Genomic DNA, 230686 nt, shown 5'->3' with positions numbered 1-230686 from the left:
GGTTACCATACATATGCCATCTCTTCGGAAAATTATGATATCATCCAAGTCTGAACATTCGCAAACGAATTCATCCTTTTTCAAACCATAGCCTACAAAACCATCGGCCCTGTTTACATACAATTTGGCATTGTTAGCTGCTACGATATTGGCAGCAATGGTATCAAATGTTCTGGCTTCTGTCTTTCTTTCCCTGCCCTTGCCATATTTTTTTAATAAGTCGGAGTAATATTGAATGGCATAATCGGTTAGGTTTTGCAGGTGATGGTTCACTTCCTCTAATTCTTCATTCAGTTTCCTCATCAGCTCATCTGCCTTGAAGGTGTCAAACTTAGAAATACGTTTGATTTTAATTTCGGTCAACCGAATGATGTCTTCCTTGGTGATTTCCCTGTAAAACTCAGGTTTAAATGGCTCAAGGCCTTTATCTATTGTCTCAATAACAGCTTCCCAGGTTTCACATTCCTCAATATCCCGATAAATCCTGTTCTCAATAAATATCTTTTCAAGTGAAGAGAAGAGCAATTTCTCTAACAATTCACTTTTCCTAATTTCCAATTCCTGGTTCAACAAATCCTTTGTTTGGAAGGTGTTGTATTCCAATATTTTGTTAACAGAAAGGAAAACAGGCTTGTCATCAATAATTACGCAAGCATTGGGTGAAATGCTTACTTCACAGTCTGTAAAGGCATACAGCGCATCAATGGTCATATTGGGGGACTGACCCGGTGCCAATTGAACCATTATTTCAACATCCTTTGCGGTGTTGTCAACAACTTTTTTGATCTTTATCTTCCCTTTATCATTGGCTTTGATGATGGACTCAATCAGGAGTTGGTGGTAGTTCCGTAAGGAATTTCTTTGATCAACAAAGTTCGGTTATCGTCTTCTTCTATTTTAGCTCGGACTTTAACTTTCCCTCCCCTAAGGCCCTCATTGTACTCCGAAAAATCGGCATAGCCTCCCATATTGAAATCGGGAAGAATATTGGTTTTCTTTCCTTTTAGGATTTGGATTGAGCCCTCAATCAATTCACAGAAGTTATGAGGAAGGATTTTTGTACTCAAGCCAACAGCAATACCTTCTACTCCTTGTGCCAATAATAAAGGGAACTTAACAGGAAGAGTTACCGGTTCTTTTTTCTTCCATCGTAGGAAAGTTGCCATTCTGTTGTTTGGGGATTAAAAACTACCTCCAGTGCAAACTTGGAAAGCCTCGCCTCAATATACCTGGCAGCAGCAGCTCCGTCTCCGGTTCTAACGTCTCCCCAGTTACCTTGGGTTTCTATCAGCAAGTCCTTTTGCCCTAAATTCACTATGGCATCACCAATGGAGGCATCACCATGAGGGTGGTATTGCATGGATTGCCCTATGATATTGGCGACTTTATTGAAACGGCCATCATCCATTTCTTTCATGGCGTGCATGATCCTGCGTTGTACAGGCTTAAAGCCATCTTCTATCGCAGGTACTGCACGCTCCAAAATAACATAGGAAGCGTAATCCAAAAACCAATCTTGATACATTCCGGAAACAGGCACAACATTCTGTAAGCCTTCATTTCCTTCTATTGGTAAATCTTTTTCTTCACTCATGAATTAACTTCATTTTTACTTGAGTTTTTGAGTAATACCTCAAAACACTTAACGCCTATAAATAGGTTGATATATGAAAAATTTTACTACCGGCAACGGTTCATTATTATGCTTAGGTAAGCCTCAGAAAATAACCTCTGACTTTATTAATTAGCCTCGATCTGCTTAGGTGAAACAGAACTTATAACGGAATATTTACTTCCCCTCTACGCAACTTCCTTTTCTTCGCTATCTTCCCCATTTGCCTTATCCTCTGCTCCCAGATCCAGGTCTTTTTCAACCTTTAAGCGATTAATAATAAATTCTTGTCTGGTAGGAGTATTTTTCCCCATATAGAAGCCAAGCAAATCGGCAATTTTCGTCTCCTTATTTAAGATAATAGGTTCCAAACGGATATTTTCACCAATAAAGCCTCCAAATTCACTAGGAGATATTTCACCTAGCCCCTTGAATCGCGTAATCTCTGACGTTTTACCTAATTTATGTATGGCACGCTGTCGCTCCTCATCAGAGTAGCAATAAATGGTTTCCTTCTTGTTTCTCACCCTAAAAAGTGGTGTATCAAGTATAAAAAGGTGTCCATTTTTCACCAAATCCGGGAAGAATTGTAGAAAATAGGTCATGATCAAGAGGCGAATATGCATACCATCCACATCGGCATCAGTTGCAATTACAATTTTTCTATACCTCAATCCATCAATCCCATCTTCAATATTTAAGGCATGCTGCAAAAGGTTAAACTCTTCATTTTCATACACCACTTTTTTGGTCATCCCAAAGCAATTGAGTGGCTTTCCTCTTAAGGAAAACACAGCTTGAGTCTGCACATTCCTTGACTTGGTGATTGATCCGGATGCTGAGTCACCCTCTGTAATAAAGAGCATGGTTTCATTTTTCTGCTCATCCTTTGCCTTATTGTCATCATAATGAACTCTACAATCTCTTAATTTCTTATTGTGCAGATTGGCTTTTTTGGCCCTCTCATTGGCCAATTTCTTTATGCCTGAGATTTCTTTTCTTTCCCTCTCCGACTGAAGAATTCTTTTGAGAATGGCATTGGCAGTATCCGGATGCTTGTGCAGGTAATTGTCAAGTTCTACCTTCACAAAATCGTTGACAAACGTCCGCAAGGTGGGGCCATCAGGTCCGACGCTGTGAGAGCCTAATTTTGTTTTAGTTTGGGATTCAAAAACAGGTTCCATAACCCTAACCGCAATAGAAGCCACAACACCTTGTCGAATATCTGCGGCATCATAATCTTTTTGAAGAACTCTCTGATTGACCTAACAATGAACTCCTAAATGCGGCCAAATGAGTTCCACCTTGAGTGGTAAATTGGCCATTCACGAAGGAATAATACTCCTCACCATATTGATTGGTATGGGTAAGGGCCATTTCAATATCATTGCCCTTGAGGTGTATGGTCGGGTATCTTCTGCTATCATCATCTACTTTTCGGTCCAACAAGTCCAGCAGACCATTCTGAGAAAAATATTTGACTCCATTAAAATTAATGGTCAACCCACTATTCAGGAATGCATAGTTCCAAATTTGATTTTCAAGGTATTCCGGTATAAAATGGTAGTTCTTAAAGACAGTAGGATCCGGAGAAAAAACAATTTTGGTCCCATTTCTTTCCGAGGTTTTGACCACCGGACGGTCTTCTATCAGTTCTCCTTTATTAAACTCTGCAACTTTTGTTTGACCTTCTCTAAAAGACTGAACCTTAAAATATTCAGATAAGGCATTCACTGCTTTGGTACCAACCCCATTTAATCCTACCGATTTCTGGAATGCACCGGAGTCATATTTTCCCCCGTATTGATCTTGGAAACACAATCGATGACCTTTCCCAACGGAATTCCCCTACCATAATCTCTGATTTCCACTTTGTGCTCGCTGATCTTCACCTCAATGGTTCGACCATTTCCCATCATGTGTTCATCGATACTGTTGTCAAGGATTTCTTTCACCAAAACATATATCCCATCATCTTGTGCACTTCCATCTCCCAGCTTTCCAATGTACATACCCGGTCTTAAGCGGATATGCTCTTTCCAATCGAGGGACTTTATACTATCTTCGGTGTATTGTACGTTTCCTGCCATATTTTAACTGTTATCTGCCTTAAACTGTACCTGTTTTTACCTGTTTCATTTTTCCTACCAGCAATAAAAATAAGCCTATAACCCATGCTGCAAGCAAAATGGGGACAAGGTAAAAGAAAACATTGTATTCAGAATTTCTAATCTCATTTTGATTGGTGAGGCTATGGATATAAAAAACCATGATACTTACGCATAGATTAAGTACACCGATAAAGGAATATATCCATGCTAAAATCCGATCTCTATAAATATCTCCTACCGGAAAAAGTCTGCGTAAGGCATTCCTTCCTTTCATTTCTATCATTTTCCCCGGAATTACCAAAAGAACATTGTAAACAAAAAACAGAATGACTGTAAAATAAAAGAAGCTTTCCTTACTTAATTGCTTTACAGGCAATCCTTTGCTGTTTTGCTCGTAGGTGGCAAAGTCCGGCATGGAAGCATAAGCATACAGAAAAACGAACAAAAATAATCCTATTGATAGGAAGTAAAAGAATTTAGCAAAACGGGTGTACATAATTTTCTATTTAGGCAGCAAATATAAAAATTAATCCAGTACCAAAAGCGGAAAGTCCTCAGGCCTTTTTGAAAAGAAAATTTAAAGGCAGGGTATTTACCTGAAATTCAGGATTCGATCCTCTTCATCTCCTATGCCATGAATTATTAATTTATCTTTTTCTACCGTCACAATGGCACCTAGGGCAGGAGATTCAGCCTCCACCATACCTAAAAAAGTCAGGTGGTGCATCCCGTTTTCATCCATATAATAATTGCCCGCATGATGATGTCCGGAAAGCCAAGCAACCATGGCAGGAGAGTTACCTATGCTCTCCAACACTTCTTTATGATTGAGCAAGTGGAGCCCATTCTCCGGCAATAGCGGGTAATGACAAAAAGCGACAACACGTTTTCCTTCTTCCTCAGCTTTATTGACCACCGCTTCCATCCATTCCAATTGTTCCTTACCTACGCCTCCATTCCAAGGTTTTACATTGTTTGCTCCTTCTGCCTCTAAAATCTGCATCATCTTCAATGCTTCATCGTGTTGGGTAGAACCTTCCTGATGGCCTCCTACACTTATGTCCATACCATTTACCATCATAAAAACCACGTCTCCAATCTCGAAGGAATGGTATCCTTTTTCGTTCCCTATTTTATTGCCAACTTTTTGTTTAAGGCTATCCAAAACTGAAAAATCATGATTTCCCCAAACGTAATGAACGGGAGCATTACTCTCTTCTAATATGGACAAAGGGGCTTCAAAACTTTCGAAATCACGATCTATTAAATCCCCAAGGTGTACTGTAAATTTAAGATCGTAAGCGTTTAAATAAGGAATGGTTCGCCTAAGGGTCTCCAAAGTCCCTCTATAGTTTCGCTTTCCAACGGTCTCTACATCAGCATATTGTATGTCTGACAACACGCCAAAGAAAAAGCTTTTCCTTTTCTTTTTTCTTCCATTAATTGTATCATTTGATCAGCATATCGCTCTCCCAATAAAACCTGACTCGGACTATCAAAGTGCGTACTATCAAAGGTAGTTGTACCAAAAGATAGGGCCAGCCCCGTATAAGGTACAATCTTGGGAAGGTTTAACAAGGTATCATTAAGTGCTTTTCTATTACTTTTGTCATTTGACAATTGCCCGGCCACAAAAGGTAAACCCGGTAACTGCAAGCTGTCACGTAAGGCAGTAATCAAATGACTAATTTTACCTAAATACTGATCTGCTTCCTTAACATCTCCTTCACCTTGATGCCAAATAATTCCTTTTATTTTACCACTTTCTGCGGCAAGTCTAGCTCGGTCTATAATTTCAGAAAAAAACAGGGTGCCGGGAAGCCATTCATCTATTACACTGCCTCCTTTTGCATTGACCACTAGGCCAATTTTTCTATCTTGGTTGTAATTTTGCATTTTCCTGGCAAATCCATAGGCAGGACTAAGCCGTTGCATGCTCACCACTTTCCTCACGGTGGAATAGAGGTTTAATGGATTGGCTGCCGGTAACCATTCTTTTCCGGTAAAGAGATAAACACTTTCCACCGGCGCTTCCAAATCAGCTAAAATATCTGCCCTCCCCGCCATATTGGACTGGCCTATGGCCAAATAAATATCTAAACTGTCAATCTCCTGAGCTTGGAGAAAAAAAGTGGTGGGCAATAATAAAACTAACAATAAGAACTTCTTAATCAGGACGAACATAAGGTGATTGGATTATTATGGAAAAAGAAGTGCTAAGATTAAAAAATTCCGTTAAAATCACCCGTTTTTACTCCGCTTTTTGCAAAAGTTCGGCTACTTTTTCCTCAATAAGTGGAAGAGAGTTCGTTAGTTCTTCGAAACTATTCACAATAAAATACTTGTCTTGAAATTTATTTTTCCAAAATGGAGTATTCATAACCTCCTCTACCTCATAGGCACAATGCTTGGGCTCATCTGAAAGGCTATAATACATTTCTCCCGAGGAACTAAGTATGCCTGCACCATAGGCCCTGAGCCCATCTTTTTCTTTAATTAGACCAAAATCCACTGTGTACCAATAAACCCTTTCTAGCAAGGCTAAAGCCAATGGGTTGTCTATATACCTTAAAGAAATAGCGGCTAAACCTTGTAAAAATTGGGAAAAGCTTTCATTCATCAACAAGGGCACATGGCCAAAAGCATCATGAAACAAATCCGGCTCTATTGGATAATCCAATTCATCCAATCTTCTTAGCCAAGAGGTAACAGGGAATTTCTTGCCCTGAAGTAGACTAAAAAACAAGTGTTCACTAACACGACCAGGTACCACTTGTACCCGCCATCCGGTATTCATTCCTAATCGGTAGGAGACCTCTTTTAGGTTCACTATCTTTTCTTCAGACAAGCGCAAAGCTTGGAACCCTTGCCTATATGCATTTGCCGCCACTTCCGGCAGTTTTTTTGACTGTTTGATAAAAAGGGTTTCCCATACTTTATAATCTTCGGTATTATAGGTCCTTATATCCTGCTGAAATAGGCCTAAACCGGGGTCAGTGAAAATTCTCTTGGATCGTATATTTTTCATCTTACTTCTCAAAATTGGATCGGCTTTATCCGGATTCACTTGATCCGGTAAAAGCTTACTTAGATAATAAACGAATCTTTCTAGCAAAGGATTGTAATTTCATTGCTCTTTGGAAGAGAGCCAACAAAAAAACGATAAACACTGAATTACAACACTTTATATAATTTAATATTTGTTAAAAGCTCCAAAGAGCTAAGTAAGGACTTCCGTAAAATGGAAGTATCCGAACAAACTCATTTAAAATCTATTCTTTTATTCATGCTATTTTGTTGGAAAGTTTACTACCCATTGATACCTTAATGTTTTACACTATTTTACTTCAGAAATCCGCAAAACAGTAATATGGAGCAGATAAGAAATTATTTTGAGAAACTGGTGGGTATTTCTGACAAAGATTGGGGCATTTTTTCTTCCAAGCTTAAGAAAACCGATTATCCTAAAAAATTCAGTCTGTTGAAAGCTGGAGAGACAGAATCTCATTTGTCTTTTATCGAAAAAGGTGTTGTCAGGCTATTTATTCCCAAAATAGACAATGATTTAACTTTTGGCTTCTGCTTTCAAGGGCAATTTGTCAGTGCTTATGATTCCTTTTTAAGTAGACAACCTTGTACTTATCAAGTGGAAACCATGACCCCAACAACTCTTTGGCGCATTTCTCATGAAGACTTACAGTTTGTTTACGCCAACACCAATGTTGGAAATACAATAGGAAGGTTGGCTGCAGAAAGCCAATTTTTGATAAAATCCGGTAGAGAACTTTCCTTTTTAGAACAAACCGCTGAAGAAAGGTACAGGGAGCTCTTTAAAAAACGGCCCAACCTAATCTTAGAAATCCCTCTCAAATACATTGCCTCTTACGTAGGAGTAACGCCTCAAGCATTAAGCAGAATAAGAAAGCGAATTTCTTAACTTAGGTTCATTTTCTCAAGGAAAAATTTTCCCCACCTTTGGAAAAAAACATGAAACCTTTTCTCCTTTTAATCACAATAACTGTATTTTCAATTGGATACATAAAGCTTGTACATGGCGTTTATAATTACTCTCTAGCTGCCAGGATAGGCTTCTCAGTCATGTTACTTTTCACCGCTTTGGGACACTTTATGTTCACAGATGGAATGGCAATGATGGTTCCTGACTTCATACCCTACAAAAAAGAGCTTGTTTATTTTACAGGCATAATCGAAATCCTTGGAGCTATAGGACTACATGTGCCTCAGTTTAAAACAGCCACAGCCAGCTTACTGATCATTTTTTTTATCCTGCTACTGCCTGCTAATATCAAGGCTTCATTGGAACAGATCGATTATCAAAATGCAACACATGAAGGTAATGGTCCGGCTTATTTATGGTTCAGAATACCCCTACAAGTTTTATTTATTGCTTGGGTGTATTTTTCATCCATTAAACCAAAAATTATGTAATACACCTTCAATTAGGCGTTAAAATAATTTCAAAATTAGCCACTTAAAATTATGGGTAAATCGCATTTACGAGAATTAACATTTTAAAAACGCAGTAATCAAGATGGCATCAATGCCGCAGTCCAGCGGTGTGCAATCTTTGTGGTATAATTCGTCATTCCGAGACTTTGATAGGGCATTCTGCGTTGGAAGGTGAAGGAATCTCAACAGTGGAGAGACTGCCACACCCTTGCCTTCACACGGACCTTCTACAAGGGTTCGCAGTTTGGCCTTTCCTCGTCATTCCGAGGCTTAGCGAGGCCATTCTGCGTTGGTAAGAAACGGTTACTATAGCTTTACCGATTCTTTCCCCATTTCGATTCTTACTTTTTGCTGCAGGTCAAAAAAGTAACGAACCTGCCCTGAAGCGAAGCAACTCAGGGGAAACTCCGCCGCTGTGTATCTTTTCGGCTAAAATTTAAGGCCTCCCTCACACAGGCAAACTCCTTGTTTTTGGTAGCATTGTTTCGTTACTTTTTAATAATTACTCAACCAAAAACTGCGTCAAACAGTGCCTGTGCCCTTGCCCGTACTTCTTAAATTTCTTAACGCCGAAAATCTACAAGGCGGAAGTTAATATTTACGTCATTCCGTGACTTTGATAGGGCATTCTGCGTTGGAAGGCGAAGGAATCTCAACAGTGGAGAGACTGCCACACCCTTGCCTTCCCACGGAGCTTCTACAAGGGTTCGCAGTTAGGCCTTTCCTCGTCATTCCGAGGCTTGGCGAGGCCATTCTGCGTTGGTAAGAAACGGTTACTATAGCTTTACCGATTCTTTCCCCATTTCGATTCTTACTTTTTTGCTGCAGGTCAAAAAGTAAGCAAAAACCCGCCGCTGTGTATCTTTTCGGCTAAAATTTAAGGCCTCCCTCACACAGGCAAACTCCTTGTTTTTGGTAGCATTGTTTCGTTACTTTTTAATAATTACTCAACCAAAAACTGCGTCAAACAGTGCCTGTGCCCTTGCCCGTACTTCTTAAATTTCTTAACGCCGAAAATCTACAAGGCGGAAGTTAATATTTACGTCATTCCGTGACTTTGATAGGGCCTTCTTCGTTGGAAGGCGAAGGAATCTCAACAGTGGAGAGACTGCCACACCCTTGCCTTCACACGGACCTTCTACAAGGGTTCGCAGTTAGGCCTTTCCTCGTCATTCCGAGGCTTGGCGAGGCCATTCTGCGTTGGTAAGAAACGGTTACTATAGCTTTACCGATTCTTTCCCCATTTCGATTGTCACTTTTTTGCTGCAGGTCAAAAAAGTAACGAACCTGCCCTGAAGCGAAGCAACTCAGGGGAAACCCCGCCGCTGTGTATCTTTTCGGCTAAAATTTAAGGCCTCCCTCACACAGGCAAACTCCGGTATTTAAGGTTTCGCCTTTAACAATTGCTATTTCTAGAGGCTCATCCTCTAAACCCTATTCCAACCATGCCTGTGCCTTTCCCATCGCTTCTTAAATTTCTTACCCCCGAAAATCTACAAGGCAGAATTAAAATATACGTCATTCCAAGACTTTACATTATAAAAGCTCAGAATTAGGATGGCAATACCCAATGCAGCCACTCCAGAGGTGTGCAATCTTTGTAGCCCCGGGTAAGCCGACGAAGGAGGTGCAACACGGGGTGTAAATCAGTTGGTTTTTTAGCGCATTAGCCTACAATATGCTCTATAGTGAAACCGGCTTTTCGCTAATGCCGGTGGCCCTTTAACCCTGGTTTTTAAAAGCTTTTGTCGGAAGACTTAGTACCTTGTGCGGTGAAAGTTGTAGGGCCCTTCGACAAGCTCAGGGACCACAAAACGTCATTCCAAGACTTTGCGATGGCCTTGCGCGGTAGAAGGCGAAGGAATCTCCAAAATATGGGGATCGAAAAATCCCCCTTTTCCTCCTTGGCAAGGGAGATTTGAGCTTTCACCAATGGAGTGACTTTTACTGAATATGGGATAGCATCTCTTGGAAAAACCGCTAGCCCAAAAGAGGGATGACCACCCAATCCGATTTAAACCTATTGCCACCTGCTGGCACAAAGATTTTGTCAGCATTATAGAAAAACTACAATGCTGACAAACCAATAATACTCAACTGACCTACAACCGGTTGTTAAACTGCAAAATAAACTAACCCATCCACGGACAAAGGCTTAATGCAAATCAAATGATTTTCTCATTTCAAAGATTTTCCTAATATAGCCAATCAGGTCGCTACTTTGGGTGAAGTTCAATGTCTGCTGCCCATCAGAATATGCTTTATCCGGATGCTCATGCGATTCGTAAATTATACCATCTGCTCCTGCCATCACTCCTGCCAAAGCCATTTGCGGTACAAAATCCCGAATACCAATGCCATGGGAAGGATCTACCACCACCGGCAAATGCGATTTAGATTTTAGAATAGGAACCGCGTTCAGGTCTAAGGTATTTCTACTTGCCCTTTCGTAGGTACGGATTCCACGTTCACAAAGAATAAGTTTCTCGTTGCCTCCAGAAAATACATATTCTGCGGATTGAAGCAGTTCCTCAATGGTTCCGGAAATCCCCCTTTTAATTAATACGGCTTTATCAATTTTACCTAATTCATCCAAAAGGTTAAAGTTTTGGGTATTTCTTGCTCCCACTTGAAAAATATCCACATAATCGTGCATCTCTTCTATCTGGGAAACCTGCATGACTTCAGTTACAATTTTAATTCCTGCAGCTTTTGCATGCTTGTACCAGAGCTTAAGTCCATCCATGCCCAGCCCTCTAAATGCATAGGGACTGCTTCTGGGTTTGAATACTCCTCCTCGCATCATGCTTACCTTGTTTTCTTTTAGGTGAGCAATTACCCGCTGTATTTGTTCTTCGGATTCTATGGAACATGGACCGGATATTATGGCCATATCACCATCTTTTATTTCAATTCCATCTCCAAGATCAATAGAGGTTGGTTTTGCTTTCCACTTTTTAGATACCAGTTTGTATTCATCAGACACCACGTGGATGTCTAAAATACCATCCATGGCTCCAATTTTTCTAATGTCATAGGCAGCCTTTCCTATACCTATCAGGTAATTTCCGGCTTGTGTTTTAACCTCAGTAACTTTATAGCCAATACCATTGATCTTTTCAATTAAATTTTGATTTTGTAGAAGACTAATGTCTGTCTTTAGCTGTACGATCATGATATGACGCCTTTTATAAATGTTTTGATTTCTTCACTAAGGGATTTTGCTTCCTTGACAACATTGATGAAAGCACTTCCAATAATTGCTCCATGGGAATAAGTTGAGGCGGTTGTAAAGGAAGCTTTGTCTGAGATACCAAAACCGATCAATCGTGGATTTTTTAGTCCCATGTCCCTTACCCTCTCGAAATAAGCTATTTGTTCCGGAGTAACCTCTTTTTTAGCTCCTGTAATACTAGCAGATGAGACCATATAAATAAATCCATCTGTCTTGCTATCGATTTCTCGAATCCTTTTTTCAGAAGTCTGAGGAGAAATTAAGAAAGTGTTTCTAAGGTTATAATTATCAAACAATTCTTTATAGGAATCAGTATATTGTTGCATTGGCAAGTCAGGAATAATCACTCCATCAACGCCTACTTCCTGACATTTTTTGCAGAATGCTTCCATTCCATATTGAACAATAGGATTTAGATACCCCATCAATACCACAGGAATATTTAATTTGCTTCTTAATCCCTCCAATTGAGTAAATAACAATTTCAGTGTCATCCCATTGTTCAAGGCAACATTGTTGCTATCTTGAATGGTAGGACCATCGGCAACAGGGTCAGAATAGGGTATACCTATTTCAATAATATCTGCCCCTGCTTCCTCTATGGCTTCCATGATTCCTACGGTGTCGTCCAAATTAGGGTAGCCAGCTGTAAAGTATATAGAAAGGATATTGCCATCCTTATTTTTAAATAATTCGTCTATTCGATTCATGGCCATTAATAATTACCCCATTTAATATATGTTTCCAAATCCTTGTCCCCTCTTCCTGACAGATTGATTACAATAATATCTGATGCTTTGAATTTCAACTGGTTCAAGGCAGAAAGAGCATGGGCTGATTCTATGGCAGGTATAATTCCTTCCAGCCGGCTCAATTCTATCCCTGCTTTCATCGCATCTTCATCTTCTACCGCCAAAAACTCTCCTCTTCCTGAAGCAAATAAATGGGCATGTACAGGACCTATTCCAGGATAATCCAAGCCTGCAGAAATACTATGAGGCTCCACTACCTGTCCATCTTCCGTTTGCATTAGTAATGTCTTGCTTCCATGAAGGATGCCAGGTTTTCCCAGTTGGGTAGTGGCTGCCGACTTGCCGGAGCTTACACCAAGACCGGCAGCTTCCACGGCTATTAATCTCACTTTTTCATCATTGTAATAATGAAAAAATGCTCCTGCAGCATTGCTTCCCCCTCCTACGCAGGCGACTACAATATCCGGACTATCTTTACCCTCTTTTTCTAACAGTTGGGTCTTGATCTCAGCAGAAATAACCGACTGAAACCTGGCAACCATTTCAGGATATGGATGAGGTCCCACCACTGATCCGATGATATAATGCGTATCAACCGGGTTATTGATCCACTGTCGCATGGCCTCATTGGTCGCATCTTTCAGGGTTTTACTACCGGAATTGGCCGGTACCACAGTGGCACCTAGGATACGCATACGTTCTACGTTTGGTTTTTGTCGCTCCATATCAATGGCGCCCATATAGACCGTACATTCCATTCCCATTAAGGCACAAACAGTAGCTGTTGCTACGCCGTGTTGCCCTGCACCGGTTTCGGCAATTATCCGCTTTTTATTGAGTTTTTTTGCCAGTATTATTTGACCTATGGTATTGTTAATTTTATGGGCACCGGTATGACAAAGGTCCTCCCTTTTTAGGTAGATTTTTGCCCCATATTCTTTCGATAGTCTTTCGGCATAGAACAATGGAGTAGGTCTGCCCACATAATCTTTGAGCAAGCGGTCAAATTCCTCCTTAAATTCCTCAGAAGCCATTATTTGCTCATAATTCTCTCTAAGCTCTTCAATGTTGGGATACAGCATCTCCGGGATGTAGGCTCCCCCAAAATCGCCATAAAATCCATTTTCATCAATCTTTATCATTGGTTTTCTTTTTTCGCTGTGGCAGCTTTATCGCTGATCGCTGCCGTAAATGTCTTTATTTTTTCCAAATCTTTGACACCTTTGGAAATTTCAAATTTTGAGTTAATGTCAATTCCAACCATTGCAGGATAAGCCTTGTAACAAGCCAAAAGATTTTCTACATCTTTTGGTGCTATCCCTCCACTTAATAGAAAAGGTGTTTCATAAGGATAGCTTTCTAATATTTCCCAATTGAATTGATGACCAGTACCTCCATAGGAAGGCCCATCAGTATCAAAAAGGAAATAATCAACCAGATCTTTATAGGCTTCCAAAGACTTCCAGTTCCAATCCGCTCCCACTCTAAAAACCTTTATCAGTTTTACCTTGGTTCTTTCTCTGAGTGCTTGAAGTTGGCTCGGAGGCTCATCTCCATGAAGTTGCACCAAGGAAAGGCCATAATCCTTCACAACTCTAAGGATTTCTTCAGTGCTTTCATTGACAAACACGCCCACTTTGGGTAAAGATACCCTTTTATATCCTGCTGCATCTTGACCAAATTTAGGCACATAACGTCCAGAAGGAGGGTAAAATATCATCCCCATCCAATTGACTTCCGCTATTCCCAACAGGCCTGAAATATTATCAGGCTCAGCCATGCCACAAACCTTTATGATCATGCCTCTATTTGTCCTTTGGAAGCTGCCAATAACTTCCTGTATTGTTGCATAAAATTATAAGCAGCTTGATGTGGTCGAATGGTTTTCATAAAGTTTTCTCCGATCAAAAACCCATCATATCCGGCCTTTTTTAATTGGACCAAAGTGGCCGGTTCTGAAAGGCCACTTTCCGAAATTTTGGTAAAAGTGTTTGGAATGGAATCTACCAATTCCAATGAGGTCTGAATGTTTACTTCAAAAGTCTTCAGGTTACGGTTGTTTACCCCTACCAAGTCCACATGTTCATTGAGGCTTTTTCCAACTCTTCCCCATCATGCACTTCCAATAATACCTCCAAGCCTAGGCCCTTTGCAAAAACTGCCAATTCATTGAGTCGTTTTGGCGTTAAGGCAGCTGCAATTAATAAAATACAATCGGCACCAATAGACCTTGCCTCAATGATTTGGTATTCATCGACCATAAAATCTTTGCGTAAGATCGGACAGAAATTGAATTTCCTTGCCAGGCCAAGATCTGCTTCACTTCCCCCAAAAAAGTCCTTATCTGTCAATACAGACAATGCAGAAGCTCCGGCCTGCATATAACCAATTGTTGTTTGCTCTACTGTGGCTGTTCCATTGATAAGACCTTTTGAAGGGGATCTTCTTTTGAACTCAGCAATGATCCCGGTCTTTTCAGGATGGGTTACATATTTTTTCATCGAAACCACATTACCTTCGAAAAACAAACTTTTCTCCAGTAATTTTTGAGGAAATAGGGCTTTCCGTTCTGCAATTTCCTCCTTTTTTCGAGCTATTATTTTTTCAAGGATATTCATTATCAACTAATATTTATGGAGGTTTTTGGATTAATCAGTTCTTTGAAAACTTTCAGCGCTGTGCCATTTTTAAGGGTTTCTGTGGCTTTGTCTCTCGCGGTATCAAGACTCCAATTTGGCTTGGAGGTGGTAAGGGCGAGGGTGGCATTGGCTATCACGACTGCTTCTTGTTCAGGACTTCCCTTGCCTTTCAAGATATTCATGAAAATGTCAGCCGATTCTTCAATTGTAGTCCCTCCCTTAATGGTTTCAGGCATTATGGTTTTAAAGCCCAATTCCTCTGGACTTACAATTTTCTCACCATCATTAGAAATCCATTTTAGATCACCCGTCAAGGATACTTCATCATAGCCATCCAAGGCATGCAAAATACTGAACCTAACATCGTTGTTTTGATACAGGTAACCATACAGACGAGCAAGTTCAAGACTGAAAACTCCCACCAATTGTTTTTAGGGAAACTTGGGTTGACCATAGGGCCCAACATGTTAAAGAATGTTTTCACTCCCAGCTCTTTGCGAACCGGACCTATGTGCTTCATGGCAGGATGAAATAGAGGTGCATGCAAAAAGCAAATCCCTGCATTGTCAAGACTACTTTTCAATTGTTCCACATCATTGGTAAACTCATAGCCAAAATGAGCCAAAAGATTGGAAGATCCACAGACTGAGGAAACACCAACATTTCCATGTTTGGCTACAGGTTGTCCTGCGCCTGCTACGATAAAGGATGCCAAGGTAGATACATTAAAGGTATCTTTGCCATCCCCACCGGTACCGCATAAATCAATGGCATCATATTCCGGGATGTCTACGGCGATACATCTTTCAAGCATGGCTTCTCTAAATCCCATCAATTCTTCAACCCGCACGCTTCGCATCATAAATATGGTCAAGAAAGCAGCCATTTGGCTGGTATTAACTTCACCGGAAGTCATTTCTTTCAACACCCCTTTTGCCTGTTCTTTGCTGAGGGTTTTGTGTTCTATCAGGTGGTTAAGTATCTCTTTCATTAATTGTTATTTTTTTTACCTTCAATCCAGTTTTTTATTATTTGCACCCCATTTTCGGTGAGGATGCTCTCGGGATGAAACTGCAAACCACGTACTTCAAATTCTTTGTGCTTGATGGCCATAATCTGTCCGTCAGGTGTTTTGGAGGTAACTTCAAGTTCATCAGGAAGCATGGTGGCATCTATTACCCAGCTGTGGTACCTGCCTACGGTAAAATATTCAGGCAAACCCTCAAACAATAAATCAGGTTTGATTTTGATTTTGCTTGCTACACCGTGAACAACCTCTGTAAGGTTGATAAGCCCTGCGCCAAAAGCCTCCCCAATGGCCTGGTGTCCAAGACATACTCCCAAAATATCTTTACTTGGGGCATATTTTTTAATCAGTTCAGGCATAATACCTGCCTCGGACGGGAGACCGGGGCCCGGGGAAAGCAATATTTTGTCATAAGCATCTACCTCTTCCAGGCTTATTTTATCATTTCTAATGATATCCATTGAATTTCCATACCCCAATTCTCGGATAATATACACCAAGTTATAGGTGAAGGAATCATAATTGTCCAGTACCAGTATTTTCATCTGTAAATCCTTTTCTAATTAATTAAATTGTCTCAGCAGATTTGAGGGCAACTCTCAAGGCTTCCAGCTTATTGCTAACCTCTTGAAGTTCACTCTCTATGGAGGATTTGGCCACTACACCTGCTCCTGCTTGAAATCGCAAAAGATTATTTTCTGATACAAATGAACGAATCAGAATGGCGTGATTAAAATCTCCATTGAAACCCAAAAAACCTATGGCGCCACCATAAAACTTCCTAGCACTATTCTCAAGGTTATCAATCAATTCCATGGCCCGGTATTTGGGTGCTCCGGACAAGGTGCCTGCAGGAAAGGTATCCGCCACAAGTTGCAGGGGATTGGCTCCTTCAGGTAAATCCCCGGTCACTTTGGATACCAAATGAATGACATGGGAATAATATTGAATCTCTTTAAAAACTTCCACATTCACCTTTTCCGAAGATCGGCTTAAATCATTTCTGGCCAAATCTACCAGCATTACATGCTCTGAATTTTCTTTAGGGTCATCATAAAGCTTTACTGCTAATTCAGCATCGGATTTATCATTGCCCGTACGTTTAAATGTTCCTGCAATTGGGTAAATGGTGGCTTTTCTACCTTTTACAACGATTTGAGCTTCCGGGCTACTTCCAAAAATCTTATAAGACCCATAGTCAAAATAAAACAAATAGGGAGAAGGATTAATGGATCGCAATGCCCGATAAACGTTAAATTCATCTCCTTTAAACCCTGTGGAAAAAGATCGGGACAATACTATTTGAAAAACGTCGCCACGGAAACAATGATCTCTTCCTTTGGCAAGTATATCCAGAAATTCACTATCGGTATAATTTGAAGACTCCTTACCATCCAGACTAAATGAATAACTTGGGATGTTTTTATTATTAAGAATCATCTCAATTTTAGGAATGCCTGAATCCTCCTCTGCTCCTTCCAAATAGTGTTCAAAAATATAAAGCTCATTTTTGAAATGATCCACCACAATCATGTTTTTGTACACCGCATAATGAATCAAAGGGGTACTCGAAGCTTGAGGATTGTTGATGGTAATGTCTTCAAAATAACTTACGCCATCATATTGGATATAGCCAAAAAGACCGTTGGTAATGAACTTAAAGTCCATTTTTTCTTCCTGAAAGGTATTCCCAAACTGCCTAAGCTCATCCATAATATTGTCTGATTTCTCGAGCCTCTTTACAGAAGTAGTCTGATCGGGAAATGACTGATGGACCTCACCATTAATTAAAGAAAAAGTGGCCATGGGTTCACAACAGATATAGGAATAACTGTTTTCATTTCCATGGTAATCAGAGCTTTCCAGAAGAATGGTATTGTTATACCTGTCACGAATCTGAAGGTAAATACTCACCGGAGTGATGGTATCTGCCAAAAGCTTTTTATACCGGGTTTTGATTCTTATTTTATTCATTATTTGGGTATTTAAAATAAAAAAAGGCTTGCCGGGAGTCCAGCAAGCCTAAGTATATCGATTGATCAAAATTTGGCAATAGTTAGCTGTTCCCCTTTAAAAGAAGTAAGAAAGCCACCACCAATTTTGATTCTGATTTTTCATAACGATGAGCAAATATAGAAAAGGGTGTCGATTTTAAAAAGGTATTTTAATTTATTTTTAAAATTGTTCTTTTACCATACCTATAGAGGGTCAATTTAAGGTTTTAATTCATGAACGATGGATTCATTGTCAATGGCTTCAAATCTGGATTTATGACTCAAGAATTCAGGAACCATTTTCTTCATTTGGCCCACCAAAGTCATTTCACCTTCGTTACCTTTCATTTCCATCAATAAGGAAATATCCAGATTAACCTCATCGAAAACGCCCGGTCTTACTTGAGCAATTTTAATTTTCGGGTGATGCGTTTCCAGAGATTTTTCTTGGTCATTAAGCACTTCTTCATATAATTTCTCTCCCGGTCTCAAACCAGTAATACGGATCATGATGTCTACATCAGGTTTTTTACCACTCAGGTGAATCATTTTTCTGGCCAAATCAATGATTTTAACCGGCTCTCCCATATCGAATACAAATATTTCACCCCCATTACCCATTACTCCGGCTTCCAAAACAAGGTCACAGGCCTCAGGAATGGTCATGAAATAACGTGTAACTTTGGCATCTGTAACTGTAAGTGGACCACCTTTTTTATTTGTTCTTTAAACAATGGAATAACGGAACCGTTGGAGCCCAATACATTACCAAATCTTGTGGTAATGAATCGTGTACCACCATTACCCGTTTCTCTAAGCTTTTTGTCAAGGCTTTGAATGTACATCTCCGCAATTCGCTTACTAGCTCCCATCACATTGGTGGGGTTCACTGCTTTATCCGTACTTACCAAAACAAATTTCTCTACCCCATACCTCACGGCCAAGTCTGCAACCGTCTTGGTTCCAAGTACATTACACCTTACTGCCTGAATAGGATACCTCTCCATCATTGGCACATGCTTGTAAGCCGCTGCATGAAAGATAACCTCAGGTCTATAGGTCTTCATTATATGCTCAAGATTTTCTTCATCCGTCACATCCGCCAATACGGTCTGTAAGCCCAAATCTTGAAACTCACTCTCTAACCTTATTTCGTGCTCATGTAAGGGAGATTCTGCTTTATCCAACATGATCAAAAACCCTGGATTAGCCCTTGCTACCTGCTTACAAATCTCACTTCCTATAGAGCCTGCTGCTCCGGTCACCAAAATGGTTTTTCCACTAAGGTAACTTGCTACATTTTTATTTTTTAGCATGATAGCATCCCTGCTCAGTAAATCTTCAATATTTACTTCTCTCAAGCTACCTGTCTTGGTGCTCCCATCTACCCATTCATTTACAGGAGTAATGGTAAGCGCGTGAATATTTAGTGTAATACACCTGTCAATGATTTCTCTTTTTCTAGCCGGAGAAAGGTCCATCACCGAAATAATCAGTTCCTTAACTCCTTTTTCTTTCACCAGGCTATCCAACATATCTAAGCCACCGTGAACCCTAATTCCTTCAACCTTTTTCTTTTGTTTTTTAGGGTCATCATCTAAAAATCCGTGAACATTAAACTTGTAATGGGTGTTTTTCAAGATCGCTTTATGAATAAGGATACCTGCTTCACCTGCACCAAAAATTAATACATCCTTTTCCGGTAAGTTGGATTCAACCTTGTATTTGATAAGGCTAAAAATTTCCTTTACAAATAACCGGTAAACCATTAAAAAGGACAAGGTCAATACTGATGTGATAACCAATACAGACAAAGGAAGGAAATGCTTGCCCGGAACAAGAAAAACACTGTAGCCAAAATCTACCAAATAGGCAACAACTGCAGTTATGATTGTCGTTCTCATTAACAACAACCCATCACTGAGGGAGGTATGCCTTACAATCCCAACATAACTTTTTGTGAAAAACATAACCATTGCTCCTATCATTAAATAGGTTGCTGCGGATCCTATTACAGGATAATCAGCCAATGATGCCCAGTCAAAATTGGCTCGAAGCCAAAAGGCCAGAATAACACACTGAAACATGATAAAACCATCCAGAAATGCGATAATCCATCTGGGTAAAATGTTGATTTTTTTGCTTAAGTTGATCATAAAAAAACGTTGGTTAAATGACCCGACTTACCGGTCAAAACTATAATTATTTTAAATCGATTGGTTAAAAAACTTTTTAACGCCACTTTGAAACACCTTACAATTGCTGTTTCAAAATTTTGGTTGTCTTGGGTAGGTATAGGTTCGATTAATTTAAATAATCGAAATGGTTATAGATTTATATTAATAATTATGGATTATATCCTTGGTTTTGCTGTTTAATATCCTATCGTAATAAAGGAAATTCTGGGTTGGGCAATCTAGAGTTGTTTGAAAAATAGTCTCCATTTTATAATTCTCTTTAAAAATAATACCGTACAAAACTTGGTTAACGATTACTTGTTTTATAAAGTACTCAAATATACTAAAATTACTTAAAAAGTGCTACAGCCGGTTAAAATTGCCCCTCAACAATTATTTATTTTTTGAATAAGGCTAAAACAAAATATTCGCTTCTACTTCCATTTATTCATTTCACATATTATTAATTGCATTTCTCATTAGAACACCCCATTTAATTTTTTTTATTTTTTTAAAAAATTATGGATAAAAGGAGTAAAAAAGACCCACTAAACACTTATTTCCTGAAAATTAAAAGAATAATTAACCATCTATTAAGTGATTTTTGTAACAATCATAAAATAACCTCTATAAAGTGGTTAAAATTTCACCCTAATATTCGCCTGTTTCTCATGGTGATTATTTGCGCAAAACTATACCGGAGATACCGGATAAAATAATCATTTCTTAACATGCCCCAATGAAAGAGAAGGAAGGGATCCAAGGAGTTTGATTTAAATACATAGTTAATATTAACAAAGATAAACCTCAGGTTCAAACTTAAGCAATCCTAATAGTAAAAAACGCCAACACCATTCAACCCGAAATATACAATAGACATTCTATTACATAAACCGGGTTCAATGCAACTTTGTAAGCAACTTAAAAATAATAAAGGGCCTTAGGCCCAATCTATCAGCCTGTTTTATCCAGGCCTTCATAAATGGAATTTTTACTTTTAAATTCCGGTATGATCTCCTTCATTTTCTTTACCACGGCTTCATTGTCATGGTGCTTGTTGACCACCAATAATTCAGTAATGCTTGCATTGGCCTCCGCGTAGGGGTACTGTAACACCTTGGCAATGCTTATTTTGTGATGATGGGTAGGTAGGGTTAACTCCGCTGAAGAGAGTAATTCCTCATAGAGCTTTTCTCCCGAACGCAACCCGGAAAAAACGATATCAATGTCTTTTCCCTCTTCCAAGCCGGCTAGTTGGATCATTTTCTTTGCAAGGTCCACTATTTTAATTGGCTTACCCATATCAAAAACATAAATTTCTCCTCCCTTGCCCATAGTTCCTGCTTCCAATACCAGCTGGACAGCTTCTGGAATGGTCATAAAATAACGGGTAATATCCGGGTGGGTTACAGTAATTGGTCCGCCTTTTTTAATCTGTGAGCGAAACCTTGGGATTACAGATCCATTGGATCCCAAAACATTGCCAAACCTGGTTGTGATAAACTTTGTATTACAGGTCTCGATTCCATTTAAAGATTGGGTATAGATTTCCGCCAACCTTTTTGAAGCCCCCATCACATTGGTAGGGTTTACAGCCTTATCTGTAGATACCATAACAAACTTATCCACTTTAAAAAATATTGCAAGGTCAGCAATATTTCTTGTTCCACCCACATTCACAGAAATGGCTTCAAATGGGTTGTTTTCAATCATCGGCACATGCTTATAAGCTGCCGCATGATAAACGATCTGAGGTCTACATACATTGAACAACTTATGCATCCGCTCGTAATTACTTACATCAGCCAAAACAACCTCCATTTTGGCATCGGGAAATTCATCCTCCATGGCCAATTGCACATCATGCAAAGGAGATTCGGCATGGTCACATAAAATCAACAAGGAAGGTTTATAGGTAAGCACCTGTCGAACAATTTCTGATCCAATAGAGCCTGCAGCTCCTGTAACCAAAACCTTTTTTCCTTCGAGGTCGCTTTTTACTTTCCGCTGATCAATTACAATGGGTTTACGTTGAAGCAGATCTTCAATGCGCAGTTTTTTAATCTGCTTGCTGGACAACTCCCCTGAAAGCCAATTTTTTGCTGCAGGTATGGTCAACACCTTAATGCCCAACCGAATACATCTTTCGATAACTACTCGCTTTTCCCTTTGATTTAAATTTTCATTGGTAATCAACAATTCTTTGATGTCCTTTTGTTTCTTCAACTTAGGAAGGTCTTTCATGTGGTAAACCTTCTTTTGCTCTAAGTAATTGTTTAGCATGGTTCTGTCAGAACTCAAAAAACCTTCCACAACATAGTTAAGGTCCGGGTCATTACTTAGCGCTTGTTTGACCAATACCGCATTTTGGTCGGCACCAAAGATCAATACCTTATGAACAGCTTTATTTGAGAATTTATTTGCCAAACTGAGGTAAGTTGATTTCGCCAATAACCTAAATGCAATAAGTAATGTGGAAGTAATAAAATAATTTACCAACATCACCAACATTAAAAAGCTATAGTTCAAAGCGATCCACCTATGGCCAAGCCCAAAGAAAAATAGGATAAAAAGCAAAGAAAAAATAATGGTTGCCAAAAATATTCGGAACAAATCTGCAATATTGGAATACCTTAAAAGCCCGGTATGCAGTTTTGAAAAATAAATTACCGGTAAGGCTATTAAACAAATGCAGGCCGTTACGATAAGATATTGGACAAAATCAATCTGGTCAAATCCAAATCCCCCAATAATTAGGTAGGCCAAAGAGAAAGAAATGAATACGATTAAGATGTCTACCGACAAAATCACCAAAGGGTGAATATGACGGTCATCCTCTAAAAATTTCCTAAGTGGATTAAATCTTGATTCCAACACTTTTTAAAGTTTATTTAAGGTTTATTAAAGTACAGTAGCAATAAATATTCCGAACGCCTAGAAAACAACAATAAAATGATTATCTCCGGAAAACTTCGATAAATAAACGCTAAGGAGCCTCCTACTTGTAACAAATTCCGTGTGAGACTTTACCATTTGGTAAAGAACATCCAGTTTTAGCACCTATTTAAATTCCCTGTTACTAATATAATGTAGCTATTGCTTGTTAAGATCATGCCATTACCTGTAGGTAGCCACAGCAATCCTCAAACAAAATCAAGACAATAACAAAGTGGACCAATAAGGACTAGAATTTAGAATCTTTTAATAATGCAAATGCCCCATTCACGCCCTTAGTTTGCTGCTTGTTTTTATCCTACGGGGTTCAACGTAGGATAAAAACACTATTTTTTTAAGCTGTTACTCTTTTAACTTTCATATACAAAGATAAGGTTTTTCTGGAAAGAGTTTCTTTATTTATAAACAGTAAATTTTATTAATCACGGAAAAATCAAAACATGAGCCACTTATAGGGGCTAAGCTTTTTCTTTAATTTTGATGTAAAAATTAGTTTACAGAAACTTAACCGTAACCTTTTTGAACAGCTCCATCAGGAAGATTTCTGCTAATCACCGCTCCGGCAGCTATCGTACACCATTTCCCAACTTTCACACCGGGAAGGATCGTGCTATTTGCCCCTACAATGGTGCCTTCTCCGATTAGAGCTCCCCCACATAGGGTCGCCTGTGGGGCAATATGAACAAAGTCTCCAACCTCGCAATCATGATCTACAGAAGCACCGGTATTCACAATCACTTGCTTGCCAATATGGCTATTTACCTTCACTATGGCTCCTTCCATAACAACTGTCCCTTCTGCAATGGAAGTATACCGGCTAATTAAGGCAGATTCATGGACAATGGTACCAAAGTTGGTTCTGGGACTGAATTTCTCAAACAAAAATTTTCTTCCTTCATTATTGCCTATCGCAATAAACAACGGCGCATCAAATACGAAATTATCCGGAACAGGTCCGCTTACAGGAAAGCCTAGAATTTCTTCAATTTTGGAATTGTCATCAAATATTCCAGAGATTTTAACTTTAGGGTCCAATATATCAATAATGGCTCTAGCATGCCCTGAAGCTCCAAATATATACATGTCGATTTTTATAATAGGGTTATAATTATGATCCGGTAAATTTTTTCATGCTTACGTCGCTTTGAAAATCTATATTTTCACGAAAGAGCAAAGGCTTTAGGGTCAAGAACATAATTTTTAAGTCCAGCAAAAAATGCTGATTCCTAACATACCAAACATCATATTTGAATTTGGTCGGCCAATCAATACTATTCCTTCCTCTAACCTGTGCCAAGCCGGTAATTCCGGGCAAAACATCATGTCTTTTACTTTGCTCCTCAGAGTACAAGGGCAAGTATTCCGGAAGTAAAGGCCTGGGACCTACCAGACTCATCTCTCCTTTAAGCACATTGATCAATTGCGGCAATTCATCAAGCGAAGTATTTCTAAGTGCTCTCCCAATTGGGGTTAATCGCAACTCATCGGGCAAAGGTAATCCATCTTTACCAAATTGGTCTGCCATGGTTTTAAATTTGAACAATTTAAATGGTTTCCCCTTTTTCCCTGATCGTGGTTGGATGAATAAAATATTGCCTTGATATTCCCAAAGGAGTAATAGAGCGATAACCAGCATAACCGGTAAAAAATACAAGCAAAACAAAAGAAACGAAAAGATCAAAAATTCGCTTGCTCATTATAGTGTATTTAAACAGATTTCTCAGCGTTCCAGGCCACCTCCTTGTGCAACCTGAAAACAACATGTATCACCCTGTTCAATTGTTCATTGGATAAACCGGAACCACTTGGCAAGCAAATTCCATCGATAAACAATTTTTCTGCAGTTTCACTTCCAAAAAAGAGGCGCTCCTGTACATGGGTTGCAAATGCATCGGTTTCCACAAAAACCTAGACTCAATCCCTTCGGATAAAAGCAATTCCCTCAAATCACTTGCCTGAAAACCTGTCATGGAAGGATCAAGTACCATGGTGGTCAACCATCTATTGGAAAAATAACCTTGTGGTTCATTTAAAAATGAAATGCCGGGAAGTATTTCTAAATGCTTTTTGTAGTAATCGTAAATACCTCTTCTTCGCTCAATTCTTTCATCCAAAACTGCCAATTGGGCCAAACCAATACCGGCAGAGAGGTTATTCATTTTATAATTGAATCCCATTTCCATATGTTCGAAATAGGGAAAATCCAATTTAGCTTGGGTAGAAAGGTAACGGGCATTTTTATCCCAGAATCTATTATTTGTCAAAAGTGCTCCCCTCCCCTGTTGAGATAATTTTATTTCCATTGAAGGAGTAAATAGCCAAATCTCCAAAAGTACCTGTAAATCGGTCTCCTATTTTGGAGCCTACTGATTCAGCGGCATCCTCTAATACAGGAATGTCATATTTCCGAGAAATTCGAGATATTTCTGGCCAATTGGCCGGCATGCCAAAAAGATTTACTACGATAATGGCTTTGGGTTTTTTGCCTTTGGCCAGCCTGTTTTTTATGGCATGCTCAAGACTTAGGGGACACATGTTCCAAGTATCCTTTTCACTGTCTACAAAGATGGGAGTTCCCCCAAATACAAAATTGGATTGGTGGTGGCAATATAAGTGAAGGATTGGCAAATCACCTCATCTCCGGTCCCTACCCTCAGCAGGTGTAAGGAAAGATGGATAGCAGAGGTCCCGGAATTAAGGGCTACTGCATAGGGTGAATTGAATCTATTTTCTAGCTGTTCCTCGAATTGCCTTATAAAAACCCCATTCGTTGCAATATCTTCCTGAGCTATCGCCTCATTCACAAACTCAATTTCTTCACCGGTAAATTGAGGAGATGACAAATAAATTTTACCTGTTTTGTTGGTCATTTGATACTGTTTGCTAACTGGAATAAAGCAACGGTTTTATACAAATCTAAGCGATTAACCATCAATACCAAAAGGAATTTTAACAGCCTAAAAAAATATTATGCCTAAAAAACAGGGTAAAATTGTAAATACATTTTTACATATTGAAGCGACATTTTTTCCAATTTAAAAGAAAAATGGTATTAAATTTTTTAAAATATAAATTTTACGATGTTTTCAAATTATTTTCTACTGGTTGTGCAAATCTCCTTAAAACGAAGTAAAGAGGGACCAAAATAACTACAAAAAGCAATCCGGCAAGCCAGTGAATTTCTGACAATCCTATCCCATAAATCCAAAGCATATTGATTAGCAGTTGCACGACTGCATAGGCAAAAGAAATGGACAAATGAGAAAAACCTTTTTCGTTGGCCAAGTACTGATACAGGTGAGTACGGTGTGGATTGAAAATATTTTCTTTCTTGGACAACCTTATAAAAATGGTCATACAAGCATCTATTCCGTATAGACTGAAGAAGAACAGGTAAAACGGATTTTGGGTAATAAATATGACCTTAATCATAAGATAACCCAACACCATGGCCATGCTGATACTACCTACATCACCCGCAAAGGTTTTGGCCTTTTTCCGGACATTAAACCAAGCAAAAACCAAAGCCGAAATGCCTACAAGGGCAACCAATTCTTGATCCCCTTCTAGCTCGGGAAGCTGATAAAAAGTGAATAAAGCCACCAAGGCATACAATACAGTAATTCCATTAATCCCATCCATAAAATTGAATAAGTTGGTCCAACCTATCAATAGAAAAAACAGAACGGGAATCCATAAACCCAAGGAGGTTCCTTGACTGATGTCATAAATCAAGAGTCCCGTAGCCAATAAATGCACAGAAATTCGAGGCAATTGATGCAATGGGCGAATATCGTCCACCATACTTACTGCTCCTACAAGAACAATTCCCAAAGCCAAAGGCCAGCTTGCCACACCCATGATCCAAGCAAGCAATACTGCCAAAACAAAATCACTCCCCTCCTCTAATGGTAGGTTTTGTATGAGAAGAGCGTTCATTGGGTTTATCTATAATGCTAAACTTCTTAGCAATAATAAAGTACAACAGTTGGGCAACTAAAAGCAATAGAAAAACGATGAAATAGTACATAAAAATTTGGTTTTAGAAGAACAAATATAAGGAATCTTTAAAAAAATTAGGTCAAATTTGTTCGCTAAGATAAGCCCACTGAGCAAAAAAAGCCCCGACCTTTTCTTAGAAATTGCCGGGGCTTCAATTAAATGGTAATAATTTTTTTGTAAATATTAGGCGTTAAGACCTTTAAACATCAAATCAATGCTAGTGGAAAATAAAACCCTTAAAATGGTATTTATGTTTAGGATTAAAGTTAGATAAAAGCCTTAAAAGTTTTTTCAAACCGTCTTTAGCACTGATAGGCATAGGCTCTCCTATACTGCTGACAATCTTCTGATTGGATACTTTATAGGATTCTGTCAGTTTTTTCAGCCGTTCGGAAGTTAGGGGTAAACGCAGCTTGTCCCCTACCTTTGCACAAGCAGAAATTAAGGTAGCCGGTATGGCCCAAAGCCTTGCTTTTTTCCCTAAAGAATCTGCCATTAATCCAATCAAATCATTGGTTGAAAAGGTACCTTTATCTGCCACTTGATAAACACCGGAAAGAATGTCTCGGCTTATTAATTTTTCAATTACCCAGCACAGGTTTTCTACTGACAAGAAAGACCGTTGATTTTCAAAAGCCGCCAGAGGAAAAGGTAGCCCTTTTTTGGCAAAGGCAAAAAGTAAATTAAGGTTACCTTTATTTCCCGGGCCATGAATCATGCAAGGGCGGAGAATGTAAACATGCTTGTCTTTGGGAAGATTTGCTAAAATATATTCTTCGGCTTGAAGCTTTGATTTTCCATAGGCTGTAATGGGCTTACAGGGACTATCTTCAGTTAGCCACCCATCAACTTCATCCGCACAAGCCTTGACTGAACTGATAAAAACAAAATTCTTGGCGTAGGGATCTGACAAAAATTTATCATATAATTTTTTAGTCAAACCATAATTAACATCGTAATAAGCCTGATCATCGCTTGTATTTTTCAGGTCATGGGCCTTACCGGCCAAGTGTACATAATGAGCTGCTGAAAACGAATTTTCAGCGAAAAACTGATCATAAGTCAATGTCTTTTCCTTTCCTTTAACAGCATTACTTCTTGAAAGAGAAACAATGTCCTCCTTCCCTTTGGCTTTTAAATAATCACAAAGGTTTTGACCAACGAAACCGGTAGCACCGGTAATTAGAATAGAAGAAGTTTGGTTCATGATAATTAGAAAAGGATTTACCTAGAGATTCCGGTTGATTGATTGTTAAGCTGTCTCAATCCAAACCATCGATAATTCAGATAGCTTACTTAAATATAAATTCAAAAGGTTTAAAGAGGTATTTGGAATATATCATGGCCGGATTGGTGTACACTTGGTTTTCTTTGCACCCACGAGCAATTTCTTTATTCAAGGTAACCAGGCTTTGGAAGCCCTGTGTACTCAGTCCACCCATACGCATTTTAGTAGTGACAATGGGTAAGTATTTCCAATTTATTTTTCCTTTAAGTAAAAACCGAATAAGTAGTTCATAATCAGCGGCAATTTTATAATCGGTTTTATAAGGTCCAAGTTTATCGAAAAATTCTTTTCTAACAAAAAATGAAGGATGAGGAGGCATATAGCCCCAAGCAAACTTGGATGGTTTCCATTTTTTGGCAGAATACCTACGGATTATTTTATTTTCATCTTCATCATCCACAAAGACAATATCACCTATCACCGCATCGGGTGAAGAGGATGCATTAAAGGCAGCTGCAATTTCGGCAAGAACTTTGGTATCAAAAAGAAATCATCGGAATTGAGAATGCCGATCACATCTCCTGTGGCCATGTTAATCCCTTTATTCATGGCATCATACATGCCTTTATCAGGTTCAGAAACCCAGTTACTAATGGTGGACTCATTCCGCCTTATGATATCAACAGTATTGTCTTTGGAGGATCCGTCTACCACAATATATTCAATATCAGGGTATTCTTGTTTGGCTACAGAGCTAATGGTATCCTGTAAAGTTTGAGCAGAATTATAAGTAACGGTAATTAAGCTGATTTTTAAAGTCATTGGCAATACTTACGTTATATATAGTTATTTAACTTATAAGCAATCACTCCTACCCATTCTTTAAATAGTAAACTCCAATAATAAAGAACCTCAGGGTGTGATGTTAATTTTTTACCTGCCTTTTAAGTTCTTTAATTTTAGTTTGTATTTGAAAAAAATATTGTTTTTTGTATTGCGCTAAATAATAACCTTCAAGACCATCTAAAAAACCCAGTTTAAAAATATAAGCACCTAAAAAGTAGATATAAGGTAATAACCCTGTCTCCAAAAGATTATATTTAATTTTTTGTCTCCGAGTAAGATTCGTAAAATTATTTTTTAATTGAAGGTAACGCTTTGCTTCCCATGAAGAATAAAGGTTATGCCTCTCAATATATTTTTCTAGTCCTTTATAATCGTTGTGAATTAAAGGTGAACTAACTGAACCAATCTTCCCACTTAATACCGGATGTTCATGTACCTCCATGTCTAAATGAGACCATGAATCTTCAGAAATTCGTTCATATTCACCCGAATCTTTTTTAAACATAGCCAATTTTTTCATTTTATCACCATACACTAATTTTTTTCCCATAAAATAATTTTGGTAATGAATCCAAAGTCCACTGTAACTATGATTTTTTATTTTCAAAGACACTTCTTTTACAAATTCAGGTGTTATTTGTTCATCAGCATCCAAAAATAGCACCCATTCATTACGTAAGGTAAGGTTTCGCAAGGCCCAGTTTCTTTTTTAGGAAATTGCCCATTCCAATTAAAGTTAACTAGCTTATAACCAAATTCTTCAACAATTTTTGGTGTACGGTCTGTACTATTGGAATCCAACACAATCACTTCTTCAAAATCAGATAAAAGCTTTAGACAATGTGGTAGATTTTTTTCTTCGTTCTTAACAGAAACTATAATTGTAATAGGAAGCATATCTAATTTTTCTAATCTTTTATTATTCTATTTTTAATAAATTTTGCGGGATTCCCTCCAACCACAGTCCACGGTTCAACATTTTTATAAACAGAAGCGGTTGCACCTACTACAGCTCCTTCTCCTATTGTAACCCCCATACCGACATAAGCTCCAGCACCAACCCAAGCCTGATCCTCAATAATAATTGGTGCTGTTATTAACGGATAATCATTTTTAGAGATATCATGTGAAGCTGCGCACAAATAGGATTTTTGAGAAACTATACTATTTTCACCTAAGTAAATTTTGGCAACATTATAACAATCAACTTCTGGAGACAAACAAGAATATGCAGCCATTTCCAAATTCCACGGCATATAAATTCGAACTGAGGAGTAAATATTAGCAGTTTTATGAATTTTAGCTCCAAATAATCTCAATAGAAATTGTTTCCAATTTTTTGCCATACTCCTAGGAAATGGGCGAACAAAAATTGCCCATACTACTACCCAAATAAGCCGAATAATTTGTTTTTTTCGACCAATAGTATTTTGATATTGTGATAAGTCAACTTTATTCATAAACAAAATCAGGTTTATTTTTCTTGATCAAAACCCAATCATAAAGAGAAACCATTTGTTTGGCCACAGAAGGAATTGTATACTTATTCTCTACTAAACTTCGTCCATTTTTTCCAAAAGTCCTCAATTCGTCTTCACTAAGCTTCATGGCATTATTCATCGCTTCTAAAAGTGGAGTAGAACCAATATCTACCCACCATCCTGCATTATAAGTATTTAGGTCCTCCCAAGGAGCTCCTTTAGTAGTAATAACAGGTACACCACAAGCCAAGGCTTCGGCTATAACCACCCCAAAATTTTCACTAAAGGTAGGTAAAACGAATAAGCTAGCTTTCAAATAACAATTGATTTTATCCTCCCCAAACTTAGGCCCCAAAATTTCAATTTCGGATTCCAATTGATTTGAAGAAATAATTTGATTTAAAGACTGAATATAAGATTCTTGCCCATTACCTACTATATCCATTCTCCATTCACCACGTACAGAAGGAGATAACTGAAGCCATGCTTCGATAAGCATTTCTATTCCTTTTTTAGGATGGATTCTAGATAGAAATAACAATGTCTTTCTATCTTTAGAAGATGAATGACCATTATTTTTAGTTGGAAATTCTGATATATCAATTCCATTAGGAATAACTGCTATAGGGTTTTTAAAGCCAAGATTCTGAATGTTTACAGCTTCCATATCAGCGGTGGCATGTATACACGAGGCTTGATTCAAATCATGTTTCTGAAAAAGAAACATTGCTAACTTCTTTTTGAATTTACCGACATTTAAAGCCCACGGTTCCAACATCCCACGAGGGGTGATAATATAAGGAATCTTAGCGCTTTTGGCTAGTCTAGCCATAAAATGAACAGGCATTTGCCATACCCCATGACCATGGAGTATATCAAACTTTCTTTCAATTAATAATTTCTTTAACTCTTTTTTAAAGGACTTTTCTTTTACAAAATGAAGAATCAGCTTAGGATGAGGACTTTCATTAAAATACGGATTTTCGGAAGTTTGGGTGAACACCGTAATTTCATGTTCAAGCTTTGCCTGTTGATAAGCAAGATCAGAAACACTTTTTGAAGGCCCTCCACTAGAAAGATCAAGTGAAGGAACAATATGTAGAATTTTCATAGTATCATTAAAAGCAGGATAGTTTCAATACAATTAAGAATTGAATAAATAATAAATAAAAGAAATAATTTAAGATACTTTAAAATTAAAGAAAGATAGAAGATCTTTGGTCACACACCTAGCTTTTCTTTCAATAAAGAAAAAATATTATTATAAAAAGCTTTACGACCATACAAATTTAGAAACACCTCTTTGAATTCTTTGTAATTCAAATTATATTTAACAGCACCTACTCCCCCAATGCGATAATAAACAATTGGTATATTAAAGCGTAAAGGAATAAAATTTTCCATTCTAGTTATTTCTACCAAATGTTTCCATTCAGCTTTAAGTTTGAGTTTACTATCATACGGATGAATAATACTTTTATGGTAAAATATCGCTTGATGACAAACCCCCATACCTAACATAATTGACTTATCATCAATAAGTTCAACAGATTGGTGATACTTTATGGTACCATTTGAAAAAAGCACATTAATATCTCCATAAACAATTGTGGCATCTATAGGAGAATTAAATAGATTAGATAAAACATCAATACTAACATAATTATCACCTGCATTTAAAAAATTCAACCAATCACCAGTGGCTACTTTGATCCCTTTATTCATCGCATCATACAACCCATTATCAGGTTCGCTAATCCAATAAGAAATATGACTATCATATTTTTTAATTATATCTAGGGTACCATCAGTTGATCCTCCATCTATTATAATATGTTCTATATTATCGTACTTTTGACCAATAACACTTAATATAGTCTCTTCCAAAACATCTTCAGCATTGAATGTCACAGTAATTATACTTATCAAAGGCTTATTCATATTCTAAAGAATTAACTCAAAATTTAATAAATTTATTTATCATAAAGAATGGAAATTAAATAACAACAATAAAAAAAGTAAAATTCAATTAAATTAAAAAAAAATATAGGAACTCTTTAAAAAATTCATCAACCTTCATAAAAAGATGAGCTTTTTCTTTTATATAATTTATTTCATAATCCCACCAATTGATTTCAAGAAGATTATTTATTTGAGATTCAGAAAACCTATACCTAATAATTTTAGCAGGAATTCCTCCTACTATCGCATAATCTGGAACATCTTTAGTTACAACACTACCTGCAGCAATAATAGCGCCATTTCCTATATTTACGCCATCAACAATAGTTGCTCCGTCACCTATCCAAACGTCATTTTTAACCACAACTGTTTTATGTTCACTTACAGCATTGCTTTCATAAAATCTATAAACACTTGAGGCCTTATTAGAATAAAAACCAGGATAGGTAGAAATAAAATCAGTAGGATGAATACCTAAGCCAATTTTAACATTTGGAGCGATAGAGCAATATTTACCAATACTACAATTCATTACTTTACTATTGGCTCCAATATAAGTAAATTCTTTAATTGTAGAATTACTTATTTGAGTATTGTTAAATATTTTAACATAATTACTAATATTACACTTACTTATAATTACTTTTCCATGTGTTTTTACATGAGAATATTTAATTAATGTTTTAATTGGGGATAGCATACTTTTAATTATAAAAATAAAATAATTAAAAATATTTTTAATTATAAGAATCATAAAATATAAATAGTAGTCAAATAATTACCAATAGGTAGCGCCATCTAATTTTGAAGCAGATTTGGGCGTATCTGAAGCAAGGGGTTTAGTCCAGCTTTCATTGTATAAACTTAGATAAGAATCACTTTCAAGTTCCGGAATACCATATAACTTGAGATAATCAGGATTATCCCAGCGTTTACCTTTTATTCCAAAAAGTAACTGCAAACCACCACCTATATGAATAGACTTTTTACCCAATCTTTTTATATAGGCAGCTAATGGCAAACCATATGCACCACAGCCTAAAATACAAATATCAAAATCGATTTCAGAAATTTGTTTTTCCATAATTTCTAGGGCTTCAAACCAATCTTTATAGGGAGACTTAATCCCTGCAGCTGATTGAATTGCTTTTAAAGTAATTAATTCAAAATCCGGCAAAATATCGGGGTTATCGAATAATTTATTTCTTTTTGAATATTGAGAAATAATGGTATCCTCAAAAGGGTGTACGACCAATACTTTCTTACCCTTCAATGCTTTAGTCCAAGGGTTTTTAACAAAAAAAGGATATAAAGTTTCCAAATGAACATTCTCAATATTTGATCTTAAAGGCATAAATTTTTCATAATATTGCCATGAACCTAAAACATCAATTAATGGAATATCATTTAAATAACGTTCAGAAAACCGTATCATTGTTTTTTCAGTAGGAGGAAAAACACCTGAATAAACATCTAGATATTTAAAATTATTTCTTTCCCACCAAGGCAAATGCGTTTTATCAGAAACATATCGAATTAATTTACTTAAATTGCTTCCTTTTTCCTGAATGCAAAGATAATTATTAATAGTAATTAATTCAGTACTACCAAATCTAGCAATCATACAAGGTCCATCTTTTGTTAATAGATCAAAAATTTTATCATTAGCAGATTGTCTATTTAAATCACAAACAGGATTTGAAAATTTTGGTTTTGTTACAACCTGAAAAGCCTTTCTAAGACTTTTCATAAAAACATCTTTAAACTTCATTATTAAAATTATTTATCCAAAACTTAAATTTTATACTTAGACCTTAAAAAACTTAATATTACAGATCTTTTAAGCATATTTTCAAACATAATTTTCATATCAACATCAGAAAATTTTCTGATTTCTTTATTTAAACAAATACCTATAGCAAAAAAATAAAAATAGAATCGATAGAAAAATTAGGTCGATCTTCAATAAAGGAAAAAAGACCTTTATAGGCAACCCAAAGCCCAAGCATAACGCAAAACCAATTATTAGATTTATAAATACCGAAATAAGAACCTTTTACAAAAAGAAGAAAATAAATTAAACCACCCAAAACACCACCCCATTGAATATAATTTAACATCCCAGATTCAGTACCACGCCTACCTTCATTATAAATCTCACTAAAATCTTGGGATTTAGAATCTAACAAATATGTATCTGTTTTACCAGAAGCTCCTAATCCAAATAAAATAACATTATCTTTTTTTAATTGAGTAAAAACATCAGTATAAATACCTGTCCTTGAATCAACTAAAATTTCTTCCATATTTTCATCATTTGACAAGTACTCACCAATAAGAAAAATATTAAATATACCAAAAACTCCAAGTATTAATAAAACAACAGGAGTAATTAATAAAACCCCTCTAATCAGCTTAATAAAAGGATGTGTTAAATGAGAATTTTTAAAATAATAAGTAATAACAATTAATAATGCTACAATAATATTTAAAACATTTGACCTACTTTCAAGATCACTAAATAAAGAAAGAAAAGCCAAAGCAAGAATAAACAAACCAAATTTTTTACTTAAAAAAGGAATCATTAATATTAAAATATAAACTGGCGACACAGCTTTTGGAAATCCAAATTGATATTTAAAAGGTAAAAAATATATTATTATACCAATTATTAAACCAAAAGATAAAAACGCACTAAAAATACTAATTATAGAATTTTTATTAAATGCTAGAAATAAAGTAAAATGAACAAATAGATGAATCGGGATATCAACTACAAGAAAAACAATCCAATCTTGCTCTGTAGTCGCATTAAGAAACCCTCTTAATAAAACAACAATATTATATAACAAAAATAGGTTAATATATATTCCAGAATCAAAATTAGTGAGAAATTTCTTTTTGAATGTAAAAACAAAAGAAAAATTAAGGGATAAGAACAAATTAAAGATATTAACGCACTTTTACCTGGGAAAATAGTAATATAAAGAGCTGGGATCAAGGATAATATTACTGTAAAAATAGAAAATTTATTAAAATTAAACAAAGAATTATTACTTATCATCATATTTTAACAAAAGTATAGAACATAATAAATAATGCTATAAGTTACAGAAACTAATAAATAATATTTTTTTTGCTTTGAATTCTATTAAATAATAAATTTCTTATTGAATGAATAAATTTAATACTATATTTTAAAGACACGGTCAAATATTTGTTCTTAAGAAAGAAATTTAGATTAAAATGTTCACCACAATTATCTTTCAATTTTTTTATTATATTATAACTATTTGATTCATAAGGAATGTATGGAGAGAAAAAAGAACGGACAATAACCTGATTATCAAGGAGTCTGATAGAATCTATAATACTATTATAAAATTCATAATCTATTTCTTGCAATAATCTATTCCGTAATTCATTATATCTAATATAGTATAAAGGATGTCTTATAGTAATTTTCATGGCTGAATTAAAATTATCATCAGTATAGTTATAAACTATTTCCTCAACATTTTTTATCTTATGAACTCTTTTACATAATTCTAGATTCATTAAAACATCTTCACCCACCTTAATAGAACTATCAAAGGAAAATGTAGATTCTTTAAACAATTCTCGTTTATAAACAGAAGCATACAAAACACCGAAAGTTTTACCAAAAATTAAATTTTCCAAATAATCGTTTTTTAAAAGAACACCAGAAGGTTTATTTTTCCATAATTTACCACTTGGCAAACTTTTAAAAGAACCATTGACAATATCAAAATCACCTTCAATTGCGTTATTCATTAAAACATGAAGGCTTTCGCAACAAAATGAGTCATCTGCATCTAGAAAAGAAATATAGTTCCCTTTACAATTTAACCATCCCAATTTTCTTGCTGAGGTAACACCTTTGTTTTCTTGAGTGTATACCTTAATTCTAGGATCTAAACTCTTTAGGTCCAATAAGGTATCTAAAGATCCATCATTACTTCCGTCATTTACAAAAATCAATTCAAAATTCCTATACGATTGAGACAAAACACTATTAAGTGCTTTGTCTAAATAGGAATTTGCATTGTAGACAGGCACAATAATGCTTAAAAGTTCATTTTGATTCATAGCTTATTTATCTACTTAAATAAGTTTACTTTCAAAAAATTTAAAGATTTATCCCTTTCCTTTTTTAAGATACTATTTACTTCATTATAATCGATAGATTTATCGAGAATGCCGTTTTGAATTTGTTCTAAACTAGTAACCAGCCTATCCTCCAAACCAAACATTTTAAGAATAGAATTAAATCGACTCATGCCACGCTGAACATTACCCAAAGCTATAAATTGTTTATTGAACAAAATTGAAAAAGCTGTACCATGAAAGGAATCAGTTACAACATATTTTGCTTTGTAAAAACCTTCCAACCAATTGGATACAGGGGGATAAACACACTTTTCAATATTTCCAACATTCTCTTTAGTGAAAGGTAAAGGCATTATTTCAAAAAATTTAATTTTGAGCTTTTTTCTAATTTCAGCAACCATAGCTCCTTTTAATAAGCTAGGATCTAAAACATAAAACATAACAAAATCAGTTTGCTCAATTTTATTTTCAGATTCATCAATTATTCTCTTGTATACTTCGCGTCCAAGCAATAATGTAGGATCCAAAACTTTTTCGGCAGTTACTCCTAAATTATCCTTACATAACTCAACAGCTGCATCCTCTCTGACAGATATTGCATCAAACTTTTTTGCTAAATCTTTACATTTTTGAGTTTGACTTATAGTATATTCCCATTCATCCACTCCAAAAGAAGCAGCATATGAAAGCTTTCTTACATTATTTCTACTTTTTAAAAAGTCTAAATAGTAAGTAAATATATTTGGCGAATACTTTGGACGCCACACCTGATCACTACCAACAATATATGCTTCAAAATTATGCTTTTTAAAGACTTAATATCGTGTCGCTGTATTTTCTCAGTTACTGAAATATAATTTTCTATAAAATTATCACTATGTTTCGCAATTATTTTTCTTTGATTTTCGCTGGGTCTAAATGGAACAACATTAATATTTTTTGAAAAAAATGTACTTTTTAATGCTATTTTTAATAAGACCTTTTAATTTAGTTTTAAAAGTAACATTCATTTGAATGTTTAATGTCTTAGGACTAGCTCCAAATTCCTTTATTAGAACTTGTTGAAGTGCATACGCTTGAAGCAAACCTCCATAATTAGTATGCAAAGGTTGAGTAAGAATCCCTACTTTCATATTTCCCTAAAGATTATTCTTATTTATTAATAATTTTCTTAAGCTTACTTATTCCTCCTTTACCTAAAATTTGAGAGGCAACTTTAACAGCCTTTCCTTTAACATTTTCTTCTACATTCAAAATAGTTTCAAGGGCCTTACTTTCATCCTCATCATTGGTAAAAACCTCAAAAAGCATTGGTTTGCTTGTTAATTCCGGTGATAAAAAATTTTCATATACATCTTCAAATTCATCTTTGTTAGATGCAGATATATAATCAAATCCTAAGGATTCTGCGTAGTTTTTAACCAAAACAGAAGACTTATTGCCATAATGCCCTGCAGCCGCAATAAAATCATCAGCCTTTTTTCCAAAACTAAAAGCGTGGTGCCTATATTGTCTAAATTCGGTGCCTACACCGTTATTAATCATTAAAATTCTTATATTACTCCCTACATGCCGATTACCTAGAACATTCATATCATAAAAAAATGCTAAATCACCAGTTACGCAAAAATAAAGTTTTTCTTTGTTAACAAATGAGGCTCCAATTAATGTAGATAGGCAACCATCTATACCAAAACCACCAACATTAGACATAGAAGATACAGATTTAGGTAGTTCAAATAAATTCCAAGCACGTAAACTATTAAGTATAGCAAAATGTATAACTGAGTTTTCAGGGATACGGTGTGCCATTTTTGATGCTAACCAAACGTTAGAAAAAGTAACTTCGGGAAGTTTTTTTCTCAGATTATCCAAATTTCGTTTACATTCGGCCAAAAATGTATTATCTACTTTCGTATCATTAGCATAGTGTTCAAAAAGCTTTGTTCAGGCATTTCAAAAATATTAGTTAATTTATTAAATGTATCTCTTATTTCACCATCTTCGCTAACCCTCCAAACCTCATTTGCTTTTAATGTTATAGAATAGTAATCTCCTGTAACTTCACCAATGTGTATCATCACCCTTACTTCACTTACTGTTGAAGGCCGCATACTTTGACCTGCTACATAGGAGTATTGAACACCAAACTTTCCTTTATAACTACTCGTATGATCACAAAACACTACTGCATTATTTGACTCACAAAATTTATCTATAGAATTCACAAGACTATCAGACATGGTTTTATGAGAACCAACTAGAATTCCTATTTTACCTTTAGGTAATGGTGGAAAATTATCGGTTAGGCAAATTCTATCAATAGACCTGACATTCGGTAATTCTGTTGTATCAAAACCGCCATAGTTTGTTGTTAAGTTGATGTGAACAGGACCACCCCTCTTCTCTTTAACTCAAGAATTGCTTGATTAACTTTCATTTCACAGTCCCAAAATCTTCTGAATTGTTAACTGAAGGTAACAATAAACTAAGGTTTGCTACATCATTGGGAATTGTGGCCCTATCAATAACCTGAGCAATATGGTGCCCAATTTTAGAAATATGCTGAGTAGAAGTTATAGCTAAGATAGGTAATTTCCGATAATAAGCTTCAGTCAATCCAGGCATATAGTTCCTAGAAGCCGTTGCTCCTGTACAGCTTATAACTACTGGTTCACCAGACTCCGTGGCCAATCCACAAGCTAGGTAGGCAGCTGACCGCTCATCTACTGAAGAATACATTTCAAAAAATGGATCGTACTGCATACTTCCAACCAAGGCCATATTGGTAGTTCCTGCGGATGCAACTACCTTGCGGATACCATGCTTTTTCAACAATGCAATTATTATTTGCGCATTTTTCTCATTCGTGTAATACTTTGCCATGATAATATATTAAATGTTATAATTCCTTTTTTATTAAATACCTATAAACTAAATATCTAATTTTATCTTTAGTGAGAGATATTTCACTAATAGAGGCATGTTCATTAGTAGCTCTATCTTTGATGGCTTCTTTGACCCAATTAATTTTCTTAAAATTAGTATTTTTTAAAAATTCATCTAAACAAACTTCAATGCCACTCCTAATTGTTGCAAAACTATTAATTTCTATATGCTTAGAAATTTTTTCATTATTAAACTTCCTATTATATATTCTATCGTAAATGATTTGATGTTTGGCATGATTGTGTTTTAAAAAATCATTCATGTTTTGAAGAATAAATTTTGGTCTAAAACCTATTTTTTTTTCCAATATATCAAGGTATATATTTAAAATATCAGCCCAAGGTTTAGATTCGCCGGAGGTAATGTGATAAGCTTCACCATATGCTGTGGAATCACCTATTAAACTAGCCATACCTTTTGCTACGTCCAAACCATGGGTTAGTGTCGTATATTTTTCAAATATATCCTCTGAAAATAAAATCGTTCTTCCTTTGATACCTCTATAAAGCCAGTCTTCCTTTTCAAAGACTCCTAATTGCAATCTATCAGAATTGTAAGTAATATATGGTCTAACAATGGTCCAATTTGTTAAACTATGTTTAAATAACATGTTTTCTTGACGAGCTTTTGAAAGAGCGTACTCATCAGTTGACAAATATTCTTCATCAGTAACACTATCCAATAAGCGCAAAGAATCCTCATTGATAAAACCATCATTTTGGGCATAAACTCTCGCAGAACTTACAAAAACATATTGTTTAGTTGCTTTCAGAATCAAGTCTAAACGATCTTTAAACATGTCAGTTGAATAAAGCATAAAATCAACTATAATATCCCATTCATTTTGAAGAAGAGTCTGAATAAAATCTATGTTCCGAGCATTTCCTTTACAATACTGAATGTTTTTTTGCAAGGATTTCTTATCCGATCTGGAAGTTACAAATATATCGAAAGTTTCATTTTTAGATAGTAGCTCAACTAAATGAACACCCATTGCTCCAGTACCTCCCAATATTAATATTTTCATACCCTATTTGTTAAATTATGAATTTTTTCAGAAATAAAACTTAAAAGTTTTTTTCTTATGGGAACAGGCAGGCCTAAAAAGAATATTGTAATAGCTGTAACTGCAACTGTTAAAATAACCGTTAAACCAAAGAACACGTATCCCTCAGGTAAAAGAAAAGCGATTAAAAATGAAATGCAGGCTGATATGGTTACAATATATATTATATCAGGAATCGTTCCTCGCAAGTATTCTTTAATCGGAAGCCCTGTTAACCTGCTAACAATTTTTAATCGGACAATAAACATTATTAAATTTATTGCAATAGCAACATAAAAAATAGTTTTAGGCCCCCAACCCGCCATCAATAATAACCAAGATATAATTAAAATACTAAATTGTAATATTCCCAAAATAGTTTCATAAGCCGCCATTTTACCTGGTGCCCTAGCAGCCGTGGTTAGAGGAAGACTGACAGCAAAAATAAGTCCCTCAACCAAAGTCAATCTAGCAAATTCAATTGTATGTGCTGGAGTATTGTTAAGCCAAATAGCTAGAATACTTTGCATTTCAATAAAGATTGGCAATGCCAAAATCCACATAAGAAAAAATGTTGCTTTTGAGCCAATGATTACTAAATCATACATTTCCTTCTTTTTATTTGATGCATAAGATTTTATTATTGGAGAGTATAGGCTAGTATTGAACTGTGTTGCAAGTAAGTTAGATTGACCGGCAATATTTACAGCAATTGCCCTTGCAGCAACAACCACTGGTGTAAAGTATTGATTTAAAAGAATAGTCAATGCCGCTCCTCTAGCAACCGTAGTTAATTGTCCAAATAAAGTCCATCCCGTAAAACCAATTATTTGTTTGGCCAAATTATAATCCCAACGAATATTTTTAAGTCGACATTCAACATATTTATTAAAGCAAATTAATAAATATGTTGAAGTATCAATTATAGACACACCCATTAATAAAAGTCCGTAAATTATAATTTTATCGCCAGGTAAATAAACCAATAAAAAGACCACTCCTAATTTTAGCAAAGCCTCCAATATTGCCATGTAGGCATAGATTTTCATATCCTCATGAGCAATAATAATAGCCATCATAGGAGATTTTATGATAGATATTACAAACGTAATTACAGCTATATAGAATAACGAAACTATTGCATCTAGTCTCCCTTCAGGCACTTGAAGTTGATTTTCCACAAACCAAACACCACCAGTACTTAAAATTAAAAAGGTAACTGTTCCAATTCCTAGGTATATAAACGAATTTACCCCAAAAATTTTATTTAGTTTTTCTTGATCCTGCTCTCCTAACGCATGTGAAAAAAACGTTGGGTCGCAGAAGCCATGGAACCCGGTAGAAAACTAAGAAGTGCAACCACTCCTCCTACCACATTGTATAAACCATAATCTTCAACACCTAAAGTATTTAACACAATACGTACAGTATAGAGTGAAACGCCCATTGAAATGAGCATCCGAATATAAAGAAGAAGAGTGTTTTTTGCTATACGCTTATTTCGCTGCGATGTAGTTTCTACTGTCATTAATTTTTCTAAAGCCTTTCAACCTATTCAACTAAAATGAGTTAAGCTAAAAAGTAAAATTTATAAAAGGGATATAATAGATAAAATCAAAAATTATTTTCATTCTGTAGATCAAAAGTATTTGAATCCATCAAAACATTGATATAATTAAAACTTAAAAAGATTAAATGATTGGTATCAAATATAGAAAAGAATAAATTGAATTCAATTACATGTTTTTTCCAATTACTGTAAAGGTCATAAAAAAGAATAGTTAAACTTTTGTTAAAAAACATTCAATAATATTTTTTATACCAATCAATAAAATTTTTAACCCCTTCTCTAATTTTCGTAGAGGGCTTGTAATTAAAATCTATTTCCAATGCGCTGGTATCGGCCCATGTTTTTTCAACATCCCCGGGTTGCATGGGTAACATCTCTCGGATAAATTTTTTCCCGGTTTCCACTTCTATGGCATCAATAAAATCAAGCAACTTCACAGGAGTCCCATTTCCAATATTATACAAAGAATATAGCTGCTCGGAATCCTTTTCTAAGGTTGCTACCACCCCATTGACTATATCATCAATATAGGTGAAATCACGGGACAATTTACCTTCATTAAAAATCTTAATCGGCCTGTTATTCAATAAAGCATCTGTAAATAAGAACATGGCCATATCCGGCCTTCCCCAAGGACCATATACTGTAAAAAACCTTAAACCAATAGTTTTGATACCATATAGATGACTATAGGTATGGGCCATCAATTCATTGGATTTCTTTGTGGCGGCATACACACTTATGGGATGATCAACGGTGTCTTTTGTATCAAAAGGTATCTTCTCGTTAAGTCCATATACACTGGAACTACTCGCATAAACAAGCTTGTCCACTCCATTGATATGCATGGACTCTAATAAATTCACAAAACCTGACACATTGCTATCAACATATGCCAATGGATTTTCTAAACTATACCTCACACCGGCTTGCGCTGCTAGGTTACAAACCATATCAAATGAATGGGTCTTAAATAAAATGGGCAGATTATCCCTATCCTCTAAATTCAATTTGATAAACTGCATCTTTTTGCCATGTTTGTCACTTTCGACAATTTGGTTATATACTATTCTATCCTCTCCACTAATCCCTAATCTTTCTAAGCGACCAAACTTTAATCCTGTATCGTAATAATTGTTAATATTGTCTAGGCCAATTACCTCATGTCCCAATGACAATAACTTTTCACAAAGATGATAACCAATAAACCCGGCGGCACCGGTTACAAGGATTTTTTTGAGTGTTTAACCATTACCAAAGATCGTATAATTTTTCCTATTTCTTGAAGGTATAAATTTTAACTAAAACATGGAGGATAGTCAAAATTTCTGTTTAATATATACTAATCTAAAACCAAATAAAAGCTCCTTCGGAAATAGTTTTAAAATTTAGACTTTAAAATTAACTTCAAATAAGAAATAAAATTTTAAAACGCTCACCTATCCCTTCTCCCTTTGCTCGAATTTAATAACGATTAAATAAACCTTTGTTTATTAATTGTTACCATTTATTCATTTTAAGTTCTCCCAATACCAAGCACAGGCTTCTTTGAGTCCGGTTTGAAATGAATATTGCGGAGCATATCCCAAAATGGTCTTTCCTTTATCAATGGAGGCCATAGAATGGGCCACATCACCCGGTCTATTGGGACCATATTGAAAAGAGATAGCAGCAATGGCCGGGTCATAATTGCTTAGACCTTCTTTAATGGCCGCTGCCAATTCATTTAAGCTGGTTCTTTCTCCATAGGCCACATTGAATACTTCAGAAATAGTTGCCCCTTCATTTATTCCCGGCACACCGGCTGTGTTAGCCTGGTATTCCTTCATCCGTTCCTTAAAAATTGCTGAGGGAACAGCAGCTGCCAATAAGTTGGCTTGTATCACATTGTCTATATAAGTAAAATCCCTGGAATTGGTCCCATCACCATTGATATAAGGACTTTGGTGTTTGATTAAGCTGGACACAAATTTAGGAATTACTGCGGCATAAGCACCATTGGGGTCTTGCCTTTTACCAAAAACATTAAAATAACGCAAACCCACCGTTTCTATCCCATAAATATCTGAGAAATTTTTGGCAAATAATTCATCCACATATTTAGTAATGGCATAAGGAGAAAGGGCATTTCCTATGACATGCTCTACTTTGGGAAGGGCTTTATGATCTCCATAGGTAGAAGAACTCGCAGCATAAATAAAGCGCTTGACTCCTGCTTCTTTGGCTGCAAATAATAAATTGACAAATCCCATAATATTCACAGCAGTACTGGTAATAGGATCAGCAATAGATCGAGGTACAGATCCCAAAGCAGCCTGGTGAAATACATAATCACATCCCTCTACCGCTTGAATACAGGTATCTTTGTCCCTGATATCCCCTTCAATCAAGGTGAAGTTTGCATTGCTTTGTGCAAGCTCCAAATTTTGAATATTACCGGTAGAAAAATTATCCAAACAAACCACTGAATTGCCGTTTTCTAATAATACATCTATTAGATTGGAGCCAATAAAACCTGCTCCTCCGGTTACCAGTACTTTATTGTTTTTAACTTCGAATTTCATAGTTAATTAAAATGATTACTGCTTTTTAAGGTGGGGTGAATTATTCTCAATTTTATTTTTTTGCTTACTATTTTCGGATAATATAGAAAAAACTGTACTTAAGCACCTGAGCTAGGTGGTTCATACCCTTGAAGAAATGGCTACTTTTAAAATCCAGCTTCGCCAATTCTTTGTAAAAATGGACTAACTTCATGTATAGCTCACCTTTAACAGGATAGTCAAAATACTTTAGCATTTTTTCTCTTGATGCTATGGAGTTTGATATTCTGGTGTACTTATGCTTACCTGCATGAATCCCCCCATCATGTATTCTATAAACAGCCCCAGTGAAATTTAAAAAAGCACCTTTCCCTTTTTCCAATAACAAAGCGATTAAAAGGGCATCACCATTCAAAACATTTAATTCCTTGGGTTTTGAAATCACCTTACGGAAAAGCATGGTAAGGGGCTGTATTTGCGTATTAAATGCCTCCTTGAATTTTAGAACATACACATCCTTATTAAAAGAAGGAGGATAAAGAAAAGGTTTTTTAAAGAATCTCCTTCCTTTCTCCTAAAATTATGGAAGGTGAAAACTATATCTGGATTTTTTTCCATAAACTCCACCTGTCGCTGTAGCTTATCTTTGGCTGTCCAGTAATCATCTCCTTCACACAACGCAAGGTACTTCCCCTTTGCCCTTGGAATATTGTAAACAAAACTCATCCCCCTTACTCCTTTAGAAAAATTATTTTCTTTAGAACAAATTGGGAAAATCTTTTTGGGATATTTCTCCTGATATGCTTCAATTATTTCAGAAGTGCCGTCAGTGGATGCATCGTCATAAATCAAAACCTCAAAATCAAAGGTAGTTTCCTGCATCAAAATTCCATCCAAGCAATCTTTAATGTAACTAGCATGATTAAAGGTAGTACAACAAATACTAACCACAGGAAGATTTACCAGATCATTATTTTTTTCCACTACGTTCAATTAAAGCACTAACTTAAGCTCTTTACAATCTTTATTTTCGGGAAAAAGGCCTATGCCAAATGGGGAAAAGGATATAGTCCTCTAAACCTAAACAATTGAAAGGAAAGGTATCTATTCATCACTAATAATAGGATGCCTATAAGCTCATTTACTGCTCCAAGGAAAATATAAACGAAGCAATTTTAAAAGATTTCCCTCTAATCAATTAGAGAATTTTTTGTGTTTAAACCCAAAATAGGCAATAGACAATCTATTACGTTCTGAAATCGCTTTAAAATCAGGGACTTTGTTGCTGTTTTCAATTCAATCAAAGCGGTGCTATGCTTTAATCTCCCAACAACCAGATTTTCTAACAAATGCAACACTTCTCGTAAACATTTGGAAAGGCTTCACCCCTGACTATTGTCAGGGCGGAGAAATCCTATTTTATAACTCGGGGTAAAAATGGGACAACAAAGGAAACGGCTTTGGTTAAGCACCTTGAAAGGCAATCAAACGTAACTCTTTTATTATACACTAAATCCTCAATTATTAACTCAATTGTTTTGAACCCTAAGGATTAAACGACTAATTAAGTCCACTTCTTCTAAGGTTAAGTCAAAGTACAAAGGCAAACATAATATACGAGAGGCAATATCGTCCGTTATTTCCATCGCTTTGGTCTCCACATAAGGTAAGGTGGTGGCCAATGACGGATAAAAGTATCGCCTAGCAAATATACCGTTACCTTGAAGTTTTGCTAAAGTCTTAAGCATTTGCTCAGAATTTTCAAAAATGATGGGATAATAGGCATAATTCAGACTAGCATTTCGATTCCATACCGGTTTGCTAGCATTTAAATTCCTAAGCATTTTATCATACCTTTCCGTCAATATTTTTCTCTGCTCATGAATAGCCTCAATGTGGCCTAAATTAGCCAAGCCCATGGCTGCATGGAACTCTGAATTCTTACCATTTATGCCCAACTCCGCAAAAGCTTCCGGACCATTGAATCCAAAATTTCTTATAAAAGCTAATTTTTTTAGCAAAATAGGGTCTTTGGTCATTATTAAACCTCCCTCAATAGTATGATACAGCTTAGTGGCATGTAAGCTACAAGTGGATAGGTCTCCATAATCAAAAATAGACTTTCCATTTATCGTAACCCCGAAAGCATGTGCCCCATCATAAATCACTTTTAGGTCATGCTTTTTTGCAATTTTTTCGATAGTATCCATATCACAAGGATTTCCATATACATGGGTACCTAGAATAGCACAGGTTTTCTCGGTAATTGCCGCTTCAATTTTATTGGGGTCTATATTTAAAGAATATTTATCTATGTCTACAAAGACCGGTTTACACCCTTCCCAAACAATACTACTACTTGTGGCTACAAAAGAAAAAGGTGTGGTAATTATTTCCCCTTGAAGCTCCAAAGCTTTAATGGCCATCTGCAACGCAATGGTTCCATTGGTTACATACAATAAATGCTTTATCCCTAGGTGAGACTTTAATTTCATTTCCAAGTCACTTGCCAAGGGGCCCATATTGGTCAGCCATTGTCTTTTCCAGATTCCGGACAGGTATTTTTCGTATTCGGCTTGAGGAGGAAGAAATGGTTTGGTTACAGGAATCATTAATTTTTCTTTTTAATCAAATCCAAAGCAAAAAACAATTGTGGACTTCTAAGTGCATAATTTAAAAGGAAATAAAACAGTACACCTGCTGCCCCTGCTAAAACTAACTGCAATAGCTGAGAATTATTATGCAAAACCAATGTTATTCCCCACATTACCCCTCCCATCAAACCAGCTTTTACCAAGGTAAGCGCAATATCTCCTAACTGTTGAAGGGTTGTATATTGGATCATTCTACTGCTGTAATGGGTATTAACCATCAGGCTAATTAAAGAGGTAAAAACACTGCTCCAAACCAATCCATAAATACCAAACTGAAACCCAATTAAGATACTTATGGTAATGATTGCCTTTTTGATTAACTCCAATTTTAAAAATAAATCACTACGCCCATACACCTTCAATACATTGATATTAAAGGCATGCACAGGGTAAAACATGCCTGACAAACAAAGGATTTGAAATAAGGGTACTGCCGGTAACCATTGATCACCTAAAATCATTAAGAACAAAGGTTTTGCCAAAGCAGCTGCGCCCAACATTATAGGTGCAATAACAAAAAAGAAAATTGAATCAATTGCCGATAAACTATTGCAATGCGTTCTTTTTGGTCCTGAATTTTGGAAAGCAAAGGGTAGGAAACCTTACTTATGATAGAGGTAAACATGGTTACCGCCTGGTAATTGAAGGAATGGGCTCTTTCATAATAACCTAGCTCTTGAACCGCAAAAAACTTACCGATAATTAACTTATACACATTTTTATAAAATGTGTCAATTAACCCTGAAAGCATAAGTTTATAGCCAAAATTATAATGGTACTTTAGTTTTTTCTGGAAAAACCCATCCCGGAGACCATGATGAAGTGAGCCAAAGCATTAAAGAAGTACCCAATTGGGTAATCATAAACATACCGACAATGCTCCAAACCCCAAACCCTGAATACCCCATCCCAATACCTGCCACCACGCCCAAAATGGTACCCGGAACTTTACATTTCATGACCTGCTTAAACTTCATTCTCTTGTTCAACAAGGCCAACTGAACTGCCGAAAAAGCCGAAATGATAAAGGTTAGGCAATAAACCCTAACGATAAGTTCCAATAATTCCTGCTCAAAAAAGCTGCAATCAAAGGTGCTGTTAAGTAAAAAATGCCGTAAACCACCAAACTCAAGGCCAAGTTTAAGTAAAATACTGTGGCATAATCTTCATTATCCGCATTCTTTGTTCGAATTAAAGAGGCTGACAAACCACTGTCTACAAAAGAATTGCCCAAAGCAATAAAAACACTGATCATCCCTACCAAGCCGAATTCTGTCGGCCCAAGAAGCCTTGCTAGAATCACTGAAGCAATAAATGATAACCCTCTGAGCACAAAGGTCTCAGTAAAGGTCCAAAAGATGCCCGAAAGCGTCTGTTTTTTTAATGACATATAAGCTTAATTCAACCGTAGGGTTTACACCAGCTTATCTTTTGAAAAGACCAAATACTATAGAAATGTTTCGATCAAGACAAAGCCTCAATTCCATTAAAGCCTTGCGTCAACCTTATCTTTGGGTAAAACAGCTTTGACATCATATACCACCAAATCTTTGCTTTTTTCTAAGGCAAGTGTTTTAAATTCTTTATGTGCTACAGCCAAAACTACAGCGGAATACTCCTCTAAAGGTGGACATTGTTTACCACCCATAATCTCCACACCATATTCATGTTTGACTTCTTCCGGATTTGCCCAAGGATCATAAACTTCCACAGACATGTCAAAATTTCTCAATTCCTTATAAATGTCAATTACCCTGGTATTTCTAACATCCGGACAATCTTCCTTGAAGGTAAACCCAAGGATCAATACTTTACTATCGATTACCTTCAAATCTTTACGCATCATGTGTTTGATTACTTCTGTAGCCACATGTTTGCCCATGGAATCATTCAACCTTCTTCCGGCCAATATAATTTCCGGATGGTAACCTACTTCCTGAGCCTTCTGCGCCAAGTAGAAGGGATCTACACTGATACAGTGCCCCCCAACCAAACCCGGTCTAAAAGGAAGAAAATTCCATTTGGTTCCGGCGGCTTCCAATACTTCTTGCGTATCAATATCCAAAAGATTAAAAATCTTGGACAATTCATTGACAAAAGCAATATTAATATCTCGTTGAGAGTTTTCAATTACTTTAGCTGCCTCAGCTACTTTGATGCTACTGGCTTTATGTGTTCCTGCTGTGATTACTTCTCTATACAGGCTGTCAACATATTCTGCAATTTCCGGAGTAGAACCTGAAGTAACTTTTAGAATTTTAGCAACAGTATGTTCCTTATCCCCCGGATTAATTCTTTCAGGGAGTATCCTGCATAAAAATCTTTATTAAAGGTCATCCCGCTAATTTTCTCTAATAAAGGCACACATTCTTCTTCCGTAACTCCGGGATAAACTGTAGATTCATAAATGACAACATCCCCTTTTTTAAGGTATTTGGCAATGGTCTCCGAAGCTTTAAGCATGGGAGTCAATACAGGACGATTGTGTCGATCCGTTGGCGTAGGTACAGTTACGATATAAACCTGACAATCGGCAAGATCATCAGGGTTGTTTGAGTTAAAAAGTCCTTTGTCTTTCGGGCTTGATTGAGCTAAAACTGCTTGCAAATCCTTATCTTCCACTTCTAAAGTGAAGTCGTGCCCGCTATTTAGCTCATCTACTCTCTTGGAGGCAATATCAAAGCCAATTACAGGGAATTTTTTGGCAAATTCTACAGCCAAGGGAAGGCCAACATAGCCCAAGCCGATTACAGCAATTTTTACATCTTTTAAAGGAGTACTCATAAGGTTAAAAATCTTAGGTGTAATGAATAAAATAATTAATCAGCAAATATACATTAATTTAATGCAAAATTCTTTTTTGAAGGTGGAGCATGTCCCTATTAATCTATTTTTTAGTCAGTGAGAAACTTTAAGAATTTTGTCGGCATTGTTGCGAAAAAAGCAACAATACCGCCAAAATCAAGTTCATATAGATCCTTTGACCAGGGGCTTCACCCCCGGCTATAATAGTTTCAGCCCTTCAGGCTTCTTCGTTCCTTTTAGGAATATCAAGATTATCTCAGCTAAAAGGTATATAAATCCAAAAATATTCACTATCCCAAATTTGTCCAGAATCCAATTTGCAACAACTCCCCCATCTAAGGTTTCAAAGGGGGACAAAGCCTGTTCCGACCTTAATCGGGAGGAGATTTTTTCGTAAACTATTTTTATTTAATGAAAGTACATCGAGAATAAACTGTAAATCATTTTTAGGGTCGTTTATGAGATGCTCTCGTTGAAATCCCCCTTCCCCCTTTTTAAGGGGGATTTTGTATATTCTAAGAAGGACGGTTTCGGATTTGATTGGGTAGTGTTAGTGCTTATCTGTATCCAACTTCACACAGCTTCGCCTCCTCAGTCCCAATTGCCATTGAAACGAGCAGGCGGTTATAAAAAATGGGTTTTGAAATTGACTGAACAAAAGGCATTAATCGCCAATGCTCAAATCAAGCGCAGTTAATTTACTATTATTTGGTTGAAAAGAATGTATAACAATTACCTATTGAACAACCTTTTGAAGAAATTACCTTCACTGTTATCCTCATCATAATAACCATATCCGTAGCCATAACCATAGCCGTAACCATAACCTGTGCCATAGCCATATTTTTGGGCTTCTTTATCCAAGCCATTAAAAATAATATAGGCATCCTTTAATATTTCCTGTTGTTTTAGGCTATTGATATGGTCAATAAACTGCTTGTCACTGTAATTGTAGCGAACCACAAAGAGGGAAATATCCGCCAGTCTAATCAAATCCAAGGTTTCAGAAACCAAACCTACCGGTGGGGTATCCAATACCACCATATCATAACGATCTTTCATAAGATCAATTAGACTTTCAAATTTTTGGGTAATTAAGAGTTCTGCAGGGTTGGGTGGTATAGGACCGGAAACAATAATATCTAAATTTTCATAAGCCGTTTTTTGTATCACCTTGTCTAAATCCTCCTGATTACCACTTAGGTAAGTAGACAACCCTTCTTTATTGCTGATGCCAAAATCATCAAATATTTTAGGTTTCCGCATGTCACACCCGATCAAAAGGGTTCTTTTATTGCTTAGCGCATAGACAGAAGCCAAATTGATGCTGGAAAAAGTTTTACCTTCTCCTGAAATACTGGAGGTAATCAATATTACGGAACTTTTGTTTTTGGGAAGGATAAAATTCAAATTGGCCCTAAGCGATCGAAAGGCTTCCGTAACTCCGGAACGATGTTTCTTTAAGACCACTAGATTATCTGCTTCCTCACTTTGACTAATGGTAGAAATCACATTGAGTTGGGCCTTTCTTTCCAATTCTTTTCCATCCTTGATCTTGGTACTAAAGTAAGCTTTTGCCAAACTAATACCTATAGGGAAACCTAATCCTATAACGATCGCAATCAAATAAGTTAAGGAGGATCTGGGGCTAATTGGAACAGGGTTAATTAAAGCTGTTTCAATAATCTTATTGCTCGGAGTATTAGAAGCTCGGGTAATGGCAGCTTCTGCACGTTTTTCTAACAAGAAAGTGTACAATTCCTCATTTAAGGAAAACTCTCTTTGAATGCGCAATAAGTTTTGTTCTGTTTGGGGCAAGCTGCTAAAGGTACCGGTAATTTTATCGATCCTTTCCTGTAGATCTTCTATCAACAATTGGGCATTGCTGTCCACATTTTGTAAAAGCTCTAGGATAGACAAGTTCAGGTCTTTAATTTTTCGATTGACTTCCCTCAGCGGTGGAGAAATATTGGTCAATTTGGAAGCATGCATGGACTTTTCCGCCTGCAACTCTAACAGATTGGTAATCAAGGTGTTTAAAATAGGATCCTCTATACCCAAACCTGAAGGCACTACGATTTGATTGTAATCCTCCCTTTGCAGGTAATTGGTCAATTGTTGGTAATATTCCCTTTTAAATTTTTCTTGAGCCAATTCAGTTTCCAAAGCTTTTAATTGGGTAAAAATGGCAGTTCCTTCAGAACTTAAATCATAAATTGAATTGTTGGAGCGAAAATTTTCCAGCCTATTTTCAATAAACATCAATGAATCTGACAAAACTACTAATTGTGCATCAATAAATTCAATGGTATTGGTGGCCATGGCATTTTTTTCCTGCAACTCATTTTCCAAATAAACCTCCTGCAGAGCGTTTAAATAATCCCTACCTTTTTCCGAGGTTTGGGTATTGATGGTCAATTTAAGAATAGTGGATTTCTTATCTATAGAAGCTATTTGAAGACTCTGCCCTGTAAAATGATTAATCAATCCATGTCTATCTCTCAATCGAATAATCATTTCCCCACTAGATTCTGCCGAAGTAAGGCCTAACTTAAACCTATTCATGGGAAGTTCTACCCATTCATTGAACATGAAAGTTTGAGAAGGAGAATTGGGGTTTATTACAGTTTTTCTATTCCCTGAGTCAGGAAATATTTGTAAGTAAGACTCACTTAAATAAGAAATTGAAAATTTCTTTCTGTCTGACCATGAAATCAATAGGTCTCCATTGGTCATTTGTGGATGCTTCCAATCCACTTCAACCACAATCGGAGTGTTTTGATAAATTTCAGTTTTTAAAAATCTCCCTTGCTTATAATATTCTACATCGAAATTCAATCTGTCTAAGGTAGCATTTGCAATGGGTCTTGATTTAAGAATAATGATTTGATTTTCCAACTCCATTTCACCAGTCCCTCCCATATTTAAACCTGCTGATTCAAATAGGTTAAATGGATTGTCCTTTTCTTTTACAAAAAATTTACTAGAGACCTGATACTCGGGTAAAGAATATCTGAGTATCATATAAGCAATCCCTATCGCAATAATTACAGATAAGGCTATATAGGGCCATATCCGTAAAATACGTAAAATAATATCCTTGATATCGATGATTTCTTCTCCTTGCTCGATTACCTGTGTTCTGGTTATGTCAGATTGATTCATTTAGCTATTAATTGATGGCATTCAATACAAGTAACACCGCCGAAAGGGTGGTCACCGCCAGTTGAAAAGTTTGGACAAAATTTACGCCGGTACCCAATTCACGAATTTTCATAGGTTCTGCATACAGCATGTCATTGGGCCGGATAAAATAAAATTCTGAGGCAATCAATCGCTCATCGTTTAGATTGATCCGGAAAGTTTTGGTACCCTCCGGGTATTGGCGCATTAATACCAGCTGATCCCTTTTGGCAGTAGTGGTTAAATCTCCGGCATGGGCGATGGCCTGAAAAATACTGATTCGGTTTTGTAAAATAGTGAAATTACCATTGTTATTAAACTCTCCCAATGCCGAAAAACGAACACCTCCCAAACGTACCCTTACAAAGAAGTCCTCCTTATTTACATATTCCTTTAGTTCAGATTCTATTAAGGTCTGGGCCTGCTTGGTGGTCAGTCCTAACAGTTTAATTTCACCTAATAAGGGTAACTCCACCATACCATTTTCATCTACAGTATACCCATTGATAAAGAATATATCTCCACCATTTTGAGCCCCCTGAGTCATGTTCATATTTGATGATTGATTACCGGATGCTATTCCAAAAATTTCATTCAATTCAGGGGAGGTGGTGCTGACATTGATGTCTACCACATCATTGTATTGCAAGAAATAATCAGCCGTACTGTTGGCCACAAGTTCAGATTCTGTAAACAAGGGAATGTCTTCTTCAGACAAATCTTGCATATAGATGATTTTCTTATTGGAAACACAAGAACTGGCAGCAACTAAAATAAAAAAGGTAAAAAATAATCTGTTGAGTGGCTTCATTTTTAATTGATAAAATGAACTTTTTAATTCTTGACAAAGATATTTAAAAGTAAGCCAGTAAAAAAACTGTTTAATACCTTTTTTCACCTTAAAATTCAACCTACACTATTTATATATCAAAATACATTATTCCTTATGTAAAACACTTTATATGGTAAAACTTGCTTGATTTTACCTGGTGTGAATTTTGGAGTGTCTTTAGCCTGCAAGTGCTATTCATCCATATAATCAGGCTTTTTTAGCATTTTATTTTGGTCTAAACCCTTACATTCAAGGGGATTGTCCCTCTCGGTATTAATTCATGTCAATCCGAGACTTTGCGAGGGCCTTCTGGGCTGAAAGGAATCACAACATTGGTGAGACTGCCACACCCTTGCCCTACCCTAAGTGTTCTCAGGGACGAAGGTTGGTTAACTCGAAACATGCCGGTACACTTTGACAGGCTCAGTGCCCGGAAGGATTGGATACATTCTCACAATTCGGTATACTTCGACAAGCTCAGTGGCCGGAAGGATTGGACATATTCTCACAATTCGGCACTCTTCGACAAGCTCAGTGGCCGGAAGGATTGGACACATTCTCACAATTCGGTACACTTCGATAGGCTCAGTGGCCGGAAGGATTGGACACATTCTTACATTTCGGTACACTTCGACAAGCTCAGTGGCCGGAAGATTGGACACATTCTCACAATTCGGCACTCTTCGACAAGCTCAGTGGCCGGAAGGGTTGGACATATTCTCACACTTCGGCACACTTCGACAAGCTCAGTGGCCGGAAGGATTGGACACATTCTCACAATTCGGTACACTTCGATAGGCTCAGTGCCCGGACTGATTGGACACATTCTTAAACTTCGGTACACTTCGATAGGCTCAGTGGCCGGAAGGATTGGATACATTCTCACAATTCGGTACACTTCGACAAGCTCAGTGGCCGGAAGGATTGGACACATTCTCACAATTCGGTACACTTCGACAAGCTCAGTGCCCGGAATGATTGGACACATTCTCACACTTCGGCACACTTCGATAGGCTCAGTGCCCGGAATGATTGGACACATTCTCACACTCCGGTACACTTCGATAGGCTCAGTGGCCGGAATGATTGGACACATTCTCACAATTCGGCACTCTTCGACAGGCTCAGTGGCCGAAGAAAACCCTGGTATTCAACACCTTCCCAAAAACCTATTTTATAAGAAAAAATGGCTTGCCTAAGTACTCCGGTGCCATATCCTATCAATTGTCCATAGGAGGTCAATACAGCAAAAAACCTGGACTTGACTCTTCCTTGGGCACTAATAAATACCGCCATGGTCCAGAGGAAATAAGCGACTGCCATCAGCCATCCCAATGGCTTCAAAAATAGAAAAGCGATAGGAAGAAACACTAGGCCCAGTAAAAATAATAGTGGCAGAAGATGAACCGGTTTGAGGGCATCTTTGTGAAAGCGGGTAATGAATACACGGTTTCTACCAAATTGATGACTTTGGCGAATAAATGAAGGAAAGTCATTTTTTCTGTGGTGGTAAACAAAAGCTTCCTCCACCAGTTCCAATTTAAACCCCGCTTTTTTAATGCGAATGCTGAATTCTATGTCTTCTGCCATATTGGGATGAACAAAGCCTCCAAGCTTTTCATACACTAACCGGGAAAAACCCATATTGTAACCGCGTGCCTGGTATTTTGCCGGGTTTTTCATTTTTCCTCGAATGCCTCCGGTGGTCCAAAAAGAAGTCATGCTATAATTCATGGCTTTTTGCCATTCAGAAAAGTCCTCTCCAGCATCGTCAGGTCCTCCGTGGGCATCTAAACGACGCGAATCAAGATTGGTACTCAGGATCCTGAAATAATTTTCTGGAATTATACAGTCCGAATCGAAGAAAACGAAATATTCTCCCTTTGCCAACTCCATGCCCTTGTTACGGGCAAAGCCTTGACCGGTATTTTGCTGGTAATAATAATTAATAGAAAGTTGCTTTTGAAAACATTTGGCAATGGATTCGGAAGACAAGTCTGAACCATCTTCCACCACGATTACTTCAAAATCAGTCAATGATTGCTTGCACAAACTTTCCAGGAGTTTGTGCAGTTCATCTGGGCGATTGAAAACCGGGATGATTACAGAGAACCGCATTATTCCTCGGAATTTATTTCTTCGGCAATGGTATAATCACTTTTATGCGCATTATTGGAAGTCATCATTTCTGCCATAAAGCCGGTGAGGAACAATTGTACCCCAACAATTAAAGCTACAAGCGCCAAGAAGAACAAGGGTTGATCGGTAATTTCTCTAACTTTTATCCCCTTGCTAAGACCTGAAATTTTTTCATAAATCAACCAAAGAGTGATGGCAAATCCGCTCATAAAAGAGAGGGAGCCCATGGTTCCAAAAAATGCATGGGCTTCTTTTTGTACCTATTGACAAAAGAAACTGATATCAGGTCAAGAAAACCATTAATAAAGCGCTCCAAGCCAAACTTGGTACTGCCATATTTTCTAGGACTGTGCACTACTTCTTTCTCAGCAATTTTTCCAAACCCATTCCATTTGGCAATCAAAGGAATGTACCTGTGCATTTCACCATATATTTCTATGTTTTTAACCACCTTATTGGCGTAGGCCTTTAACCCGCAATTAAAATCATGAAGTTTAATACCTGAAATCACTCTGGTCACACCATTGAATAACCTTGAAGGAACGGTTTTGGACAGTGGATCGTGTCGTTTTCTTTTCCACCCACTCACCAGATCATAACCTTGCTCGGTAATCATTCTGTAGAGGGCAGGCACTTCTTCAGGGCTATCTTGCAAGTCTGCATCCATGGTAACTACTACATCCCCTTGGGCTTTAGAAAAACCTATATTTAAGGCTGCAGATTTCCCATAGTTGCGTAGAAACTTTACAGCCTTTACATTACAATTCTTTGCTGAAAGCTGTTGAATTACCTTCCAGGAACCATCTCTGGAACCATCATCAATATAGATGGCCTCATAGGCGAGTTGATTGGCCACCATCACCCTATCTATCCATGCCTGAAGTTCAGGCAATGATTCTTCTTCGTCAAAAACAGGAATGATGATAGAAATTTGTGGCATAAGTCAATTAAAAATCTGTTGATTTGTCCCTTTTTTTAATAATTGCACCAAGGATTAGCGAGAGAATGGCATAAATGAACAGTGAAATACCAAAACTAGAAACTTGTCCTCCGATTGTAAACGCATCTTCCATATCCACACGCATGTCCTTGATTTGCTCACTTGAAAGACTGTCACTTGCACCAAAATTATCCAAAAGGTCCATCATGTTTTCAAGTTGGACTTTTACTAAAATTTCTGAAAGTTCTGGATTAATTACTTGGTACAATAGAATATTACCAAAAGTGGTAATCAATCCGGAAACAATTAAAGTCACAAAGGCAAATTGAAAGGCCGTACCAAAGGTCATAAATCCTCCAATGTCTTTACGGTATTGTATACCAAAGTAGATGACCATCCCAAAAAACAAGGCAAAGACGGCAAAACCATACCACGCGGCAACCAGGAAAGTGTAGTTAATAAAATAAATGATAAAGGTGAGTGTCACCATCACCAGCCCAATGATCAAACCGGAATTAAGTGCGGCTTTTGAAGGGGATATATTTTCTTGCAGTTCCATAACTAAAGGTTTTAAAATTCAACGTTCCTCTTTAAAATTATGGAAATTATGATGGTAAAGAACAATCCCGGGAATATTTTTCTCAAAAAATCATTGATCGCAACATCAAAAATAGTCATTTCTGAAATATTTTCATAGGTTTCTTCATAAGCTGCTACATTCAACTGCTCCTCTAAAACAGCTTTATTGTCACTCATCAATTCTAAGTTGATTTGTTTGAAGGTGGTGAATAAGTCCATGTCCAACTGTATGCTTCCTATTATATACAATGCTGAAAAACAGGCAATGATAGTATAGGTAAAAAAACCAACAGTCATGCCCTGACCAAAATACAAGTTGCCTCCATTAAAATTATCCCGAAAGTTTTTGATTCCAAAAAACACAAAGATCGGTATGACCAAGTACCCAAATATCAGGTTCATGCTCAATGGTTCTATGTCTAACAAATAAATTGTCAGGAAGCCTAAGAAACAAAGGGCTCCACCATAGAGCCCAAATGGCAAAGCAGCTTTTAAATACCTATTCATTTATTCCCTCCATTTTACCCTTGTTAATAAGGTATTTTATTTTACCTTTTAAGGTTTGGTTGATATAGGGATTGTTGTTAGCCAACGAGGCGTTGCTTTTTTCATCAAATAACCATTCCTCACTTGGATCAAATACTGTAAGGCTGTCCCAAATTTCTCCTTTATTTCCCAATACTGTCTGAGGTCCATTGGTTAGCTTCTCAACCAATAGCGGATAGCCTAGTTTTTCAGCTAAGGTGACCACTGCGGGGATAAATGTAGGCAAACCAGCCATACCAAAAGGAGCAAGATCAAATTCCATGTTTTTGGCATCTAATTCATGGGGAATATGATTGGAAACCAAAGCATCAATGGTTCCATCCACCAATGCTTCCATCAATCCTTCTTGTTGTTTTTTTCCTCTGAAAGGAGGCATGACCTTTAGATTGGTATCAAAACCCAACAAGTCTTCCTCTGTAAAAAGCAACTGATAGATAGACATATCGGCTGTCACAGCCAGCCCTTCTTTTTTAGCTTGGCGAATATGAGCCAATGCCCCAAGTGTACTGACGGCCTGAAAATGCAGCCTTCCACCTGTATACCTTAATATTTCTAAGTTTTTTTGTACGGCTACTGCTTCAGCCAAATCCGGAATACCTTTTAAACCAAGCATGGTGGAAGGGATTCCTTCATGCATCTGACCAAATAGGGCAAGCATTGGATCCTGAGACTGGTCAAACAAGACCCCATCAAATTTCTGCAGGTATTGTAATGCCTTCATCATCCGATCTGAATGGGCTAGGGAAACCAGTCCCTCTCCAAATAGTTTCACACCATAATGGTTAAGATCTAACATTTCCGTCAGCTCTTCCCCTTCAAAGTTTTTCGTAACAGCTGCTTGAATGTGAAAAGTTGGGAGCAAAAACTGGGTGTGATTTTTTATGTAAGCCACCTCACTTTTTGATTGAATGGGAGGATTACTGTTAGGCAAAAGCACAGCTTCTGTCATTCCCCCTGACAAAGGGCTTTTGAGAGGCTCTCTAAAGTTTCACGGTATTCCTGTCCGGGTTCGCCGGATAAACACCTAAGGTCGGTCCAACCTCTGGAGCCTAATAGTCCTTTACAATCGACTAGCGTTTCATTCTCGGCAATGGTATCAGGGTTAGCTGGTTGTATGGTTTTTCCATCAAATATGTAATCAGCGGCAGGTAGGATTTCTTTTTCTGTGATGATTTTTAGTGACTGGAAGCGTACGGTCATGAGCTGTTTTTATTTTTGCAAAACTGCAATTTTATTCCCTAAAATGGAAATAAAAGCGGAGGAAAGCCTTAAGCAATTGTTATTTTACTACTCTATCAAACCTTAATCAACCCGAAGCTATTTTTTTTTCTGAAGAACACTAATTCAGCTACATGGTCTTTACTCCTACTAGAACAGGTTGGATTTTGTCAGCATTGTAGCAACAAAGGCAACCATTCCACCAAGATCAAGAGTACGTTGATTTACCCTACCACGGGCTTCACCCGTGTCTTTTATCGTTTCAGTCCTTTAGGATTCTTCGGTTTCTTTCAGGTAGCCTATATGCGAAATCCGGTTTTAAATATAGTGTAATTAATAAATACGTCTCCAGAAATAAGTTCTAACAATCTTACAATATCTTCTATTCTAAATTCACTTAAAACCCTTTGAGAAATCGGATTCATAGATTAATTTATTAAACCAGAAGCTCCAGCCTTGGCTATCATCCTGTCAGGGTTCCAGACTACTTGAGACACTTTATTGTTAAAGTTTTTTCCAGAATTAATATATGGGCTGCTGATTCCCGTGATGTCAATTGAGTAACCGGACATTGAGCAGAGCCGAAGGGATAGGTGAGATAATAATCACACCCTATATCTTCGGCTCCGCTCAGACACCGGGAATATGGATTGGAGATAAGCATCCCCGTAGCAAAAAAAATTATTGTAAACCTGCCAAGTTTTCTTTGGCCAATTCAAAATCCGGGTTTACAGCCAAAGCGGCCTCAAATGCAGTTTTTGCTTCTGCATTGCTCCCTTGCTCCTTATAAATCAATCCTTTTAAATTTTCTGCGGCGGCTGTCATGCTCACTTCCTGCATACCATTGTTTTCACCCTTAGGAAAATTCAGTTTTTGCTCTGCAGCTTTGCTGTCCTTGATCAGCATATTGACTGAATTGAGGGCTTCGTCGTATTTTTTCAAGGTGTATTGCAAATATCCGGCTTTATACAAGCTGAATAAATCTCCCGACAATAAATGTAAAGATTCAAAATGAGGCAAGGCACGTTCCAAAGCACCTAGCTGCTCCAAAGAAAAAGCTGCCACTTCCAAAGCAGTAAGGTTTTTGTCATTTCTTTCCAACAAGTCTAAAGATACTAAGGCCGCCGAACCATATTGTTCCATTTCGAAATACATGGAGGCAAGTGTTTCAGCATAAACAAGATTCCCGGGATTTCTTTCCATCAGCTCATAAAGCTTGATTTTAGCCACGGATGCATCATTGTATCGCATGGCTAGGGAATAAATTCTGTTGTCTACATCATTTTTAGCTTTATTGCTTTCGCTTGTAACTTTGGTTTCAGGGGCAGCAGGGGTAGCCTCCTGAGCAAGGGAAAAACTTTGTGCGCCGATGCACAGCAACAAAATCAATACGGAAAATTTCATTTTCATCATTTATCAGGGTTGTTTACTATTCCTTTTTTTGCAGCTAACTTGTACATTAACTCCAATGCTTCGTTTTTATTGTTTTGTATATGTCCTTCCAGGATTGCTTCTTTGATTTCTTCTTTCAAATCTCCTACTACCCTCGAAGGTTTCAAACCAAATATAGCCATGATTTCGTCACCAGTCACAGGAGGTTGGAAATTTCTTACTTGATCTTTTTCCTCTACCTCTTGAAGCTTTAGCTCAACCTTATCAAAGTTAGCTAAAAATCTTTTGACTTTGTTGTTGTTTTTTGAGGTAACATCTGCTCTGCAGAGTTGCATTAAATCGTCCACATCATCACCCGCTTCAAACAGGAGTCTTCTAACTGCAGCGTCTGTCACCTTATCATTCACCAATGCTATGGGCCTCAGGTGCAATTTTACTAATTTTTGAACATATTTCATTCTTTCGTCCATAGGAAGCTTTAATCTTCTAAAGATTCCCGGAACCATTCTTGCCCCCTTGTCTTCATGTCCATGAAAGGTCCAGCCTACTTTTTGATTGAATCTTTTGGTTGGAGGTTTGGCAATGTCATGCATAATGGCAGCCCACCTTAACCAAAGGCTATCTGACCTACTTGCTACATTGTCCAATACTTGTAGGGTATGGTAAAAATTATCTTTGTGCGATTTATCTCCCACGGAATCCACCCCTTGTAAGGCCACCATTTCCGGAAAAAATTCTTTCAATAAGCCACTTACAAACAACAACTTAAACCCGTAGGAGGGCTTATCTGTCATGATGATTTTATTCAATTCCACAATTGTTCTCTCCCCGGAGATAATGGACATTCGATGCGCATTGTTAATGATCCCATCAAAGGTATTTGCCTCAATATCAAATTTCAATTGTGCAGCAAACCTAATGGCCCTCATCATCCGCAATGGGTCATCTGAAAAAGTAATATCGGGGTCTGTCGGCGTACGAATGATTTTTCGTTTCAAATCCTTCACCCCATCATACGGATCTAATAATTCCCCAAAATTATTGGCATTCAAGCCTATACCCAATGCATTGATGGTGAAATCTCTTCGCTCCTGGTCTTCGGCAAGAGTTCCTGCTTCTACTTTTGGTTTCCTTGAATGGTTCTGGTATGACTCTTTTCTAGCCCCTACAAATTCCAGTTCCCATTCATCCATTTTGATCATTGCTGTACCAAAGTTTTTGAATATTGAAACCTGTGGTTTACCTTCTAAAGCGTCAGCAACTGCTTTTGCCAATTTGATTCCATCTCCTATACAAACAAAATCCAAGTCCTTGCATGGCCTTTTCAAAAGAATATCCCTTACAAAACCTCCCACCACGTAGGTTTCCATTCCTAAATTATCCGCTACCTGGCCGACCTTCTTAAAGGTTTTAATTTTATCTAAAGAATTTGACAGATTCATCCATTTATAATTTTCACGCGGCCATCTTCATATAGCCCCATAAGCTTAGATTTCCGTGTAAAGGGAAAAGCCTGCTCCCCTTTAATCACTGAAGATCTTTTCTCATCTTCCCACTTTAGGAAAACAATTTCCCTAATTTGCTGAAGAATTTGTTTCCAATAAGGAGAGCCTACCAATGCAAATTTAATTAATCCTCCGGATTTACCCTTATTTATATTCCATGATGGCTGGGGGCTAAGGAAAATAGTTTCATCGGCCGCATACTCTACGATATCTAGCGCTATCTCAGAAAAGTTACCTACCAAAGATTTCAACTGGTAAATTTCATGAATCAAAAATAATCCATCCATTTCAGGTCTCCATTGTTCCACTTTCACCCAATCAAAACCTTGGCCTTGGGTATCTTCAAAGCTAATCTTACCAGTTTCAGTAAATTGACGGCTAATTTCCTTATGATCCACGTTTTTATTTTTTTATGATAAAAGTCTTTTTTCCCATGAAATGAAACAACTGATTTCGATCCTAATTCTTAGGATAGAGTTCCTTTTAAACAAGGAGTAACCATTGATTAACCATTGAACAAGTCGGATTAAAAAACCTCTTTGGCTACTTTATAGGTGGTATCAGCTTTACTCATGGTATAATAATGAAGCGTTGGTACTCCATATTTTATCAGTTCCTTACTTTGTTGAATGGCCCACTCAATTCCCACAGCTTTCACGTCCGCATTGCTTTTACATTTTTCCAAAGCCGTCAACAAATCATCCGGCAAGTCCAAAAAGAAGGTTTTGGGCAAGTTTACGATTTGCGACAAAGTGGTAATGGGTTTTAAGCCGGGTATTATTGGGGCATCAATACCCGCTGCCCTCACTTTTTCCACAAAATCGAAGTATTTTTGATTGTCAAAAAACATTTGAGTAACAATATAATCAGCCCCGGCATCAATTTTGGCTTGTAATTTTTTCAAATCAAAATTTAAACTTGGGGCTTCAAAATGTTTTTCAGGATAACCTGCAACGCCCACACAAAAGTCTGTTTGAAAACCAACTTCAGTTTCATCATGAAGGTATTTTCCATGGTTCATCCCGATGATTTGTTCTACAAGTTGAGAAGCATAATGGTGCCCATCTTTTTCAGGAACAAAATTGGACTCCAATTTGGGTGCATCACCACGCAAAGCCAAAACATTTTCCACTCCTATAAAATACAAATCAATCAGTGCATTTTCTGTTTCCTCCTTAGAAAAGCCTCCACACAAGAGGTGAGGTACAGCATCCACTTTAAACTTGTTCATGATTGCCGCACAAATACCCACCGTTCCGGGTCTCTTTCTGGTGCTTATTTTTTCAAGTAGACCATTTGGGTGTTTCTTATACATGTATTCCTCTCTGTGGTAGGTCACATCTATAAATGGTGGGTTGAAGTCCATAAGGGGTGCAATACCATCCAATAGATTGGTCAAACTCTGCCCTTTTAATGGTGGGAGGATCTCAAAAGAGAATAATGTTTTATCTGCGTTTTTTAAGTATTCGGTGACTTTCATGATAGTGTATTGAAACGCTTTTAAGAAATAATCTTCAAAAGCTTTAATTATTTTATGATTACCTAGGTATATACCCTTTGGCTTGAATGTCGGCTTATTGAGGTTCTGAAGTCAATTTTGGTGTGTAGGCGAGATTTGGGGAAAGCCATTTTTCTGCCTGAGCTGTGGACACTCCTTTTCTTCGGGCATAATCAGCGACTTGGTCTTTACTGATTTTCCCCAGACCAAAATACTTACTTTCAGGATGTCCGAAATAATAGCCACTTACAGAGGAAGTGGGGTACATAGCAAAGCTATCGGTAAGTTCCATCTCAGCATTCTTTTCTGCTTCCAATAAATCGAATAAAGTTCTTTTCTCGGAATGTTCGGGACAAGCCGGGTAACCCGGTGCCGGACGAATACCGGTATAGTTTTCTTTAATTAAGTCTTCGTTTTCTAAAGACTCTTCAGGTGCGTAGCCCCAATAGTCTTTTCTAACCAACAGATGGAGATATTCGGCTGCTGCCTCTGCCAATCGGTCAGCCATTGCCTTCAACATGATGTCGTTGTAATCATCCCCTTGTTCCTGGAATTCCTTAAGCTTTTTTCAATATTCAACCCTGCTGTAACAGCAAATCCTCCCATATAATCTGTACTGTCGGGATGGATATAATCTGCCAATGAGCGGTTTGGAATTCCTTTACCTTTTTCCTTGTTGTCTTAGGAAGTGAAAGGAAAAGGGTTTTCCCTCGGTAAAATTAGGATCAACCATCAAATCATCTCCGGATCTTTGCACAGGAAACAGACCAAATACAGCATTGGCTGTCAACCAACCTTCATTCACTATTCGATCTAACATCTTATTGGCATCATTGTACAATTTAAGAGCCTCTGCGCCTACTACCGGATCCTTCAAAATCTTTGGAAATCTTCCTGAAAGCATCCAAGTACTGAAAAAAGGAGTCCAGTCAATATAATTTCTAATGATTGAAAGGTCCATGTTCTTCAAAACAGTCACTCCCAATTTATTTGGCTTCACAGGTGTATAATTCGCCCAATCTATGGCAACAGGGTTGGCTTTGGCTTCATTATAAGTAGCCATTTGTTTCACCTCTTGCTTGGCTGCATGTACCTCCCTTAATTTCTGGTAGGTTGCTTTAATGTCTTTTTTATACGCATCCCTAGTTTCTTTGCTAATGGCCTCTCCTGCCACCGGGACTGACTTGGAAGCATCTGCCACATGCACAACTATGCCACTATAAACCGGATCTATCTTCACTGCAGTATGGATTCTTGAGGTGGTTGCCCCTCCTATCAAAAGCGGAATATCCAGCCCCCGTCTTTCCATTTCTGAAGCCACATTAACCATTTCATCCAATGAAGGTGTAATCAGCCCACTTAGCCCGATAATATGGGCATCTTTGTCCACAGCTTCTTGAATGATTCGATCAGTTTCAACCATCACACCCAAGTCTATAATCTTGTAAGAATTACAAGCCAAGACCACTCCTACTATATTTTTGCCAATGTCATGTACATCTCCTTTTACTGTAGCCAATAAAATTCGCTTCACATTATCCTCCTGCTCTCCTGTGGCTTCATTGGTGCCCGGAACCGGCATAAATGGTTCAAGGTAAGCCACAGCTTTCTTCATTACTCTGGCACTCTTTACTACTTGGGGTAAAAACATTTTACCTTCACCAAAAAGGTCACCAACTACATTCATCCCATCCATAAGTGGACCCTCAATGACCTTTAACGCATCAATCAATTGCTGGCGTGCTTCTTCTGTATCCTCAATGATATGGTCCAACACCCCTTTGACTAAAGCATGTTGAATTCTTTTTTCCACCGGCAGGCTTCTCCAAGCTTCATCTGCTTTGCCTTTTTTCCCTTGAGATTTTACCGAGTCAGCAAAATCCAATAATCTCTCAGTAGCGTCTTCCCGTTTATTCCACATCACATCCTCTACCCGTTCAAGCAGGTCTTTGGGGATGTCGTCATAAATCTCTAACATAGATGGATTAACTATTCCCATATCCATCCCATGTTTTATGGCATGATACAAGAATACCGCATGCATGGCTTCTCTTACCGGATTATTGCCTCTAAAAGAGAAAGAGACGTTACTCACTCCACCACTTACCTTTGCACCGGGAAGATTTTCTTTAATCCATTTGGTGGCTTTAAAAAAGTCAACGGCATTGTTTTTATGTTCGTCCATTCCGGTAGCCACCGGAAAGATATTGGGGTCAAAGATAATGTCTTGAGGATTAAATTTAATTTTCTCCGTAAGCAAGTCGTAGGACCTTTTACAAATATCGATTCGCCTTTGGTAAGAGTCCGCTTGCCCTTTTTCATCAAAGGCCATGACCACCACTGCAGCGCCAAACTTTTTAATGGTTTTGGCTTGGAACAAAAATTCTTCCTCCCCATTTTTTAGACTAATGGAATTGACAATTCCTTTGCCTTGAATGCATTTAAGTCCTGCCAAAATAATTCTCCATTTGGAGCTATCCACCATTACAGGTATCCTACTTATTTCAGGTTCTGAGGCTACCAGATTAAGGAATTTCACCATGGCGGCCTCCCCATCTAGCATGGCTTCATCCATACATACATCTAAGATTTGCGCTCCTCCTCGTACTTGGTCTAAGGCTACTTCAAGCGCTTCGTCATAGTTGTCATTCAATACAAGTCTTGCGAATTTCTTAGAACCTGTGACATTGGTACGCTCACCAATGTTCACAAAATTTAAGGATTCATTAAAAATCAGTGGCTCTAACCCTGATAATTGCAAGGTGGATATTTTAGTAGGTTTACTCATGAAATTAATCTTCTTCCGTTAAAACGTGTAGATTTCTTGGCGGATATTTACTTGCAGACTCGGCCAAAGCAGCAATATGTTCCGGAGTGGTTCCGCAGCAGCCACCAACAATATTGACCCAGCCTTCTTTTAAAAACAGGCTTACTTCCTTATCCATTTCTTCCGGACCCTGATCGTATTCTCCAAATTCATTGGGAAGGCCGGCATTGGGGTAAACACTCACATTGAAGGGGGACTTGTCTGACAAGACCTTTAAGTAGGGTCTAAGTTCAGCTGCCCCTAAGGCACAATTTAAGCCTACACTCAATAAGGGCACATGTGCAATTGATATTAAGAATGCCTCTGTGGTTTGTCCGGAAAGGGTTCTTCCGGAAGCGTCAGTGATGGTTCCCGAGACCATTATGGGAATGCCTCCTTCTGAAGGTTCCAAGGGTAATCCCCTCTTTTCATAAACTTCTTGAATGGCAAAAATTGCTGCTTTGGCATTTAAGGTATCAAATACCGTTTCAACCAAAAGGGTATCCACACCTCCATCCAATAACCCTTCTACCTGCTCCGCATAGGCACTGACCAATTGGTCAAAGCTTACAGCTCTGAAACCGGGGTCATTTACATCCGGAGATAGGGAAGCAGTTCTGTTGGTTGGCCCAATAGCTCCTGCCACAAATCTTGGTTTTTCAGGTTCGTCGGCGGAGAATTCGTCGGCCACTTCTCGGGCAAGCTTGGCAGACTCAAAATTGAGTTTATAGGCCAGTTCTGCAAGTCCGTAATCTTCCTGAGCAATTGTGGTACTGCTAAAAGTATTGGTTTCTACAATGTCTGCTCCTGCTTCAAAATAAGCTTTGTGAATCGCTTTGATGATATCCGGCCGGGTCAAAGACAGCAAGTCATTGTTACCTTTTAATGATTTTTTGACAGTGGCAAGTTCTTGATTTCTAAAATCTTCCTCCTTAAGCCCATATCTTTGGATCATGGTACCCATAGCACCATCCAATATCAAAATGCGCTTTTGTAATTGTTGAAGTAATAAGTTGGTTCTGTTTGCCATTTGAATCGTATATTAAAATAAAAAGCTTATACGAGCATGAACCGATGTAAAACTAGAGCATTTTTCTAACTTTTGCGGCTCATCTTTATCCGGCATTTCCGGAACGGGAATTAGCACCTTGTTAACTCAGGTTGCTAAGACATCATAGGGCCCTACCCTCCGTCTTTCTCGATAAGCGATTCAAAAGTAACATGAATTCAGTAAATAAGTTCTTTTTTTTGTGAAAATCTTTAATAACCTATAGAGATATAGGGTTTAATAAATCTCCTCAATCATAGAACCTAAACAAATAGGAGATGTAAATAGCTGTTATTTTTGAAATCTAATTTGTTTGAAGACTTTGACTAACAAATAAATATTGGTCGTAGTTTTATTTTTTAATATAAACTGCTAAAGCATAATGTACTGTCCTCGAAATATTTTCCTATCCCAACATCGCGAGGATTCCGTCAAGGCCTTATTCCAAGGCCAATTTGAAAATAGGGCCCGGCCATATAATTGGTCATGTTCAAATCTCCAAATTTATACTTATTTAAAGGCTGTTCGTAACCAGCATGTGCTGAGGAAACCATCCTAAACATCTTCTTAAATACAGGTATTGCATAAGCCACCATCACTTCGGATTTAGCCATTAACCCGCTGCTTTTTAAGTAACCATCGTAATCCGGCTCTTCAAACAAAGCAGGAAAATCCGGCTTATTATCTTTTGATAGTGTGTATCGGACATTCCCATAGCCTAAGCCGGCCATCACACCAAGTTCAAGATTTCTCATTTTGTAAAGCTGATAACCATAGTTCCCATACAACCTTACACTATTGAGTGTGTGGTCTTGATTTTCACTGGCCCTTCCAGAGTTGGCAATATTGAAAACATCAAAAGAATACAACCACCTGCGATTTCCTCCGATGATCTTCATCCCAAAATTGTTGGGTTGATCTTTAAACGGAGACAAGCCGTTGTTGACCAAATATTCATTAAGTATGCCGGGCTTGGTGAAATTGTAACCATAAAAGAAATGGGCACCAATTCCGGCATCAGGAAAAAACAGTTTAGTTTTTGTCAGGCATTGACAACCCTGCACCCAACCGAAAAAAGCTCCGCTCTGTAGATTATCAAATGTAATGTCATTCATTTCCCAAGCCCCTTCAAAAGGGCTAAAGGAATAGCCAAACTTTCCTAAGAGACCAACAGTTTCTTCAAGGCCCGGAAGACTAAAATCATATCCAAACTGAAAGCCAATTTCAGTTAAAAACCCTCCGAAGTTTTGGGTCCCCTTATGAATATTTCGCTCTCTTAAAATAAAACCCTGTTCAGGTTGCTGCAAAAATGCGCTAAAGTCTTCTACATTTCTTTGATCCTTTAGCATTTCAAAGTTGACATAACCTGCCCCTAAAGACATGTAATGAATCAGGTGAAAATTACTTTCTTGGGTAAGTGCATACCCAACATTCATGTAAAAACGGGTACTTCTATTATCAATTACATAATCCCTGTAATAGGAATTTGCCCCGGTATTTTGATAGAGCTCAAAACCCAAAATAAAATCGGACAATCTGTATTGGTAGCCTACCCCTAAAGTAGTATATCCTCCTCTAAGGTTTGAAATACCTTTATCAGCAAGCATCTCATTGAATTCTCTGATATTAGCTCCCGAGGTACCGGCCAACACATAAATGGTAGACCGCTCAGAAACATTGCCTTGGGCATGTAAATTAAAAGCTAATCCCAACCAAAGGGGTATGTATAAGATCCATCTCATAGGGCTATTTAAAGATGCAAAGATATAATTTTAGCCGGGGAATCTTGCTACCGTTTAACCATAAAAATCCATACAAAATCAGAGATAGTTGATTATTTTACCATATAAATTCTCAGGGGTGAATGGTTTGGAAACGTAATCGTCCATCCCGGAAGCTTCAAGCTGGTCTTTTACTTCAAGCAAGGAGGAGGCTGTTAGTGCTATAATTGGCACGTTTCTTTTCGCTACCAAGTCTAGCTTACGGATAATTTTTGCCACCTCAAACCCGTCCATTTCAGGCATTTGCAAATCAAGAAGAACCAAGTCGAAATCATTTTTGACAAATAGATCCAATGCTATTTTTCCGTTGTCAGCAAATTTTATTTCACCCACTCCCCATTTGGAAAGATATTTTCTAAGTAAGACTTGGTTCACGAGATTGTCTTCAGCCACTAGAATCCTTTTGTCTCCAAGGTGGTCGTCTTTTACCACTTTCTTGGCCTTAGACTTTCGCATGGACTCCTGTTGTACCTTAAACCGTATATCAAACCAGAAGGTAGAACCTTCACCCAACTTGGATTCCAAGTGAATTTCTGTACCAAATAGCTTGGTAAGCTTTTTTACAATAGCCAGACCTAAACCTGTACCTCCATACTTTCTTGTTGTATCTGAACTTGCCTGTGTAAAAGCATCAAAAATACTATCCACCTTACTCGGGGCAACTCCTATTCCTGAATCTTTTACAGTAAATCGAATGTTAACATGGTCACTTTCTTTATTGACAAGTTCGAGTATAATTTTAATAAACCCTTTGTCTGTAAATTTAATCGCATTGCTAATCAGGTTATTTAGGATCTGGGCGATTCGTACAGGGTCTCCTACAAGTGTGTTGGGAATAGAAAAGTCCGGTTCATAGATAATTTCCAAAGCTTTATCCCGTGTTTGGTAACTGTAAGAGTGGATAATCCTATTGATTAGATTTTTTGGTTCAAAAGGTACCCGTTCCAAAATCAGTTTTCCGGAATCAATCTTGTTGAAGTCCAAGATATCATTAATAAGCCCAAGAAGGTTTTCCGCTGAAAATTGTAAAGTACGCAAATTTTCCAATTGGTCCTCCCTTGGATTGTCTTCTATCAGAAGATGGGAAAGCCCTATTACCGCGTTCATTGGTGTCCTTATCTCATGACTCATCACGGACAAAAATTGACTTTTAGCATTCAAGGCTGCTTCTGCTCTTTCTTTTGCTTTGTACAGTTCTTTCTGCGTCTCTTTTAATTTGGTAATGTCTCTGGCTATCCCTGTATAATACCGGATTTCATTCTTTTCGTCTCTTATAACTTTACCGCTTGAGCTAAAAATCCGATAATGCCCTTTCCTATGCCTAAGTCTAAACTCGAATATCGGATGTTCTTTAAAATAATTGATAGAACTTACGTTACCATTTTGTAATACTTGTGCATCTTCAGGGTGAAGGTAATCAGTAAAGTCTCCGCTTGTAAATTCATAAGTCTCATACCCTAAAAACTGCTTGATATTGGGAGAAACGTAACTTAATTCCAATTGGGCTGTAATAGAAAAAATGATTTCAGTAGACCTTCTACCAGGCTTCTGTACTTAATTTCACTTTTTTCAGTTCCTTTTTGGCTACATATTCCTCTGTAATATCTCTAACGATCCCTAAAATGTATTCCAAATGGTCATCTTTAAAGATCGGCTTGGCAGTCAATTCATAAATCCTCCCCAGATAGTTTAAAGTATCAGAAAGCGTTTTTTCTTCTCTACTGCATTCGTAACCAATGGTTCCACCACTTTGCGCGTTACGGTATGTACTTCCGAAATTTTTCTACCTTCAAAGTAAGACTTATCGAAACCCCAGTTGTCGAAGTTCAATCCTTCAGCCACCAAGTACCTTAAGCTCTTGTCGATTAAAAACACATTGGTGAATGGAATATTGGAGGCCAGAACTCGGTACCTGTCCTGAATTTTCTCAATTTCAAGCCTGTCCTTTCTTCTATCGCTAACATCATGAAATAAACCTTCATATAGCACCACATTTCCTTCAGCATCAAATTTAGGGCGAATTTTATCCTCCACCCATTTATAATCCCCATCTGCTGTTAAAAACCTATACTCTCTGCTGTATTGGGTCCTTTCTCCTTGTAAAAGTTCTTTTTCAAAAGTGCAATGATCTTCAGGATGAATAAAATCTTTTAGACTTTGGGCTTCCTCAACTAAATTTTCGGCAAGGTATCCAAACTGATTAATGTTTTCTGTAATATAAGAGATTTTGAATCCTTCATTCGGCTCAACTTCAAACAATACGGCAGGACTATTCTCAATAATAAGCTTGGCTTTTTTGCCATTTCCTCACGCTGAATTTTGGTAGTAAGGTTCCTCATCAGAAAAGAATAGCCAATTTTTTCTATTTCTGCATTCTGAATGGGTTTGACAGAAACTTCATAGGGTTGAACCTTCCCTGAATTATCTAATATCTGAAGTTCTTCCACACATATCCCTGATTCCGATGCAATTTCAATTAATTGTTGGAATGAGATATTTGGATCATTGGTGATTTTGAAAAAATCGCTAATCTTTCCACCCTGACCATTTTGAGTGGGCTCTCCTTCAAAAATTGCCACCTCATTCATATAAACCACATTCAAACTAAGGTCCGTAACATAAATTGGTTCATTTACCTGAGCGAGAATCTGAGATTCGAATAAAAGTCTGCGCTCAACAGTTTTTTCTCGGTTATGTCATTACAATAACCAAAAACCTCTAAGTTACTTTTAGCCGTGAGTTGATTTATTTGAATAAGATATGAAATGTGTTTTTCCTTCCCGTTGGGGTTGGTGAAGACAAATTCACCGGAAACAGATTTTCTATGAGCCAATGCTTCCTGGACTTTAGCTTTGACACGCTCCCTATCCGGAGACGATATAAGTGATAATAATTCACCTACCTCTAAAACATCCAAAGATGGGTCCAAGTCAAATATTCGATTGATACCCTTTGAAAGAAAAATCTTCCTTCCGGTATTCTGCAATCTCCAGGAACCTGATTTGGCCAATACCTCTGTAGAGCTCAGTAATTTCTCATTTCTGAACAGCTTGGATTTTGTAGATCGATTGATTACTGCAGCTCCAAATACATCAGCCAATTGCCTGATTCCAAATCTATTCTTATGATTAGGCGTCCAGTTGGGTTGGGCCTGAGCACTACTTAAAGTAAATAAACCCAATAGATTGTTATCTGCAAAAATAGGAACAATGATATAAGCTGTAAAACCAAATTTCTCCGCGATTAAAGCCTCAAAAGAATCCTTGTAAATTGATTTTTTCAGGTCACCCACAGCAATAAATCCGGCACTTTTTAAATGGCTTAAAAAGACTTCTGCCCTACAATAGATATGGTTTGGTTTATTTTAAGTAATCCGGCATCAGGGTTTGCCTTGTATTCAAAAAAACATTCCAGTTGCTCCAACTCATGGTTGACATAAAAAAAATTACCCACATCTGCACCTTGAAATTTGACCACCATTGCCAAAGCTTTAAGGAAAACCTTGTCCCATTCATCCTCTGAAGCATTTAAAAATGCAGCAGAGACTTCATTAACCTGCTGATCAAATTCCAACTTACCCTTTAAAAAGGCTGTAACATCTTCCTGTCCTAAAGAAATACTTTGCTCATTATCTAATAATAATTCGCTTGATAGAAAAGAAACTCCTTCTATATATTTACCATTAGCTACGCAGATCTTACCCTTACCCTCCACAACCTTTCCTTCCACCCAAATTTGAAGTCCCAATTTTTGATCGTAATTAGAAAGGCTACGGAAATGAGTTTGGGATGAATCATTAAAGAATGAATTAATATCGATAACCAACCCTTTAAAATTTGATAAATAATTTTCCCATGATGCTTCCTCAGATAATCGCCCTTGCCAATTACCACTCGAAAATATCACTTGGCTGTTATCAAATACCAAAAATAAATCAAGACTCTTTTCATTGCCTTGAAAGAGATTTTTATAAAACTCTTTTTCCATGATTAAAATCAGGTATTAACCTGTCACAATGCTAAATTAAAAACTGAGAACACTAGGTATTGGGTTCCATAGGTTTAATCCTATAAGTTACTAACAATATTCAAATCTCTAACAATTTTGAATAATAAAAACAAAGCCCCTAATGACTACTAAAAAATAAATATGCAAAAATAAATGCAATAATTTATAAATACACCGTAAAAAGTAGTCAAGTCATAAATAATACACTTTCCCGAATATATTTAATTAATTGTATATTCTTGTTATAAAAGGTCTTTCATAAGAAATTGGATTAATTTATCAGTATCTCCTTTTTTCACCAGTTGATTATTATATACAGCTATTGGACCTGATTTACAACAATCCATACACTTTGTCTTAACCAATTTAAAATTACCTTTTAAAGGCGCTATACTCACTGCTTGTTTGAGGGATGAGGAAAAGGATTTGCTATCATTCTTTTTACAATCCTTTCCGTTACAAATAAAAATGTATTTTCTCCTGGGTTTCATAGCTATCCTCCAAAGGCCAATTGCAACAATATGCCACATATATAAGCACCATAGGTACCAACACCGTAGCCCAATACAGCCAAAAGAACGCCCACCGGTGCCAAAGCTGGATGAAAAGCAGAGGCAACTATCGGCGCAGATGCCGCTCCTCCTACATTGGCCTGAGAACCTATGGCCACATAGAAAAATGGGGCCTTAATAATAAAGGCTACAATGAGCATAAACAATATATGAAATCCCATCCAAATAATTCCAACCAAAAAATAAACTGGGTTGTCTAATACCGCAGCAAGGTCCATCTGCATTCCTATGGTAGCCACAAGGACATAAAGCAAAACACTACCCATTCTGGAAGCCCCTACATTTTCTAATTTTCTCCACCGTGTAAAAGACAAAATCAAACCTCCTGTGGTAGCCAAAATTACCAACCAAAAGAATCTAGAGTCCAATGAATAGGGTTTCAGTTCAGGATAATTTTCACCAATAAAGTCTCCCAAATAGGTTCCGAAGAAATGAGAACACCCGGTAATAAAAAAACCGAGACCTAGGATGATCATGGCATCGGACAAATTGGGAATTTTAACGTTATTCTTTTGTTGGATCTCTACCTTCTTCTTCAGTGCTGTAATGGCCGAAGTATCTGCCTTTAAAATTTTATCAAAAAACCCTGGGTTTCCTGCCCAATACAACAAAAATGCCATCCATAGATTCGCAACAATAACATCTACTGCTATCATTTGACTAAAAAGCATAGGGCTAGCTCCAAATAGCTCCAACATAGCGGTTTGGTTGGCACTTCCTCCTATCCAGCTCCCGGCAATGGTGGCGAGACCTCTCCAGGTTTCATCAGCCCCGGTTCCTCCCAATACTTCAGGGAAAAACTGAGCTACTAAAAATAAGGACACCGGTCCACCTATCACAATACCAAATGTTCCGGTCAAAAACATAATAAGCGCTTTTGGGCCTAACTTCGCAATGCTTTTGAGATCAATACTTAAGGTTAGTAAAACCAAAGAAGTAGGTAATAAATACCTTGAAGCTACAAAATACAACTGAGAATCATTTCCGGATATTAGACCTATGGTATTGAACAATGCAGGCAGAAAATAACACAATAAAACCACCGGCACTACCCGGTATATGGCTTTAAAAACCGGGTGGGCACTTGCAGAGGTATAGAAAACCAAACCAAGTACTCCCATAAGGAGGCCAAAAACTACTGCATCATTTGTAATTAGCGCACTTTCCACATTTATTTGATTTCTTTCCAAAGCGTTAAAAACTCACTTAATATCATCGCCGTAGCCCCCCAAACCACTTCTTGATTAATTTCATAATAGGGCGCCTGGATCCGATGACCTCCGGCCAAGTCCATCCCCTTTTTCTTTACAATGGCCTCATCTGTTAATTCATCGAAATTGCATAAAATTAGCCGGTCAACTTCTCTTTTGTCAATTAAAAAAGTTGGGGATTTTGATGAATAACCAATAAAAGGCCTTACAGAAAAATTACTAGGAGGAATGTAAAGATCAGTCAAAGAACCAATGATTTGAATGCTGTCACTCGCCACTCCAATTTCTTCCTCTGTCTCCCTCAATGCCGTTTCACCTAAATCTTGATCTGTATGTTCCTTCTTTCCACCGGGCAAAGCAATCTGACCACTGTGCACCCCTTCGTAGGTAGCTCTTTTTATAAAAGGTACAAAAATATTTTTTTGATCCGGGGAAGGGCATATTAACATCAGCACAGCGCCTTTTCTGGCATTTACCATCTGTTGTTTATCAAAACGATCCATCTCAAGAGGTATAGGAGCCATTCGCTCTTGCGCTGACCTACCGGGCAAAGGTCCCTCCAGAACTTTCACCAAATTGTTTACCAAGTGACCTAAATCCATATACGGGTTTTTTTTGGATTGAAAAAAGGCCTGAATATTATTCAGGCCTTTTTCACTTATCAAACCTATTAAACCTATTGTGTTTATTCTAAACAGAATAAACTCGAACGAAATTAAGGAATAAATCTGCAAATCCAAAGGTTAATAATTTTGCAATAAAAAAATAATATTCTAATATCCCCCTCTAATCAATCCCTTGACCAAAAGGTACAGCCATTATGAGTAAAGAACTTATTAGTAACATAGTTGAAACGATTTTGAATGGTTATGATACCTACATCAGTGATTTCAAACAAATCACCCTGAGGATTCCTGAAAACTTTAAAAATAGAGATTGGCAACAATTACATGCCAACCACAGAGAAAGATTGCGCTTGTATAAAGACCAACTCAAAGCTATTATCACAACCTGCAAGGCATTGCTTAATGAGCAGGCGGACAACAAGGAAGTTTGGGCTAAAATTCGAGAAAGTTATTTTCATGCCATCGCTTCAAATGAAGACAGAGAGCTAGCAGGTACATTTTTTAATTCGGTTTTTAGAAAAGTATTTCCGGGAAAACTGATTGATGAATCACTGATGTTTTATGATTTGTCAGGAACCAACGAAATGGATAGCATTGACGAATCTTTATTTAGAAACTACCCTGCGCAGGTAGAACTACATGATGCTTTTACAAAAATCTTGGAAGATTTTGACTTTGGCGTTCCTTATTATCAAAAAGAAAAAGACATCAATTTTTTAGTAGAAAGTGTTAAAAAAGTGATTTTAAGCAGGTACAAAGCAACCAAAGAAACCACCACACAAGTATTGAGGGATGTTTTCTATCGCAATAAAGCAGCATATTTAATAGGTAGAACCTATCTGGGTAATAAATGGATGCCTTTTATCATTCCCTTTTTGCATAATAAGAAAGGCATATTTGCCGACACGCTTATTTTTGATCCCAATATAATGAGTGGGATTTTCAGTTATACAAGATCCTATTTTATGGCCCCAATAGCCATTCCCTCACAAACAGTTAATTTTCTCCAATCAGTTATCCACCACAAACGCCCCTATGAGTTGTACAATGCCATAGGCTTTAATAAACATGGTAAAACAGCTTTCTACAAAGATTTTACAAACCACCTAGAGCAGAGTGAGGACCATTTTATTTTAGCTGAAGGAATCAAAGGCATGGTGATGACCGTTTTCACCCTTCCTTCTTCAAACATTGTTTTTAAGCTTATCAAAGACCATTTTGAACCTCCTAAAAACATGACCAGGCAACAAGTAAAGAAAAATACAAACTTGTGGGGCTACATGACAGGGTGGGTAGAATGGCTGACACCCATGAATTTGAAAATTTCAGGCTCCCATTAAATAGAATAGACCCCTTATTGATGAAGGAGTTGAAAACCAATGTAAATTCCCTTTTATCCATTGAGGGAGATACACTTGTAATCAAACACTTGTACATCGAAAGGCGTTTGCGACCCTTAAATCTTTACTTGGAAACCTGCAGCCTAGAAGAAGCCAAACATGCAGTTGATGAATATGCTAAAGCCATCTTACAGATGGCCCAAGCAAATATTTTCCCGGGTGACATGATGACCAAAAATTTTGGAGTAACACGGCAAAATAGAGTCATTTTTTATGATTATGATGAAATTGAATTTTTGCATTGCATGAATTTCCGCGCCAAGCCAAAACCTCAAACCTATGATCAAATATATGCTTCAAGACCATGGTATGAAATCAAGGAAAATGATGTGTTTCCGGAAGATTTTAAACGGTTCATGATCGGCAGACAAGATGTAAAGGCCTATTTTATTGAAAACAACCCGGAGTTGTTTGACCCTGAATATTGGAGCGGCATTCAATCCAAACTAAAAAAAGGGGAATTGATCCATGCCTTCCCCTACCCCGAATCCATGCGATTCAGACCGGAAGAAACCGTCTAGCTTATTCGTCTTTATACCAACTGGCATACTTAGGATAGTTGGAGGCAATTCTTGTAATGGCCTCCTTCATTTCCTTTCCTGTTTCTTTGACTCGCTTTGCCGGAATCCCTGCATAAATGCTGTTGCTTTCTACGATAGTGCCCGCAAGAACTACAGCCCCTGCAGCAATTACAGCACCTTCGTTGACCACTGCATCATCCATAACGATGGCTCCCATTCCTATCATCACCCGATCCTTTATTGTACAGCCATGTACGATAGCATTGTGAGCAATGGATACTTCCGAGCCTATATTTACCGGGGATTTTTGATAAGAACAGTGAATTACAGCCCCATCTTGAATATTGGTATGATCTCCAATCTTAATGTAATGTACATCTCCTCTGACCACAGCATTGAACCAAACCGTACAATAATCTCCCATTACCACATCTCCCGTGAGGGTAGCATTGTCTGCTAACCAACATTCTTTGCCCCATTGGGGCGATTTGTCATTTACTTTTTTTATTAATGCCATACTGTCTATGTAATAAGAATTGTAGCAATAATGGAGAATTGGACAACTCCCCTTCTAACCAAACACTACAATCGATTTAACAAAATCGGGAATATCCTATGCGTGATCGGCGGGACATTCTTTATTTTACTCACAATTTTAACACCTTATTTTTTAATCAATACAAAAACTTAAAATATTTTAAAAAATGAATTTGCAAGGATAAAAGTTATTCAACACCATTTTAATTTAAATAATTAATGGAAATTGTAGGGAATAGATTGGGTAAAAATAGCACCAAAACACAAATTAATTGACTTTGAAGTGCGCTGATAGTCTATTGTTTACATGATTTTTAAAGAAAGTAGCAGGATATGCAAAGCTTAATTTGGATACTGCTCTAATCTTAGTTAAATTAATTAAAAATTATTGAACCTTTTTATCTACAATTAGTTTAAGTGTATATACATATAATTTTAGCAAAAAATCACAACTTATTAAATTAGATCATAACTATGAAAACATTGAAATTATCAGGTTTTTTACTGGCAGCAGCCTTATTGACCTTTTCTTGTGGACAAAACAACAAGACAGTTGAAACTTCTGAGGCTCAAGAGGAAGCCCAATCCAGTGGTGAAACGCTACAATTGGACACCAATTCAAGTACAGTAAATTGGAGAGGGTATAAACCCACTGGTCAGCACCATGGAATTATCCCTGTCACAGGTGGAGAAATTTCAGTAGATGGAGATGCCATTACTTCCGGAGAATTCACTTTTGATATTACGAAACTAGAAATTCACGATTTAGAGGAAGGCAGTGAAAATCACGGAAAACTATGGAATCACCTGCAATCTGATGATTTTTTCGATGCAGCCAACCACCCACAGGCTACTTTTGTAATCACAGAAGTTTCTCCTTATAGTTCAGGTGATACAGTGGAAGATCAAGAGCAATTTGAAACAGAAAACACTCCCAAAGGTGAGTCTGAACTGGCACCTGCTTCTCCTACCCACTGGGTCAGTGGAAACCTAACGATGAGAGGCACAACCAAAAACATCAAATTTCCGGCATCTGTTTCTATCGCTGATGGAAGTGTTTCTGCTCAAGCTGGATTTAACATTGACCGGACCGAATGGGGTTTAGCCTATGGTGATGAAGCTACAGCTGTAGACAAAACCAAAGACAAGTTTATCTACAACACTGTAAGTGTGAGTTTTGACATCAAGGCCAACTAATTTAGCTGGTCATTTAATAAAATAATTGAAAGGGGGGATAAGATTATCCCCCTTTTTTCATGGCATTTACTTAATTTTGTAGGAATGTCATCGACCGAAAGCAAGCTCACTGTACAAAAATCCTCCGATTGGGTGCCTAAAATGTTGGCATGGGTAGATCTGAAATTCGACTATTTTGGTTATTTCACTTCTCAGGAAATAGATTACCCTTCGGGAGGTTTTAACCATGTATTATATGCCGGAACCAAGGCCGTTACTTTGGAGCAATTGGATGAACTTCCGTCTGATAAGCCTAAAGTTGGCATTTTATCCTATGACCAAAAAACAAGTATGAGAATCTTTCCAGCCAAAACAAAGCTTGGATAAGTTGTCCTGACAGTTTGTTTTTTAGTCCTGAGTTAACCATTCTAATCAACAAGAATGAATTAACCATTGTGGGTACATCGCCTGATCAAATTTTAGCTGAAATATTGAACACTCAAGTCTCCTCTGAACGAAAAACCGGAGATTTCACCATCGATAGTTCACATGATGAGGAAAGCTATAAAGCTATTTTCAAAAAAATCCAAGGGCATATTTTAGAAGGAGATATTTATGAATTGAATTATTGCATGGATTTTCATGGTACTGTTTCTCATACAGAACCTATAAATCTATTTCTAGACCTATGTGAAAATTCCCCCATGCCTTTTAGTGCTTTGTTCAAGGCAGCAAATCTGTATCTTTGTTGTGCTTCCCCTGAAAGGTTTTTAAAGAAACAGGGTCAGACATTGCTTACACAACCCATAAAAGGCACCATCAAACGTGGGAAAACCCAACAGGAAGATGAGGACTTAAAAAAGCAGCTGGCTGAAAGTGAAAAAGAACAAGCAGAGAATTTGATGATTGTGGATTTGATGAGAAATGATCTTGCAAGGATAGCCCAAACAGGAAGTGTTAAGGTAGAAGAATTGTTTGGTATTTATTCATTTAAGCAAATTTCTCAGATGATTTCCTCAGTCATTTGCCGATTACCTCCTTCGATTGGTTTTGAGGAAATAGTTTCCCAAACCTTTCCTATGGGAAGTATGACTGGAGCCCCCAAGGTCAAATGTATGGAACTTATAGAAACTTACGAAAAATTCAAAAGATCCTGGTTTTCAGGAAGTATAGGTTATATAGACAGCAATGGGGATTTCGATTTTTGTGTAATTATTAGAAGTTTAATTATAGACCGAACAAAAAATTCCTTTTATTTTGGCGTGGGAAGTGCCATTACAATTGATGCTGATGCGAAAGCAGAATACCAAGAATGCCTGCTAAAGGCAGCTTCCTTAATTAAAACCTTAGAAAACTTTTATTCAAATTTCAATAACCCAAATTAAATGTCATCATTAAAAAGTATCCTAAAAAACATCATCGACAAAAACCCCAATGAGTCTGAATTTCACCAAGCAGTACAAGAAGTTTTTGAAAGTATTCTCCCGGTACTGAATGCCCATGATTTATATGTGGATGAAAAGCTTTTTGAACGTATTTGTGAAGCGGAAAGAATTATTTCCTTCCGTGTTTGCTGGACAGATGACAACGGAAAAGTTCAGGTCAATAAAGGATATCGAATACAAATGAATAGTGCTTTGGGACCCTATAAAGGTGGCTTGCGCTTTCATCCAAGCGTCAACCAAAGCATTCTAAAATTTTTAGCCTTCGAACAAATATTTAAAAATGCTTTGACCGGTTTACCTCTTGGCGCCGGGAAAGGAGGAGCTGATTTTAACCCTAAAGGAAAATCTGATGGCGAAGTCATGCGGTTTTGCCAAGCTTGGATGATGGAAGCCTACCGACATATAGGGCATTTCACAGATGTTCCTGCCGGAGATATTGGGGTTGGGGAAAGAGAAATAGGATACCTCTTTGGGACCTATAAAAAAATTCAAAATGAATTTCAGGGAGTCCTAACAGGAAAAGGAAAAGACTGGGGCGGTTCATTTTTAAGACCGGAAGCTACTGGCTATGGACTAATTCACTTTGCCCATTTTATGCTCACAGAGATCGATGAGCATTTAAATGACAAAGTATGTTTGGTTTCGGGGGCAGGAAATGTTTCTCAATTTGCTATTGAAAAGCTGCTACAAGAAGGGGCTAAAGTGGTTGCTTTTTCCGATTCAACGGGCTTTATTCATGACCCGGAAGGAATGACTGAAGAAAAATTAGATTTCTTGAAAACAGTGAAAAATGGCCAGAGAAAAAGCATTTCAGCTTTTGCGGAAAAATTTGAATCTGCCAAATTCACAACAGCCGGCAATGAAAACATTTGGTCCATTCCTGCCGATTGTGCCTTCCCATGTGCTACACAAAATGAATTGCACGAAGCAGATGCTAAACTTCTCAAACAAAATGGACTACTCTTGTTGGCGGAAGGAGCTAATATGCCTTGCACACCGGAAGCCATCAACTATTTACAACAAACCAATGTACTGTATGGGCCCGGAAAAGCGAGTAATGCAGGAGGGGTGGCCGTTTCTGGACTTGAAATGACGCAAAACAGAATGGGAAGTTACTGGACAAAAAATGATTTGGAGAAGCAACTAAGAACAATCATGAAAGGTATCCATGAAAAATGTTTGGAAACCATTAGCAAACATAATTTAGAAAAACAAGATTATCTTAACGCAGCCAACATAGGTGCTTTTGAAAAGGTGGCCAAAGCCATGCATGCCCAAGGAACAGTATAAGATCAACTATGGAAAACTACCGGAAAATCATACATGTAGACATGGATGCATTTTTCGCATCGGTAGAACAATTAGACCATCCTGAATTTAGGAACAAACCACTCGCTGTGGGTGGAAATAAAGAAAGAGGGGTGGTAGCTGCTGCCAGTTATGAAGCCAGAAAATTCGGTGTTCGCTCAGCCATGTCTTCAAAATTGGCAGCAATTAAATGTCCCAACCTAATCTTTGTAAAACCTAGGTTCGAAAGGTACAAAGAAATCTCTATGGAAATCAGGAAGATTTTCCTGACTTATACAGATCTTGTGGAGCCTCTTTCATTGGATGAGGCCTTTCTGGATGTGACCACCAATTTTTTGGAACTCCCCTCAGCCACTTTAATAGCCAAGGATATCCGTAAAAAAATCAAGGAACAGACGGGGTTGAATGCATCTGCAGGTATTTCATACAATAAATTTCTTGCCAAAATAGCCTCAGATTTAAACAAACCTAATGGGCAGGCTGTAATCACTCCGGGAGAAGCTGAAGCATTTTTAGAAAAATTACCCATCGAGAAATTTTATGGTATCGGCAAAGTAATGGCTAAAAAGATGAATGGATTTGGAATTTATAACGGTTATGACCTAAAACAATATTCCTTACCCTTTTTGACAGGCAGATTTGGTAAATCGGGTCTTCATTTTTACAAAATAGTCAGAGGGATCCATGAGAGCGAAGTTAAACCCAATAGAATCAGAAAGTCGATTGGTATGGAAAGGACCTTCGACAAAGATTTATCAGCCATGCAGGCAATTGAAGCAAGCCTAAAAGAAAATATTTTACCGGAGTTTTTTCGAAGGCTGGAAAAAAACCAAGCTATTGGCAGAACAATAACTATCAAAATTAAATACAATGATTTTAGCCTACATACCCGTAGCAAAACACAAATAGCATCAATCCCCAAAGAAAGCATGGAAGAAATAGCTTTAGATCTTCTGCATCAAGAACCGTTAAACCTCCCCATTCGGTTACTAGGGGTAAGTCTCTCTAATCTTATTTATGATGACCATGACAAGCCCCCCGGAGAACAATTAAAGCTGGACTATTAAAGGATATTGATTGGATTTTTTGTTTTCAACCTATACGTTTTTTTATAAATACCCTGCCTATATCTGCTCAAGTCTCGCTCATCTTTCATTCCTCTTATGTATTAGGAATTGTGGTAATTATTGTCATCAAAAAGTCTCAGGCTGATAAAGTATTTTAATATAGGGTTGCTATGGAGCAATACAAAACCACAAGGAAACGACAGATTTTAAAGTGATTTCAGTAAGCAAAAGAAGGCTTATTTCAGATTGAATTGTAATTTCAGAATCTAGAAAAATTCAATTTTCTTTATTTGAGCCATTGCGGCATAAGAATTGCAATTCTATCCTTGGATACTGCACAGGAAGATTAAATACTTATTGATACCTAATTATTCGCTAGGCCTATCACTGCTCCTGTGCAAATTGCTTACCATTATAAAGATAAAACCATGACTACAGAAAAAGAATATTTGCAATTTGGATTAAAATATGGGATACCATTGGCTATAATAAGCGCAACTTTGACCATGAAAAAATCCAGTGGAATTGGGAAACTACTTACTTTCTCGGTTGTAACTCCGGCCATGCTGGCTTATTTATACAGCCTAAAAAAACAAGAGAAAAGACAATCGAGGCACCCTAAAAAGGGTAGCCTATGGCAAAGTTAAAAACCAAGTTGCTATTCCTCCAATCACTGTCTTGCAATTTAAATTCAGAAGCCCATCGCTCTCCTTCGGGCAAGGAGGGGCTTCTAAGCGGGGTGGCTAAATCAAATCTGATCACAAAAAATTCTATATCTACCCTGAGCCCAATGCCAGCCCCTACTGCTAATTCTTTGAACCAATCCTTTCCGAACTTACCTCCGGGCAATGCTTCATTTTCATTTACCAACCAAACATTCCCTACATCTACAAAAGTGGCTCCTTTAAGGTAGGAGAAAATTGGAAATCTAAATTCTAAATTTCCCTCTAACCTTATATCTCCCGCCTGGTCAAAATAATTGGCTGTGGTTTCAGATTCAGGTGTGAAAGATCCCGGTCCCAAAGACCTAATTCTAAAGGCCCTGATACTATTAGGTCCGCCGGAAAAAAACTGTTTGGCAAAAGGAAGGGATACGGAATTGCCATAAGGTAGACCTACCCCCAAACAATCGTACAGCAAGCAATTTTTCCTCTGTAAACCTCCAATAGTACCTAAAATCGATATCTCCTTTGTTGTATTGGGCATAATTAAAACCCAAGAATTTGTTTTGGTCGTTATTGTTAAAAATGTTGTTCACCAACCTCAGCCCTCCCCCAGCAAGGTCTAAATTGGCACCAAAATAAATACTATGTTCCCTGTACTTATCCATTAGCTTGTTATAAGCAAAATTATAAGTAATCCCAGCAATGAATTGATGTTCAAAGCTTTGTCTTAAAAATGGGTTATTTTCCAAAATTTCTTCAAACTCACTAGAAGTATTAGAAATATCTACAAAATTAAGTGAGATAGGAGTAATCTCATGGTAAACAAAGCGATTGGCATTCCAAAAGTAACCATAAGTAGCCGACACAGTATTTAATTTATAATACCCTCTCCTATCTTGATACTCTGTCCCAAGGCTAATTTTTGTTTTAGGAACGGAATAAGCGAACCTTTCTTTTATCGCAATGGGAAACACCACCCTCGGAAAGATCAAATCCCCTTTAAGACCAATCTCAAAGGCACTTAAACTTTCTCTATCACCTGAGGCAATTTGACTTTCATAGCCAACCTCTGCGGTAAGATCAAATGTTTCTCCTCCTTTAAATAAATTTCTATTTCTATAATTGAGCAATAAAGTTGGGCCGGCAAAATTATTGGATTTGGATACACCTTGTAATTCTGCCCTAATGGAACGTTTGTCCAATGGGGTAAGGTAAATATTTGCATCCAATTTACCGGTTCCTCCACTTAGGCTTGTATCCGTTTCTATATATCTCAGGTTTACAAATCGAAAATTCCCAATACCAGTCAACCTACTACTAGTCAATCGGGTATTTTTTGCATTATATAGGCTATCCTTTTCTATCAATATATATTGATCCAGTAGGTCCGGTCTAAAGGTCATTTCATTTTGGATGACCATCACATTGTCCACCAATGTGGTGTCGGTTTCTTCACCATATTTATCCGAGGAATAATTAGGATAAACACGAATATTTTGAATCTCATACGGTACAATTCCTTTCTCAGGTGCGTTTTGTTTGAGCCTTAAAAAGAGGTCAAACCTTTTGTCTTCATATTGGTTGGTATCCGCTTCAAAAATTAAAAATCGGGATTAAAATTATAAAACCCCTTGTTTTTCAGGGCATCATTCAACCTAACCCTTTCATTTTTCATCATTTCCAGAGAAAAGTAATCTCCTTCTGCTATTTCTGTTTTATCAAGCAAATCCCTAATGCTGCGATCTATTGCAGAGCTATCCTTTTCATATTGGTAGGTAGCCAGTTGATAGGGTTGGGCCAAATCTACCGAATAGTTAACCAGTGCTTTTTTAGGCCCCGCTTCTACATCTGCACTCACATTAGAAAAAAGAAGCCGTTGTTGTCTAATCGGTTTAAAATTAAATCTTGTGTTTTTTCGGTCTCCACATCGCTTAAATAAACAGGATCCTCACCCAATTTTTTATAAATAAATCGATTGATAAAGCCCGGCTTTTCTTGTTGCATCTTATAATAACTCCACAATCCTATCCGCATGCCCAAAATTTTGCTGTTGGGCTTAGGCTCAAGTAAACCTTCCAACTCCGTGTTGATTGCCTTAAAACCTTTGACAGAAAAATCCCTATTAATTTCCAAAGTAGCTCCTGTATAAAGCTTTTCATCTTCAGGGATAAATTTAGAAACGCCACAGCCTACCAAAAACCACACGGGAATCAGTAAAGCCATTGATTTCAATGACTTAAATCTGGGTAATCTGGGTAAACTATAGCATTTATTATTTCTCATCGCTCTCCTCTTCTGCTTGATTTTCTTGTTCCTTTCTTCTAGAATCTATTCCTCTCCAGAGGTCTTCGAACTTATTGAATTCTCTATTGAAAATTAGAGAAAGTCCTGTAACTACTAATTGTCCATCTATAAAGCTTTCGAATTGATTTTTTCTAAAACCTCTCGCCCGGTACCGGCCATTTTCGGTAATTAAATATTCTACAGATACATTTCCTAATAAGGAATTGCCGGCACTCGTCGAAGAGCTTCCCTCAATGTCAATTTGACTACCTACCTGAACAATAAGTCTATCATCTAAGAATCGTTTGCTCGCATTCACATTGAGCTGCGTCCTGGATTGTGGAGAATCTCCTTGATAGTCTTCAAAGCTATCTAAACCCACATCCAATTCTAAGCCTGTATCACCCACCAAATTATTTGTAAAGGTGTTCAGTTGGCCCGAAAGCAACTGGCTAACACTGGATCTGGCCATGGCTGTGGTTCCTCCACTGCCAGAGCTATCTCCACTAGGAAAGAAAGAATTTAAAACCAACAATGAAAAGACTTGGCGATTTAACTCCCCTTCTTGATTGTTCAATTGCTTAACTTGAGCATATACCGCCCCACCCAATGCTCCTCTTTCGTCTTCAGGCATATCCATTGTAAAAGAAATCTGAGGTTGGAGCAGCTGACCATCGATATTAAGATAAACGATAAAAGTAAACTCCTGCCTGTATTTAGACATAGTTTCCCGGGAACCTCCTGACGCAGTAGCTGTCATCAAGTCAGAGGCGGAGGTCTTTACGCTATAAATTGCAGTGATATCCATATTGGCGTCCATGGGATCCCCTGCCCAGCTTATGGTACTTCCCTGTTGGATTTCAAACCGCTTGCTTACCAAATTGTACAAACTCAATTCATAATGACCTTTCGATAATTCGTAAATTCCGGTTAAGGTAACTCTGCCATTTGGATCCATATTCAATTGGAGATCTGCTGCCCCTTCCACCATTAAATTATCCCCCGACCTTTCATCTATCACAAGGTTAAAAACTGCTTCCGAAGACACATTTAATAACATGTCTACTTTGTATCCTGTGAAACCTGAATTACTTGTTTCTTCTAGTCTTTTAGTAAGGATATCTTCAGGATTTTCTCGGTTGACAAAAGTGACTACCCCTTGCCTTTCTACCACATCCAATTGACTTTCTGGAATTACAACACTTAAGTTTGTCCCCTTATCTACAGAGATTTCAGCGTCAATTATGGGTAAGTTTAAATCTCCTTTTATGGTTACATCTGCTCCAATTAATGCATCTCCGTAAAACAAGTCATTGTCTTCTTGGGTAGAGTTTAGTACTTTGAAATTATCTGCCGTTAAAGAGAGATCAAATTGAGGGTTGGTAAAATCATTTTCAGTAATAATATCACCATCCAAAACAAAGTTATTGTCCTGATCATCTTTTATGGTCAACTGGTCCAAATAAACGCCTTGGTTATCCACCCTTATCTCATCCTTGTCAATCGCAAATCGAGCATTTAAGGTAGCCACAGTAAATTCACTTTCATTAAAGGCTATATTTCCAGAGTAAATAGGTTCTGACGAACTCCCTTCTACTTTAAATTTACCTGAAACATATCCATTTCCATCGCTTAAAGCTCCGGCTGTAAGTCCATCCAGCATATCCAGTTCGAATTTATTCAAGTCTAGGGCCAAGTTGAGCTTGGCTCCTAGTGGATCCGCTACAAACCCTCCTGTCAGATCAAGGTCCACACCTTTATCTTTGATCATCAACTTAAAATCATAATTTTTTTGATCATCTCCGGAAGCTTCTAAAGTCAAGTTTCCCAAGGGTACCTTGAGCAGGGCCATATCTTGAACGGTTAAGTCAGCTTGCAAACCGGTGGCCCCAAAGGGATTTTCAACTTTTACAGCCCCATTGACTATACCTGCAGCTAAAATTTCCTCAGGATTTAGCAAACTGGTGAAGGTTCTTAACCTGAAATCATTGAAGGTTAGATCAAATGAATTATCACCCGGTTCATTTTCAAATGACACAAGTTGCTTTTCTCTTGAAAATTCAAAATCTTTAAATAACACTTCTTTCTCCGCAATTGTAAAAGCGTTGTTTTCCGCTACTTCCCATTTCAATTTATTAAAAATCAGGCGTTCGGGATTAATATGTAAGCGCAAAGAATCCTTACCAAAACCCAAATCAAAGTCAATATTTGCTAAAACATCCTCATCATGTAAGGCATTAAAATTGACATATAATTGATTTTCCAATACTTCCCCGGAAAAATAAGTCGGTCCAATGGCCAAACGCCCATAAGTCAAGGCCATCACTTCAAAATCAAAATCAAAATTGGAAGAATCACTTAGTACATTTAAGTCTAAACTATCCAAAATAGCGCCGGAATAGGAAAGGTATGGAAAGTTAATGCGCCCATCCAATTTCGATTTCCTTTCATCGAAAGTCATTTTAATCGACCCTTCTTCCATTTCATCTAAACCCGGTAATATCACGCGTTGTAATAATAGGGTAGAAGGAATGGTAAAGTCCATGGCCAAATTGACCGGCCTAGAAACCTCATTATAAGAAAGAGAGGCACTGTCTAGAAAATACCCGTTAAAATGTCTTGACACGCCTTCATAGGTCTCTCCCGGGCTTACATTGGACTGTAAAAATCCGTTTAGCACATTACTTTGTATCGAAAAGTCTGTAGAATCAGGCAATACACGCAGTGCTAGATCCATCCCTCCTATTGGATAAGCTTGATCATCTAGAACAATAGTACCATTTGTTAAGCGTGATTGAAGGTCAAAATTTTCCGGGGTACCATCAAAAGCTGCATGTAAAGAAAATTGGGTTCTTAATTTTTTAGCACTAAAATTGAGTCCATACAAGTCTGCTCCGTTCAGTTCCAAATCCATTTCTACCTTGTATTTGGAGGGTGTCAAAGACAAATTGGCTAATAATTCCATATCAAGCATCTCATCTTTATGAATTACTTTGAATTGGCCTACTCCATCATCAATCTCACTGCTCAATTCCAAACCCTCATAATTGTGTCCATTGTAAACCAAATTAATCAGCTTACTCTCCATGCTGAGGTCTAGACTGTCAAGCGAACCCACCTTGCCTTGAGCAGCCAGTTCCATGTCTAGCTTTCCATAGGTAAGCGTATCATCCATTATTTTCCCAAGTGGTACCGAGGATATAATCGCATTTAGGTCAAAATTATAGGCTCCTTGCTCCGTGAACAGTTCTGCGTCCAAAGCTACTGTAGCTTTGTATGCATTTAGCATAGCTTCTACATTAAAATCATCAATCGAACCTGATGAGGAGATGGAAAGGTCTAAGTTTTTGGGAAACTTGATACCCAGACTATCTTCAGGTGTAAAATGGTTCAAGTCTGTCGCAGTGGATACAAAGTTAAACTTTTCCAAATCCCAAGATACCTGATCAAAATCCAATGGATCAGAAAGGGTTCCTTTAAGTTGGATACGCGTATTCTCTCCCCCATTTGGCGGCCATCTTATTCAAGCTTATTTTGTCCAAATTCCCTTCAGCAAATAAGGAGGCCTGAAAGCTTTTCCTTTCAAAAGTCTTGAGATAGGTATTATTTTTTAGTGAAGGTGAAAAGTAATAAGCATCTTGTACCCCTACCTTTATATTTTGAATGGCCAATGCCATGGTTGCAGTTTCAGGACTATCCATAACAGCAACCAGACTTGGGAAATTGAGGTCCAAATCCCCTTCCAAACCACTATGCCCTGTATAAACAGATAACTCATTTATTCGCAAAGAAGAATCGTTTAAAGAAAATTGCGCTTTAAGATTTTTAAGTTCAAAACCGGAACGTTCTGTAAAGTCAAATTTTACTAAAGAGAAACCCGCTTTTTCAGGCCTATAATAGAGATTATTAGCCTGAAAATTAAAATCCTCTACACCAATATCCTCGGGATTAAATTCACCGGTTTGACCATCCCCTCCTTTTGTCCAGTAATTCATTTGATTATTGGATAAATCAATAGATGAAAGCTCCACCTCCCATTCCGGCCAGACAAATGGGGTAACGGTATCTTCATTTTCATCAATTTTATTTTCCTCCACAATTGGTTCACTTTGGTAATCAATGCGTGAATCCTGAAGAGTCAATCGCTTAATCAAGACCCGTTGCTTATCAAGATTGGCTTCTGGCATTTCAAGTAAAAAGTCACCTAAATTGGCCTGAACTTTCATTCCATCGGGCAACGAATGATAGTCGGCCTTAATGTTTTTTAAAGATAGTTTATCCAAAACTAGCAGCGGCATAGGCATTTCACTTTCAGAGGAATCTTCACTAGCAGGCAAAGGTTTGAATTGTTGGTAAGAAAGGGCTGAATTTTCCCATAGTATTTCAGTGACATTAAACTCCATTCTATTCAGGTCCATGCCATTAATAGCCAGGGATAGTTTACCGAGATTAAGCGAACCGGCTAAACCCATTAATTTATCAGTATATTGTAGGTTCCAATCTTCTAAATATACAGGACCAATATTAACTTCCGGGTAACTGTTTTCAGTCGCAGGCAAGGTATCAACTGCTGTAGTATCAGCATTACTATCTTCGCTTACAAAAGCATCCATCAGGTAATCAAAATTAAAGGTGCCGGTACTATCTCTTTCAATATTGGCTTTAAGTCCCTCCCATTCTAATCTGGAAACATTGATTTTATTGTTTGAAAGGTATGGTAACAACTCGATTCCTGTTTCAAGTTTATGACTATACACAAGCGTATCTCCATTTGGTTCTTCCAAATACAACCCTTCTACATAAAGATTACCACGAAATGTCAGGTATAATTTATCAATGCTTATTTTGCTGTTGGTTTTTTCAGATAGGTACTTGGTAGCTTTGCTTACGATGATGTCTTGACCAAAAGGGCTGCGAACAAATAAAAGTATAAAGAGCACGAATAGACCTAGACCAAGCAGAATCCATCCTACAATTTTAAAAATCTTTTTACCTAAGTTCTGTGCCAATGTTGTGTATTTAACCTAAAAAAGGAGTGGACGAACGATCCACTCCTGAAATAAAAATCAATATTCCGTTCACCGGTAATATAAATATCAATTATTATACCAAATCTTTAATGTGAGCCTGAAGATGCACTCATTACAGCATTTAAATCTACACCTAAGCCTTTGGCTACCCTTGCTCCAAATTCTTCATCCATTCTGAACCAGTGACAAAGCTGTCGGTTTATAATTAGATCTCTTTTCGGCCCTGAAACACCACTCATTGCCCCTATTGTATTTTTTATGGTATTGTCTTGCTCTTCTTTACTCATAACATCTCTAAACAAAGCCCTAGGCTGGGAATAATGATCGTTACCTCCTAATTTACTATTTCTATCGTACCAATCAGCAATATTTTCCTCAAGTTGTTCTGAAGGTTCCTGATAAGTTTTGTCCACCTCAACCTCATCAAAACTATTTGGCCAGTAATTGGGCTTCCTTCCACCGTTGCCATTCACACTCATCACACCATCTCTTTGGTAATTGTTTACGGCATACGGACATCTATTCACAGGAATTTGTTCATAATTACCTCCTAATCTGTACCTGTGGGCGTCAGGGTAAGATAGTAATCTTCCTTGAAGCATCTTATCCGGGCTGTAACCTAGACCGTCTACCAGATGGGCAGGAGCAAAAGCTGATTGCTCTACATCTTGAAAATAATTATCCGGGTTTTGATTTAACTCCAATACACCTACATCGATTAAAGGAAATTCCGAATGTGGCCACACCTTGGTCAAGTCAAAAGGATTAAAATCAACCTTTTTAGCTTGTTCAGGTGTCATTACCTGAATCTTCATGTTCCATTTTGGGAAGTCTCCTTTATCAATGGATTCCACAAGGTCTCTTTGTGAGAAATCCAAATCTTTGGCTTTCATCTGAGCCGCCTCTTCATCCGTAAAGTTCTTGATTCCTTGGGCAGTTTTAAAGTGATACTTTACATATGTTTTTTCATTCTTTGCATTGATCATTGAAAAAGTATGTGAACCATAGCCATTCATATGTCTATAACCTACGGGAGTCCCACGATCACTCATTAAAATTAAAACTTGATGCAAGGATTCTGGAGTCAAAGACCAATAATCCCACATCATGGTAGGCGATTTGCAATTGGTATAGGGATCTCTTTTTTGGGTATGAATAAAATCTGAAAACTTTTTAGGGTCTTTTATGAAAAAAACCGGAGTATTGTTTCCCACAAGATCCCAATTGCCATCCTCGGTATAAAATTTTACTGCAAATCCCCTTGGATCTCTTTCCGTATCCGGAGATCCCTTTTCTCCTCCAACTGTAGAGAACCTAAGAAATACTTTGGTCTTTTTACCTATTTTATTGAAAACTTTTGCCTTGGTATAGGCTGATATATCATTGGTTACAGTAAAGGTTCCAAATGCACCCGAACCTTTGGCATGAACTACTCTTTCCGGAATTCTCTCCCTATTAAAGTGAGCCATCTTCTCGTGGAGTATATAATCTTCTAATAGAATCGGTCCCCTGGGACCAACTGTTTTTGAATTTTCGTTTTCGACATAGATTCTACCTGAAGCTGTCGTAAGTTTGTTGTGCTTGTTTTCTTCTGCCATGATGCAAATCTTTTATTAATGGTCTACGTTATTGATTCGATGAAATAAAGGTAGGTAGAATTATATTATAGTAAAAATTGATTGTTTCTATGCAATAATAGATTTTATCTATAACCCTACATAACTGATTAATTACTAAAGTGAAACTTATAAAACCATTCAATAAAAATTTGATTGCTTTCAATTTTTTTAATTATCGCAGCCTTTTGCGAGATAATGTCAGAATAATAAAGTGAACTACTGTCAATATGTCGGTATTTTATTAAATTTGCGATCTGAAATTATAGTTAGTCCATGGAAAATATTATTAAAGATATCGATATCATCAGTGGGGAGGAGGCAAAAACCTGTGATTTTAAGGTAACAGCTGAAGAAAATACAGGTAAATCGAGGCGGTTGTACATCGAAAGCTATGGTTGTCAAATGAATTTTTCAGATAGTGAGATTGTCGCCTCTATCATGAAAGAAACAGGATTTGATACAACTTCAGATTATAAAAATGCAGATGTCATATTTCTAAATACCTGCTCCATAAGGGACAAGGCAGAACAGACTGTCCGCAAAAGGTTAAGTCAATTTAACCAAATCAAAGGTGCCAATCCTGAATTGAAAATTGGGGTATTGGGATGCATGGCAGAGCGATTGAAAGAAAAGCTATTAGAGGAAGAGAAGTTGGTTGACATGGTGGTAGGGCCGGATGCTTACCGTGATTTACCCAATCTGGTTGGGCAAGTCGAAGAAGGGCAAAAAGGGATCAACACCTTTTTATCCAGAGAAGAAACCTATGCCGATATTTCTCCTGTTCGCCTCAACTCAAACGGTGTGAGTGCCTTTATTTCTATCATGAGGGGCTGTGACAATATGTGTTCATTTTGTGTAGTCCCTTTTACCCGAGGCAGAGAAAGGAGTCGTGACCCCTATTCGATAACCAAAGAAGCCCAGGAATTATTTGACAATGGGTACAAAGAAGTTACCCTTCTGGGGCAGAATGTAGACAGTTACAAGTGGTCTCCTCAAGAAAACAATAAAGCCAGGCTCAATAAAAAAGAGGCAGAAATTAGTGAAGTTGTTCATTTTTCTGACTTGTTGGAAATGGTTGCCAAAGTTAACCCAAAACTTAGGGTCAGATTTTCTACCTCTCATCCCAAGGATATCACAGACGAGGTCTTGTATACCATGCAGCGATACGACAATATTTGTAAATACATTCATTTACCTGTGCAAAGTGGTAATAGCAGGATCTTGGAATTGATGAATAGGACCTATGATCGCGACTGGTATCTCAACAGGGTTGAGAAAATACGTGAAATTCTGGGTGAGGATTGTGGCATATCTTCCGACATGATCGCAGGTTTTTGTTCAGAGACAGAAGAAGAACATCAAGATACTCTCAGCATAATGGACATTGTTCAATATGATTTCTCTTATATGTTCTATTATTCAGAGCGACCCGGCACCTTGGCAGCGAAAAAATATCCTGATGATATTCCATTAACAGTAAAAAAACGCAGGTTGCAAGAGATCATAGATAAACAAAGTAGTTTATCTATGGTGCGACATAAAAGAGAGATAGGCCAAATCCAAGAAGTACTGGTGGAAGGGATTTCCAAAAGATCAACAGAACAGTTAAAAGCGAAAAATTCAGCAAACAAAGTGGTGATTATTCCAAAAGGTGATTTGAGGATTGGCGACTATGTCAAGGTGAAAATCACGGATTGCACTTCTGCTACCTTATTTGGAGAAATCATCAATTGATAAATAACAAAACCATGATCTCTATCAGTGCTTCAGAAATTTTGAGTATTAAACAAAGGTTTGGGATAATTGGAAATAGTCCATTATTAAATCATGCCATTCAGGTAGCCATGCAAGCTGCACCTACAGAAATGACGGTATTGGTAACCGGTGAAAGTGGCAGTGGTAAAGAATCTTTTTCTAAAATTATTCATGCACTGAGCAAACGAAAGCATGGCAAATTCATAGCAATAAACTGCGGGGCCATACCGGAAGGAACGATTGATTCTGAATTATTTGGACATGAAAAAGGCTCTTTTACCGGTGCTCACGAGGCAAGAAAAGGTTATTTTGAAGTCACAGACGGTGGATCAATTTTCTTGGATGAAATTGGGGAAATGCCTCTAGGCACCCAAGCCCGCTTATTGCGTGTGCTAGAAAATGGTGAGTTTATCAAAGTTGGTTCTTCAAAAGTATTAAAGACGGATGTTCGTGTAATTGCAGCCACCAACGTCAACCTATTAAATGCAGTAGAAAAAGGGAAATTTAGGGAAGACTTGTATTATAGATTAAACACTGTTCCCATTTTTGTCCCACCTTTACGACAAAGAGGAGAAGATATCGCCTTGCTATTTAGGAAGTTTTCTACCGATTTCTCTGAAAAATACTTGGTAAAACCCATTACCCTTTCCCAAGATGCCAGAGATTTACTTTTAACCTTCCCTTTTCCTGGAAATATCCGGCAATTGAAAAATTTAGCCGAGCAAATTTCGTTATTGGAGCAGGAAAGGGAAGTTGATGCAGAAACGCTAATCAAGTATTTACCTAAGGAAAAAGCAGTTTACCGGCATCAATTCAAGGGAAAAATGATAAGAAAGAATCATTTTCTGACTTTTCTGAGCGAGAGATTTTGTACAAAGTCCTTTTTGACATGAAAAAGGACATGACAGATTTAAAAAATTAATTTTAGAATCCTATCATTCTGGAGGACTGGACCAAAACATTATGAAAAAACATCAAAATCTTTTTGATGATATGGAATCAACCAACCAGTATGAAGAGAGTAACACACCATCCAAAAATCTACCGCTTGTTTTGGAATCTTTAGGAGCAAAAAAAGAAATAAAGGAAGAAGCAGAGATTGGAAGAAAAAATTATCAGGAGGATATCATTGAAGACATTATACACGAGGAAGATGATCATTCACTTTCTTTGGAGAAAAAGGAAAAGGAATTAATTACCAAAGCCCTAAAAAACACCATAATAAAAGAAAATATGCAGCGATGGATTTGGGCATTTCAGAAAGGACATTATATCGGAAGATCAAACAATATGACATTCAATAAAATCTGCTTATACTTTTTTGTTTAACAGTCTTGTTTTCAGCCTGTAAAGTAGAATACAGTTTTACAGGTACCACACTTGATTATAATGTTACGAATACTTTCTCGGTCGCTAATTTCTTCAATGATTCAGGAGGAGGGCCTGCCAATATGGGGCAATTGTTTACGGAAGACCTAAAGGATTATTTCCAACGAAACACACAACTGGAATTGATACAGAATAATGGTGACCTGCAATTTTCAGGGGCTATTACGGGTTATACCATCAGTCCTCAGGCAACAGTTTCCAGTACCAACGCGAATCAACCTGATAGGGCCGGTCAAATGCGTGTCACCATTCGAGTGGAAGTAGAATTTGTCAACACAAAAAACGAAGAAGAAAACACGAAAAAACCTTCTCTTATTTTCAGGACTATGACCCAAGCAGCACCACTCTCTTGGAAGTTGAATCAGAATTGGTAGAAACTATTTTTGAAGGTATCATACAGGATATTTTCACTTCCACTGTGGCCAATTGGTAAAATTTGTTAAATTTAACATCTACACTTAAAAAGAAACGTTGTGAACGCTCAAGGATTTTTAGACTTAATAAGTAAGGCCGATAATCTTGAAAATGCAGATTTAAAAAAGCATTGAAACTTCAAGAGAAGTATCCCTACTTTTTAGCGCCTAAAGTACTTGCTGCTAAATATGAGTGGGACAAAGCTTCAGGAGCCTCCAAAACTTTGCTTCATTGGGCAGCCGTAGTTAGTCCGGATAGGAAAAGATTGAAAAGCTTACTAACAGGAACCTCACCTATTGTACAACACCATCCAATTGAAACGCCTCCGGTAGCACTTGATGAAAATAGTGAATCCAAAGAAATAATAGCCCCTTCAGCGCCTCCATTTCCTGAAAAAACAAATACTCAGAAAGAAGAAGTGGTTACGGATAATACTTCCAGACCGAAAAGAGATGAAATTTTAAGGCGATTAGAGGAAAACTTAAAGAAAATCAAAAAACAGCTCCTTCATCCAATACGAACAACCAAGAGCAAGTAAAAAAAAAGGAGGTCCGGTCCTAGAAAAAGAGGTTGAGAAAAAAGAACCTACCACGGAAAGCAATAAAAAGCCAAAAAAGCCTGCTACGAAGAAAAACAAAAAGGCCCAGCAAAAATTAATTGATGAATTTAAGGAGAAACCTATTCGCCTCACCAAAGATAAATTGGATGAGTCTGTTGCATTGCCTGACTTGTCTGAACAAAGCACTCATTTAAATCACAGTATGCTTTCAGAATCCTATGCCAAATTATTGGTCAAGCAAAACAAAAAAAATGAGGCCGTGGAAATATATCAAAAATTAATATTGAACTTTCCAAAGAAAAGGGCTTACTTTGCAGACCAAATTGAGAAGTTAAGAGAATAAAATAATATAACAAGCATGTTTACAGTAATCATAAGTATCATCATCGTTTTGGCCGTTTTATTAATTTTGGTCATTTTAGGTCAAAATTCTAAAGGGGGTGCAGGAGCAGCTTTTGGCGGAAGTGCCTCACAAATCATGGGTGTCACCAAAACAGGGAATATTTTAGAAAAAGCTACATGGGTTTTAGCCATTGCAATTTTGGCTTTATCACTGGGCTCTTCTGCCTTTCACGAGAGCAGTAGCTCCTCAGGGTTTTCTTCTCCAAATGTAGAGAATGCCCAAAAACAAATTCTAACTCCGTCCTTTGACGACCAATCCATTTTGCCTGCTGAAGGAAATGAAGAAGATGCTACAGAAGAAACAAGCCCCGATACTGAAGAATAAGTAATTCTGTTTACCGAAATTTTAAGGCCTGTTGAAATCAACAGGCCTTTTTTATTTGAAATTTTAATATTATTTAAGGATACAAAAATTGAAGATGAGCGGGAATATGATTAAATTGACATTTTAAAATCCTAAAAAAACAACTCAAAGTTTATATTTATGTTTGAAAATCATTTAAGTCTGGAAGATTTAGGCGCTGATAAATGGCCTAATGTCATTTTATGGGCCGCTCCTGTGATGTTTTTATTGGTTTTTATAGAATGGGGCATCAGCTTATATCAAAAAAAGGACACTTACGATAAAAAAGATTTCTTGGCAGCCTCCACTATTGGACTGGTGAATGTAGGAATTAGTGCATTGATCAAGGCCTTCACTTTTGGTGTAGCCTTGTTTTGTTGGAACATTGTACCATGGAAAATCCCTGCCACCTGGTGGTCATTTATCTTTTGTTTCTTTGCCATTGACTTGGCCAGATATTGGGCCCACAGGGTCACTCACGAGCAACGTTTCTGGTGGGCTACACACATTACCCACCATAACTCTGCAAAGTATAATTTCTCTGTATCCTTCCGTTTAGGCTGGACCCAACACATTAAAATTATTTTCTTTGTACCTGTAATGCTAATGGGCTTCAACCCATTCGTTTTCTTTATCTGTCACCAAGTGGCCGTATTGTATCAATTCTGGATTCATACTGAATACATCAATAAACTTCCTAAGCCAATTGAATACTTCTTTGTTACCCCATCCCACCATAGGGTTCACCATGGAAGCGACGAGCATTATTTAGATAAAAATTACGGCTCCACTTTTATCATTTGGGACAGGATTTTTGGAACCTTTATGGAAGAGAGAGAAAGACCAACCTACGGCATCACCAAACCTGTTACTTCATACAACCCTGTTTATTTGGTGTTTCATGAATGGGTGGACATTGTGAAAGATATCCGTAAGGCAAAAGATTCTAAAGAAGTTTATCAAATCTTGTTCGGTAAGCCTGGAGATGAGGTGATCAAAAACAGAGAATTGAGGGAACAAGCAGAAAAAGAAGGCGTTCAGGAAAAAACTACGGTTGAAAGTACTGCAAAAAGTAGTCCTACTCCAATTTTGGTTTCCAATGAAAACTCACTATTGAAAAAGGAAGATTAGAAACAATCAAACACATAGAATAAAAAAAGGGAAGCTAGTCTTCCCTTTTTTTATTCTATTTCAACATGTTTAAGTAGCAAGCGCTTGCTTATAGGCAGTAAGCTTTGCTCCAAAGGAATAGCATTTTTTGACACAATACGCCATGTGGACGGGTTTGGCAGGTCTTTGAAATTTTTGATCAAATCCAATTTTATCTGATTGCAGGTTTTGGTAACACTTTTCTTGATGGCAGCAATAAATTTGAGAGCAATGCCCCTGTATTTGTCCAAATTATTTTGAAACAAATTAATTTTGTACCGGTACACCAATATTTCTTTAGAGTAACCATTAGAGACCAATGCATAACCCTCTTTCTGGTAAAGAGCGGATAGTCCCACTGGTTCTATCTCCAACTGATTTTCAATGAAATCATATATACTTTTCCCCTCTTCAATGTGTTTTTTTATTTGAGGCAAAGCATAGTTAATTATACTTGCCAGTTCTTTCATAGTTTCATCATCTTCGGTTTTACTTTTATAGTTAATGGATACTTTTTTCAGATCAATTGACTGAATTTCTTTAGGGAATTTTGAATTGATTTGATTTCTATTCGCATCAAAATTTTGAAGTTTTTGGTAATGCGAAATTAACTCTGCCAGAGGTGGGTAAAGTTTTACTGACTTGAATTCACGTTCAACTTCCTTTAGATAGGCCAAAAGCAAATATTTTTTATACTCAAAATCAATCAAGCCTTCAGCTATCCAGTTGTCTGATAAATTTCTCATATTTTATCACTTTAAATTTTTTCAAATAAAATACGTAAATATGTCAGGATTAGCAACACCCAACCGCAAAAATGACAGGACTACAAAATTCTTTTCTTGACCGGCCTGACAGGATTGAAGCCTAATCAAGACTTTATGTCAGTAAAAAAGTAAAATAATGGATTGGCACAGAAAGTGTAAATAAGGATTTTGTATTATAGAAATCAAACTTTAAAAATAACTAAATCACATGTCTAAAGTTAACATCCAACCTCTAGCAGATAGGGTTTTGGTAGAACCCGCTGCCGCAGAAGAAAAAACGGCTTCAGGCCTTTATATCCCTGATACTGCCAAAGAAAAACCACAAAAAGGTACAGTAGTAGCTGTAGGAAATGGCAAAAAAGATGAGCCATTGACTGTAAAAGTAGGCGACACTGTTTTGTATGGTAAGTACGCCGGCACTGAGCTTTCTGTAGAAGGTGCTGATTATTTGATCATGAGAGAAGCGGACATCTTCGCTATTCTTTAATTACAGGTCTAATAATTAAGTTGAATTAATTTAAATTAAAAAAATTTTAAAAATGGCTAAGGAATTATTTTTCAATACCGACGCAAGGGATCGTCTAAAAAAGGAGTTGACGCTCTTGCTGATGCAGTTAAGGTAACACTAGGACCAAAAGGCAGAAATGTAATTTTGGACAAAAAATTTGGCGCTCCAAGCATTACTAAAGATGGTGTGACAGTAGCCAAAGAAATTGAGCTAGAAGACGCTATAGAAAACATGGGCGCTCAATTGGTAAAAGAAGTAGCTTCTAAAACTGCTGACGATGCGGGTGACGGTACCACTACTGCCACTGTATTGACACAGTCAATTTTTTCTGTAGGTATCAAAAACGTAGCTGCAGGCGCAAATCCAATGGATCTAAAAAGAGGCATTGACAAAGCTGTAGAAGCAATTGTTGCTGAGTTAAGAGCTGCCTCTAAAGAAATCTCTACCTCTAAAGAAATTGCACAAGTAGGTACTATTTCTGCCAACAATGACTCTGAAATCGGTGAAATGATTGCAGATGCTATGCAAAAAGTTGGTAAAGATGGTGTGATCACTGTAGAAGAAGCTAAAGGTACTGAGACAGAGGTTAGAACTGTTGAAGGTATGCAATTTGACAGAGGATACCTTTCTCCATATTTCACCACCAATACTGAAAAAATGGAGGCTGAATTGGAAAACCCATACATCCTTATTTACGATAAGAAAATTTCTGCAATGAAAGAATTGCTACCTGTGTTGGAGCCAGTTGCTCAGTCAGGTAGACCATTGTTGATTATCGCAGAAGATGTAGACGGTGAAGCTTTGGCTACATTGGTAGTAAACAAAATTAGAGGTGCCCTGAAAGTTGCAGCTGTAAAAGCTCCAGGTTTCGGTGACAGAAGAAAAGCAATGTTAGAAGATATTGCTACTCTTACAGGAGGTACCGTGATTTCTGAAGAAAGAGGTTACAAGCTTGAGAATGTTACCATTGATTACCTAGGAACTGCTGAGAAAGTAAACATCGACAAAGACAACACTACTGTTGTTAATGGTGCAGGTGAAAAATCAGCAATTGAAGCTAGAATCAATGAGATCAAATCTCAAATAGAAAAAACTACTTCTGATTACGACCGTGAAAAACTTCAAGAAAGATTAGCTAAGCTATCAGGCGGAGTTGCTATTCTTTACATTGGTGCGGCCACTGAAGTGGAAATGAAAGAGAAAAAGACAGAGTTGATGATGCCCTTCACGCTACTAGAGCAGCTGTACAAGAAGGTGTAGTTGTAGGTGGTGGTGTAGCACTTATCAGAGCGTCTGTAGTCCTTGAAAATCTAAAAGGTCTTAATGAAGACGAAGATACCGGTATCAACATCATCAAACAGGCTGTTGAGGCTCCACTTAGAACAATCGTTTCTAACTCAGGTGGTGAAGGTTCTGTAGTTATCAATAAAATCAAAGATTCTAAAGGAGATTTTGGTTACAATGCAAGAACCGATAGTTACGAAGACTTATTAAAAGCAGGTGTTATTGACCCTACTAAAGTAACTCGTCTCGCTTTAGAAAATGCTGCATCTATTGCTGCATTGTTATTGACAACCGAATGTGTGGTAGCAGACATTAAAGAAGAAGCTCCAGCTGCTCCTCCAATGGGTGGAGGAGGAATGGGTGGAATGATGTAATCCCATTTTCTTTAAAACTTATAAAGGGAAGCACATGTGCTTCCCTTTTTTTATATAATTTAAGAAATTTAAAGAGAAGCCCATCGTCCGTTTCAAAGCCCGAAATTGTATTAAAAGGAATTCCGGAATCTTAAATAAGACGATTTAATTATTGTTTTTTCCGTTCAGGGCAATAATGAATGAAAATAAAACTAAAAACTTTTAATAAAATTAAGGAATAGAAAATCAGGTGATTATTTAATTTATTTTTGAATTTTGACGCTATTCCGCTGTCAAAAATTTCACACTTTATTTTAATAGTGGAATTATAGTGTTAAATTTCCGGTGTAAGAGAACGAGAGAGAGAAAAGTTTTTATTCATATATCAATGTATCCATTCGATTTAATTGTTTTAATTGATGATGACCCTATTAATAATCTGATCAATAAACGGTTAATCAACAAATTAAATCTATCACCTAAAACCATTGAATTTTTAGAGGCTGAAATGGCACTTCAATACCTCAAGGATCCAAAATTGGAAAAAAGTTATTGATTCTTGTTGACATTAATATGCCTGTTATGAATGGTTGGGATTTTTTAAGCCAATATTTGGAACTTGAAAATGGAAGGAAAGATCGTATCATTATGCTTTCTAGCTCCATAGATTTTCAAGACAGACAAAGATCCAAGGAGTTCCCTTTTGTCAGCGGTTTTATTGAAAAACCATTGACACACGAAAAACTTAATTCTTTATTGTAAGGTAGCAGGATGTTTCTTGGCCTTCTCTTAATCTTTTAAAGATTAGGTAGCTTTGAGATGGCTTTTTAAGCCTTTTCTTAATTAGAAACTATAAAAGTGTTTTATTTCTAAATCTTCAAAAGAGAATTCACTTTATAAGCCCAAGTGTTGCTTTGCATGTTCAATGGCTTCAGTAGAGTTTTGAACCCATGCTATTTTATTGGCCGGAAGCAAGGCATTTAATTCCTCCTCCCTACTTTCATCCACAGCCCCAACTTGCCTGATATACACTGCCTCTACCCTACCCGGAAATTTTTGAATGACTTCAGCGTAAATTTCAGGGTCATGTTGGCCACTATCCCCAATAAGGACAAAGTTTAGCTTGGGATAAAAATTCATCAGAAATGATATTTTATCTACTTTATGCACATGACTCCCTCCACCGGATTTCCAAATATTCCTTAAACTCATGTGATGATCTTTCAATAGTATTGGACCTCTGGGGATGTTTCTATAGTTCATAAAATCTTTTATCAGGTCAAAAAGATTCCAGTCGCTACTTGAAACATAAAACACCGGGTAATCACCATTGGAAGACAATAACCGGTAAAAACCACTAACCCCGGGAAATGGCCTCCTGGTATAAGCATTTTTGGAAACCGAAAGCCAGAATTTTTCTTGAATATTTGTGGCTTTGGATATAATGATGGTGTCATCAATGTCTGAAATTATCGCCCTTGGAAAAGTCTTTTGAAACCTTAATACACTCTTCTCTATAAAACTCTTTTCTGCTTTCAACCCTTCCTCTTCAACTAAGGAAAATTGAACAGTATTGGCCATTTTTTCCTTTTCATTGCCAATTTTATGATACCGCTCAAAAATCCCTTCCTCATCCGTTATCAAAATAATTTTCCGGTCTCCCAAACTTAACTCAATCTTAGCATCAGGCACACTACTTCCCGCATACCTTCTTAAGGTTGCGAGAATATTGTGAAAAACATTTTGCTTGTCTGAGGGCCTGCTTTGCTTATAGGCTTCTACCACACGACCTTTTACAAAAAGGTGTGTGTCATTGCCTAATACCACAAAAACTTCAATACGTAAAACATCAAGTTTACCCAATTTTCTTTTCAATAAAGAAAATAGGTATCTAAAGGGCCAAGTCAACCCTCTTAACACATAAAATTGCTTCATAGTCCATACCCCTCAAATCCCAGGCCAGCTGCAGTCCTGATTTTTGAATAGGCTATGATTAGGTCTACATATACACTATTGTAAACCAGCTGAGAGTCAAATAAACTTTTTTCTCTGGCATTGATCAAAAATAATGAGCTCTCTCCCATATCGAATTTCATTCTCTCCCCTCTTAACAATGTTTCCAAGCCCTTAATATTTTGAGACAAAAAACTTAATTGGCGATTTAGTACATCATATTCATTGGTAACTTTTCTAAGCTTTGCAGCCAACTGCTCAAGCTTCAGATCTCTTTTATAATTTACATCTTTGATTTTCACCTTTGTCATGCCTAAATCTCCTCTTTCTTTTCTCAACAGTAAAGGAGTAGAAACCTGTATACCAAATTTATAATTGTTTTCATAAAACCCTACTTGCTCTAATCCACCAAGAGTTTCAGTTAAAAAATTGTATTTCAATTTAATTTTTGGCTTTAACTGCTCTGCTTTGTACCTTCGTTCTATATTTAAATATGCCAGGTCATAATCTAGCATGCGCAACTCCGGATGATTGATTAAAGCCTGATTGATGTACTCCTCGTCCAATGTCAACTCATTGCTTCCTACAAGGGGATCAGGGGCTATTGAAGGGGATAAATCTATTGAGTTTTGATCAGCGTCCCACAGGTAAACATTTAATTCCTGCATGCTCGAAAAAAGTATAGCCTGCCTTTTGAAATTTTATCTCTCGATTCAATACCTGCGTATAAGCTTCTAACGTATCAATAGCCGGAAGATCTCCTTGCTCAAAACTGCCTTTTACAGCTTCAAATCTTTCCTTAGCCACTCTCAGGCCTTTCTCATTTACTTTTAAATCAGCAAAAGCGCCAGCCCATTTCCAGTAAACCACCGTAGCATCATAGTACAAGAGGTTTAGGCTTTGTCTTCTCTCCTCCTGAGTTGCTTTATTGTAAATCTTGGCCTGTTTTATTGCTGCTCTGCGCTTATCGATCAATAGCCCATTACCAACATTGATTGAGGCCCCTAGAGAATAAAGTCCATTATCCGGTACATTATGCTCCGGGTTTAGGTAAGCACCACGATTTTTCTCGAAAACACCATGAAGTTCAACTCCTGCAATGGTAGGAACGACAAGCTCTGCCTCTTTTTTATTGTAATATTCTTTTTCTTGGTACTGTTTCTCATCAATACTCCCATATAAATAAGGGTCAAATCCCCCTCGGGCTTTTCTCACTTCTTGTGTTCCAAGATCTAATAGTAAATCCGCTTGTTTCGCAACGGGATGATATAATTTCACCCATTCCATGAATTGGTCATAGGAAAGCCGATTGTCTTGTGCACTTAAAGACGAGGACAAAACCATCAACAGTCCAAGTAAACTTAAGCTATTTCTCATTTCGTCTGTTTTTTCAATTCCTTTGACTCCTGAAGGGTGTAATAATCCGGTGGGAACCCATTCATTTGTCGCCATATTTCATACCAGACAGGAACATCGTTCAGTAAGGCTATCCCATCAGCACCAGCACCAATTCTTAAAGCCTCCGGCCAAGGTTCCTCATCCGGGTCTGGAACCACCAAAACCCTATATTTATTGTTGGCACTGGTGAAATTGTCTACTGCCATGACTGTGCCCCCAAATGTTCCATTGGACAGCTCTGGCCAACCTGAAAAGACAATTGCCGGCCAGCCATCAAAAATAAATCTTATTTTACTGTCCAGCTTCACCAAAGGAAGATCTATAGGGTCAACATAAATTTCAACAGCCAAAGAATAATTTTGGGGCATGATACTTATTATCTCAGCCCCCTCCTTAATGGTTTCTCCAATACCTACCTGAATGGCCTTGGTTATATAACCGGATTGGGGTGCTAGCACATAATACATCCCTGACCGCACCGTATAATTGGTGAGGGTATTTTTTAATTTATTGACACCAGCCTCGGCATCGTATTGCCCTGAAAGCGCTGTAAACCTTTCGGAATTTACCTTGGCCAACTTATCCTTAAAATCATTATCAATTGCATTCAGCTCTATTTGGGCTGTAATAAATTCATTTCGGCTTCCCAGTAATTTATTTTCTGCGCTTAAGGTTTTTGCCTTAGCTTCTTGAAGTTTTATTTTCCTTGTTTCTAGGTCTGTTAGTGACTTCAAGCCTTCCTCATATAGCTTTTCCATTCTGAGGTATTGTTTTTCCGCCACAGCAAAATTCACCTTTTCAGCCTCCAGCATGATACTATCAGAAAGAACCTTCAAGTTAGCTTGCCTAAGTTTATTTTGCCCTTGTTCTTTTCTCAGTTTGTTGTTCTGCTCCAAAGCCGAAAGCTGTTGTTGTTGGGCTTTAATTTTTTCTTCATAGGATTTCACAGACAACTCCTTGGCTTCTACTTGCAATTGTGTCCTGTCCAATAAGTCCGGATCCATGTATTGCTCTTTAACTTCTGAGAGATAAAGTATGGTATCCCCTTTTTCCACAAATTGTCCTTCTTGGACGTACCATTTTTCAATCCTCCCCGGGATGACAGAGTGAATGGTTTGAGGCCTATGTTCAGGCTTTAAAGCCGTAACGGTACCTTTAGACCGGAAATTTTGAGTCCAAGGTAAAAAGAGACTAACAAAACCGGCCATCAGCAAATACAATAAAATTCTTATCCTTCTTCTGCTTTGGTTACTTGAAAGTGTCAACCCGTAACTTTCAAAAGAATCGAGATCAATTAATTCCCTGATCGAATTTCTAGAAATATTTAACATATGATCAACGGTTTTTCAAGTTGTTTTGGTAAAATTCATAGCCGGAATAATTCCCTTCATAGGCAACTTTTCCGGCTTCCATCACTACAATTTTTTCTGCTTTGTTCAAAAGAGTTTTTCTGTTAGACACCAAGACTAAGGTCCACGGACCGGAAAAAATAAAATCAAAAACCTTCTCAGATTCTTCTTTACTTAAGTAATTGAGCTCTTCTTCCAACAATAGTAATTTGGGCGTAAAACATAAACTACGTGCCAATACTATTTTACTTATGAGTGAATTATTTAGGTTTTTACCTTCCGGTAATAGTACAGTTTCCAAATCATCTTTCAGCCGATAAACAAAATCATTAAGCCCCACAATCTCTAAAACTTCTCTCAATTTCGTTTCGTCTACTCCTTCTTTGCCTACCGTAATATTTTCCCTTATCGTACCATGAAAAATAGATTGCCTAGACAGACTATCTCCTATCATGGACCTCAGCTTTTCTAAAGACAAAGTATCCATTGGCAACTTATTTACTATAACATTCCCCTGATAATCTTCCATCAATCCGGCCATAACTTGCAACAGGGTACTTTTCCCGGCTCCACTTGACCCTGTAAGCACTACTTTCTCTCCTTCTCTGATCTGTAAATTGACATTATTGAGAATCGCATACTTTTTATCAATAGATTGAAGGCTAAGATTTCTAAACTCATAAGCTAGGCCTGACATATCTTCATTAAATACATTTGCTTTACCTGTGGACCTTTCTAGATCCATATCCATTATGAGCCCAAGTTTTTCTGTGGCTGTAAGCGTATCATATACTGTTTCTAAACTTAGAATTATCTTTTCTACCGAATTTATGATAAGCACAATAATGATTTCTGCTGCTACAAACTGACCAATACTTATTTCATTATTCAAAAGCAGTAAACTACCTGCCACCAATAAAATCACCACAATAAGCACCTTAAAAGCAATCAATGACTTGAACTGAAAAATCAATACTGCAAAATGTGAATTTCGGAAATCGACATATTCTTTCACCAGTTCGTCTACCTTTTTAAAAGGCAAGGAAGAAAAACCAGAAAGTTTGAATGTTTCCAAAGTTCTAGCTATTTCCTCTAACCAATAAGCCAAGGCATATTTTGCTGATGATTCCTTCAAACTGGTTTTCATCCCCTTTGGACTAGTGAATTTAAAAATCAAATAAATGGTAAGAACCAAAACAAGGGAGAAAATGATAAAAAACGGGTGGTAAATTGCGAGCAAAATCAAACCAAAAAAGACTTGGAGAGACGCTGTACTAAAATCTATTAGCAGTTTAGAAAGTCCTTTTTGCAAATTAATGGTATCAAAAAATCTATTGACCAATTCAGGTGCATAATTGCCTCGCAAAGCCTCCATCTTTAACCTTGGTAGCCGGTAAGCAAATTCAATGGCTGACTTACTGAACACCCTTTGTTGTAATTTTTCTGATAAGTACAGTTGGCTTACTTGCAAAAAGCCACCAAAGATCACACCTAGCGCAACCACAATAACCAATATGACCCAGGAAGTGGTAAGCCTCCCTCCTAAAATAAAGTTTAAAATTGCCTGAATCCCCAGGGGTAAGGACAAGGAGACCAAACCGTTGAGTACAGCATAAAAATAGATGGCATAAATCTCTTTCTTCTCACTCTTTAACAAACTAAAAAATCGTTTTAGAGGAGTATTAATTAATTGTTCATTCATCTTTTAAGCGAATTAAAAACCATATTGTAATAAAAATCTACTTTATTCTGTCCATTAAAATTTTCTTCAATTAAGTCAGCCATGTGCCTTTGGCTAAATGTATTCAGAATACTTGACCAAATAAGTGTCGATACCAATACTTTTGGGAAGGGAAAATCCGGCTTGTAAGCGATAATCAAATCTTTTAGCCGTTCACTAAAATCATAAAACTGTTGCAACATTTTACTTTTAGTATCACTTTTTAACTCCCTTATCATAAAAGATTTGTTCGATTCTTCCCACACAACTCTATTAAGAGAGTGAATGTTTAAGTATTGATTCTCTTGGTATAATGGGCCTTCCACAAGGAGAGAGATGGCCATTTTTAATTTATCAGCAGGACTTTCTAAGTTAGCTGTGCAATAAACTAGGTTATATTCTAGCCAGCCCCAATACCAATTGATGTAATACAACAACAATTTGTTTTTGTTCTCAAAATACCTATAAATCGCAGCTTCTGTACACTCAACTTTACTCGAGAGCATTTTAAAATTAAATGCTTCGATACCCTTGACTTCAATTAAAGCAAGGCTTTCCTTGAGAATTCTCTTCCCTAGTGCTGAACTTAATGGATCCTTAATGAAAATATCATGACTTACAGGTATAATAATATTTCTCATTATTCGATGCATAGCAAACTATAAGTAAGTTTTATTCAACAATAACACATCAAACTTATTTCTTGTAAGTTTAACTAACCGGGAGCTTATGCCTGTACAGGTTGAGGTATAATGTTGAAAAATTGGGTTTATTGAACCGGGTTATTTTTATTTTCTTGGTAAGAGATATCGCCTAGCCAATACAGGTAAAGCACTTTAGAATACCTGAGCATAATAGGCAGCAATAGCACATTGAAAAACACGACAGAAAGGATATAAACCATAAGGTCAGGATCGTCAAAAACATAATTTAGAACAATCATAACATTCACAAACAATGCAACGGACAGTGCATAACTAATGTACATGGCTCCATAATAGAAGTCCGGTTCTGGAACGAGTTCTGCACCGCAATTGGGACAGTTATGATTCACATCAGATAATTTTCGAAAGCTAAACACCGAGACAGGGAAGATGTTACCTTTCCTACATTTCGGGCATTTGGCTTTTGCGATGGCGCCTATTAAGCTATTATTTTCATTCATTGATCAATTAATTAGCGTACTTCGTCCAAATCATAATCTTTCCCTTTCCCCCAGCGCAATAACTCTTCAAGTTCATAATGCTCTAAGGTATCCAAATCTTTCATTTTGAAATTCTCCCTGCCTGTCCTTTCCATAACTTCCAAATACCTGATCTCCCCAAAGTTTACAAGTTTATAAACTCGGCCTACTCTTATATTGTCTATTGCTAAAGGCATTCGGAAAATTTTTAAAATCGGGAAAATACTGTTTGTTATCCTCTTCGCTAGAAGCTGTCACTCAAAGTTAATTTCTTTTCTTTTTAAAATCGATTTGTGAAGCAAAAGGTTTCATATTTCTAAACTGAAATGAATTAAAATTTATGAGTAGTTAAAAATGTTAGGGAGATCTTGAAATGTTCACAAGTTATTTTATCCTAATAATTAAAATTTCCCCGATAATCTATTAATTTTGCAACTCATAAAAAATTGCTTAAAAATGACCGCCACCAAAAAGTTTATTATTGATTTTGACAGCACTTTTACAAAGGTAGAAGCTTTGGATATTTTAGGTGAAATTAGCCTTAGAGATGATCCGGCCAAAGCTGAAAAGCTACAATCAATAAAGGACATTACTGATCAGGGAATGGAAGGTAAACTCACTTTTAGAGAGAGCCTTGTCAAGCGGGTAGAGATTTTGAATGCCAACAAAGATCAAATCTCTGAATTGATTTCTGAATTAAAGAAAAAGGTTTCAGATTCATTCCAAAGAAACAAAGAGTTTTTGCTTGAAAACCGAGCTGACATTTATATCATTTCCAATGGTTTTAAAGATTTTGTCAGTCCTATCGTGACCAGTTATGGTATCAAACCGGAAAATGTCTTTGCCAATGAATTTGTTTATGACGAATCGGGTAAAATCATCGGTTTTAATAAAGACAATCCTTTGTCTAAAAACAATGGAAAGCCTGAAACAATCAAGAAGTTAAATCTTAGTGGTGACATTTATGTAATCGGTGATGGATACACGGATTATGAAATCAAAGCTTCAGGTGTTGCCAATAAATTTTATGCTTTTACGGAAAATATTCATAGGCCCTCAGTTTCTTCAAAAGCTGACCATATTGCCCCTAGCTTAGATGAGATTCTCTATGTGAATAAAATGAATAAAAAGTTTTCTTATCCAAAAAGTCGAATCAATGTGCTTTTATTGGAAAATGTTCACCCTATAGGAGTGGAGTTAATGAAAGCAGAAGGCTACAATGTAGAAGTCATCAGTTCCGCACTTTCAGAGGAAGAACTTGCTGAAAAAATAAAAAAAGTATCTGTTCTGGGCATCCGTTCTAAAACTCAGGTTACCAAAAAGGTTTTAGAAAATGCAGACAGGCTTATTTCTATAGGTGCTTTCTGTATTGGTACCAATCAAATTGATCTGGAAACATGTCAGGAAAAAGGGATTGCTGTATTCAATGCACCCTTTAGCAACACCAGATCAGTTGTGGAACTTGCGATTGCAGAGATAATCTTCTTAATGCGTGGGATGATAGAAAAGACCACCAAAATGCATGAAGGTAAATGGAATAAAAGTGCCAATGGAAGTTTTGAAATCAGGGGTAAGAAACTAGGCATTATAGGTTACGGCAATATTGGGTCACAATTATCAGTTTTGGCCGAAAACATGGGCCTTAATGTATATTATTATGATTTGGTAGAAAGACTTGCCCTAGGGAATGCCACGAAAGTAGATTCTTTAGACGAGCTTCTCGAAACTTGCGATGTGATTTCATTGCATGTGGACGGCCGAAAGGAAAATGAACTTTTGCTAGACCAAGAAAAAATCGCGAAAATGAAAAAAGGTGCCTACCTTATTAACCTAAGTAGGGGGCATGTGGTGGATGTTGCTGCACTTCGAGATGCATTAAATTCCGGTCATCTGGCCGGGGCAGGAATAGATGTATTTCCTAAAGAGCCTAAGAACAATTCAGAACCTTTCGAATCGGCCTTGAAAGGATTGCCAAATACTATCCTTACCCCTCATATAGGAGGAAGTACTTTGGAAGCTCAGCAAAACATTGCGCGATTTGTACCGGGAAAAATCATTGAATACATCAACACAGGAAATACTTACAATAGTGTAAATTTCCCTAATATACAGTTGCCTTTCTTGCACGATGCGCACAGGCTAATACATATTCACCATAATGAGCCGGGCATCATGGCTAAAATAAATAACGTTTTGGCAGCTTTTGATATAAACATTGTGGGTCAATATTTAAAAACCAATGAAAAAATTGGTTATGTCATTACGGATATTGACAAGGCTTATAGTAGTAAGGTAATAGACGAACTGAAAGCCATACAAGGCACCATCCGATTTAGAGTATTGTATTAAGACAAAAAAAGGGGGACTGACAAGCAGTCCCCCTTTTAAATATGGTCCGAATCATGGAGTGTTACAAACCTCCAGTTAAACAAGATTTGAGCTGCGCTTTTCTCGCAACCTTCCACTGTTATCCTGCATCATAAATGATACGAGGTCTTTCCAAAGAAAGATGAGGCCTGGTTTTGAAAATGCGCTTCACTCGGTATATTAATCAATTGTGAAGTTTGAACATGTCGCTGACCCGAACCACAATGCAAATATACAATCAATATGAGGAAACCTCAAACCTAGACTTCCAGTATTTGCTCCATGACTATAGAAAGAGCTATGCCTTAACCGCTTATTTTATCTTTTAAAAACAGCCTACAAAAAATTGTATTAAGAAATTATTTTATTAATTTAAAACCTTTGGCAATTGATGTTTGGCGTGGATAATTACCCATTAGCATTCACCTGACAGAACCTTTAATTATTTATAATAATGTATCAAATCAAAAAAATCATTGTTTGTCTTGACCAATCAGAGATGGACAAAACATTGGTAAAATTTGCCGCATTTATCGCAAAGAGCAACCAATCTAAGAAGATTTATTTCACAAATATTATTAGAAATTTAAGCATCCCTAAGGATGTGTTGGCCGAATTCCCTAACCTGATCAATAATATGGTGGAGGAAAGGAAAAGCCAAATGAAACAAGTAGTAAAGGAAAATTTGGATCCGGATTTGGAAATAAACACCAGCTTTGTTGTTAGAGAAGGTCAACTTTCCAAAAAATACTCAAACTTGCTAGTGAAAAGTCTGCAGATATAATCCTGGTGGGTAAAAAGACCACTATCAGCGGCTCCGGGGTGATCACACAGCGCTTGGCAAGAAGGGCTTCATGCTCCCTTTTAATTGTCCCTGAGAACAGTAATCCTAAGGTAAAAAGAATACTTGTTCCTAGTGATTTCTCAGACTATTCCAAAGATGCCCTTGAGGAAGCCATTGAAATTACTGAAAAAATGGAGGTAAGTCGGAAATCCTGTGCCAAAATGTATATTCAGTCCCATCAGGTTACCATTTTACAGGGAAAACCTATGAAGAGTTCAGTGACATTATGCTCAAGCATGCCGAAGTCAATTATAAAAAATTTATCCGGAAGATTGACACCAAGGGATATAAAATTAAACCCCTCTATACAAAAGATGAAGACGATGATCCGGTTATTGACATTATCAATAAAGCACAAGAAATAGAAGCAAACCTCATCATCATTGGGGCCAAAGGTAGAACAGCCGCCACAGCCTTATTTATAGGCAGCCTCGCAGAACGGCTCATTCAAGTCAATAATAAAGTTCCTTTACTTGTAACAAGACCAAAAGGGAAAAATGCCGGAATCATAGAATATATTCTTGAAATTTAACTTATTACCTACGACAAGATCAACTTTAGGACTTATTACGAATATTTCATAACTTTAAATTGTATAACAATAAAACATGCTATGAATTTCAAATCATTGTTTATTTTATTAATATCCTTGTCCTTCTTAAGTTATGATGCACATTCCCAATTGTTGCGCAAGATAAAGAGAGCGGCATCTCAAGGGGTTTCAAGAGCTGTTGAAAAAACAGTGGAGAAAGAAGTTGAAAAAGCTACCCAAAGGCAGCTTGAAAAAACTTTTAGAAACCTATATGGAGACCTCGGAGAAAATACTGAGGGAGATACTACCGGTCAAGGTGGATCCTCAAATGGAACTACATATGATTTCAGCAAAGTGATGGGATCAATCAATATGAATGTTGATACGGAAAGTGAGTATAGCTTTACGGGATTGGCTGTGATAGAAATCAAAAGCACCAATAAAAAAGGAAAAGAAGAAGACCCCGTAAATTTTAATTCCTTCCTAACAGATAATTCTGAATATTATGGAATGGAATTTATAGATCCCGAAGGTAAAAATGATTCTGAAAAATCGATCATTATTATGGATCATAAAAACAATGCAACTGTCATTTTGGTAGAGAATGAGGAGGAAAAATCCAGTATGGCTTTCGGAATGGATTATGGTGGCATGATGGATAACTACCCGGTCGATAATGACGGGAATTCTCTAGGAAATGGTACCTTTGAAAAAACAGGAAATACCAAGGAAATTTTGGGCTATACCTGTGAAGAGTACCGCATGGAGTCTGAAGATTCGGAAGGCACATATTGGATCAGCAAAGAACCTGTTGAAGGATTAGAAGGGTTTTGGAGCAAAAACAGCCCCCTAATTACCAAAAAAATGAAGGAACAAAACAGCTCATATTTCACCAGTTTCCCAGATGGAAATATCATGGAAATGTATTTTACAGACAATGATGAAGGTGTTTCTTCTCAAATGAAAATTATCAAGATTGACACCAACCAACCTAGGTCATTTGAGTTGGCTGACTATCCAAACCCAATGAAAGCTAATTAATAATGCTTAAATATTTCACCATCCATTGATCATTTCTATTATAGTTGCAAAGGCCACCAACAATGCCATCGGCCTAAAAGGAGACTTGCCTTGGCGCCTACCTGCAGACCTTAAGCACTTCAAAAAAACTACAGCAGGCCACCATGTTATTATGGGCAGGAAGACTTTTGAAACTTTGAATAAACCACTACCCGGCAGAACACATTTAGTGATTACCAGTAATCACAATTATAAAGTTCCTGAAGGTCATGAGGTGGTACACAGTTTGGAAGAAGCAATTGCCATAGGAAAAGAAAAAGGGCTAGAAAAAATTTTTATTCTGGGAGGTGCAGAAATATACAAGCTGGCCTTACCTTATAGTCAAGAAATGATCATAACCGAAATTGAAGCTTTTCCTGAAGCAGATACCTATTTCCCGGATTTTGACAAAGAAAACTGGGTAATTTTCGACAAAAGTATTCACCACAAAGATGAAAACAATCCATTCGATTTTGCGTTTGTGACCTATAGAAGAAAAGCTGTTCCTTAAAGTTATTTTTAAGTGAAGATTTCTTATAAAAACACTCATTGCTCAAAGGAAACAGTTAATTTTGAAACCAATAATGGTTAAAACCGCGTCACATGCATAAACCTGTTACAGCAGAAATCATATCCATAGGCGATGAATTGCTCTATGGCCAAATACTTGACACCAATAGTAAATGGTTAAGTGAAGAGATGGATAAAATTGGCGTAAGGGTTACAAGAAAGACAACGGTCGGAGATGATCCCCAAGCCATGAACCGTGCGTATGAAGCTGCTTCAAGAGAGGTGGACATTGTTTTGATGACAGGCGGCTTGGGACCTACCAAGGATGACCTGACCAAACATGTCTTGGCAGACTTCTTTAATGCTTCAATAAAGTTATTCCCTGAAGCTCTTGAAGATCTGCGGAACTTTTTCGAAAGTAGAGGCAAAGAATTAACGCCCACCAATCAAAGCCAGGCCAATTTACCTTCCAATTGCACATACATTAAGAATGCCGTTGGGACGGCTCCTGGAATGTGGTTTGAAGAAAATGGTGTGGTCTGGATGTCTATGCCCGGTGTCCCTCATGAAATGCGATACCTTATGGAGAATGCCGTCATCCCTAAGATCAAAGAGAAATTTAAATTACCTGTAATCTATCATAAACTGATCAAAACAATTGGCATAGGCGAAAGTTGGTTGTCAGACAAGATCTCAGTATGGGAAGAACAATTACCTTCCCATATACGCTTGGCTTATTTACCCTCATTGGGTGAAGTCAAATTGAGGTTAACGGCTTTTGGTGAGTCCTTACAAACTTTGGCTGAAGAGGTAAAAGAACAAACCATTAAGTTGGAGCCATTGATCTCGGAATATATTTATGGGTACGACACAGACTCTATTGCCTCTTCTTTAGGCCATGAACTGATTCAACGGAAAGAAAACCTAGCCATTGCAGAAAGCTGTACCGGAGGTTATTTAACCCATGTCGTTACCAGTATTCCCGGGTCTAGTAATTATTACAACGGATCCATTGTCCCCTATCACAATGACTTCAAAGAACAGTTGCTTGGTGTAAATCCAAATACCCTTTCCACCAAAGGAGCTGTAAGTGAAGAAACTGTGATAGAAATGAGTAAACAAGTTAGGCTAAAGTTTAACGCAACTTATGGGTTGGCCACTAGTGGAATTGCTGGTCCCGGAGGAGGAACAACTGAGAAACCTGTGGGGCTTGTATGGATTGCTTGTCATGATGGAAAAAATTGCAGGACACGCAAATTACAACTCACAAAAGACCGTCTTATCAATATTCAACTAACAAGTACTGCCTCTTTAAACTTATTGAGGGAGACAATCTTACAAAATACTAAATAAAATTTAGGGATTTTCCTTTTGTAAACCAATTACTAAATTTTAGTTTTATAGCTAGGGAGATTTAAAAAATTATAAGTTAAAGCTATGGCAACAGTGGAAATGGTGATGCCCAAAATGGGAGAGAGCATTATGGAAGGCACTATACTTTCATGGCTAAAGAAAGAAGGAGACCTTATAGAGCAAGACGAATCTGTACTGGAAGTAGCTACGGATAAAGTGGACACCGAGGTACCTGCCACACATGCCGGTGTATTGAAGAAAATACTTGCCAAAGAAGGCGAAATCATTGAAGTTGGTAAACCAATTGCTATCATTGAAGTAAAAGAGGATGAGTCAGATGACCCAGACCCTCTTCCGGAATTGGACAATCCTTCAGTAAGCGACGATAAAGAGTTACTACAAGATGTCCCGGAATACACCAGTCTTATCCTTGGTAAAGCTTCCTACGATGACCCTGCCAATCTTGAAGAAAAAGATTTTACTCCCCTTTGGTTCAAAGCATCGCTAATCAGGAAAATGTTAGCGCAGGAGAACTGGCAGAAATTTCAGGGACAGCCAAGGGTGGTAGGGTAACCAAAAAAGATATCCTAGATTATATTTCTAAACGAGAGGCTACCCAAATTGCCTCTGAGGCAGGTCAAACAGACGAAATCCTAGAAATGGATAGGATGAGGAAGATGATTGCGCAAAGGATGTTGGATTCTAAAAACATTTCTGCCCATGTCACCTCTTTTGTTGAAGCCGACTTGACAAATATTGTTCTTTATCGAAACAAAATAAAGGATGCGTTTCAAGCAAAACAAGGCGAAAAAATTACTTTCACACCTTTTTTCATTGAGGCCATCGCTAAAGCTTTAAAAGACTTCCCCATGATGAATATATCTGTTGAGGGAGACAAAATCATAAAGAAAAAGCCATTAACATTGGTGTTGCAGTTGCCTTAGCCAATGGAAACCTAATTGTCCCTGTGATAAAAAATGCAGATAAATTAAATTTGGTAGGTTTGTCTAAAAAAATAAATGAACTTGCCATTAGAGCTAGAGAAAATAGACTAAGTGCAGAGGAACTTAAGGGAGGAACTTACACCTTATCGAATATTGGCTCTTTTGGAAATATAATGGGTACACCAATTATTGTTCAACCACAAGTTGGTATATTGGCAGTAGGCACCATTACTAAAAAGCCGGCCGTAATCGAATCTCCGACAGGAGATATGATTGGGATTCGACATAAAATGATATTATCTCACTCTTATGATCACAGAGTAGTAGATGGGGCATTGGGAGGCATGTTCGTAAAAAAAGTAGCGGACTATTTGGAATCCTTCGATATGAAAACGGTTATTTAAAACCGTTTTCTTTCCAAATTATACAATTCTTTATTTTTTCAACAATCTGATGAATTTTCACCGGTTTGGTTAGGTAGGCATTCATCCCAATATTCATGGCTAGCTCTATGTCTTCTTTAAATACGCTGGCAGACAAGCCAACGATCATGGTTTTACGCCCATTGGCCATTCCTCTAATGACTTTAGTAGCATCCATCCCATTCATCCTTGGCATTTGATTGTCCATAAAAATCAAATCAAAGCGCTTTTTCTACTGCATTTATAGCTTCTACACCATTCAAAGCTACTTCGGGCGTATAGCCCATTTGCGACAAAAGCATTAGCATAAATTTCAGGTTAATGTCGTTATCTTCCACCAACAATATATCTAGCGGATGAGCTTCTGCTAATATCTCAATCGCTTGATTTTCGCTATTTAGAAATGATTCCTTTGGATCATTTACTTTTTCTTCGCTTCCCTGCGAGATGAGTGCAAAAGTAAAAGTCGATCCTTTGTCAATCTCACTTTCTATATGGAGCACCCCTCCCATTAGCTCTATTAATTTATTCGCAATAGCTAAGCCAAGGCCTGTTCCTTTATATTCACCATTGGAAGACTCACTTGCTTGGGTAAAGGGCTTGACCAACTGTGGAATTTTTCTTTGGCAATACCTACTCCGTTGTCTTTAACTGTACAAGTAAGGATTAGATTTTTTGTGAAGATCAATTCGCCACTAATACTAATATCAATTTGCCCTCCTACTTTAGAAAACTTTACTGCATTCCCTATAATGTTAAAAAAGATCTGGGCCAATTTATCCTTATCCAGAATAATTATTTTTGGGATATTTTTTTCAATTTTTAAATTAATAACCAGTGAATTCTGCTGAGCCATTCCTGAAAATACCTTAATGATTTTCACCAATTCAGCAGTTAAATTCATGGCAACAGGATCCAGCTCCATTTTCCCTGCTTCAATTTTAGAATAATCAAGGATATCATTGACGATATTCAACAAAGACTCTCCCGAATCACTAATTATTGACAAAAGTTCATTTTGCTCTTCAGAAAGCTCGGTCTTAAATAATAAGCCTGTTATCCCTAAAAGCCCATTCAATGGGGTTCTAATTTCATGACTCATATTCGCCAGAAAGCTGGATTTCTCCCTATTTGCTAATTCCGCAGCTTCTTTGGCTTCGCTAAGCCCCCTTTCCCATAAGCGCTGTCCAGTAATGTCGCGCGCAACTGAAATTATCCTATCTTCATCCAGCTTAAAAAACCTAACCTCAAAATACCTGCGTCCTATATCCAAAAGCAGATCCAACTCCTCTGTCTGCATTTTACCTGTCAAAATCACTTTGTTGAAAGCGCGCATTGCTTTCTCTCCGGCTTCACCAACCAAAACCTCACTAATTTTCTTTCCTAACGATAGGGTGGGAGGAACTACTAAAAGCTCTTCTTGTTGTACATAATAATCAAGGTAGACGCCCTGATTATTATAAATAAATATTATATCCGGTAGGCAATTTAGGACAGACCGCAATCTGTTTTCACTTTTTATTAATTCTTGATCCGCTCTATATTTAGCATTGATGTCCGTAAAAATCCCAACGGAACCCTCATAAGTTGAATCCTTGTTATAAATTAATTTTTCAAAAATTTTAACTCTTATAGAATTACCATTTTTTGTCTCCGATGTAAATTCGAAGTTGAATACTCCTTCTTTTTTTCAATAAGCCCTTGTCTGGATTCTAAAAATTCATCGCTTTGGGTAATAATAAAATCTTTGACCGACCGGCCTACCAACTCTTCCGGATTGTATCCTAAAACTTCCCTAACATTCTCACTTACCTTATAAATTTTATCTTCTCGATCTTGATAATAAATAAAGCCTTTTGACTGCTGAAGTAAGATTGTTTGCTGCTTCAATAATTGGTTTAGATTTTTGGATTTTTTTCAAGAAAATTACTATTCTCTTTTGTGATTTTGAAATATTTGAAGATAAAGGCAATGATTATTGCCAATAAGACAAGTAGGGCAGCAAATAAGTGAAAATAATTTTCAAAAATATCCGCATCAATAGAGGGCTTTTCCTGAACAAAAACAAAGGCAAAATTTTCATCGAGATTCACTAACTTAAAAGGGTATTGCACCAAAAGGTACTCCTTTGCATCCTCTTCACTTTCCTCTGTGATTTGGCTCCAATAATCCCCCTCTACCCCTCCTTCAATTTCATTAACAATTTCATCCTGTACTAATTTATCTTTAAAGAAAATAGGACCATTGTTATTTATATTATAGAACCCTTCTTTTCCATAAACCAGTTTATCGGTATTTGGCCCTAGGTAATATTTCTTTAATAGGTCTTCAAAATATTTCTTTAAGTTGAGCTTTACAGAAACTTTAACATTTCCTGCATTGGATTGGAGAAGTAAAGATGACGAGTCAGCGTATCCACTCATCCAATTACTATCCAATGGGTTTGCAACCAGTTTATTGTTCTCATCCAATGTATAAACTTGTCCAACATCTCCAATACCAATGCTTAAAGTGTCTATTAATTGAATGTATGTACTTAGCAATTTCTCTACTCTTAGAGAGTCGATTTTTTTGGAATTTTCGCTCAATTCTCCTCGATTGATTAGCTCTTGGTTTTCAACAAAAAAAAGTAAGTCTTCATTGAAATGTTTGAAAGACCTCTGGGCTTCATGAGCGGCAAACTCTACCTGTTTGTTTAAGAAAAAAGTCCTGTTTTCTACTAGGTTTTTAGAAATAGAATTGTAAAAAAATAGCGCCAAAAGCAAGGTAAATATTACGGACACGGCTCCCAAGCCAACCAACCACCAGCGGTTTTTAGGGGCTGGTGGTTGTGGCAGTTCGTATCTCTGAATATTATTATTACTGGTCATCTATTTCTAAAAGGGTAACAACCCTTATCTTTTTTACTTTTCCCAAGAACTTGAATTAATCCTCTTTTTTCATCTCCATTAGCTTTGTTTCAATTTTATATGATCCTTAAGGAAACCAATCGAACTAATTGTTCTTGAAGGAATGTGCAGAAATAATTTTGTGGTGGCAATACACCCCATATGATAATTCTTATCTATCATAAATTCAGGCCCTTTCCAAAGTCCAAGTCCTTTGATAAGCACTATTAAATCTTCCTCTGACTTCAATAAATTGTAAAATAAACTCGGCATGCGGTTTAGCAAATCTTTTAATGTTCTGAGTAGATTCTCTTTTAAGCATCACAGATTTTATTTTTTGTTAAAGATATCAAGAGGGAAAGCCTTAGTCACCTTACGCAATAAAACAATATTATAAAGTAACCTATCTCAAATATCATTTTTCATTAACAATGAACAACTTTATCAATTCGAATTAAAGCATCTAATATTAACAAAGAGTTAGAATTTTAATCATTTACATGCGATTAACAAGAAGAAGATAACAAAAATGTAATAAAAAATACGAAAAATAAATATTACATCTTTAAATATTTAAATTATGACAAATTTAAAAATTTTTCGTTACATTCTGAAGTGATTGATGCATTTCATCAAACCTTTTTTCACTTGCTCAAAGAAAACTCCTCCCATTAAAGCCTCTAAATCATTTTCTTCAAGCACATCCATGGCCGGAACCTTGAAAGTCTGTTCCATATTACCAAGTTCAAATTTTATTATATACTTGTTGTTCCATTCGAACAAACTAATCCTAATGCCATCATTGACAAGTTCATTAACTACCCTCATAAAGGTTTTTTAATTTCTGTAGAATAAGTTATTGTTGATTTCAGGCTTGACGCCACAGAACAATACTTATCAACGGCCAACTTAATTACTTTTTCAAACTCCAACTCGGTGGCATCAGGGGAGGTCAAGGTAAAGTGTAAATGAATAGACTTATAGAAAGCCGGGGTTCCATCATTCCTTATTCCTTCAGCATGTATTTCAAAATTGTCCACTTGCTTGCGCTTTTTCTTCATCATCAATACTGCATCTACAGCTGAACACCCGGCCAAACCGGAAAGTAACAGTTCCATGGGAGATTGATGTTTCTTTTCAGCGCTATCATACATGTCCATTTGGACTTTATTCCCTTCAGGATTGACCGATTCATATTCTCGGTCAGCAACCATATGAAGTCTTATTTCTTTCTTATTCATAACAATTGATTTTTATTTTCAATGATTTATAATCCATTTAATATTTTAAGAAACAAAATTAAGCAAGGTTATGCTTATAATTAAAAAATTGAAGGTCCAAGATTAAAAAAATAGAGCCTTTGGCAAGTAAAAAGCTTATTATTAATAAAAATTAACGTTTCCATGCCAATCAGGGTTGACAGAACACCTACTTTTTTTACAGAAACAGCTTTTTCCCAAAGTAAACTGATACGGTTGTCAAACGATAAACTTAATTCTCTAGGACTTAGAGGAAAACTATAATTACAACTTCAAATCAATACCCGAAGGCTTTGTCTAGCCCTACACTAAAAGAGACAGACTCTCCTACTAGCTTACTTGATAAAATATTGGCCAACCTATCATTAAATTGTAACTTTAGGATTTTAATCGAACACCTGAATACAACCCTTCTTTTAATGGTATATACCAAAATTTTCAATTTTTATCCCGAAAACTAAAATTTCACCTTCAATGAGTAACCCTATCAAAATCGTCAACCCTGAAGAAGCCGTAAGTTGTGTAAAAAGCAATCAAAGAATCTTTATTCATGGGAGTGCTGCGACACCGCTATCTTTATTAGATGCATTGGCGGATAGAAAATATGAACTAAAAAATGTAGAAGTAGTGTCAATCACAACACTTGGGAAAATGCCTTTGGCAGATCAATCATGCAAAGGAAGCTTTTACTTAAACTCCTTATTTGTTTCAGAAAATATCAGAACAGCAGTAAACAGTGATCAAGGAGGTTACGTACCAGTATTCTTAAGTGAAATCGGGCGCCTTTTCAGAAAAAGAATTTTACCGATAGATGTGGCTTTCATCAATGTCTCTCCACCTGACCAGCATGGATACTGCTCCTTAGGCACCTCTGTTGATGTAGCAAGACCGGCTGTAGATACTGCAAGTATAGTGATTGCACAGATCAATAAACAAATGCCTAGGACAATGGGAGATGGTCAAATACATGTAAGCAAAATAGATGCAGCCATTGAAGTAGATGAACCCTTACCAGAAGTAAATTACTCATCAAAACTGCAAGAAGCGGACTATAAAATCGGTAGTTATATTGCCGAAATGATTGATGACCGATCTACCCTACAGTTAGGCATTGGGGGCATACCTGATGCTGTATTAAAATCCCTCACAGGCCACAAAGACCTAGGCATACATACAGAAATGTTCTCTGATGGGGTAATTGATTTATTTAACTCAGGAGCCATAACCAACAAATACAAGGTAAAACATCCCGGAAAAATTGTCTCCTCATTTGTAATAGGAACCAAAAAACTATACGAAAGCATTCATGATAACCCTGCCTTTTCTTTTCATGAGGCTGCCTATGTTAATGATACAGCAACAATTCGTAAAAACCCAAAAGTAATGTCCATCAATTCTTGTGTAGAGATAGATCTTACCGGCCAGGTTTGCGCAGATTCCATCGGTAGTTATCATTATTCCGGAGTGGGTGGCCAAATGGATTTTATTAGAGGAGCTGCATTGTCAGATGGCGGCAAACCTATAATGGCCCTTCGTGCTTCCACCAATAAAGGTCAATCCAAAATAACACCATTTTTAAAACAAGGTGCCGGAGTTGTAACCACCAGAGCACATGTACATTATGTGGTAACGGAATATGGAACAGCCTATTTATATGGTAAAAACCTTTCCCAAAGGGCGCACGAATTAAAAAAATAGCTGCTCCGGAGCATCAGGAAGAGTTGGATCGGGCAATTTTCGATCGATTTGGCAGTTTTATCTATCCATTTAAATAAAGCATTTACTTTGCCTCCTAATAGCTTAACTGCCACCCACAGCTGTTAGGAGGCCTAAAATTTACGCTTGCTTAAAGTATAAAATAAAGTGAGTTCCTTCACCTTCTCTACTTTCCATTATTAAATTACCCCCATTGAGCTCCAGAAATTGTTTTACGAGTAAAAGACCCAAACCGGTTCCTTTCTCATTGGCAGTCCCCTTACAGAGGGAATTCTTGCATAATCCTTCCCATTAATCATCCCATGGTATTTGCTGTCAATTCCAATACCGGAATCTTCAATATGACATAGGGCAAAATTATCGTTCAATTCATAACGGATTTTAATGATCCCATCCTCCGGAGTAAATTTTATAGCATTACCAATAATGTTTTGAATAATGATTTTTAGTTGCACCTTGTCAATCATTATATCCATATTCTCTACTATTTGATGCTCCGTTTTTAAAAGTTTTGTTTTGATCTGAAAACTATAACCTTGCAATACCTCAGTTACTATTTGTGGCAATTTTACCATTGAAGGATTAGGTTTCACTCCATCCATTTGCCTATTGGCCCATTGTAAGAGCTCATTAAGCATTATTTCCGTATTTCTTATTTGACCGGCTAAAAGCTCATACGCCTCATTTTCATCTTCTTCATTGAAATACCCCTTCCCTTTCATTTCCAACAATTGCTTGATGGAGTTTATGGGTGACCTCAGGTCATGAGAAATAATACTCAAAAGCTTGGTCTTTGCCAAGTTCATTTCAAGCAAACTCTTATTTTGCTGATCAATGTGGAGTTTTTGCTTTTCTATTGCCTTGTTCTTCTTTTGAAGTGAAGCGTTGAAACGCTCTTTCAATATCACATTTTTACGAAAAAAATAAATGGCAAAACCTGAGAACAACACCAAAAGACTTAGGAAAATTAATAACCTATTCCTTTGCTTTAGTAGGGCTTGGTCTTTTTCACTCTCAACCTTTAAATTTTCATTTTCTGCTTGGGTTAACTTCAATTGCAACCTAGCAATCTGCCTGCTTTTGTCTTCATTATAAAGACTGTCTCCATAGGCCTTACTTAATGATAAAAAATGATAGGCCTGATCAAACTCTTTTTGTTTTTTATAGATTTGACTTAGCAGTTGCGTAATATTTTTCAAATCCCAATGGGCTCCATGAGTGACAGCAGTGCCAAAGGCAGCCCTACCTAAAGACAATGCTTCATCAATGGATCCACTCTCAAATTTTAGTTGAGCCAATCCGGTCAACGCAAATGTTTTCTCCCAATTTGAGAGTGCCAAGCTATCTTGAAGCACACTATTGTATTTCTCTGAAGCCTTTTTCAACTCCCCCATTTCATGGTACACTTTGGCTGTTCGGTTATTTACCATCAGGTTTAAATGCTTATGAGGGAAATTAATCAAGAAATCACTTGCTGTTCTCAAGTGATTCATGGATAATTCAAGATCACCCAACTCATTTTGTAGAATCCCTAAATTGAAATGATTTTTTGCTATTCTAACACTATCATTCAATGAATGGTTAATAGATAAACATTCCTCGAATATTTCTTTAGCCACCTCATGTTCACCTTCTACCATCAGCACAAGGCCTCTTCCATTTAGGGCAATCTCTTTTTCTACATCGGCCTCTGCTCTTACAGCAAATTCATAAGCTGATAGAAACCGCCTTAGGGCAAGCTCATACTCTCCCGAGATATAGTAAACCGTCCCTTCTTGATTATTGATCCTAGCATTTAATTTTGGATCTGCAATACTTTTTGCCAACTCTTTCGCCTGATTGACATAGGAAATAGCTATTTCTTTATGATCGTATTGTGCCGCTGCAGATGCTTTAAGTAAGGAGTTCATGGTGGCTATATCATTGGCAATAGATTGAGATGGAATTAAAGTAACAGCACAAAAAAATAAAATCCTCAAATAAAACATATTGATAAAACTACCCATTCAATTTTCTACAAACCTGATATTCAATAACATTACCATTTCGCTACAGGAATACTTAAAATATAAATAAACGTTATTCCTTAAAGATAAGCAAAAGGAGGAAAAATTAGCTATACAAAGCTATAATCACTTGTTTTACAGCGCAAAAAGCAATACAAAACCAAAATTCTTTATTAAATATTAATAGAAAACCCATACTTTGAGAAGAAATTTCGAGAAAAAACACTGAGTTTTGTGCTCTATAATTTTATTAGAGAGCTCTTACTAATGAGACCAAAAATAATAAAAAAGCCGTGGTCAAACCTTTGAGATCTGAGCCAACGGCTATGGTAACTAAAATTATTCACCTTTCTATTTGGCGGCCAATTCCGCTAAAGCTTTTACCAACCTATCCAAATCACTAGGTTTGGTGTAAACATGCGGAGAAACTCGAACAACATCTATATTTTCAAAACTAACAGGCGAAGTATGAATTTTATATGTTTTCAGGAGTATACTTTCAAGTTCTCTTGGCGTCATACCATCTATAGATACGCCTGCTATCACACAGCTATACTCAGGTTTCAATGAAGTGTGCAGCTTTACCCCAGGGATTTTAATGGCTTTTTCAGCCCAATAATTCTTTAAGTACCTGGCACGTTCTTCTTTCCGCTTTCTCCCTATTGCATTGTGGAAATTTATTGCTTCACCTATCCCCTGCTCCAAAGGAAAGCTCCTTGTTCCCAATGATTCAAACTTTCTGATATCTCCTCGGGTTGGATCTTGGTCACAGAATAAAGGCCAAACCTTAGAAATATGTTCTTTTTTAATCCACATCATTCCTGTACCTATAGGGGCAGAAAGGTACTTATGAAGACTGGTACCAAAATAATCCGCCTCCAAGTCAGGGATATCAAAATCAAGCAATCCGAAAGAATGTGCGCCATCAACAATCACCTCAATACCTCTTTCATGGGCCATTCGGCAAATTTTCTTTACCGGCATGATTTGCCCTACCCAATTGATCACATGGGTTACATGGATAATCTTGGTTTTGGGAGAAATTGCCTTTCTATACATGTCCACGATATGCTCATCATCCTCAATTGGAAAATCGAAAGACAACTGTTTATAAACAATCCCTTCTCTCAGAGCCCTTTGTTTCCACGCATTCATCATATTAGGGTAATCCTGAATACTACCGATAACCTCATCCCCTTTGTTTAAATCTAAACCGTGAATCACCGAATTGAGCGCTTCTGTCGCATTCCTATTGATACCGATTTCCTCAGGATCACACCCCCAAGGTCCGCCAATTTTTGACGCAGTGGCTCTCTTCCCTGATCTAAGATCCGCCACATATAATAAGAAGGTGCCATATTGGCCATTTTATCATATCTGTCTACCGCATCAAGCACCAGCTTAGGGCTGGGAGAAACACCTCCATTGTTAAGGTTCAATACCGGAGAAGAGCTTGCCGGGTAAGCCTGTTGAATTAAAGACCAATAATCTTCATTGCTCGCCATTTCTTCAGGACTCAAATCATTATAAATTTTGGCTTTCTCTTCAAAATCTTCTGCATGCAGCTGATTAAAAAGACTACCCGATGAAAATGCGCCGGCCATTACCAATGATTTTTTAAAAAGCTTCTTCTGTTTGAATTATTCATTTTTTCTTTTTTAATACTGAGGTGAAATTCACTCTCTAAAATTCAAAATTTAGTAAAGTAGGTTTCTGGGCATTTTTAACATGCAAAATACTATAAATAATCCAAAAATGAAGGCGTTTACGTAAATCATAGTGAATTATGCCATCAACTACCTAATCTCAAATTGGGTAATTTACCCCCTTTATGTTCATTCACCCACCAATATTGATATTCAAATTAGGCTTCTTGTATAAGGGAATTTGAAACTAATTTATTTGAATTTTATCCTACCAAACCTCAAATATTTTTATACCAATCCCCATAAATCGCCAATAAATGGGCATGGTATTTAACGCATCTTTTTTTGACGCTAAACTTATGAAGATGAGCCTAGAGGTTCTTTTTCGAATAATTTAGCAAAAGCCAACACATTAGGGTAAACCTTCAATTCTTTATAAACATCAGCTGAAGAGAAAAACCTAATTTCCACACATTCAGAAGTTGGCTGAAAATTCAAACTTTCCAGTTGCACTTCATACATAGCATTGGCTATGAATATGTTGTTGTGATTTTTTATGGTAAAGAAATGCGACGGTTGGGCAGAAATAGAGGTTACATTTAATTTCATTTCTTCCCAAATTTCCCTTTTTAAACCGTCTCGTGGAGATTCTCCAAAATCTAAGCCTCCTCCGGGCAACTCCCAAAAGCCATTGTCTTCTTTGACCAACAAAAAACGATTCTGCTTATCACAAATTAATGCTTTTACACTTACCCTATAAAAGCAATCAGGTATTTGATTTGCCATTTTATTTATTTATTCAGCCATGCCACCTTTTGGGTAGCATCATGCGCTTTACCCAGAATTGAACCATATAGCTCCGGCCTTCGTGCATTTCTATAACGATACCCTCCTGAAAGTTTTAGCTTTTCTTTGGTTAAATCAGCTATTACAAATTCATTGTTGAGTTTTCTACACTCAGCTATGATATCCCCGTAAGGATCTATAATCATCGAGCAACCATTTTTCAACTGGTCATCGTCCATCCCTATTGGATTAGAAAAAACCACGTATACCCCATTGTCATATGCCCTAGCAGGCAACCACTTCATCAGCCACTGCCTTCCCTTCATTCCATCAAATTCAAGGCGCAAAGAAGTGGGATCGTTCTTTCTATTTTCCCAAAGTTTTGGGTCTACAAACCCCGCCCCTGGACGAGTAGATGGAGTACACATGGTGACATGGGGCATAAAAATTATTTCTGCTCCTAACAAACAGGTTGCTCTTACATTTTCTATAATATTGTTGTCATAACAAATTAAGATCCCACATTTCCACCCCTTACATTCAAATACACAATAATTTGAGCCTGGTGTAATGTGAGGGTTAATAAAGGGGTGCAACTTATGATAATTGGCTTGCAAACCATTTTCATCTACACATACATATGACTTAAAAATCCCCCCATCATTATCTTTTTCAAAAAGCCCTGCTAATAGCGTGATTTTATTTTTCCTAGCTATTTCAGTCAGCCGCTGTATGCTTGGCCCATCAGGAATATACTCCGAAAGGTCCAACATCTGTTTCTTGCTCAATTTGCGGGCAAAGGAATATCCTGTAATGGAACATTCGTGAAATGCAATAATATCGGCACCTTCCTCAGCTGCCTTTTTGCTCATTTCTTCAATGATATTAAGGTTATATTCCTTATCTCCACTTCTATTTTCGAATTGAGCTGATGCTATTTTTAAATCCATATCTCTAATTTTTATTCAATCACATTTAAGTTAGCGCTCATTATTAATGGCTTTTAATAAAGAATAGGGACCTTCAGCGTCTGCTGTGATGTGCCAGACCATCACCCCTGCCAACTCTAATTCTTTAGCCAATGCTGTTTTTTTTCCGATCAATTCAGGGGAATTATAATAAATCACCCCACCTTCATTGGAAACAATACTATCTTGAAGATAGGCTTCAGGGTAGGCTTCTAAGATATGTTTATACCTTAAACTTGCAGGGACCCCGGAACCAAAGCCATAGCCATAAAAAGGTAAACCTAACAACAACTTGGATTTTGGAACAGCTCTAACGTTATGATAATAATGAATATCATCCACTGCCATTTCATAAGGAGAATGTTGCCCAACTATCTCTAAGTTCCATGGCCCAGTTTCGTCATAGGACATGATATTTATATAATCGTAAAGCCCTAGTATTTCATCCGATATCTTGTTCCCATTCCAACTTGCCAAGGCGGCTGTCATTAATTTACCGGAGGCTTTTAATGTCTGATGTAACTCCTTGACAAAAGGTGCATAATTTTCATTGATCAGGGCATTTTCTAAATCTACATCTACTCCATCAAAGCCATATTTATTTACCAAATCGACAATTTGCTGTACCCAATAACTTCTATGCCCTTCTTGGATAAGATCTTCCAAATATTCTGGTGGTGCTCCACCACCAATGGAAATAAAAGCGCGAACATTGTTCAAATGAGCTTTTTCCACCAAATATTCATACCCGCTGTTCTCTAAAAAATCCCCCTTAGCGTCCGGCTGTACAAAGGCTAGGTTAATGTCTGTATAGGAGGACCAATCTATTAGATTTACTTCTTCCTCTAACTCCTCATTGACAAAAAGATAACCCAATACCCTAAAACTTTCTACTTTTCTAATATTCTGCCCCTTTCCTTCGGGTATCGAACAAGCTAAACCAATCAATAACAACAAACTAATTGCTTTTTTCATATTTGTTAAAGTATTATCCTTCCTAATGTCCAAGTAGTAAAGTCCCCTTTGAATAAAACTTAAGGCAGATTGTTGGTCAATCACTTTATCATGTACATGTTCAAACCAAATTATACTACAGCAAATTAGGCTTTAACCACCAGCAATCTTATTGATGTTCAAAAGAATAATTGCCCTAAGTCTTTATAAAATACAAACACAACGCATCCTATATTTTCTAGTAAGACAATATAGCGAAAACAGGCAAATGATCAGAAGCATACCTCTCAACAATAACCTCATGGTGCTTTACAACAAAGTCCTTATGTGCCCTATAAAATATAAAGTCTATCGCCTTATCGGGATTATTAACCGGGATAGTAGGCGGACACTCACCTTGACATGTTCTGTCAAAATTCTTATCCAATAATTGTATCGCGTCAGATGCGGAAATTGCATTGAAATCACCGGCTATTATCACAGGTATTTGTTCATTTTTGAAATAAGAGACAATATCCTCAGCTTGTAGTGCAGTTATTGCATCGCTTTTAAAATCAAGATGTGTTGAAGCAAATTTCAGTTTTTGGTTGCCGGGCAAAGTTACTTCTACAGTTAATATAGCCCTAGGCTCAGATTTTTCTTCCGTGATTAATTGATGAAAAAATTGTTTATCAATCGGAAATTTTGAAAGGATAGCATTCCCGTACCCTCCACCCTGATAGGGCATTGAAGGCTCAAAGTAAAAATTCATCCCGGTCAAGCTTGCCAATTCCTTGGCCTGATTTAGATTGACACCTGATCGCTTGGTATTTACATCCACTTCCTGCAAAGCCACTAAATCCGGTTTGGAAGAATTTATCACCTTGGCAATCGCCTCAACATCAATTAAATCAGGTTTTGACGGTGGATTGGCATGATGAATATTGTAGGCCATCACTTTTAATTCTTTGCCTTTTTGCCCATAAATAGGCCCGGAAATCAATAAGGCGAAAACAAAGAATCCAAGTGAAAAAATTGAGGTATTAATAAAAGTTCTTTTCATGGATCAAGGTAAATTTAATTCTGAGTTTGGTAGGCTAAAGGTATTATATTCCTCCCATTTAAGCTTAAAACCTACATTCGAAATTTACCGTTGGTATGAAAAAGAATAAATCTATTAAGATTTCTTGCCTTGTCTTCCATTTTTTATTTTTTCAAGCGGCTGATCGCTGGAGTTGTTTTTTTTTCAATCACAAAATGAATCAAGACCATTTACTTATCCAGCATATAATAAATATTGAATAACCCCATATTACCACCTATAATTCTATAATGCATTAAATGATTTAACAATCCTTACCTATAAAAATCCTGTTTTAACATTTAAATTTCAGAATTCCATCTTTCACATAAGAAAAAATGCTATATGAATTATAAATTTTGTTTATCAAATAATTTCATGGATTTTTCAACGGTGAAAGTTTGAAAATTACTAGTGAATATTTAGGAAATACTTGTAATTTTCTTTAAAATCACCATTTAATTGACTGTAATTATCTGTAATGAGCAATTCCGTTTATAAAGACACAGAAAAAGATTCCAAGTGGTTGAAAGCAGTAAATGCTATTCAATCGTTGGGGGATTTACCTGACTTGTCTTTTGATAGTATTACAGGATTGATTGCGGATAGTTTTGAAGCACCAATTGCCTTGGTAACCCTTTTAGGACAAGACAAGGTTTGGTTTAAATCCAAGATAGGTCTGTCCACAAATGAAATTTCCCGAATTCAGTCAGAGGGTTTTTATTTATTAACGAGGGATGGAGGATTTGAAATTTCTGACCTTTCCAAAGACCCTCGCTTTTCTGAGGAGCAATTGGTGCTTGAGGGCAATCCAATACTATTCTATGCGGGTCATCCCATTTTTTCACCAGAAGGCATTATCATTGGAGCTTTATGTGTGTTGGATTACAAGCCTCAAAAACTTCAAGCAAGCCAGAAGAAAACATTAAAGGTTTTTACTGAGCAAATCCAAAAACAAATCGAATTAAACATAACGGAAAACAAACTTCGTTCATTCAACCAAAAAACAGGGACTATCCTCAAAAACATAGGCGACGTTGTCTTTTTATTAGACGAAGATCAAGTTTTCAGGGAATACTTTACTGCAAATGAGGAACATTTAAAATTCCCTCCAAAAGTTTTTCTCAACAACAAAATAAGCGAAGTTGGCTTTAAACCTGAGTTAGTAGAACTTTTTCAGAAATTATTTAAGCAAGCATTAGAAACAGGGAAAAAGCAGACCAAAGAATACCATCTTGAAATCAAAGGTGTAACTGAATGGTTCGAAGTAACCTTTGAAAAAATGATATTGACAGACAATGATATATTGTGCATTGTAAACAATATCAGTCGTCAAAAAAGCGAAGAAATAAAGACAGAGCAGACAATTAAAGAATACCAAGATTTCTTCGAAAACACCCAAGGCATGATGATCAAGCATGGCTTAGACGGGAAAATTTTACATATTAATAATTCGGGTATACGAATTTTAGAATACACTAAAGAGGAACTTCTAAAGATGAATATGCTTGATTTGGTGGTAAATAAGGATATTTATAATGAATACCTCAAAAAATAAAATCAGAGAAAGCATACTATGGTACTGGAAGGTTAATTTCCAAGTCAGGAGAAACAATAACTTTCCAAATCAATAATGTTATGTTTGAACCTTTGCATGGAGCCCCTTTTGTTTTATGTAATGGTATGGATACTTCCGGCTACCTTAAAGCCCATGAGGAGCTGGAGGCTGCAGCAATTTCGATCAATAAAGAACGGACCCTACTTAAAACCATTATTGATAATATTCCAATAAACATTTATACAAAAAACACCAAATTTGAAAAGACCCTGATTAATCAAAAAGAATTAGAGTACATAGGTTTATCAGATGAAAATGAAGTCTTAGGTAAAAAGGACGAAGACTTATTTAATGAGGAAACTGCCAAAGCCTCTAGAATTGAAGATGAATTGGTAATAAAAGACGGAAAAAGTATTATCAATAAAGAAGTCATTCTCGAACAGCAAAATGGCAACAAACGCTTCTGCTTAATTTCTAAATTACCCTTAAAAACTGAGACAGGAGAAATAATTGGTATGGTTGGCATCACCAATGATATTAGTGAAAGGAAAAAAGCTGAATTGGCTTTGCTAGAGAACGGGAAACGGCTGAATGCTATCATTACCAGCACCAATACAGGAACGTGGGAGTGGAACATGAGCAGCAATCAAATCTTGGTTAACCAAAGATTTTGGGAAATAATTGGTTATGAGATTGATGATCAAACCATTTTGTTTCAAGAAGATTGGAACAACTTATGCCATCCGGAAGATTTGGCCAATAAAAAGGAAGGCCTAGCAAAACATTTCAACAAAGAGACCAGTGTTTATGAATGTGAAATTCGCTTAAAACACAAGAAAGGCCATTGGGTTTGGGTGCTAGAAATCGGCAGGGTTTTCTCTTGGGATCATGATGGTAAACCATCATTAATGTACGGCACTTACCAAGACATAAGTTCACGAAAGGAATTTGACAGCCAACTCAATGCCGCCAAGGAAAGTGCTGAAAATGCCAACAAAGCAAAATCTGATTTCCTTGCCAATATGAGTCATGAAATTAGAACTCCATTGAATGGGGTGATAGGTTTTTCAGATCTGTTGATGAAAACCCCTTTGTCTGAGACCCAGCTTCAATACATGAAGACAGTTTACCACTCGGCCCACTCTTTATTGGATTTAATAAATGACATTCTTGACTTTTCTAAAATTGAAGCCGGTAAAATGGAATTGTCCATTGACAAGGTAGATATATTTGAATTAGGCACCCAAGTAGCTGATATAATTAATTATCAGGCACATTCCAAAGGCCTTGAACTCATCCTTAACCTATCACCACACTTACCCCGATTTGTATATGGAGATGACATTAGGATACGCCAAGTTCTTGTGAACCTTCTAACAAATGCGATCAAATTTACCCACAAAGGGAAGTGGAGTTAAAGGTTGAAATATTGGATAATACACCCAATGATGAAACGATAAAATTCCGTTTTTCTGTAAAAGACACAGGGATAGGGATTTCTTTTGATAAACAACTAAAAATCTTTGATGCCTTTTCTCAAGAAGATGCAAGTACTACAAGAAAATTTGGAGGAACTGGTCTTGGATTAACCATTTCTAATAAATTACTAGGCTTAATGGGCAGTAAATTGGAATTAAAAAGCGAGCCAAATAAAGGGAGTTTATTTTATTTTGACCTGTGCCTGAAAGCTGAAGAAGGGGAAAAAGAAAAGTGGAATGAAAACCATGGCTTAAGCAAAGTGTTGGTTGTTGATGACAATCAAACCAACCGGTATTTAATAAAAGAAATTCTAGAAGTAAAAAATATACAATGCTTAGAGGCAAGCAATGGACTGGAAGGTCTTCATGTTCTTGAGAAAGAATGGCCGGTGGACTTGGTATTAATGGATTTGCGAATGCCATTCCTCAATGGCCTAGAAACAATTGAAAAGATCCGATCACTCCCCAACCAAGACATTGCTAAAGTTTCCATTGTGTTACTTTCCAGTTCAAATGATAATGACTTGGAAAAAGAAAAACTTGTCAAATTAAATGTACACCATCGCTTAATTAAGCCGATTAAAAACCACCAAATAGATAAAGTGTTTCAAAAGTTGCAAAACCCCAATTTAAGTGAATTATCACAAGGTCCATCAGTATCCGGGAAAGATCAAAATTTCTTAACCAATCAGGAATTTAATATCCTAATTGCGGAAGATAATCCGGTGAACATGAAGTTGTCAAAGATAATTTTGTCAAAAATTAGTCCTACCATCAATATAATAGAAGCAGAAAATGGGGTAATGGCCTATGAATACGTCATTAAAAATCACCCTGATCTGATTCTTATGGACATTCAGATGCCCATAATGAATGGATATGAGACAGCAAAAGCCATTCGGACAATTGAACATGGCAAAAGTATACCAATTATTGCATTAACAGCCGGAACGGTGAAGGGAGAAAAAGAAAGATGTATTGATTCAGGCATGAACGATTACATGAGTAAGCCCTTGGTACAGGATAAATTAACAGAGAAAATAATTAAATTTCTTCAGCCTAAAAATTCAGATGAATTAGGTCAAGAAGAATTTGAGAATAACACCGGATATAATCCAAAGCATTTTGATAAAGTTCACCTTTTAAATCTATTTGATGGAGACAAAGAAATAGGAAAGGAACTATTGAAAATTGCACAGGTAAACCTTCAAGAGAATAAAACTGAGCTAAAGCAAGCCATCAATTCGCAGAATAAAATTTCTTTAATTGATATCAGTCAAAAAATAAAAAGTTCAGCCAGTACCTCAGGCTTTTTTATTCTATTAGAGTTAACAAATCAAATAGAAAAAACCAAGGAAGGCAAGCCACTTTTTGACCTTGGCTTGAAGGTAGTAGAAGAGATCGATTATTTAATTGATAATTATGACAATATAGAATTATAGGGCTTATAGGTGATTCAAAAAAAAATGAGCTGTCTTTTTTTTTATTTTTACCAAGAAAAGGTAACCATCATTTTTTTCTTACATTTGTTATTCCTTTGTACAAAATCCACCTAAAATAAATAATAACATGCCCGAGACAAAAATTTTCTCAGGTTCAAATACTCCCCTATTGGCCCAAAGTATTGCCAAATCTTATGGGCAAGCACTTGGTGACTTGACATTAGCTAAGTTTAGCGATGGAGAAATGTCACCTAGTTACAACGAATCGATAAGAGGTTGCAATGTCTTTTTGGTACAATCCACAAATCCTTCAGCGGATAACTTATTAGAGTTATGTTTGATGATAGATGCAGCCAAAAGGGCCAGCGCATACAAAGTATGTGCTGTAATCCCCTATTTTGGATATGCAAGACAGGATAGAAAAGACAGACCTAGGGTTAGTATTGCCGCCAAACTAATTGCCAACATGATTACCTCCGGGGGAGCTGACCGTATCATGACTTGTGATCTACATGCAGGGCAAATTCAGGGATTCTTCGATATTCCTTTGGATCATTTGAATGGATCAGCTATCTTTGTGCCCTATTTGAAAAGCTTGGATTTAGGAAACCTTATTTTCGCATCTCCAGATGTTGGAGGAGTTGGTAGAACAAGGTCTTACGCCAAGCATTTTGAAGTAGATATGGTTGTCTGTGATAAGCACAGAAAAAGGGCCAACGAAGTGGCTTCTATGCAATTGATAGGAGACGTAACAGGAAAAGATGTGGTGATGATAGACGACTTAGTCGATACTGCCGGAACCATGTGCAAAGCTGCCCAAATCATTATGGATAAGGGAGCAACTTCGGTTAGGGCCATTGCCACTCATGGAGTCTTGTCTGGTAAAGCCTATGAAAATATTGAGAATTCCGTACTTTCCGAATTGGTCATCACAGATACAATCCCTGTAAGTCAAGAGTCCTCTAAAATAAAAGTGTTGACGGTAGCAGATTTGTTTGCAAAAGCCATTCATGCCGTTACAGGAAACACTTCTATTAGTTCGCTATTTATTTAAGCATTTATTATATTAACCAAACATAAATTATGAAATCACTTGAGATTATAGGGTTTAAAAGAGCAAATCTCGACAGAAGATCTCTTGACGCAATCCGCGAAGAGGGAAATGTTCCTTGTGTTGTTTACGGCCCCGGTATTAAAGAACAAATTCACTTCGTAGCTCCGGCTATTTTATTCAGAGACCTGATTTACACACCTGAAGTACACATGGTGGATCTGAATATCGAAGGCACTATCATAAAAACGATTCTTAGAGAAGCGCAATTTCACCCGGTAAGTGAAGTATTGCTACACGCTGACTTTTTGGCTTTTAGTGATAAAAAGGCGATTAAAATGGAAATCCCTGTAAAACCTTACGGTTCTTCTCCGGGTATTATCAAAGGTGGTAAATTAGAAATCAAAACCAGAACCCTATTGGTAAAAGGTTTTGCCAATGATCTTCCTGATGAGATTCCATTTGATATCTCAACCCTTGAGTTGGGTAAATCTGTAAAAGTAGGTGACCTAAGTGTTGAGAAATTTGAATTACTTAATAGTCCTAATGTAACCATTGCCACCGTAGGTGTTCCAAGAGCATTGAGAGGTAAGAAAGGCGATGCAGAGGAAGAAGAAGGATAAACCTTGTTGTTACTCCTATAAAATTTTAATCCTGTTCTGTTTTTCACGGAACAGGATTTTTTTATCTTCACCTTTTGGTTGTTCCTCCCAATACAGATAAGGCCAAGTAATCATATAGTGAATTAAACTGCTAAGTTAATGATTAAAGGCCCATACAATAATCACTTAGTTTATTGGTGTGGCACTTGAAGGAAAAGGTTTTTTAATTGGGCTATCCCTCGTTAGGTTACAACTATCTAGTTAAAAAAATATAAGATTGTAAAAGGCAAAAAAGCTTATGAAATACCTTGTTGTTGGACTGGGAAATATTGGCCCAGAGTATGAATTGACAAGACATAATATTGGCTTTCTGGTATTAGATAGGTTGGCCGACCAGAAAAATTTAAGCTGGGAGAGTAACCGACTAGCTTTTACCTGCTTGTTCAAACACAAAGGTCGCCAATTGCATTTAATTAAACCCACCACTTATATGAACTTGAGTGGTAAAGCAGTAAATTACTGGATGAAGACCTTGAAAGTTCCAAAAGAAAATGTCTTGGTTGTGGTAGATGACTTGGCCCTCCCTTTTGGTAAACTACGCTTGAAACCCAAAGGATCTAGTGCCGGGCACAATGGATTGAAAAATATCGAAGAGTTGACCGGGGGTCAAAATTATGCCCGCCTTCGATTTGGAATTGGCGATGATTACCCAAAAGGTAAACAAATTGATTATGTATTGGGAAGGTGGTCCCAAGAAGAAATAGACACGCTGCCAATTTATATGGACAAAACGATTGAAATGATCACAGCGTTTAGCACCATAGGTTTGGAGAAAACGATGAATCAATACAATAAATAATAAAATGAAAAATATAAATCTTGGTATACAAATAGTCCCTAAAAGCAAAAACCAGGACAGCTACCAATTGGTAGACAAAGCCATTGCTGTCATTGCTGCCTCAGGAGTGAAATATGAGGTTACGCCTTTTGAAACTGTGATGGAGGGACCGGAAGAAAAATTAATGGCTATAGCCAAAGCTGCGCAAGAGGCAGTTTTGAGCGCTGGTGCCGAAGAAATCCTAGTATATTACCGCATGCAAATCCGCGCTGATAAAGATGTTAGCATGGATGAAAAAACCTTACCACATAAACATTAAGTTATACGTTTAGATCCAACCTATTAGCATTTACGGGTCGATTAAATTAGACGTGCAGGAAATACCTTGAAAACCAATAAAAAAATATAGCCATGGCATTTAATAAAATGGCATGGCTATATTTTTAAAATTTATTTTGCCCAATAATCGATTACGGTAACATCTTTTAAATGTGGCCTTAGTACATCTCCAAAGGCTTTGTGTGCCGGATGAGGCAAATAAGCATCTCTATCTTCTTCACTTTCAAAAGTGAGTAAAAAACAGTGGGTCAGCCCTTTGTTTAATCCTTCAGGACTATTGTTGGTTCCCCATTCAAAAGCTACTATCTGCGGAATTTCATTTTGAAGCCCAATAAATGCTTCTTCAACTTTCGCAATATCAGATGGACTTGATTCCTCTTTAAAAGAAAAAAGGACCACATGTCTTAAAAGTGGTTTATCAGAGCTTACAGTGTTTTTCATTTCTTTTGATTCTTCACTTGTTTCTACATTTCCTCCTGGCTGACAGCCAACAGCTAACAATAATATTACCGCAATTGAAAATAATGGTTTCATAGAAAGGTTTGTATTTAGGTGGTAGTATTTACAATATTGTAAAGTAAATGAAAAAAACCAAAAATGCCCTGAGATAGGGAAATATGTTCCTAATGATTTGGTCAAACCCTAAAAAAATCAAACTTGGATTCAACACATTTTAAACTTAATTATACAATTATAAGCAGATCTTTGTCTTCAATTTAGAAAAAATTAAATCCAATTATAAAAAAATTAAATTAAATGATTTAAATTTAACTTTGGTAATCTAATTGTATTTTTTAGGTATGCCAAAAAGAGAATATTCAGTTCTTTACCATTGTGGCCCAAAAGGTAACAACTAATAGTTAACTGATTTCATGGAGTTTTGACTCCTTAAGCATTGTTTAATAGTATTTAAAGGTTTAATTAGTGATAGACTATATGAAATCCCTATTCTCCATCTATGTTTCAATTAAAAACCAACTTTTATGAGTGAGATAGGGCTAACTTACATAGTGGATGATGATCCACTTTATAATTTTGGAACCAAAAAAATTATTGAAATAACTGCTTTTACCAGTCAGGCACTTTTTTTCTTAAATGGCGAAGAAGCATGGGAAGACTTTCGCCAGAGGGTTGAAAACAATGAGCCCGTTCCTGATGTCATCCTTACAGATATCAATATGCCACTGATGAATGGCTGGCAATTATTGGATAAAATAGGAGAGGTTTCTTTGGATCATCCCATAAAAATCTTTGTGATTTCTTCTTCCATAAACAAAGAAGAAATGGACAAAGCCAAAAAATATGCGCATGTTAGCGATTATATTGTCAAGCCCCTCACTTTAGACAAAGTAAAAAATCTTAAGAAAAAGATATTAGAAGGTGAATATTAAACCGGACGATTGGGCACGGTAGAATTTCCTATTCACCTATTCAAACCTTTAGGTCATTTTCATTGCTGAACAACTTACCTTTTCTACCCAACCATAGCAGATAAAGCCTCCCTTTAGGTACAAGCCCTTGAATGGCTTACATCTCAGCTGTTATCAAGGCGTCTGTTATTTGTAATCTGTGTTAAACTACTATCTATTGTTTGCTTTTTCCATCGCCTTATAGACTTCTTCTAATATATTTGTACGCACATTTAATTTATAAATATTTCGATTTTCCCTTGTTGGGTGGACCCTGTTGGAAAGAAATACGTATACGATTTCATTTTCCGGATCTATCCATGTATAGGTGCCGGTAAAGCCGGAATGCCCAAAACTTTTTTCCGAAACACTAGGCGCTGCATTTCCATTTGGATCGCCTGGTTTATTGGGACGGTCAAAGCCCATGCCTCTGTAATTCCCTTTTTCACAATACACACATTTGCCATATTCATGAACCACACCTGAAGCAATTAACTGTTCCTCCGCGTACAAACCGTCATAAAGGTACAAGTGCATCAGCTTGGCCACATCGTTGGCTGAGCCAAACAAGCCGGCATGTCCACTCACCCCCGAGCATTGCTGCACCTTCATCATGGACCATTCCATGTAAAAGTTGCTTCCTGAAAGCAGAATCATACTCTGTAGGGACGATCCGATCCAACTCAAAATTTAAATAAGGATTAAAAGTAAGCGTCCCTGCACCTAAGGGCTTGTAAAGGTTATCTTCTAAATAATTATAAAATGATTCACCGGTGATCTCTTCCACTACCTTTGGGGCTAGAATAAATGACAAATCACTATAAACATATCCCGGTTCAGCATTTAAAGGTGAAGAGAATATTTCTTTGTAGATTTTTCGCGCATAATTGCGGTGGATGTACAAGCTATCGGCAACCTTAATGGGAAACCTCTTTGAAGAATCCTTCTTCATGGTAAACCATTTGAAATTCCCATTTTTCTTGACTGTGGACATCCAAAAGGGGATCCATGAACGCAACCTAGCCTGATGCGTCAATATATCTTTGTATTTCAAATTCTCCTTATTGGTTCCCTTTGCTGCAGGCAAATAATGCCCTAGGGTTTGGTTTTCATCAAACTTACCCAGACCTTTCAAGTGCATAAATGCTGCCAAAGAGGTACTAATTTTGGTCACCGAGGCAAGGTCATATAAATCATCCGGCTTCACCACTTTTAAGGAGTCATAGGTATGGTAGCCAAATGCTTTGTGATAAAATACTTTACCACTTTTGGCCACAAGGACCTGACCTCCGGGTATGGCCTTTCCTTTTATGGCTTGTTGCATGATCGAATCGATTCCGGTCAGATCCTCTGTAGACAAACCAACTCCCTCAGGTGATGTGTAAGCCATCCGAATGCCTCCTTCCAACTTTAATCCATCACCGCGCTTAAAAATGAATTGATGGTAACAGGCAATTTCCCTTGAGCACCTATTCCTCCAAATATCATTTGAGCCGTTAGATCTTGGGTAAGGGAGGTTTCTTGGTAGGCCGCAATAACTCCTGCCGCATTTTCCAATCCCCGAATTTTTCCCAGGCTATAAACATTACCAAAAACACTTACAATTACGGTATGGCTATCCATAAGGGTTCTCAATAAAGTCACCATTTCAGGACTAATTCCAAAATTGTTATTTCCTTCCCTAATTCCAAGTCCATGAATACCTACCAATATCAATTGATGACTAGCAAGGTTTTCTTTTAAGGCAATGATGTCATTCACATTCCCATCTTTAGGAAATACGAAATGATCCATGGGACTGTACCTTTCAAGTCTGTGCTGAAATTCAGTTCGTTGATTGGCACCAATGGATAAACTTGCAATTTTCGTGTTTTCCAGTCCTTTTACCGGCAATACATTTTCATCATTCTTAAGCAATGTAAGGGAGGCTTTTGTCAAACGCTCCGCTAAAAAATTGGCTGAAGAATTGTTCAAATCAGCTATCAAATGATCGGTTTCTACAGGTGCCCATTGGTCGAGTCCCAGCCAAGCTTTAGCTTTCAATACCTTTAATACCCTTCTATCAATTTCCTCTTGGCTAATTTCTCCTCTTGCTAAGGCAGCTTTGATTTCTGCAATGGCAGCAGGCACATTCATGGTATTCAATAGCATGTCATTCCCTGCCAAAAGGGCTTTGGCATCTACCTTTCCCGGAGGGTAATATTTTGCTACGGCCTGCATATTTAAAGCATCTGTAAAAATCAACCCTTTGTAGCCCATCTCATCTTTCAATAAGTCTGTAACAATAGGTTTGGAAAGACTAGAGGGGCTGTTTATTGCGCTATCAAGTACGGGAATTTCCATATGAGCAACCATTACACTGCCCAATCCCTGATCCATTAATTGTTGAAAAGGATACAACTCCAATTCTTTTAGTCGCTTTTTTGAGAAATGGAGCACAGGAAGTCCATAATGCGAATCTACATTTGTATCTCCGTGCCCTGGAAAATGCTTGGCCGAAGCCAAAATACCATTGTCTTGCATGCCTTTCATATAGGCTAAGGATTTGCTGGTCACATTTTCCTTTTCCTCTCCAAAGGCACGAAAGCCAATTACGGGATTGTTTGCATTGTTGTTGACATCCACAACCGGGGCAAAATTAACATTGATGCCGGCTCTTTTTGCTTGACGGGCCACTTCTGCCCCCATTTCATAAATCAGGCTTTCGTCTGTTATTCCTCCCAAAGCCATTTGATAAGGAAACCGAACCGTACTGTCCAAACGCATTTTAAGTCCCCATTCACCATCCAGACTTATCATTAATGGCACCTTGGAAAGTTTTTGATATTTATTGATCATTTGTGCTTGCCGAACAGGCCCACCTTGAAAAAGATAATTCCTCCAACACCATAGTCCCTTACCAAACCTGCAATTGAATCCACATGTACCTTGTCCTTATTGGAATAGGCAGGAATCATAATTAGTTGGGCAATACGTTCTTCTTGACTTAAGGTAGCCAAAACTGAATCTGCCCAATGCTCATATTTTTCTGCTAAAAAAGGGGGATCTTGTTGTGCAAAAAGCGAGACAAAATTAAAGGAAAGCAAAATCAATGTAAGCAATCCTTTTTTTGCTAAATCTATTAAAGACGGGTAAAGATGTCTCCCGACTTCAAAACTTTCGGTATTCACAATAAAATTGGCCATACTTTCAAACAATTCAAATTCGATTGAAAGATACCAAATTTGTGGCTTCTCATTAAAATGATTTAAAGAAAATGCCTATCATTGGGAATAAAAAATATATTTTAAAAAGAGAACCATGAGTCCATTGCTCGTTTTTGGTGTGATCGCCATTTATTTTGCACTTTTATTATTGATAAGTTACCTCACCTCACTCAAATCTGATAGCCAAACTTTCTTTACCGGAAACAGGGAATCCCCATGGTTCTTGGTGGCCTTCGGCATGGTGGGCGCTGCCTTATCGGGAGTTACCTTTATCTCCGTGCCCGGGGAGGTAGGCAACACCCACTGGGCTTATTTACAATTTGTAATGGGAAATATGGTTGGCTATGCCGTCATTGGCTTGGTACTGATTCCTCTCTTTTATAAATTAAACCTGATATCAATTTACGAATATCTCAAAACAAGATTCGGGCAAAAAGCTTATCTATCCGGGGCTACCATCTTTCTTATCAGCCAAACAATAGGGGCCTCTTTCAGGCTATTCTTAGCAGCTACAGTTTTACAGCTTGCTTTCTTTGACGCTTTCGATATTCCATTTTACGCGGCTGTATTGACCACCATGGTGTTGATTTGGCTATATACTTATAAGAGTGGCATCAAGACTATAGTATGGACAGATACCTTACAAACCATCTTTTTGCTTTTGGCGGTGGTCATAACCATTGTGGTGATAGGCAAACACCTGGACAAAAGCACAGCTGAACTATTAACTGTGGTTGGTGAAAGCGACTTGTCCTCCATCTTTGTTTGGGGAGGCAATTCTAGTCAAAATTTCTTCAAAATGTTCGCAGGAGGTATTTTTATTACCATTGCCATGAATGGTTTGGATCAAAATGTCATGCAAAAGAACCTGACCTGTCGCAATAAAAAAGATGCCCAAAAAAACATCTTCTGGTTTTCCATCACCTTTTTTGTATCAAATCTACTCTTTCTTAGTTTGGGGGTTTTGCTTTATCATTATGCCGAAATCAATGGCATTGATCTGCCAAAGGCTACAGATGAACTGTTCCCTTACTTGGCATTAAATCACTTTGGAACCTTGGCAGGGGTTGTCTTTTTATTGGGCATTACGGCAGCCGCTTTCTCTAGTGCCGATTCAGCTTTAACAGCCTTGACCACCTCTTTTTGTATAGACATTGTCAATCTTCCTGAACGCACAAACATCGATCAGGACAAAACCAGACGATGGATTCATATCGGGTTTACTTTCTTGGTATTCTTAACCATAGTCGCTTTCAATGAGGTAAATGACAGAAGTGTAGTAAGCGCCGTATTCAAGGCAGCAGGTTTTACCTATGGACCTTTGCTTGGTCTATTTGCCTTTGGGCTTAGTAATAAATTTACCATCAGGGACAAGTGGGTACCCTATATCTGTCTTTTAAGTCCTGTCCTTTCTTTTATCTTGGACTGGAATGCTGCCAATTGGTTCAATGGTTTTCAGTTTGGCTTTGAAATCTTATTGGTTAACGCTGCGATTACCTATATCGGGTTGCTCCTTGCGAGTAAAAGGTAATTAAATTAAGCCCGCATCAGGGAAAATGGCAACATGAACAAGGCCAATAACATGGAAAGGGTGAGGGTTACCCCAAACCCCAGCAAACGAAAAGGCAAAAATATCAGCCAAATGAGTGGATACAACAATAAAACAATTAGAGCCAAAGGCCAGCAAAGGACCAACAAGATGGCCCAAAGGACCATTCCGATAAATATTCTCATGGATTAAATTGATTTTTCTTTGGGGAAAATAAAGGCCAATTAAGTGCCAAAAATTATAAAGTCCCTTGAATAAGGTTTCAAGGGACTTTAGAAAATTGATCCCTAGCTCCTGCTACAGTTTCGTACAAATTTGTGTCCGATTTTGTACGAATTAACCTTGGTTATCCGTTTGAATCCAATGCATCCATTTACCAGTCTTTTTTCCAAATGGGACCTCCTGAATATATTTCCCCGACTGAATACCTGGGAGAAGGAATCACCATGCTTTCCATTAAATTGTCTATTTTCTTTACCAACTCCGGATTTTCATCCGCCAGGTTATGTTCTTCAGAAAAATCATCAGCAAGGTTGTATACTTCAATCGGTTGTCCCTGCCCTCTTCTGATTCCTTTCCAATTACCCATCCGCACTGCCTGATCATATCGCTCTCTGGCATGACCAAAATCCCAATAAAACACACGGTTATTTTCAGTAAGGTTATTCCCTTTCAAAGCTTCCACCACAGAGATGCCATCAATTTTTATATTTACAGGGGCCTTGGCTATTTCGGCAAAGGTGGGCAACATATCCTGAAAGCCTATCAGCGCATCTGATTTCCTACTGGCGGGGATGATCCCGGGCCAGCTTGCAATAAAAGGTACTCTAATCCCTCCTTCGTATAAATCCCGCTTATGACCTTTGAGCTTGCCATTCGTCCTGAATTTATCCCAAACATTGCTGTGTCCACCATTGTCTGAAGTAAAAATAATTAAGGTATTTTCTCTAATCCCAAGCTCATTTAGAAGTTTTACAATTTTTCCCACATCCTTGTCTAACCGGTAAATCATGGCCGCATATTTTTTGGCAGCTTCAGGCCAATCTTTTTCAGTATAGGGGTAGGTGGAAGGAACTGTCAACCCATGCTCATCTTCTTCTGCTGCAGAAAAATGGGGGCTGGTGTAAGCGGCATAAAAAAGAAGGGAACCTTTCTATGCATGCGGATGAAGTTTAAAGTTGCATTGGTGAGAATGTCATGACTGTAATTGTTTCTTAAAATGGGGTTATCTGTTAATTGAATTTTTCTATCATCATGATCTAAGTAACCGGGATAATAATAATGAGCATGGTCCTGATTTAAATAACCTGTCCAAGTATCAAAGCCTTTATTGGTGGCTCGACCTTCCGTATTGGCATCTCCTAATGACCATTTCCCTACGCCTCCTGTACAGTAGCCGGCTTCTTTTAAGACCATGGCTAGGGTAATATCTTCTTCCTGAAGATAAGTTGGATAATGTGGCACATTGTCTCTGGCTACTGTATGCCCGTTGTGCAAGCCGGTCATCAGTACAGATCTGGAGGAGGTACATACCGGTCCCCCGGCATAGGCTTGACTAAATACCATACCTTCCTTAGCTAAGGCATCTATATTTGGTGTTTGGATCAATTCTTGACCATAAACGCCTAAATCACCATAGCCCAAATCATCTGCCATAATAAAAACAATGTTTGGCCTATCCCCATTGCTGATTTGCTGTGCATATATGGATTGAAAGGCCATTGATAAAATCAAGAGTATTAACAATAGGGTGTTCTTCAGTAAATGCATTCGTTATAAATTTAAAATAAAAATGTTTCTCACTCTATAGCTCACACCAGGCTACATTGCTAATTCGATATCCAGCAAGCGATTCAGTTGTGATCATGTAAAAGCTATCTACCCATATCTTTTTACAGCCAAAGCATGGATTGGTTTAAATTAACATCTTTTTAGGAAACAATTTCCAAAGGAAATGATGTAAAGGTAAAAAGTGGAAAAGAAAACCCTATTTATTTTTGATAATAACCTCAACAAAACCTTTTTAAGGTTCGTCTAGGATAAAACCAATAAAAAAGTGATGAAAAATCCATTTACAATTCTGATGATAACTTTATGTATTATCGTTTCCTGTGTGGAAGATCCACAGCTTTCAGCTTCTGAAATAGGGCCAATCCCCGTAGGCTCTTGGAGCAATATTTCATACAATGAGGATGGGATTATACTGGAAAAAGTTGATCAATTGCGGGAAAACACTTATGGTTATCGCTTTCTAAGCGATGGCACTTTTATACACCGTGCCAACAGCGGATTTTGTGGCACTCCTCCTATTGTCACAAGTGATTTTGAAGGCAGCTGGACCAAAGACGGTGACATTCTAAATATTCAAGGTACTTTCTGGGGTGGAGGAACAGTAGAAGAATGGCAAATAATCTCTTCCGACAATAATGTTCTAACCATCAAAGTGGTGAAGAGTGAATTGAAGATGGAGGAGTAAGCTTCAGAATAAATTTAATCATTAGCCTATTTCTTTCAATTTGAAATACAATTTATCAATTTGACCGGACTGTCAATCTGTATTAACCAATGGTCGTTTATCAGACCCTGGAATTAAAGATATCCTTTTAATAGACGTCATTCTTATTTAATCTGTAACCACTTTATTCTTCTAAAAATTAGACCAAGCTAAAATTTCTTAGCAAATCTTGGTTTTTATTTTGAACTATACTTATATTTCTTGAGTGTATTTTTTAAGTCCAGAAGAATGAAGCAGATTTATATTATTTTTTATGGGGTTCTTTGTCTTCCAATCCCATGCATTTCAAGAGAATGTCACTACATCTATAGAACCAAGCTGGATTGATCCTATACCTTTATCCAAACCTTCTATTAAAGAAAATTGGCCCTATTATTATTTAGATTTTGAAAGACAAGTAAATCTAAGTAAGCAGACAGTATTCCACCATTACAGGTATCAAGTAATCACTACTGAAGGGATGCAGGAAATGTCAGATATTTCTATTGAATTTGACCCTAGCTTTCAAAAATTAATTTTTCATAAAATCGTAATAGAAAGGGAAGGCATATCTTTAGATCAATTAGACTTAAACAAAATCACCACTGCAAATACTGAGTCAGGCAAAGAAAGGCATTTGTACGATGGAAGTATGACTGCTCTTTTTCATTTGGATGGGGTGCAAAAAGGTGATGTAATTGCTGTAAGTTATTCTATTGTGGGTTTTAACCCCATACACCTTGGGAATTTCTCTTCAAGCTTGTACCATGCCTATACCATCCCTGTAAACCATATTAATTACCGAATTTTTACCGAGTACAATCAAGATATTTATTATAAAAATATCAACCACGAACAAGAGCCAACCATCCGGAAGAATGGGAAAAACAAAATTTATAGTTGGTCCAGCCATCCTGAAAGCCCCGTAGAATTGGATAATAATCTTCCTTCCTGGACCATAGATTTGCCCATAACCTCCATATCCACCCAGCAAAATTGGGAGGATGTAGTGCAATGGGCTTTACCATTATTTTCGACAAAAAATGTGAGTTCCCTGTTGCCCAACCTTAACAAAGAAATACTTGGAGAAAAGGAAATTACCCTGAATTTGATTAGATACGTGCAGGATGAAATACGTTACCTAGGGTTAGAATCCGGGATAGGCGCTTATAAACCTCATTCTCCTGAAAAAGTTTACCAACAGAAATTCGGGGATTGCAAAGATAAATCTCTATTGTTGGTAGCATTGTTACAAAAAGAAGGGATTTCAGCCTACCCTTTATTGGTCAACACATCCATTAGGCAAAACCTAAATCAATTTCAACCTTCTAATAGAATTTTTGACCATTGTGTGGTTGCAATCAATTTGGATGATAACAATTATTTTATTGACCCTACCCTCTCTTTGCAAGGAGGGGATCTTGACCACACCTACTTTCCGGATTATGGATTGGGCTTACTGGTAAAAGAAAACAATTCAGAATTAATAACGCTTCCAAAACCAAAAAAATCTGAGATTAATATTCAGGAGAAAATTTATGTGGACAGCGTTGGAGGGCATGCCATGATTGAAATCAAAACCATTTATAGTGGAAATAAAGCGGATAACGTTCGAGCAGAATTTGAAAACAATCCCATTTCATCCATCCAAAAAGAATACCTGAATTTTTACAACAATTTATATCCGGGAATAGTAGAAACGGAGAAGATACGGTTTTACGATGAACATCGCTTCGGTAATAATGAAGTGCTTGTTGAAGAAAATTATAAGATCGAAGATTTTTGGTTAGAGAATGAGGAGGAAAACTACATTTATTCAAGAGTATATCCCTTAGTTCTGGAATCGTTGGTCAATTATCCAATTGCAACAGCCCGAAACAGCCATTACAATTTGGGAAGCCCATTTTCTTTTAAGCAAGAAACACAGGTTTTACTTCCCGAACCTTGGCATGTAGAAGATTCCAAAAACGAAATAGAAGGTTCCTCCTATAAATATACCAATCAAATACAGGGATATGGTGAACGAATAGCTGTTCAATACTCCTATGATTTATACAATGATTTCATTGAAGGAGAAAAAGTTGCTGAATTTCTATCTGCCCATGAAAACATCAAAAATGATTTAATGTTTAACCTTACCTACTCCTCTTTTGTTGCTTCAGAAAAAAAGAGCATGTTGGCAGTATTTGTTGTTCTATTCCTACTCATTATCGGGACTTTTTATAGTGTTAAAATTTATAAAACTTATGACCCACTACCTTGGGAATATGCTGAAAACAAGAATATTGGTGGATGGTTGGTTCTTCCTGCCATAGGTATAATACTTACCCCCATTCAAATTACAATGAATTTTTCTCCGTGGGATATTTAGACGAGGCTATTTGGTTACAGGCCATCAATCTGGGGCTAACAGAAAGCCTTGCCTTTGAACTGATATTCAATATTTTGCTTATTGTATTTTCGGTTTTACTCATCATTCTTTTTACACTAGAAGGACCAGTACCCCAAAGCTAATGATCCTATTTTATGTGGTCAATTTAGCAGCCATTTTGATAGATACGGTAATGACTGAGGATAACATTTCACTTGAAAACAGGGCCTTAATCCAAGCATTTGTAGGCGCAGCAATATGGATTCCTTATTTCTTTTTTTCAGAAAGAGTAAAATCAACTTTTTGTAAGACGAGAAGAAATATTGAACCTGAATCTAAAGAAACTTTGCCTCCAGCCCCAACTGAGGTAACATAAATAAGTTCTCTTACCGTTATCCCTTTCAATTTCACCATAGAGGTGCTATACTAAAATCTACAACAGACTGACTATCAGTTGCCTGCAACGCTTCTCGTAAACACGGGATAGGCTTCAACCTTTGACTATTGTCAGGGCGGAGAAATCCTATTAGATAATCCGAGTTAATTAACCAAGACCATTCCTTTTAGATCCCTCTCCCACCATTGCTATATTTTGTTATTGATAGAATATATTTTTTAAAGTATATTAAAGCCTCGTTTTCTTCCTTGAAATTCTTATTTCAAGGAAATAAAAAAGCAAAAGCATTTTTAAAAATACATCGATTTTAAAAGTCAACAACCAAAGCCTCCCATGAAAATTCAACGCCAGCCAATCAAAATAGTGCTTACACTTTGCTCCTTATTTTTCACGCTTGTTTTCGTAGCAAGTGCGCAAACTGACGAGCTTATTCATATTTGGCCTGGAAAAGTACCGGGAGAGACAACTGCCAAGAAGCCTGCTGTGATTACAGATAACAATAGTGGTGGAGTAACCCGTCTGACCGATGTCACCGACCCTACATTAAAGGTATTTTTACCGGATGAGAAAGTAAACAATGGAGCAGCTGTCATTGTCTGCCCCGGAGGTGGTTATAAGATTTTGGCCATCGATAAGGAGGGGTATGAGGTGGCCGAATGGTTGAATACTCTGGGGTATACAGCCTTTGTACTGGAATACCGCGTACCGCAAAAACAAGATGGAGCCTTAAATGATATTCAACGGTCAATCCGCATTGTTCGAAGTGGAGCAAACGAATGGAACTTAGACCCGAACAAAATTGGTGTAATCGGCTTCTCGGCAGGTGGAAGTTTGGCAGCACGAGCAGGTACACGGTACAAGGAGGAAACCTATATAGCTCAGGATGCTAAAGATAAAGTTTCATCAAAGCCTGATTTTGCCATGTTGATTTACCCTGCATACCTTGACAAAGGTGAAAATAGAAGCCTAACTCCTGAATTGAAAGTAGACGAAAACACTCCTCCCATGTTTCTTTTTTCTACAGCTGATGATGCACACGCCAACAGTGCACTGGTAATGGCCACAGCATTGAGGGATAATAAAATCCCTGTTGCCTTACACCTACTCCCCACAGGAGGACATGGCTATGGCTTAAGGACTGGCAATCCTGCAGGAGAAACTTGGCCGGCACTGGCCGAAACCTGGCTCAAAGCAACAGTAAAATAATCATATAAAAATATTCAATAAAGAGAAAAGTATAGCCATTGAAAAATGGCTTGTACAACAAGATTTCTCAATTCCACATTCATCAGCTGGTATAATGGCAAGTTATACCTGGATTTGGTTTGTGTTTCTTAAGAAGGTATTTACCTGCTTTTAAAAACAATTGACTATAAATCTTTGGAAAGCCAACTAAGCAAAGCTCGTTTAGAAGAAGTATTGGACATTAGCCAATCAGAGAAAGTTCTCCTCAATAATTTGCCACATTTTATTAACTTTTTAAAAATCAAGAAAATATTTTTTGGCTTTTGGCAAAACATTTGTGCCAATTATAAACAAAGAAATTGACCAAAAAGACATGATAATCGGTCGCTTTTTTTGGCAAATTCAAGGGAGAAATTTCATTTCTAACCTCCTCAATAGGTACGAGCAGTACTACAGTGAGACAGTACCCAGCAGGTACAAACTCTCCGGCCTTTTTTAAATCCTCCGAACAAAATTCAAACAGATTTATGGATAAATTTGCAACACTTGAGTTTTTTAATGCATTGCTATTGATTACCCTTTTCCTCTTTATTGCCTATGTGATGAAAGAGGCTTTTCTAAAAAACTGATAATTCCGGCTTCATTAATTGGAGGTGTGTTGGCATTGCTACTGGGACCGGACTTGCTGGGGCCCATTATCTCAGACATTAGCGGCCTAAGCACCCTACCCCAAGGATTATTACCTGAAGCTGCTGTAAGCATTTGGAAGGATTTTCCGGCTTATTTAATTGTAGTGGTTTTTGCCGGTTTATTTCTAGGTAAAAAAATTCCTGACTTCAAGACAATCCTAAATAAAAGCATGCCTAATCTATGTTTTGGCTATACTTTAGCCCTAGGTCAATACATTGTCGGTTTACTTATGTCCATCCTACTGCTTAAGCCAATCTTTGACATTGATGCTGTATCCGGTGCATTGATAGCGATCGGTTTTCAGGGAGGTCATGGTACTGTTGCCGGCTTAAAGAACACCTTCTCCGCCATCGACTTTGAACAGGGAGTTGACTTGGGACTTGGCATTGCCACCATTGGTTTGGTTTCAGCCATTATTTTTGGTACCATAATGTCCAATGTAAATAGCAAGGAAGAGTCTCATGATATGAAAATGTCTGAAAATGGAGAGCAAGATAACAACTTGGAAAAAGTAAAAAAGGTATCATTTCCATTGCAGATAGCCATAGTGGGGCTCACCATTATTTTGGGGTGGTTATGTTTAAAAGGGCTTTCCCTTGGAGAGATGGCAATATTTTCTCAAGAAGAGTCCAAAATAAATAAATTTATTCCGCTATTCCCGGTTGCCATGCTAGCCGGTTTAGGTGTGCAGGTATTGGCTGAGAAAGCAAAATTAACCGGCTATATCAGCAGAAAACACATCAATTATATCACCAACCTTTCGTTGGACCTGCTTATCGTGGCTGCCATAGGAAGCCTATCCATAACAGCCCTAACAGAAAATTTGGCCCCATTACTAATCCTTGGTGGAGCCGGTGTAGCCTATAATATTGCCATTTATTTTTTGATGGGGAAAATTTTCTTCCCCCAAGAATGGCGATTAAGGGCCTTAGGGAATTCGGTCAATCTACCGGCACCACAGCCATAGGACTAATTCTGATCAAAAGAGCGGGCAATAAAGCAGAGAAATACACCTCCACTTTTAGCTATAAACAACCCCTTTATGAACCTATTGTTGGCGGAGGAATTGTCACCGGCATTGCCCTTCCCTTAATCAGTAATGTGGGGGTTTATCCCTTTATCGGAGGTATGGCACTTTTATTAGGGGTTTTATTGCTGCTTTACTTTAAATTCTACCAATAGCCATCTAGCTTATTTTAGGTTAAAATTTACCTCTGTAACCATTGTCACCTCTTTAAAAAAGATGTCTTTATATCTTTGGAGTAGAAATAATGGAAAGCATGGTCAGAAAAAAATTAACAAAAATAAGAATCCCATTAATAATTGGACATTGGTGCTGATGATGTGCGCCTGGTTGGGATTGGCACCTTATTTTCCGGAACCCCATATTTGGGGCAAGCTCAAATGGATTGCCGGTGGTGCCCATGACATGAAATTAATCGATTGGGGAGATTTTTTTATGCATGGCTTCCCTTGGCTTTTATTGGGCCGCCTTGTTTTTCTTAAATTCAAGCCTAAGGTAGTAAAGGCTTGATAGGGTGGTTTGTAAGGTGTTTTTTAATGTCTACTGCGATAGAATTACCAGACCTGAGTGAAGCTGAAGGGGAAGGGATTTTGGATACGTTCACTTATTTCATCATGGTTTAGCAACCCAGCAGATTGTTTCGGTTATAGATAAAACACCTCTATATTTCGGAGTTTGTGACATTCGTTTATTATTTAACCAATATCTTCTGCGCTTATTTTTTTGGTTATATCCTTAATCACCTCATCCAATTCATGAGCAGATGTTGAGATCATTTCAATTATTTGATCCTTAGTCATTTCCTCATCATTATCATCAATAACTTCGAAAAGATTAATTAATCCCAAGATTCTTGCAAGAGGAGCCCGAATCACATGGGATTGAAGCCAAGCTATTTCTTTTAGCTTTTCGTTCTGGGTTTTAATTTTATCTAATTGTTCGCGTGAAGAAGTAACATCTAATGCTGATCCTATTGACCTAATTGGATTACCAGCTTCATCTCTTTGAATATAACAACGATCAATAAAATAAAAAAAACAACCCTTATCAGACAAAATCTTATATTCTGAATACCAATAGGATTCATTTTTATCAGTTAAAGATTTTTGAAAAGAGTCCCAAACCCTATTTCTTTCCTCAGCTATAATTTTACTAAACCACGAGTTAGCTTTATTAAAGTCTTCCTTATTATTAAATTCAGACATTGATTTCCCTCCATCACCTCTTGTTATTACACAGGTTTGGTGGTCAAGCTCCCAAATAATCTCGTTACTAGCTTTCATGGCCAACCTAAATCGCTCATTGCTAAGCGCCAATTCTTTTTCATATAGCTTACTCTCAGTAATGTCTTGTATGGTTCCTTCTATTCCGTAAGGTTGGCCTTGTTTATCTTTTAACAATCGAATTTCCTGATGAACCCATTTGATATTACCCTTCCCTGTCAATATACGGTGTTCAAAACTGTGAACGTTTTTATTCTTTATTAATCCAATCGGATCTTTTTCAATCAAGTGCTGGTCTTCAGGAAAAAAAGTTTGGGATATATTAAATTGGGTAGGAATAAAATCATGGGGAGAATAACCATAAATGCGATAGGTTTCTTCAGACCAAACAGAAAGATCAGAATCAAGACCCCTAAACCAATAGCCAAGTTTAGCAATTTTTTGTGCGGTTTTTAATTGCTTGTATGCCACTTTTAACTTTTCTTGTACCAATCTTTCATCTGTGATATCCTTAGCTACCGCTACAATAATTTTTGATTCTTGAATAACCGTACCACTCCATACCATCCATTTAATTTGGCTATCGGAAGTCACGAAACGGGCTTCATGCTTTGGATAAGATGCACGATGGTTAGGAGACTTATCAATTATGAAAGATTTAATTTTGGCTTGAGAATCAAGTTTATCATCCTTATAAATAAAATCATAAATTGGTCTAGACAGTAACTTATCTTTCTCATACCCCAACAAATTTTGAAAGGCTTTATTGTACTTTTGGATGTATCCATCAAAACCAATAATACAATGAGGGTCCGGAGTAATATTAAAAAAATTGCGGTATTCTACTTCCGTAATTTTTTGTTTTACAACCGAGCCAATTAGTTGAATAACTTCTTTAAGCAAATTATATTCATCTATAATTTTCTCTCCCTGTGTAGAGGAAAAACAAAGGATGCATCCAATAAACTCAGTGTTATATTCAATGGGAAATCCCATAGCGGATTTAAAGTTAGCGGGGTGGCGAACAAATTCCTTTTTGTTTGGTAAATCTTTCCACAATAAAGAGCTATTTTCTTTCCAAATATAGCCCGGAAGCCCTGAACCTAATGTAAAAGAGGTGAATTCTTTACCATATTCGTAAAACGAAGAATGTTTTTCTTTTTGAAAAGAATAAGAAATCAAGTCTAATCTAATTGCATCTTGAGAGACCAACCAAATCTCGCTAGAATCAATACCGTCCAAGGCGGTTAACTGGCGTATCGCCTGATTGAAACAGGTTGAGAGTTTTCCGGGTTTTCCAATTTCTTTGGCTAAGGAAGCTGCCAACCTTTCAATCCTTCTCTGCTTCACTTCTGCAGTAACTTCATGTGTATTGGCTACAATTCCATTAATAAATGGTGTATCTAAATGGTTTGTTAACTCCGTCCGAATCCATCGCCATTCTCCATTAGCATCCAAAAAGCGATAAGGCTCAATGGTTATATATTTAATTTTTGAAATTCTAGCCAGACTGTGTTTTAGACGAGGTTGATCTTTTTGGTGAATAAATTCAAATGCATTTTTACCAATAAATTCATAAGGATATACGCCTAAAACTGTTTTTGAGGTAGGTCCCACATAACTATAATTCCCGTTTTTATCAATGATCGCAATAAGATCTTTTCCATTTTCAATCAAAGATTTAAACCTCGCCTCTCTATAACTAAGCTCTTGAAATGCTTCAAGCTGCTTAATCACATGCCCCAAGTTGGATGTAAGCACCTGTATCAATTGAAACTCTTCTTCTGAAAATTCTCTCTCTTCAGTACAGTTATCAAAGCCAATAAAACCATAAAAAAAATCATTAACCCACAATGGAAGAACAAGAATGGATTTGATTTCCTGTTTCAATAGGAGGTCTTTCGTGATCGACTGAGGAAGGTCTTTAACTATGGCCTCAAAATTCTTTTTCTTTAGTAAAGGTTCCATAAATAAAGGAAGCTCAGAAAATGGAATGTTTTGAAGGTCCTGATTATCTAGCTGTGGTATGATATTTTCATTGCTCCATTCTAACCTCTGGGATGTGGTTTTATCCTTTAGGTTATTTTGAAAAAGTAGATACGATCAATCCCAATGGTTTCCCCAACGGTCTTAAAACAGGTATTTAAGGATTGAAGCCAGTCATTGGACTTCAAAAGTAATTGGCTTATAGTGCTAATCACTGTTAAATAATTCTTTTGAACCTCAATTTTTTGCTCTCTTTCATATCGGTCCGTCAGATCAATGGCTGTAATTATCTCAGCTTTTAATCCATTAAATGTAATATGATTACTTTTTATCTTTACGTAAATTATTCTACCATCCTTTTTTCTATGTCTATAAAGACCTTCGTTATATAACTCAGTACGTGTCCTTGCTTCTTTAACTGCTCTCTCGAGTCTTGGGATATCCTCCTGAGGACGAATGTCCTTAATCGTCATATTTAGGAATTCCCTCTCACTATAACCATAAGTACGAATGGCTTCCTTATTGACTGCAAGAAAACGAAATGATACCAAATCATAAATCCACATTGGAAAAGGAGCAAAGTCAAAAATGGATTGATCCATAGTTTTAAATTTTTTTTGTTATTATAGAAAAAAGATTCTGGTAAAACCATTAAATCAAGCATCTATTGATAATAATAACTTCTAAATTATTCCACAAAAATAGAACTTTATTAAGAACTTGTTTTTAAAAATATACCTTTTTATGAATTAGTAATACTTAAATGTAATTTTATTCACGAAGTTAACGTTAGAAATGGTGATTTTTCCTAATCGATATGCAAAAGAAAAAAAGGAAAGAGAAAAAAGAAAGATTGAACCTAACACAATTTTGGCCCCAATTGATCAGTCTGTATTGCATCTTTTAAATAAAGGGTACATCTGAATACGGCAATGCTCTGCAACAATTTCCCCTACTGATAGTAGTTTAAACCAACAAGCAACTGCCTTCAAGGTGATGAGGAAGGACATCATTCATACACCACTATTAAACCCAAAAAAATGGACTTAAATAGTCGTCTAAAATAGTAATGAGAGTCGGTTTGCATCCTTCCCTTACACAGCGATTGAGGAAGACCAGCTAACATATTTTAAACAATATGTCTTTGATTTCGGTCAAGGATTTTGCTACACACCTACAAGCAATCGGAGTGGCCCAGTAGGATAAACTATAGCCATATTTATCAGGGTCTTCCCGAGTGCCTAATACAGCTAAAACAATCACTTTCTTATTTTTTACAATAAAATGAATAGCATATGGAAAATGTTTTATCAGAGAAAATCGGATAGTGTTGTACCTGACCTGATAATGTAGTGGGTTACTAGTGATTAAACCCAGCTTTTTTCCAATCATCCAAAAATCGTATTCCTAAATCCTGCTGCTTTCCACATCTTTGAATGCTCGGACAGACATCCGGACCCTGAGCGGCGCCTAATGGGAAGGTATGCCGAATACGTTAACCTGAGGCTTGGCTCCGCTCAGCTGCCGGCAGACTACACCTTTGAGAACAGATTAATAGCAAACCATTACTAAAGATCGTATCCAAATGATTTCCATAAAGCTATCAGCTTTTGATAGAAAGGTGTAATTGCAAATTACACCTAGGTGAGGATAACTGCGAGCCTAAATTCCTCAAGATAGCCTAGCTTTTTTCCTACGCTTCTCATTAAAATCATCAACAACTTTTTGAAGGATTATTATGTTTTTATTTAAGTCCTCATCTGTATCATCCAATTGTTGCGCTTTTTTAAAAAGAACAATGAATGATTGTACATTTCCATCCTCTTCAAATAAAGCCAGCCGAATTTTTTGGGTATTCTAATTTTTTATTGGCCTGCTTCCCGATTTCATTTGCTTGTGCAGTACAGGTGAATCCCATCTCAAATAATGTGTCAAAATCGTATTCCTGTAATTTTACTGCATGCTTATAGTTTGAAATTGACTTCCTGAAAATTTCTATTATCTCTAGGAAGATTTCGTCATATTTTTCAGGTTGATCTATGAAATTATTGATGTCATTTTTAAGTAAGGTTGCTTGTTTACTGTACACAATTCCTAAATTATAATAAGCATCCACATTTTCAGGATTAATCTCAATTGCTTTTAAATAGTAGTTTTCTGCTTCATCATAATTTTCATTTGCTTGTTCAAGTACGCCAATATTAAAAAACAATACATCGTTGGCGTTAGCTGATTTTTCCCCTTCTTTGAGTAGTTCTAAAAAACGGTCATTATTATTGAGTTTATTATAAATATGTGCTTCAGATATTATTAAATCATAGTTGTTAGGGAAATCCACTCTAGCTTTTTGAATAAGCGATAGGGCTTTGTCAAAATCCCCGCTTTCAGACAGAACTTGAGATTGCGAAATCAATTTTTGAATTTCTATTTTTTCATTTTCAATAAGAGCGGCTTTTTTTCTTTTGCCAATTGTTCTTCAACAAAATCATCCGGATTTTTTCCGGTTAATTTTTTATCTCTTTTTAACCAATCTTTTACAAGGGCATTAGACGCTGAATTTTTAAATCCGTATTTTGAATTTAAGAATTTATACAAAGGCATTTTTCCTTTCCCTTGGTTCCATTAAATTCAATTTCATAATAATATATTTTTTCGTTTGTATTTTCCAAAAACAACTTCAATAGTCTGTCATCTTTTATGTACAATTGATCCCAAGCTAAATCTTTAACATAGTTTCTTCCAAAAAGCACACCCTTTAGCAATAACTTTTTGGTTTGATCATTGGCTGCTTTAAATAAATCAATGGCTTTCTTGTCATAATAGTCGCTGACATAATTTTGCCTTACGTAAAAAAATATTTCATAAAAAGGACCTAAAAATTTATTTGTTTCATTAGTGGCTAACATTATTCGAGCTCTTTCACTCTTCTCTTCGTCAACAAAATTTCTCCAAAATTTAAACAATCCATATCCTGTTGATCCATGAACATTATTGTTATGATAGCCCAAATCTGTAGACAAATCTCCTGCGAAATCAACCAGTTCATTTAAATTAGTATAATAAAACTCATTGATTAGCTCCATATTTTCAAGTTCCTTCTCATTTTTTAATAGCTGTGCGGTATTGTACGCTAATATTTTTCTTAGTCTATTTACTTGGTTGGAGAAAATTTCTGACTTTAAATTTTTATACCTTGCATCACCTTCCTTTTCAATAAGCCAGTTTAAATTATCAATGGCTAGGTTTTCATAACTTCGCAATGCTTTTTCCTTTACAAGAAAGGCTGCATAATCTGTTGCATACAAGGCTTCGCACTCCTTGTCTAAAGGGATTATTTCCTCAAGATATTCCCTTATGTTTTCATTTTTATAATTTACATTCCTAATCCTAGCTTGTTGAATATCGTTGGCAATACTTAAACCCACATTAACTATTTGAGTAGCTGCGGCTTCTAAATTTTGGGTATAAACTTGTTGTCTTTCTAAGGCGTTTTGGTAATGTGAATTGGCAGCATTTGTGCTACTTTGGTAGCTTGAGGAATTTGATTGAGAAGTTTCGTAGCCATTATTGTTGCTTACCGGTTGGTCGGAGTCAGTACTTGGAGTAGCTGATGCACTTTTATCATTCCTATCATTTTCACCCAAAGCATGCATTTTAACCAAATGGAAATTTACTGCATCAATATAAGTGAGGCGCATATTTTTAATAGAAAATGCATTGCTTAAAAAATCTCTTTAGCTCTCTCTCCACTTGGAAGGTTTCGCTTGGTGTGTTCTGCATGTATATGACCCTCGAATATGTTTAGCCAATCTCCTCCATAAGTCATATTTCCTTTACTATCGAAGCCTATTGATGTAATAAAATTACTGCCGTCATAAAGGTCAACCACAAATCTTGGGTATTGCACCCTAATCGCATTGTAGGCATCTTCTCCTAATTGCTGCCTTGCATATTGTTTGCCTTCGAAATAAACGGTATTCCCTTTTTCAATGGTATAAGAAATATTGACCCATGGCCTGTCATTTTTTAAATAATAATTGAGCTTTAAGTTTATTGTTGCATCACATCCATTTTTCCCATTTTCAGGCTTCCACCGAAAAGTAGTTTCAAAAATTTTGCCACTGGTATTTTGTGCAAATAGGAAAATATTTAAAAATGTAAATAGTAAAACTAAATAAGACTTATCAAATTTCATGGATCTGCTTTTTCTCTCATTAAATGCCTCAGGTAATATACTGAAATACTTTTAAAATAATATCGCCGTAAAGTACAATTTAATTAAGTAGAAAGGATAAATAACCATTAATTAAGCTTTTCCTTGGTTTGAATTTGAGGTGTAGGTCAAGTGTATTAGCTTTCGGAAAACTAGGTTGGTTGCCGGCAATTAAATAAAAACAAGCTGCCCGGTTTTATCCTTATTACTGCCCTTGCAAGAATCTCGAAAACATTTTACCTACTTTCCATTTAATCATAACCTAGTGTCGGCTTTAGTTGGCCATTGCAAATGGACATTTTAGAATAGTTTCCTAAATTTTATTTAGGTGGATAGAAAGGTGTAATTGCAAATTACACCTAGGAGGGGTTTTTATCTAAAGGATATACAAATGAATAATGTTGAATAATAAGAACAGCTTGGCTGCTCCTAAATCATACAATGGTAAAATTTGCAAACTTTTATTTACTAAGATGTGCTTTAATAAGCCATTGCAAATGGCTTTCAAAGGATGACGATTTCAAAGCAGATTAGCAATAAAAAGGTGTAGTGGATACTACACCCAAGTCGGGGGTCTCCTGCCAAAATACGGATCATAAGTTTTGAAGGCCGTTTCATAGAGCTGCGTGTTTTGTTTAGCCTCACCCCATTGTACAGGTAATCCTGTTGCGGTGTATTTAGGTCAGTATAGGCATTAAAGGATAAAACTGCTTTAACCATTGATTAATAAATACATAGACTGATATAATTTACCCGCTAATGCAAGTGTAAAAAGTGTAAATGCAAAGTAACCTACTATCCACCCATATGATTTTATATTAGGTTTTCCAACTCCTTCTTTAGAATATTCCTTTAAAATCGTCTTATATTTTTCATTTTTCATAAAAATAAAATAATTAATAAGTAAAGGCACAAGAAAAACAGTCACTAAAACGACTTTATTTGCTTTTCCTTCAAAAAACCAAAATATAAAGTATATAATTGAAAGTAAATTAACCCCTTGCATTGCGGAAATAACCCAATATGCTCCAGATGCAAGTTCTTCTATACCTTTATGTTTATCACTCCTTCTAGCACAAGATTGGAAAAATAACATCTTATAATAATAACTAACTTCTTCCATTACTTTATTCATTTTGAAATCTGGCTGAATTCACCATATATATCTAAACCAATTCGTATTGTAAAATAACCTGCAGCCCCTACTGTTATAGCAGTTCCTATTACAGGAGCTCCAACTGCAACACCAATTGCAGTAGCTGCTAAACCTAATACACCAACGCCAGTATCAGCAATAGCCCATTCTAAACTTCCACCGTTTGCTACATCAAGGGCGGAGATACCTAACCCAGCAAAGAAAAATGGCTTAGTCAATCCCTTGCCGATAATTTTCAAACCGTTTAGATACTTATTTGAATTTTTTATAGCGGTGGTTGCTCCGTAACGAGCACTGCCCAACGCTTTGGCACGCCTTAAAGTCTGTACTTCGTTTTGAGCAAGCCTATGATCAACATAAAGTTCCAGCCCCGAATGAGCCGTACCAAGTAAATATAAAGCCACTGAAACTGTTCCTAATAAATCTCTCCCCCATTACCCTGACGTCCAACACTATAAAATGTTGACTCTATACCTGGTGTTGTGGTTTTGAACAACTTATTGTTCATAAGTACATAGTCTATGACGTTCATTTCTGAATCCACCCAATAACCTAGCTTACCGTTTCTTTCTTCATACTGAACGCGATTTCCATCTCCATCTAAATGGTAAAACTTCCCTCCAAATTCGAATCCTCCACTGGCCAAAGCACCTTTGTACATTTGGCTACCTCCCCACATGGACCAATCTGAATATCCTATACCATCAGCCCAATGATTTCCCGAACCCGGATTGGTTCGGGTAGATTTGGGCATAAGGTCAAACGGATTTTGAAAGTTGTTAGAGGTGTAAGTATCACAAGTACCCCATATCCCAGCATTCTGCCCCATCAATCCCAACGGGTCACTGTAACGTACCGGATTGTTAAACCCAAAATGAATAAGGGTTTAAGCCCGGAACCATAGCGTCCAGGGAGTATTTCACTATCTCTAATTTAATAATCCTTTCTCACAACTAAAAGTAGTTTTTATCTAAAGGATATACAAATGAATAATGCTGAATAATAAGAACAGCTTGGCTGCTCCTAAATTATACAATGGTCAAATTTGCAAACTTTTATTTACTAAGATGTGCTTTAATAAGCCATTGCAAATGGCTTTCAAAGGATGACGATTTCAAAGCAGATTAGCAATAAAAAGGTGTAGTGGATACTACACCCAAGTCGGGTGGACAACAATCCCTAGGCATCATCCCATCCGGATCAATAAACCTTATAGGGTTATCAAACGCATAATTGTAGGGCGAATGTCTTATCATTTGGTCTGCCATAGGATCCACCACTCCCCATCTTCCTATCACCGGATTCCCGAAATACGGGACAGGCTATACATCCTCGCCCCATAATCATAATACTGAAGATCTTTTTCTTCAATCAGTTCTTTACCATTGTACAATTACTTATTCTCTTTGACACCTCCATACTGATACCCCAGCCCAGTCAGTTCTAGCCCACAAGTATTCCTGAGTTCCTCAGGACAGGCTCCATGTGTCTCTTGAATAAACAAAGATGTTTTTCTTGAGATGCTAGATCCATTGAACCTACCTGATAGGCAGGCAGGCCTGACCTCATCAGCAGTTTAATTTCAAAGACAGTTTCCATGTATCTGGTTTATGAAATATACAAATTTTCTTCTAAAATTCTGTGCTGATTTACCCCAAGTAGCCTACTTACAATTTTTTAGGTTTGTACGATAGCATGACGTAAAAAGGTTCACGACCTCAAATGAACTTAGCAATAAAAAAGTATAGTAGAGTAACTAATAAAAGCCTTTTATAAAGTGAGTGCAGAGGTTAATTTAACTATACGTGAACAACAATTACCCCCAAATAAATAGGTACTATTAAATATATAAATTAAAAAATTGACTAATATTAAAGTGTATACAATAACATATTGATTTTAATATTTAAGAAATATTTCTTGTGTGAAAACCGAATTCATCAAAGAATCTTTAACAGATGGAATAATTTCTACATCAAACTGGATACTACTAACTTTCTCAGAATTTTTCTGAAATTCAACCATATAATAATTCTCCTCCAATTTCTTAGATTTTATTTTATCTCTAGAATTTAAATAGTAAAACTCAAATTCGCCATTATACGGAAAATAATTCTTCAATAATAATTTCACCTTATTTTCACTTAACCATTCAGAATCTATCAATTTCATATTTAAGGCATTGTACCTCTTTTCACCATTTTCAAACATATCTAAGTACAAAATATCATTATTGAATTTATACTCTCTTGTCGTTACTAAATTATGGTACGTTTCTTTAATTAAGGTGTCATTTACTTTTTCACTGAAAACTCCAGATAAAAATGAAGTATACGTTGAATAAGAACTTGAATCTTTTTCATGATGGTTCAATTTTGTGACAATTATACCCCTTTCATCAAACTCCTGACTTAAAAACAACTTATTTCCCTTATCAAAGTATTCAATTTTATCGATAGTAATATCATTATCTTTTAAGACAAGCTTTATTTTTCCAAACTTACTATTTATTTCTACTGGTGACCCAACTTCAATATTAAAGGAATTATTATTGCATCCAGCCAAAATACTACAAACAATTAAAACGGTATATAAATTATTCATCTCTCTTTTCTTTAATACTTTCCAAGGCCTTTTTACCTTCATTAACTCCATTTCCCGTCCCTGTAACTTGTATCGTATCAGTACCAATAACCCTTTTATATCTTATACTCCTTCCAACGCCATTGCTATAGGTTTTAACATCAAAAAAGGTGGTATCCTCTTTAATATTAGAATTTTTAATAATCGTTTCATCCGAATTTCCATCCATGGTCGTTGCAGATTTTTCCAATTCATTTGTTAAACCAAGTATAGAGCTTAACGCATTAGCAATCTTCTCCATAAATCCACCAGAAGGTGATCCTTTTCCAACATCACTCAAACCATCCATGTTTACAAACCCAGCTATTTTATCACTATTTGTCCCAGAATCTACAGGACCACTACTAAATTCTGTTTCAGTAATTATTCCTGCGGTTTGACTATTTAAATTCTTAGTTCTTTCAGCTCCTAATAAATTTTGCAGATTTGATTTAATAAAATCAAACTTTTTATGCATCTCCGAAACAAAAATAAATTCAGAAGAAGGTGGACAACAATCCCTAGGCATCATCCCATCCGGATCAATAAACCTTATAGGGTTATCAAACGCATAATTGTAGGGCGAATGTCTTGTCATTTGGTCTGCCATAGGATCCACAACTCCCCATCTTCCTATCACCGGGTCATACATCCTCGCCCCATAATCATAATACTCCAGCCCTTCGTCCTCGATCAGCTCTTTCCCATTATACAAATACTTATTCTCCTTGACACCACCATTCTGATACCCTAGCCCATTCAACTCCAAACCCCAAGGATCATAATGGGTTTCTTGAATCACTATCGAAGGGGTTCTTGATATACTAAAATCATCGAACCAAACGTCCTCAGCGGTTTCATTGACCAGAACGGTTTCCATGTATCCGTCTTGTGAAATATACAATTTTTCTTCTAAAACTTCATGCTGATTGGCGGCTTTTCTGCTTAAGGGTTGCTTGCCTACTTCGTAGCGATTGCCATCACTGTCATAGAGGGCATAAAGTAAGTAAGCTTCCGGGGTTTGCTTTTGCTGTAAGTCTGTCGCCACTATGCCAATCATATTTAATATCGTTATCGGATTGGCTCCTCCTGCTTGTTGTGTACTTTTGGACAGTTCATTGAGGTCATCGAGAATTTTGCTTTTCCCTCCACTGTTTACAAATCCTGCGGGGTTTGTTTTTGAAGTGGCTGTTCTTCGTACTTGCCATAGACACTTAGGTTAAGCTGATCTCCTGTAAAGACCTCTTGTCTACTTGAGGGACCTAAAACCCTTCCTCTTGCTGCATTTAACCAAGCCACTTTATCTCCTCCGGGGGTAACATTCTGTTCCACATCAGTTTGTCTTGAAGCAGTTAGTCCAAAGAAATCTTCCTGCTCTTTCAGTAAATGTTGGCTTTCCATGGTCGCCAACTTTGTCTCCGTTTTGGGCTGCCTAAGCACCTGCCGGACATTGCCTAGATGATCTTTGATATAAAAATCATAATGATAGACATTTGATTCATTTGCCACCCTGCCTTCTTCATGAACCATATAATCCAAGCTCCCATTTAGGAACACCAGCTCTCCAATATAGTCTCTAGTTTTAGCAGGCTTGTCCTGGTTCTCCTGAACCGTCTGGCTTAGCTTTTTCCCCTCTGCATCATAGGCAAAGTTAATTTTCCCTCCATTGGAAAAAGTGATCTCTTCGGGCAAATTCAGGTGGTTGTAGCTGATTTTAGTAATCCTCTTATCGGGATTAGAAGTTTGGTTTCCATTGACATCATAGGCGTAATTTTCTTGAGACCCGGTATTGGGTTTAAAATCTTTCGCGGTATGGGTATTGGAAACCAACCCGTCTGTGACGCGTAACAGTTTATTGGAATAATTGTCCCCTAAGTCATCATTGCTTTCATAAGTGTAGGTCAAATCGTCCACTTTTCCATAGGTGGCTTTTGATTTTTCGTTAAACCTGGCCATTGTCAATATATTGCCATTGGCATCATAGCTGATTCCTTGGAGGGAATAATGGTTATTTTCCCCTGCTGCATTGAATCTCGCAGCTAACAGTCGATTGGCATTGTCGTATTGGTAAGCGAAGCTCCTCGCTTTACCGTCCTGTCCCTCCCATTCGATGCCTGCTATATTTCCATTGTAATATTTATTCTCGCTACCGGTATTGTAATAGAGTTTTTGTCGGAATATCCCCATTTCATTGCTCCCTTGATTATCCAGCCAGCCTCTAATATTATAAGCATAGGTTTGACTGATGGCAGATTGGCCCAGAAATGATTTTGAAACAAGCTGCCCTAGGTCATTATAAGCATAAGCAGCCAAGGTAATAGCAGGATCGGAGCCAACTTTATGCGTTATCGACGCAATTTGACCGGTGACATTGTAGGTAAAGGTTCGGTGAATATCGGGGCTTTCAGCCCTACTGCTTGAAATCAATGTATGAATTGGTTGACCCTCAAAATTATAGGCAGTGGAATTCAGCACGGTCCCCCCAAGTTGGTCCTGAGCAATGGTTTGTATCACCCGTCCTTCTTCATCGTAATAGATTGCGGTGGTATAAAATTCTCCTGTTTTCAGGTTTTTTACTTTTTTCCCTGTTTGTAAACCATGGATTCGAGTAGTTGGATGAGAAGTAAATGGTGGACCAGGATTTACATAGGGGAATTCGCTAAGGAATTCATAGGAATCGTATAAGTAAACAGTCAAAATATTGCCATCATCTGTCGGCCAAGCCCCCACCGTGCCTGAACTTTCTGTTCCAATCTGAGCAGTGAAATTTTGGTTTCTGGTGGCTTTCATGTTAAATCCTGGTTTTAGGCTGATGGATTTTTCAGCCACATACTCCTGATACCCATCGTATTTACTAGAAGAAATTCTAGATCCTGTCTTTACTTTAGCTGTATTGGCATTTACTGAGGCTTCATTTGAAGGCATCTCATTGAGGCTATTTTGAATACTAGCCCGGTCATTATTTGAGCTGGTCATTCCGGTCATCACTACTCTTCCAAGTCCATCATATTTGGTGTAAAGCCATTTTCCGGGGTCTTCTAGCCATATTGGCATCCTGAACTCCTACCATTCTGTTTTGATTGTCATACACCATGGATTCCAATCCTTTTCCGGGAATGTATTTTTCTATCATTCTCCCCCTTTTATCGTAGGTATAGCGAAAATATTGTTCTTTCGCCAAGCTTGCATTGGTACTGATATCAATACTCCAGTTTGCATCGGCAATAATTTGGGTGGCCCTGGGAGGAATGACCACGCTTAACCTTGAGAAAACATCATAAACATAGTAGGTACAAAGCCAACCTATATGGCCTTCATCTGTAGGTGCAGCAGTATTCTGCACTTTTTTAACACTACCCTATCTAATTTATCCGTGTAGGTAAGGGTACTTTTATCGTCTTCATCTACAGTAATCTCTACCCACAGGTCATTCGCACGAAACGCTGAATTACTTTCGGGAAGCCCACTCTGATTTACGGTAAATACCCGAACGGCCTCTTCTGTAGTATTGGGTCTTCTGAAAAATTTCAACTCCTTACCGGACCCCATTTGCCAAGCATTTCCTTGTGCTGCTTGTTTATTAACTCTGTTTAAAGGGAAGCTTCAAATTCTTTTTCTATATAGGCTGAGGGATTTTCTCCATATAATAACGTATAATAAGCCTCCTGGTCATTTATAGCGGAAAGCCGAAAATCTCCGGGTTTTCGGCCGTTGGCAATAGAGAATGGTAGCAATTCCTTTGTCTGCATACCATATTCATCATACGCTATAGGTACAATCAAATCCTTGCCTGAAACCGTGCTTTCTTTTCCCACAGTCTGCATTGTACGACCAAGTCCATCATGATAAGCGAATTGCTTTTGTGATTGGCTTGAGTTGGCCGAAACAATTGTCATTTCATCCAGACCAGCTTTTTCGCTGTATATTTCTTTACATAATTATGGTTGGCAACTATCGCCTTTACCGGTACTTTAGGTGTCATACAGCCGGAAGAGGTATGAACATATGCCAAGTAGTAAGTAGTCGTTGCGGAGATAGTAGGTGTGGTGAAAATTTGGGCTGCCCCTAGTTGAGTGCTTTGGTCGGAAGCAAACCATCGGTATTCAAAACCTGCAGGAGCAGGAGACGCTGTAAGTTCTACTGAGCCACTCTCAAAGCGTGAAACATTTTCAGCTGAAGCCTCTATTTCCTCACAAGGGTTTATGTGGGGTACCCGTATTTGTAGGTTGTCATTGAAGTTCCCATCAAAGGTCATGAATTGATAGGTCAAGTTAAAAGAACCGGCTGAGCTAAAAGTCAGGCTTATGGAATTATAGGTCTCATAATTGATGGTTGCCTGGGGAACAGACCACATACTTCCAATTCCGTTGTTTGGGTATACCATAGTAGTCCCATTCCAAAAATTAACTTCAAATAAGGCTGTTTCTCCTATACTAACAGTAGTAGGGCCTATTATCTGAACCTGAGTAACCTCTTGGCCAAACAAATATTGCCCATAAACACAGATTAAAAGTGAAAAGAGGTAAGGCTTCATTTTGCATCCTTCTTAGTAAAATACAACTCATGGATTTGTCCACGACGCGCCTTCATTGGTATCAATAAAATCCCATCTTTTCCGTTAACTCGAACGGAATAACTGGTCTTTATTCCATTGATCTCAATTGCTAACAGCGATGTACCTTCAATTCCCCATTTTCCGTTGACAATATTCTGTCTTTTACCCAATACCCATTGGGCTGTAAAGATTCCGTCCTCTGAAAAAATAAATGACCTAGACTTAATGGCTTGTTTCATTGCTTCAGATTCAGCCGTTTTGGTCATTGAATCTTTTGCCGATATACCATAATTTATTGCTGACAACTGATTTACTGAATCCGTTTGCCAATATCCAATTAGGTTTTGGGCATCAATTGGTTCTATCTTTTGGGCAGCTACAGGACTTACCGCGATATGAAAAACTACTAAAATAAATAAGAATAATTTTTCCATCGCTCCTCACTTTAAGGGTTTAAACCACTTGTTTGATAATTGTACTCGTAAAGTTCCTTTAACTGCCCATTATCATCTCTAATTGCTTTCAACCGCCCCATGTAGTCGTATTCGTAATGCAAGGTGTAATTTCTAGCATCTGTTTTGGATGTCACTCCAACCAAAGGATCGTATGTATAAGTCGTCATTCCGGCATCTATTGGGTGTAACCGTAATTCATCCAAATGCAAACCGCTTCCTTCAATGGTAAGCCTATTTTCCATAACTATCCTTTGGATTAACTTCCATTCTTGGTCTAATTTCTCTGTCTGCCCCCAAAAATCCCAATTTGCTGAACCATTGGCTCTTTTTACCCAAAATGTAAGCAAATATTTTTCACTTGAACTAGCCTCTATTCCCGATTTTGAGATACTTCCTGTTCCCAAATCATAATACCTACCACCTGTTCTGGAGCCTATAGAAGAAACGGAATTACCCATATAAGTCCACCCTCCTTTATCTTGCGTTTCAAATGATGTGTAAGAAATTTGATCAGGACGGGAGTTAAGCACCTCACATACCGGTAATTTATCAGTAGAGTCCCATAGAATTGCCCTATTATTTTGACCTAACTCTTCTACTTGGTTAATATTAAATGCATGATCGTAGCCTAGTTTGGTCTTTTTTACAAAAGACTCATGAAATGAAATTCCGTCCACTGAGTGGGGAAAATTTTTTATTGGAGCATTTGTTTCTAGGTGTAGAATTTCATCCAATAAAACCTCTCCTGATTTAATTTTCCATTTTCTTGCCTGCCCACTTATTACCCCATTTTTCACAGATTTAATTGATTCTATGGGATCACCAATTATATTTTTGCTTAACAATGCATTAATCTCTTGGGAGGGTTTTTCATACTCCAAAGGGTACTTATACTCTTCACTTTCAAATCCCCAATTTGAATTGACTACCGTTCGTTTTTGAAGTTGATGAAATGCATTGTATTGATAAGAGCGGTCAACCGCTAATTCGGCTTCACCCGAATATAATTTATCCATTTCATAGGCTGGTTTGAAAGACTCAGATTCTATATAAAATGCTGTTGTTTCTCTTAGCGTTACAGGCGTAAATGGAGGCAGAAATCCATTGTTTTGAAATTGTAGGACGAATTTTATAAAAGGGAAAGATTGCCATACTTTTACTGGTGATCTTGCATTAAGGGTTTTGTACCCAAGTACACTTTTACTCTCAACCAAATTTCCAGAATTATCTTCCTGAGTCTTTGCTATTAATTTACCTCTTTTATGATCATAGCTCTTTTTATTAACTAGGGGCATTTCATAGGGATTATTCTGCAAACCGATTTGATCCGGATAATCATAAAAAGAAGTAAATTTATGGACCGTTTCACCATTACCATCAATTTTTTCAACAACCCTTTGATAACCTATGGGACGGCTTTGCGTCATGGATAGTGGAAAAGCTGAGTGGGAGTAAGCTTTAACACCTGTAGTAAAAATTTCGGAGCCTTGAGTTCCTGATGTAAAAGAAGCATGGTATTTTAAATCACTTCCGGCTACCCCGGATGAAAGATCAACATTACCCTCTTGGGTATATTCGAATTTTCTTTTGATGGGTGGATTAAATTGGTCAACATCATGAATTTCAGCAATACGTATTCCACCTCCTATTTTTTTGTTATTGAACCTTCTTCCAAAAGCCTGTATTTTAACTTGACTCTGACATCTATTTCTCCGGTATATTGAGGTATATATTTAGTGAGATCGAAGGTTCCTGTAAAATTGAAGTTCCAAGGAGTAAGCACAGAAGCGCATGGTTCGATATTATTGCCATAGGCAACCCCATCCGTACTGCATTCATACCAAAGCTGAACTTGTGCTAGAGAATTAAAAGTTACTGAAGACGCTATAGATGAATCGATATAGTTCCATGCGGACCACCCATCCTCTGCCAAGGGATTCTCATTAATAAAACTATAGTCATTGGGCTCATAAAAAAACTGCCTGCTCCCCCTGTGGGCCAAGTGATTTTATTTAAAACCCCATATTTCATTTTTTCAATATTAGGATCTTTATTAATTCCAGGATAAGTCTTGTCTTGAAAAGTTTGCGAAGAAAATGAAAAAGTTGGAATCAATCCGGTACCAATATTACGTGCCCCATTAAAATATCCCCAATGGTCAGTATCTCTACTACTATATCCGGGTAACAAGTGCATGTTGTTGTATTCAAAAGAATAAACTTGATCCTTGTCTACAATTAATTTTTTCAGTGTTAATCTTTGGTTGGGCTTATCGATAAATTCAAGAGCAAACCCTTTTTTAATCTCATTTTGATTGTTCTTTAACAGTATAGAATCTAATTTGAATGAAGAAAATGAATACTCCATGGCAGGGTGGGGCAAATCATTTCGAACAGAAGTAATAAATTCGACTGTTCCACTCTCAAAAATTATCTTTTTTAAATTATGTCTGTAATTTCTACTTATCGTTTGACCTCTGTTCTCAGGAAAGCCACCCATATTTGTCAAACTCCCATTACCAAGAAAAATATTGCTTCCATGAAGGGTATAATAACCAATTGCGATGGACTGGTATTCATAGAGAGATGATGAGGTATCAAAGTTTGAATAATCATACTCAAAAAGAATTTCATTCTTTAAATTCGGAGACACAATTTTTGTCAGATACCAGCTTGTGATTATATCTTTTATATCCCCGGAACCACCTTCTTGGGTAAAAGTAGCAGATTCAGATTTGGATAATTCCAATTCTTCAAAATAATAAATCACCCCATTTTCATCTGTAATTTTCCACTTTTTAAAACCACTAAAACGGAACATAACAGAACCGAAGCTTTTGAAGACAGACCCTTTATCTATCAATTCAATTTTAATATTGGCATAAGGAAGTGTTCTTATTCCTCCATCATTATCAAAAAAGAACTTCCCTGATTTTCCGTTAAAATTATAATAAAACATATCAGGCATTCCATCTACAAGTCCTACTCTTTGATTTTCTATATAATCATCTGATGGATTAGGCCAATTGTCTTCCAATAAATGACCTGTATAGTAAAAACCAATAGATTCTTCATCATCATTTATTCCTCCAATTGCTCTGGTGATAACACCTCCTACATTTAAAGACCAACCGGACCCCACCCAGTTGGGAAATTCATTGACTTTGACACCTCCCGCAAAATAGGACAAATCAATATTGGCCTGAAGATCCTTTGAATCAACAGTATACAAAGGAATTCTAATATCAGGAATGCCGGTATAATGATTAACAGTAGAAGGAGTATATTTTACTAATGAATAGGCATTAGGTGATGGAAAAGTTACATGCCGATCTTGAGAAAAGCAATAAATATTAACTGTAAAGCAGAAAATAAAAATTAGAAAGGGCCGAATAAAAATACTAATTAAATTATCTCTTTCCATATTCCTCAAACAATAAAATATTTGCAAATAATCAGATTGAAATATCAATTAGAAATTAAAATAATAAATAAAAACAACAAAAACAATTTATATAAAATAAATTAAAATGTATAAATGATTTTATTGAATTAAAATAATTCTACAAAAACACCAATAAATAAGTTATTTATCTGCTAATTATGATTTCAATTTATGTGAAAAATATATACCCTACTTACAAAAAAACATCTCCACCTCTCCATAATAAAATTGGACCAAGCTTAGTATACCCCAACCTTTACCCTCCTAAAATGAAATTGATTGGCATAGATGGTGGCATTGGAGGTACTGTCATTTTTATCATTGTAGAGGCTTTCTGCCCTTAGCCAGAGGTCCAGTTCCTGGTTTTTGGGGCTGTCTGAGGAAAGGGTTATGGGGGTGGTTTCACTTGTGCAGCTGGCTTGATTGAGGCGCTCCAGGTAGTGCATGCTGTTTACATGGGTATAAGGCTGTGCCGGATGGTTGAGCAGGTAAGTGGGGTGAAAGGTATTGGTGTCCTTGGGCGCCAGGCCCTGTGGCAGGCGCAAGTATAACAGTACTTCCTCTCCCGCTTCCCAGATGCCATTGCCATTGCCTGTCCCTCCTGACAAGGATTCTAAAACAATGCTATCCATTCCCTGCTGGTAGATCGGTACTTCGGGCAGGGTTCTTCCATCCAGAAGGATCAGGTCTTCCCTAGGGCTGTAGACAGCTTTGGGAGCGGCAAAAGCCACGATCCTAAGGGTGTCGGCCACTTGCCGGTCTGCCCTGATTACAAAATCCACTCCGGCCACAAAGCTGGAATCGGAATAGCGCCCAAAGGTAAATTGAAAGGCCTGCTCGCTATCGATCGCTGCTTTGGCTTCCAGGGCTGAGATGGTGATTTTTTCGGGACTTATTTTTAAATGGGGATGCTGGGTAACCGGGATGATCTCGATTTCTTTTGCGGAGGCATTGCCTATATTGACCAGGGAGAAACTCAAGCTTTCTGTTTTTCCCTCCTCAAAGTAAAAATGCTCCTGGTTGTTGGGGAATACCATGCCTAGTTGGGCTTCTGGTTCAGCTTCTCTATTGATTCCCAGCCAATGGCCTCCACCGGACAAGGCAAAGTCCAGCTTTCCTTCTTTGTCTGCCGCTACAAGGTTGTCTGCCTCAAAAGCATGCGTAGAAAGATTGAACGATCGCAGAAGGTAGGTTTCCCCGGGCGCATAGCTTCCCGCCGTACTGACAGCAATGCTTTCTTCCAGGACGATGGGCCCATCAGGAATAAAAGTTCGGGACAAAATCTTTAATTTGTTTTCAGCCGCATTTTCTATCAAGGTTAGGGCCGGGGTTTCCCGCTTGATCTTAAAAGTATTTCCGAACACTTCGAAATTGTCAAAACCGGGATTGACATGGTTCCATTTGGCAGGCAGCGCGGGTGTCTTGGCAAATTCATTGCGGTGAAAATCCAATTGCTGCTCGGTGTCAGCAGCCCAGTGGTTCGGGTAGTCTGCGGTATGGGTTTCAAAATGGCTAAGGTCTGCACTTCCAAAAGCTGGGTCATGTGCCAGTTGTTGTACTTGAGCCAGTCCCCATCGGTCTTGGTCAAGCGCACGGCCAAACCCTTTAGGGAGCGGTGCATTTCCAGGATGGGGAAAACCACCTGTCGGCCTTTAGGGCCGTAGTAGGGAGGTTAGCAGCAGGATCGAAAGCACTGACAGAGGCCACCAGGTCTTTGTTTTGCCCGGCCACATAGTAGGAGGTCAAGCCGCCCATGCTCAGGCCTGTGATGGCTCTTTTGCTGCGGTCGGGAATGCTTCGGAAATTTTGGTCTACATGCTTTACCAACTCCCTGAAATGGGCACTAAAATCCCAGCCCCAATGTTCCCGCTCGGTTTCATGGGCACGTACATAATCATAAGGCAGGGCGTTGCCATAGGGTATGCCTTCCCGCTCTTTTTTACCAGGGGAAAGATTGGGTTCATAGCCATCCCAGGTGACGATGATCAGGTTATTTTCCCGGGCATATTTTTTCCATTCCATCACAAAGGGAGGTTCCAATCGGCCGTTTGCCGGATACTCTACATCGTCTTCCAAGTCGTAAGCATCCCATTTGTACCTGCCTCCATAGCCATGAAAATAATACACCACCGGGTATTGCTTGTCCGGTTGCTCTGCATAATCTCCAGGCAGGTAGATCCTGTAATTTCGCTCCGTGCCAAAAGCATCACTGTAGAAAGCAATGTCTTGATAAGGTTCGGTTTTTGGGGTTTCGCAGGCCAGGAGACTTAGCAAGATCAGGAGTATTGTAAAACTTTTGCAGGAGAGTAGGTTGCTGAGTGGCATAGTGGTGTTTTTTATTTATTTTTGAACCTCTGTATTAGGTTTGATTTTGTCAGCATTGTTGCGAAAAAAAGGCAACAATACCGCCAAAATCAGGTCATTCCTATTGTTTTACTAGGGGCTGACATCCTTGGCTAATGTATTTCGCCTTTCCAGGGCTGGCAAAAGCAGGAACTAAAAGGTTCTCTTACTCGCTTAATTGTTGCCAATGTATTAAAATAAAATCATCCATTAAAGACCAAAGCTTTTTCTTCCTATCTGAATGGATTGGTGCCCCATTCGTATCTTTTCTCCGGATCGAAATCAGGATTGGGTACGGGGTTTTGGGCATTGGTCGCTACTTGCCATTTTTTCAAGGCTTGCTTCATTTCGGCCAACTTATCAGGGTAACTAAACTTCAGGTCTGTCATTTCGATGACATCATATTTTAGGTTGTACAGGTCAAACTCACCGGTAACCAGGTTTTCTACTATTTTCCAATCTCCTTTTCTCAATGCCGACATGGGTACCTCATGATGGTAAACAGGGTAATGGGTAAACACTTCTCTCCGGATCAAACTTTTTTGCTGTTAAAGGCGAAACCATTGAAACCCCATCCAGAACTTGGTCTTGTGGCTCCTTACCACGGCCCAATTCTAAAAAGGTAGGATAAAAATCCACACTGGAGACGATGGCTTCGGATTTACTCCCTGCCTCTACCTTTTCCGGCCAGCGCACAATTAAAGGTACACGTATTCCTCCTTCATAAAGCGTCCCTTTCCCTGCTCTAAAGGGGGCATTGGATGTGGCGATATAACGCAGGGGATGTCCTTCAGGATAGACATCCTGGCTTTCTCCTCCCAATAAAGGGATGTTGTCAAATCGGTTGTCCACTCCTCCATTGTCTGAATAGAAGATAAATACGGTATTGTCCGCCAAGCCCTTTTCCTCAATGGCGGCCATGATTTGCCCAACACTCTCATCTATATGGGTAACCATGGCTGCATACACAGCATTGCTGGGATAGTCGGGATCTTTAGGCTTGTTGAGGTATTTATCGATCAGGTCCCTATCCGCATCCAACTGTACATGCACATCATAATGCGAAATAAAAAGAAAGAAAGGCTCATTGTTATTCTCCTCTATAAAGTCAACTCCCATGCGTGTGAGGGTTTGGCTCAATCGCTCATTTTCTTTGGTTTGGTATTCGGGAACAAACTTTGGATGGTAAAAACCACCACCGGCGTACATATAGGCCTCATCATACCCCCTGTTATTGGGAAGGTGTTCGGGATTGTTTCCCAAATGCCATTTCCCAAAATAGCCGGTAGTATAACCTGCAGCCTGCATGGCATTGCCGATGGTTGAAATCTTATTGGGAAGATGTTGCACTTGGTGATGTGGAACGGTTACTTCCTCATTGGGGCGCCAATGGCCTGGGATAAAGTCGAAAATGCCTACCCTAGCCGGGTACTGACCTGCTTGTATGCTGGCTCGGGTAGGCGAACAAACGGGTGCTGCATAGGCATTATAAAACAACATTCCCTGGCTGGCCAATTTGTCGATATTAGGTGTTTCATTGAATTGGTTACCATATGCAGGCAAGTCTCTGCCTCCAAGATCATCTGCCATGATCAACACAATATTGGGTTGATCCTGAGCAGTCGCAATAATGGCGCTGAAAACAAAAATCAGTAGGATAAAAGTATTCAATAATTTAGTCATCGGGTAAATGGTTATTTGGGAAGTGATTGATTTCGTTTTTGAGGGTAGGCTTTCGCTTGTAAATTAAAGCAAAGGAAATCTGTGTGAATCAATGAAAAGCATTAACCCAATACAAAGCTTGCCAGCAATTTTTGAACCTCATAAACATCCACAGACTTATTGAATTTCTTACTTACGGCGGGTTGATGGTCACTTGAGATCCAAATCTTCAATTCCGCGTCCAGGTCGAAAGTCCCTGCTGTCTCTATACTGAACCTAGAAATACTTTTATAGGGCAAGGATAGGTATTCAGATTTTCTTCCGGTGAGCCCTTGTTTATCCACCAGGATCAACCGCTTACTGGTAAAAATAAAAGTATCTCTGATCAATTTAAAACCTGTTTCGATTTGCTCATCTGGTATTAAAATTTTACCGAAATCATTCAGGAGAGTGTCTTTGTCTACTACTCCGGCATTGCCTAATAATGAATTAAATAATCCCATACAATTGGTTAATTGAGTGTTTGGTTTGCTTGTTTTTAGTGGATTAAATTTAGTAAATATTGTGGAGAAATGGGTTTTAAAACCTAATAATACCCAAAATTCAAATTGAATATCTGAAAATCTTTGGAACGCTCTCAAGTTTTCTGTTAGCATAATTAATTCCTTTCACACAACCGAACAGCCATTCAAAAAGTCAAAATTGCTAATTGTCAAACTTTGGGATCTTAATCGGGCTTTCCCTTTTCCATAAAGATCTATGGAACTAATAGTCGGAAGAATTATAACCTGGTTATTAAACACTTAAATTAAACTGGGGTTATTTTTGTGGTTTTGCTGCTTATTGCTCTAAAACCAGTTCGTCTATAGTGATTTGGGAAACATAGCCCTTGTTACTTATTTTCCCAATATGCTAAAACATCTTTGGCTACCTTCCCCCATTTTTCTGCATGAGGTACAGCGTACCAATATTTGGAATAAAGCGCTAAGGCTTTTTAGCAAACTTTATTGATTTTTCTTGATCAACAATAGAGTATTGGTGAAAAAGGCTAAGGTTTAAACAGGTATCTGCCAAAGGGATTTCAAAAATGCTTGGATTTAATTGGGCTAATTTTCTTTTTATCTCTAAGGCTTCTTGATAGGATTGCTCCGCTTTTTCAAAATCATTTTTACTCCACTGTAAAGCCGCAAAATTATTTAAACTCTCTGCTACCACAGGTAAGTAGGTTTGGGGATTGAAATCCGCTAATTTTCTTCTTATCTCTAAGGCTTCTTGGTAAGATTGCTCAGCCTTTTCAAACTCATTTTTACCATACTGTAAAATTCCCAAATTATTAAAGGTATCTGCTACCGCAGGTAAGTAGGTTTGGGGATTGAAATCCGCTAATTTTCTTCTTATCTCTAAGGCTTCCTGATAGGATTGCTCCGCTTTTTCAAACTCATTTTTAGCACGCTGTAAAATCCCCAAATTATTTAAGGTCTCTGCTACGATCGGTAAATAGGTTTGGGGATTGACTTCCGCTAATTTTCTTCTTATCTCTAAGGCTTCTTGATAGGATTGCTCCGTTTTTTCAAAATCATTTTTATCACGCTGTAAAGCCGCAAAATTATTTAAACTTTCTGCTACCGCAGGTAAGTAGGTTTGGGGATTGACATCCGCTAATTTTCTTCTTATCTCTAAGGCTTCTTGGTAAGATTGCTCAGCCTTTTCAAACTCATTTTTACCATACTGTAAAATTCCCAAATTATTTAAGGTATCTGCTACGGCCGGTAAATAGGTTTGGGGATTGACTTCCGCTAATTTTCTTCTTATCTCTAAGGCTTCTTGATAGGATTGCTCCGCTTTTTCAAACTCATTTTTATCGCGCTGTAAAATCCCCAAATTATTTAAGATTGCTGCCACTTTCGGCAAATAGGTTTGGGGATTGACAGCCGCTAACTTTCTTCTTATCTCTAAGGCTTCTTGATAGGATAGCTCCGCTTTAACAAACTCATTTTTATCACGCTGTATAGTCCCCAAATTATTTAAGGTCTCTGCTACTGCAGGTAAATAGGTTTGGGAATTGACACCCGCTAATTTTTTTCTTATCTCTAAGGCTTCTTGATAGAATTGCTCCGCGCTTTTAAACTCATTTTTATCATGCTGTAGAATAGCCAAATTATTTAAGATTGCTGCCATATTCGGTAAATAGGCTTGGGGATTGACATCCGCTAATTTTCGATATATCTCTAAGGCTTCTTGATAGGATTGCACCGCCTTTTCAAACTCATTTTCATTCCACTGTAAAGTCCCCAAATTATTTAAGGTCTCTGCTACTGCAGGTAAATAGGTTTGGGGATTGAAATATGCTAATTTTCTTCTTATCTCTAAGGCTTCTTGATAGGTTAGCTCGGCCTTTTCAAACTCATTTTCATTCCACTGTAAAATAGCCAAATTATTTAAGGTCTCTGCTACTGAAGGCAAATAGGTTTGGGGTTTGAAATTCGCTAGATTTCTTCTTATCTCTAGGGCTTCCTGATAGGATTGGTCTGCTTTTTCAAACTCATTTTTATTACGCTGTAAAATCCCCAAATTATTTAAGATAGTCGCCTTTTGAACTTCATCTGAAATGTATTTCAAAGCCTTCTTATAAATGTCTTCCGCTTTAAGGATCTCTCCATGCTCCGACAGAAAGTAGGCATAATTGAAAGTGGTGTCATAATTTTCAATGACACGCATGGCTTTAGCATAAAGCCTATAAGCTTCTTCAAACCATCCTTCCTTTTTTGTCAGCACACTAGTTTGCGCTTTAATGGTTAATTCATTGGCTAATATTTTTCCTTTCTCTTCGTATTGTGCAATATCACGATCTATGTCCTCTTCATTTAGCACGTTGTTGAGTTCTTGGTATTTACCTTCTTCAAATAATGCCCTGGCTTTTTGTAATCTATCAGAATCCAGAGACGTTGTCTGCCTGAGTTGTTTGGCAAGCTGGATTACATTGCTCACAAAAGCGCTAAGGGTATTCTCCAGTCTATTTTTATCCTCACGTCTTTGGAGCAACTGTTTTTCTAGATTTTCAAGGTTTTGCTGCAATATTGATTTGGTACTTTCATCAACCTTAGTTATTGCGATCTGTACGCTTTCTATTTGGGAGATTATAGAATTTATGGCTTTCGTATGCTCCTGAATATCAAATATATATTTTTGATATTCATCCGAAACTGCAATCTGTCGAGGTGATATAGAATGAGCTTTAATCCCTTGCAAAACAAGGTTTGCTGTTTTCTCTGGCAGTTCACCAAGATCCGCCTTTACTTCTTCAAGCGTTGAATAGATTTCTCCGAGTAGGAGGACCATATCTTTGTACTCCTCAAAAAACCTGTTTAGCGTTTGTGAAAGTGCTGTTATAGTGATTTTGACTTCTCCAATTTTAGTTTGAATCGTATCCAAATACTCAGTTTGTATATAAGTAGAAAGTTCCGGATTTTCTTTTAGCTCCTGCGTAAAAAATGCACAAGTCAGTTTGTAAAAGTCCATCTGCCGACTGCCTTCTTTCCATCCATCCATGATACAGCTTTTTACAGCTTGTTCTACTTTTCGCCGATTCCCTTCAAGTTCCCGAATAATGCTCTCTTTGAGATTACCAACAAGTTCGTCCATCCTTTCAGTGGAAGATCCATTTTTTGGGAATAGTATTTCACGATGGGATTCATCCAGCGCAGACTTTCTACTATAACTTTTTTCATTAGCTATCAAATCTCTTTGCTCTTTGATGTAGTTCTCAAGCTCTTTGATATTGCCCCATCTGGCATCGGATAGCTTGTACCATTTTCTTTGGGGTAAAATATGATTTATGACCAGCAACGTAGCTTGTAGGTACGACTTTCTTATGGCTTTTTGAATGTGATGATTTGCGGGTTCATTGACATTGGTTTTTATTTGATCATAAAGTTTGTTTGTGCCCTGGCAGAGCCAATAATCAGTTCTATTACCCAACCAGCCACCCAATAAGGTAGACATCATCCAGGTTATTGTTATTGGTTCCATTGGCAATTATATTTTTGATAAGCGATAACGTTTGGTAGTAAACGGTGATTTAATACCGCTTATATATTGTGTATGTCTAACATGGGCATATGGTATCGAATATAGCAAATTATTCCAAAGGATAAAATACCTCTACCGGCATTCTTTGGTATTGATTTGTCCTAAAAAAAGTTTATAGATTAGGGTTTAAATACTGTTTTGGTTTTACAGTTTAGGAAATTAATCTCCCTTTTTCTCTCTTTTTTGGAGGGATATTTCACTATTCTCAAAAATAATGAGTGGTCTTACTTAATCTAAACTGAGTCTGGTGTGAGTGCTTCTGAATTCTGGCTCGTCCTAAAAGAAGTTTCCAAATTATGGTTTAAACACTGCTTTGGATTTACATTATTCGCCCCCTTTGTCCTCATTATTTGAAGGGGGTGCCGGGGGATTTTAACGGGACGGGACAACGTCTTCAAATAAAAAATCCCTCCGCGGTGGCGGAGGGAAATTAGGATTGAAACTTAAAACCGGTTGGATTGTGGTTTTATTTATCTGAAAGCTCACGCCCATCAAAAATCTTATCCAATAACTCAGTATTTTTTCCTCCTGCATAGGATTCTCTTTCCTGAAGGAAATCCAAATACTCATTCAGGTATTTTTGGGAGATCTCGGAGTTATCACCATATTTTTCTCTTAAGCCATCCAGTTTTTTATGCAGTTCTGCTTGAATTTCAGCGTAGGCAGGATCATCATAGACATTTTTCAATTCCATTGGATCATTGATTCTATCGATCAGCTCCCATTCATCTGCATCAAAATAGTAATGTACCAGTTTGTATTCTTTAGTGACAATGGCGTAGTGACGCTTCACCATATGAACAGAAGGGTATTCATAATAATGGTAATAAACTGCATCACGTGTCCATTCTCCTTCTCCTGTCAATAATGGCAAAAGGCTTTCACCCTGCATATCTTTGGGAGCTTCTATCCCTGCTGCAGCCAGAAAGGTCTGGGCGAAATCCAGATTTTGAACCATTTCATTGGTTGTAGAACCTGGAGCTACTTTTCCGGGCCAAGCTACCAACAATGGTGTTTTAAAAGATTCGTCATATACAAAGCGTTTATCAAACCAGCCATGCTCTCCAAGGTAAAAACCCTGATCAGATGTATAAACGATAATGGTGTTTTCCATCAAACCATTGGCTTCCAAATAATCCAACACTCTACCTACATTTTCATCCACTGCCTTGATGGTGCCTAAATAATCTTGCATATATCGCTGATACCTCCACTTCATCTTATCCTCATCTGTCATATTTGGATACGCTTTCTTGAAATCTTCGATCATAGGATCATAAGAAGCATCCCATACCGCTCGCTGTTCCGCATTCATACGTCCCACTTCTCCATCAAAGGCAGCTTTATCCCAACTGGAATTGGGGGCTATACCCAACTCATCCATCACAGCCGGAGGAATTTTAGAATCTCCCGCCCAGTGCATATCTGTAAGCAAATTCATTTCAGCTTCGTGCGCCGCTCGACCTCTTCCTGAATAATCATCAAACAAGGTGGCAGGCTCAGGGAAAGTCTTTTGGGTAAACTCCGCTACATGCCTTCCTGCAGGGAGCCACTCCCTATGAGGTGCTTTGTGCAGGTAAAAAAGTAGGAAAGGATCTTCTTTGGTGCGCTCATTTTCCAACCAATTTAGCGTCATGTCAGTAATGATATCTGTGACATAACCTTCCACCTCAATTTTACCTTCATCTTTAGTTATAAACACCGGATTGTAATACTTTCCTTGCCCTGGTAAAATTTTAAATTGGTCAAATCCCTTGGGGTTATTGCCAAAATGCAACTTACCAAACATGGCAGTCTGATAACCTTCCTCTTGAAAAATTTGAGGGAAGGTTACATTGGTGGTATCAAAAGGAAAGTGGTTGTCTACCTTGCCATTGATATGGCTGTGTTTCCCTGTCAAAATTGTGGCTCTTGATGGGGCACAGATGGAATTGGTCACCGAGGCGTTGGTGAAAAGCATACCCATTTCTGCAATCCTATCGATATTTGGTGTCTCTATCAGCTTATTATCATAGGCTGAAATGGCCTGATAGGCATGATCATCAGACATGATAAAAACGATATTTGGTCGTTCGGCAGTCTCTTGCTTATCGGCTGTTGATTCACAAGCCGAAAGGCCGAGAACTGCAAAAAACCCGGCTATTATTGGCGTATATTTTCCCATTTAAGTATTTAATTTATTGTTATGATTGGGAAAATTAGTGGATTGGACTAATAATTAAAAATGTTTTATCAAATTAAGCCGGATTATGTCATTTTGAGTAGTCCATTTTTTGATTTCCGTAAGAGGTCTAAATCAGAAATGGGCATTGATTCAGGCTGGCTACAAAAGCTTACTTTTTGTAGATGTGTACGGATTTGGGTTTGATGGGAGTTTCAAAGTATTAATTGATAAAAATATCTCCCTGCCCCTAATAAAGGGGATTTTGATGCGTCCGGATTAGCGGGACACTACCTTAAAAATTGCAAATCCTATATATGCTAGCAATCAAATATTGAACGAATAAAATTAAAAAAACGTCACCTACAAAGGATTAATACTCCTCATAGATGACGCTTGCATTTTTTTTTGAAAACCTTCCTTGGCCCTACTTTCCTATTTTTTAAATCTTTCAGGAATTATAAATTCATAACCTTTAGGAGGCCAAGGTCCTATGCTCTGCCCTTCAGGACGTGGGGCGGTCGGTCTGATTGGCTCAAAACCTGCAGCTGAATACTTTATATTCAAGAAAGGTGTTTCGATTTTCTCACCGTCTACTAGTGATCTGATTCCCATGTCTGAAATCCCACTGGTAAGTAGCGTTCTTTCTACAGGAGCTGTAGGTTTTTCGGTTACAATGAATTTCTGAATATTAAGGGAAAGGTAACTGAAATGAGAATAGCTCATGCTTCCATCCAGCACAAATTCGGTAGCTACCCGTCCCTGAGCGGTGTCGGCTGCATATGCCCATCCCCCATTTACAAAACCGGAAAGCAAAACGATAGCCCCCTTGGTACCGTCATTGTATTCAACAATAATGGCATTAGGATCCTTCACCAACTCCCTCATATTTCCTTTTTCCCGACCTTTGATCTTGTTACATGCAGCATTCACCAAATCTAAATTGATACGTCCATCATCCATGGCTTTCCAAACATCATCTCCTCCCAGGCCCAGTACACTTTTTACTCCTGTTTCTCCCCCTTCTCTTCTTTCCACCATGCATTGCAGAATCTCTGCCACATGAAATCCATAAGCATCAAGAGAGTGATACCCTATAGCAACTGCTTCGGTGATTTTTACACCTAAGGGATGCTCTAAGGGTTGATCTCTCCAGCAAAATGGCAAAGATGAACCTGCCATCATAGGCACTTTTAGCTCCTTGGCCCTATCATACACCCATTTACTATCTAACCAACTATAAGATAGATGTTTGTCGTTGAACAAAGGGACGGACTTATTGGATGCATCAAATACCCTGAAAATTTGCTCCAGGTAATTCATCCTAGGGTACATTTTGATACCATACCTACTTTTATCATATTCCCCATGCTCTCCCACATAGATGACCGCATCCACCGCCAGCTTATCACCTCCCAAGGTGAGGGCTCCTGCGATTGTATCGTACATCTTTGCCCCATTCATTTCGGCAATGCGTACCCCGGTATCATTGTCTCCGATCTGGTCGATCCATACCGATACAATTTTCACTTGTGGAGCTACCATGCCATCATCTGTAGGTATTCCTACAAAAAGTTTGGTAGCAATGACATCTGCATGGGCACTGTTTCTATAGATATTGGCAATCAATGCGACTGTTTTTTGCGCTGAGGCAGGCTTATCACTACTTAGCTCTATAACTTTAGCCATGGCCTTTGCATCATTTTCCCAGAACATGCCGGAAAGATTAATGGCTGTGGCTGCAAGGGCTGATTTTTTGATAAAATTTCTTCTCGGATTTTCTTTTTCCTTATTCATTTATGTATTGATAGCGATTAAAGTGATGAAATTATTTTGAGGGCCTACAAGTTTGATCTAACCAATCAGTAAAACTCACCTCATGTAATAGGACCGAATTGTCCTATTCGCCTTAATATAAGTCAAATAGAATCTGTCCGGTAATTTTCAGCTACCAGCCCACAGCATATCCATTTCTTCTGGGATCTGCTCCACCCATTATCCAACCGGATTTTCTGTCGATAGAAACACCTTGTGCCCCTCCTACTGTCATGGACCAGTCTCCCAAACTTGTATCCAATAGATAGCCCATTTGTCTTAAACTTTTAAGTACCTGATTGTCTACGCGGGTTTCAATGATAATTTCTTTGGCAGGCACAGATCCCAATTCATCCTTCCAACGAAACCTAGGAGCACTGATGGCATCCTGAATATTCATCCCAAAATCAATATAATTCATGGCTACTTGAGGTACTGACTGCAAAATCCCAAAACTACCGGGAGAACCTACTACCAATTCAGGTTTGCCATCTTTGTGGAATTGCATCATTCCACCCACACACCAGCCTACAGCTTTCCATGGCTCCACACTATTGGCCAACCCCGGTGTTTTTTCCATCCAGTCAATGGCGCTATTGAAAATCAACCCTGTTTTTCCGGCCACATATCCAGAACCAAATCCTCCACCGTGGGTTTGGATAATAACCACTGCATTTCCCCATTGATCCATGGCAGAAAGGCTGGTGGTTGCATACTGGTATTTGGGATCCATTTTGTCTTTTAAACTGCCCAACAATTTAAGCTCAGACTCTGTAAAATCACTCCTATCGGCTATTTTACGATTTTTCACCCTTTCAACCACTTTCTTACGTTGTTCGTCAAGGTAACTGTCTGAAAGCAATTTATCTACAGGCACATCTACATAATCAGGGTCGCCCACATATTTATCCGTATCAATCCTACTCAAATAAATGGCTTCCATCAAATGGGCAAGGTATTCTGTACTATTGTGCCCCATGGCTTGTAAGTCAAAGCCCTCCATTATTTTAAGGGTTTGTAATTGCTGAATACCCATTCCCGGAGGAGGGTTATTGTACACTTTATATCCTCTATAGTCAATCGAAATGGGGTCTGTCCATTGCACACGTCCCGGAACCATTGCCAAATCCTCTACTGTGATAAAGCCTCCGTCTTTTTTGAATGCCGCTGCAATTTGCTCGGCAATATCACCTTGATAAAACACCTCAATACCTTCATCCGCAATTCTCCTCATTGTTTTTGCCAAAGGTTTATTGGTGAAAATATCTCCAATTTCGTAAGGATTTTCTCCATCTTTAAACAGAATGGCTCTGGACTCTTTGTGAGGCCTTACCCTTTCCACTGTTCCTCTCCACATGGCTTGGTCAAATTCAGTAATGGGAACGCCATCTTCCAAATAGGCTATGGTCGGTTCAAACACCTCTTTGAGAGACATGGTCCCATAATCTTCCAATGCCCTATTCCATCCTGCCAGGTTACCCGGAATGGCGACAATTCTAGGTCCTACAGTCTCAATGGCTCCATGACCTGCTCCATCAGCAGCCTTTGCTTCATCTTTCAAAGACATTGCCTTAAAGGACTTAGGCACCCAACCGCCAAAAGCCAAGGACCTAACCCTATCCTCTTCTGCGGAATAAAAAGCATAAACCCCACACCGGCAGTACCGGACATATAGGGTTCAACAGCATTTAGAGAGGCTGCTGCTGCTACTATAGCATCAATGGCATTTCCTCCTTTGGCCAAAACCTGTTGTCCGGCAAGGCTTGCCAGTGGGTTGGCTGTCGCGACCATTCCTTTTTTACCTATTGCTGCCGGCCTTAGATTCTCTTTAGCCACTTGTGCCATGGTATTAAAGCTAAAGATGCACATCATCAAAATCACTCCCAACAGCATTCCTTTAAAAGCCGGGTGTTTTTTGTAGTTGGTTTTCATACTTTTTTCATTTTAATTTTTAATGTCTTTTTTTCCGATTCTAAAAAAATAATCTATTGCCTTGTTCTGTTAACAGAAATCCAGGCCTTGATTAAAGTTTTTATTTATCAGGAGTTTTCATCTATTTTGGGTTGTTTTTCTGGACCCTCCATCAATTCTTCTTTATTAGTTTTTAGAGGTTTTCCATTCCAATAAGAAGCCATTACAGAAGAAGTAAAGCCCATTAACGGCCCACATACAGCAGAAGCCAATCCAACAGTTGCTATTTTACCCATTTCTTTGGCTATTCCGGAGACCAAACCTGCATTTTGCATACCGGTGGTTATGGAAATGGTCCTGCAATCTTGTTCTTCCAGCTTGAATAATCGAGCCATCCAATATGCCGATAAATAGCCAAGCAGGTTAAGCAACAACACCATCAAGACCAATACTAAGCCCATATTCAATAAGCTATCTCTCCCCGCAGCCATGATAATGGCCACGATCAATGCAATTCCCGCCATTGATACAAAAGGCATGGAAGCATCCAACCACTTGGCCTTACCATGCAGAAACTTATTGAAAATCAAACCTGCACCAATAGGGAAAAGCACCATTTTAACAATGCTCCACATCATACCCAAAACATCAATAGGGATAAATCCTCCGGCATAAAATTTCATTAATACAGGAATAAATAAAGGAGCCAAAAGGGTGGTTACGGAAACGATAGTGATGCAAAGAGCTACGTTGGCTTTGGCCAAATAAGCAAAAACCGGGGAAGCTACAGATACAGGTGCACATCCCAATAAAATAAGGCCGGCAGATATTTCCGGTGAGAAACCACTTGCTGAAGCCAATGCGAAAGCGATCAATGGCATCAAAAGAAATTGTGCAAATACCCCTACAATGACTGATTTAGGAGATTTCCCCAAGGCAATAAAATCTTTAATCCCCATGGAAGTCCCCATGCCAAACATGATCACTTGAATCAAAGGCGTGATTAACCCTGCTAGTTCATACCCTCTGAATTCAAGAAAATAATTCGGAAAATTTAATGCTGTAACAACGACCGTCAGTATTATTAAAGTAAACGAAAGCCCTTTTGTAGCTTGAAAGGCCCTGACCCCAATGGCTGCTGATAAAAAAAGCCATCAGGACAGGCCCTATATAATCCGTATTCTGAGTGAAAAGCATTGCCATTGCCATGATGAAAAGCAATAGGGAACATGCAATTATTATTTTATAAATCCCATGAATTTTCAAAGCAAATGGTATTATAAAGGTTAGCCAATTTGTTTAATTCTGTTTATTCCTCTTTCAATTCTACGATCATTTCAATCTCTACGGGAATACCAAAAGGCAAAGACCCCATTCCTACAGCGGAGCGTGCATGTATACCACTTTCTCCAAAAACTTCAACCATAAAATCAGAAAAACCATGCATTACTTGAGGATGTTGTTCAAAATCAGGAGCAGCATTGACCATTCCTAAGACTTTAACAATTCTCTTTACCCGATCGAGAGACCCTATGGTGTGTTTGAGTGAGGTTAAAAGCGATATACCGGTCAGTCTAGCGGCAAATGCCCCCTCATCAACGGTCAATTCAGATCCCAGTTTACCTTTCATATATTCTCCATTTTCTTGCATAGGACCATGTCCTGATAGGAAAACAAGGTTTCCAACCTGAACGGCCAATACAAAATTAGCGGTAGGGTCCCCGGGGGTTTTCAAGATGATACCCATTTCTTTTAATTTGGCTTCGGGATCGTTACCTGAATTTTGCACAAAAGAGAATTGAACCTGGCCTACCAAAAGGAAAATTGCCAGCAATAGCATTTGATGAATTTTAATTGTCATAACAGAAGTGAATTTAAAACATATGGGTAATATAAGACCATCAAATATGCGAACCTAAATTTAATATAAGTAAATATTGTTAATTTTGATTGCCAGTTTTTGATGAATGGTACAATTTTACTTAAAACAAGCTAATTTCAAACCCTCAATCCCAATATTATAGGCATAAATAATCCATTCCCCGAATTTCAGAGAATGGATTATAGCATTAGTGGTTATAAGTGGTTGTTGATTGTAAAGCTATTTATTCAAACCCTTTTACAATGGGTAGGATAATATGACTTGCTCTTGGTCCTCCATGGTGAATTGTTTGTTGGGCAACTCTTGTTTCGTCACTGCTTCCCAATGGCTTACCGGTATTGGGATTCCTGTCAAATTGCGGAAAATTACTTGAAGTAATGTCTATTCTTATTCGGTGACCCGGCTTGAAAACATTGGCAGTGCCTGTAAGTGTTATTTCATACTCATAAACCTTGTTGGCTTTCAATAGCTCTGCTTTTTCTGTACCATTTCTAAACTTTGCCCTCAATATCCCTTCAGATATTGGGTAGGCACTTCCATCAGGGTAAACATCTACCAATTTGATCATCCAGTCTGTATCAGGTCCATCAGTGGCAGCAAAGAGCTTCATGGATACAGGCCCTGCAATGGAAACAGGTTCAGTCAAAAATTCGGAAGTATAGACCAAAATATCGTTTCTTCTTTCGAGTACCCTTTGGTCTTTCGGCCCAGCAGGGGTAGGTGTACCGCAACAATTATTGCCTCCATAAGTAGGCACTGGAACTTGTGGATCATAGGTATAGGTATCAGTAAGCGCTTTATCTGCTTTCTCAAAACTCAAAGTTCCCCTCCTCTAACAGAATTTGCCGGAGCATCACCTCCTAGGTACAATTCTTTGTATACAGTTCCGGGAATTGGCCAGTCGTCTTCATGCCTCCACTTGTTTTCGCCCATATAGTAAATTTGGACCGGCTTTTCTTTGTCTAGGCCATTTTGAATACCTTTCAAATAATAATCATAATACTTTAATTCTTCTTCAAAAAGATCCACATAAGCATCTTCTGAAAATTTCATATCCCCATATGAGTTAGATTTAGATGGTCCATGTCCCCAAGGCCCGATAAGCATTTTCGTTCCTTTTCTTGCTTCAGCCGTTCCACCATGGTTTTTCATGCCTACATATCCATTGATGGTACCCATCACGAATATATCAAACCAACCTCCGGTATTGTAAGCCGGAACAGTAATTTTATTGAACCTTTCCTCATCACTTACCTCTTTCCAATAGTCATCATAAGCTTCATGGGTGACCCAATCCCTGTAATGCGGGACTGCTTTTCCTGCACTGGCCAAGTCACCGTCTTTTAATGGAAGATGGTATAAAATATTCTCATATTTAAGCTCTTCCGGTGTATAAGCCGCAGTGTGCCAATCCTGAGGAAGCATGATTTTATTTGGCATTCTAACTACACCCCAACCATAGTTAAAGCTTAATCTGAAGGCTCCTCCCATGGTAATCCAGTTGGCATATACATTGGTAGAGGCCACGGATGGGAAAATTGCTTCAAGGCTTGGGGGTGCTTGACTGGCAGCAGCCCATTGGTTATGTCCCAAATAACTTCCTCCCTGGGTGGCTACTTTACCATTGGAGCAGTCTAATTTTGCTGCCCACTCTATGGTATCAAAACCATCCTTTGCCTCATCCCTAAAAGGATCCCATATTCCTTCGCTTTCATACCTTCCGCGAACATCCTGAACAATAGCCACATAACCTCTTTGAGCAAATTTGGTCATTCGCTCATGGTGCACACCTACACGCTGTACTCCATAAGGGGTTCTCGTCAAAATAACCGGATATTTGCCTTCTTTTGCTGGTCTATAAATATCTGCATAAAGAATAACACCATCCCTCATTTTTACCGGCTGGTGCCTTTCAATTTTTACCTCATATAAAATTGGATCAGGTTCAGGATTTCCTTGGACCAGCCCTAAGGAAACTATCATCAGACAAATTAATAGCCAGAAAGGTTTTCCAAGTTGTTGTTTAAAATTTAATGGTTTCTCATTACTTAAATGTGCTTTTCTTTTCATTTTTAATGATAGTACGTTGGTTAAAAATTGTAATTAAACCCGGACTATGTAATAGGAATCGAAATGCCAGTTCTGAACTTGTCAGGGAGTGATATTATCGCAAGAAAATCAAGCTATTTCCAGATTGTAGCATAGCATCGCTATGGTCAAATTGAAACAACAAGGGATTGATTTTAATGTGGTGTTAGCAGTTAAATTGTCTATTACACATTTCAGGTTAAAGTGAAAGCCTGAGCTCGATCGATTAACAACCAAGCTCAGGGAAAATAAAATTCTATTTAAATATAGGCATTTCATCTTGGAAATTTAGGATCCCACCAAACTGTACTTGTAAGTAAGTTACCTACACCCTGCCTATTATAGGCTTCCATGAAATTATCCTCATTCAGATTCAATTCAGAGTCCGGAATAATTAACCTCCTAGGGATGGTGCCTCCGGTAATATTTCCCGGATAATTGGTAGGAATTAACTCCGGGTAGCCGGTTCTTCTCCAGTTAGAAAAGATTTCATAATTATCAAGGAATAAGGAGACCCATTTTTGTGTACTGATTTGCTCAAGTTTTTCATCAAAAGTCCCTGTCTCTTTAAAGGGATTCCTTGCTATATAACTCTCAATTTTTTCGGACGAAATGATCCCCTCGTCTCCAAAAAGGGCCCAATGCCTCATTCCTGCCCTTACGGCATCTTCGTAGGCAGCTTTGGCACTTCCTCCATACCAACCTCTAATGCTTGCTTCAGCTAATAATAGGTTTGTTTCAGCATTGGTCATCGTCAATACCGGGCTGGCATAACTCAACACAGTATTTGGATGTGGTTCGGAATAGGTATGAAAATCATCCGGCTCCCCAAATAAAGCCCCATTCTTCATCCCCCTTTGAATGCTTGTAGCAGTATCATAGACATACCCATCTCCATCAGGATTATCTACCCAAACTACTGACATTACGTTCAACCTAGGATCTCCTGTTGCTTTCAAGTGCTCAATAAAAGTTTCTGCAAATTTCCCTCCTTGGGTATTGCTAACGCCTGCCTGTGGATTTTGGTAATCTTGAACCAATAAATTAGCTGCTTTGGGATTTCTACTGTGCTCTATTTGCCCATCTAAATAAGAAACTTTTGCGATTTCATCATCTTCTATAATCACCCCCGCTGCAATTGCCTTTTTGGCCCAAGTTTCTGCCAAATCCGGACGAACCTCTGTCAATCGCATACTTAATCTAAGCATTAAGGAATTGGCAAACTTTTTCCATTTATCTATATCTCCCCCGTAAAACAAATCTGAAGGGCCAAAAGTAGGCAATGAAGGATTAAATGCTGCCGCCGCTTGTTCCAGTTCCTCCAACATATCTTCGTAAATCACTTCTTGGGTATCATATACTGGTTGCAAGAGGCCCTCTGCACTTTTCAATGCTTCAAAATAAGGCACATCACCATGAAGGTCTGTTACCAAATGAAACATATAAACTTTCCAGATTCTTGCTGCAGAAAGCAAATTGATAGAATTTGGGTCGTCTTTCACAGCATTGATCACTCGCTCATTGTCTGCGAGTGCAGTATTGTAAACCGGCCAATGACTTCTGGCAGCACTTTCATTGAAATATTTGTCGCCTGTTCCTCTTACCTCTGAATGCGTAGAAAAGTGTTGCATTGCCTGGGCAAAGATAAAATGCTGCCCATCTGCTCCATTGGTAAAATTAAATGAGACCCCATCGAGCAATGAATTTGTAAAAAGAAATTCAGGAATAACCTCTTCATACGCATTCGGGTTTTTATTCAAGTCGCTTAAACTATCTGTAAAATCGTTACAGGAAGTCATGCCTATTAGTGTTAGGGCAAGACTAATTATATATATATTTGAATACTTTTTCATAATATCATTTTGTTTAAGAAATAAATTGGTGATACATAGGGAAAGCCTCATTAGAATGCCACCCTTAAATTAAAACCTATCTCTCTTGTCCTTGGCAGCATTACTCCAGAGAAATTCTGGGAGTTGCTATTAGGATCTGACCCTTGTTCCGGATCAAAATGATCTGAGTTTCTGTATAGGATAGCAAGGTTTCTCGCCACCAATGATATTTGAGCGGTGGTTAAATTCACAAACTGTAATTTTTCTACAGGAATGTTATAATTCAAAACCACACTTCTTAATTTAACAAAGCTTCCATCGATCATAAAGTTGGTAGCATATTGCCCATCATTGTTATAATAAGTAGACATAAAACTGGCAGGCCATGTCTTAGAAAATGCATCTCCATTTTCATCTACACCTTCTACTGTCAAGCCATTGTCTCTACCCGGTAAGGTTTCTTTGAGCAAACCAAATCTCCACATGTACTGTTTTGCTTGGGAAAAGAACTGGTTTCCAAATTTGGCATCAATAAGTGCATTAAGGGAGAAATTTTTATAAGTAAAGGTGTTTTCAAAACCCATGGTATATGGTGGAACACCTATACCAAGTGGCATGGTGGGACCTAACATAGCGTATCCACTTAAGCTATTGTAAACGCGAATTCCGTCCTCTGTATACTCATAACTTCTTCCAAAACGTGTACTAGAGTCTTTGCCCAATAAGCTACTGTTACCGGTGGCTTGGCCCGGGGCCAAGGTTAGCACCCTATTTTTGTTGTAGGCCAAATTATAGCTTACATTCCAAGAAAATACTGATGTCCTTATGGGATTACCGGTCAATAGCAATTCTATACCTTTATTGCTAATTTCTCCTACATTCAATAAGGTTGAAGTAGCTCCAGAAGAAGGAGCGATGGCCGTTGAAACGATATCATCCTGATTGATCTTGCTGTATAAGGTAAAGTCTATACCAAACCTGTTGTCAAAAAACTGAGCATCAAATCCTATCTCCGAAGTAGTAGAAGTCAAAGGTCTCAATTCTGGGTTTGAGATAGCAGAACTGGAAGTTTGGACCGGCACACCTAAATGCCCTCCCAAACGAAAACCATACAACTGATTGATGGCATAGGCATCCACTGTGGCAGAACCTACCTGAGCCCAAGAACCCCTTAACTTCGCAAAACTTATCGCATCCGGAAGGTCAAAAGCATTTGATAAAATTACACTACCACCCACCGAAGGATAAAAGATTTTATTGTTTCCGGGGTTCAGGGTAGAAAACTGATCCTGCCTACCTGTGATACTTAGATAGTAAGTTTCTTTAAGGTTAAAATCCAAGGAACTGAAAACAGAATTGGTCCCTGTTCGATAAAACCCTTTAGAAGGAGCCAGGATATTTAGATTAACAGGGCTAATCCAATCAGGAATAATGTATTCAGAACCTATAAGGTTGGAAACATCCAAAATATCACGTTCTAGATTGCCCCCTACCATTGCTGTTAAGTTAATGCCATTGCTAAAGGTAGTGTTGTAATTGGCTATCACACGACCATTACTTCGGGTACGAAGCTCTTCCTGTGAGCGGTAAGTTCCTAAAGGTCTGAAAGCTGTCCCTACAGGATAGTAATCTTCCTCTCTCCAGCTGCTAAAATCCCGCATAAAATCCGCTTTGATAAACAAATTAGGTAACAAATCGTAGGTGAGACTTCCTTGAGCCATCACCCTGTCTTTCACATCTTTGTTTCCCATTCTGTCTCTGGCAAAATAAGGGTTTGTGGCTTGATTTACATGTTGCCATTCTACTTCCTGCCCGGTTTCCGGGTTGTAGCCAGGCGCTAAATCAGTAATATCGACCGTATTGGCCAACAAATAGACGCCCCACGCAGAGTTGGTCCCTACATAACCTACCCCGGACGGTTGGTTCCTACTTCATAGTTGTATTGCACCTGGGTATCAAAGCTCAATTTATCACTTAAAAAAGCTTTTAAATTCACATTGGCTGTTTGCCTGTCGTAAGTAGAGCCTTTTACGATAGCTCCTGATTGAAGATCTGAGGCAGACACTCGGTAAAGAACTGATTCATTTCCTCCAGAAAACGATACAGTATTTACGATATTTGTACTGTTTCTATAAAATGCTTTGATATTGTCTTTGATCGATACGCCTGAATAAGGTCGTTCGACTCCATCAAACTGCACATATGGCTGACCATCCATGGGCTCACCATATGACAAACGCCCGGTACTTATGGCTTCGCCCTGACTTTGAGGTCGAATACCTAAGCTTCCTTGCCCATATTCATACTGATATTCAGGGAAAATATTGATGGTTCCCAAGGTAAAATTAGAGTTAATCTCTATACCAATACCTTTGGTTTGCCTGGTTCCTTTTTTAGTGGTTATCAAGATTACACCATTGGCCGCCTGACTCCCGTATAGGGCCGCTGCCGCACCACCTTTAAGTACACTAATGGATTCGATATCATCAGGGTTGATGCTGGAAATCCCATCTCCCAAATCAGTAGTAGCACCATTGGCTTGATCTTTTACCGTGGCAGGACTATTGGATATTGGCATACCATTGATTACATACAGCGGTTGGTTATTGCCATTTAAGGAGCCATTTCCACGAATGACTACCCGACTGGAACTTCCAGGCCCACTTGCCATACTGGTTGCATTTACACCGGCAATTTTCCCGGTCAAGGAATTAGCCAAGTTGGTTTCTCTGGATTTGGTAAATTCTTCTCCTCTAACCTCTGTTACGGAATAAACCAATGATTCCTTTTTTCTTTCCAAACCGAAGGCTGTTACCACAACTTCACCAAGAGCTTGTGATTCATCTACCATGGTAACATCGATAATGCTTCTTCCTGAAATTGGTATTTCCTGAGAAGAAAAACCAATAAAAGAGAAAACCAAGGTTCCGGTACTGTTAGGAACGGTGATGGAATATTTTCCATCCATGTCTGTGACTGTACCAATATTGGTTCCTTTTAGAAGCACGTTTACACCGGGTAAGGTTTCTCCATTTTCGGAAGACACAGTACCTGAGATGCTTTCCTCCTCAGCTTTTATCGATCTGTTTGCTTCTTTTTTGCAGATTGCCTGGCATTGCTATTGGGTAGGCCTACCGGTAAAGCATCATTTTTAATGGCTCCTTTTTCTTCCTTATCGGCAATTACATAGAAGCCTTCATCCAATTTATGATAACTTAGATTGCTGATTGCCGTTAATTTGGACAAGTGTTCCTCTACTGATTTTGATTGATCAGTAACTTCATAAGCAATTTTGGTATGTATCAAATCACTATTGCAGACAATAGAAACCTCATACATAGGCTCCAGCTTTTTAATTAAAGCCTTTAAGTTATTTGTTGAAGCTTTCTTTTCAACGTGAGCTACCCGATTTCCATCTCCCAGTGCGAGTTCCTGGGCTTGAATATTCATTATCCCGATCATAAAGACGAGTAATGAAAATTTAATTTTGTTAAGTTTTTTCATATTCGAAATTGTTAGGTTGTTAGTTATAGTTTTTAACCATCCCAAGGAGGTAAGAAAATTAACTCTCTGGAAATGATCATTTTGGTTAAAGCAATTTTACAATCTCTTCGGATAGCTTAAATCCTTGTATTTAAGCTCCGATGAAAAAATTATTCGGTAGTACTATATAGTGGTTTGATAAATTATATCAGCTGGTATCAAATTAATGATTCCTTCAGCCAATGACTTTGATATTCCTCTTATTTATTTTATTTAATTGTGACAAGTTTTCCTTCTATCGATATCTCATTTCCCAGACTCCTCTCCAGGCCTTCCAGCAATAAGGTAACGTCATTGCTAGGGGCAGATCCATATACCCGTTTTTCAAGTAATTTGCTGTCTGCAACCAATACCTTGAGCCCATAGGTAGATTCAAGTATGGTTTTTATCTCTCTCAAGGAGGTATCCTCAAAGAGTAAGCGGTTATTTCTCCATGAGGTATACACCTGAGGGTCTACTTCCTTTTTCGTAATAATCTTTTCATGGTGAAGGTATTCCGCCATTTCTCCCGGGGCCATTTGCAAGCGTTCCTCACTGCTTTCCTTTTGGAGGTTAAGCATGACCTTTCCTGAAGACAAGACCACCTTTGTTTTTCCCTTTCGGTTAAGCACATTAAATTCCGTCCCCAAAACCTCCACATTAAAATCGGTGGTAGCATGAACAATAAACTTTTCATGGCCCCCCAAATGCTTTACAGTAAAGTAGGCTTCTCCTTCTAACCACACATCCCTTTCCTCCCCTATTTCCCAACTGTTGGAATAGCTTAGTGAAGAATTCCCATTGAGTTTTACCTCAGACCCATCAGGCAGTAAAATGCTTTTGGTTTCACCATAAGCCGTCCTATGGGTAATCATACTTTCATTTAAAACAAAAAAGTATATGCCACTCATTACTAAGATCCCTATAAATACTGCAGCCCATTTCAGCCAGCTATTTTTAGCTACACCCTTCTCCAGCTTGGACTTTATTTTTATATTTTCCGGAGCAGGCTCTTCTTTATCCTCATGAATAGAGTCCTGGATTCTTTTAAATATCAATTCCTTCCGAATATTTTCAGGACTGGTTTTTTTGAAATCTATCCCATTGGCAATTGCCTTTGCTTCTAGCAACATGAGTTTCCTTTCTGGACTATCTCCTTGCCATTCTTCCCAAAACCTGTTTGTTTCTTTCGTAGGACTTTTGACCCAATCCAGAAAGGAAATATCTACCAATAGGTCATAAACAGAATGAATACCTGACTTCATTTAGATTGATTTAAGGAAAAAAAGAAAAAGAAAACTCTTCTCATTTTCCGGTGTATATCTATAAGGGGAGGCTATTCCTGAAATTACCTCAAAAAATTGATAAAATTTTAAAAAAATTATTCCCGAAGGAAAGGAAGGAATGTTTAAAGGCAATCACTTACACAATATACTTTCAATGCAAGAACATACCACAGCTTATTATCCATACTTTCTTTCATTGAGGCAAGTGCTCTGTAAACCAAGGTGTAAGTGGACTTTTGACTAATACCAAGTAAACCTGAAATTTCAGCAAAAGAAAGGCCATCATAAAATCGTAAAATGATTACTTCTTTCTGTTTTCTGGATAGTTGATTGAGTGCTTTCAGAATATTTTCTTTCTGAATAGAAGTAATTTCCCCGGATATAATCCCCAAATCATGAGGCAAAACAATTTCAAAATCATGGTCGTTAAAGCTTTCTTTTAAAGGGGATTTTCGCTTTTTCTCTAAATTTTTGACAATTTTTCTCTTGAGGGCTTTGTATAAATAATAGCGAATGGATACTGCTTGCCCAATTGATGTCCTTTTTTCCAAAGCTCGACAAATAAATCATGAATGCTGTCTTCAATCAATTCTTTGTCAGCAGTTATGATCTCTCCATAATTAAACAAATCCACAATATACCGTTCATATAGGGCAGTAAAAGCAATTTCATTACCTCCCTTAAATTCAGCCCATAATACCGCATCATTATTGCGATCCTCGGTTTTTTAGCAAAAGAACCCGCTACTTTTGTGTTCTTTTCTCCATGAGTAAGTGTCAATTGAAAGTCTCTATTTTCCCTCCGGATAACTCCATATGAATTATAACCCTACTACCATATAGGTGCAGGATAACATTTATAGTTTAGCTCAAAAAATGTATCATTTTCATACAAAATTGACAAGACCTATATTGAGCCGTTGTATATTGATTAAAGGGACAAGGAAAGCTCCCTATTTCAAGGCTTCTATTTATATATTTCTTATCAGTCAATGCACTTGCACATACATTTTCCGAATTGAATGTTGTTTTAAATCAATAGGACTTGGGCATTGTTAATTGAACAGGTAATAGGTTAAAGTGCCAATCAACTTATCTTTACCTTATGGTTAAGAGTATCCTTCAACACCTATATATTTTGAAACGACATAGTTTAATACTTAAGTAATTTTCCGGCGACCCTTTTTTCTCCCAAGATCTCAAGTATTGATTCACTAAATGCCCAATGTTAGGATGATTTTTTATCTTTAAATCATCCCATTTTTCAAGCTTAGTAAAATTTAGGTTGTTATTCTGTTAAATAAAAGTTTTGCGCCTGATTTTTTCCTATTCTAAGTATAATATAGCTGAATCAAGTGTTGAATGGTGAAACCAAATCACAAATTCACCACCAAAAACAACGGATTAATTCGTTATTTTTTAATATCAAATCAATACAAATTCAAGCCACATATACCTTATAAATTTTACCATTCCATACATTTCTTATTTTATTTTTATAAAATAAGCAGCATATTATAGGACCTATTGATAAAAAGTAAATGTTACGCCAGACGATTACCATTAAAGACATTGCACGCGAACTGAATATTTCAGTCTCCACTGTATCTAGAGCTTTGCGAGATGCTTTTGATGTGAGCCTAGAGACCAAACAGATGGTCCTTGAGAAAGCCAAGGAACTAAATTATAAACCAAACTACAATGCGAGAGGGCTTTCCCAAGGAAAAACCAACAATATCGGGGTCATTATTCCCTTTATCACCAACTATTATTTTTCTACGGTCATCACAGGAATCCAGAAAATCGCATATGAGTACAATTACAATATTGTTCTATACCTAACCAATGACGCTGAGGAAAGGGAATGCCAAATCATGAATAACTTAATCCTCTCGGGACTTGATGGAATACTAATCTCAACCTGTGCAAGTAATTACGACCATATTCATAAAATCATGGACAAAGGGGTTCCTGTTGTGTTTTTTGACCGGACCAACAGCCTCAATGCTTCCAAAGTAAAACAGGACGATTACAATGGTGCTTTTGAAGCCACATCTCATCTGATCTCGCAAGGATTTACCAAAATAGCCCATATCACCGGACCAAAGGACCAGATGTTTACTCAAAACAGGCTCAATGGATACCTAAATGCCCTTGAGCACCACAACCTACCTGTCAGGAAAAAATGGATTATTCACAATGGATTTTCACAAGAATGCGGTGCACAAGATCTTCAAAAACTCATGGCCAAGTCAAAAAAACCGGAAGCCATATTTGCAGTGAATGATCGGAAAGCAATTGGTGCCATGGTTGAACTTAAGCAACAAAACATTCAAATAGGAAAGGATTTTGGAGTGGTTGGTTTTACCAACGACCCCATCTGCACCTTAATTACCCCTACCCTCACTACAGTATCTGAATCTGCCTTTGAAATAGGTAGCATTGCTTGTGAATTGCTCCTCAAACATATCCAAAAAGAAAACTTAATCCCAAAAGAGGTTATTTTACCGGGGGAATTAATCATTCGAGAATCCAGCATGCGATCAAGCACAGTAGTAAAAAAAGCTGATTTGCCCTAAAATAAAACCTTTGGGCTTGATATTATCCTGCCTTTAACTTGAAAAAGAAAAGCGAAGGCAAAAAAACCGCATCCCAAGGTCTATTAATTGACCTAAGGATACGATTTAGGGTTAGTGGTTTAATTTAGTGGTTTATTTCTGTATTGGCTGGGACAACAAGGAAGCAGAGGCATCATCCAAGAAAATGCTGCAGGAAGGATGCTCTTGCAGAATACTTGAGGGATTTAAATTACTCACCTCACCTTCAAGGCAAGCTTGAACGGCTTTAGCCTTCCGCTCATCGGGTACGGAGCATATGATATGTTTGGATTTCATGATCTGTTGAATGGACATGCTGATGGCTTGGGCCGGGACATCCTCCATCTTTTCAAACCACCCCTCATTCATTTGTTGTATTCGACATGGTTCATCCAGGTCTACCACAAGGTAAGGTGCTTTGGTGTCAAAGTCTGCAGGCGGATCATTGAAAGCCAAGTGCCCATTCTCCCCAATACCTACAAAGGCCACATCTATTTCCTTACCTGAGATTAAGGCAGCTAGCCTTTTGCACTCTTCTTCAGGGTCATTTTCTCCATTGATGTAATGTATGGCACCTAGGTTTTCTACTTTATCTACAAATCTTTCCTTGAGGTATTTTCTAAAACTTGCAGGATGACTAATAGGAATCCCGATGTATTCATCTAAATGAAAAACCGTCACTTTGCTCCAATCAATTTCTTCATCCAAAAGCCTGGAAATGGTTTCAAATTGGCTGGTACCGGTGGCTAATATTAAATTCGCTTTGCCTTTTTTGCAATCGCTTCTCTGATCAGAGGAGCTGCTGCCTCTCCTGCTAAGTTTCCAAGCGCTTTAGGATTCTCTGATTGAAATATTATCATATAATTAAAATTAAGGTAAATAAAAAAACACTTACATATGGTCAGCCTAGGCTATGGTTAATCATCTATTTTTATTCGGTACCGTACCCTGCATAGCAAAGACCGGTTTCCATTAAATAAAGAGCGGGAAAAACCCGATCTTTGTATACATTTCATTTTATTGCAGCCCTAGCTACCCGCAGCACATTGCCACTTAATATTTTCCGAATGGTTTCATCAGAATAGCCCATTTGAACCATGCCGACTGTAAACAATGGCCAATTTGTCCAAGCCAGACTTTGGGTCATCTCCTTGCTTGTGGTAAACTCCTTTTCGGGATCAGGCCATAAGGCCTCCCATCGATTCCGAGGTTTTCTATACCCGGGGATTTTCTTGTTTTCCTCTGACGCATACTGTGAATTATGAGCCACATCTGTACCTATGGCCACTCGGTCCGGCCCAAATTTCTTGACCATATAATCTATGTGTTGCATCAAGGAAGCGATATCCCCTGAGCCTCCCAGGTACCAAGGGATACAACAAATACCCATATACCCATCCGTATCAGCTATGGCCTTAATTACATTATCAGGCTTGGCACGAAAATGTGGGTAGAGTGAATTTACGGTACTATGACTGGCCACCATTGGTTTGTCAGAAAATTTAGCCGCGTCCAAGCTGGTTTGCCAGCCGGAATGTGAAATATCAACAATGACTCCAACGCGGTTCATTTCTTTAACCACAGCCCTTCCAAAGTCACTCAACCCGGCATCAATGGGCTCACCACAACCATCCCCTATCATATTTCTTCTATTATAGGTGAGGTGCATCATTCGAATGCCCAATTGATAAAACACCCTGATATAGCGAAGCTCCTCTTCCACCGAAACCCAATCCTGAGGCAGGGGTACCCCATTCCCCGTAAAATAAAGGGAGTGTTTATTTTGTTCTTTTGCCAGCGAGATATCTTCTGGGGTCACTGCTTTCATTAGGATGTCCTTCATCCAATCTGTGGCATAAGTAAAACGTGACAACCGTTTGAGCAATCTTTCTATGGCACTACCTTCCTCTCCGGAGTTTTGGATCACGCAGGTGACTCCAGAAGCTTTCCAAGCATTGATAAACTCTTCTGTTTCACGCTGAATTTCCACAAATCGGGTCATGCTCATATCTTCCTGCATGTCCTGAAGCTCCAATGGAGAAGCATTTTCCTCCACGGCTTTTTTCATCCTTTCTCCATCCACTGCTGCCCGAGGCATAAAACCATAACAATCCACTACGACGGCATCCTTATGTAGCTCAAGCCCATGCTCCAATTGACTTTTGCTGGGTTTCAGAACATTAAGTGCCACCTGGTAAGCCTCTTTCATATTCTTGGTGATTTGAAAGCGGGCTGGATCCTGAAACACGGGGCCTACTTTCTGCTTGCCGAGTTGACCTGCTGCAAAGCTTTCCATTACCCCTAAACCCGATACTGCCAACCCGGAAACTTTTAAAAATTTCCTTCTCTGATGATCCATACAAAAACAGTTAATGCTATACTTTCGACAATCCTGAGAAACCTATCTCAGGATTTTTCTATGATTTTTTCGCTACCGGAACCAAAGAAGTAAGGTCTTCAATCCGTACGATTTTTCCGGTTTCGATGCTATTCCTGGCTGCTATGCCAATCAATGCTGACATGGCTCCATCCCTAGAACCTGCAGATTGCTTGTAAAGATCCGGTGCATCAGGATACCTGAAGATCTTATCCTTTAACCTCGGATCCGAGCCTCCATGTCCCCCCGACTCGGGCATTACCTTGATGTTTTTAACATTTCCAAAAAGATTTCTAATGGTAATTTCTTGGTAAGGTGGCACACCTGTAGGCATCGAAGATTTAATCCAGGCATCCAATCTTCCCTTTGACCCGTTAATGGCCAGTCTATAGCCTTCGTAAGGTGAACAAGCAGTCAGTGAATAATTTACTTTTACACCATTGGCATATTTATATTGAACAGCCATGGTATCATAAATATCAATTTCTTTCCTATAGATGCAACCATCACGGAGGTAACCATCATGTTTTTCATTGGCCACGTACAGGTCCATGGAACTTTGGCTCTCAGTAATGTCCCAATAAAAGTTACATTTGGATTTATGGGGACATGGCCGGCAATTGGTGCTATTAAACTTGTTGTTTTTCTGCCCATAGTAATCCAATGAGCCGTAAGCAAAAACTTCTTCTGGCTCTGAATCCATCCAATAATTTAACACATCATAATGATGAGTTGCTTTATGAACAAGTAAGGTCCCTCCATGCTCCTTCTCACCATGCCAGCGCCTGAAATAACTTGCCCCATGACTGGTATCCAAATACCAGTTAAGGTCTACGGATTTAATATCGCCCACTTCACCATTCCTAAGTAGCTCCCAGATTTGTTGCACATAAGAGGAATACCGCATATTAAAGGTAACGATTACATTATTGCCGGTTCTTTTTTCTGCATCAAATATTTCCTGACATTTGAACTCATCGGTAGTCATAGGCTTTTCAGAGATCACCCTCAAGCCTGCTTCCAATCCCTTGATGATGTACTCATGATGAGTGGCATCCGTAGTGGTCACAATCAAAGTATCAGGTTTGGTTTCTTTCATCATCTTGTCAAAGTCCGTGTAAACAGGACAATCGACTTTCATTTTCTTTTTGGCATAAGCCACCCTTCCCGGGTTAATATCACAAAGACCTACAAACTCCAATATATCATTGTATTCTTCTTGAACAGGAGCTCCCCACATTCCAATTCCTCTCCCTCCTGTTCCTACCAACACGACTCGACTTTTTTGTTTTTTATGTCCATAACCAAATGAAGGAGCCAACAAGCCCGAGGCGGTAAGCAAACCTGTATTTTGGATGAATTTCCTTCTGTTTATTGTTTTCATAATCTATTGGTTTTATGCTTCTAATTTTATTGGTGGGTATTAAAATTCAAATATTACGTTTCCTTTGGTTTTTAGTAAGGTTCTGATGGATGCAAACTCATCTTGCCACTCCATCTCCTTATTGGAGGGGATAGGCTCCCCGGACATGGTCACTGGTCGGGCAAAAGTAATGGGTAACCCCGTCAAGCCTGCAGCTAAGGAAACATCTCCCCATTGGAGAAATTTTGGCACATGGATGGCCAAAGAAAAATAATCAACCCCCTCACGATTATCAAAAAGGTAACTTATCGGAGTATTTCTTAAAGTAAGGGATTCATATACACCTTTATTTGTTGCGGCGAGAAAAAGTCCGGCCAAACCGGCTTCTTTTTCCCCATCAAAGATCAAATTCTGGGCAGCATATTCTTCTTTCATAAATTTGGAAACCATGGCCAATTCACCTACCCATTGACCCATCATCGTTTCTCCGAGCCATAGTCTTGCCCTGGCCAAGGTATGAAAAGGTGTCAAATAATCTACCTTTTGATCTTCTGCTGAAGCCGCTTCACCTGTACCGCTCAATTCAGCAATGACTATCCCATAACCTTTTTCTGTCCATGTATCCATTCGCTCTTGGGGAATTTTCTGTTTACCGGCGGCCGTTGCAAGCAGAACATAGCCAAGACCTGAATGGCTGGGTTTTTTTATCAATAATGGGGTCAATAGATTTTCAGAGCTTTCCAAAGCAAGTCTATCCCAGGTTCCATCAGAAGAAAATTGATGTACCATTTTTACCAAAGGAGAAGCTTTAATTTTCAAGAGGGATGTTAAATCTTCAAGCACAAGCTCCTGCTCTAAAAAAGTTTTTTCTATATAGCTTTTTCTTAATTTCTGCCCTTTTGCTCTTGCATATTCTGCCACCCCTACTACCTTCGGGTCCCGCTGTCCTTTTGGAAAAACCATTAATTCCTCAAAAGGAAGTACTTCAAAAGGGATTTCTTTTCGGGCACTTCCATCACCTATTCCCTTGAGGTGTAGGTCAAACCAACCCAACATGGCTTCCCTATCTTCAGGCCAGTAACCATGTTCCAAATCGAACAATTCATAGGAGATCTTCTCCTCAGCCTCGTATTGCTCAAAAATCGGTTTGGCGTTATGATAGCTTCGTAGCATTTCAGAGGGATAGAAAGTAACATTGCTATCCTTGTTGTGGTTACACATCTTCAATGCTCTTGGTGCATAAAGAGCCAATACCCCCGAGGTCTCGGTAAAAGACAGTCCTCCGGGCAGGAGTTCGCATACACAGTTGGACCCCATTACTGCAGATTCAAATGTACCTACACTCACCACAGGCATTGCAGCTTTTACTCTTTCATCCATAGCCGCAAACCACATGGTCTGATTACCTCCCCGCTCGCCCCTGTGGCGCCAATATTTTCTGCATCCACATAAGGCAATGAACTTAAAAGATCCACCGCCCGCATATTGTCTACTACTTGAACACCAAGAAGCGTTTCCCCTATATTCATCAGAGAGGCCCCCAAATTGGAACCGTGGTATTCAAAATCCATATGGGTTGTCCCCCTTTCTCCGGCCCCAAAGGCATCCATACTTAAACAAACATACCCGTTTTTTGCCAAGCTATGGGCTACTGATTGTATATTCTCGGCACCTTTGGCTTCCTTCCAATGTCCATGCATATTGACCACCGCCGGAAAAGGCCCTTTTCCATCCGGAACAAAAAGATTTGCCGTTGCATAAACCCCGGGCTGGGTTTGAAAATAGATATTCTTGATCACATAGCCATCCATTTGAATGGTGGCAGTTTCTCTCAGGTCCAAGTCCAAATCATGATCTACATTCAAACCGCTATTGGCGAATATTTCCGCTCTTATTTCTTCTTTCCTTTTTTTCCATTCCTGTAGTGTCTCCGGCAACAAATGGCTTGCAAATTTTATTTGGGCTTTTTGCTTCATTCTGCTCTTTAGGATATCAGCACTACTGGGTGCCAAGACCTGCGGCAAACTATCAGAAGGTAAAATAGAAAAACCCACGACATACATTCGCTCTGTGGCGTTGACAGCTAATGATTGGGCAATCACAAACAAGTATAAAAGAAGGATTTTTTTCATAAATAGGATATTGAATGTCAGTTTCAGGACTATAGGTTGATGCCGGTGTTTCCTCCATGAGTCAAATTGATATCCACAGGGGTGTTATTTTGCCAAGAACCTCCGGTAAAGTCAGGCACATCTATGGCAGAAGACCGATTGGCTACCGACCATTCGCTTAATGGGAATATGGAACTCCAAAGCGCCGCATCATATACATCCTGCTCCAGTGGTAAACCATTTCTTAAGCAGTCAATAAGCCGCCAATCCATCAAGAAGTCCATCCCACCATGGCCACCGACCTCCTTAGCCATTTCTCCAATTCTTTTGACAATTTCGGGTTGGTATTTTTCTTCAAGCACCTTCATTTCTTCTTCCGAAAGCCAGCCCTCGTGGCTGGTGGCGATTCTTCCCGGTAAGGGGTACTTCATGGCTACTCCCTTGGTTCCACTTACCAAGTGAATCCTGGAATACACCCTGGGTGAAGAAACATCATGCTGAAGCATAATTGTACTTCCTTTTTTCGTTTTTATGGTGGTCACATTCATGTTTCCACGAAAAGGTTTGCCTACAAACTCCTTGTAGGTATCATCCTCCTCTGCCAATTTTGCGGTCATTTCTCCCAAGACAAAATCTTTGCTGGATACAGAAACCAGAAAATCAAGCCTGTCCCCCCTATTGATATTCATGGCCTGGCATATGGGCCCCAAACCATGAGTTGGGTAAAGGTTTCCATTTCTGCTGGCATTGTGTCGGTACCTCCACATGTTCCATTTCTTTTTACTGAATATGCTAGGTATAAAGTCGTGAATATAGGCCCCTTCACCATGTACTATATCCCCAAAGAATCCTTGGCGCACCATGTTTAAGGTCATCAATTCGAAAAAATCATAACAGGTATTTTCTAGCATCATGCAATGCTTTCTGGTTCGTTCAGAAGTTTCCACCAAGGCCCAGCATTCCTCCATTGTTATGGCCGCCGGAACTTCCACTGCAGCATGTTTGTCCGTTTCCATGGCATAAAGTGCTATGGGGGTATGCAATTCCCAGGGGTGGTAATATAAATCAAATCCAGATCTTTTCGCTCGACTAGTTTTTGCCATATTTCTGCATCTCCGGAATACAGTTCCGGATTATGTGAAGTCTCAGAAAGCTTTTCCTTGGCCTGTGTTGCTTGCTCCGGTCTTAGGTCACACAGGGCCTTTATGTCCACGCCTTCAATTTTGCTCAATCTCCTAACGGCTGCAGATCCTCTGCTTCCCAAGCCGATTACCCCTATCCTTACTGTATTAATTTTCGGGGCAGCATAGCCGGACATATTAAAAACCTGTTTGTGTTTTTTATGCCCCAGGTTTTTTATTTGTTCGTAGCCTTTGCTTTCATCGGCTCCAAAGCTTGCCCCCGGAAATAAGGCTGAACCTGCCACTCCCAGCCCCGAAATACCGGATAATTTTAGAAAATCTCTTCGATTATTTTTCATAGAACAAAATATTTAACACTCAATATATAAAAAATGATGCACGTACCCTAAAATAAAATACATCCATCACTTTTTTCATTAAAAAACCAATTTAAGGGGCCACATTATAGCCCGGATTCTGCTCCAACAGGCCGTTTTTATTTATTTCGGATTGGGGTATGGGGAGTAAATAATTGGCTGGGTTGAAATTTCCAGTTTTCCAATAAGCTACTTCATAGGTTTTAGTACCGTCTGGTTGTTTTCTAATGATCATACGTGTACGATCTTTGTCTGCCACTTCAGGAAGGATTTTCCAACGACGAATATCAAACCATCTGTGCTCTTCAAATACCAGTTCAATTCTTCGCTCATTAACAATTCTTTCAAAAAGAGCCTGCCCTGTTTCAGTTATTGCTGGCATGTTTACACTCTGTCTACTTCTCACTTTATTTAAATATTCTCTGGTGATCTCTTCATTGCCTAGAAAATAATTGGCCTCAGCATAATTCAAAAGGACTTCTGCATACCTAATAAAGGTCCATGGAGTTTGAGACATATTGTTTCCACTGGGGTTTACTATTCTTTCGTTGGCAAATTTCAACTGATAATACCCGGTTTGCGTAGCATTCCATGCTGAAACAGGTCCTTCATTTGAATCTAAGCCTCCCGGTAAAAAGGTTTCTACCTCTCTACCTTGAAAAGGAGCTCCATCATATAAAATCGTCGCATAAAACCTAGGGTCTCTTTCAACGTAAGGATCATCTGGATTGTATTCAGGATCATCTTCAGGTTGCAGACCATTTATCGTTTCAAAATCATCTACTAGGTTTTGTAAAGGATGAACTTGTCCAAAGCCATTGTAACCATTGGGATAAAGACTAAGCTCTACATAAACCCGTTCACTACTGACAAATTGATTATAAGGACGTTGCCATATCATTTCAGAATTGTAAATATTTTCTTCCAAAAACATGGTTCTGTAATCATCAAATAGCTCATACTGTCCCAAATCAATGACTGCTTTTGCAGCATCTGCTGCTTGTTGCCATTTTTCGGTACTCATTTCCGGATTATTTAGTTCACTTGCGTAATACAAGATTGCTCGTGACTTAATAGCCATGGCTGCCCCTTTAGTCACTCTTCCCATATTGGAATTATCATACGTCTCGGGTAATAATTCTATGGCCTCATCCAATTCAGCAAATACAAATTCCATTACTTCTTGATATGTATTTCGCTTGACTTTAAAGTCATCCTCCAGAGTAAAAGTTTTAGTAAACAAAGGAACTCCTCCGAACAAGCTGGCCAATTTAAAATAACTATAGGCTCTGATGGTTTTCATTTCACCTATCATCCTGTTCTTGGTCTGTTCATTGATTTCTACTTCTCTTTCCCTATCAATATTCTCAAAGAAAATATTTGTACGATTGATAGGTTGCCAATAATTGATGTTTCTATCATTGTCCCCGGTCCAATAGTCCACTTCTCTTAGGTCATCAGGATTGAGGTTTCCTTCCCAAACACTCCATGCCCATGAATTACTTCTAGCATTTATTTCGTCGGTTACCACAGAAAGACCGTATAAACTATAGCGCAACCCACTAGGGATTGTCCTGTAGGCATTTCCTATAAAGGCTTCTATAAGGGCTTCATCTGCCCATACAGCCTCATCTGTGAACCTGTCTGCAGGAATCACATCCAGAACTTCGTCATCACAAGCCGAATTAAAGGAAATCACAAGTAATAAAATAGGAAAAACCCTATCTATTCTATTTAGATGTAAGAATTTAAATATATTTTTCATAATAGGAAATATTAATGTTTTCACCAATTCATTAAAAGGACAGATCAATTCCTAAATTAAAAATTCGACTTTGAGGGTAAAAGGCACCTCTTTCGTTGTCCCCTTCAGGATCGAACCACTTGATTTCGGAAATGGTAAATAAATTGTTTCCGTTCAAATAAACTCTTGCCGATGAAAGGTTTAACTTTTCAAGAATTGTATTGGGCAAGTTATAACTCAACTGAAGGGTCTTGAACCTTATAAAACTAGCATTTTGTAGCCAAAAAGTACTTTGGAGACCACTAGGCTGCGTTCTTGTACCTAGGTCGGGTAGAATCGGATATTTAGAATCCATGCTTCCTTCTGTATACCTGTTCTCAATAAGTTCAGCCAATCCATTGATAGCAATTCTTGCATTTTGATGATAATACTGCCAGGCGCCACCTTGTCCGGCAAAATTGGCAAATAAGGAAAATAGGCCGTAACTTATGGAACCATTGATACCAAAAGTGATTTGTGGGATATTGGATTTATCCATTCTGATCATGTCTTGAGAACTGATGATACCATCCTCATTTACATCCTCATATTGAAGGTGCCCGACAAGGGTACCCGGGTAAATTGGATTGGAGTCCACTTCCTCTTGCGTCCTAAAAATTCCTAAAGCCTGATAATAGAGGCCTGCACCTAGTATCCTACCTTCAGCTTTTTGGTAATCCGGTACATCCTGAGCTTCTGAAATATCAATTACAGTATTTTTATTAAAAGCAATATTACCTCCTACCGTGTACGATAGTCCTCCGGGAGCGGAAGGTTTCCGCGGTGGTTTAAAGCAATTTCAAGCCCTTTATTCTCAACCACCCCTATATTTTCATCAGGTAATTGTAAACCGGTATAAAAAGGTACTTCCAAGTTCCTTTTGGTCAAAATATTCGTCCTTCTTTGCTTGAAAACCTCCACAGTAAAACTAAGCCCCCCATTCCAAAACATCCCGTCCAAGCCAAGGTTATAGGTGGTAGCTACTTCCCATGTGACATTGGGATTTGGGGTAACACCCGGCACAACTCCCAACTGGGATGCCGTAGGCGATCCAAAATGATAACCGTTAAGTCCCAAGCTGTACGCCGGCATAAACTGGAAAGGACTAATTCTGTCATTTCCCATTTTACCTACGGAGGCCCTAAGTTTTAAATCGTTAACGCCGGACACCTCTTTAAAAAACTCTTCGGACATTACCCAAGCAGCGGATACCCCTGGAAAGAACCCAAAGCGTTTACCTTCAGGAAATACATAAGACCCATCATATCTTGCATTGAAATCGATGATGTATTTTTCTTGAAAATTGTAACTAATTCTTCCGAGAATACTTTGTCTAGATGACTCTGCAGATACTCCATCATTTTGCTGAGTAGCGGGGTCTCCCGCAAATAATTCGGATAAGGTTGGAGAAAGGTAGTTTCTTCTAAAAGCTTCATAGTACCCATTCCCCCCTTGGTCTGTTCAGCTCCAACGAAGGAGTTGATATAATGATCTCCAAATTGTTTTTCGTATTTCAATCTAAGATTAAGAAAGGTACTGCTTACACTTTGCGTAGACTGCGTCAATTCGGGAGCCGTAATTCTTCCTCCCCTAAGGGGTAGATAAGTATCATTCTCTTGGTCATAATTATAAACTGTCCAAGGGGTTCTCCACCTTTTGTCTAAGATATCTTCGTTGCTATATACAAAATAGCCGTCCATGCCTAAACCTTCTAACCAGGGTGCTTTGATATTAAAACCTACCTTGGTGATGGCTCTTTTGGATTTAGTATTGTGGTCCCCTGAAGCTGAGGTAGTCATAACGGCCGGGTTTAGCCCCTGCTCAATTCCTGCGGAAGGGTAACCATTTTCATAGTAGACAGGCATCATTGGAATGGCATTTAGCCAACCCCAAGGGTTTTCCGTTCCCGGTTGCGAACGATCATCCAACCCCAAGTTTAAGTCCAGATTTACCGTAATGTATTCATTCACATCCGCATCGATATTGGATCTAATGGTATAACCTTTAAAGTCATGCACCCCCTTTTTAAATATACTGTTTTGGTGTGAATAAGAACCTGACATAGAATAGCGAACGGATTCAGACCCTCCCCTCAAACTCAAATTGTGCATGCTCTGTAGGGAATAATCCTTCAAAACCTCCTTGTACCAATTAGTATTGGGGTAATTGGGATCAGTACCATTTCGAAACAATTCAATTTCAGCTTCTGTATACCGAGGGTCTTGACCATCTCTGACCATCATTTCATTGACATATCCTGCGAAAAGAGCAGAACTTGCCAGTTCTGGAAGTCGTGTGGGCTGGCTTATCCCTTGATTAAAAGTGTAACTTAATGTTGGCTTTCCGGCTTTTCCTCTTTTAGTTGTGATAAGAATTACCCCGTTGGCAGCTCTCGCACCATAAATAGCAGCAGAAGCATCTTTTAATACAGAAATTGACTCAATGTCATTGGGGTTAATTCTTTGCCAACCCGGAGGATTTTGAACGCCATCTACCACTACAAAAGGGCTATTATCCCCGGTAGTATTGCTCCCCCGGATCAATATTGTAGAACTGTCTGCTCCCGGCTCGCCTGTTCTATTCATGGCGACCAATCCCGGCAGAAGCCCTGATAAAGAGTTGGTTAAATTTACTGAAGGATTGCTAATCACTTGATCATTCTCTACGCTAGTAACCGATCCGGTGAGAGTGGCTTTCTTTTGGGTACCATAGCCAATGACCACAAACTCATCCAAGTCTGCGGTTTCCTCTTTCAGTGTCACATCAATTTGGCTTCTATTACCTATTTCTACTTCACTTGTAAGCATCCCTACAAATGAGACAACAATCACTTGGGCATTTGCACCCACGCTGAGAGTGTATTTTCCATCCATATCTGTGACCGTACCATTTGTAGTACCTTTCACTAGAATAGTGGCGCCGGGTATGGACTGTCCATTAGGATCGGAAACCGTACCATTCAAGACCTTAACCCCTTGGGCAAAGACATTTCCACAATTCATCCCCACCAATAAAGAAAGGAGGAAGATTAAAGATTTAGTAATTTTTTTCATAGAGCGGTAGCATTAAGTTCAACTTATTTTACACAAACTTTAAGTTCAATTTACCCCATAAAACAATTAATTAAATTAAAATAGTTAAATTTATTAGCGATAACGTTATCGAAAATTAATACAAACTACATATAGAAAAATTTTTACAACTAATAGTAAATAAATACTTACAATATTCAAGAAGATCAATGCGCAATTAATTGTTTTGGATAAATACTTCGTTTTAATGGATGTTTAAAAATTAGATAGAACTATTTAGCTTCGGGTATTTGAAAAACGCACAAAAAATGGATAACTTCCCTTATTTTAGATTCCACCTTGTAGTTAAACAAACCTTTGACCCACCCCACACCATTTCTCAGCCATAAATAATCCGGAAAAATTCTATTGAAAGCTGAAGGAATAGAGATGCAAGGCAAATAAATGCAATTGTAAGCCGTAGGAATCTAATTGTAGATGGTAGGAACTTAAATGTAAGCGGTAGGAACAGAGATGTAGGTCGTAGAAATAGAGGTGAGCAAGGCAGGGAATTGCCGGTACAAAATTTCCTTTTATCTTTTTTCTAAGCAAAATCACTGCTTTGTTTGCGGGTATTTTTATTTGAAGAAACAATTATTAATTCAAACCCGCACTAGCATCCCTTCCCTCTAAGCCTTAAATCTTATACATAGAAATCGACACAAGGTTTTTCCCTTTGAGATATTTTGGTATCTTCAGCACGAATGGCCTCGGTTGGGTACAGCTACATTTGGTTGTAATTAAGATGAAAAAAGATATTCCACATATAACATTTAAGCCCGGATCAACTGACAATTTTGGTTTTGAAATTGTTCCCATTAGTGAAATCGCTAAAAATAAAAATAGCCATACACACGATCCTGAAATGCCCCATCAGCTAAAATTCTATAATCTAATTTTTTTCACCCAAGGTTCAGGAAGACATTTTATTGATTTTAATTGGTTTCCTGTACAAGAAAATAGCCTCATCTACCTCACCAAAGACCAAATCAGTGCTTTCGAGTTTTCAGAAAACCTAAAAGGTTATTGCATAATATTTACCGAAGAATACTTTGTTAATAGCTTCTCTAATTTAACAAATGATTTTGTATTTAGACTTTTTAATCCGGAGCTGTTTTCGCCTATTCTCCAGATTGGTCAGAATTCTGATTTTCTAACCTATTTTAACCTACTGCTCAAGGAATATGGAAGGCCTCATTCATTTAATCACAAAACCATAATCAATTCACTTTTAACTATTTTAATTTCAAAAGCAGAAAACTTAAAACAAAACCTAACTTTTCACATCTCCGATGCTGCAAAAATAATCCTTTACCAAAATTTTATTTCGCTTCTCGAGAAGAACCTAACCTACAGCAGAAGCGCCAATTTTTACGCCAAAGAACTGGCTGTAAGCTACAAGCATCTCAACACCGTTTGCAAAGAGTTGATCAATAAAACCGCCAAAAATGTAATTGACGACTTTATTATTTTACAAGCAAAAAGAAACCTTATCAATTCAACCACAAATTCTGCTGAACTCGCATACAAACTGGGCTTTGAGGATCCCACTAACTTCACTAAGTATTTTAAGAAAAACACAGGTTTAACCCCTAAATCCTTTATAAAATCTTTAAAAAGGGACTAGTAGTTCAACTTTAACCATTTCCACATCCATTTTCATCTTTTCTACAAGTTGTTATTGCTTCACCTTTGTGTCCATACTAAACAACAAAGAAAATGAAAACTATTATAACAACCCTTGCACTCGCTCTTACAATGATCGTTTGCAACGCCCAAAACAAACTGAACAATTCTAAAAAATTAGAAAAAATGAAAACAGAATTAGAATTGACAAACAAAGAAAAAGCTTCTGCTTTAATTACAAGCCTAGAAACCGGTGATAAGTCAACCATTGCTTACATCAACCCAACCAACTACAAACAACACAACCTTTCGGTAGCAGATGGTCTGGAAGGTTTTGGAGCGGTATTGCATCATGCACCGAAAGGCGGATTTAAAGCCAACGTGGTACGATCTTTTCAAGATGGAGAATATGCATTTACACATACTGAATATGATTTTTTCGGCCCCAAAATAGGCTTTGATATTTTTAAGTTTGAAAATGGAAAAATTGTAGAACATTGGGATAATTTTTCAGACCTAGCTCCTGCCAACCCAAGTAATCGTTCACAAACAGATGGGGTCATAAAAATTAAAAATTATGACAAAACTGAAGAAAATAAAGCCTTGATTAAGGATTTTGTGAACACCGTTTTAATCGGAGGTGAGTTTGATAAATTGCCCCAGTATTTTGATGGAGACAATTATATACAACACAATTCAATGATAGGAGATGGCCTGTCAGGCTTTGGTAAAGCAATTGAAGAAATGGCAAAACAAGGGATTACTATGGTTTTTGAAAAAGCCATATCCTATTGGGAGAAGGGAACTTTGTGCTTTCTGTTACTGAAGGAACATTTGCAGGAAAGCCTACCTCCTTCTATGATTTATTCAGGATAGAAAACGGCAAAATTGTAGAACACTGGGACACCATTGAAACGATCTTACCTGAATCTGAAAGAAAGAACAGTAACGGAAAGTTTAATTTTTAACCTTCACTTTAAATTCAATCAAAATGAAAACTAAATTAATCACATTTGTTTATTTGGCAGTCTTCGGCCTTGGCTTAAGCTGTGCTCAAGGACAAACAGAAAACCACAAATTCCAATTTGGGGAAGCAGAACACTTATTAGATGGGTATTCTCTGAACTTCCAATACCAAGATGGAAAAGCAATTCACATGGAGTTTGAAAAGGGTAAAGCTAAATATGAATGGATTGTGGGCCCCGGAAAAGGAAGAGGGAACGCAGATATTCCTTATCGCTCTTTAAAAATGGGTGAAAATTTATACTTAGTAAACTGGCACGAAACCGACAAAAAAGACTATTTAACCATTGTTTTTGATTTCGACAAAATGATTGTGCACAGCTCGATCATAGTAGGTTACGAAAATAAGCCTGAAAGAACATTGAAAACTGTATTTCAAACAGGAGTTATTGACCACTTAAAAAAGAAATAAGATGAGTAATGTAGCCACTTGCCCAACTTGTGGCAGTAAAGCCAAGATAAAAGCAACGGGTGAATCAGTCACCTATGAAACCTTACAAGATGATCAGTTGATTGAAAAAGTAGAACAATTAAAAAAGCTATGCAGAATTACAAAGAGAAGGCAGAGCAAATAGAAAAACTACTGAAAGAGAAAAGATAAAAACCCTTCGAGTAATCCGAGCTTTTCCGGCTCGGGTACTCACCCTTTTTCCGGAGTATCTGAAAGGAGGTCACTGTAAAGGAGTAACCAATGAAAAGCCTCTCAGGTGATACTATCCTTTCTTATTGACTACTTAAATGCTATCACAACTCACCTGAAGGAAACTTTCACTCTTAATAATAATTTGGTAACTTCGATTAGCTAGAGTTCCACCTATGTATGACTTCACACAAGGCGGTCTCAACACAATTAAATTAAGCCACCTTCATGACATTAGCCGAATTTTTAAATCAATACAAGCCACTATCAGCAGCCGAAAAAGCACTATTGGAGGCCAACACGAAACGAGTCAGCTATAAAGCCAAATCGTATTTTGTGCAAAGTGGAAAAAGGAGCAATGAAGTTGGTTTTATTACCTCAGGAATTTTTCGCTATTTTTTTATGATGCTGAAGGTCAGGAAATTACTGCTCATTTTATGGCTGAAAATGAATTTGTGGGGAATATCACCAGTTTTTTTGAATTTTCACCAAGTGCCGGCAGCATACAGGCTGAAACTGATTGTGAGGTAATCATCATTAACCGGGAGGCTTGGAGCCTTTTTGCAAAGAGATAGCCAACTGGGAGGTTACTGTGCAAAAAATCATTAATGAGGTGTTGCTTCGCAAAACTAATTTTCAGCGAAGCCTAATCAACATTGATGCGCAAAGCGCTTATTTAAATTTCCTACACTCCTACCCCAAGATTGCTCAAAAAGCTGCCTTAAACCACATTGCTTCCTATTTGGGAATTACGCCTTTTTCTTTAAGTAGGATAAGAAAAGCCATCACATCTAATTAATATATTTCTTACCCGGGTTTTTCTTGCCAAATGGCAAGCATTTCTAATTGCTGCATTTTGATATTTGTACCAAAATAAACGATACAAGCTTCTATCCTCACTGAAATCGAATGAAGCTTTATAAAAATAATCGAAATGAAGAGAAACGTAATTATAACAGGAACTTCCACAGGTGTGGGATTTGAAAGTGCTATCCTTTTCGCTAAGCAAAATTATAGAGTGTATGCCACCATGCGCAACCTTAAAAAAGCGGATTCACTCCAGGAGAGAATTACCACCGAGGGTCTGGATATTGAAATTTTGGAATTGGATGTTACTGATCCCCAATCTATAAAAAAAGCTGTAGAAACTGTGGTGGCTAAAGATGGCCAGATTGATCTGCTAATCAATAATGCCGGGGCAGGCTTTGCCAAAACTACAGAGCAGGCTACTGAAGAAGAAATTCGGTGGGTAACGGATGTAAATTATCTGGGAACTGTTTTTTGCACACAAACCGTATTGCCTTATATGCGCCAACAAAAATCCGGACAAATCATCAACATTACTTCTGTAGGAGGACTGGTAGGGCAGCCGTTTAACGAGTTATACTGCGCAGCAAAGTTCGCCATTGAAGGATTTGCAGAAGGCTTAGCAACTTATGTCTCACCTGCTTTCAATATAAAAATCTCGAACGTAGAGCCAGGAGGAATTTCAACGGAGTTTATGGCTTCTGCAATTGGTAAAACTGCTGTAGATGGAAAGTTCGCCACAGGTGAATATCTTCCCATTTTTGAGAAATACATGACCGGCAATCAGCAACGCGCTAATGAAGGTGCTGAGCAAGTTTATCAAACCGGACTTGAAGTAGCACAAGTAATTTTAAATGTCGCACAAAATGAAAACCCTCCACTGCGAATACGATCTTCTCAATGGGCAGAAGATTTTTGCCAATTGAAAACAGCGGCTGATCCTGATGGAACCAAGTTGGTAAAAAATATTACAGCTTCCTTTCTCTAAAACAGACAATGCAGAGAAAAACAGCATAGTATCCTAGGGCTACTGAAACTATGGGTTCGGTAGCCCTTTACCATCTTGCCCCCACTAATAAGAAAGCAAGGTTTTGGCTCCTAGAAAAGGGAATGGCTGAAGGTTTGCGTTTTCTAGATTACAGGCTAACATTTTTCAAAGTCTTGCAAACCAATTAAGTAATGCATTTTTAGCCCAATAAAGGCAGTGAACTGCTGACAGCTAGTGGTTGGAGATCATTTTTTTATCCTATTATTTTTCTCCGGAGATAATACCTATTAATTTAAATTCCTACAGTAATCATAGGCTTTGGTTCTTTCACAATGGTTTGACTTTAATTTTTTATGATAGGCATACAATAAATCGCAGTTTTCTACTTCCCTCCAATTACCGCCGTCATTGAATTTTCTTAGGATAGATCCGTCCTACCTCTTAAACTGAGCTATATTCTCCCTTTTTTATCCATGAATCTTAGACTATCCTTTTTGACCGTTATTGCAAATACTACTAACTATACTTAAGTTTGCAACTATATTATTTATAGTATTTAAAATTCAACAAGTTATGAAAGCAATGGTTCTCAATGAATATGGTGAAAACGCAAAGTTTGCACCTAAAGAAGTAGAAAAGCCAATAGTAAAAAGTGACCAGGTATTGGTTAAAATTTCCGCATCAAGTATTAATACAGTAGATACAATGATTCGAAATATGGGAAAAGACTTGCCTTTTTCCCCTGATAATCCGGCCATATTGGGAATGGACTTCGCCGGGACAATTGAAAAGTTAGGTGAAGGAATTACTGAATTTTCTATTGGAGATGAAGTTTATGGATGTGCCGGTGGATTGGCAGATTTACAAGGGACTTTGGCAGAATATATTGCTGCTGACAGCAAATTAATCGCGCACAAGCCTAAAAACCTTACCATGCGAGAAGCTGCCGCCCTACCCTTGGTTGGAATTACTGCTTATGAAGGATTAATGAGAGCCGGAATTAAAAGCGGGCTTAATGTATTGGTGCACGGTGGAGCTGGAGGAGTTGGTCACTTGGCTGTACAAATGGCGAAGTATTTTGGAGCAAATGTATTTGCAACCGGAACGGGTGAAATCCAAGGCGAAGTGGTAAATAATTTTGGTGCTACCTTTATTGATTTTATGAAAGAAGGTGTTGAAGCCTACACAAAAAAGTATACCAAAGGATCAGGTTTTGACATTGTTTTTGATACAGTGGGTGGTAAAAATTTATTAAACTCATTTGAAGCCGCAGCTTTAAATGGTCAGGTTTCTACAACCGTTTCGCTGCTTGAGTTAGATTTAAATCCGGTGCATTTTAAAGGGCTTTCTTTGCACGTTGTTTTTATGTTAATACCAATGCTACACAATTTTCAAAGAGAAAAGCACGGAGAAATATTAAGTGAGATTTCAAAAATTGTGGAAGCAGGAGATTTAAAACCATTCCTTGATGAACAGCAGTTTTCATTAGATAGTGTTGGAGAAGCATATTCGAGATTGGAAAGCGGTAAAGCTATAGGAAAGGTAGTTGTAGAAAATTAATAAAACACATCATGAATTTACAAAAGGCATACCTTTCGTTAATCTTATCGACTTTAACTTTAGTTTCATGTCAAGTAGGACGGCCAACCGCTAGCAAAACTGAAAACAAAGCTTCAGAACAAATTTCAAACCCAACAAATAAAGTACTGTTAAGGTCTGAAATTAAATGGGAAAAACTAAATCCCGCCAGAGGAGATCAAAGTCCACAAGCCGGTACGGTTTGGGGAGATAGGAAAGGCGAGGTACCTACCGGATTTCTCGCAAAATTTGCCGATGGCTTTTCCTCTCCACCTCATATTCACAATGTAACCTATCGAGCTGTTGTAATCAAAGGAAGCATTCACAATGATGACCCAAAAGCAGCAAATATGTGGATGAAACCAGGCAGTTTCTGGACCCAACCCAAAGGAGAATCGCACATTACTTCTGCCAAAGGTGAAGAAAATATAGCTTTGGTAGAGATAGACAAAGGGCCTTATTTGGTTCAACCCATTGAGGAAGCCTATGACAATGGAGAGCGACCTATCAATATAGATGTTTCAAATGTAGTTTGGTTAGACAGCAAAAAAAGCAATTGGATGAAGACCAACAGTAAAGCTAAAATAAGCTTTCTATGGGAGGCCAATGATGAAAAAGGACTGTTTGTAAAACTTCCTAAAGGGTATCATGGAAGCATTAAAACAGAGGGAACTGTTTTTCATTCTGTTGTTATTCAAGGTGAGTTGCATTACACCCTTCCTCCAAATCAAGTAACCAAAGTATTAGACGCCGGAAGTTCTTTTAGTGCTACAAGCAAAGCCATTCATCCCCTTTCAAATTTGAATCAGGAGGTGCTGCTTTACATCAGGACAAACGGTAGTATTAAAATTGATTAAAAATGAAAACAATATTAATCACGGGGAGTACAGATGGAATTGGTAAGTTGACAGCATTTAAATTGGCTAAACAAGGTCACCAAATATTACTCCATGGAAGAAATCCCGAAAAATTAGCAAACACCATATCAGCTATTAAAGAGCAAACAGGCAATGCTAGAATCCGCGGTTATGTATCTGATTTAGCTGACTTTAACAGTATTGAGCAAATGGTTGTTGGTATATTTAATGATTTTACTTCCATTGATGTATTGATCAATAATGCGGGTGTTTTAATAAGTCAATTTGAGCAAAATCAAGACAAATTAGATATACGATTTGCGGTCAATTATTTAGCTCCATACCTATTGACCAACGGATTATTGCCTCTACTTAAAAAAGGAATTTCGCCGAGAATCATCAATTTAAGCTCGGCTGCACAATCCACAGTTTTAATAGATGCCTTAGTAGGAAGCATCCAAATCTCAAGTAATGCAGCCTATGCCCAAAGCAAATTAGCCTTAACCATGTGGAGTTTTGCTTTAGCCAAAGCGAATCCTGAAATAATAACCATAGCTGTTAATCCCGGATCATTATTGAATACTAAAATGGCTCGTGAAGCTTATGGTCAGCATTGGTCCTCAGCGGATAAAGGAGCCAATATTTTATATGACCTAGCTATTTCTGCCCAATATGCTGAGAGCAGTGGGAAATACTTTGATAATGACCGCGGATCTTTTTCTCCAGCACACAATGACGCCTACAATGAGAAAAAAATTGATCAATTGATTGCTGAAACAATTAAAATATTAAAAAAATGACAAATAATAAAGCACTTGCCCAAGCCCGCGCACTGTCCCTTCCTTCTCGTCAAGCAGCACTTCAACGTGAAGCACCTGTCTCTCTTTTTGGAAAAATAACCGAGAATTGCTTGAAGATGCTTGGGTAGCATGGGAATTTGAAAACAAAGATAGTTTGCTAATCCCTGATGAATCGCTACTTGACCCTCGTCTGCGAAAAGCTGTTAATGAAGCTTGGGAAAACCCGGAAAAAGAACAAGCTGTAGCAAATTTGTGGGAAGAAATTATTCCGGGGGTATATGTTGCTCAGTTTTTCGATATCGATCGGTTAGCTGATTTTCGTAAATACTTGGAAGCTATAGCCAATTCTCAAATTCCCAAACGTGCACCCTATGGTATTCAATTGAACCGTTACGGAATTATGCTGGACCCACGTTCAGAAGGACATCTTGCAGCTCCAAATTTCCAGGCATTTTACAATGCATTAATGGATCGGTATATGCGTCCCATATCCCGATTATTATTGGGCACTTATGGCTACGATAATCAAACATTTGGTTTTTCCATTCAATACAACCCTGATAAAGACAAGGATTTACATGCCCATACGGATGCCTCAGCGGCTACTTTGAATATCAATATTAACTTACCGGATGAAACATTCACGGGTTCACAAGTTGATTTCCACGACAAGACCACAGGCAAAGCAGTACAAACTGTTTTTGAACCGGGCAAAGCGATCATTCACAGTGGCAGTGTGCCACACGCCACCCACCCAATTACTAGTGGACAACGCAACAACTTAGTGGTATGGCTATATGGAGACCGCATGCAAATACCAAGAGGTGGAGTAAGTAGCTATGGAAACCTTTCTCACTCAAGTCTTAATGTTGAGGCTACAGAAAACATCACTGCTCGTCAGCGATGGACTGTACCAAATGCGCCCAAAGATACTTTTGCCCCATTTTAAAAGAAATGGAATTGAATAATCTAGGCAAAATATTTAAAGGCTTACTTATTATAGGATCCTTTTGCTTCTAATGCACCAATGCTATACAAAACAAGATTTTAAACATGATTATTCCGACTGGCTTTGGTAGACAACCCTATCAGAAAATCCTGGCAGGGTTGTCTAACTAGCTTTTATTCACCACTATTCTCTACCCATAAAGCCAGCACTTCGCACTTAATCTGATAGGTAGCAAAAATCCTGATCTTGCTTGAATCATTGATCTTAGTTAAGGGTTTCGTTCTCAGGTAAAGCCTTTGCTTGGTGGGTTCCATTTCAGTTGCTTGTGGGCAAACAACTTTCTTGCAACGGTCATTTTTTTGAAATATATTCACTTCCCATGGCACCTTCGGGAGAATACGGCATTTCTTCCCGAGAAATTTACATCACCTTACAGGTTAACCCACACAGACAATAATGCACGAAAAGTTTGTCAAATACTTCTCCAAAATTTGCGCTCTTTCAAAGGAAGAATCCGACACAATAGCTAAAAGCATGTAAACGAAAGCTTTCGCAAAAGGAGGATATTTATTAAAAGAAGGACAAATTTCTGAAAACACCTATTTTGTACTTAAAGGTTGCATTAGAGAATTTATCTTATCTGAGGGAGATGAGAAAACTACGAATTTCTTTTTCGAGGATCAATGGGCTATTTCACTCAACAGTTTATCTAAAAATAATCAGGCGACTCACAATTGGGTTTGTATTGAAGATACTACAGTTGTAGTGGGCAATGAACAACAAGCTCAGGAACTTTTCAAAAAATTCTCACGGTTCGAAACAATTTCTCGGACCATAATGGAAGCAGCTTTTGCTGAACAAAAAGAAGCATTGACATCGTATTATACAGATTCTCCCGAGCAGCGTTATCGTAAGCTATTAAAATCAAAACCCGGGCTAGTGCAGCGTATTCCTCAATATCATCTTGCCAGCTATATAGGGGTCAAACCCGAATCTTTAAGCCGTATTAGAAAACGTATCTCCTCCTCCCTCCTGAATAATTAAACAGTAATTATTACTTTGCCTTTTTTGTGACCATTCTCAACATAATCGTGAGCTTCTGACATCTTTTCCAATGGATAAATACGATCTATCACAGCCTTAACTTTCCCTTTTTCTACAAGATATTATAAATTTTTAAAGAAAAAACCAAAAAGTATACACCTTTCGAAATAGCGTATCCGTCTTATAGGCCTTGCTTTACTCATCTTTGTATCAACAAAATAAAACAGCCATGAACACGACAAATCAATTTGGTAAAAAAGGGTGGTTACCCGAAAGGATAAAAGATTTAACAGGCAAGACCTTTGTAATTACAGGTACTACAAGCGGTACGGGCTATGAAGCAGCACGCATTCTACTTTCGAAAGGGGCGAAGGTAGTGATGCTTAACAGGAACCCACAAAAAGCGCAAATTACCATCGCTACATTGAAAGAAAACCTTGGAGATGGTATTGATGTTAACAACATTACCATGGACTTGGGAGAACAGGCATCAGTAAAAAAAGCTGCTACCGAGGTTATGCAAAAAGTTGATCGCATTGACGCTTTAATTTGCAATGGTGCCATTGCCCAAGTACCCAAACAACAAATCACCAAAGACGGCTGGGAAAGTCAGATGGGTGTGAATTACTTCGGCCATTTCACCTTGCAAGCTTTGCTTTTCCCTATGATTGAAAAATCAAAAGGGCGTATTGTTACCGTAGGTAGTCTGGGCTATGACATGGGTATCAAAACCATCAAGTTTGATGATTTGAACTGGGACAAGGATTATACAGCCAATGATGCCTATAGCCAGAGTAAATTGGCTCAAATCATGACCATTTACGAACTACAAGACAGGTTGGCAAAAGCCGGTAAAACGGATGTAAAAGCTTATGCTTGCCATCCCGGCTCTTCCAGAACATCATTAATCGCAACGAGTGGAAGCTTTATGATGAAAATTATTTTTGGTCTTATGAAGTTATCGCCTTTGACACAACCTGCTGAAAATGGAGCCTATCCTGAATTAATGTGCGCCACAGAGCCTGATTTAGACCAAACCGCCTTTTATGGGCCTACGGGTAGAAGCAATTGGGTAGGACCTGTAGGGCCCCACGAACTAAAGCCCCATGCCAAAGACAAGACTGTGGCTAAAAGGCTGTGGGAGCTTTCAGAAAAGGAAACAGGAGTAAAGTGGGAAATTTAATTAAGGGAAAAAATTGAAAAGTTTCAAGGATAAAATATTGGTTGCCGAAAAGGCGAACAGCATTACTATCTGTAACTAGTATTTTGAATTACTTCCGGCCATTCCAAATACTTAGATGTATTAGGCCCTGGGCACCTCTGATTGGTTCATTTACTGCTTTAGGAGAAGGGTTTTGACCTGGTTTACAGATCATTACCACTTTTTAAAAACGATCACGAAAGCATTAGCTTAAATCCGACATAGGCAATAGATCCTTATTACTGACTTAAATCCTTATCTTTGATACCCGTAAAAAATTAAGCAAAGGACCTTTAATCAGCAATTCCATTTAGTAAAAATATCAATTCATTGGATAGAAGGATTCCAGAACCTAAATTTTAAACTCCAATTAGTAAAATTAATATTGGCTCTTTATAATGGATTTTTCCGAAACTAACAGACTATCAAGATTAACCGCAATCTTGGTTCAATTGCAGACAAAACGAATTGTGACAGCCTCAGAATTAGCAAGTAAATTCGCTGTAAGTAAAAGGACGATCTACCGAGATATCAAAGCGCTAGAACAATCCGGTGTTCCACTGTTTACAGAAGAAGGAAAAGGGTATTCATTAATGGAGGGGTACAAAATTCCACCTGTAATGTTTACCGAAAAACAGGCAAATGCCCTGGTACTTGCTGAACAGCTCGTACTAAAAAGTAAGGACGCATCATTTGTAAAAGATTACGGGGAAGCCATTGATAAAATTAAATCAATCCTAAAATACACGGTCAAGGACAAAACAAATTTACTTACTGATAGAACCCAATACCGGCTAGTGCTAAGTCAAGAAAGGAATAGTGATAATTTATCAGATTTACAATACGCACTGACCAATTTTAACCTTGTGAGTATTGAATATACCAACAAAGAGAATCTAGTAACAAAAAGAATAATAGAGCCATTTGCCATATTAAATTCCGAAAATTGGTATTTGGTGGCATGGTGCCGTTTACGTAATGAATTTCGATTTTTCCGTCCTGATAGAATTCAAAAAATGGAGATTCTTGAAGAGAAATTTGAACCTCATAAAATGACATTACAAGAATATTTTGACAAATATCAATAATCACAATTGACCCTTGACATAAGGCTGTCACCGACCGGATTTACTTTTGAATTCTATTTTTTTAAACATAAAAAAATCAAAAGTAATGAAAAAAAGTCAATCGAATTCCCAAGTCCTAGTGTGATTTCAGTTAATGACATTAAACTGGAAGTATTTGAGGCTGGTAAAGAGAATCAAGGAAAACCAGTTGTACTCTGCCATGGCTTTCCTGAGACTGCCTACTCTTGGCGTTTCCAGATTCCGGAACTTGTCAAAGCAGGCTATCATATTCTTATTCCTAATCAGCGAGGTTATGGAAACTCTTCTTGCCCTGAAGAAGTAACCAAATATGACATTGAACATTTAACAGGTGATTTGGTGGGATTACTTGATCATTATGGGTACAAGGATGCGCTATTTATAGGTCATGATTGGGGAGCAAATGTTATCTGGAATCTTGGATTGTTGCATCCGGAGCGAGTAAAAAAAATTATAAACTTGGCTCTACCCTATCAAGTACGGGGAGAAAAACCCTGGATAGAGTGGATGGAAGAAATATTCGGAGGAGACAATTATTTCGTCCATTTTAACCGGCAACAGGGAGTAGCAGATGAAATATTAGGTAAAAAAATTCCAATTTCTTACGCAATTTATTCCGAAAGAATGTACCAATATCACCCCTAGAACCCGGAATGCTTATGATAAACCTTGCCAATGCCGAAAACCCGCTTGGTGATCCCCTAATGAGTGAAAGTGAATTGGCTGTTTATATTTCCGCCTTTAAAACATCAGGTTTTACAGGGAGTATCAATTGGTACCGAAACCTTGACCGAAATTGGCATTTAATATCAGAGGTGAATCCAATCATACCACACCCAACATTGATGATTTACGGAGAAAAAGACATGATCCCAAAATTGGAGAACCTGACAGATTTTGTACCCAATGCAGATGTCGTCAGTATTGATTGTGGTCATTGTATTCAACAAGAAAAACCGGAAGAAACAAACAAAGTAATTCTAGAATGGCTAAGACAACAATCTAGTTAAAATAGAAAACTACTGTTTTTTCTCTTAGCAGCCAAATAGCTTGATGAACTGATAAAAAATCCGTTCATACAAGCTGTTTGGCTTGTGTAATCAAGGCACTCAAGCCTCAATTGAATATTTGGTTGGCCAACTGTTACATTCCTAGATTCAATTCACCTTACGTTAAACTGACATCGATAAAGATGAGGTGGCATGCATCAACAGTTTTAGCCGATGGCTTGGCTAAAAGAAATAAATATCTCTTTAATCAAGAGACAGATTTAATAAAAATTTCCCATTTTAGGTTTATACCTACACGGTCTAAATTTTTATCTAACTAAGGTCATAATTCCGTTTTCTATTTTTATCTTTAAGAAAAACAAGGTACTATGTCTTTTCTCAAATCCTTAATTTTCTTATTCATCCCTATATTTGGCTTCTCGACGCAACAAAACAAAGGTTTTTTGATTTTAAATGGCAGGAAAAAGATGACAGAATCATTCTTATCATTGATCAACTTGGGGAAGAATTTTTATATGTCAATGCCTTAGCAACGGGAATTGGCTCAAATGATTTAGGATTAGACCGTGGCCAATTGGGTGGAAGACGAATAGTGAAATTTGAAAAGGTCGGTGATAAAATTTTGCTTATTCAACCCAATTATAATTTCCGAGGAACAAGTAATAACCAAGCAGAGGCAAATTCTATAGAAGAAGCATTTGCAAAATCAGTCATTGGGGGATTTCCTATTCTTAATGCCGACAATGGGCACTACCGCATTGATATAACAAATTTTTTGCTTCGTGATGCCCATGGTATTGCCAACACTTTAAGCAGGAAAAATCAAGGCCACTATACAGTGGATCAATCGAAGTCTGCAATATATTTACCGAATACTATCAGCTTTCCCGATAATACTGAATTTGAAGCAATGATTACTTTTAAAGGGGAGGCTAAAGGTGCAGAAATCCGTAGTGTAACTCCGGATGCAGGCTTTGTAACTGTGAACATGCATCATTCATTTATACGTTTACCTGATAATAACTACAAACCAAGGGTATTCCATCCATCTGCAGGATATTTTGGCATTGCCTATTCAGATTATTCCACACCTATTTATGAAGACATCAACAAAAGATTAATTACTAGGCACAGATTGGAGAAAAAGACCCAACTGCAAGAATGAGCGAGGCAGTAGAGCCAATTGTTTATTATTTAGATCCAGGTTGTCCGGAACCCGTAAAGTCTGCCTTGCTTGAGGGAGCAAAATGGTGGAATCAAGCCTTCGAAGCAGCCGGCTATATCAATGCGTTTCAAGTTAAAGTATTACCGGAAAGTGCCCACCCTTTAGATATCCGCTACAATGTAATTCAATGGGTACACAGAAGCACCCGTGGTTGGAGCTATGGCAGTACTATAACAGACCCAAGAACCGGAGAAATAATAAAAGGCCATGTAAGCTTAGGCTCTCTTCGCGTTCGACAGGATTTTATGATCGCTCAAGGTATTTTGTCTCCATTTGCCAATTCAAACTATAATCATGATGAATTAATGGAACTTGCCTTGGCAAGATTACGACAGCTTTCTGCTCACGAAATTGGTCATACCATTGGTTTAGCCCACAACTTTGCTGCCTCTGCAGACCATAGGGCATCAGTCATGGATTACCCACACCCCTTGATTAATATTTTGAATGGGAAGGCAGATATCAGCAAGGCCTATGATGATAAAATTGGCGAGTGGGATAAACGAGCAGTCCTTTATGGTTATCAGGATTTTGGCCCCCAAACCGATGAAGAAGCTGCTTTAGCGCAAATTGTAAAAGAAACCCTTCGATCCAATACCGGATTTATATCCGACAAAGATGCTCGTGCGCGAGGTGGTTTGCACCCTTCTGCACACCTTTGGGATAATGGAAGTAATGCCGTTGATGAATTGGAGCGGATAAATGAGGTGAGAGCTTATTCCTTGAAAAATTTCGGAGCAAAACCATTCCGGAAGGAAGGCCTTACTCTGAGCTGGAAAACATTTTGGTACCTCTTTACTATATGAATCGATATCAAGTAGAGGCAGTATCCAAGCTAATTGGTGGCGTAGCCTATAGCTATGCAGTAAAAGGGTACAATGAACCACCAAATATTCATCCGATTGAGGGGAAAACCCAAGAACTGGCCGTTGATGCCTTATTAAAAACTATTGAGCCCAATTATTTACAAATTCCCCAACATATTAAAGCGCTAATTCCTCCTCCGGCATATGGTTATAATAAAGACAGAGAGTCCTTTGCTGGAAATACCGGCTTTTTGTTAGACCCTCTGGCTGCGGCTGCTTCAGCCACAAACAATTTATTTAGGTTTATGTTCCAAGAAGAACGATTGGCAAGAATCAACCAGCAAAAAGAGTACAATCTGAAAGCTTATTACGATCAAATCAGTCAAAAAATCTTTAATACAAAAGTGAAAACTAATACTGAAAGACAAATCAATCAACTTGTACAAGCAAGTTTTGTATTACATTTAATTCAAGCCGGCATTCATAACCCTGATATACTCGTGAGGGCTATATCTAAATATTATTTACAAGAAGAAATAAAAGGTAAACATTTAACTAAAAATGGGGATAGCTTTGAAGAAAAAGCACATGCGGTTGCTTTAATGGAGATGATAACCAATGCATCCGCAAACCCTGAAAACTGGACAATCCCACAGGTACAGGAAATGCCTCCCGGCTCACCCATTGGGTGTGAGGGATTTCATGATTACCATTAATCGGGGAATCATAAATTAAGTAGTTGAATTTAATCTGCTAAGGACATGCGAATCAAATTGGAATTTAACTCATTCCGGTCAAAGGTATTTCTTTTAGAACCTTCATAAGGTTTGAAAACATCGTCTACTTTAGCTGTATTCTTTGCATTTTGTTTCATTTAATCCCTATTTTTCCTTACTAAATACTAGGTTGGCGTATTTGAAACATTATGAAAAAAAGAAAAACGATTCTGGAAACAACAATTTCAATGCAAACCTGAAGATTTTGAGAAACAGAGTGGGGAGCAACTTAATCTTAATTTATGGTCTATCCCATTAACGGATGAAATCATTTCTTTTTTAGTCCCCTATCTGGGAAAAGTTTTTGAAATTAACCTAACCCATATGGATATTACCAATGAAGGTGGCAATATGTTGAGTAATTTGACTCAATTGAAACACCTGAAATTAAAAGACACCGCTTTAATTGCAGATTGTATTCCTTTCCTTACAAAGCTGAAAAATATGGAAGAATTACATTTAGGTTTTATAAAAGCCAATTGCAAAGATCTATTGCTCTTGAGTCAATTAAAATCACTTAAGCTTTTAATTGTAGGTATGGATAAAATTAATCATGGAGCTTTAAGTGAATTATTAAAAAAAAACACAGGTTTAGAATTGATCATTAATTCAAAAAAGTACGAGACAAGCCATTAAATTCAATTATTGCTCAAACTAAAGACCATTCCAACAAAATTGAATTTACAAGAATGATTGAGGTTAAATCAAAAGCAGAAATTATAGTTTGGTAGTAGCCACCTAAGCAAATAAAGATGAGACCAAGTGAATGGATTTCTAAAAGTGAATCAAGTGCACAGTTACATGGTATATCCTGAAGGAGAAAAGCATTGGGCCTTACTTGATTTTGTGAATATTGCACTAGGAAAAAGCTTTTCCGTTTTAAACTCTTTTTGTGATAAATCGCTATCCTTAGCGAATTTAACACAGGGTTTGGTGGTCATATGTATTTATAAATGACACTGTTAGTTCTGTTGTATTTATCAAAATTCAATGCGAAAATTTGAATATTATGATTTGCATAAAGTTCAAAGTAGGATCCGATCCGGAAGGCTAAAGCCGGAATTGCGAAAGGAGTCGAAATGCCTGTTTGATGCACTTTCAAATAAAGGTAATTGGATATGCTGATCCAAAGTTTTAATTGGTACTTAAGGATTTATCTTGGTATTTTAGCTCTGTAAAAGGAACGACAAGAAAAATGGAAGATGCAAAACCTAAAACAGTGGATGAGTTTATCCAAATTGCTCCACTTGAGGCTCAAGGACTTATGGTTCAGCTTAAAAAACTAATAGAAACCACCGCTCCCGAAGCTATAGGTGGGATCAGTTGGAATGTGCCAATTTACAAATACCACGGAATTCTTGTTGGCTTTTCTTTGGCCAAAAAGCACCTAAGTGTGGGTGTGGATTCAATCCCCGATGATGTCAGGAAATCACTTGAAGAAAAAGGTTATAAAACCGGTAAGAAAACCATCCAGATTAAGTTTGACCAAAAGATTCCTACAAGAGAAATAAAGCAGCTGATCATTGAACAAGCCAAACTGAATAAAAATCAGCAGCAAAAATGAACAAACTAAAACTTCCAACTGCCCATACAATTTTAATCTTTATTGCAGCAATGGTTGCTGTCTTAACATGGCTGATCCCTGCAGGTAAATACGACACCCTAATTTACCAAAGTCAAACCCATACATTCGTTAAGAGCAATTTGGCTCAAAGCATTGAACTTCCTGCAACCCAAAAGACCTTGGAAGAACTTCAAATAAAAATCCCCATTGAAAAGTTTCTTTCCGGAGATATTTATAAGCCAATCGCAATTCCAAATACTTATAAAGAGCTAGAAGCGCGTCCTCAGGGGATAGGCGCCTTGGCAAAATCACCAATAAAGGGTATCATAGCCTCTTCGGATATTATTTTCTTAATTTTAATCATTGGAGGTTTAATAGGCATAATGAACCTTTCTGGCGCATTTGATGCTGGGATAGCCTATTTGTCTGTGAGTCTCAAGGGTCGCGAGTACATGCTTATTATTTTGGTAACAAGTTTAATTGCTGCCGGTGGAACTACCTTTGGTTTAGGAGAAGAAACCATGGCCTTTTACCCCATACTTATACCGGTTTTTCTTGCAGCAAAATACGACGCAATGGTTGGGCTTGCTTGTATTTTCCTTGGCTCAGGTATTGGCACCATGTGTTCTACCACAAATCCCTTTTCTACCATAATAGCCTCCGATACTGCCGGGATTAACTGGACAACAGGACTTGATAATCGCCTGATCATGTTAGTAATATGCCTGCTCATCACCATTCTTTATATTCTCCGCTATGCAAAGCGGGTAAAAGACGATCCCTCGAAATCTATTATTTCTGATCAACAAGAGATGATAAATTCACAATTTGAACGAAATTCAGTAAATTCTACTGCCAAACTCAACCCAAAATTAGGACTCATACTCATTGTATTTTCTTTGTGTTTTTTATTGATGATTATTGGGGTATCCTTTCTGGATTGGTGGTTTGTAGAGATGACCAGTACATTTCTTGTTGGGGCCATCGTTATAGGTTTTATTGCAAGGGTAAAGGAGACGGTTTTTGTAGAAGCCTTCACCAGTGGT

The 230686-nt window shown here is 37.8% G+C and carries 198 protein-coding genes, 27 pseudogenes and 1 riboswitch (2 of these 226 cut by a window edge); of the genes and pseudogenes, 65 read left to right on the top strand and 160 right to left on the bottom strand.

The genetic code is table 11. The features are described from left to right. From WG932_RS29305 to WG932_RS29280, 6 genes and pseudogenes are all read right to left on the bottom strand, one after another. Window positions 1–1594: pseudogene (locus tag WG932_RS29305) on the bottom strand (DNA gyrase/topoisomerase IV subunit A) (it extends 999 nt beyond the left edge of the window). Between the two features lie 206 nt (window positions 1595–1800). Next, window positions 1801–3702: pseudogene (locus WG932_RS29300) on the bottom strand (DNA topoisomerase IV subunit B). A gap of 19 nt (window positions 3703–3721) precedes the next feature. After that, complete coding sequence (locus tag WG932_RS29295; RefSeq protein WP_242067837.1) at window positions 3722–4168, bottom strand: DNA topoisomerase IV; 447 nt, start codon at window positions 4166–4168, stop codon at window positions 3722–3724. 147 nt (window positions 4169–4315) lie between these two features. Beyond that, on the bottom strand, window positions 4316–5125 hold the full coding sequence (locus WG932_RS29290; protein ID WP_483086254.1) for a metallophosphoesterase: 810 nt from the start codon (window positions 5123–5125) through the stop codon (window positions 4316–4318). Next, window positions 5095–5880 (bottom strand): sialate O-acetylesterase, encoded by a 786-nt coding sequence (locus tag WG932_RS29285; RefSeq protein WP_483086253.1) that lies wholly within the window; start codon window positions 5878–5880, stop codon window positions 5095–5097. Before WG932_RS29285 ends, WG932_RS29290 begins: the two co-directional genes overlap by 31 nt. Window positions 5881–5974: 94 nt before the next feature. Beyond that, window positions 5975–6838 carry a phenylalanine-4-hydroxylase gene (locus tag WG932_RS29280; RefSeq protein WP_483086252.1) on the bottom strand — a complete coding sequence of 288 codons (864 nt, stop codon included), beginning with the start codon at window positions 6836–6838 and terminating at the stop codon, window positions 5975–5977. 255 nt (window positions 6839–7093) lie between these two features. On the opposite strand from WG932_RS29280, the gene WG932_RS29275 reads away from it, so the two are divergent. After that, a complete protein-coding gene (locus WG932_RS29275) occupies window positions 7094–7660 on the top strand; it encodes a Crp/Fnr family transcriptional regulator (protein ID WP_483086251.1) in 567 nt (188 codons plus the stop codon). 50 nt (window positions 7661–7710) lie between these two features. Then, window positions 7711–8172 carry a DoxX family protein gene (locus tag WG932_RS29270; RefSeq protein ID WP_483086250.1) on the top strand — a complete coding sequence of 154 codons (462 nt, stop codon included), beginning with the start codon at window positions 7711–7713 and terminating at the stop codon, window positions 8170–8172. Between the two features lie 2176 nt (window positions 8173–10348). Here the strand turns inward: WG932_RS29270 and aroF are convergent. The 45 genes and pseudogenes from aroF to WG932_RS29045 all read right to left on the bottom strand — a co-directional run bounded on the left by aroF (window position 10349) and on the right by WG932_RS29045 (window position 54098). Next, a complete protein-coding gene (aroF, locus tag WG932_RS29265) occupies window positions 10349–11368 on the bottom strand; it encodes a 3-deoxy-7-phosphoheptulonate synthase (RefSeq protein ID WP_483086249.1) in 1020 nt (339 codons plus the stop codon). Next, window positions 11365–12138 carry a tryptophan synthase subunit alpha gene (trpA, locus tag WG932_RS29260; RefSeq protein ID WP_483086248.1) on the bottom strand — a complete coding sequence of 258 codons (774 nt, stop codon included), beginning with the start codon at window positions 12136–12138 and terminating at the stop codon, window positions 11365–11367. Before trpA ends, aroF begins: the two co-directional genes overlap by 4 nt. A 5-nt stretch (window positions 12139–12143) precedes the next feature. Beyond that, a complete protein-coding gene (gene trpB / locus WG932_RS29255; protein ID WP_149394893.1) occupies window positions 12144–13322 on the bottom strand; it encodes a tryptophan synthase subunit beta in 1179 nt (392 codons plus the stop codon). Further along, entirely contained in the window at window positions 13319–13960 is a 642-nt protein-coding gene (locus WG932_RS29250) for a phosphoribosylanthranilate isomerase (protein ID WP_483086247.1), read from the bottom strand. Before WG932_RS29250 ends, trpB begins: the two co-directional genes overlap by 4 nt. A gap of 17 nt (window positions 13961–13977) precedes the next feature. Continuing rightward, window positions 13978–14798, bottom strand: a pseudogene (trpC, locus tag WG932_RS29245) (indole-3-glycerol phosphate synthase TrpC). Between the two features lie 2 nt (window positions 14799–14800). Continuing rightward, window positions 14801–15810, bottom strand: a pseudogene (gene trpD, locus WG932_RS29240) (anthranilate phosphoribosyltransferase). Next, window positions 15810–16391 (bottom strand): anthranilate synthase component II, encoded by a 582-nt coding sequence (locus WG932_RS29235; protein WP_483086246.1) that lies wholly within the window; start codon window positions 16389–16391, stop codon window positions 15810–15812. The pseudogene trpD and the gene WG932_RS29235 overlap by 1 nt, the downstream one beginning before the upstream one ends. Window positions 16392–16413: 22 nt before the next feature. After that, window positions 16414–17820, bottom strand: coding sequence for an anthranilate synthase component I family protein (locus tag WG932_RS29230; protein WP_339679962.1), 1407 nt, complete (start codon window positions 17818–17820; stop codon window positions 16414–16416). Window positions 17821–18059: 239 nt separating this feature from the next. After that, window positions 18060–19744, bottom strand: a pseudogene (locus WG932_RS29225) (polysaccharide biosynthesis protein). A gap of 1227 nt (window positions 19745–20971) precedes the next feature. Continuing rightward, complete coding sequence (locus WG932_RS29220; protein WP_483086245.1) at window positions 20972–22894, bottom strand: polysaccharide biosynthesis protein; 1923 nt, start codon at window positions 22892–22894, stop codon at window positions 20972–20974. A gap of 582 nt (window positions 22895–23476) precedes the next feature. Next, window positions 23477–24055 carry an acetyltransferase gene (locus tag WG932_RS29215; protein ID WP_149394898.1) on the bottom strand — a complete coding sequence of 193 codons (579 nt, stop codon included), beginning with the start codon at window positions 24053–24055 and terminating at the stop codon, window positions 23477–23479. A 25-nt stretch (window positions 24056–24080) separates the two neighbouring features. Further along, window positions 24081–24608: a sugar transferase gene (locus WG932_RS29210; RefSeq protein ID WP_483086244.1), complete on the bottom strand. Its 528-nt coding sequence runs from the start codon at window positions 24606–24608 to the stop codon at window positions 24081–24083. A 139-nt stretch (window positions 24609–24747) separates the two neighbouring features. After that, on the bottom strand, window positions 24748–25236 hold the full coding sequence (locus WG932_RS29205; RefSeq protein ID WP_483086243.1) for a DegT/DnrJ/EryC1/StrS family aminotransferase: 489 nt from the start codon (window positions 25234–25236) through the stop codon (window positions 24748–24750). Continuing rightward, window positions 25226–25842 (bottom strand): annotated as a pseudogene (locus WG932_RS29200) (DegT/DnrJ/EryC1/StrS family aminotransferase). The gene WG932_RS29205 and the pseudogene WG932_RS29200 overlap by 11 nt, the downstream one beginning before the upstream one ends. A 205-nt stretch (window positions 25843–26047) precedes the next feature. Further along, window positions 26048–26911, bottom strand: coding sequence for an MraY family glycosyltransferase (locus WG932_RS29195; protein WP_483086242.1), 864 nt, complete (start codon window positions 26909–26911; stop codon window positions 26048–26050). A gap of 280 nt (window positions 26912–27191) precedes the next feature. Further along, window positions 27192–28181, bottom strand: a complete 990-nt coding sequence (locus tag WG932_RS29190) for an NAD-dependent epimerase/dehydratase family protein (protein ID WP_483086241.1) — start codon at window positions 28179–28181, stop codon at window positions 27192–27194. An 85-nt stretch (window positions 28182–28266) separates the two neighbouring features. After that, entirely contained in the window at window positions 28267–28683 is a 417-nt protein-coding gene (locus WG932_RS29185; RefSeq protein ID WP_483086240.1) for a glycosyltransferase family protein, read from the bottom strand. Further along, window positions 28680–29024, bottom strand: coding sequence for a glycosyltransferase (locus tag WG932_RS29180; RefSeq protein WP_483086239.1), 345 nt, complete (start codon window positions 29022–29024; stop codon window positions 28680–28682). The genes WG932_RS29185 and WG932_RS29180 overlap by 4 nt, the downstream gene beginning before the upstream one ends. A 103-nt stretch (window positions 29025–29127) precedes the next feature. After that, window positions 29128–29703: a glycosyltransferase family protein gene (locus tag WG932_RS29175; RefSeq protein ID WP_483086238.1), complete on the bottom strand. Its 576-nt coding sequence runs from the start codon at window positions 29701–29703 to the stop codon at window positions 29128–29130. Next, window positions 29682–29945 carry a glycosyltransferase gene (locus WG932_RS29170; protein ID WP_483086237.1) on the bottom strand — a complete coding sequence of 88 codons (264 nt, stop codon included), beginning with the start codon at window positions 29943–29945 and terminating at the stop codon, window positions 29682–29684. Before WG932_RS29170 ends, WG932_RS29175 begins: the two co-directional genes overlap by 22 nt. Window positions 29946–29956: 11 nt before the next feature. Further along, complete coding sequence (locus tag WG932_RS29165; RefSeq protein WP_483086236.1) at window positions 29957–30508, bottom strand: DapH/DapD/GlmU-related protein; 552 nt, start codon at window positions 30506–30508, stop codon at window positions 29957–29959. Then, the gene (locus WG932_RS29160) at window positions 30501–31640 is read right to left on the bottom strand and encodes a glycosyltransferase (RefSeq protein ID WP_483086235.1); all 1140 of its coding nucleotides are present in this window, start codon (window positions 31638–31640) and stop codon (window positions 30501–30503) included. The genes WG932_RS29165 and WG932_RS29160 overlap by 8 nt, the downstream gene beginning before the upstream one ends. Window positions 31641–31750: 110 nt before the next feature. Beyond that, window positions 31751–32470, bottom strand: coding sequence for a glycosyltransferase family 2 protein (locus tag WG932_RS29155; RefSeq protein WP_483086234.1), 720 nt, complete (start codon window positions 32468–32470; stop codon window positions 31751–31753). An 88-nt stretch (window positions 32471–32558) separates the two neighbouring features. After that, on the bottom strand, window positions 32559–33191 hold the full coding sequence (locus WG932_RS29150; protein WP_483086233.1) for a CatB-related O-acetyltransferase: 633 nt from the start codon (window positions 33189–33191) through the stop codon (window positions 32559–32561). A gap of 78 nt (window positions 33192–33269) precedes the next feature. Continuing rightward, window positions 33270–34241, bottom strand: coding sequence for a hypothetical protein (locus tag WG932_RS29145; protein WP_483086232.1), 972 nt, complete (start codon window positions 34239–34241; stop codon window positions 33270–33272). A 163-nt stretch (window positions 34242–34404) separates the two neighbouring features. Beyond that, entirely contained in the window at window positions 34405–35343 is a 939-nt protein-coding gene (locus WG932_RS29140; RefSeq protein ID WP_483086231.1) for a hypothetical protein, read from the bottom strand. Window positions 35344–35608: 265 nt separating this feature from the next. Further along, the gene (locus tag WG932_RS29135; RefSeq protein ID WP_483086230.1) at window positions 35609–36601 is read right to left on the bottom strand and encodes a glycosyltransferase family 2 protein; all 993 of its coding nucleotides are present in this window, start codon (window positions 36599–36601) and stop codon (window positions 35609–35611) included. Between the two features lie 11 nt (window positions 36602–36612). Then, entirely contained in the window at window positions 36613–37407 is a 795-nt protein-coding gene (locus WG932_RS29130; protein ID WP_483088744.1) for a polysaccharide pyruvyl transferase family protein, read from the bottom strand. Between the two features lie 367 nt (window positions 37408–37774). Next, entirely contained in the window at window positions 37775–38497 is a 723-nt protein-coding gene (locus WG932_RS29125) for a thiamine pyrophosphate-dependent enzyme (RefSeq protein ID WP_483086229.1), read from the bottom strand. 32 nt (window positions 38498–38529) lie between these two features. Next, a complete protein-coding gene (locus WG932_RS29120; protein WP_483086228.1) occupies window positions 38530–38808 on the bottom strand; it encodes a hypothetical protein in 279 nt (92 codons plus the stop codon). Between the two features lie 250 nt (window positions 38809–39058). After that, window positions 39059–39508, bottom strand: coding sequence for a thiamine pyrophosphate-binding protein (locus WG932_RS29115; protein ID WP_483086227.1), 450 nt, complete (start codon window positions 39506–39508; stop codon window positions 39059–39061). Window positions 39509–39524: 16 nt separating this feature from the next. After that, complete coding sequence (locus WG932_RS29110) at window positions 39525–40598, bottom strand: SDR family oxidoreductase (protein ID WP_483086226.1); 1074 nt, start codon at window positions 40596–40598, stop codon at window positions 39525–39527. Next, complete coding sequence (locus WG932_RS29105) at window positions 40595–41797, bottom strand: MATE family efflux transporter (protein WP_483086225.1); 1203 nt, start codon at window positions 41795–41797, stop codon at window positions 40595–40597. The genes WG932_RS29110 and WG932_RS29105 overlap by 4 nt, the downstream gene beginning before the upstream one ends. A gap of 110 nt (window positions 41798–41907) precedes the next feature. Further along, window positions 41908–42063, bottom strand: coding sequence for a hypothetical protein (locus WG932_RS29100; protein ID WP_483086224.1), 156 nt, complete (start codon window positions 42061–42063; stop codon window positions 41908–41910). A gap of 356 nt (window positions 42064–42419) precedes the next feature. Then, the gene (locus tag WG932_RS29095; RefSeq protein ID WP_483088743.1) at window positions 42420–43391 is read right to left on the bottom strand and encodes an NAD-dependent epimerase/dehydratase family protein; all 972 of its coding nucleotides are present in this window, start codon (window positions 43389–43391) and stop codon (window positions 42420–42422) included. A 306-nt stretch (window positions 43392–43697) separates the two neighbouring features. Further along, entirely contained in the window at window positions 43698–44750 is a 1053-nt protein-coding gene (locus WG932_RS29090; RefSeq protein WP_483086223.1) for an SDR family oxidoreductase, read from the bottom strand. A gap of 67 nt (window positions 44751–44817) precedes the next feature. Further along, the gene (locus WG932_RS29085) at window positions 44818–45243 is read right to left on the bottom strand and encodes a hypothetical protein (RefSeq protein ID WP_483086222.1); all 426 of its coding nucleotides are present in this window, start codon (window positions 45241–45243) and stop codon (window positions 44818–44820) included. Further along, window positions 45231–45713, bottom strand: a complete 483-nt coding sequence (locus tag WG932_RS29080; protein ID WP_483086221.1) for a glycosyltransferase family 2 protein — start codon at window positions 45711–45713, stop codon at window positions 45231–45233. Before WG932_RS29080 ends, WG932_RS29085 begins: the two co-directional genes overlap by 13 nt. A 545-nt stretch (window positions 45714–46258) precedes the next feature. Then, complete coding sequence (locus tag WG932_RS29075; protein ID WP_483086220.1) at window positions 46259–47341, bottom strand: DegT/DnrJ/EryC1/StrS family aminotransferase; 1083 nt, start codon at window positions 47339–47341, stop codon at window positions 46259–46261. Continuing rightward, window positions 47341–47844: a hypothetical protein gene (locus WG932_RS29070; RefSeq protein WP_483086219.1), complete on the bottom strand. Its 504-nt coding sequence runs from the start codon at window positions 47842–47844 to the stop codon at window positions 47341–47343. The genes WG932_RS29075 and WG932_RS29070 overlap by 1 nt, the downstream gene beginning before the upstream one ends. A 38-nt stretch (window positions 47845–47882) precedes the next feature. Further along, window positions 47883–48134 (bottom strand): oligosaccharide flippase family protein, encoded by a 252-nt coding sequence (locus tag WG932_RS29065; protein WP_483086218.1) that lies wholly within the window; start codon window positions 48132–48134, stop codon window positions 47883–47885. A gap of 16 nt (window positions 48135–48150) precedes the next feature. Further along, a pseudogene (locus WG932_RS29060) lies at window positions 48151–48773 on the bottom strand (oligosaccharide flippase family protein). Between the two features lie 96 nt (window positions 48774–48869). Next, a pseudogene (locus tag WG932_RS29055) lies at window positions 48870–50167 on the bottom strand (nucleotide sugar dehydrogenase). 753 nt (window positions 50168–50920) lie between these two features. Next, a complete protein-coding gene (locus tag WG932_RS29050; protein ID WP_483086217.1) occupies window positions 50921–53353 on the bottom strand; it encodes a polysaccharide biosynthesis tyrosine autokinase in 2433 nt (810 codons plus the stop codon). A 7-nt stretch (window positions 53354–53360) separates the two neighbouring features. Beyond that, window positions 53361–54098, bottom strand: a complete 738-nt coding sequence (locus WG932_RS29045) for a polysaccharide biosynthesis/export family protein (protein WP_483088742.1) — start codon at window positions 54096–54098, stop codon at window positions 53361–53363. Window positions 54099–54617: 519 nt separating this feature from the next. Between WG932_RS29045 and WG932_RS29040 the strand changes: the two genes are divergently transcribed. Then, window positions 54618–55001, top strand: coding sequence for a hypothetical protein (locus WG932_RS29040; protein ID WP_483086216.1), 384 nt, complete (start codon window positions 54618–54620; stop codon window positions 54999–55001). 300 nt (window positions 55002–55301) lie between these two features. On the opposite strand, the gene WG932_RS29035 is transcribed toward WG932_RS29040, so the two are convergent. The 21 genes and pseudogenes from WG932_RS29035 to WG932_RS28935 form a co-directional block, all read right to left on the bottom strand. After that, entirely contained in the window at window positions 55302–56321 is a 1020-nt protein-coding gene (locus WG932_RS29035; RefSeq protein ID WP_483086215.1) for a glycosyltransferase family 2 protein, read from the bottom strand. Next, window positions 56321–57282, bottom strand: a pseudogene (locus tag WG932_RS29030) (glycosyltransferase family 2 protein). Before WG932_RS29030 ends, WG932_RS29035 begins: the two are co-directional and overlap by 1 nt. Before the next feature lie 7 nt (window positions 57283–57289). Further along, the gene (locus WG932_RS29025; protein ID WP_014021090.1) at window positions 57290–57841 is read right to left on the bottom strand and encodes a DUF4199 domain-containing protein; all 552 of its coding nucleotides are present in this window, start codon (window positions 57839–57841) and stop codon (window positions 57290–57292) included. An 11-nt stretch (window positions 57842–57852) separates the two neighbouring features. Continuing rightward, the gene (locus WG932_RS29020) at window positions 57853–58368 is read right to left on the bottom strand and encodes a DUF4199 domain-containing protein (protein ID WP_483086214.1); all 516 of its coding nucleotides are present in this window, start codon (window positions 58366–58368) and stop codon (window positions 57853–57855) included. Further along, window positions 58361–59368, bottom strand: a complete 1008-nt coding sequence (locus WG932_RS29015; RefSeq protein WP_483086213.1) for a dihydroorotase — start codon at window positions 59366–59368, stop codon at window positions 58361–58363. The genes WG932_RS29020 and WG932_RS29015 overlap by 8 nt, the downstream gene beginning before the upstream one ends. Next, window positions 59353–59607, bottom strand: a complete 255-nt coding sequence (locus tag WG932_RS29010) for a hypothetical protein (RefSeq protein ID WP_483086212.1) — start codon at window positions 59605–59607, stop codon at window positions 59353–59355. Before WG932_RS29010 ends, WG932_RS29015 begins: the two co-directional genes overlap by 16 nt. Window positions 59608–60306: 699 nt before the next feature. Then, the gene (locus WG932_RS29005; protein WP_014021087.1) at window positions 60307–61038 is read right to left on the bottom strand and encodes a tetratricopeptide repeat protein; all 732 of its coding nucleotides are present in this window, start codon (window positions 61036–61038) and stop codon (window positions 60307–60309) included. Continuing rightward, the gene (locus WG932_RS29000; RefSeq protein WP_149393898.1) at window positions 61035–62459 is read right to left on the bottom strand and encodes a CCA tRNA nucleotidyltransferase; all 1425 of its coding nucleotides are present in this window, start codon (window positions 62457–62459) and stop codon (window positions 61035–61037) included. The genes WG932_RS29005 and WG932_RS29000 overlap by 4 nt, the downstream gene beginning before the upstream one ends. Continuing rightward, complete coding sequence (locus WG932_RS28995; RefSeq protein ID WP_483086211.1) at window positions 62456–62920, bottom strand: hypothetical protein; 465 nt, start codon at window positions 62918–62920, stop codon at window positions 62456–62458. Before WG932_RS28995 ends, WG932_RS29000 begins: the two co-directional genes overlap by 4 nt. A 128-nt stretch (window positions 62921–63048) precedes the next feature. Next, the gene (gene metF / locus WG932_RS28990) at window positions 63049–64002 is read right to left on the bottom strand and encodes a methylenetetrahydrofolate reductase [NAD(P)H] (RefSeq protein ID WP_014021084.1); all 954 of its coding nucleotides are present in this window, start codon (window positions 64000–64002) and stop codon (window positions 63049–63051) included. Between the two features lie 94 nt (window positions 64003–64096). Next, a pseudogene (gene metH, locus WG932_RS28985) lies at window positions 64097–66808 on the bottom strand (methionine synthase). Between the two features lie 4 nt (window positions 66809–66812). Beyond that, window positions 66813–67856 (bottom strand): homocysteine S-methyltransferase family protein, encoded by a 1044-nt coding sequence (locus tag WG932_RS28980; protein WP_014021082.1) that lies wholly within the window; start codon window positions 67854–67856, stop codon window positions 66813–66815. Between the two features lie 76 nt (window positions 67857–67932). Beyond that, window positions 67933–68034: riboswitch (SAM riboswitch) on the bottom strand. A 271-nt stretch (window positions 68035–68305) separates the two neighbouring features. Beyond that, window positions 68306–69616 carry a hypothetical protein gene (locus WG932_RS28975; protein ID WP_483086210.1) on the bottom strand — a complete coding sequence of 437 codons (1311 nt, stop codon included), beginning with the start codon at window positions 69614–69616 and terminating at the stop codon, window positions 68306–68308. A 78-nt stretch (window positions 69617–69694) separates the two neighbouring features. Next, the gene (locus tag WG932_RS28970) at window positions 69695–71176 is read right to left on the bottom strand and encodes a PAS domain-containing hybrid sensor histidine kinase/response regulator (RefSeq protein ID WP_483088741.1); all 1482 of its coding nucleotides are present in this window, start codon (window positions 71174–71176) and stop codon (window positions 69695–69697) included. Window positions 71177–71344: 168 nt separating this feature from the next. Further along, on the bottom strand, window positions 71345–71914 hold the full coding sequence (locus tag WG932_RS28965; protein ID WP_483086209.1) for a PAS domain-containing protein: 570 nt from the start codon (window positions 71912–71914) through the stop codon (window positions 71345–71347). After that, the gene (locus tag WG932_RS28960) at window positions 71827–72252 is read right to left on the bottom strand and encodes a hypothetical protein (RefSeq protein ID WP_483088740.1); all 426 of its coding nucleotides are present in this window, start codon (window positions 72250–72252) and stop codon (window positions 71827–71829) included. Before WG932_RS28960 ends, WG932_RS28965 begins: the two co-directional genes overlap by 88 nt. Before the next feature lie 35 nt (window positions 72253–72287). Continuing rightward, window positions 72288–72947 (bottom strand): PAS domain-containing protein, encoded by a 660-nt coding sequence (locus WG932_RS28955; protein WP_483086208.1) that lies wholly within the window; start codon window positions 72945–72947, stop codon window positions 72288–72290. Between the two features lie 29 nt (window positions 72948–72976). Further along, window positions 72977–73642: a hypothetical protein gene (locus WG932_RS28950; protein ID WP_483086207.1), complete on the bottom strand. Its 666-nt coding sequence runs from the start codon at window positions 73640–73642 to the stop codon at window positions 72977–72979. A 263-nt stretch (window positions 73643–73905) separates the two neighbouring features. Then, complete coding sequence (locus WG932_RS28945) at window positions 73906–74154, bottom strand: (2Fe-2S) ferredoxin domain-containing protein (RefSeq protein WP_014021079.1); 249 nt, start codon at window positions 74152–74154, stop codon at window positions 73906–73908. Between the two features lie 2 nt (window positions 74155–74156). Next, window positions 74157–75356, bottom strand: a complete 1200-nt coding sequence (locus tag WG932_RS28940) for a DUF819 family protein (RefSeq protein WP_483088739.1) — start codon at window positions 75354–75356, stop codon at window positions 74157–74159. A gap of 50 nt (window positions 75357–75406) precedes the next feature. Next, entirely contained in the window at window positions 75407–76048 is a 642-nt protein-coding gene (locus tag WG932_RS28935; RefSeq protein ID WP_149393893.1) for an NUDIX hydrolase, read from the bottom strand. 218 nt (window positions 76049–76266) lie between these two features. Between WG932_RS28935 and aceK the strand changes: the two are divergent. Then, window positions 76267–77993 (top strand): annotated as a pseudogene (gene aceK, locus WG932_RS28930) (bifunctional isocitrate dehydrogenase kinase/phosphatase). A gap of 1 nt (window position 77994) precedes the next feature. Here the strand turns inward: aceK and WG932_RS28925 are convergent. Beyond that, window positions 77995–78510 carry a gamma carbonic anhydrase family protein gene (locus tag WG932_RS28925; RefSeq protein ID WP_014021075.1) on the bottom strand — a complete coding sequence of 172 codons (516 nt, stop codon included), beginning with the start codon at window positions 78508–78510 and terminating at the stop codon, window positions 77995–77997. Window positions 78511–79004: 494 nt separating this feature from the next. Between WG932_RS28925 and WG932_RS28920 the strand changes: the two genes are divergently transcribed. The 6 genes from WG932_RS28920 to WG932_RS28895 all read left to right on the top strand — a co-directional run bounded on the left by WG932_RS28920 (window position 79005) and on the right by WG932_RS28895 (window position 84173). Then, the gene (locus WG932_RS28920; RefSeq protein ID WP_014021074.1) at window positions 79005–79727 is read left to right on the top strand and encodes a YceI family protein; all 723 of its coding nucleotides are present in this window, start codon (window positions 79005–79007) and stop codon (window positions 79725–79727) included. An 84-nt stretch (window positions 79728–79811) separates the two neighbouring features. After that, window positions 79812–80093 (top strand): hypothetical protein, encoded by a 282-nt coding sequence (locus tag WG932_RS28915; protein ID WP_483086206.1) that lies wholly within the window; start codon window positions 79812–79814, stop codon window positions 80091–80093. A 14-nt stretch (window positions 80094–80107) separates the two neighbouring features. Then, entirely contained in the window at window positions 80108–81091 is a 984-nt protein-coding gene (locus tag WG932_RS28910) for an anthranilate synthase component I family protein (protein ID WP_483086205.1), read from the top strand. Beyond that, window positions 81092–82441, top strand: coding sequence for an NADP-specific glutamate dehydrogenase (gdhA, locus tag WG932_RS28905; RefSeq protein WP_149393890.1), 1350 nt, complete (start codon window positions 81092–81094; stop codon window positions 82439–82441). It abuts the gene before it with no gap. Window positions 82442–82449: 8 nt separating this feature from the next. Then, on the top strand, window positions 82450–83526 hold the full coding sequence (gene dinB / locus WG932_RS28900; RefSeq protein WP_483086204.1) for a DNA polymerase IV: 1077 nt from the start codon (window positions 82450–82452) through the stop codon (window positions 83524–83526). 428 nt (window positions 83527–83954) lie between these two features. Further along, window positions 83955–84173, top strand: a complete 219-nt coding sequence (locus WG932_RS28895) for a hypothetical protein (RefSeq protein WP_483086203.1) — start codon at window positions 83955–83957, stop codon at window positions 84171–84173. Here the strand turns inward: WG932_RS28895 and WG932_RS28890 are convergent. From WG932_RS28890 to WG932_RS28860, 7 genes are all read right to left on the bottom strand, one after another. Beyond that, the gene (locus WG932_RS28890; RefSeq protein WP_483086202.1) at window positions 84145–84651 is read right to left on the bottom strand and encodes a BamA/TamA family outer membrane protein; all 507 of its coding nucleotides are present in this window, start codon (window positions 84649–84651) and stop codon (window positions 84145–84147) included. The two genes, WG932_RS28895 and WG932_RS28890, sit on opposite strands and share 29 nt — an antisense overlap. Then, entirely contained in the window at window positions 84578–85627 is a 1050-nt protein-coding gene (locus WG932_RS28885; protein ID WP_483086201.1) for a BamA/TamA family outer membrane protein, read from the bottom strand. The genes WG932_RS28890 and WG932_RS28885 overlap by 74 nt, the downstream gene beginning before the upstream one ends. Before the next feature lie 164 nt (window positions 85628–85791). Next, window positions 85792–86049 (bottom strand): POTRA domain-containing protein, encoded by a 258-nt coding sequence (locus WG932_RS28880; protein ID WP_483086200.1) that lies wholly within the window; start codon window positions 86047–86049, stop codon window positions 85792–85794. Beyond that, window positions 86046–86414, bottom strand: coding sequence for a hypothetical protein (locus WG932_RS28875; RefSeq protein ID WP_483086199.1), 369 nt, complete (start codon window positions 86412–86414; stop codon window positions 86046–86048). Before WG932_RS28875 ends, WG932_RS28880 begins: the two co-directional genes overlap by 4 nt. A gap of 49 nt (window positions 86415–86463) precedes the next feature. Then, window positions 86464–89931, bottom strand: coding sequence for a translocation/assembly module TamB domain-containing protein (locus tag WG932_RS28870; RefSeq protein ID WP_483086198.1), 3468 nt, complete (start codon window positions 89929–89931; stop codon window positions 86464–86466). A gap of 19 nt (window positions 89932–89950) precedes the next feature. Then, window positions 89951–91483, bottom strand: coding sequence for an AsmA family protein (locus tag WG932_RS28865; protein WP_483086197.1), 1533 nt, complete (start codon window positions 91481–91483; stop codon window positions 89951–89953). A gap of 107 nt (window positions 91484–91590) precedes the next feature. After that, complete coding sequence (locus WG932_RS28860) at window positions 91591–93102, bottom strand: catalase (RefSeq protein ID WP_149393886.1); 1512 nt, start codon at window positions 93100–93102, stop codon at window positions 91591–91593. Window positions 93103–93396: 294 nt separating this feature from the next. Between WG932_RS28860 and miaB the strand changes: the two genes are divergently transcribed. The 7 genes and pseudogenes from miaB (at window position 93397) to WG932_RS28825 (ending at window position 99116) form a co-directional block, all read left to right on the top strand. Next, entirely contained in the window at window positions 93397–94857 is a 1461-nt protein-coding gene (gene miaB / locus WG932_RS28855; protein WP_149393885.1) for a tRNA (N6-isopentenyl adenosine(37)-C2)-methylthiotransferase MiaB, read from the top strand. 14 nt (window positions 94858–94871) lie between these two features. After that, window positions 94872–96182 (top strand): annotated as a pseudogene (locus WG932_RS28850) (sigma-54 interaction domain-containing protein). 3 nt (window positions 96183–96185) lie between these two features. Then, window positions 96186–96700, top strand: a pseudogene (locus WG932_RS28845) (LptE family protein). A gap of 111 nt (window positions 96701–96811) precedes the next feature. Beyond that, window positions 96812–97219 carry a hypothetical protein gene (locus tag WG932_RS28840; protein ID WP_483086196.1) on the top strand — a complete coding sequence of 136 codons (408 nt, stop codon included), beginning with the start codon at window positions 96812–96814 and terminating at the stop codon, window positions 97217–97219. A 163-nt stretch (window positions 97220–97382) separates the two neighbouring features. After that, a complete protein-coding gene (locus WG932_RS28835; protein WP_483086195.1) occupies window positions 97383–97583 on the top strand; it encodes a hypothetical protein in 201 nt (66 codons plus the stop codon). A 15-nt stretch (window positions 97584–97598) separates the two neighbouring features. Further along, entirely contained in the window at window positions 97599–97967 is a 369-nt protein-coding gene (secG, locus tag WG932_RS28830) for a preprotein translocase subunit SecG (RefSeq protein WP_014021062.1), read from the top strand. A 159-nt stretch (window positions 97968–98126) separates the two neighbouring features. Next, window positions 98127–99116, top strand: a complete 990-nt coding sequence (locus WG932_RS28825; RefSeq protein ID WP_014021061.1) for a sterol desaturase family protein — start codon at window positions 98127–98129, stop codon at window positions 99114–99116. 50 nt (window positions 99117–99166) lie between these two features. Here the strand turns inward: WG932_RS28825 and WG932_RS28820 are convergent, their stop codons facing one another. Next, on the bottom strand, window positions 99167–99880 hold the full coding sequence (locus tag WG932_RS28820) for a hypothetical protein (protein WP_014021060.1): 714 nt from the start codon (window positions 99878–99880) through the stop codon (window positions 99167–99169). Between the two features lie 229 nt (window positions 99881–100109). Between WG932_RS28820 and WG932_RS28815 the strand changes: the two genes are divergently transcribed. From WG932_RS28815 to WG932_RS28805, 3 genes and pseudogenes are all read left to right on the top strand, one after another. Next, window positions 100110–100388, top strand: coding sequence for a co-chaperone GroES (locus WG932_RS28815; protein ID WP_014021059.1), 279 nt, complete (start codon window positions 100110–100112; stop codon window positions 100386–100388). A 52-nt stretch (window positions 100389–100440) separates the two neighbouring features. After that, window positions 100441–102067: pseudogene (gene groL, locus WG932_RS28810) on the top strand (chaperonin GroEL). Between the two features lie 531 nt (window positions 102068–102598). After that, window positions 102599–102808 (top strand): response regulator, encoded by a 210-nt coding sequence (locus WG932_RS28805; RefSeq protein ID WP_483086194.1) that lies wholly within the window; start codon window positions 102599–102601, stop codon window positions 102806–102808. Between the two features lie 132 nt (window positions 102809–102940). Here the strand turns inward: WG932_RS28805 and WG932_RS28800 are convergent, their stop codons facing one another. From WG932_RS28800 to WG932_RS28765, 8 genes are all read right to left on the bottom strand, one after another. Then, window positions 102941–103981: a phosphatase domain-containing protein gene (locus tag WG932_RS28800; RefSeq protein ID WP_014021056.1), complete on the bottom strand. Its 1041-nt coding sequence runs from the start codon at window positions 103979–103981 to the stop codon at window positions 102941–102943. Beyond that, window positions 103978–104667 (bottom strand): TolC family protein, encoded by a 690-nt coding sequence (locus WG932_RS28795; RefSeq protein ID WP_483086193.1) that lies wholly within the window; start codon window positions 104665–104667, stop codon window positions 103978–103980. The genes WG932_RS28800 and WG932_RS28795 overlap by 4 nt, the downstream gene beginning before the upstream one ends. Next, window positions 104633–105376, bottom strand: a complete 744-nt coding sequence (locus WG932_RS28790; protein ID WP_483086192.1) for a hypothetical protein — start codon at window positions 105374–105376, stop codon at window positions 104633–104635. Before WG932_RS28790 ends, WG932_RS28795 begins: the two co-directional genes overlap by 35 nt. Next, window positions 105373–106728, bottom strand: a complete 1356-nt coding sequence (locus WG932_RS28785) for an HlyD family secretion protein (protein ID WP_014021054.1) — start codon at window positions 106726–106728, stop codon at window positions 105373–105375. The genes WG932_RS28790 and WG932_RS28785 overlap by 4 nt, the downstream gene beginning before the upstream one ends. Before the next feature lie 4 nt (window positions 106729–106732). Next, entirely contained in the window at window positions 106733–108448 is a 1716-nt protein-coding gene (locus WG932_RS28780; protein ID WP_014021053.1) for a peptidase domain-containing ABC transporter, read from the bottom strand. Beyond that, window positions 108445–109107, bottom strand: a complete 663-nt coding sequence (locus WG932_RS28775) for a TetR/AcrR family transcriptional regulator (RefSeq protein WP_157466749.1) — start codon at window positions 109105–109107, stop codon at window positions 108445–108447. The genes WG932_RS28780 and WG932_RS28775 overlap by 4 nt, the downstream gene beginning before the upstream one ends. Window positions 109108–109235: 128 nt before the next feature. Then, window positions 109236–109520 (bottom strand): DUF983 domain-containing protein, encoded by a 285-nt coding sequence (locus WG932_RS28770; protein WP_483086191.1) that lies wholly within the window; start codon window positions 109518–109520, stop codon window positions 109236–109238. 122 nt (window positions 109521–109642) lie between these two features. After that, window positions 109643–109846, bottom strand: a complete 204-nt coding sequence (locus tag WG932_RS28765) for a hypothetical protein (protein WP_014021050.1) — start codon at window positions 109844–109846, stop codon at window positions 109643–109645. A 259-nt stretch (window positions 109847–110105) separates the two neighbouring features. Between WG932_RS28765 and serA the strand changes: the two genes are divergently transcribed. The 6 genes and pseudogenes from serA (at window position 110106) to WG932_RS28735 (ending at window position 117662) form a co-directional block, all read left to right on the top strand. After that, window positions 110106–111998 (top strand): phosphoglycerate dehydrogenase, encoded by a 1893-nt coding sequence (gene serA, locus WG932_RS28760; RefSeq protein ID WP_014021049.1) that lies wholly within the window; start codon window positions 110106–110108, stop codon window positions 111996–111998. A 472-nt stretch (window positions 111999–112470) separates the two neighbouring features. Beyond that, window positions 112471–113392: pseudogene (locus WG932_RS28755) on the top strand (universal stress protein). A gap of 81 nt (window positions 113393–113473) precedes the next feature. Continuing rightward, entirely contained in the window at window positions 113474–114433 is a 960-nt protein-coding gene (locus WG932_RS28750) for a DUF4412 domain-containing protein (RefSeq protein ID WP_014021047.1), read from the top strand. A gap of 25 nt (window positions 114434–114458) precedes the next feature. Then, window positions 114459–114962 (top strand): dihydrofolate reductase, encoded by a 504-nt coding sequence (locus WG932_RS28745; protein ID WP_014021046.1) that lies wholly within the window; start codon window positions 114459–114461, stop codon window positions 114960–114962. A gap of 92 nt (window positions 114963–115054) precedes the next feature. After that, window positions 115055–116314 carry a competence/damage-inducible protein A gene (locus WG932_RS28740; RefSeq protein WP_014021045.1) on the top strand — a complete coding sequence of 420 codons (1260 nt, stop codon included), beginning with the start codon at window positions 115055–115057 and terminating at the stop codon, window positions 116312–116314. An 84-nt stretch (window positions 116315–116398) separates the two neighbouring features. After that, window positions 116399–117662 (top strand): annotated as a pseudogene (locus WG932_RS28735) (dihydrolipoamide acetyltransferase family protein). On the opposite strand, the gene WG932_RS28730 reads toward WG932_RS28735, so the two are convergent. From WG932_RS28730 to WG932_RS28705, 6 genes and pseudogenes are all read right to left on the bottom strand, one after another. Then, on the bottom strand, window positions 117655–117888 hold the full coding sequence (locus tag WG932_RS28730) for a response regulator (protein WP_483086190.1): 234 nt from the start codon (window positions 117886–117888) through the stop codon (window positions 117655–117657). The pseudogene WG932_RS28735 and the gene WG932_RS28730 sit on opposite strands and share 8 nt — an antisense overlap. Window positions 117889–117898: 10 nt before the next feature. Beyond that, window positions 117899–119184 (bottom strand): annotated as a pseudogene (locus tag WG932_RS28725) (sensor histidine kinase). Between the two features lie 125 nt (window positions 119185–119309). Next, on the bottom strand, window positions 119310–119570 hold the full coding sequence (locus WG932_RS28720; protein ID WP_483086189.1) for a PAS domain-containing protein: 261 nt from the start codon (window positions 119568–119570) through the stop codon (window positions 119310–119312). A gap of 8 nt (window positions 119571–119578) precedes the next feature. Further along, complete coding sequence (locus tag WG932_RS28715) at window positions 119579–120550, bottom strand: hypothetical protein (protein ID WP_483086188.1); 972 nt, start codon at window positions 120548–120550, stop codon at window positions 119579–119581. A gap of 621 nt (window positions 120551–121171) precedes the next feature. After that, entirely contained in the window at window positions 121172–121396 is a 225-nt protein-coding gene (locus WG932_RS28710; protein WP_483086187.1) for a hypothetical protein, read from the bottom strand. Then, entirely contained in the window at window positions 121393–121809 is a 417-nt protein-coding gene (locus WG932_RS28705) for an OsmC family protein (RefSeq protein ID WP_014021040.1), read from the bottom strand. The genes WG932_RS28710 and WG932_RS28705 overlap by 4 nt, the downstream gene beginning before the upstream one ends. 492 nt (window positions 121810–122301) lie before the next feature. On the opposite strand from WG932_RS28705, the pseudogene WG932_RS28700 reads away from it, so the two are divergent. Next, window positions 122302–123602 (top strand): annotated as a pseudogene (locus tag WG932_RS28700) (acetyl-CoA hydrolase/transferase family protein). A gap of 61 nt (window positions 123603–123663) precedes the next feature. Here WG932_RS28700 and WG932_RS28695 read toward each other — a convergent pair. From WG932_RS28695 to WG932_RS28665, 7 genes and pseudogenes are all read right to left on the bottom strand, one after another. Beyond that, window positions 123664–123774, bottom strand: a complete 111-nt coding sequence (locus tag WG932_RS28695) for a hypothetical protein (RefSeq protein ID WP_483086186.1) — start codon at window positions 123772–123774, stop codon at window positions 123664–123666. Then, window positions 123756–125549, bottom strand: a complete 1794-nt coding sequence (locus tag WG932_RS28690) for a tetratricopeptide repeat-containing sensor histidine kinase (protein ID WP_483086185.1) — start codon at window positions 125547–125549, stop codon at window positions 123756–123758. Before WG932_RS28690 ends, WG932_RS28695 begins: the two co-directional genes overlap by 19 nt. A 351-nt stretch (window positions 125550–125900) precedes the next feature. Further along, a pseudogene (locus WG932_RS28685) lies at window positions 125901–127197 on the bottom strand (aminotransferase class V-fold PLP-dependent enzyme). A gap of 355 nt (window positions 127198–127552) precedes the next feature. Then, window positions 127553–127981: an NUDIX hydrolase gene (locus WG932_RS28680; protein ID WP_014021036.1), complete on the bottom strand. Its 429-nt coding sequence runs from the start codon at window positions 127979–127981 to the stop codon at window positions 127553–127555. Between the two features lie 5 nt (window positions 127982–127986). Next, window positions 127987–128931 carry a nitrilase family protein gene (locus WG932_RS28675; RefSeq protein WP_149393873.1) on the bottom strand — a complete coding sequence of 315 codons (945 nt, stop codon included), beginning with the start codon at window positions 128929–128931 and terminating at the stop codon, window positions 127987–127989. Window positions 128932–128961: 30 nt separating this feature from the next. After that, window positions 128962–129924, bottom strand: a complete 963-nt coding sequence (locus tag WG932_RS28670) for a glycosyl hydrolase family 18 protein (protein ID WP_339677666.1) — start codon at window positions 129922–129924, stop codon at window positions 128962–128964. A gap of 217 nt (window positions 129925–130141) precedes the next feature. Then, window positions 130142–130945, bottom strand: a complete 804-nt coding sequence (locus WG932_RS28665; protein ID WP_339677668.1) for an endonuclease/exonuclease/phosphatase family protein — start codon at window positions 130943–130945, stop codon at window positions 130142–130144. Window positions 130946–131444: 499 nt separating this feature from the next. Here WG932_RS28665 and WG932_RS28660 point away from each other — a divergent pair, with 499 nt between their 5' ends. The 7 genes from WG932_RS28660 to WG932_RS28630 all read left to right on the top strand — a co-directional run bounded on the left by WG932_RS28660 (window position 131445) and on the right by WG932_RS28630 (window position 138251). Next, entirely contained in the window at window positions 131445–132521 is a 1077-nt protein-coding gene (locus WG932_RS28660) for a PAS domain S-box protein (RefSeq protein WP_483086184.1), read from the top strand. An 80-nt stretch (window positions 132522–132601) separates the two neighbouring features. Further along, complete coding sequence (locus tag WG932_RS28655; protein ID WP_483086183.1) at window positions 132602–133939, top strand: PAS domain S-box protein; 1338 nt, start codon at window positions 132602–132604, stop codon at window positions 133937–133939. 11 nt (window positions 133940–133950) lie between these two features. Next, window positions 133951–135441 carry a response regulator gene (locus WG932_RS28650; protein WP_483086182.1) on the top strand — a complete coding sequence of 497 codons (1491 nt, stop codon included), beginning with the start codon at window positions 133951–133953 and terminating at the stop codon, window positions 135439–135441. Window positions 135442–135568: 127 nt separating this feature from the next. Beyond that, complete coding sequence (locus WG932_RS28645; RefSeq protein WP_483086181.1) at window positions 135569–136495, top strand: ribose-phosphate pyrophosphokinase; 927 nt, start codon at window positions 135569–135571, stop codon at window positions 136493–136495. A gap of 29 nt (window positions 136496–136524) precedes the next feature. Then, window positions 136525–137115 carry a 50S ribosomal protein L25/general stress protein Ctc gene (locus WG932_RS28640; protein WP_014021030.1) on the top strand — a complete coding sequence of 197 codons (591 nt, stop codon included), beginning with the start codon at window positions 136525–136527 and terminating at the stop codon, window positions 137113–137115. A 277-nt stretch (window positions 137116–137392) separates the two neighbouring features. Next, entirely contained in the window at window positions 137393–137953 is a 561-nt protein-coding gene (gene pth, locus WG932_RS28635; protein WP_014021029.1) for an aminoacyl-tRNA hydrolase, read from the top strand. Window positions 137954–137957: 4 nt separating this feature from the next. Further along, window positions 137958–138251 (top strand): thiamine-binding protein, encoded by a 294-nt coding sequence (locus WG932_RS28630; protein WP_014021028.1) that lies wholly within the window; start codon window positions 137958–137960, stop codon window positions 138249–138251. A 131-nt stretch (window positions 138252–138382) separates the two neighbouring features. Here WG932_RS28630 and WG932_RS28625 read toward each other — a convergent pair whose 3' ends face one another. Beyond that, window positions 138383–138805 carry a Dabb family protein gene (locus tag WG932_RS28625; protein ID WP_339677672.1) on the bottom strand — a complete coding sequence of 141 codons (423 nt, stop codon included), beginning with the start codon at window positions 138803–138805 and terminating at the stop codon, window positions 138383–138385. A gap of 449 nt (window positions 138806–139254) precedes the next feature. Between WG932_RS28625 and WG932_RS28620 the strand changes: the two genes are divergently transcribed. Further along, a complete protein-coding gene (locus WG932_RS28620; RefSeq protein WP_014021026.1) occupies window positions 139255–139662 on the top strand; it encodes a response regulator transcription factor in 408 nt (135 codons plus the stop codon). Window positions 139663–139851: 189 nt separating this feature from the next. Here the strand turns inward: WG932_RS28620 and WG932_RS28615 are convergent, their stop codons facing one another. The 4 genes from WG932_RS28615 to WG932_RS28600 are packed head-to-tail and all read right to left on the bottom strand — an operon-like array spanning window position 139852 to window position 142865. After that, the gene (locus WG932_RS28615; protein ID WP_483088738.1) at window positions 139852–140292 is read right to left on the bottom strand and encodes a serine hydrolase domain-containing protein; all 441 of its coding nucleotides are present in this window, start codon (window positions 140290–140292) and stop codon (window positions 139852–139854) included. Beyond that, window positions 140198–141070, bottom strand: a complete 873-nt coding sequence (locus WG932_RS28610; protein ID WP_483086180.1) for a serine hydrolase domain-containing protein — start codon at window positions 141068–141070, stop codon at window positions 140198–140200. Before WG932_RS28610 ends, WG932_RS28615 begins: the two co-directional genes overlap by 95 nt. A 20-nt stretch (window positions 141071–141090) precedes the next feature. Then, on the bottom strand, window positions 141091–142518 hold the full coding sequence (locus WG932_RS28605; RefSeq protein ID WP_483086179.1) for a glycoside hydrolase family 3 protein: 1428 nt from the start codon (window positions 142516–142518) through the stop codon (window positions 141091–141093). Then, window positions 142515–142865, bottom strand: coding sequence for a hypothetical protein (locus WG932_RS28600; protein ID WP_483086178.1), 351 nt, complete (start codon window positions 142863–142865; stop codon window positions 142515–142517). Before WG932_RS28600 ends, WG932_RS28605 begins: the two co-directional genes overlap by 4 nt. A gap of 115 nt (window positions 142866–142980) precedes the next feature. Here WG932_RS28600 and WG932_RS28595 point away from each other — a divergent pair, with 115 nt between their 5' ends. Both WG932_RS28595 and WG932_RS28590 read left to right on the top strand, forming a co-directional pair. Then, window positions 142981–144417 carry a sodium:solute symporter gene (locus WG932_RS28595; protein ID WP_483086177.1) on the top strand — a complete coding sequence of 479 codons (1437 nt, stop codon included), beginning with the start codon at window positions 142981–142983 and terminating at the stop codon, window positions 144415–144417. Between the two features lie 33 nt (window positions 144418–144450). Further along, entirely contained in the window at window positions 144451–144627 is a 177-nt protein-coding gene (locus WG932_RS28590) for a hypothetical protein (RefSeq protein WP_339677676.1), read from the top strand. A 181-nt stretch (window positions 144628–144808) separates the two neighbouring features. Here the strand turns inward: WG932_RS28590 and WG932_RS28585 are convergent. Beyond that, window positions 144809–146091: pseudogene (locus WG932_RS28585) on the bottom strand (arylsulfatase). A 403-nt stretch (window positions 146092–146494) separates the two neighbouring features. Between WG932_RS28585 and WG932_RS28580 the strand changes: the two are divergent. From WG932_RS28580 to WG932_RS28550, 7 genes are all read left to right on the top strand, one after another. Next, complete coding sequence (locus WG932_RS28580) at window positions 146495–146911, top strand: hypothetical protein (RefSeq protein ID WP_483086176.1); 417 nt, start codon at window positions 146495–146497, stop codon at window positions 146909–146911. Window positions 146912–147203: 292 nt separating this feature from the next. Further along, complete coding sequence (locus WG932_RS28575; RefSeq protein ID WP_483086175.1) at window positions 147204–149300, top strand: DUF3857 domain-containing transglutaminase family protein; 2097 nt, start codon at window positions 147204–147206, stop codon at window positions 149298–149300. Window positions 149301–149364: 64 nt separating this feature from the next. Further along, entirely contained in the window at window positions 149365–149676 is a 312-nt protein-coding gene (locus WG932_RS28570) for a DUF2569 domain-containing protein (protein WP_483088737.1), read from the top strand. Window positions 149677–150030: 354 nt separating this feature from the next. After that, window positions 150031–150903 carry an alpha/beta hydrolase gene (locus WG932_RS28565; protein WP_483086174.1) on the top strand — a complete coding sequence of 291 codons (873 nt, stop codon included), beginning with the start codon at window positions 150031–150033 and terminating at the stop codon, window positions 150901–150903. 637 nt (window positions 150904–151540) lie between these two features. Beyond that, window positions 151541–152539 carry a sodium/glutamate symporter family protein gene (locus WG932_RS28560; protein WP_483086173.1) on the top strand — a complete coding sequence of 333 codons (999 nt, stop codon included), beginning with the start codon at window positions 151541–151543 and terminating at the stop codon, window positions 152537–152539. Beyond that, the gene (locus WG932_RS28555) at window positions 152485–152754 is read left to right on the top strand and encodes a hypothetical protein (RefSeq protein WP_483086172.1); all 270 of its coding nucleotides are present in this window, start codon (window positions 152485–152487) and stop codon (window positions 152752–152754) included. The genes WG932_RS28560 and WG932_RS28555 overlap by 55 nt, the downstream gene beginning before the upstream one ends. Before the next feature lie 61 nt (window positions 152755–152815). Beyond that, a complete protein-coding gene (locus tag WG932_RS28550; protein ID WP_483086171.1) occupies window positions 152816–153106 on the top strand; it encodes a hypothetical protein in 291 nt (96 codons plus the stop codon). Window positions 153107–153291: 185 nt separating this feature from the next. Here the strand turns inward: WG932_RS28550 and WG932_RS28545 are convergent, their stop codons facing one another. The 40 genes and pseudogenes from WG932_RS28545 to WG932_RS28350 all read right to left on the bottom strand — a co-directional run bounded on the left by WG932_RS28545 (window position 153292) and on the right by WG932_RS28350 (window position 197392). Beyond that, entirely contained in the window at window positions 153292–155787 is a 2496-nt protein-coding gene (locus tag WG932_RS28545) for a PAS domain-containing protein (protein WP_483086170.1), read from the bottom strand. A gap of 107 nt (window positions 155788–155894) precedes the next feature. After that, window positions 155895–156407 carry a PAS domain S-box protein gene (locus WG932_RS28540; RefSeq protein ID WP_483086169.1) on the bottom strand — a complete coding sequence of 171 codons (513 nt, stop codon included), beginning with the start codon at window positions 156405–156407 and terminating at the stop codon, window positions 155895–155897. Window positions 156408–157630: 1223 nt separating this feature from the next. Continuing rightward, a complete protein-coding gene (locus WG932_RS28535) occupies window positions 157631–158218 on the bottom strand; it encodes a tetratricopeptide repeat protein (protein WP_483086168.1) in 588 nt (195 codons plus the stop codon). A gap of 11 nt (window positions 158219–158229) precedes the next feature. Next, a complete protein-coding gene (locus WG932_RS28530) occupies window positions 158230–158400 on the bottom strand; it encodes a hypothetical protein (RefSeq protein WP_483086167.1) in 171 nt (56 codons plus the stop codon). Next, window positions 158385–159503, bottom strand: a complete 1119-nt coding sequence (locus tag WG932_RS28525; RefSeq protein ID WP_483086166.1) for a hypothetical protein — start codon at window positions 159501–159503, stop codon at window positions 158385–158387. The genes WG932_RS28530 and WG932_RS28525 overlap by 16 nt, the downstream gene beginning before the upstream one ends. Window positions 159504–159526: 23 nt before the next feature. Then, a complete protein-coding gene (locus WG932_RS28520) occupies window positions 159527–160000 on the bottom strand; it encodes a hypothetical protein (protein ID WP_483086165.1) in 474 nt (157 codons plus the stop codon). Window positions 160001–160730: 730 nt separating this feature from the next. Continuing rightward, window positions 160731–161141, bottom strand: coding sequence for a hypothetical protein (locus tag WG932_RS28515; RefSeq protein WP_483086164.1), 411 nt, complete (start codon window positions 161139–161141; stop codon window positions 160731–160733). Between the two features lie 8 nt (window positions 161142–161149). Continuing rightward, complete coding sequence (locus WG932_RS28510; protein WP_483086163.1) at window positions 161150–161578, bottom strand: hypothetical protein; 429 nt, start codon at window positions 161576–161578, stop codon at window positions 161150–161152. Window positions 161579–161589: 11 nt separating this feature from the next. Then, a complete protein-coding gene (locus WG932_RS28505) occupies window positions 161590–162003 on the bottom strand; it encodes a hypothetical protein (protein WP_483086162.1) in 414 nt (137 codons plus the stop codon). A gap of 295 nt (window positions 162004–162298) precedes the next feature. After that, window positions 162299–162472 (bottom strand): hypothetical protein, encoded by a 174-nt coding sequence (locus tag WG932_RS28500; RefSeq protein WP_483086161.1) that lies wholly within the window; start codon window positions 162470–162472, stop codon window positions 162299–162301. Window positions 162473–163073: 601 nt separating this feature from the next. Then, window positions 163074–163778, bottom strand: a complete 705-nt coding sequence (locus tag WG932_RS28495) for a hypothetical protein (RefSeq protein ID WP_014021000.1) — start codon at window positions 163776–163778, stop codon at window positions 163074–163076. Then, window positions 163771–164856, bottom strand: a complete 1086-nt coding sequence (locus WG932_RS28490) for an RHS repeat domain-containing protein (protein ID WP_483086160.1) — start codon at window positions 164854–164856, stop codon at window positions 163771–163773. The genes WG932_RS28495 and WG932_RS28490 overlap by 8 nt, the downstream gene beginning before the upstream one ends. A 95-nt stretch (window positions 164857–164951) precedes the next feature. Next, window positions 164952–166850 (bottom strand): RHS repeat domain-containing protein, encoded by a 1899-nt coding sequence (locus tag WG932_RS28485; RefSeq protein ID WP_483086159.1) that lies wholly within the window; start codon window positions 166848–166850, stop codon window positions 164952–164954. Then, window positions 166801–167139, bottom strand: a complete 339-nt coding sequence (locus WG932_RS28480; protein WP_483086158.1) for a hypothetical protein — start codon at window positions 167137–167139, stop codon at window positions 166801–166803. Before WG932_RS28480 ends, WG932_RS28485 begins: the two co-directional genes overlap by 50 nt. After that, window positions 167100–167345 (bottom strand): hypothetical protein, encoded by a 246-nt coding sequence (locus WG932_RS28475; RefSeq protein ID WP_483086157.1) that lies wholly within the window; start codon window positions 167343–167345, stop codon window positions 167100–167102. Before WG932_RS28475 ends, WG932_RS28480 begins: the two co-directional genes overlap by 40 nt. A gap of 41 nt (window positions 167346–167386) precedes the next feature. After that, on the bottom strand, window positions 167387–167692 hold the full coding sequence (locus WG932_RS28470) for a DUF6443 domain-containing protein (RefSeq protein WP_483086156.1): 306 nt from the start codon (window positions 167690–167692) through the stop codon (window positions 167387–167389). Further along, window positions 167689–168330, bottom strand: a complete 642-nt coding sequence (locus WG932_RS28465) for an Ig-like domain-containing protein (RefSeq protein WP_483086155.1) — start codon at window positions 168328–168330, stop codon at window positions 167689–167691. Before WG932_RS28465 ends, WG932_RS28470 begins: the two co-directional genes overlap by 4 nt. Continuing rightward, window positions 168327–168785 (bottom strand): hypothetical protein, encoded by a 459-nt coding sequence (locus WG932_RS28460; RefSeq protein ID WP_014020998.1) that lies wholly within the window; start codon window positions 168783–168785, stop codon window positions 168327–168329. Before WG932_RS28460 ends, WG932_RS28465 begins: the two co-directional genes overlap by 4 nt. Before the next feature lie 11 nt (window positions 168786–168796). After that, complete coding sequence (locus tag WG932_RS28455; RefSeq protein ID WP_483086154.1) at window positions 168797–170233, bottom strand: hypothetical protein; 1437 nt, start codon at window positions 170231–170233, stop codon at window positions 168797–168799. 218 nt (window positions 170234–170451) lie between these two features. Further along, a complete protein-coding gene (locus tag WG932_RS28450) occupies window positions 170452–170739 on the bottom strand; it encodes a hypothetical protein (RefSeq protein ID WP_483086153.1) in 288 nt (95 codons plus the stop codon). Next, window positions 170691–172229 (bottom strand): hypothetical protein, encoded by a 1539-nt coding sequence (locus WG932_RS28445; RefSeq protein WP_483086152.1) that lies wholly within the window; start codon window positions 172227–172229, stop codon window positions 170691–170693. The genes WG932_RS28450 and WG932_RS28445 overlap by 49 nt, the downstream gene beginning before the upstream one ends. A gap of 260 nt (window positions 172230–172489) precedes the next feature. After that, entirely contained in the window at window positions 172490–173701 is a 1212-nt protein-coding gene (locus WG932_RS28440; RefSeq protein WP_483086151.1) for a hypothetical protein, read from the bottom strand. A 154-nt stretch (window positions 173702–173855) separates the two neighbouring features. Continuing rightward, a complete protein-coding gene (locus tag WG932_RS28435; protein ID WP_483086150.1) occupies window positions 173856–174575 on the bottom strand; it encodes an alpha/beta hydrolase-fold protein in 720 nt (239 codons plus the stop codon). Between the two features lie 251 nt (window positions 174576–174826). Then, complete coding sequence (locus WG932_RS28430; protein WP_483086149.1) at window positions 174827–175129, bottom strand: hypothetical protein; 303 nt, start codon at window positions 175127–175129, stop codon at window positions 174827–174829. Continuing rightward, window positions 175083–176276 (bottom strand): sulfatase, encoded by a 1194-nt coding sequence (locus WG932_RS28425; protein ID WP_483086148.1) that lies wholly within the window; start codon window positions 176274–176276, stop codon window positions 175083–175085. The genes WG932_RS28430 and WG932_RS28425 overlap by 47 nt, the downstream gene beginning before the upstream one ends. 101 nt (window positions 176277–176377) lie before the next feature. After that, a complete protein-coding gene (locus WG932_RS28420) occupies window positions 176378–176758 on the bottom strand; it encodes a PH domain-containing protein (protein ID WP_483086147.1) in 381 nt (126 codons plus the stop codon). Window positions 176759–177239: 481 nt separating this feature from the next. Continuing rightward, a complete protein-coding gene (locus tag WG932_RS28415; RefSeq protein WP_483086146.1) occupies window positions 177240–180284 on the bottom strand; it encodes a tetratricopeptide repeat protein in 3045 nt (1014 codons plus the stop codon). Between the two features lie 526 nt (window positions 180285–180810). Continuing rightward, window positions 180811–182508 carry a sulfatase family protein gene (locus WG932_RS28410; protein ID WP_483086145.1) on the bottom strand — a complete coding sequence of 566 codons (1698 nt, stop codon included), beginning with the start codon at window positions 182506–182508 and terminating at the stop codon, window positions 180811–180813. A 432-nt stretch (window positions 182509–182940) separates the two neighbouring features. Then, window positions 182941–184302, bottom strand: coding sequence for a hypothetical protein (locus WG932_RS28405; protein WP_483086144.1), 1362 nt, complete (start codon window positions 184300–184302; stop codon window positions 182941–182943). 151 nt (window positions 184303–184453) lie between these two features. Next, a pseudogene (gene ggt, locus WG932_RS28400) lies at window positions 184454–186111 on the bottom strand (gamma-glutamyltransferase). A gap of 248 nt (window positions 186112–186359) precedes the next feature. Then, window positions 186360–187310: a bile acid:sodium symporter family protein gene (locus WG932_RS28395; protein ID WP_483088736.1), complete on the bottom strand. Its 951-nt coding sequence runs from the start codon at window positions 187308–187310 to the stop codon at window positions 186360–186362. 230 nt (window positions 187311–187540) lie between these two features. Continuing rightward, complete coding sequence (locus WG932_RS28390; RefSeq protein ID WP_483086143.1) at window positions 187541–188092, bottom strand: RidA family protein; 552 nt, start codon at window positions 188090–188092, stop codon at window positions 187541–187543. A 244-nt stretch (window positions 188093–188336) separates the two neighbouring features. Next, window positions 188337–188933 carry a CocE/NonD family hydrolase gene (locus WG932_RS28385; protein ID WP_483086142.1) on the bottom strand — a complete coding sequence of 199 codons (597 nt, stop codon included), beginning with the start codon at window positions 188931–188933 and terminating at the stop codon, window positions 188337–188339. Next, window positions 188930–190183 carry a CocE/NonD family hydrolase gene (locus WG932_RS28380; RefSeq protein WP_483086141.1) on the bottom strand — a complete coding sequence of 418 codons (1254 nt, stop codon included), beginning with the start codon at window positions 190181–190183 and terminating at the stop codon, window positions 188930–188932. Before WG932_RS28380 ends, WG932_RS28385 begins: the two co-directional genes overlap by 4 nt. A gap of 293 nt (window positions 190184–190476) precedes the next feature. Continuing rightward, on the bottom strand, window positions 190477–192054 hold the full coding sequence (locus WG932_RS28375) for a SusD/RagB family nutrient-binding outer membrane lipoprotein (protein WP_149393853.1): 1578 nt from the start codon (window positions 192052–192054) through the stop codon (window positions 190477–190479). A gap of 50 nt (window positions 192055–192104) precedes the next feature. Beyond that, window positions 192105–193901 carry a SusC/RagA family TonB-linked outer membrane protein gene (locus tag WG932_RS28370; protein WP_483086140.1) on the bottom strand — a complete coding sequence of 599 codons (1797 nt, stop codon included), beginning with the start codon at window positions 193899–193901 and terminating at the stop codon, window positions 192105–192107. A 38-nt stretch (window positions 193902–193939) separates the two neighbouring features. Continuing rightward, on the bottom strand, window positions 193940–195079 hold the full coding sequence (locus tag WG932_RS28365) for a TonB-dependent receptor plug domain-containing protein (RefSeq protein ID WP_483086139.1): 1140 nt from the start codon (window positions 195077–195079) through the stop codon (window positions 193940–193942). A 29-nt stretch (window positions 195080–195108) separates the two neighbouring features. After that, window positions 195109–195537, bottom strand: a complete 429-nt coding sequence (locus WG932_RS28360) for a hypothetical protein (protein ID WP_483086138.1) — start codon at window positions 195535–195537, stop codon at window positions 195109–195111. Window positions 195538–195785: 248 nt separating this feature from the next. After that, a complete protein-coding gene (locus WG932_RS28355; RefSeq protein ID WP_483086137.1) occupies window positions 195786–196820 on the bottom strand; it encodes a FecR family protein in 1035 nt (344 codons plus the stop codon). A gap of 143 nt (window positions 196821–196963) precedes the next feature. Next, entirely contained in the window at window positions 196964–197392 is a 429-nt protein-coding gene (locus tag WG932_RS28350) for an RNA polymerase sigma factor (protein ID WP_483086136.1), read from the bottom strand. Window positions 197393–198381: 989 nt separating this feature from the next. Between WG932_RS28350 and WG932_RS28345 the strand changes: the two genes are divergently transcribed. Then, window positions 198382–199419 (top strand): LacI family DNA-binding transcriptional regulator, encoded by a 1038-nt coding sequence (locus WG932_RS28345; protein WP_014020982.1) that lies wholly within the window; start codon window positions 198382–198384, stop codon window positions 199417–199419. A 132-nt stretch (window positions 199420–199551) separates the two neighbouring features. Here WG932_RS28345 and WG932_RS28340 read toward each other — a convergent pair whose 3' ends face one another. From WG932_RS28340 to WG932_RS28295, 10 genes and pseudogenes are all read right to left on the bottom strand, one after another. After that, on the bottom strand, window positions 199552–200157 hold the full coding sequence (locus tag WG932_RS28340; protein ID WP_483088735.1) for a glucosamine-6-phosphate deaminase: 606 nt from the start codon (window positions 200155–200157) through the stop codon (window positions 199552–199554). 292 nt (window positions 200158–200449) lie between these two features. Further along, window positions 200450–201796 (bottom strand): dipeptidase, encoded by a 1347-nt coding sequence (locus WG932_RS28335; RefSeq protein ID WP_483086135.1) that lies wholly within the window; start codon window positions 201794–201796, stop codon window positions 200450–200452. 58 nt (window positions 201797–201854) lie between these two features. Next, window positions 201855–203198 (bottom strand): Gfo/Idh/MocA family protein, encoded by a 1344-nt coding sequence (locus WG932_RS28330; protein WP_014020979.1) that lies wholly within the window; start codon window positions 203196–203198, stop codon window positions 201855–201857. Window positions 203199–203237: 39 nt separating this feature from the next. Continuing rightward, on the bottom strand, window positions 203238–204572 hold the full coding sequence (locus WG932_RS28325) for a hypothetical protein (RefSeq protein ID WP_483086134.1): 1335 nt from the start codon (window positions 204570–204572) through the stop codon (window positions 203238–203240). Then, on the bottom strand, window positions 204542–205309 hold the full coding sequence (locus WG932_RS28320) for a dienelactone hydrolase family protein (RefSeq protein ID WP_483086133.1): 768 nt from the start codon (window positions 205307–205309) through the stop codon (window positions 204542–204544). Before WG932_RS28320 ends, WG932_RS28325 begins: the two co-directional genes overlap by 31 nt. Window positions 205310–205338: 29 nt before the next feature. After that, window positions 205339–206768: pseudogene (locus tag WG932_RS28315) on the bottom strand (Gfo/Idh/MocA family oxidoreductase). A gap of 91 nt (window positions 206769–206859) precedes the next feature. Continuing rightward, entirely contained in the window at window positions 206860–208551 is a 1692-nt protein-coding gene (locus tag WG932_RS28310; RefSeq protein ID WP_483086132.1) for a RagB/SusD family nutrient uptake outer membrane protein, read from the bottom strand. A 31-nt stretch (window positions 208552–208582) separates the two neighbouring features. Next, window positions 208583–209167 carry a hypothetical protein gene (locus tag WG932_RS28305; RefSeq protein ID WP_483086131.1) on the bottom strand — a complete coding sequence of 195 codons (585 nt, stop codon included), beginning with the start codon at window positions 209165–209167 and terminating at the stop codon, window positions 208583–208585. 143 nt (window positions 209168–209310) lie between these two features. Continuing rightward, window positions 209311–209895, bottom strand: coding sequence for a TonB-dependent receptor domain-containing protein (locus WG932_RS28300; protein ID WP_483088734.1), 585 nt, complete (start codon window positions 209893–209895; stop codon window positions 209311–209313). A 134-nt stretch (window positions 209896–210029) separates the two neighbouring features. After that, a pseudogene (locus WG932_RS28295) lies at window positions 210030–211571 on the bottom strand (SusC/RagA family TonB-linked outer membrane protein); the annotation flags it as partial. Between the two features lie 814 nt (window positions 211572–212385). On the opposite strand from WG932_RS28295, the gene WG932_RS28290 reads away from it, so the two are divergent. The 11 genes and pseudogenes from WG932_RS28290 to WG932_RS28240 all read left to right on the top strand — a co-directional run. Continuing rightward, window positions 212386–213267, top strand: coding sequence for an AraC family transcriptional regulator (locus tag WG932_RS28290; RefSeq protein ID WP_483086130.1), 882 nt, complete (start codon window positions 212386–212388; stop codon window positions 213265–213267). A 185-nt stretch (window positions 213268–213452) separates the two neighbouring features. Then, window positions 213453–214142 (top strand): nuclear transport factor 2 family protein, encoded by a 690-nt coding sequence (locus WG932_RS28285; RefSeq protein ID WP_483086129.1) that lies wholly within the window; start codon window positions 213453–213455, stop codon window positions 214140–214142. 115 nt (window positions 214143–214257) lie between these two features. Further along, a complete protein-coding gene (locus WG932_RS28280) occupies window positions 214258–214701 on the top strand; it encodes a MoaF-related domain-containing protein (protein WP_339677732.1) in 444 nt (147 codons plus the stop codon). A 1-nt stretch (window position 214702) separates the two neighbouring features. Beyond that, window positions 214703–214864 carry a hypothetical protein gene (locus WG932_RS28275; protein ID WP_483086128.1) on the top strand — a complete coding sequence of 54 codons (162 nt, stop codon included), beginning with the start codon at window positions 214703–214705 and terminating at the stop codon, window positions 214862–214864. Between the two features lie 466 nt (window positions 214865–215330). Further along, window positions 215331–215504 (top strand): annotated as a pseudogene (locus tag WG932_RS28270) (hypothetical protein); the annotation flags it as partial. 359 nt (window positions 215505–215863) lie between these two features. Continuing rightward, the gene (locus WG932_RS28265; protein WP_483086127.1) at window positions 215864–216724 is read left to right on the top strand and encodes an SDR family oxidoreductase; all 861 of its coding nucleotides are present in this window, start codon (window positions 215864–215866) and stop codon (window positions 216722–216724) included. Between the two features lie 573 nt (window positions 216725–217297). Continuing rightward, window positions 217298–218284: a zinc-dependent alcohol dehydrogenase family protein gene (locus tag WG932_RS28260; RefSeq protein ID WP_339677737.1), complete on the top strand. Its 987-nt coding sequence runs from the start codon at window positions 217298–217300 to the stop codon at window positions 218282–218284. 11 nt (window positions 218285–218295) lie between these two features. Beyond that, window positions 218296–219159, top strand: a complete 864-nt coding sequence (locus WG932_RS28255) for a DUF4437 domain-containing protein (RefSeq protein WP_483086126.1) — start codon at window positions 218296–218298, stop codon at window positions 219157–219159. A gap of 2 nt (window positions 219160–219161) precedes the next feature. After that, window positions 219162–219959, top strand: coding sequence for an SDR family NAD(P)-dependent oxidoreductase (locus WG932_RS28250; RefSeq protein ID WP_483086125.1), 798 nt, complete (start codon window positions 219162–219164; stop codon window positions 219957–219959). 106 nt (window positions 219960–220065) lie between these two features. After that, window positions 220066–220908 (top strand): hypothetical protein, encoded by an 843-nt coding sequence (locus WG932_RS28245; RefSeq protein ID WP_483086124.1) that lies wholly within the window; start codon window positions 220066–220068, stop codon window positions 220906–220908. Between the two features lie 555 nt (window positions 220909–221463). Then, window positions 221464–221952: pseudogene (locus WG932_RS28240) on the top strand (Crp/Fnr family transcriptional regulator); the annotation flags it as partial. On the opposite strand, the pseudogene WG932_RS28235 reads toward WG932_RS28240, so the two are convergent. Further along, a pseudogene (locus WG932_RS28235) lies at window positions 221949–222059 on the bottom strand (zinc-binding dehydrogenase); the annotation flags it as partial. The pseudogenes WG932_RS28240 and WG932_RS28235 overlap by 4 nt on opposite strands. A 122-nt stretch (window positions 222060–222181) precedes the next feature. Here WG932_RS28235 and WG932_RS28230 point away from each other — a divergent pair. The 6 genes and pseudogenes from WG932_RS28230 to WG932_RS28205 all read left to right on the top strand — a co-directional run bounded on the left by WG932_RS28230 (window position 222182) and on the right by WG932_RS28205 (window position 228016). Next, complete coding sequence (locus WG932_RS28230) at window positions 222182–223135, top strand: SDR family oxidoreductase (protein ID WP_483086123.1); 954 nt, start codon at window positions 222182–222184, stop codon at window positions 223133–223135. A 416-nt stretch (window positions 223136–223551) separates the two neighbouring features. Beyond that, on the top strand, window positions 223552–224241 hold the full coding sequence (locus WG932_RS28225) for a helix-turn-helix transcriptional regulator (protein ID WP_149393833.1): 690 nt from the start codon (window positions 223552–223554) through the stop codon (window positions 224239–224241). A gap of 120 nt (window positions 224242–224361) precedes the next feature. Beyond that, complete coding sequence (locus tag WG932_RS28220; RefSeq protein ID WP_483086122.1) at window positions 224362–224904, top strand: alpha/beta fold hydrolase; 543 nt, start codon at window positions 224362–224364, stop codon at window positions 224902–224904. 14 nt (window positions 224905–224918) lie between these two features. Further along, window positions 224919–225269: an alpha/beta fold hydrolase gene (locus tag WG932_RS28215; RefSeq protein WP_483086121.1), complete on the top strand. Its 351-nt coding sequence runs from the start codon at window positions 224919–224921 to the stop codon at window positions 225267–225269. Between the two features lie 574 nt (window positions 225270–225843). Then, entirely contained in the window at window positions 225844–226434 is a 591-nt protein-coding gene (locus WG932_RS28210) for a DUF5117 domain-containing protein (RefSeq protein WP_483086120.1), read from the top strand. Then, window positions 226431–228016: pseudogene (locus tag WG932_RS28205) on the top strand (zinc-dependent metalloprotease). Before WG932_RS28210 ends, WG932_RS28205 begins: the two are co-directional and overlap by 4 nt. 29 nt (window positions 228017–228045) lie before the next feature. Here WG932_RS28205 and WG932_RS28200 read toward each other — a convergent pair. Then, complete coding sequence (locus WG932_RS28200; protein WP_483086119.1) at window positions 228046–228174, bottom strand: hypothetical protein; 129 nt, start codon at window positions 228172–228174, stop codon at window positions 228046–228048. Window positions 228175–228400: 226 nt separating this feature from the next. Here WG932_RS28200 and WG932_RS28195 point away from each other — a divergent pair, with 226 nt between their 5' ends. The 3 genes from WG932_RS28195 to WG932_RS28185 all read left to right on the top strand — a co-directional run. Continuing rightward, entirely contained in the window at window positions 228401–228712 is a 312-nt protein-coding gene (locus WG932_RS28195) for a hypothetical protein (protein WP_483086118.1), read from the top strand. Between the two features lie 559 nt (window positions 228713–229271). Next, window positions 229272–229640, top strand: a complete 369-nt coding sequence (locus tag WG932_RS28190) for an iron chaperone (protein WP_014020970.1) — start codon at window positions 229272–229274, stop codon at window positions 229638–229640. After that, window positions 229637–230686: the 5' portion of a YfcC family protein gene (locus tag WG932_RS28185; RefSeq protein ID WP_483086117.1), read on the top strand. The gene runs 450 nt beyond the window's last position; only the first 1050 of its 1500 coding nucleotides appear in the window; it begins with the start codon at window positions 229637–229639; its stop codon lies off the right edge, out of view. The genes WG932_RS28190 and WG932_RS28185 overlap by 4 nt, the downstream gene beginning before the upstream one ends.

This window comes from Cyclobacterium sp. SOCE241 (assembly GCF_056867545.1).
This window is presented reverse-complemented; position numbering and strand designations above follow the sequence as displayed.

What these genes read in the sequence shown, in the direction of transcription:
- metF (WP_014021084.1), bottom strand. Translation starts at nt 64,002, where the DNA reads ATGAAAGTCACCGAATACTTAAAAAACGCAGATAAAACATTATTCTCT.
- WG932_RS28945 (WP_014021079.1), bottom strand. Translation starts at nt 74,154, where the DNA reads ATGAAACCCAGGAGAAAATACATTTTTATTTGTAACGGAAAGGATTGT.
- WG932_RS29135 (WP_483086230.1), bottom strand. Translation starts at nt 36,601, where the DNA reads ATGAATCAAAATGAACTTTTAAGCATTATTGTGCCTGTCTACAATGCA.
- WG932_RS28690 (WP_483086185.1), bottom strand. Translation starts at nt 125,549, where the DNA reads ATGGGTAGTTTTATCAATATGTTTTATTTGAGGATTTTATTTTTTTGT.
- WG932_RS29160 (WP_483086235.1), bottom strand. Translation starts at nt 31,640, where the DNA reads ATGAAAATTCTACATATTGTTCCTTCACTTGATCTTTCTAGTGGAGGG.
- WG932_RS28355 (WP_483086137.1), bottom strand. Translation starts at nt 196,820, where the DNA reads ATGAAGTCAGGTATTCATTCTGTTTATGACCTATTGGTAGATATTTCC.
- WG932_RS28190 (WP_014020970.1), top strand. Translation starts at nt 229,272, where the DNA reads ATGGAAGATGCAAAACCTAAAACAGTGGATGAGTTTATCCAAATTGCT.
- WG932_RS28490 (WP_483086160.1), bottom strand. Translation starts at nt 164,856, where the DNA reads ATGATTGGCATAGTGGCGACAGACTTACAGCAAAAGCAAACCCCGGAA.
- WG932_RS29235 (WP_483086246.1), bottom strand. Translation starts at nt 16,391, where the DNA reads ATGAAAATACTGGTACTGGACAATTATGATTCCTTCACCTATAACTTG.
- WG932_RS28425 (WP_483086148.1), bottom strand. Translation starts at nt 176,276, where the DNA reads ATGACTAAATTATTGAATACTTTTATCCTACTGATTTTTGTTTTCAGC.
- WG932_RS28665 (WP_339677668.1), bottom strand. Translation starts at nt 130,945, where the DNA reads ATGAAAAGAACTTTTATTAATACCTCAATTTTTTCACTTGGATTCTTT.
- WG932_RS29210 (WP_483086244.1), bottom strand. Translation starts at nt 24,608, where the DNA reads ATGCTGGTTATCGCTCTATTACTCCTTTGGGAATATCAAGGCAATATT.
- WG932_RS28950 (WP_483086207.1), bottom strand. Translation starts at nt 73,642, where the DNA reads ATGGAAAAAGAGTTTTATAAAAATCTCTTTCAAGGCAATGAAAAGAGT.
- WG932_RS28595 (WP_483086177.1), top strand. Translation starts at nt 142,981, where the DNA reads ATGAGTCCATTGCTCGTTTTTGGTGTGATCGCCATTTATTTTGCACTT.
- trpB (WP_149394893.1), bottom strand. Translation starts at nt 13,322, where the DNA reads ATGATAAAGATTGATGAAAATGGATTTTATGGCGATTTTGGGGGAGCC.
- WG932_RS28250 (WP_483086125.1), top strand. Translation starts at nt 219,162, where the DNA reads ATGAAAACAATATTAATCACGGGGAGTACAGATGGAATTGGTAAGTTG.
- WG932_RS28515 (WP_483086164.1), bottom strand. Translation starts at nt 161,141, where the DNA reads ATGGAAGAAGTTAGTTATTATTATAAGATGTTATTTTTCCAATCTTGT.
- WG932_RS28195 (WP_483086118.1), top strand. Translation starts at nt 228,401, where the DNA reads ATGGATATTACCAATGAAGGTGGCAATATGTTGAGTAATTTGACTCAA.
- WG932_RS29090 (WP_483086223.1), bottom strand. Translation starts at nt 44,750, where the DNA reads ATGAAATTCGAAGTTAAAAACAATAAAGTACTGGTAACCGGAGGAGCA.
- WG932_RS28680 (WP_014021036.1), bottom strand. Translation starts at nt 127,981, where the DNA reads ATGGCAAATCAAATACCTGATTGCTTTTATAGGGTAAGTGTAAAAGCA.
- WG932_RS28710 (WP_483086187.1), bottom strand. Translation starts at nt 121,396, where the DNA reads ATGAGGGTAGTTAATGAACTTGTCAATGATGGCATTAGGATTAGTTTG.
- WG932_RS28660 (WP_483086184.1), top strand. Translation starts at nt 131,445, where the DNA reads ATGAGCAATTCCGTTTATAAAGACACAGAAAAAGATTCCAAGTGGTTG.
- WG932_RS29150 (WP_483086233.1), bottom strand. Translation starts at nt 33,191, where the DNA reads ATGCTATCCCCAATTAAAACATTAATTAAATATTCTCATGTAAAAACA.
- WG932_RS28605 (WP_483086179.1), bottom strand. Translation starts at nt 142,518, where the DNA reads ATGATCAATAAATATCAAAAACTTTCCAAGGTGCCATTAATGATAAGT.
- WG932_RS28565 (WP_483086174.1), top strand. Translation starts at nt 150,031, where the DNA reads ATGAAAATTCAACGCCAGCCAATCAAAATAGTGCTTACACTTTGCTCC.
- WG932_RS28545 (WP_483086170.1), bottom strand. Translation starts at nt 155,787, where the DNA reads ATGGAACCTTTACTAAAGAAAAAGAATTTTGAGGCCATAGTTAAAGAC.
- WG932_RS28575 (WP_483086175.1), top strand. Translation starts at nt 147,204, where the DNA reads ATGGGGTTCTTTGTCTTCCAATCCCATGCATTTCAAGAGAATGTCACT.
- WG932_RS28820 (WP_014021060.1), bottom strand. Translation starts at nt 99,880, where the DNA reads ATGAGAAATTTATCAGACAACTGGATAGCTGAAGGCTTGATTGATTTT.
- WG932_RS29275 (WP_483086251.1), top strand. Translation starts at nt 7,094, where the DNA reads ATGGAGCAGATAAGAAATTATTTTGAGAAACTGGTGGGTATTTCTGAC.
- WG932_RS28980 (WP_014021082.1), bottom strand. Translation starts at nt 67,856, where the DNA reads ATGGCAAACAGAACCAACTTATTACTTCAACAATTACAAAAGCGCATT.
- WG932_RS29155 (WP_483086234.1), bottom strand. Translation starts at nt 32,470, where the DNA reads ATGAATAAGCCTTTGATAAGTATAATTACTGTGACATTCAATGCTGAA.
- WG932_RS29270 (WP_483086250.1), top strand. Translation starts at nt 7,711, where the DNA reads ATGAAACCTTTTCTCCTTTTAATCACAATAACTGTATTTTCAATTGGA.
- WG932_RS28645 (WP_483086181.1), top strand. Translation starts at nt 135,569, where the DNA reads ATGCCCGAGACAAAAATTTTCTCAGGTTCAAATACTCCCCTATTGGCC.
- WG932_RS28555 (WP_483086172.1), top strand. Translation starts at nt 152,485, where the DNA reads ATGGCGATTAAGGGCCTTAGGGAATTCGGTCAATCTACCGGCACCACA.
- WG932_RS28470 (WP_483086156.1), bottom strand. Translation starts at nt 167,692, where the DNA reads ATGACAATTGTTTCGGCCAACTCAAGCCAATCACAAAAGCAATTCGCT.
- WG932_RS28590 (WP_339677676.1), top strand. Translation starts at nt 144,451, where the DNA reads ATGAACAAGGCCAATAACATGGAAAGGGTGAGGGTTACCCCAAACCCC.
- WG932_RS28525 (WP_483086166.1), bottom strand. Translation starts at nt 159,503, where the DNA reads ATGCGCCTCACTTATATTGATGCAGTAAATTTCCATTTGGTTAAAATG.
- WG932_RS28410 (WP_483086145.1), bottom strand. Translation starts at nt 182,508, where the DNA reads ATGGGAAAATATACGCCAATAATAGCCGGGTTTTTTGCAGTTCTCGGC.
- WG932_RS29045 (WP_483088742.1), bottom strand. Translation starts at nt 54,098, where the DNA reads ATGCAAGATTTGTCTGAAGAAGACATTCCCTTGTTTACAGAATCTGAA.
- WG932_RS28405 (WP_483086144.1), bottom strand. Translation starts at nt 184,302, where the DNA reads ATGAATAAGGAAAAAGAAAATCCGAGAAGAAATTTTATCAAAAAATCA.
- WG932_RS28330 (WP_014020979.1), bottom strand. Translation starts at nt 203,198, where the DNA reads ATGAAAACAATAAACAGAAGGAAATTCATCCAAAATACAGGTTTGCTT.
- WG932_RS28655 (WP_483086183.1), top strand. Translation starts at nt 132,602, where the DNA reads ATGTTTGAACCTTTGCATGGAGCCCCTTTTGTTTTATGTAATGGTATG.
- WG932_RS28715 (WP_483086188.1), bottom strand. Translation starts at nt 120,550, where the DNA reads ATGACCAGTAATAATAATATTCAGAGATACGAACTGCCACAACCACCA.
- pth (WP_014021029.1), top strand. Translation starts at nt 137,393, where the DNA reads ATGAAATACCTTGTTGTTGGACTGGGAAATATTGGCCCAGAGTATGAA.
- WG932_RS28550 (WP_483086171.1), top strand. Translation starts at nt 152,816, where the DNA reads ATGTCTTTATATCTTTGGAGTAGAAATAATGGAAAGCATGGTCAGAAA.
- WG932_RS28825 (WP_014021061.1), top strand. Translation starts at nt 98,127, where the DNA reads ATGTTTGAAAATCATTTAAGTCTGGAAGATTTAGGCGCTGATAAATGG.
- WG932_RS29100 (WP_483086224.1), bottom strand. Translation starts at nt 42,063, where the DNA reads ATGGGCGTTTCACTCTATACTGTACGTATTGTGTTAAATACTTTAGGT.
- WG932_RS28320 (WP_483086133.1), bottom strand. Translation starts at nt 205,309, where the DNA reads ATGAAAAAAATCCTTCTTTTATACTTGTTTGTGATTGCCCAATCATTA.
- WG932_RS28670 (WP_339677666.1), bottom strand. Translation starts at nt 129,924, where the DNA reads ATGAAAAAAGCAATTAGTTTGTTGTTATTGATTGGTTTAGCTTGTTCG.
- WG932_RS28815 (WP_014021059.1), top strand. Translation starts at nt 100,110, where the DNA reads ATGTCTAAAGTTAACATCCAACCTCTAGCAGATAGGGTTTTGGTAGAA.
- WG932_RS28285 (WP_483086129.1), top strand. Translation starts at nt 213,453, where the DNA reads ATGAAAACAGAATTAGAATTGACAAACAAAGAAAAAGCTTCTGCTTTA.
- WG932_RS29110 (WP_483086226.1), bottom strand. Translation starts at nt 40,598, where the DNA reads ATGAAAATATTAATATTGGGAGGTACTGGAGCAATGGGTGTTCATTTA.
- WG932_RS28625 (WP_339677672.1), bottom strand. Translation starts at nt 138,805, where the DNA reads ATGAAACCATTATTTTCAATTGCGGTAATATTATTGTTAGCTGTTGGC.
- WG932_RS29170 (WP_483086237.1), bottom strand. Translation starts at nt 29,945, where the DNA reads ATGCTTCCTATTACAATTATAGTTTCTGTTAAGAACGAAGAAAAAAAT.
- WG932_RS28740 (WP_014021045.1), top strand. Translation starts at nt 115,055, where the DNA reads ATGCATAAACCTGTTACAGCAGAAATCATATCCATAGGCGATGAATTG.
- WG932_RS28420 (WP_483086147.1), bottom strand. Translation starts at nt 176,758, where the DNA reads ATGGGATTATTTAATTCATTATTAGGCAATGCCGGAGTAGTAGACAAA.
- WG932_RS29070 (WP_483086219.1), bottom strand. Translation starts at nt 47,844, where the DNA reads ATGATTTTAGGTGATCAATGGTTACCGGCAGTACCCTTATTTCAAATC.
- WG932_RS28260 (WP_339677737.1), top strand. Translation starts at nt 217,298, where the DNA reads ATGAAAGCAATGGTTCTCAATGAATATGGTGAAAACGCAAAGTTTGCA.
- WG932_RS28505 (WP_483086162.1), bottom strand. Translation starts at nt 162,003, where the DNA reads ATGGGGCAGAATGCTGGGATATGGGGTACTTGTGATACTTACACCTCT.
- WG932_RS28940 (WP_483088739.1), bottom strand. Translation starts at nt 75,356, where the DNA reads ATGGGAGTACTTGGTTTGGTTTTCTATACCTCTGCAAGTGCCCACCCG.
- WG932_RS28310 (WP_483086132.1), bottom strand. Translation starts at nt 208,551, where the DNA reads ATGAAAAATATATTTAAATTCTTACATCTAAATAGAATAGATAGGGTT.
- WG932_RS28620 (WP_014021026.1), top strand. Translation starts at nt 139,255, where the DNA reads ATGAGTGAGATAGGGCTAACTTACATAGTGGATGATGATCCACTTTAT.
- WG932_RS28615 (WP_483088738.1), bottom strand. Translation starts at nt 140,292, where the DNA reads ATGAAGGTGCAGCAATGCTCGGGGGTGAGTGGACATGCCGGCTTGTTT.
- dinB (WP_483086204.1), top strand. Translation starts at nt 82,450, where the DNA reads ATGGAAAACTACCGGAAAATCATACATGTAGACATGGATGCATTTTTC.
- WG932_RS28860 (WP_149393886.1), bottom strand. Translation starts at nt 93,102, where the DNA reads ATGGCAGAAGAAAACAAGCACAACAAACTTACGACAGCTTCAGGTAGA.
- WG932_RS28935 (WP_149393893.1), bottom strand. Translation starts at nt 76,048, where the DNA reads ATGGATTTAGGTCACTTGGTAAACAATTTGGTGAAAGTTCTGGAGGGA.
- WG932_RS28255 (WP_483086126.1), top strand. Translation starts at nt 218,296, where the DNA reads ATGAATTTACAAAAGGCATACCTTTCGTTAATCTTATCGACTTTAACT.
- WG932_RS28200 (WP_483086119.1), bottom strand. Translation starts at nt 228,174, where the DNA reads ATGAAACAAAATGCAAAGAATACAGCTAAAGTAGACGATGTTTTCAAA.
- WG932_RS28675 (WP_149393873.1), bottom strand. Translation starts at nt 128,931, where the DNA reads ATGGATTTAAAAATAGCATCAGCTCAATTCGAAAATAGAAGTGGAGAT.
- WG932_RS29025 (WP_014021090.1), bottom strand. Translation starts at nt 57,841, where the DNA reads ATGGAACTGCAAGAAAATATATCCCCTTCAAAAGCCGCACTTAATTCC.
- secG (WP_014021062.1), top strand. Translation starts at nt 97,599, where the DNA reads ATGTTTACAGTAATCATAAGTATCATCATCGTTTTGGCCGTTTTATTA.
- WG932_RS28895 (WP_483086203.1), top strand. Translation starts at nt 83,955, where the DNA reads ATGACTACAGAAAAAGAATATTTGCAATTTGGATTAAAATATGGGATA.
- WG932_RS29010 (WP_483086212.1), bottom strand. Translation starts at nt 59,607, where the DNA reads ATGACCGTACGCTTCCAGTCACTAAAAATCATCACAGAAAAAGAAATC.
- WG932_RS29005 (WP_014021087.1), bottom strand. Translation starts at nt 61,038, where the DNA reads ATGATGAAAATGAAATTTTCCGTATTGATTTTGTTGCTGTGCATCGGC.
- WG932_RS28415 (WP_483086146.1), bottom strand. Translation starts at nt 180,284, where the DNA reads ATGGAACCAATAACAATAACCTGGATGATGTCTACCTTATTGGGTGGC.
- WG932_RS28445 (WP_483086152.1), bottom strand. Translation starts at nt 172,229, where the DNA reads ATGGAAAGAGATAATTTAATTAGTATTTTTATTCGGCCCTTTCTAATT.
- WG932_RS28795 (WP_483086193.1), bottom strand. Translation starts at nt 104,667, where the DNA reads ATGCAGGAATTAAATGTTTACCTGTGGGACGCTGATCAAAACTCAATA.
- WG932_RS28640 (WP_014021030.1), top strand. Translation starts at nt 136,525, where the DNA reads ATGAAATCACTTGAGATTATAGGGTTTAAAAGAGCAAATCTCGACAGA.
- WG932_RS29230 (WP_339679962.1), bottom strand. Translation starts at nt 17,820, where the DNA reads ATGAATAAAATAAGAATCAAAACCCGGTATAAAAAGCTTTTGGCAGAT.
- WG932_RS29020 (WP_483086214.1), bottom strand. Translation starts at nt 58,368, where the DNA reads ATGAATAGGTATTTAAAAGCTGCTTTGCCATTTGGGCTCTATGGTGGA.
- WG932_RS28915 (WP_483086206.1), top strand. Translation starts at nt 79,812, where the DNA reads ATGTCATCGACCGAAAGCAAGCTCACTGTACAAAAATCCTCCGATTGG.
- WG932_RS28800 (WP_014021056.1), bottom strand. Translation starts at nt 103,981, where the DNA reads ATGAAGCAATTTTATGTGTTAAGAGGGTTGACTTGGCCCTTTAGATAC.
- WG932_RS28265 (WP_483086127.1), top strand. Translation starts at nt 215,864, where the DNA reads ATGAAGAGAAACGTAATTATAACAGGAACTTCCACAGGTGTGGGATTT.
- WG932_RS28925 (WP_014021075.1), bottom strand. Translation starts at nt 78,510, where the DNA reads ATGGCATTAATAAAAAAAGTAAATGACAAATCGCCCCAATGGGGCAAA.
- WG932_RS28630 (WP_014021028.1), top strand. Translation starts at nt 137,958, where the DNA reads ATGAAAAATATAAATCTTGGTATACAAATAGTCCCTAAAAGCAAAAAC.
- WG932_RS28785 (WP_014021054.1), bottom strand. Translation starts at nt 106,728, where the DNA reads ATGTTAAATATTTCTAGAAATTCGATCAGGGAATTAATTGATCTCGAT.
- WG932_RS29000 (WP_149393898.1), bottom strand. Translation starts at nt 62,459, where the DNA reads ATGAATCTGTCAAATTCTTTAGATAAAATTAAAACCTTTAAGAAGGTC.
- WG932_RS28600 (WP_483086178.1), bottom strand. Translation starts at nt 142,865, where the DNA reads ATGGCCAATTTTATTGTGAATACCGAAAGTTTTGAAGTCGGGAGACAT.
- WG932_RS28875 (WP_483086199.1), bottom strand. Translation starts at nt 86,414, where the DNA reads ATGGCTTTACTGATTCCCGTGTGGTTTTTGGTAGGCTGTGGCGTTTCT.
- WG932_RS29180 (WP_483086239.1), bottom strand. Translation starts at nt 29,024, where the DNA reads ATGACTTTAAAAATCAGCTTAATTACCGTTACTTATAATTCTGCTCAA.
- aroF (WP_483086249.1), bottom strand. Translation starts at nt 11,368, where the DNA reads ATGATCGTACAGCTAAAGACAGACATTAGTCTTCTACAAAATCAAAAT.
- WG932_RS28580 (WP_483086176.1), top strand. Translation starts at nt 146,495, where the DNA reads ATGAAAAATCCATTTACAATTCTGATGATAACTTTATGTATTATCGTT.
- serA (WP_014021049.1), top strand. Translation starts at nt 110,106, where the DNA reads ATGACCGCCACCAAAAAGTTTATTATTGATTTTGACAGCACTTTTACA.
- WG932_RS28335 (WP_483086135.1), bottom strand. Translation starts at nt 201,796, where the DNA reads ATGGATCATCAGAGAAGGAAATTTTTAAAAGTTTCCGGGTTGGCAGTA.
- WG932_RS28495 (WP_014021000.1), bottom strand. Translation starts at nt 163,778, where the DNA reads ATGAATAATTTATATACCGTTTTAATTGTTTGTAGTATTTTGGCTGGA.
- WG932_RS29215 (WP_149394898.1), bottom strand. Translation starts at nt 24,055, where the DNA reads ATGTATATATTTGGAGCTTCAGGGCATGCTAGAGCCATTATTGATATA.
- WG932_RS28705 (WP_014021040.1), bottom strand. Translation starts at nt 121,809, where the DNA reads ATGAATAAGAAAGAAATAAGACTTCATATGGTTGCTGACCGAGAATAT.
- WG932_RS28540 (WP_483086169.1), bottom strand. Translation starts at nt 156,407, where the DNA reads ATGGATCAATCCATTTTTGACTTTGCTCCTTTTCCAATGTGGATTTAT.
- WG932_RS29035 (WP_483086215.1), bottom strand. Translation starts at nt 56,321, where the DNA reads ATGCGGTTCTCTGTAATCATCCCGGTTTTCAATCGCCCAGATGAACTG.
- WG932_RS28520 (WP_483086165.1), bottom strand. Translation starts at nt 160,000, where the DNA reads ATGAAATTTGATAAGTCTTATTTAGTTTTACTATTTACATTTTTAAAT.
- WG932_RS28975 (WP_483086210.1), bottom strand. Translation starts at nt 69,616, where the DNA reads ATGAGATGGATCTTATACATACCCCTTTGGTTGGGATTAGCTTTTAAT.
- WG932_RS28375 (WP_149393853.1), bottom strand. Translation starts at nt 192,054, where the DNA reads ATGAAAAAGTATTCAAATATATATATAATTAGTCTTGCCCTAACACTA.
- WG932_RS28215 (WP_483086121.1), top strand. Translation starts at nt 224,919, where the DNA reads ATGATAAACCTTGCCAATGCCGAAAACCCGCTTGGTGATCCCCTAATG.
- WG932_RS28230 (WP_483086123.1), top strand. Translation starts at nt 222,182, where the DNA reads ATGAACACGACAAATCAATTTGGTAAAAAAGGGTGGTTACCCGAAAGG.
- WG932_RS28460 (WP_014020998.1), bottom strand. Translation starts at nt 168,785, where the DNA reads ATGGAAAAATTATTCTTATTTATTTTAGTAGTTTTTCATATCGCGGTA.
- WG932_RS28280 (WP_339677732.1), top strand. Translation starts at nt 214,258, where the DNA reads ATGAAAACTAAATTAATCACATTTGTTTATTTGGCAGTCTTCGGCCTT.
- trpA (WP_483086248.1), bottom strand. Translation starts at nt 12,138, where the DNA reads ATGAATCGAATAGACGAATTATTTAAAAATAAGGATGGCAATATCCTT.
- WG932_RS28380 (WP_483086141.1), bottom strand. Translation starts at nt 190,183, where the DNA reads ATGAAAAGAAAAGCACATTTAAGTAATGAGAAACCATTAAATTTTAAA.
- WG932_RS29065 (WP_483086218.1), bottom strand. Translation starts at nt 48,134, where the DNA reads ATGCTTTCAGGGTTAATTGACACATTTTATAAAAATGTGTATAAGTTA.
- WG932_RS28790 (WP_483086192.1), bottom strand. Translation starts at nt 105,376, where the DNA reads ATGAGAAATAGCTTAAGTTTACTTGGACTGTTGATGGTTTTGTCCTCG.
- WG932_RS29165 (WP_483086236.1), bottom strand. Translation starts at nt 30,508, where the DNA reads ATGAATAAAGTTGACTTATCACAATATCAAAATACTATTGGTCGAAAA.
- WG932_RS28775 (WP_157466749.1), bottom strand. Translation starts at nt 109,107, where the DNA reads ATGAGAAATATTATTATACCTGTAAGTCATGATATTTTCATTAAGGAT.
- WG932_RS28475 (WP_483086157.1), bottom strand. Translation starts at nt 167,345, where the DNA reads ATGGGGTCCGGTAAGGAGTTGAAATTTTTCAGAAGACCCAATACTACA.
- WG932_RS28920 (WP_014021074.1), top strand. Translation starts at nt 79,005, where the DNA reads ATGAAAACATTGAAATTATCAGGTTTTTTACTGGCAGCAGCCTTATTG.
- WG932_RS29190 (WP_483086241.1), bottom strand. Translation starts at nt 28,181, where the DNA reads ATGAACCAAACTTCTTCTATTCTAATTACCGGTGCTACCGGTTTCGTT.
- WG932_RS28225 (WP_149393833.1), top strand. Translation starts at nt 223,552, where the DNA reads ATGGATTTTTCCGAAACTAACAGACTATCAAGATTAACCGCAATCTTG.
- WG932_RS28750 (WP_014021047.1), top strand. Translation starts at nt 113,474, where the DNA reads ATGAATTTCAAATCATTGTTTATTTTATTAATATCCTTGTCCTTCTTA.
- WG932_RS28290 (WP_483086130.1), top strand. Translation starts at nt 212,386, where the DNA reads ATGAAAAAAGATATTCCACATATAACATTTAAGCCCGGATCAACTGAC.
- WG932_RS29115 (WP_483086227.1), bottom strand. Translation starts at nt 39,508, where the DNA reads ATGGCAAAGTATTACACGAATGAGAAAAATGCGCAAATAATAATTGCA.
- WG932_RS28325 (WP_483086134.1), bottom strand. Translation starts at nt 204,572, where the DNA reads ATGTGGTTTGCGGCTATGGATGAAAGAGTAAAAGCTGCAATGCCTGTG.
- miaB (WP_149393885.1), top strand. Translation starts at nt 93,397, where the DNA reads ATGGAAAATATTATTAAAGATATCGATATCATCAGTGGGGAGGAGGCA.
- WG932_RS28360 (WP_483086138.1), bottom strand. Translation starts at nt 195,537, where the DNA reads ATGAAAAAACTTAACAAAATTAAATTTTCATTACTCGTCTTTATGATC.
- WG932_RS29250 (WP_483086247.1), bottom strand. Translation starts at nt 13,960, where the DNA reads ATGGCTGAGCCTGATAATATTTCAGGCCTGTTGGGAATAGCGGAAGTC.
- WG932_RS29145 (WP_483086232.1), bottom strand. Translation starts at nt 34,241, where the DNA reads ATGAAAAGTCTTAGAAAGGCTTTTCAGGTTGTAACAAAACCAAAATTT.
- WG932_RS28390 (WP_483086143.1), bottom strand. Translation starts at nt 188,092, where the DNA reads ATGACAATTAAAATTCATCAAATGCTATTGCTGGCAATTTTCCTTTTG.
- WG932_RS28765 (WP_014021050.1), bottom strand. Translation starts at nt 109,846, where the DNA reads ATGCCTTTAGCAATAGACAATATAAGAGTAGGCCGAGTTTATAAACTT.
- WG932_RS29075 (WP_483086220.1), bottom strand. Translation starts at nt 47,341, where the DNA reads ATGATTCCTGTAACCAAACCATTTCTTCCTCCTCAAGCCGAATACGAA.
- gdhA (WP_149393890.1), top strand. Translation starts at nt 81,092, where the DNA reads ATGTCATCATTAAAAAGTATCCTAAAAAACATCATCGACAAAAACCCC.
- WG932_RS28345 (WP_014020982.1), top strand. Translation starts at nt 198,382, where the DNA reads ATGTTACGCCAGACGATTACCATTAAAGACATTGCACGCGAACTGAAT.
- WG932_RS28780 (WP_014021053.1), bottom strand. Translation starts at nt 108,448, where the DNA reads ATGAATGAACAATTAATTAATACTCCTCTAAAACGATTTTTTAGTTTG.
- WG932_RS29195 (WP_483086242.1), bottom strand. Translation starts at nt 26,911, where the DNA reads ATGAACGCTCTTCTCATACAAAACCTACCATTAGAGGAGGGGAGTGAT.
- WG932_RS28455 (WP_483086154.1), bottom strand. Translation starts at nt 170,233, where the DNA reads ATGACGCAAAGCCGTCCCATAGGTTATCAAAGGGTTGTTGAAAAAATT.
- WG932_RS29050 (WP_483086217.1), bottom strand. Translation starts at nt 53,353, where the DNA reads ATGAATCAATCTGACATAACCAGAACACAGGTAATCGAGCAAGGAGAA.
- WG932_RS28485 (WP_483086159.1), bottom strand. Translation starts at nt 166,850, where the DNA reads ATGCCAATATGGCTAGAAGACCCCGGAAAATGGCTTTACACCAAATAT.
- WG932_RS28610 (WP_483086180.1), bottom strand. Translation starts at nt 141,070, where the DNA reads ATGGCTTACACATCACCTGAGGGAGTTGGTTTGTCTACAGAGGATCTG.
- WG932_RS28465 (WP_483086155.1), bottom strand. Translation starts at nt 168,330, where the DNA reads ATGAAGCCTTACCTCTTTTCACTTTTAATCTGTGTTTATGGGCAATAT.
- WG932_RS28435 (WP_483086150.1), bottom strand. Translation starts at nt 174,575, where the DNA reads ATGCCACTCAGCAACCTACTCTCCTGCAAAAGTTTTACAATACTCCTG.
- WG932_RS28730 (WP_483086190.1), bottom strand. Translation starts at nt 117,888, where the DNA reads ATGGACAATCAAATGCCAAGGATGAATGGGATGGATGCTACTAAAGTC.
- WG932_RS28275 (WP_483086128.1), top strand. Translation starts at nt 214,703, where the DNA reads ATGAGTAATGTAGCCACTTGCCCAACTTGTGGCAGTAAAGCCAAGATA.